Annotated in this window: 196 protein-coding genes, 1 tRNA gene and 2 pseudogenes (2 of these 199 cut by a window edge); 108 read left to right on the top strand and 91 right to left on the bottom strand. The window is 44.0% G+C overall.

All coding sequences use genetic code 11. The features are described 5' to 3' along the window. The 11 genes in view from DLM75_RS12910 to DLM75_RS12860 are tightly spaced (at most 14 nt apart) and all read left to right on the top strand, a layout consistent with a single transcriptional unit that may run on beyond the window. On the top strand, positions 1 to 1615 hold the 3' portion of the coding sequence (locus tag DLM75_RS12910; RefSeq protein WP_118968913.1) for an LIC12611 family phage tail protein. The gene continues 287 nt to the left of window position 1, outside the view; the window shows 1615 of its 1902 coding nt (coding positions 288-1902); its start codon lies off the left edge, out of view; it ends in the stop codon at positions 1613 to 1615. Next, positions 1615 to 2256 (top strand): phage baseplate protein, encoded by a 642-nt coding sequence (locus DLM75_RS12905; RefSeq protein ID WP_118968912.1) that lies wholly within the window; start codon positions 1615 to 1617, stop codon positions 2254 to 2256. Before DLM75_RS12910 ends, DLM75_RS12905 begins: the two co-directional genes overlap by 1 nt. Positions 2257 to 2270: 14 nt before the next feature. Further along, a complete protein-coding gene (locus DLM75_RS24430; protein ID WP_118968911.1) occupies positions 2271 to 2609 on the top strand; it encodes a phage baseplate plug family protein in 339 nt (112 codons plus the stop codon). After that, positions 2606 to 3424, top strand: a complete 819-nt coding sequence (locus DLM75_RS12895) for a phage protein (RefSeq protein WP_118968910.1) — start codon at positions 2606 to 2608, stop codon at positions 3422 to 3424. The genes DLM75_RS24430 and DLM75_RS12895 overlap by 4 nt, the downstream gene beginning before the upstream one ends. Next, positions 3424 to 4107 (top strand): Gp138 family membrane-puncturing spike protein, encoded by a 684-nt coding sequence (locus tag DLM75_RS12890; protein ID WP_174715090.1) that lies wholly within the window; start codon positions 3424 to 3426, stop codon positions 4105 to 4107. The genes DLM75_RS12895 and DLM75_RS12890 overlap by 1 nt, the downstream gene beginning before the upstream one ends. Further along, the gene (locus tag DLM75_RS12885; RefSeq protein WP_118968908.1) at positions 4104 to 4448 is read left to right on the top strand and encodes a contractile injection system sheath initiator; all 345 of its coding nucleotides are present in this window, start codon (positions 4104 to 4106) and stop codon (positions 4446 to 4448) included. The genes DLM75_RS12890 and DLM75_RS12885 overlap by 4 nt, the downstream gene beginning before the upstream one ends. Next, complete coding sequence (locus DLM75_RS12880) at positions 4448 to 5662, top strand: baseplate J/gp47 family protein (protein WP_118968907.1); 1215 nt, start codon at positions 4448 to 4450, stop codon at positions 5660 to 5662. The genes DLM75_RS12885 and DLM75_RS12880 overlap by 1 nt, the downstream gene beginning before the upstream one ends. Beyond that, a complete protein-coding gene (locus DLM75_RS12875) occupies positions 5659 to 6633 on the top strand; it encodes a phage tail protein (RefSeq protein WP_118968906.1) in 975 nt (324 codons plus the stop codon). The genes DLM75_RS12880 and DLM75_RS12875 overlap by 4 nt, the downstream gene beginning before the upstream one ends. Continuing rightward, a complete protein-coding gene (locus DLM75_RS12870) occupies positions 6630 to 6911 on the top strand; it encodes an LA_1064 family peroxide-responsive upregulated protein (protein WP_118968905.1) in 282 nt (93 codons plus the stop codon). The genes DLM75_RS12875 and DLM75_RS12870 overlap by 4 nt, the downstream gene beginning before the upstream one ends. Position 6912: 1 nt before the next feature. Next, positions 6913 to 7764, top strand: coding sequence for a hypothetical protein (locus DLM75_RS12865; RefSeq protein WP_118968904.1), 852 nt, complete (start codon positions 6913 to 6915; stop codon positions 7762 to 7764). Next, positions 7764 to 8483, top strand: coding sequence for a DUF4376 domain-containing protein (locus DLM75_RS12860; protein WP_118968903.1), 720 nt, complete (start codon positions 7764 to 7766; stop codon positions 8481 to 8483). The genes DLM75_RS12865 and DLM75_RS12860 overlap by 1 nt, the downstream gene beginning before the upstream one ends. 43 nt (positions 8484 to 8526) lie before the next feature. On the opposite strand, the gene DLM75_RS12855 is transcribed toward DLM75_RS12860, so the two are convergent. The 4 genes from DLM75_RS12855 to DLM75_RS12830 form a co-directional block, all read right to left on the bottom strand. Beyond that, complete coding sequence (locus DLM75_RS12855; RefSeq protein ID WP_118968902.1) at positions 8527 to 9246, bottom strand: hypothetical protein; 720 nt, start codon at positions 9244 to 9246, stop codon at positions 8527 to 8529. Positions 9247 to 9425: 179 nt separating this feature from the next. Then, positions 9426 to 11183, bottom strand: a complete 1758-nt coding sequence (locus DLM75_RS12850) for an acyl-CoA dehydrogenase family protein (protein WP_118968901.1) — start codon at positions 11181 to 11183, stop codon at positions 9426 to 9428. An 869-nt stretch (positions 11184 to 12052) separates the two neighbouring features. After that, entirely contained in the window at positions 12053 to 12871 is an 819-nt protein-coding gene (gene lipL32, locus DLM75_RS12835; RefSeq protein WP_118968898.1) for a major surface lipoprotein LipL32, read from the bottom strand. A 221-nt stretch (positions 12872 to 13092) separates the two neighbouring features. Beyond that, the gene (locus DLM75_RS12830) at positions 13093 to 13491 is read right to left on the bottom strand and encodes a ParB N-terminal domain-containing protein (protein WP_118968897.1); all 399 of its coding nucleotides are present in this window, start codon (positions 13489 to 13491) and stop codon (positions 13093 to 13095) included. Between the two features lie 187 nt (positions 13492 to 13678). Here DLM75_RS12830 and metK point away from each other — a divergent pair, with 187 nt between their 5' ends. From metK to DLM75_RS12815, 3 genes are all read left to right on the top strand, one after another. Continuing rightward, positions 13679 to 14839, top strand: a complete 1161-nt coding sequence (gene metK / locus DLM75_RS12825) for a methionine adenosyltransferase (protein ID WP_118968896.1) — start codon at positions 13679 to 13681, stop codon at positions 14837 to 14839. A gap of 7 nt (positions 14840 to 14846) precedes the next feature. Next, on the top strand, positions 14847 to 15809 hold the full coding sequence (locus DLM75_RS12820; protein ID WP_118968895.1) for a transketolase family protein: 963 nt from the start codon (positions 14847 to 14849) through the stop codon (positions 15807 to 15809). A 174-nt stretch (positions 15810 to 15983) separates the two neighbouring features. Next, the gene (locus DLM75_RS12815) at positions 15984 to 16304 is read left to right on the top strand and encodes an ATP-dependent Clp protease adaptor ClpS (RefSeq protein WP_118968894.1); all 321 of its coding nucleotides are present in this window, start codon (positions 15984 to 15986) and stop codon (positions 16302 to 16304) included. 275 nt (positions 16305 to 16579) lie between these two features. Here DLM75_RS12815 and DLM75_RS12810 read toward each other — a convergent pair whose 3' ends face one another. Both DLM75_RS12810 and DLM75_RS12805 read right to left on the bottom strand, forming a co-directional pair. Then, entirely contained in the window at positions 16580 to 17611 is a 1032-nt protein-coding gene (locus tag DLM75_RS12810) for a zinc-dependent alcohol dehydrogenase (RefSeq protein WP_118968893.1), read from the bottom strand. 226 nt (positions 17612 to 17837) lie between these two features. Further along, positions 17838 to 18620, bottom strand: a complete 783-nt coding sequence (locus DLM75_RS12805; protein ID WP_118968892.1) for a crotonase/enoyl-CoA hydratase family protein — start codon at positions 18618 to 18620, stop codon at positions 17838 to 17840. A 122-nt stretch (positions 18621 to 18742) separates the two neighbouring features. Between DLM75_RS12805 and DLM75_RS12800 the strand changes: the two genes are divergently transcribed. Beyond that, positions 18743 to 19342: a TetR/AcrR family transcriptional regulator gene (locus DLM75_RS12800; protein ID WP_118968891.1), complete on the top strand. Its 600-nt coding sequence runs from the start codon at positions 18743 to 18745 to the stop codon at positions 19340 to 19342. Positions 19343 to 20344: 1002 nt separating this feature from the next. Here DLM75_RS12800 and DLM75_RS12795 read toward each other — a convergent pair. Beyond that, positions 20345 to 21523 carry a MaoC family dehydratase gene (locus DLM75_RS12795; RefSeq protein ID WP_118969173.1) on the bottom strand — a complete coding sequence of 393 codons (1179 nt, stop codon included), beginning with the start codon at positions 21521 to 21523 and terminating at the stop codon, positions 20345 to 20347. Positions 21524 to 21984: 461 nt separating this feature from the next. After that, a complete protein-coding gene (gene lsa23, locus DLM75_RS12790) occupies positions 21985 to 22596 on the bottom strand; it encodes a surface adhesion protein Lsa23 (RefSeq protein ID WP_147456632.1) in 612 nt (203 codons plus the stop codon). A 345-nt stretch (positions 22597 to 22941) separates the two neighbouring features. Here lsa23 and DLM75_RS12780 point away from each other — a divergent pair, with 345 nt between their 5' ends. After that, complete coding sequence (locus tag DLM75_RS12780; protein ID WP_118968888.1) at positions 22942 to 24894, top strand: M3 family metallopeptidase; 1953 nt, start codon at positions 22942 to 22944, stop codon at positions 24892 to 24894. A gap of 7 nt (positions 24895 to 24901) precedes the next feature. Here the strand turns inward: DLM75_RS12780 and DLM75_RS12775 are convergent, their stop codons facing one another. Both DLM75_RS12775 and DLM75_RS12770 read right to left on the bottom strand, forming a co-directional pair. After that, positions 24902 to 25138 (bottom strand): hypothetical protein, encoded by a 237-nt coding sequence (locus DLM75_RS12775; RefSeq protein WP_100784314.1) that lies wholly within the window; start codon positions 25136 to 25138, stop codon positions 24902 to 24904. A gap of 78 nt (positions 25139 to 25216) precedes the next feature. Further along, positions 25217 to 25882 (bottom strand): glutathione S-transferase family protein, encoded by a 666-nt coding sequence (locus DLM75_RS12770; RefSeq protein WP_118969172.1) that lies wholly within the window; start codon positions 25880 to 25882, stop codon positions 25217 to 25219. Between the two features lie 223 nt (positions 25883 to 26105). Between DLM75_RS12770 and DLM75_RS12765 the strand changes: the two genes are divergently transcribed. The 6 genes from DLM75_RS12765 (at position 26106) to DLM75_RS12740 (ending at position 32657) form a co-directional block, all read left to right on the top strand. Beyond that, entirely contained in the window at positions 26106 to 26753 is a 648-nt protein-coding gene (locus DLM75_RS12765) for a hypothetical protein (RefSeq protein ID WP_118968887.1), read from the top strand. A gap of 1 nt (position 26754) precedes the next feature. Beyond that, positions 26755 to 27519: a hypothetical protein gene (locus DLM75_RS12760; protein WP_118968886.1), complete on the top strand. Its 765-nt coding sequence runs from the start codon at positions 26755 to 26757 to the stop codon at positions 27517 to 27519. A 1-nt stretch (position 27520) separates the two neighbouring features. Then, complete coding sequence (locus tag DLM75_RS12755; protein ID WP_118968885.1) at positions 27521 to 28309, top strand: hypothetical protein; 789 nt, start codon at positions 27521 to 27523, stop codon at positions 28307 to 28309. Between the two features lie 155 nt (positions 28310 to 28464). Continuing rightward, on the top strand, positions 28465 to 29250 hold the full coding sequence (locus DLM75_RS12750) for an SDR family NAD(P)-dependent oxidoreductase (protein ID WP_118968884.1): 786 nt from the start codon (positions 28465 to 28467) through the stop codon (positions 29248 to 29250). A gap of 4 nt (positions 29251 to 29254) precedes the next feature. Beyond that, complete coding sequence (locus tag DLM75_RS12745) at positions 29255 to 30451, top strand: sterol desaturase family protein (RefSeq protein WP_118968883.1); 1197 nt, start codon at positions 29255 to 29257, stop codon at positions 30449 to 30451. 58 nt (positions 30452 to 30509) lie between these two features. Then, positions 30510 to 32657 carry a 7TM diverse intracellular signaling domain-containing protein gene (locus DLM75_RS12740; RefSeq protein ID WP_118968882.1) on the top strand — a complete coding sequence of 716 codons (2148 nt, stop codon included), beginning with the start codon at positions 30510 to 30512 and terminating at the stop codon, positions 32655 to 32657. Between the two features lie 688 nt (positions 32658 to 33345). On the opposite strand, the gene DLM75_RS12730 is transcribed toward DLM75_RS12740, so the two are convergent. After that, entirely contained in the window at positions 33346 to 34236 is an 891-nt protein-coding gene (locus tag DLM75_RS12730; RefSeq protein WP_118969171.1) for an LIC_11366 family protein, read from the bottom strand. Between the two features lie 64 nt (positions 34237 to 34300). Here DLM75_RS12730 and asd point away from each other — a divergent pair, with 64 nt between their 5' ends. From asd to DLM75_RS12630, 19 genes are all read left to right on the top strand, one after another. Further along, positions 34301 to 36532: an archaetidylserine decarboxylase gene (asd, locus tag DLM75_RS12725; RefSeq protein WP_118968880.1), complete on the top strand. Its 2232-nt coding sequence runs from the start codon at positions 34301 to 34303 to the stop codon at positions 36530 to 36532. Positions 36533 to 36585: 53 nt separating this feature from the next. After that, positions 36586 to 36915, top strand: a complete 330-nt coding sequence (locus DLM75_RS12720) for a DUF971 domain-containing protein (protein WP_118968879.1) — start codon at positions 36586 to 36588, stop codon at positions 36913 to 36915. A gap of 135 nt (positions 36916 to 37050) precedes the next feature. Beyond that, a complete protein-coding gene (gene fliN, locus DLM75_RS12715) occupies positions 37051 to 38115 on the top strand; it encodes a flagellar motor switch protein FliN (RefSeq protein ID WP_118968878.1) in 1065 nt (354 codons plus the stop codon). Beyond that, positions 38112 to 38909 carry a flagellar biosynthetic protein FliO gene (gene fliO / locus DLM75_RS12710; RefSeq protein ID WP_429945466.1) on the top strand — a complete coding sequence of 266 codons (798 nt, stop codon included), beginning with the start codon at positions 38112 to 38114 and terminating at the stop codon, positions 38907 to 38909. The genes fliN and fliO overlap by 4 nt, the downstream gene beginning before the upstream one ends. A gap of 39 nt (positions 38910 to 38948) precedes the next feature. After that, the gene (gene fliP / locus DLM75_RS12705) at positions 38949 to 39743 is read left to right on the top strand and encodes a flagellar type III secretion system pore protein FliP (protein WP_174715086.1); all 795 of its coding nucleotides are present in this window, start codon (positions 38949 to 38951) and stop codon (positions 39741 to 39743) included. Then, positions 39740 to 40003 carry a flagellar biosynthesis protein FliQ gene (fliQ, locus tag DLM75_RS12700; RefSeq protein ID WP_069607668.1) on the top strand — a complete coding sequence of 88 codons (264 nt, stop codon included), beginning with the start codon at positions 39740 to 39742 and terminating at the stop codon, positions 40001 to 40003. The genes fliP and fliQ overlap by 4 nt, the downstream gene beginning before the upstream one ends. Before the next feature lie 6 nt (positions 40004 to 40009). Continuing rightward, entirely contained in the window at positions 40010 to 40792 is a 783-nt protein-coding gene (fliR, locus tag DLM75_RS12695; protein ID WP_118968877.1) for a flagellar biosynthetic protein FliR, read from the top strand. A 385-nt stretch (positions 40793 to 41177) separates the two neighbouring features. Further along, positions 41178 to 42368, top strand: a complete 1191-nt coding sequence (locus DLM75_RS12690) for an EscU/YscU/HrcU family type III secretion system export apparatus switch protein (RefSeq protein WP_346725273.1) — start codon at positions 41178 to 41180, stop codon at positions 42366 to 42368. Between the two features lie 9 nt (positions 42369 to 42377). Then, positions 42378 to 44501 (top strand): flagellar biosynthesis protein FlhA, encoded by a 2124-nt coding sequence (flhA, locus tag DLM75_RS12685; RefSeq protein ID WP_069607665.1) that lies wholly within the window; start codon positions 42378 to 42380, stop codon positions 44499 to 44501. 51 nt (positions 44502 to 44552) lie between these two features. Beyond that, entirely contained in the window at positions 44553 to 45854 is a 1302-nt protein-coding gene (gene flhF / locus DLM75_RS12680; protein WP_118968876.1) for a flagellar biosynthesis GTPase FlhF, read from the top strand. A gap of 28 nt (positions 45855 to 45882) precedes the next feature. After that, positions 45883 to 46791, top strand: coding sequence for a MinD/ParA family protein (locus tag DLM75_RS12675; protein WP_118968875.1), 909 nt, complete (start codon positions 45883 to 45885; stop codon positions 46789 to 46791). A gap of 3 nt (positions 46792 to 46794) precedes the next feature. Further along, positions 46795 to 47283 (top strand): hypothetical protein, encoded by a 489-nt coding sequence (locus tag DLM75_RS12670; RefSeq protein WP_118968874.1) that lies wholly within the window; start codon positions 46795 to 46797, stop codon positions 47281 to 47283. Positions 47284 to 47440: 157 nt separating this feature from the next. Then, positions 47441 to 48241, top strand: a complete 801-nt coding sequence (whiG, locus tag DLM75_RS12660) for an RNA polymerase sigma factor WhiG (protein WP_118968872.1) — start codon at positions 47441 to 47443, stop codon at positions 48239 to 48241. A gap of 29 nt (positions 48242 to 48270) precedes the next feature. Further along, entirely contained in the window at positions 48271 to 50259 is a 1989-nt protein-coding gene (locus DLM75_RS12655; protein ID WP_118968871.1) for a FapA family protein, read from the top strand. Positions 50260 to 50267: 8 nt separating this feature from the next. Further along, positions 50268 to 50627, top strand: coding sequence for a hypothetical protein (locus DLM75_RS12650; protein WP_118968870.1), 360 nt, complete (start codon positions 50268 to 50270; stop codon positions 50625 to 50627). A gap of 48 nt (positions 50628 to 50675) precedes the next feature. After that, positions 50676 to 51737, top strand: a complete 1062-nt coding sequence (locus DLM75_RS12645; protein WP_118968869.1) for a hypothetical protein — start codon at positions 50676 to 50678, stop codon at positions 51735 to 51737. Further along, entirely contained in the window at positions 51737 to 52018 is a 282-nt protein-coding gene (locus tag DLM75_RS12640) for a DUF370 domain-containing protein (protein WP_069607657.1), read from the top strand. The genes DLM75_RS12645 and DLM75_RS12640 overlap by 1 nt, the downstream gene beginning before the upstream one ends. Further along, a complete protein-coding gene (locus DLM75_RS12635) occupies positions 52015 to 52578 on the top strand; it encodes a guanylate kinase (protein WP_118968868.1) in 564 nt (187 codons plus the stop codon). The genes DLM75_RS12640 and DLM75_RS12635 overlap by 4 nt, the downstream gene beginning before the upstream one ends. Positions 52579 to 52919: 341 nt before the next feature. Continuing rightward, positions 52920 to 53282 carry a hypothetical protein gene (locus DLM75_RS12630; protein ID WP_147456631.1) on the top strand — a complete coding sequence of 121 codons (363 nt, stop codon included), beginning with the start codon at positions 52920 to 52922 and terminating at the stop codon, positions 53280 to 53282. A 100-nt stretch (positions 53283 to 53382) separates the two neighbouring features. Here the strand turns inward: DLM75_RS12630 and DLM75_RS12625 are convergent, their stop codons facing one another. The 13 genes from DLM75_RS12625 to DLM75_RS12555 form a co-directional block, all read right to left on the bottom strand. Then, the gene (locus DLM75_RS12625) at positions 53383 to 53772 is read right to left on the bottom strand and encodes a TOBE domain-containing protein (RefSeq protein ID WP_118968866.1); all 390 of its coding nucleotides are present in this window, start codon (positions 53770 to 53772) and stop codon (positions 53383 to 53385) included. 11 nt (positions 53773 to 53783) lie between these two features. Next, a complete protein-coding gene (locus DLM75_RS12620; RefSeq protein WP_118968865.1) occupies positions 53784 to 54431 on the bottom strand; it encodes a periplasmic-type flagellar collar protein FlbB in 648 nt (215 codons plus the stop codon). A gap of 158 nt (positions 54432 to 54589) precedes the next feature. Continuing rightward, complete coding sequence (gene fliJ, locus DLM75_RS12615) at positions 54590 to 55162, bottom strand: flagellar export protein FliJ (protein ID WP_118968864.1); 573 nt, start codon at positions 55160 to 55162, stop codon at positions 54590 to 54592. A gap of 4 nt (positions 55163 to 55166) precedes the next feature. Further along, complete coding sequence (fliI, locus tag DLM75_RS12610; protein ID WP_118968863.1) at positions 55167 to 56531, bottom strand: flagellar protein export ATPase FliI; 1365 nt, start codon at positions 56529 to 56531, stop codon at positions 55167 to 55169. 856 nt (positions 56532 to 57387) lie between these two features. Then, positions 57388 to 58311, bottom strand: coding sequence for a flagellar assembly protein FliH (gene fliH, locus DLM75_RS12600; RefSeq protein ID WP_118968861.1), 924 nt, complete (start codon positions 58309 to 58311; stop codon positions 57388 to 57390). Positions 58312 to 58314: 3 nt separating this feature from the next. Beyond that, entirely contained in the window at positions 58315 to 59283 is a 969-nt protein-coding gene (locus DLM75_RS12595; RefSeq protein ID WP_118968860.1) for a FliG C-terminal domain-containing protein, read from the bottom strand. Further along, a complete protein-coding gene (gene fliF, locus DLM75_RS12590) occupies positions 59283 to 60983 on the bottom strand; it encodes a flagellar basal-body MS-ring/collar protein FliF (RefSeq protein WP_118968859.1) in 1701 nt (566 codons plus the stop codon). Before fliF ends, DLM75_RS12595 begins: the two co-directional genes overlap by 1 nt. A 946-nt stretch (positions 60984 to 61929) precedes the next feature. Next, positions 61930 to 63069: a M23 family metallopeptidase gene (locus DLM75_RS12580; RefSeq protein WP_118968857.1), complete on the bottom strand. Its 1140-nt coding sequence runs from the start codon at positions 63067 to 63069 to the stop codon at positions 61930 to 61932. Then, the gene (locus DLM75_RS12575) at positions 63062 to 64060 is read right to left on the bottom strand and encodes an N-acetylneuraminate synthase family protein (RefSeq protein WP_118968856.1); all 999 of its coding nucleotides are present in this window, start codon (positions 64058 to 64060) and stop codon (positions 63062 to 63064) included. Before DLM75_RS12575 ends, DLM75_RS12580 begins: the two co-directional genes overlap by 8 nt. A gap of 15 nt (positions 64061 to 64075) precedes the next feature. Beyond that, the gene (locus DLM75_RS12570) at positions 64076 to 66031 is read right to left on the bottom strand and encodes an LTA synthase family protein (RefSeq protein ID WP_118968855.1); all 1956 of its coding nucleotides are present in this window, start codon (positions 66029 to 66031) and stop codon (positions 64076 to 64078) included. 8 nt (positions 66032 to 66039) lie between these two features. Beyond that, complete coding sequence (feoB, locus tag DLM75_RS12565; RefSeq protein WP_118968854.1) at positions 66040 to 68157, bottom strand: ferrous iron transport protein B; 2118 nt, start codon at positions 68155 to 68157, stop codon at positions 66040 to 66042. Further along, positions 68144 to 68398: a FeoA family protein gene (locus DLM75_RS12560; RefSeq protein ID WP_118968853.1), complete on the bottom strand. Its 255-nt coding sequence runs from the start codon at positions 68396 to 68398 to the stop codon at positions 68144 to 68146. The genes feoB and DLM75_RS12560 overlap by 14 nt, the downstream gene beginning before the upstream one ends. After that, the gene (locus tag DLM75_RS12555; protein WP_118968852.1) at positions 68395 to 69696 is read right to left on the bottom strand and encodes an ABC1 kinase family protein; all 1302 of its coding nucleotides are present in this window, start codon (positions 69694 to 69696) and stop codon (positions 68395 to 68397) included. The genes DLM75_RS12560 and DLM75_RS12555 overlap by 4 nt, the downstream gene beginning before the upstream one ends. Before the next feature lie 160 nt (positions 69697 to 69856). Between DLM75_RS12555 and DLM75_RS12550 the strand changes: the two genes are divergently transcribed. Next, the gene (locus DLM75_RS12550) at positions 69857 to 71860 is read left to right on the top strand and encodes a helicase (protein WP_118968851.1); all 2004 of its coding nucleotides are present in this window, start codon (positions 69857 to 69859) and stop codon (positions 71858 to 71860) included. Between the two features lie 715 nt (positions 71861 to 72575). On the opposite strand, the gene DLM75_RS12535 is transcribed toward DLM75_RS12550, so the two are convergent. The 3 genes from DLM75_RS12535 to DLM75_RS12520 all read right to left on the bottom strand — a co-directional run bounded on the left by DLM75_RS12535 (position 72576) and on the right by DLM75_RS12520 (position 77238). After that, positions 72576 to 73244 carry a hypothetical protein gene (locus DLM75_RS12535; RefSeq protein WP_147456630.1) on the bottom strand — a complete coding sequence of 223 codons (669 nt, stop codon included), beginning with the start codon at positions 73242 to 73244 and terminating at the stop codon, positions 72576 to 72578. Positions 73245 to 74358: 1114 nt separating this feature from the next. Beyond that, on the bottom strand, positions 74359 to 74628 hold the full coding sequence (locus tag DLM75_RS12525) for a hypothetical protein (RefSeq protein ID WP_069609254.1): 270 nt from the start codon (positions 74626 to 74628) through the stop codon (positions 74359 to 74361). Positions 74629 to 74700: 72 nt separating this feature from the next. Beyond that, on the bottom strand, positions 74701 to 77238 hold the full coding sequence (locus DLM75_RS12520) for a methyl-accepting chemotaxis protein (protein ID WP_118968846.1): 2538 nt from the start codon (positions 77236 to 77238) through the stop codon (positions 74701 to 74703). A gap of 107 nt (positions 77239 to 77345) precedes the next feature. Between DLM75_RS12520 and DLM75_RS12515 the strand changes: the two genes are divergently transcribed. After that, positions 77346 to 78272, top strand: coding sequence for a metallophosphoesterase (locus DLM75_RS12515; RefSeq protein ID WP_118968845.1), 927 nt, complete (start codon positions 77346 to 77348; stop codon positions 78270 to 78272). Here the strand turns inward: DLM75_RS12515 and DLM75_RS12510 are convergent. Continuing rightward, the gene (locus tag DLM75_RS12510; protein ID WP_118968844.1) at positions 78249 to 79358 is read right to left on the bottom strand and encodes a tetratricopeptide repeat protein; all 1110 of its coding nucleotides are present in this window, start codon (positions 79356 to 79358) and stop codon (positions 78249 to 78251) included. The genes DLM75_RS12515 and DLM75_RS12510 overlap by 24 nt on opposite strands. A gap of 644 nt (positions 79359 to 80002) precedes the next feature. Here DLM75_RS12510 and ilvB point away from each other — a divergent pair. Together ilvB and ilvN are read left to right on the top strand one after the other, a co-directional pair. Next, positions 80003 to 81712, top strand: coding sequence for a biosynthetic-type acetolactate synthase large subunit (gene ilvB / locus DLM75_RS12500; RefSeq protein ID WP_118968842.1), 1710 nt, complete (start codon positions 80003 to 80005; stop codon positions 81710 to 81712). Beyond that, entirely contained in the window at positions 81709 to 82194 is a 486-nt protein-coding gene (gene ilvN, locus DLM75_RS12495; protein ID WP_118968841.1) for an acetolactate synthase small subunit, read from the top strand. Before ilvB ends, ilvN begins: the two co-directional genes overlap by 4 nt. Positions 82195 to 82299: 105 nt before the next feature. On the opposite strand, the gene DLM75_RS12490 is transcribed toward ilvN, so the two are convergent. The 3 genes from DLM75_RS12490 to DLM75_RS12470 form a co-directional block, all read right to left on the bottom strand. After that, a complete protein-coding gene (locus DLM75_RS12490) occupies positions 82300 to 82704 on the bottom strand; it encodes a hotdog family protein (protein WP_118968840.1) in 405 nt (134 codons plus the stop codon). A gap of 258 nt (positions 82705 to 82962) precedes the next feature. Then, on the bottom strand, positions 82963 to 84135 hold the full coding sequence (gene hemW / locus DLM75_RS12480) for a radical SAM family heme chaperone HemW (RefSeq protein WP_118968838.1): 1173 nt from the start codon (positions 84133 to 84135) through the stop codon (positions 82963 to 82965). A 389-nt stretch (positions 84136 to 84524) separates the two neighbouring features. Beyond that, positions 84525 to 86261: a glycoside hydrolase family 3 protein gene (locus DLM75_RS12470; RefSeq protein ID WP_118968836.1), complete on the bottom strand. Its 1737-nt coding sequence runs from the start codon at positions 86259 to 86261 to the stop codon at positions 84525 to 84527. 63 nt (positions 86262 to 86324) lie between these two features. On the opposite strand from DLM75_RS12470, the gene DLM75_RS12465 reads away from it, so the two are divergent. From DLM75_RS12465 to clpX, 5 genes are all read left to right on the top strand, one after another. Further along, complete coding sequence (locus tag DLM75_RS12465) at positions 86325 to 86963, top strand: arylesterase (RefSeq protein ID WP_118969168.1); 639 nt, start codon at positions 86325 to 86327, stop codon at positions 86961 to 86963. 62 nt (positions 86964 to 87025) lie between these two features. After that, positions 87026 to 87097, top strand: a tRNA-Gly gene (locus tag DLM75_RS12460). A 39-nt stretch (positions 87098 to 87136) separates the two neighbouring features. Beyond that, positions 87137 to 88492 (top strand): trigger factor, encoded by a 1356-nt coding sequence (gene tig, locus DLM75_RS12455; protein WP_118968835.1) that lies wholly within the window; start codon positions 87137 to 87139, stop codon positions 88490 to 88492. Next, complete coding sequence (gene clpP / locus DLM75_RS12450) at positions 88489 to 89106, top strand: ATP-dependent Clp endopeptidase proteolytic subunit ClpP (RefSeq protein ID WP_118968834.1); 618 nt, start codon at positions 88489 to 88491, stop codon at positions 89104 to 89106. The genes tig and clpP overlap by 4 nt, the downstream gene beginning before the upstream one ends. Positions 89107 to 89118: 12 nt before the next feature. Beyond that, the gene (clpX, locus tag DLM75_RS12445; RefSeq protein ID WP_118968833.1) at positions 89119 to 90381 is read left to right on the top strand and encodes an ATP-dependent Clp protease ATP-binding subunit ClpX; all 1263 of its coding nucleotides are present in this window, start codon (positions 89119 to 89121) and stop codon (positions 90379 to 90381) included. An 871-nt stretch (positions 90382 to 91252) separates the two neighbouring features. On the opposite strand, the gene DLM75_RS12440 is transcribed toward clpX, so the two are convergent. Both DLM75_RS12440 and DLM75_RS12435 read right to left on the bottom strand, forming a co-directional pair. Continuing rightward, entirely contained in the window at positions 91253 to 93541 is a 2289-nt protein-coding gene (locus DLM75_RS12440; protein WP_118968832.1) for an inorganic phosphate transporter, read from the bottom strand. Positions 93542 to 93700: 159 nt separating this feature from the next. Then, a complete protein-coding gene (locus DLM75_RS12435) occupies positions 93701 to 94747 on the bottom strand; it encodes a serine/threonine protein kinase (RefSeq protein ID WP_118969167.1) in 1047 nt (348 codons plus the stop codon). Between the two features lie 168 nt (positions 94748 to 94915). Between DLM75_RS12435 and DLM75_RS12430 the strand changes: the two genes are divergently transcribed. The 7 genes from DLM75_RS12430 to pgsW all read left to right on the top strand — a co-directional run bounded on the left by DLM75_RS12430 (position 94916) and on the right by pgsW (position 100977). Then, positions 94916 to 95311: an RNA recognition motif domain-containing protein gene (locus tag DLM75_RS12430; protein ID WP_118968831.1), complete on the top strand. Its 396-nt coding sequence runs from the start codon at positions 94916 to 94918 to the stop codon at positions 95309 to 95311. Next, positions 95308 to 95697: an FKBP-type peptidyl-prolyl cis-trans isomerase gene (locus DLM75_RS12425; RefSeq protein WP_118968830.1), complete on the top strand. Its 390-nt coding sequence runs from the start codon at positions 95308 to 95310 to the stop codon at positions 95695 to 95697. The genes DLM75_RS12430 and DLM75_RS12425 overlap by 4 nt, the downstream gene beginning before the upstream one ends. 119 nt (positions 95698 to 95816) lie before the next feature. After that, a complete protein-coding gene (locus DLM75_RS12420; RefSeq protein WP_118968829.1) occupies positions 95817 to 96932 on the top strand; it encodes a PAS domain-containing sensor histidine kinase in 1116 nt (371 codons plus the stop codon). 59 nt (positions 96933 to 96991) lie between these two features. Further along, entirely contained in the window at positions 96992 to 98251 is a 1260-nt protein-coding gene (locus tag DLM75_RS12415) for a SpoIIE family protein phosphatase (protein WP_118968828.1), read from the top strand. 7 nt (positions 98252 to 98258) lie between these two features. Beyond that, a complete protein-coding gene (gene pgsB / locus DLM75_RS12410) occupies positions 98259 to 99434 on the top strand; it encodes a poly-gamma-glutamate synthase PgsB (protein WP_118968827.1) in 1176 nt (391 codons plus the stop codon). Continuing rightward, positions 99422 to 99880 (top strand): poly-gamma-glutamate biosynthesis protein PgsC, encoded by a 459-nt coding sequence (pgsC, locus tag DLM75_RS12405; protein WP_118968826.1) that lies wholly within the window; start codon positions 99422 to 99424, stop codon positions 99878 to 99880. Before pgsB ends, pgsC begins: the two co-directional genes overlap by 13 nt. After that, the gene (pgsW, locus tag DLM75_RS12400; protein WP_277738617.1) at positions 99877 to 100977 is read left to right on the top strand and encodes a poly-gamma-glutamate system protein; all 1101 of its coding nucleotides are present in this window, start codon (positions 99877 to 99879) and stop codon (positions 100975 to 100977) included. The genes pgsC and pgsW overlap by 4 nt, the downstream gene beginning before the upstream one ends. Positions 100978 to 100981: 4 nt before the next feature. Here pgsW and DLM75_RS12395 read toward each other — a convergent pair whose 3' ends face one another. From DLM75_RS12395 to DLM75_RS12385, 3 genes are read right to left on the bottom strand one after another with little or no spacing between them, the layout of a single operon-like run. Beyond that, the gene (locus DLM75_RS12395) at positions 100982 to 101974 is read right to left on the bottom strand and encodes an alpha/beta hydrolase (RefSeq protein ID WP_118968824.1); all 993 of its coding nucleotides are present in this window, start codon (positions 101972 to 101974) and stop codon (positions 100982 to 100984) included. Further along, positions 101971 to 102279, bottom strand: coding sequence for a hypothetical protein (locus DLM75_RS12390; RefSeq protein WP_118968823.1), 309 nt, complete (start codon positions 102277 to 102279; stop codon positions 101971 to 101973). The genes DLM75_RS12395 and DLM75_RS12390 overlap by 4 nt, the downstream gene beginning before the upstream one ends. Positions 102280 to 102293: 14 nt before the next feature. Then, a complete protein-coding gene (locus tag DLM75_RS12385) occupies positions 102294 to 103520 on the bottom strand; it encodes a DUF445 domain-containing protein (RefSeq protein ID WP_118968822.1) in 1227 nt (408 codons plus the stop codon). Between the two features lie 242 nt (positions 103521 to 103762). Here DLM75_RS12385 and DLM75_RS12380 point away from each other — a divergent pair, with 242 nt between their 5' ends. The 3 genes from DLM75_RS12380 to DLM75_RS12370 all read left to right on the top strand — a co-directional run bounded on the left by DLM75_RS12380 (position 103763) and on the right by DLM75_RS12370 (position 107035). Next, on the top strand, positions 103763 to 105439 hold the full coding sequence (locus DLM75_RS12380; protein ID WP_118968821.1) for a sensor histidine kinase: 1677 nt from the start codon (positions 103763 to 103765) through the stop codon (positions 105437 to 105439). 84 nt (positions 105440 to 105523) lie between these two features. Continuing rightward, positions 105524 to 106000, top strand: coding sequence for a cyclic nucleotide-binding domain-containing protein (locus tag DLM75_RS12375; RefSeq protein ID WP_118968820.1), 477 nt, complete (start codon positions 105524 to 105526; stop codon positions 105998 to 106000). A gap of 69 nt (positions 106001 to 106069) precedes the next feature. Next, the gene (locus DLM75_RS12370; RefSeq protein WP_118968819.1) at positions 106070 to 107035 is read left to right on the top strand and encodes an alpha/beta fold hydrolase; all 966 of its coding nucleotides are present in this window, start codon (positions 106070 to 106072) and stop codon (positions 107033 to 107035) included. Here DLM75_RS12370 and DLM75_RS12365 read toward each other — a convergent pair. Continuing rightward, positions 107021 to 110089, bottom strand: a complete 3069-nt coding sequence (locus tag DLM75_RS12365; protein ID WP_118968818.1) for a PAS domain-containing hybrid sensor histidine kinase/response regulator — start codon at positions 110087 to 110089, stop codon at positions 107021 to 107023. The two genes, DLM75_RS12370 and DLM75_RS12365, sit on opposite strands and share 15 nt — an antisense overlap. 315 nt (positions 110090 to 110404) lie before the next feature. Between DLM75_RS12365 and DLM75_RS12360 the strand changes: the two genes are divergently transcribed. Beyond that, on the top strand, positions 110405 to 111817 hold the full coding sequence (locus DLM75_RS12360) for a sensor histidine kinase (protein ID WP_118968817.1): 1413 nt from the start codon (positions 110405 to 110407) through the stop codon (positions 111815 to 111817). 46 nt (positions 111818 to 111863) lie between these two features. Continuing rightward, positions 111864 to 113744, top strand: coding sequence for an ABC-F family ATP-binding cassette domain-containing protein (locus DLM75_RS12355; protein WP_118968816.1), 1881 nt, complete (start codon positions 111864 to 111866; stop codon positions 113742 to 113744). Between the two features lie 40 nt (positions 113745 to 113784). Here DLM75_RS12355 and DLM75_RS12350 read toward each other — a convergent pair whose 3' ends face one another. From DLM75_RS12350 to DLM75_RS12335, 4 genes are read right to left on the bottom strand one after another with little or no spacing between them, the layout of a single operon-like run. Further along, positions 113785 to 116175 carry a hypothetical protein gene (locus DLM75_RS12350; RefSeq protein ID WP_118968815.1) on the bottom strand — a complete coding sequence of 797 codons (2391 nt, stop codon included), beginning with the start codon at positions 116173 to 116175 and terminating at the stop codon, positions 113785 to 113787. Positions 116176 to 116207: 32 nt separating this feature from the next. Further along, positions 116208 to 117356 (bottom strand): LIC11435 family protein, encoded by a 1149-nt coding sequence (locus DLM75_RS12345; protein WP_118968814.1) that lies wholly within the window; start codon positions 117354 to 117356, stop codon positions 116208 to 116210. Next, entirely contained in the window at positions 117346 to 119463 is a 2118-nt protein-coding gene (locus DLM75_RS12340) for a FecR family protein (RefSeq protein ID WP_118968813.1), read from the bottom strand. Before DLM75_RS12340 ends, DLM75_RS12345 begins: the two co-directional genes overlap by 11 nt. Then, entirely contained in the window at positions 119447 to 122281 is a 2835-nt protein-coding gene (locus DLM75_RS12335) for an adenylate/guanylate cyclase domain-containing protein (RefSeq protein WP_118968812.1), read from the bottom strand. Before DLM75_RS12335 ends, DLM75_RS12340 begins: the two co-directional genes overlap by 17 nt. A gap of 192 nt (positions 122282 to 122473) precedes the next feature. On the opposite strand from DLM75_RS12335, the gene DLM75_RS12330 reads away from it, so the two are divergent. The 3 genes from DLM75_RS12330 (at position 122474) to DLM75_RS12320 (ending at position 126185) form a co-directional block, all read left to right on the top strand. Next, positions 122474 to 122932 (top strand): peptidylprolyl isomerase, encoded by a 459-nt coding sequence (locus tag DLM75_RS12330; protein ID WP_118968811.1) that lies wholly within the window; start codon positions 122474 to 122476, stop codon positions 122930 to 122932. Positions 122933 to 123629: 697 nt separating this feature from the next. Next, positions 123630 to 124715, top strand: coding sequence for a sensor histidine kinase (locus tag DLM75_RS12325; protein WP_147456629.1), 1086 nt, complete (start codon positions 123630 to 123632; stop codon positions 124713 to 124715). Positions 124716 to 124754: 39 nt separating this feature from the next. Next, positions 124755 to 126185 carry a histidine kinase dimerization/phosphoacceptor domain -containing protein gene (locus tag DLM75_RS12320; RefSeq protein ID WP_118968809.1) on the top strand — a complete coding sequence of 477 codons (1431 nt, stop codon included), beginning with the start codon at positions 124755 to 124757 and terminating at the stop codon, positions 126183 to 126185. 20 nt (positions 126186 to 126205) lie between these two features. On the opposite strand, the gene DLM75_RS12315 is transcribed toward DLM75_RS12320, so the two are convergent. The 3 genes from DLM75_RS12315 to DLM75_RS12305 form a co-directional block, all read right to left on the bottom strand. Next, complete coding sequence (locus DLM75_RS12315; protein ID WP_118968808.1) at positions 126206 to 126637, bottom strand: LIC13259 family plasminogen/vitronectin/complement-binding protein; 432 nt, start codon at positions 126635 to 126637, stop codon at positions 126206 to 126208. Between the two features lie 14 nt (positions 126638 to 126651). After that, a complete protein-coding gene (locus tag DLM75_RS12310) occupies positions 126652 to 127128 on the bottom strand; it encodes a four-helix bundle copper-binding protein (protein WP_118968807.1) in 477 nt (158 codons plus the stop codon). A gap of 63 nt (positions 127129 to 127191) precedes the next feature. Further along, positions 127192 to 127602 (bottom strand): hypothetical protein, encoded by a 411-nt coding sequence (locus DLM75_RS12305; protein ID WP_118968806.1) that lies wholly within the window; start codon positions 127600 to 127602, stop codon positions 127192 to 127194. Positions 127603 to 127741: 139 nt separating this feature from the next. On the opposite strand from DLM75_RS12305, the gene DLM75_RS12300 reads away from it, so the two are divergent. Continuing rightward, a complete protein-coding gene (locus tag DLM75_RS12300; protein ID WP_118968805.1) occupies positions 127742 to 128734 on the top strand; it encodes a GGDEF domain-containing response regulator in 993 nt (330 codons plus the stop codon). Position 128735: 1 nt separating this feature from the next. On the opposite strand, the gene DLM75_RS12295 is transcribed toward DLM75_RS12300, so the two are convergent. Further along, positions 128736 to 130055: a glycerate kinase type-2 family protein gene (locus DLM75_RS12295; protein ID WP_118968804.1), complete on the bottom strand. Its 1320-nt coding sequence runs from the start codon at positions 130053 to 130055 to the stop codon at positions 128736 to 128738. A gap of 99 nt (positions 130056 to 130154) precedes the next feature. Here DLM75_RS12295 and DLM75_RS12290 point away from each other — a divergent pair, with 99 nt between their 5' ends. Continuing rightward, entirely contained in the window at positions 130155 to 131057 is a 903-nt protein-coding gene (locus tag DLM75_RS12290; protein WP_118968803.1) for an alpha/beta fold hydrolase, read from the top strand. 81 nt (positions 131058 to 131138) lie between these two features. On the opposite strand, the gene DLM75_RS12285 is transcribed toward DLM75_RS12290, so the two are convergent. Together DLM75_RS12285 and DLM75_RS12280 are read right to left on the bottom strand one after the other, a co-directional pair. After that, positions 131139 to 131996 carry a sterol desaturase family protein gene (locus DLM75_RS12285; RefSeq protein ID WP_118968802.1) on the bottom strand — a complete coding sequence of 286 codons (858 nt, stop codon included), beginning with the start codon at positions 131994 to 131996 and terminating at the stop codon, positions 131139 to 131141. A gap of 50 nt (positions 131997 to 132046) precedes the next feature. After that, entirely contained in the window at positions 132047 to 133228 is a 1182-nt protein-coding gene (locus tag DLM75_RS12280) for an AraC family transcriptional regulator (protein WP_118968801.1), read from the bottom strand. A gap of 340 nt (positions 133229 to 133568) precedes the next feature. Between DLM75_RS12280 and DLM75_RS12270 the strand changes: the two genes are divergently transcribed. Both DLM75_RS12270 and DLM75_RS12260 read left to right on the top strand, forming a co-directional pair. Continuing rightward, positions 133569 to 133970 carry a hypothetical protein gene (locus tag DLM75_RS12270; protein ID WP_118969166.1) on the top strand — a complete coding sequence of 134 codons (402 nt, stop codon included), beginning with the start codon at positions 133569 to 133571 and terminating at the stop codon, positions 133968 to 133970. Between the two features lie 493 nt (positions 133971 to 134463). Then, positions 134464 to 134718: a hypothetical protein gene (locus DLM75_RS12260; protein WP_118968798.1), complete on the top strand. Its 255-nt coding sequence runs from the start codon at positions 134464 to 134466 to the stop codon at positions 134716 to 134718. Between the two features lie 303 nt (positions 134719 to 135021). Here DLM75_RS12260 and DLM75_RS12255 read toward each other — a convergent pair whose 3' ends face one another. Continuing rightward, the gene (locus DLM75_RS12255; protein ID WP_118968797.1) at positions 135022 to 135786 is read right to left on the bottom strand and encodes an exodeoxyribonuclease III; all 765 of its coding nucleotides are present in this window, start codon (positions 135784 to 135786) and stop codon (positions 135022 to 135024) included. Positions 135787 to 135886: 100 nt separating this feature from the next. Between DLM75_RS12255 and hisD the strand changes: the two genes are divergently transcribed. The 11 genes from hisD (at position 135887) to DLM75_RS12190 (ending at position 154263) form a co-directional block, all read left to right on the top strand. Then, positions 135887 to 137167, top strand: coding sequence for a histidinol dehydrogenase (gene hisD, locus DLM75_RS12250; protein ID WP_118968796.1), 1281 nt, complete (start codon positions 135887 to 135889; stop codon positions 137165 to 137167). A 15-nt stretch (positions 137168 to 137182) separates the two neighbouring features. Beyond that, positions 137183 to 138037, top strand: a complete 855-nt coding sequence (panC, locus tag DLM75_RS12245; RefSeq protein ID WP_118968795.1) for a pantoate--beta-alanine ligase — start codon at positions 137183 to 137185, stop codon at positions 138035 to 138037. After that, positions 138034 to 141579 carry a transcription-repair coupling factor gene (mfd, locus tag DLM75_RS12240; protein WP_118968794.1) on the top strand — a complete coding sequence of 1182 codons (3546 nt, stop codon included), beginning with the start codon at positions 138034 to 138036 and terminating at the stop codon, positions 141577 to 141579. Before panC ends, mfd begins: the two co-directional genes overlap by 4 nt. A gap of 47 nt (positions 141580 to 141626) precedes the next feature. Continuing rightward, the gene (locus DLM75_RS12235; RefSeq protein WP_118968793.1) at positions 141627 to 142361 is read left to right on the top strand and encodes a lipoprotein LipL31; all 735 of its coding nucleotides are present in this window, start codon (positions 141627 to 141629) and stop codon (positions 142359 to 142361) included. A 6-nt stretch (positions 142362 to 142367) separates the two neighbouring features. Continuing rightward, positions 142368 to 143216 (top strand): undecaprenyl-diphosphate phosphatase, encoded by an 849-nt coding sequence (locus tag DLM75_RS12230; RefSeq protein WP_118968792.1) that lies wholly within the window; start codon positions 142368 to 142370, stop codon positions 143214 to 143216. 39 nt (positions 143217 to 143255) lie between these two features. Continuing rightward, positions 143256 to 146243, top strand: coding sequence for an LPS-assembly protein LptD (locus DLM75_RS12225; protein ID WP_118968791.1), 2988 nt, complete (start codon positions 143256 to 143258; stop codon positions 146241 to 146243). Between the two features lies 1 nt (position 146244). Beyond that, positions 146245 to 147660 carry an undecaprenyl-phosphate glucose phosphotransferase gene (locus DLM75_RS12220; RefSeq protein ID WP_118968790.1) on the top strand — a complete coding sequence of 472 codons (1416 nt, stop codon included), beginning with the start codon at positions 146245 to 146247 and terminating at the stop codon, positions 147658 to 147660. Between the two features lie 27 nt (positions 147661 to 147687). After that, entirely contained in the window at positions 147688 to 147978 is a 291-nt protein-coding gene (gatC, locus tag DLM75_RS12215) for an Asp-tRNA(Asn)/Glu-tRNA(Gln) amidotransferase subunit GatC (protein ID WP_118968789.1), read from the top strand. Then, positions 147975 to 149438, top strand: a complete 1464-nt coding sequence (gene gatA, locus DLM75_RS12210) for an Asp-tRNA(Asn)/Glu-tRNA(Gln) amidotransferase subunit GatA (protein ID WP_118968788.1) — start codon at positions 147975 to 147977, stop codon at positions 149436 to 149438. Before gatC ends, gatA begins: the two co-directional genes overlap by 4 nt. Continuing rightward, positions 149435 to 150205, top strand: coding sequence for an imidazole glycerol phosphate synthase subunit HisF (gene hisF, locus DLM75_RS12205; protein WP_069607587.1), 771 nt, complete (start codon positions 149435 to 149437; stop codon positions 150203 to 150205). Before gatA ends, hisF begins: the two co-directional genes overlap by 4 nt. A gap of 710 nt (positions 150206 to 150915) precedes the next feature. Further along, complete coding sequence (locus tag DLM75_RS12190) at positions 150916 to 154263, top strand: FN3 associated domain-containing protein (protein ID WP_158586471.1); 3348 nt, start codon at positions 150916 to 150918, stop codon at positions 154261 to 154263. A gap of 508 nt (positions 154264 to 154771) precedes the next feature. Here the strand turns inward: DLM75_RS12190 and DLM75_RS12185 are convergent. From DLM75_RS12185 to folD, 5 genes are all read right to left on the bottom strand, one after another. Further along, the gene (locus tag DLM75_RS12185) at positions 154772 to 155917 is read right to left on the bottom strand and encodes an esterase/lipase family protein (protein ID WP_118968784.1); all 1146 of its coding nucleotides are present in this window, start codon (positions 155915 to 155917) and stop codon (positions 154772 to 154774) included. Positions 155918 to 156042: 125 nt separating this feature from the next. Next, positions 156043 to 156810 carry a 23S rRNA (guanosine(2251)-2'-O)-methyltransferase RlmB gene (gene rlmB / locus DLM75_RS12180; RefSeq protein WP_118968783.1) on the bottom strand — a complete coding sequence of 256 codons (768 nt, stop codon included), beginning with the start codon at positions 156808 to 156810 and terminating at the stop codon, positions 156043 to 156045. Then, positions 156795 to 158210 (bottom strand): cysteine--tRNA ligase, encoded by a 1416-nt coding sequence (gene cysS, locus DLM75_RS12175; protein ID WP_118968782.1) that lies wholly within the window; start codon positions 158208 to 158210, stop codon positions 156795 to 156797. The genes rlmB and cysS overlap by 16 nt, the downstream gene beginning before the upstream one ends. Beyond that, the gene (locus DLM75_RS12170; RefSeq protein WP_118968781.1) at positions 158207 to 159172 is read right to left on the bottom strand and encodes an acetylxylan esterase; all 966 of its coding nucleotides are present in this window, start codon (positions 159170 to 159172) and stop codon (positions 158207 to 158209) included. Before DLM75_RS12170 ends, cysS begins: the two co-directional genes overlap by 4 nt. A gap of 15 nt (positions 159173 to 159187) precedes the next feature. Beyond that, positions 159188 to 160042, bottom strand: coding sequence for a bifunctional methylenetetrahydrofolate dehydrogenase/methenyltetrahydrofolate cyclohydrolase FolD (gene folD, locus DLM75_RS12165; RefSeq protein ID WP_118968780.1), 855 nt, complete (start codon positions 160040 to 160042; stop codon positions 159188 to 159190). Between the two features lie 81 nt (positions 160043 to 160123). Between folD and asnS the strand changes: the two genes are divergently transcribed. Continuing rightward, positions 160124 to 161431 carry an asparagine--tRNA ligase gene (asnS, locus tag DLM75_RS12160; RefSeq protein ID WP_118968779.1) on the top strand — a complete coding sequence of 436 codons (1308 nt, stop codon included), beginning with the start codon at positions 160124 to 160126 and terminating at the stop codon, positions 161429 to 161431. 121 nt (positions 161432 to 161552) lie between these two features. After that, entirely contained in the window at positions 161553 to 162344 is a 792-nt protein-coding gene (locus DLM75_RS12155; RefSeq protein ID WP_118968778.1) for a tetratricopeptide repeat protein, read from the top strand. 329 nt (positions 162345 to 162673) lie between these two features. Here the strand turns inward: DLM75_RS12155 and DLM75_RS12150 are convergent, their stop codons facing one another. From DLM75_RS12150 to DLM75_RS12140, 4 genes are read right to left on the bottom strand one after another with little or no spacing between them, the layout of a single operon-like run. Continuing rightward, the gene (locus tag DLM75_RS12150; protein WP_118968777.1) at positions 162674 to 163540 is read right to left on the bottom strand and encodes a hypothetical protein; all 867 of its coding nucleotides are present in this window, start codon (positions 163538 to 163540) and stop codon (positions 162674 to 162676) included. Between the two features lie 36 nt (positions 163541 to 163576). Further along, positions 163577 to 165553 carry an ATP-dependent DNA helicase gene (locus tag DLM75_RS12145; protein WP_118968776.1) on the bottom strand — a complete coding sequence of 659 codons (1977 nt, stop codon included), beginning with the start codon at positions 165551 to 165553 and terminating at the stop codon, positions 163577 to 163579. Continuing rightward, positions 165550 to 165678 carry a hypothetical protein gene (locus DLM75_RS24830; protein WP_277738616.1) on the bottom strand — a complete coding sequence of 43 codons (129 nt, stop codon included), beginning with the start codon at positions 165676 to 165678 and terminating at the stop codon, positions 165550 to 165552. Before DLM75_RS24830 ends, DLM75_RS12145 begins: the two co-directional genes overlap by 4 nt. Continuing rightward, positions 165675 to 167267, bottom strand: a complete 1593-nt coding sequence (locus DLM75_RS12140; protein WP_118968775.1) for a sodium:neurotransmitter symporter family protein — start codon at positions 167265 to 167267, stop codon at positions 165675 to 165677. Before DLM75_RS12140 ends, DLM75_RS24830 begins: the two co-directional genes overlap by 4 nt. Before the next feature lie 478 nt (positions 167268 to 167745). Here DLM75_RS12140 and clpB point away from each other — a divergent pair, with 478 nt between their 5' ends. Then, entirely contained in the window at positions 167746 to 170322 is a 2577-nt protein-coding gene (gene clpB, locus DLM75_RS12135; protein ID WP_118968774.1) for an ATP-dependent chaperone ClpB, read from the top strand. Positions 170323 to 170336: 14 nt separating this feature from the next. Here the strand turns inward: clpB and DLM75_RS24680 are convergent, their stop codons facing one another. Next, complete coding sequence (locus DLM75_RS24680) at positions 170337 to 171980, bottom strand: helix-turn-helix domain-containing protein (protein WP_118968773.1); 1644 nt, start codon at positions 171978 to 171980, stop codon at positions 170337 to 170339. Positions 171981 to 172547: 567 nt separating this feature from the next. Here DLM75_RS24680 and DLM75_RS12125 point away from each other — a divergent pair. Continuing rightward, the gene (locus DLM75_RS12125) at positions 172548 to 174641 is read left to right on the top strand and encodes an Lcl domain-containing protein (protein WP_118968772.1); all 2094 of its coding nucleotides are present in this window, start codon (positions 172548 to 172550) and stop codon (positions 174639 to 174641) included. A gap of 16 nt (positions 174642 to 174657) precedes the next feature. Beyond that, positions 174658 to 175149 (top strand): Lcl C-terminal domain-containing protein, encoded by a 492-nt coding sequence (locus DLM75_RS12120; protein ID WP_158586470.1) that lies wholly within the window; start codon positions 174658 to 174660, stop codon positions 175147 to 175149. 65 nt (positions 175150 to 175214) lie between these two features. On the opposite strand, the gene DLM75_RS12115 is transcribed toward DLM75_RS12120, so the two are convergent. The 4 genes from DLM75_RS12115 to DLM75_RS12100 all read right to left on the bottom strand — a co-directional run bounded on the left by DLM75_RS12115 (position 175215) and on the right by DLM75_RS12100 (position 178463). Then, positions 175215 to 175622: a helix-turn-helix domain-containing protein gene (locus tag DLM75_RS12115; RefSeq protein ID WP_069609247.1), complete on the bottom strand. Its 408-nt coding sequence runs from the start codon at positions 175620 to 175622 to the stop codon at positions 175215 to 175217. A gap of 358 nt (positions 175623 to 175980) precedes the next feature. Continuing rightward, positions 175981 to 177459, bottom strand: a complete 1479-nt coding sequence (locus tag DLM75_RS12110) for an LIC12015 family putative lipoprotein (RefSeq protein ID WP_118968770.1) — start codon at positions 177457 to 177459, stop codon at positions 175981 to 175983. An 18-nt stretch (positions 177460 to 177477) separates the two neighbouring features. Then, positions 177478 to 177828 carry a hypothetical protein gene (locus DLM75_RS12105; protein WP_118968769.1) on the bottom strand — a complete coding sequence of 117 codons (351 nt, stop codon included), beginning with the start codon at positions 177826 to 177828 and terminating at the stop codon, positions 177478 to 177480. Continuing rightward, positions 177825 to 178463, bottom strand: a complete 639-nt coding sequence (locus tag DLM75_RS12100; RefSeq protein WP_118968768.1) for a hypothetical protein — start codon at positions 178461 to 178463, stop codon at positions 177825 to 177827. Before DLM75_RS12100 ends, DLM75_RS12105 begins: the two co-directional genes overlap by 4 nt. 45 nt (positions 178464 to 178508) lie before the next feature. Between DLM75_RS12100 and DLM75_RS12095 the strand changes: the two genes are divergently transcribed. Both DLM75_RS12095 and DLM75_RS12090 read left to right on the top strand, forming a co-directional pair. Further along, on the top strand, positions 178509 to 178862 hold the full coding sequence (locus tag DLM75_RS12095; RefSeq protein WP_118968767.1) for an STAS domain-containing protein: 354 nt from the start codon (positions 178509 to 178511) through the stop codon (positions 178860 to 178862). A 7-nt stretch (positions 178863 to 178869) separates the two neighbouring features. Beyond that, a complete protein-coding gene (locus tag DLM75_RS12090; protein WP_118968766.1) occupies positions 178870 to 179616 on the top strand; it encodes a diacylglycerol/polyprenol kinase family protein in 747 nt (248 codons plus the stop codon). A 331-nt stretch (positions 179617 to 179947) separates the two neighbouring features. On the opposite strand, the gene lcpA is transcribed toward DLM75_RS12090, so the two are convergent. The 7 genes from lcpA to eno are packed head-to-tail and all read right to left on the bottom strand — an operon-like array spanning position 179948 to position 184844. Continuing rightward, on the bottom strand, positions 179948 to 180463 hold the full coding sequence (lcpA, locus tag DLM75_RS12080; RefSeq protein WP_167731759.1) for a complement regulator-acquiring protein LcpA: 516 nt from the start codon (positions 180461 to 180463) through the stop codon (positions 179948 to 179950). A gap of 31 nt (positions 180464 to 180494) precedes the next feature. Continuing rightward, the gene (locus tag DLM75_RS12075) at positions 180495 to 181052 is read right to left on the bottom strand and encodes a DUF4416 family protein (protein ID WP_118968763.1); all 558 of its coding nucleotides are present in this window, start codon (positions 181050 to 181052) and stop codon (positions 180495 to 180497) included. Positions 181053 to 181064: 12 nt separating this feature from the next. Next, positions 181065 to 182078, bottom strand: coding sequence for a YheT family hydrolase (locus DLM75_RS12070; protein ID WP_118968762.1), 1014 nt, complete (start codon positions 182076 to 182078; stop codon positions 181065 to 181067). Positions 182079 to 182102: 24 nt separating this feature from the next. Continuing rightward, complete coding sequence (locus DLM75_RS12065) at positions 182103 to 182462, bottom strand: hypothetical protein (protein WP_118969165.1); 360 nt, start codon at positions 182460 to 182462, stop codon at positions 182103 to 182105. Positions 182463 to 182474: 12 nt separating this feature from the next. Further along, positions 182475 to 183068: an ATP-dependent Clp protease proteolytic subunit gene (locus tag DLM75_RS12060; RefSeq protein WP_118968761.1), complete on the bottom strand. Its 594-nt coding sequence runs from the start codon at positions 183066 to 183068 to the stop codon at positions 182475 to 182477. Between the two features lie 15 nt (positions 183069 to 183083). Beyond that, complete coding sequence (locus DLM75_RS12055) at positions 183084 to 183542, bottom strand: septum formation initiator family protein (protein WP_118968760.1); 459 nt, start codon at positions 183540 to 183542, stop codon at positions 183084 to 183086. Between the two features lie 3 nt (positions 183543 to 183545). Next, entirely contained in the window at positions 183546 to 184844 is a 1299-nt protein-coding gene (gene eno, locus DLM75_RS12050; RefSeq protein ID WP_118968759.1) for a phosphopyruvate hydratase, read from the bottom strand. 278 nt (positions 184845 to 185122) lie between these two features. On the opposite strand from eno, the gene DLM75_RS12045 reads away from it, so the two are divergent. From DLM75_RS12045 to DLM75_RS12020, 6 genes and pseudogenes are all read left to right on the top strand, one after another. Next, positions 185123 to 185818 (top strand): DUF6989 domain-containing protein, encoded by a 696-nt coding sequence (locus tag DLM75_RS12045; protein ID WP_118969164.1) that lies wholly within the window; start codon positions 185123 to 185125, stop codon positions 185816 to 185818. After that, positions 185815 to 186771 (top strand): class D beta-lactamase, encoded by a 957-nt coding sequence (blaOXA, locus tag DLM75_RS12040; protein ID WP_118968758.1) that lies wholly within the window; start codon positions 185815 to 185817, stop codon positions 186769 to 186771. Before DLM75_RS12045 ends, blaOXA begins: the two co-directional genes overlap by 4 nt. A 571-nt stretch (positions 186772 to 187342) precedes the next feature. Then, positions 187343 to 189148, top strand: a complete 1806-nt coding sequence (lepA, locus tag DLM75_RS12030; protein WP_118968756.1) for a translation elongation factor 4 — start codon at positions 187343 to 187345, stop codon at positions 189146 to 189148. A gap of 65 nt (positions 189149 to 189213) precedes the next feature. Continuing rightward, positions 189214 to 189531 (top strand): annotated as a pseudogene (locus DLM75_RS24905) (DUF1640 domain-containing protein); the annotation flags it as partial. A 213-nt stretch (positions 189532 to 189744) separates the two neighbouring features. Further along, positions 189745 to 189858: pseudogene (locus tag DLM75_RS25020) on the top strand (DUF1640 domain-containing protein); the annotation flags it as partial. A gap of 99 nt (positions 189859 to 189957) precedes the next feature. Next, entirely contained in the window at positions 189958 to 190803 is an 846-nt protein-coding gene (locus DLM75_RS12020) for a PALP domain-containing protein (RefSeq protein WP_429945464.1), read from the top strand. A 392-nt stretch (positions 190804 to 191195) separates the two neighbouring features. On the opposite strand, the gene DLM75_RS12015 is transcribed toward DLM75_RS12020, so the two are convergent. The 4 genes from DLM75_RS12015 to DLM75_RS12000 form a co-directional block, all read right to left on the bottom strand. Then, positions 191196 to 191597 (bottom strand): nuclear transport factor 2 family protein, encoded by a 402-nt coding sequence (locus tag DLM75_RS12015; protein ID WP_118968754.1) that lies wholly within the window; start codon positions 191595 to 191597, stop codon positions 191196 to 191198. 424 nt (positions 191598 to 192021) lie between these two features. Further along, entirely contained in the window at positions 192022 to 192753 is a 732-nt protein-coding gene (locus tag DLM75_RS12010; protein WP_118968753.1) for a succinate dehydrogenase/fumarate reductase iron-sulfur subunit, read from the bottom strand. Beyond that, positions 192753 to 194666 (bottom strand): fumarate reductase/succinate dehydrogenase flavoprotein subunit, encoded by a 1914-nt coding sequence (locus DLM75_RS12005; protein ID WP_118968752.1) that lies wholly within the window; start codon positions 194664 to 194666, stop codon positions 192753 to 192755. The genes DLM75_RS12010 and DLM75_RS12005 overlap by 1 nt, the downstream gene beginning before the upstream one ends. An 18-nt stretch (positions 194667 to 194684) precedes the next feature. Continuing rightward, entirely contained in the window at positions 194685 to 195365 is a 681-nt protein-coding gene (locus DLM75_RS12000; protein WP_118969163.1) for a succinate:quinone oxidoreductase, read from the bottom strand. A 270-nt stretch (positions 195366 to 195635) separates the two neighbouring features. On the opposite strand from DLM75_RS12000, the gene DLM75_RS11995 reads away from it, so the two are divergent. The 3 genes from DLM75_RS11995 to DLM75_RS11985 are packed head-to-tail and all read left to right on the top strand — an operon-like array spanning position 195636 to position 198509. Then, complete coding sequence (locus DLM75_RS11995; protein WP_118968751.1) at positions 195636 to 197171, top strand: aldo/keto reductase; 1536 nt, start codon at positions 195636 to 195638, stop codon at positions 197169 to 197171. Then, complete coding sequence (locus DLM75_RS11990; RefSeq protein WP_118968750.1) at positions 197161 to 197631, top strand: DUF309 domain-containing protein; 471 nt, start codon at positions 197161 to 197163, stop codon at positions 197629 to 197631. The genes DLM75_RS11995 and DLM75_RS11990 overlap by 11 nt, the downstream gene beginning before the upstream one ends. After that, positions 197628 to 198509, top strand: coding sequence for an alpha/beta fold hydrolase (locus tag DLM75_RS11985; RefSeq protein WP_118968749.1), 882 nt, complete (start codon positions 197628 to 197630; stop codon positions 198507 to 198509). Before DLM75_RS11990 ends, DLM75_RS11985 begins: the two co-directional genes overlap by 4 nt. A 162-nt stretch (positions 198510 to 198671) precedes the next feature. Here the strand turns inward: DLM75_RS11985 and DLM75_RS24265 are convergent, their stop codons facing one another. Next, a complete protein-coding gene (locus tag DLM75_RS24265) occupies positions 198672 to 198809 on the bottom strand; it encodes a hypothetical protein (RefSeq protein WP_158586469.1) in 138 nt (45 codons plus the stop codon). Positions 198810 to 198830: 21 nt separating this feature from the next. Between DLM75_RS24265 and DLM75_RS11980 the strand changes: the two genes are divergently transcribed. From DLM75_RS11980 to DLM75_RS11970, 3 genes are all read left to right on the top strand, one after another. Continuing rightward, the gene (locus tag DLM75_RS11980) at positions 198831 to 199697 is read left to right on the top strand and encodes an LA_0442/LA_0875 N-terminal domain-containing protein (RefSeq protein WP_118968748.1); all 867 of its coding nucleotides are present in this window, start codon (positions 198831 to 198833) and stop codon (positions 199695 to 199697) included. 12 nt (positions 199698 to 199709) lie between these two features. Further along, positions 199710 to 201026 carry an LIC11996 family lipoprotein gene (locus DLM75_RS11975; protein ID WP_118968747.1) on the top strand — a complete coding sequence of 439 codons (1317 nt, stop codon included), beginning with the start codon at positions 199710 to 199712 and terminating at the stop codon, positions 201024 to 201026. Positions 201027 to 201111: 85 nt separating this feature from the next. After that, a complete protein-coding gene (locus DLM75_RS11970; protein ID WP_069607541.1) occupies positions 201112 to 201327 on the top strand; it encodes a hypothetical protein in 216 nt (71 codons plus the stop codon). A gap of 70 nt (positions 201328 to 201397) precedes the next feature. Here DLM75_RS11970 and DLM75_RS11965 read toward each other — a convergent pair whose 3' ends face one another. From DLM75_RS11965 to DLM75_RS11945, 4 genes are all read right to left on the bottom strand, one after another. Continuing rightward, a complete protein-coding gene (locus DLM75_RS11965; RefSeq protein WP_118969162.1) occupies positions 201398 to 201844 on the bottom strand; it encodes a PaaI family thioesterase in 447 nt (148 codons plus the stop codon). Positions 201845 to 202889: 1045 nt separating this feature from the next. Then, positions 202890 to 203195: a PilZ domain-containing protein gene (locus DLM75_RS11955; RefSeq protein WP_118968745.1), complete on the bottom strand. Its 306-nt coding sequence runs from the start codon at positions 203193 to 203195 to the stop codon at positions 202890 to 202892. 135 nt (positions 203196 to 203330) lie between these two features. Beyond that, positions 203331 to 204554 (bottom strand): phosphoglycerate dehydrogenase, encoded by a 1224-nt coding sequence (serA, locus tag DLM75_RS11950; protein WP_118968744.1) that lies wholly within the window; start codon positions 204552 to 204554, stop codon positions 203331 to 203333. 239 nt (positions 204555 to 204793) lie between these two features. After that, positions 204794 to 205018 (bottom strand): hypothetical protein, encoded by a 225-nt coding sequence (locus DLM75_RS11945; protein WP_118968743.1) that lies wholly within the window; start codon positions 205016 to 205018, stop codon positions 204794 to 204796. Between the two features lie 47 nt (positions 205019 to 205065). On the opposite strand from DLM75_RS11945, the gene DLM75_RS11940 reads away from it, so the two are divergent. Then, entirely contained in the window at positions 205066 to 205602 is a 537-nt protein-coding gene (locus DLM75_RS11940) for a hypothetical protein (RefSeq protein WP_174715085.1), read from the top strand. A 200-nt stretch (positions 205603 to 205802) separates the two neighbouring features. Here DLM75_RS11940 and DLM75_RS11935 read toward each other — a convergent pair whose 3' ends face one another. Beyond that, entirely contained in the window at positions 205803 to 209477 is a 3675-nt protein-coding gene (locus DLM75_RS11935; protein ID WP_118968741.1) for a tetratricopeptide repeat protein, read from the bottom strand. Positions 209478 to 209834: 357 nt separating this feature from the next. On the opposite strand from DLM75_RS11935, the gene DLM75_RS11930 reads away from it, so the two are divergent. Both DLM75_RS11930 and DLM75_RS11925 read left to right on the top strand, forming a co-directional pair. Beyond that, positions 209835 to 210749 carry an early set domain-containing protein gene (locus tag DLM75_RS11930; RefSeq protein ID WP_118969161.1) on the top strand — a complete coding sequence of 305 codons (915 nt, stop codon included), beginning with the start codon at positions 209835 to 209837 and terminating at the stop codon, positions 210747 to 210749. Positions 210750 to 210876: 127 nt separating this feature from the next. Next, the gene (locus DLM75_RS11925; RefSeq protein ID WP_118968740.1) at positions 210877 to 211626 is read left to right on the top strand and encodes a hypothetical protein; all 750 of its coding nucleotides are present in this window, start codon (positions 210877 to 210879) and stop codon (positions 211624 to 211626) included. Between the two features lie 354 nt (positions 211627 to 211980). Here DLM75_RS11925 and trxB read toward each other — a convergent pair whose 3' ends face one another. After that, complete coding sequence (trxB, locus tag DLM75_RS11915) at positions 211981 to 212928, bottom strand: thioredoxin-disulfide reductase (protein WP_118968738.1); 948 nt, start codon at positions 212926 to 212928, stop codon at positions 211981 to 211983. A 193-nt stretch (positions 212929 to 213121) separates the two neighbouring features. Between trxB and DLM75_RS11905 the strand changes: the two genes are divergently transcribed. After that, positions 213122 to 214471: an LA_2490 family SGNH/GDSL-type esterase gene (locus tag DLM75_RS11905; RefSeq protein ID WP_118968736.1), complete on the top strand. Its 1350-nt coding sequence runs from the start codon at positions 213122 to 213124 to the stop codon at positions 214469 to 214471. Further along, complete coding sequence (locus DLM75_RS11900; RefSeq protein ID WP_118968735.1) at positions 214461 to 215897, top strand: MBOAT family O-acyltransferase; 1437 nt, start codon at positions 214461 to 214463, stop codon at positions 215895 to 215897. The genes DLM75_RS11905 and DLM75_RS11900 overlap by 11 nt, the downstream gene beginning before the upstream one ends. 119 nt (positions 215898 to 216016) lie before the next feature. Here the strand turns inward: DLM75_RS11900 and DLM75_RS11895 are convergent, their stop codons facing one another. The 3 genes from DLM75_RS11895 to DLM75_RS11885 all read right to left on the bottom strand — a co-directional run bounded on the left by DLM75_RS11895 (position 216017) and on the right by DLM75_RS11885 (position 218102). Beyond that, positions 216017 to 216556, bottom strand: coding sequence for a DUF1564 domain-containing protein (locus tag DLM75_RS11895; protein WP_118968734.1), 540 nt, complete (start codon positions 216554 to 216556; stop codon positions 216017 to 216019). Positions 216557 to 216618: 62 nt separating this feature from the next. Continuing rightward, positions 216619 to 217641 (bottom strand): LA_2486 family SGNH/GDSL-type esterase, encoded by a 1023-nt coding sequence (locus tag DLM75_RS11890; protein ID WP_118968733.1) that lies wholly within the window; start codon positions 217639 to 217641, stop codon positions 216619 to 216621. Beyond that, positions 217638 to 218102: a tetratricopeptide repeat protein gene (locus tag DLM75_RS11885; protein WP_429945462.1), complete on the bottom strand. Its 465-nt coding sequence runs from the start codon at positions 218100 to 218102 to the stop codon at positions 217638 to 217640. The genes DLM75_RS11890 and DLM75_RS11885 overlap by 4 nt, the downstream gene beginning before the upstream one ends. Before the next feature lie 257 nt (positions 218103 to 218359). On the opposite strand from DLM75_RS11885, the gene xerD reads away from it, so the two are divergent. The 3 genes from xerD to DLM75_RS11870 all read left to right on the top strand — a co-directional run bounded on the left by xerD (position 218360) and on the right by DLM75_RS11870 (position 220150). Next, positions 218360 to 219256: a site-specific tyrosine recombinase XerD gene (xerD, locus tag DLM75_RS11880; RefSeq protein WP_118968732.1), complete on the top strand. Its 897-nt coding sequence runs from the start codon at positions 218360 to 218362 to the stop codon at positions 219254 to 219256. Between the two features lie 64 nt (positions 219257 to 219320). After that, positions 219321 to 219749: an ATP-binding protein gene (locus tag DLM75_RS11875; RefSeq protein ID WP_118968731.1), complete on the top strand. Its 429-nt coding sequence runs from the start codon at positions 219321 to 219323 to the stop codon at positions 219747 to 219749. Next, a complete protein-coding gene (locus DLM75_RS11870) occupies positions 219746 to 220150 on the top strand; it encodes an LA_2478/LA_2722/LA_4182 family protein (RefSeq protein WP_118968730.1) in 405 nt (134 codons plus the stop codon). The genes DLM75_RS11875 and DLM75_RS11870 overlap by 4 nt, the downstream gene beginning before the upstream one ends. Before the next feature lie 590 nt (positions 220151 to 220740). On the opposite strand, the gene DLM75_RS11860 is transcribed toward DLM75_RS11870, so the two are convergent. Continuing rightward, entirely contained in the window at positions 220741 to 221316 is a 576-nt protein-coding gene (locus DLM75_RS11860) for a hypothetical protein (protein ID WP_118968728.1), read from the bottom strand. A gap of 221 nt (positions 221317 to 221537) precedes the next feature. Next, a complete protein-coding gene (locus DLM75_RS11855; RefSeq protein ID WP_118968727.1) occupies positions 221538 to 222674 on the bottom strand; it encodes a citrate synthase/methylcitrate synthase in 1137 nt (378 codons plus the stop codon). Positions 222675 to 222746: 72 nt separating this feature from the next. Here DLM75_RS11855 and DLM75_RS11850 point away from each other — a divergent pair, with 72 nt between their 5' ends. After that, positions 222747 to 224039, top strand: a complete 1293-nt coding sequence (locus DLM75_RS11850) for a citrate synthase family protein (protein WP_118968726.1) — start codon at positions 222747 to 222749, stop codon at positions 224037 to 224039. A gap of 1 nt (position 224040) precedes the next feature. On the opposite strand, the gene DLM75_RS11845 is transcribed toward DLM75_RS11850, so the two are convergent. The 6 genes from DLM75_RS11845 to ccoG all read right to left on the bottom strand — a co-directional run. Next, a complete protein-coding gene (locus DLM75_RS11845; protein WP_167731758.1) occupies positions 224041 to 225735 on the bottom strand; it encodes a flagellar assembly protein A in 1695 nt (564 codons plus the stop codon). Positions 225736 to 225818: 83 nt separating this feature from the next. After that, on the bottom strand, positions 225819 to 226574 hold the full coding sequence (locus DLM75_RS11840; protein ID WP_118968724.1) for a sulfite exporter TauE/SafE family protein: 756 nt from the start codon (positions 226572 to 226574) through the stop codon (positions 225819 to 225821). Further along, on the bottom strand, positions 226564 to 226752 hold the full coding sequence (ccoS, locus tag DLM75_RS11835) for a cbb3-type cytochrome oxidase assembly protein CcoS (protein ID WP_118968723.1): 189 nt from the start codon (positions 226750 to 226752) through the stop codon (positions 226564 to 226566). The genes DLM75_RS11840 and ccoS overlap by 11 nt, the downstream gene beginning before the upstream one ends. Beyond that, positions 226749 to 229187 (bottom strand): heavy metal translocating P-type ATPase, encoded by a 2439-nt coding sequence (locus tag DLM75_RS11830; protein ID WP_118968722.1) that lies wholly within the window; start codon positions 229185 to 229187, stop codon positions 226749 to 226751. The genes ccoS and DLM75_RS11830 overlap by 4 nt, the downstream gene beginning before the upstream one ends. A gap of 3 nt (positions 229188 to 229190) precedes the next feature. Next, positions 229191 to 229685: a FixH family protein gene (locus DLM75_RS11825; protein ID WP_118968721.1), complete on the bottom strand. Its 495-nt coding sequence runs from the start codon at positions 229683 to 229685 to the stop codon at positions 229191 to 229193. Between the two features lie 22 nt (positions 229686 to 229707). Next, positions 229708 to 230686 carry the 3' portion of a cytochrome c oxidase accessory protein CcoG gene (ccoG, locus tag DLM75_RS11820; protein WP_118968720.1) on the bottom strand. 347 nt of this gene lie beyond the right edge of the window, so the window shows 979 of its 1326 coding nt (coding positions 348-1326); its start codon lies beyond the right edge, outside the window — the gene reads right to left on this strand; the stop codon is at positions 229708 to 229710.

Raw genomic sequence — 230686 nt, 5'->3', positions numbered from 1 at the left:
ACTTAAACTTGAGTCTGAGTTAGAGGCTACCGCGAAAGCCGCCGGTCTTACAGATAAAGAACTTGAAAAGCTAAATCAGGAAATGTCTGATACCGCAAATAGCGCAAACTCACTTTCGGGAATGCTTAAGCAAGTGGCGGCGATTGGAATCGCCTTCGCCGTTGGTTCTTTCGCGACGGCCTCCATTGAAGCGGCCACTGCATTAGAAAAACAGAATGGAATCCTTCAGACTCTTTCTGGCACGCAATATCCAAAGCTACAATCTGCGATCACACAAACAATTCAGAATTCAAAAGGTCTGGCTTCAGAAGGGAGTCTTTCGCAAGTCGCGAATGACGCGATGAAAGCGGGAATGTCCGTTGATTTCATTTCCAAGAATCTTTCAGGACTTCAACAAGTTGCGGAGGTCACAGGCAATGACCTGTCCACTTCTATGAATGAAGCCTACCAATCTATCCAAACAGGTTCCGATGATTTTCTAAAAAAGAACGGTGCGCTTTTCTCTTCTTATACAAAAGAATTCAATCAAATCAATAACTCTGCAATGACCGAAGTGTCCAAGCGGCTTGCACGGGAAAAACTCATCTCTAACGCGCTCAAAGAAAACTCTTCGCTTCAAGATGCTTATGGTTCTCATTTAAAATCGTCTTCTGCAATTTTTCAGGCATACAATCAAAGACTCGGAGACTTGAAGGAGATATTTGGAAAAATCCTTTTGGATGGAATGAAACCATTCCTTTCAATGTTTGTTAGTATATTAGAATATTTTACTGTCGGTGAGAATTCAGTCAATCGAGTCAAAGGTGGCCTTATTATCTTCGGGGCAGTCTTTACTGGGGTTCTCGTTGCAATCACTGCCAAAATGATTGCGGCGTCGGCAGTTACCGCGGGAGGAATGATTCCCGCTCTTTACGGAATGGCTACGGCAGGCTGGGCGGCTATTGCACCTTGGCTTCCTTTCATTGCAATTGGAGCCGCTGTCGCCGCCACTATTGCCTCGATCGTATTAATTGTGGACGATCTTCTTGTTTGGATGGATGGAGGAGAATCGATCATAGGCGAATTTTTAGGTCCATTTAAAGATTTCGATTTAAAGAAACTCTTTGGGCAAGCATTCGACTATCTGATAAATCTTGCAAAGAAATATGGAAAGTTCATCATTATGGCTCTCTTTCCGATTTCCTTCATTTTCGCTTACTTCGATGAAATTATAGATTGGTTTAAGTCACTTCCTTCTGTAATCGAAAATCTTTTCAAAGAGTTAGGTCCAAAAATTAGAGAAGCATTCAGTGGTTTTTTGCCTTCTGGGTTTTTCAAAGCAGGAACACCTGGGAGGGCAGATAATTCGACGAATGTGAATGATGCTATCATAACGAAGACTGGTCGGGTGATCCACACGCATCCCGATGACAACTTAGTTGCTGTAAAAGATTTAGGTTCTCTTGGAAGGTCTAAATCATCTGGAGGGATCATCGTCAATATCGATAAAGTTGTATTAGGTTCTGAATCCCCCCAAGAAAATGCTCACATATTCGCAAAGTATTTAGAACGAGAACTGGAAAAGATTGCAATTAAAATCGGTCTTGGCTCGGGCCTTTCGCCAGAGGCTATTTGATGGGAGTCTTAAGTAAAATCACGGGACGGGATACGGTTGCTTTAACGGATGGTGACGATGAAGTAGAACTCAATGTTTCCTTTGATATACAACATACTTACCCGGCTGAGATAACACAGCATCCGATTGAAAAGGAGAAAGGGAAAACCTCGGTTACGGATCATGTGATTCCTGGTCAAAGAGGAATTACTTTATCAGCTCTTGTCACATCCTCATTCTCGATCACCACTCTTACAAAGATGAAGGTGGATGACAAATTGGAAACCCTGATTCGTTGGCAAACGAACGGAACTTTCTTAACGATGCTCGGCTATACAACCGGTGGGATCATCACTAAAATCCTTTCTATGCTTCCTTCTTTTTTTCGGTATGTGCCTCCCGATGATCCCGATAAAAGATACTTAGGCAGATCCATAGATGAAATTCCGAACCTCCTTTTAGGAGACATTACGTTTTCTGAATCTAAGGATACCGGGGATGACGTTAGTATAAATCTTTCTATTTACCCTGTTCAAATTGTGGAAGCCAAAACGAGAAATTTAAACGCTGTAAAATCTGGAGGTAAAAAGCCAGTGAAAGAAATTACGAAGACTGACAATCCAAATCCGGCAAAGAAAGGTATTTTTAAATCTTTATTTTAAGGTTAAATAAATCAATGCCAACGTTTAAATATTTACCTTTTAGTTCAGATACTTTTCCAATTCGAAATGAATACGAAATCGATGGAAAGGATTTTGAATTTGAATTCAACTACAACTCTGTGGGTGACTTCATTTCTGTTTTGGTTCGAAACTCGGAAGGCGAAACTTTATTCACTTCAAAACTCATATACGGTGTTCCTCTAAATCGTTCCGTTGTCGAAGGTTTTCCAAATCATATTCAACTAATCCCTTTAGACCTGGAAGATTTATATAGAGACGAATTTATCGAAGTCCCGATAAACAAAACAACTTTTGGCTCTACGGTCCAAATTTATATTGTGGAGGAAATATGATCGGAAATCCAAAGCTCTTTGGCCGAACTGTTTCATTGGAAATTCTTCCGAAGGTAGGACTTGGAAAGGAGTTTACTTATCCTCCATTCAACCTTGAATTCGAATCAGATCTTTCCGCTTTAAATTTGACTAAGGTTTCTCTATTGAATGTGAATGAAGACACAATTCAGTTGGTCGGAGCAAAATCGAAAGGTGCGAGTTTTCTTTATCCCACGGCTTTGTTGAGCGCAGGATATAACGATGAGAACGGACTCGTCGTTTCTGGTGAAGTGATCTATCCAAAGTTTAGACAAGATGGACCGAACAAAATATTAGAATTCACGATCTCGGCAAACGCAGGATCTTGGAACACTTTCTATATAATGAAAACATATAGTAGGCTTCCGGCTCAAACTGTAATCCTTGATATTCTTACCCAAGGAAATATAAAACCGGGAACGATTGTATTAGGAGAAAACAGGGTTATCAATTTTAGTGCTACGAGATCGTTAGGAGAGTGTATCAAAAGTTTTTGCGAATTAACGGGTTCTCAATACTGGATGCAAGACGGACTTCTCCATATTTCGCCACTCGATCCCCCTTCAAAACCGAGCACAATTTTCTTAGATAATTCCTCCGGACTTATCGGAGTTCCTGAAAAGAGTCAAAAGACTTGGAAAGTTACGAGCCTATTTCGCCACAAGTTTAAGTTGAACATGGTCATTGCAGTCAAAGGAGGTAGTTTGGATGGAGAATGTCGAATCGTAAAAGGAAAACATCGCTTCTCAACATTCCAAACAACGAACTACACTGAGTTAGAGGTTTTGCCATTATGATTACACTTGATGAAGCAATATTGAAAGCAATTAAGAAGAGTCTCTCTCAGGTTCAAGTTGGGCTTCCCGGAACAATAGAGACATTTAATTCGTCCAAAATGACAGCTAACGTGAAATTACTTTTAAAACAGAAAGACGGCCAGGGAGAGGAAATCGATTTTCCGGTCCTTTCTAATATTCGAGTAGGAACGCTTTGGGCTGGCGATTTCTTTATAAAGCCGGACTACAAGCGCGGGGATAAGGTATGGGTTTCTTTCTCAACTCATGATACGTCCAACGCAGTTCGTGGAATTTCATCTGTAGCTTCTGAATCGTTATTCGATCTTCAAAGTGCTTTTGTGCAATCCGGATTTAAAGGAGAACTCGACGCACCTGCGCTCACATCCAATTTCTCCGGATTATTGATCGGACATAAGCAAGGAAAATCTCTGATTCAACTCGATGACGATATTATAAAGATTCGAGGTGGACTCATTGATCTTTCGGAATCGGCGGTATTAGGTGAAACGTTAGCCGAACTTCTAAAAATGATTCTCGATGTTTTCATAAATAACGCATCCACTTTTACAACGAATACCGTTCCGAGTTCTCCGGCTGGTCTTGCGGCGTCCGTCATAACTCAACTCAATTTGAGAAAAGCAGAAGTAGACCAAATTCTTTCAGGAAAGGTAAAGATCGGATGAAAGGTTTGAAAATTGAAAATCGGGACATCGTTCGAGTAGATGGAGTGCCAGTGGTCATTGAAGGTTTAGAATATTACTCACAGCGAATCAAACACTCTATTCGACTAACTCTTGGAGAATCTATATTTGAACCTCTAACAGGCGTTGATTGGACTACTATCTTTTCAACTAAGATTCCAAAAGAGCGAGTTCTATTTGAAATCAAACGAGTCATTTTGAAAGATCCTGAAACAATTTCACTGCAAAGTCTTGAGACAATTGAGAACCCTGATAGTGAAAGAACTTTAACAATTCAATTTTCTGCAATTACTGAATTTGGAATACTAACGGAGGTCGTGTAATGGCTGGAGTCACAGAGCAAGGATTCATTCGTAAATCCAGAGAAGAAATCATTTCTGACTTAGAAACAAAGTATAGAACTCATCTTGGGGCTGACATCGACTTATCAATCGTAAGTGAAGACGGCGTAAGAATGCGAATTCTCGCGGATGAGTTAGATGAAATTCATCAATTGGCGGAGGACGTCTTCTATTCGAACTTCGCAGATACCGCAACCGGAGTTTCTCTTGATAGAGTTCTAAATCCATTAGGATCGGAAAGACAACCGGCAAAGCGCGCAATCGTAGGTCTTCTTTTCACAGGAGTGAACGGCTCTTTTGTAAACATAGGAACGATCTGTCAGACAGGAAACGGCTTGCAGTTTATAACGATCGAGTCCGGAAACATTTCCGGAGGGACTATCCTTCTCAATGCCCAAGCCTTGCTCATCGACTACGGTATTTCCGGAAACGTTGAAGCGAATTCGATTACTACGATCAACACAGCCGTGATCGGAATCGACTCAGTTACGAATCCAGAACCCGCACGAGGTGGAAGGTCAATTGAAACAGGTATAGAATTTCTTAATCGGTTTCTTGAAGAAGGAGTAAACGGAGGATCTTCAGCCTCAAACGTTCAAGGTGCGCTAAATAATATTGAATCGGTTCTCTCTGCAAGAGTCTACGAAAACGTCGGTGACTTTGTGGACGTAGAGGGTAGAAATCCTCACTCTATGGAAGCAGTGATCGAGGGTGGGACTCCTACTGAAATCGGAGATTGCTTCTTAAAGAATTGGCCAGGTGGAATTGAATCGATGGGATCTGAAACTACCACTCTGATAGATAACAAAGGAGTTCCACGGACCTACTACTTCAATCGTCCAACGGATGTTCCTATTTTTGTTAAGATCGACATCGTTAGAGATCTTTCACTTTGGGAAACCGGTTCCGAATCCATCGTAAAAACGAATTGTATCAAAGTGATTGGCGGTGTCGATACGATCGGACTGATTTCAACTTCATATAAGGGTGATGGAACAGGCGAAGACGTTTTCGCGTGGAAGTTGATCGCTTCTCAGAACGGTCTTTCAGAATACAATTCAGTCAAGGTGCTTGGAATCAAATCTATGGCTGTTAAGGTTGGTCTTTCTTCTCCTGGGACATTAGACGAACTTCCGATTAGCAGTCGTCAAAGGGCAAAACTCGTTACGGCAAATATTCAGGTTAATTTTGCATGAAGACGATCGAAGAAGTCCTTCAAAAATATCCTACCTCTCTCTTTACTCGTGATCCAGATTCCGAAATCGGAAGGAAGTGGAAAGCTGATCTCGATTTGTTAAACGAAGTTCGCTCTGTATTGGAGTCGATTAAATTCACGACAGATTATAGAATTCAAAATGGAGCGATCCTTGATCTTATTGGTAAGAACCTCAAACAACCACGGAATGGAATGGATGATTTTAGGTATCGTATCTTTCTTTCCATCGCAAGACAAAAGCAAAAATCTAAAGGTGACATCTATTCGATGAACGAAATCGGTTCGCAGATCCTTGCAGGAACTGGAACGTTATACGAAATACAAGAGTTATGTTATTCCGGAATTCCCATGTATCTGGACGGATCGTTGACACTCAACGGTGAGTATCCGCTTTCGGGTAGTTCGAAAAGACCGGCTACAATTCGAGTTATTTTTTCCGGTTCTATTGATACCGTTGTAGTAGCTCCAGAGTTCAACAAAGCCATCGCTCAAATTAGAGCTGGTGGTGTTCGTTCAATTATAAACTACCGATTTGAGACTTCTACTTTATCAGGAAGGCTTTATGGATTTGCTCTTCGATCATCAATCTTAGATGGAACATGGCCGCTCAACGGTTTTACGATTCTCTCGGGGGACGACGTAGGAATTCAACCGTATGAAATCGCATTCGGCACTGGCGGATTCGTTTCGGGATCGCCTCGTATGCCTCAAGTATCCGATACCGGGTTACAGAACGAGATATTTAGAAAGTTAGTTGAGATTCAAAATAATCCGGATGGGACAAGAAGTTTTAAAGCGACGATAAAACAGTCCGAACTCATCGGAATAAATATAAACGAGATCGGTTTATTTGACGAGGATGGTGACCTTCTCTTTTTGAAAACTTTCCCTTCAAAGCCGAAAGATAATCTTATAGTTTATGATTTCATAATAAAAGAGGAGTTCCAATGATTCAAATTCTTGTGAGAGAAACAGTTATAGAAATTGCAGGCAAGGAAAAGGCAAGAATTCAACTCCTTCCCGTTGCCGCATTCAATTCCCATGAAGGACTATTGGAGTATTGCGGCAAAAAAGGATATAGAAAATCAGGTTCAGGACTTGAATCAGAATTCTATAGAGACAGCGAGTTGAAGGAATTCAAAGAACAAATCAAATCTTATTTTGGAGTTGAACAACAAATGAAATTACATGAACGATTCATAATATTAGAGCAGGAGCTAAAGAACTGAAATGGCCGTATTTAATCCGTCGAAAACCCGAACTTGGACTAAGAACACACCCGCAGACGGTGATCTTATTGATGACGAAATTGACCGTATTTACGAAAATGCTCAATACTCGAAAGATCGTCACGATCAGACAGACGCAAACCTTTCCGCCGCTCAAGTCCCATTGGGAGGAATCATCGAAGACAATTTGGACCAAGCAAATAGTTCTCTATTCAAAGAGGCAAACTCGCAGGCAATTTCCAGAACAACGTTCGTGACTCTCTGGAATTTAATTCATAGGAATGTAACGAGCATTACTCCTGCGACTGATAGGATTAACTTATCCTCTCACGGATGTATAGAGGGACAGTTGGTAAAATTCGCTTTTACCGGAGGCGGGATAACGGCTCTTACAAAATACTATGTTCGAAATCCTACCACAAATGATTTTCAGATTTCTACGACACCTTCTGGTTCGATTATAGATCTTACCTCCTCGCAGACTGGTGACATGATAGTGAATGTAGAATACGGGTTTGGCGACGGGTCAACGACATACAATGTTCCGGATCGCAGAGGAATTTTTGCGAGAGGTGCGGGAACTCATGGATCGAGAGCAAAGGCCGCAAATGGAAATTACGATGGCGGTTCTGTTGGATTCGATGGACAAGACCGATCTCATAGTCATATTCATGGTCTCATTGCCCCCTATCTAAGAATGGCTCCAGGAAATGCAATGGCAGATGGGACAACTTTTGGTGTATCAACAAGTTTAGGTTTACCAACTAATGATGGATCGAATGGTAGTCCTCGAATGGGCGATGAAACAACACCTGCATGGATCGCAGTGAAATACAAAGTGAGGGTAGCATAATGAATTACATTCTCGATAAAGAGACGAAGGAAGTTGTGTGGATCAATAGCGATCCTAAATTGCTAAGTGGGGAAGAATCTTGGAAGGATTTCAATTCAAATCTGCATGAAATTGTGTTTTCGCTCAATTATAATCCTCAAGTAAGTGAAATTTTCAAAGCTGAGACAGAAGGTGGAATTGTAAAAGAGTTCGTATTGAAAATTGTTTACAACAAGCTATCGGGAATCGAACGAGTTCTACAAGATTGGAACGAAGAGATTAACCTTGATATTGAAACTATAGATGAACCCTTAAGAGATGAAAGCGGGGCGATTGTTCCGCATCAACTTCATACTTCATCTGGTTGGATCATTGATCTTGAGAAAAAGAAAGACTCTATGCGTAATCTCGTGAATTCGATATGCGAAACAAAAATAGTTTCAGGTTTTACATCTTCAGCATTGGGGTCTCCTCACTTTTATGGTTCAGATAGAGACGATCAGTTGAATTTAGTTGGATCGGTATCTTTGAATTCCTCCGTTCCTTATAAATGCACCGATTCGAACAATGTGAAAGAATATATTGTCCACTCAGCGCAACAGATAAAGCAGGTTTTGAGTGACGGCGCAATTCGTAAAACTTTCTTGCTTCAAAAAGTTTCAGATTTGAAATCTGCAATCCAGTCCGCCGTGACCGTCGAGGAAATAGATCAAATCGACATTAATTCAGGATGGGGGTAAGTCGAAATTATTTCAGTTGCGTTTTGCGTGCGTTTTTTAAATTTTAAACGCGCGCGCAAACATTCCCCAGAGAAACGAACAGGGAAAGGATGGTAAGCGAAAGTAAGATTAAGGTCAGAAGAAAAATAAATTTTCCCTTCAAGCTGACGATTCCGAATTCCTTGTTGATACGGACATTTTTTTTGGAGAGGATCACTTTGATCTCAACTCTTTTTTGTCCCGTAAAGTAATCGGTGATGATATAAGAAAAACCGCAATAAACGAAAACCGCCGTACTCCAACCGATAAATACAAAGGCCAATTCCCAGAACGGCTTTTGGCTCCAGAGATGTGTGATCGCAACCGTGGAAAAAACGAAAATCGCATAACCGAAAGAGGCGATCATATTGTGTTTCGGAAGTTGGATCAGATATTTGAGAAGGGATTCCAATTCCAAGGTATTCTTATGCCGTAGAGTCACATCCGGACGAAGGTTTGAATTGATTTTTTGAATCTGCCTTTCCAATCCAGGAACGGAAAAAGGAGAAAGAATTCCGTATTGAATGCTGTGACCGATCGAGGCAAAAAGAGTACTGAAGACAAACGCGAGAAACACTTCTCTATGATTGGATGCGGTAAACTCGGGAATCACAGCAGAACCGAAAATATATGCGTAAAAGGCTCCAAAGTAGGCTCCGCTGAGAGCGAAGACCACAACGGCAAACGTGTAGGATATCTTTTTATAAATCAGGTCAAAGAGGAAATTGAATACTTTGTGAACCATGGTTCATTCTCCTCGAGAGGAAAATCCTCAGAAGCTACGTTAAATCCGAATCGGAAATAAGTTTCCAGCAACTTTTTGAATTCGAAATTTGAAAAGGTAAAAGGAGAAACGAAAAAAAAAGGAAAGTGTCTCGCCTCCGAAAAGGATTTCGATTCGAAGACGAGACAAAGAAGAAGTTCTTACGCGAAGGTCAGTTGTCCTTGACGATTTTCGATTTCGATTTTGTTGGAGGCAAGAATTGCCTTGGATTCGAGATTGTATTCCCGGGCAAGAAGAGCTTTTTTGTCCTTTGTTTCTCCCTTCAAGCGAGACGCGGATCTTTCCAAAAGAAGTCCGATCAAAATCCGAGCCGTCGATTCCACGACCTCGAAAGCAACTTCGTCTCTCAAAGAAGAATTTTCCACGGAAGTATAGGCCTCTACGATTTTCTCGAACGTTTCTTTGTTCTCGATCAAAAGGGAAGAGGCGGAGATTTTGGAGAATTCTTCCTCGAAGTATTGACGGAGATGACCTTTTGCGGACATTCCGGAAACGATTCCTCCGATCGCGGCGACGACCTGAAGTTGTGTGGTCCCTTCATAGATGTTCGTGATTCTTACGTCTCTATAAATTCTGGAGATATCGTAGTCGTAAGTGAATCCGGCGCCGCCATGGATCTGAAGTCCGTCATACGCGATCTTATTTGCAAGTTCCGTAATATAATACTTCGATAATGGAGTAAAAAGATTTGCCAGTTTTTCCCATTTACGAATGGTTTCGTCTTTGCGGATTTCCTTTTCGTCCACACCTTTGAGTTTCAGACGTTCCGATTTCCAATGATAGAGGTCGATCGAACGGGAAGCTTCCAGAAGAATCGCTCTCATACCCGCGATTTCACGATCCATCGCAGAAAGCATTTTTCTCACAGCGGGAATGTTTTGGATCGTTTTACCGAACTGTTCTCTTTCGGAAGCATACTTCTTCGCTTCCATGTAGGCCGCGGTCGCGATTCCCATCGCTTGGGCGGCGATGGAAAGTCTGGCGCCGTTCATCATCGCCATAGAATAACGCACCAAACCATAACCTTCTTCTCCGATGAGAATTCCGGGAGAATTCTCATAAACGACTTCGCAAGTCGGAGAACAGTGAAGTCCCATCTTCTTTTCGATCCCAGCGATGAAGACATCGGAGCTTTTAACGAGGAAAAAGGAAAGTCCTCTCGCGCCACTCGTAGGAGTTCCGGTTCTCGCAAGGGTAAGAATCACGGCTGGAATTCCTTCGAACCCACATCCGTGCGTGATAAAACGTTTTGCCCCCGTGAGTCTCCAGACCCCGTTCGCATCCTTGACCGCTTTTGTTTGAAGATTCGGAAGATCGGAACCGTAGTTTGGCTCGGTGAGGGCCATAGCTCCAAACAATTCTCCTCTTGCCATTTTCGGTACGTATTCTTCCACCATTTCGGGGGAGCCGAATCTTTCGATCGTTTCAGCGAGATTGAGACAACCGAGGGTGATGGCAAAAGAGCCGTCCGCTCTGGAAAACATTTCCATCATCATCGTTTGAACGGTCGCAGGAATCCCGAGTCCTCCGTGATGTCTTCCGATGCTGTAAGGGAGAATCCCCGCTTCTTTGACCTGATTGATTCCTTTTACCATCGCTTCGGGAAACGTAACCTTTCCGGAAGAATACTTGAGTCCTTCCACATCCATGTCTTTTGCGAGAGGTGCGATTTGTTTTCCGGCGATTTCACCTCCGGATTCTAAAATCGATTTATAATATTCTAATGCATCTTCGTACGAACCGGGCGCCATCGCCAGTTCTTCTTTTCCATTTTTCTGATATTCTTTTTGATCTTCAAAGTCGCCTTCAAAGCCGTCGATGATCTCTTTCCAGTCTACGATCGTCTGAAAGTTTTCTTGTAGATCCGCGTTGTCCGAGAAATAATTAGTCTCTATCATTTCAAATCCTTTATGAACTTATGTTCAGGTTGATTTTAGTCTTAATGTCACTCCGAGGCCGAATTCCTAACCTGAAAACCGAAATTCTTCCATATCGAACGTTGTTTAGGGAAATCTTGGAATCGAATCTTGTCAGTGCTGGAAAGGTTTTTTTCTGATTCTTCGGCAAAGACGTTTTCCGATCCAAATGCAAGGATCGATTTGTCCGCCTTTGGCCTTTCTTTTCTACAAATCAGCTGGTGTTTCGGATTGTGAATATTTTCTGCGATTCTTTTCACAGAGTAAGAGGGGATCTGAAAGCGTTTCTGTAACAGACCGTAAATGGATGCGAGTAAAAACGTTCCTCTTGCGGAGTTCCTCAGATACTTCCGCTCTCTCTCTGTTTTGTTTCGAAGTTCGGTTTCCATGGAATGGCTCTATTGTTTGCGATCGTTTTTGGTGAACTCCAAGGAGAAAGAATTTCTGTTTCATTCAGAATGGGAGATGAGAATTGGAATTTCCGATTTTTATTTCTAATATCTTTTCAGTAAAGTTTTCGACAATCTCACCGTTTTTACCGGAGGGATGGTTTTCGCCCCAAAAAAGAAGAGAAGAATCCGGAACGGTGTTTTTCATTTTAAAACGATCAAAGGAAGAATTCGTTCTGAAAACTGGCCGTTATTGTCGTGAACCAGGAAAAGAATCGTTTTTTTTCTTGGGTATCACCGTCCAGTTTGCGCATCGTTTTTGAAAAGAATGGATTGGTGGATCTCGTTTGTAAGTTAGAAATCACTTTCGATTTTCGTTGTATTCAAAAAAAGTGATAGAATAAAAAAAAGCCGCCTTGCGGCGGCTTTTTTACCATAAACAACTTGCAAACTAAGTGTGAATTACTTAGTAGCTTCAGCTGCAGCTTTTTTCAAAGAATCTTCAGCAGCTACTGCTTGTTTTTGCAGTTCTTCAGGATTTGAGTGAATCAGTGGGCTCACACCTGGAATACCTGGTGGGAAGAGCAGACCAACTGATGCAACGAAAGATCCTTTCACTTCACCTGGTTTGTAGGTAGTGAAAGCGATTCTGTAAAGACCTCTTACTAAAAGTTTTTTAGTATCGATACTTTTCAGTTCGTCAAAAGATTTTGGAGGATTAGGGATGGTAATTCTTGTAAGAGAGTTGTATTTTGCATGTCTCTCTTCTTTGTAAGTATCATCTCCATCATCATCGTCTTCGAGCTTTTGAAGTGGTTTTCCTTTCGCCGCTTTAGCGATTTGGTCCGGCATAATAGCGGACATTCTTTCAACGCGAATCCAAGTATCGAACCAATTTGGCATTGATTTTTCTTCTGGAGTTGCCGCTTTGAAAGCGTCACTTACTAGGTCTCCGTCGCCTGGTTCACCGATTTCGCCAGTTGGGGAAATCATACGAACTCCCATCTCAGCGATAACAGCAGGAACCCAAACGTAAAGGTAGTATGCTTTTTTGCTTCCATCGACTAAACCGTCTGGCGCTTGTCCTGGCTTGATGTATCCATAGTAATGGATTACAGACCCGTAGGGCAGTAAAGTTTTTACTGTTTCATTTGTCCCTGGGATGGTGCTCTCGCTCAGTACAAAAGAGCTTTTTAGGCTTGGCAGACCGCCGAATGCTCCACAAGCTGTGATGCTTGCAAAGAGTGCGACGGAGATAGCCAAAATCGAAAGTTTTTTCATAGACTCTCCTTAGTTAGGAAAATCACGGTATGGACTCGGGAACTTTTTGTAAATCAATATTGAATAATTTTTTACCTGAAAGTGATAGAATCCGATTAAAATGGAACTTAAAAAAGAATCCAAAGTCTCAAATGGTCCTTAAGAAGCGTGGCTGGCCCGATCTACGGTTTAGAATTCTTTTGGAAAAAACTTCTAAATCACCGAATGAAACGAAGAAGAATTCATTTTTTTTGAAAAAACCGTTTGATCCAGTCCCAAAGATCCAAAAACCAAGCAAGGATTCTTCCGAAGATTGTTGAATACGAATACCTTTCCAGAAGCTCCTGGACTCTTTCCTGTTCTTCCGAAGTAAATTCCAAACGAATGTTGTTTTCTTCGGCCTCCATCTGAACCCTTTCCTTTTTATTTCGAATGTCTACGATCCGAACGTCGACATATTCCCAACCGAGCGACTTTACGCTTTCAAGTCTTCTCTCTCCGGAAATCAAGGTATTGTCCAGATCGATGAGAATCGGATGCAAAAGACCCAGCTTTTGGATGGATTCTTTTAAGGGGCGAAGATCGCCCAAATCTTTTCGGATACGATTCTTAACTTTGATGTCGGAGACTCGGATTTTCATTGTTTCTCAAAAATATTCGGGCGGCTCTCGATTCAATTCAATTCTGCTCTAAACGGTTCAATTTGTTGTAGAATCGGTTGGGAACATAGTTTGGATCTTCTTGACACTGAAGGAATCCATAGGTTTTTGGAATGAAAGCGGGTTTCCATTACGGTTACTCAGTCAATTTCACCATCAGGAAGAACAAATGTCTTTAAAAGATTTTATTTTTACTTCGGAATCGGTCGGAGAAGGCCATCCAGATAAGGTTTGCGACCAAATTTCCGATGCGATTCTAGACGCGTATTTGGAGCAAGATCCAAAGTCTCGAGTTGCTTGTGAAACCTTGGTGACCACGAATTTAGTCGTGATCGCTGGTGAAATTACAAGTAAAGGTAAGGTGGACGCCCAAGAGATCGCGAGGAATGTAATCCGTGATATCGGTTATAACGACATCACGATGGGCTTTGACGCCGACTTCGCGGTTGTCTCCGCTCACGTTCACGCGCAGAGTCCGGACATCTCTCAAGGGGTGACCGAAGGGGAAGGACTTTTCAAAGAACAAGGAGCCGGCGACCAAGGTTTGATGTTCGGTTTTGCGATCAACGAGACTCCGGAACTCATGCCGATGCCGATTTATTATTCTCACGAACTCGTAAAATACTTAGCGGAACTCAGACATTCCAATAAACTCAAATTCTTAAGACCGGACGCAAAGTCCCAGGTCACCGTCGAATACAAAGACGGAAAACCAGTGAGAATCGATACCGTCGTGATATCCACACAACATTCTCCGGATGTCACTCACAAACAGATCGAAGAGTCTTTGATCGAAGAATGTATCAAGAAGGTCATTCCTGCGAATCTTCTCAAGGATACGAAATATTTTATTAACCCGACCGGTCAGTTTATCATCGGCGGTCCTCACGGTGACGCCGGTTTGACCGGAAGAAAGATCATCGTAGATACCTACGGTGGATACGGAAGACACGGAGGAGGAGCATTCTCCGGAAAGGATCCTTCCAAAGTGGACCGTTCTGCGGCGTATATGGGACGTTATATCGCCAAGAACGTGGTAGCTTCCGGCCTTGCGGACAAGTGTGAAGTGCAACTTGCCTATGCGATCGGAGTTGCGGAACCGGTTTCGGTTCACGTTGATACGTTTGGAACGGGAAAAATCTCCGAAGACGAACTCGTAAAAAGAATTCGTGCGAACTTCAGACTGACTCCGAGAGGAATCATCGAATCCTTAAAACTCCTTGAAAAAGGAAGAAAATACAGAGAGACAGCTTCATACGGTCACTTCGGAAGAAAGGGTTCCACCTTTACTTGGGAAGAAACCGACAAAGCCGCGGCTCTAAAAGGATAAGAATCAAATGGGAGCTCCAAGTACAGCAACTGCGACAGAAAAAGCGACTCGTGACGGATACGGGGACGCTTTGCATGAACTCGGGGTTTCCCGTCAGGACGTCGTGGTCCTCGATGCGGATCTTTCCGGATCAACAAAGACGAATAAATTCGCAAAAGCGTTTCCAGAACGATTTTTTAACGTAGGCGTCGCCGAACAGAACTTAGTCGGACACGCGGCCGGGCTCGCACTTTCCGGTCTGACTCCGTTTGCTTCTTCCTTTGCGATGTTTCTCGCGGGAAGAGCCTGGGAAGTGGTCCGTAACAGCGTCGTCTATCCATTCTTAAACGTAAAATTGGTAGCGTCTCACGGCGGAATCACAGTGGGTGAGGACGGAGCGTCCCACCAATGTATCGAGGATTTCGCGATCATGAGAGCCATTCCCGAAATGACCGTGATCTGTCCTTCGGATTACAACGAATGCAAACAGATCATCCATGCGATCGCTGACTACAAAGGTCCGGTGTATGTTCGAGTCGGTCGTCCCAACGTCCCTGTGATCGAAAGAGAGAATTATCAATTTGTAATCGGAAAAGCCGAGGTGATGAGGGAAGGAAAGGACGTTCTCATCATTGCAAATGGAGTGATCGTAAACGAGGCCATGAAAGCAGTCGAAGAATTATCCAAAGAAGGAATTTCCGCGACTCTTCTCAATATGGCGACGATCAAACCGATCGACAAAGAAGCCATTTTGAAATACGCCAAACAGTGCAGAGCGGTCGTCACCTGTGAAGAACACAACGTGGTCGGCGGACTCGGATCCGCGGTGAGCGAATTTCTTTCCGAAGAATATCCGGTTCATATCCTGAAAGTGGGAATGAAGGATCAATTCGGGAAATCCGGAACCTGGAAAGAACTTTTGGATTATTTCGGCCTTCGTTCTAAGAATATCGTTGAGGCCGCGAAAAAAGCGATTCAACTCAAAGGATAATGTTTTTCATCCATTCTTCTAAGATCGGTATTGTATCTTTTTATGACTGAGTTCCCATGGATTGTCAAGAAGTGGGGAGCAGAAAGTTTTTGATCGGCGTTCCGATTACGAGCGACGAAAGAGTGAAGAGCGGACAAAATTCTTCTTTTATTTTCTCGGACTTTGAGTTGAAAGATGGCGAGCACACAAACTCCTGACTTAAACGAAATCACCGAGGAAACCACGAAGTCAAGCGGAGGACCTTGGAAGGTGGTCCTCTGGGACGACAACGAACATACCTACGAATACGTGATCGAGATGCTTATGGAAATCTGTACGATGTCCGTCGAGAAAGCGTTCCTACACGCGGTCCAGGTCGATCAAGAAAAAAGAACGGTCGTCTTTTCCGGAGAATTTGAACACGCAGAACACGTCCAAGAGAGAATCCTCACCTACGGAGCCGACCCGAGGATGTCCAATTCGAAAGGATCGATGAGCGCTACCCTCGAGAGATAAAAGTTCGCTATTTCATTTTCAACCGATAAGCTTTCGTCTTTTTCAGAAGAACCGTCGTAGTTACGACGTCTTCTCGTGAAAGTCGCGCCCCCCACCCTGATTGGGTGGAGGAGGCGGGTCTGTGGGAAATTTTGGCGCATATTTCTCTAACACAAAAAGATCCATTTTTCAAGAAGAAAATCTGTTTCGAAACTAGTAGGAACTCCGACAAGTTCGCAAAAAAAACTCCTCCGAAAAAGACGAATCTCTCCGAAGGAGCCAGTTGATTCACAAGGTTAAAGGTTCATGTTCACGACTAACTTCACCGCAGGTTCCGACCAAGCGTGGATCGCTTCCTCGAAACTACAGGTTTTTGTAACCACTTTCTCGGGAAGGATCTTTTTTTCTTCGATCTTCTCCAACATTTTTGGAATAAATTCTCTTGAATCAACCCTTCCAATTTTAAGCGTCGCACCCGTATTATATAATTCTAAATAAGGAATCTCTAATTTATTGGTCCAGTGAACGGAGGCACATCCGTAGATTCCTTCCGTGGAAAGGGACCTCAAACAAAAATCCCAACCTTCTTTGAGTCCGTGACAATCGGCGATGAGAGGAAATTTTTTCGACCAAGCTTTGGGAAGAGAAGAATACGGAGCGACCGTCGCACCCAGATCGTTGGCGATCTTGAGCCTTTCCTCGTCGTTGTCGATGTAGAGAACTTCAGAAGCGCCCATTCCGACGGCAAGAGAAGCGGAATACAATGCGATGCTGGAAGCGGAACCGCCCAAGACCATCACGGGAGTGTTCGGTTTTTTTTCCAACCACTGACCGACGAGCTTCCAGGCTTCGACCATGTTGTCACTGATGGCCGCGAGAGCGATCGTATCCGCCGTGGAAGGCATCGGTATGAGCATCTGAGTCGCAAACGGAACCCAAATTCTTTCTGCGAGTGCCCCGCCGAACTGTTTTGCTCCGGGACCCATTCCGTAAAAACTCGCGAAAGGAACGGAATTGCAGGCTTTTGAATGTCCATCCTTACATTCGGGACAAAGCCCGCAGGAAATCTGAAACGGGATGATCACCTTGGTTCCTTTTGGAAATTGGTTTTCGATCTCCGGGCTTGTCTCCTCGATGACTCCCACAAATTCGTGTCCGATCGGAATTCCCGGACGCATCAACGTGTCTCCGTTGACGATCGGAATATCCAGATCACAACGCGAGACGGCGAGGGGTTTTACGATGGCCTGATTTTTCCCTTGGATTGTCGGTTCCGGAATTTCTTCCCATTCTAAAACATTCTTTTTTTTGAATACGATTCGTTTCATAATTCACCTTTGTTCTTTATTGTGGGCCGCTTCCGAATCGAAAAAATGGTTTCGGCGCCTGTGGAATTCTCCGCTTCGAATCCCCGGAGTTTCTTTGCCTTGGACAGATTTCATTTTTCCGATCCTGAAGGAAAATATTCGCTTTAGAAACGATTGAATTCTTATGGTAGAACGATGCCGGACTCCAAATAAAAAATCGTTTTATTAAATTAAATAAAAAGAATATTCAAATCCCTTGAAATACTGCCTTCCTCTTTTCCACAAAAGAGGCGAGCCCTTCTTCCGCGTCCTTTGTCTCCATCAAGGAGAGCAACTGGGGAAAAAGATCTTCTGCGGCTTTCGATTCTCCGAACTGAACCGAATCCAGAGCGGATTTGAGCGTCGCAAAAACTCCGAGAGGAGCTTGGGCCGCGATCATTTCCGCGAGTTGAATCCCCCTGGAGACGAGTTCGTTTTTTTCTACGATTTCTTGGATTAGGCCGATGCGGAGGGCTTCTTCCGCTTCGAAAGGTTCTCCGGTGAGAATGTATTTCATTGCGTTTCCCCAACCGCACTGCGCTGGCCAACGCAGTGTTCCTCCGGCGAACGGGAAAATTCCTCTCTGCACTTCCACTTGCGCAAAGACTGAACGTTTTGCCGCGATTCGGATATCGCTCGCGAGCAAAAGTTCGATTCCAAGAGTGATACACATTCCGTGAACGGCGACGACGACCGGTTTGGTCCTTCGACGTCCGGTGGTTCCCCAAGGATTGATACTCTCTTCAGGAAGAGGAAAACGTTTTTCTTTTTTTAAGAATTCGGCGACGTCCGTGAGTTCCAATCCGAGCGTAAATTGTTTTCCGTTTGCGTAGACCAAGCCGACTCGGATCGTTGGGTCTGCTTCCATCTGGTCGTACGCTCGACTCAGGGCAAAGAGCATCTCCACGTTGAACGCATTTCTTTCTTCGGGTCGGTTGAAGATGATATGTAAAATGGGACCTTTTTTTTCCGCGAGAATCAGTTCCGACATTCTTCCTTCCTTAGATAGACTATTTGGTCTATCGCAATTTGAATTCTTTGTAGACTAATTAGTCTACAAATTTTTAGTTTTCCTTGAACTTTTTTTAGGTTCTGGGACTCTGATCCATTAGTATGGCTCAGAATTTAGAAAAACAGAGTAATCCTTACGATCGTCTGATGACTTCCGCCTTGGATTTATTCTATCACAGGGGGTATTCCGGGACTTCGACAAACCAGCTGATCGCGGATTCCGGAACCCACAAGGCCAGCTTTTATCGATATTTTCAATCCAAAGAAGAGATCGCTCTCGAATATCTCAAACTGCAAGGGGAAAATTTTGAAAACGGTCTCCAGAGAATGATGGAGCGTGCGACTTCTTGGAAAGAATTTATCAACACTTGGAACGGAGTTCTTCTGAAACAAGTGAAGAGCGGAAGATTTTTAGGTTGTCCGGTCGCGCGTTTTATCAACAGCGTCGAAGAGAAGAACGAAGAATTTGAGATCGTCTCCGACAAAATCATAGAGGGTTGGATTCGTATTCTCGAATCGTATTTCGAATCGGAAAAACGGAAAGGCAACTTGGATTCTTCCGTAAATGCTCTCACGTCCGCCAAAAAAATTCTTAAACTCTTTCAAGGAAGTTCGCAACTCTTTCGAATTACAGGAAAGACGGAGTATTTTCAGGAACTCAAAGCGGAAATGATCGAGGTTTTGAGCCGCGATAGAAAATAGAAATAGTTGAGAGTAGAGCGTAGGAACTCCTTCAAAGGAACCGTTTTGAAACTTGTTAAATGGTAATCTGCAAATCAAAACTTAAATTGGAGAATAAATATTTGCTTCCATCCTAACTCACCTTTGATGCGACCGGAGGTCGGACTTGAAATCCAGATCAAGATTTTTCTTTGCGATTCTTTTGTCGCAACAACTGAATGTCTTAGAAAGGAATCCTGTGGGAACTACTACATTTATTGAATGGAACCGGGGATTTAGAATCGCAAGACCAGTCAATGGTACAAAATCAAGTGGGAACTCACAAAAACTGGTAATCTCGGAGTCATGCATCATTCGAAGTCATTGTTTCCTCTTAAATTTAGATCATTCTCAAAATCCTGTGGGAACTATTACATTTTTTAAATGGGATAGAGGATTTAGAATCGCAAGGCTAGTCAATGGGACAAAATCAAGTGGGAACTCACAAAAACTGGTAATCTCGGAGTCATGCATCATTCGAAGTCATTGTTTCCTCTTAAATTTAGATCATTCTCAAAATCCTGTGGGAACTATTACATTTTTTAAATGGGATAGAGGATTTAGAATCGCAAGGCTAGTCAATGGGACAAAATCAAGTGGGAATTCACACAAATATTAGATCTTAGAAGAAGGGCTTGCCCTTTTTTATATATCACCTCTGAACCGGATTTGAAAATTTCTCTGATTCGCTTCCGAAGGTCATTTTTCTTTAGGATTGAGCGTGGAGAGTCTCTTAAGGAAACGTCGATCGAAAAGATCTTGGAGAGAGCTATGATAAGATTTTCAAAAAAAATCCAATGAGCTATTCCGTCATTGTTGAGTTGGAAAATGTCAAACTTGATCTCTTTTCCAAAGAGATGTGTCGTTTTGGATAATATATTAAAACTTTTGTATATTCTGAAATTCTGATATTTTGAAAAATAGGCGAGGTGAAAAGCGTGAAAACCCCCGTTTTGAGGCGGAGGCGTTTGCTTTGAAAAAGAATTATCCTTTTTTCTTTACTAAGATCTTTCTTTCGATCTCGAAAATCTTTTCGGCGAGTTTTTCTTTGCCGTGTTTTTTCTTATCGTTTTCTTTTAAGAACAGATCTTCTCCGAATTTTTCGAAGGCGTCGTTGGCTTTGATATTTTTCAAACCGATGATTTGGAGATGAACGGCTCCGGCGGGAATTCCAAAGTCGTTTCCTCTGTCTTCCACGGAGAGAACTCTCGTGATCGCCGTGACCGTGTCTCCGCTAAAAGAAGGTTGTGTGTGATATCCTTCGGTGAATCCGAGATCCCAGATCATGTTTTCCGTGATGTCTCTGGAAGCCATTCCGCATAACCAAGCGAAGACGAGACCACCGTAGACGACCGGCTCTCCGCCCATCGGACCCGAGATTCCCGCGGAATAGAGTTTGTCATAGTGAAGAGGGTGCGTGTTTCCGACTCTGTAGGTCCAAGGGAAATGTTCGTCCGTGATCGTTCTTCCGTTTTGATGGATATAAATTTGTCCAGCTTTGAAATTTTCGAAATAGGTTTCAGACCAGGTAGCCGATTTGAATTCGCTCGGAAATTTTAGAGAGGGGAGTTCGATTACCGGCGCGTCTGTTTCCGGAAAAAAGGCTTCCTTGACCACCGGTTTCGGATTTCCTTTCGGTTTTCCGTTGGATTGATAGATCATGATCTTTCTTTCATATTGAAGAACCAATTCTTTCTTTTGGTTTAAACAAATCGTACGGACGCTTACGATTCCCGGTTTGTCCGGTCCTTTGTCGTCCACTTTGAGAATTTTTGTTTTCGCGGAAAGAGTGTCCCCCGGGTAGACGGGCTTTAAGAATTGAACGTTGTAATAACCGAGATTCGCGAGGGCCTTTTCGGAATCGTTTTGAACTCCGAGGGAAAGAGCGATATTAAAAACCTGAAGGGAGGATACGAGCATATCCTGAAACCCGTGTGCCTGAGCGTAGGCGGAAGAAAGAAAGAGTGGATTTGCGTCCATAAAGGTAGTCGCAAATTCTTGCGCGAAAGCTCGATCGATCGTGATTTCTCTTGGGTGCTCGAAAATTTCGCCTTCGGTAAATTCTTCCAGATATCTTCCGTAAATATTTCTTTTTACTTGATCCTTGGAAACGGGCGTCCCGGGAGCAAGTTCTGCAAAAGGTTTATTTGGAACTTTAGTCATAGTAATCGGCCTCTCGATCTTTTTTCGTTTTTTCCAGTCTTTTGTCGGCAATCTTGCGGAAAAGTTTTTTCTTCTTCGAATTCTCTGGAGAATCTGCAAAGAATGGGTGCGGAACGGAGATCTTTTCGGAAAGCCTGTCGGAGTTCCGACGTTCTTTCGTGAAAGTCGCGGGCCCCACCCTGATTTTCGGGTGGAGGGGTGGGGGGCGGAAAAACTCGGGGGAGTTCTCTCTATCACAAAATCAAACTTTTTGCAACTAACTCTCGGATCTCCTCCGCGCTAGGAACTCCTACAAAAATTCGCCTCGATTCTTGTTTGTTACGAAAACGCCTTCCAGCTTGACCTCAAAATTTCCGGTCCGAAAAAAACTCTCGCCGGTGCTCCGAGGTTCGCAAAATTAAATTCAGAACAAGTCTCTTTGTTCCTCTTAGGTTGGTAGAACTTCTACGATCTGTCCCAGATTACTTACCGCCGTAAAAGCCGTCTAAATCTTCTCTTGTCCCAAAACGAATTTCGAATTCGGTTAAGATTTTTTTTTCAAGATTCGGATTCCGATCGGTTTCCGAGAACATATGATTCCAAGTATTCACATAAAGAATCGGTCTTTTTTGATCGTGCTTCAACAGATCCGGTTTGAGAATCGAATCCAAATGTTTTACGGGATCGGCGTCAAAGCTTTGATCGCCTCCGTAGACATTCTTGAGATGAATCGCGCTCCATTCTCCCGTTTTCGAAAATTGAACGCGGAGACTTTCAATGTCCTTGGATCTTCCATAACGAAACTTTCTGTAAATTCGATACACAAAATCCTTCCAAGCAGAAGGATGTCTTTCATCCCGAAAGACAAGACTCAATTCGATTCTTTTTCCGGAAGACGTTTCCCTCGCGGAGCAATAGACGGCTTCCAAAGAATTTCCGTCTTCGATATCGTTTGCGGGTTGGGCAAAGACCGGGAGTTCTTCTAAAGAACATTCGGGATTTCCCGTAAAGTGGGGAAGGTCGTTTTTTCCGATTTCACAATTGGAAATCCAGAAGAGAAAAAGAGAAAGGATAAGAATTCGTCGAAAGAACATAGATTCGTGTTTTAATCTTCGTTCTCCCCCGGTCAATTGCAAACTCCCGCATCTCGATCGCTTTTTATAAGAATTCCAAGAACGAACGTTCGAGGTTTGAAACGAGAAATCAGGGCATCTCTTTTCGAATCTAGACTTTTGTTATCTTTTTGATTCTTTATGGAAGATCCTTCCTCAACGCTTCCCATTTTTTTACCGTTTTGGAATCGGATTCTTCTCACATTTGAATTATTTTTGGAATCGGATTTCAGAATTTCCGAACTTCCGGATTCTTCCTTCTAAAACTCGGATTCTTTCTTTCAAAAAATGGATGAAGTCTTCGTAGCCTAAAAGAGATTGGTGGAGATGTTACCCGAATTCAAAGCAGATCAACCCGAACGAACCAAAAACGAAATCCTTGAGAAAATCAAAACGATCCGAGAGGAACTTCCGAAACTTCTCGAAAAAAAAGAAAGGACTTACGAATCCGTCATTCGTCCTTTGAACAATCTCGTACAAGAAATGCAGATCGAGTTTACGGTTCTTTCTCATCTCAATAGTGTTCGGAATTCGAAAGAAATTCAGGCGCTCTATACCGAAGTCCTCCCGGAGATCACCGCGTTTTATTCCGACCTCGGACAAAACGAAGAACTGAACAAGGTATATCAAGAAATTCTTAAAAACGAAGAATCCACACTGAGCGTTCCTCGGAAAAAAGTTTTGAAAGACGCGATCATCCAATTCAAGTTGAGCGGAATCGGACTTCCGCAAGAAACCAAAAAAAGAATCCAGGAAATCTCCATCCAACTCAGCGACCTTGACAATCAATTCTCTCAAAATCTCTTGGACGCCACCAATGCCTACGAATTGATCCTGGATAAAAAAGAGGACGTGGAAGGAATTCCGGAATCGGACCTGAATTCCGCAAAAACGAAGGACGGAAAGTTTCGATTTACGCTTCAGATGCCGAGTTACATCGCTTATATGACCCACGGTCCCAATCGTTCCATTCGAGAAACCTTATATAAGGCTTACACCACGAAGGCTCCGCAGAATGGAAAGCTCATCGAATCGATCCTCGCGCTCCGGGACGAACTCGCGCATCTTCTCGGTTATCCGAATTACGTGGAACTTTCTCTCGCGACAAAAGTCGCCGATTCCGGAGAAACGGTTCTTCGGTTTTTAAGAGATCTCGCAGTGGAAGCGAAACCGATCGCACAAAAAGAATTCGACGATCTTTCCGATTTTGCAAAAACTTTGGGAATCGATTCTCTCCAAGCGTATGACACTGCTTATGCGAGTGAAAAACTTTTGAAAGAAAGATTCGACTTCGACGAGGAACAGACCCGCCCTTATTTCGAAAAGGAAAAAGTAGTTTCCGGAACATTCCAATTCTTGCAACAACTCCTCGGTTTGGAATTTAAAAAAACCTCCGCAAAAGTTTGGGAAGAAAAAGTGCAGGTTTTCGATCTCTACAAAAACGGGATTCTTCTTTCCCGTTTGTATCTGGACCTCGAAGCCAGAAAGGACAAACAAGGCGGGGCCTGGATGCACAATTGGTATTCCAGAAATCGTATCTCCGGAGAGGAAATTCTTCCCACTGCGTTCGTGGTTTGTAACTTTCCCGTTTCCACTTCCGATTCTCCTTCGCTCTTGAAACACAGCGACGTGGTCACTTTTTTTCACGAGATGGGTCACGCGCTTCATCACCTCTGCACGAAAATCGAAGAACCTCCGGTCAGCGGAATCAACGGTGTGGAATGGGACGCCGTGGAATTTCCATCTCAGTTTCTGGAGAATTTTGCAACCGAAGCGAGCGTTCTTAGAATATTCGGAAAACATCATATAACCGGAGAAACGATTCCGGATTCCATGATTTCAAAGTTGAAAGAAACAAAAAACTTTCTTTCAGCGATGGGAATCGTTAGACAACTCGAGTTCTCTCTTTTCGACATTCTCATCCATCAAAAGCGTCATTCCGAGGAGGAAGTTCATCAAATTCTTCAAGACGTAAGAAAGGAAGTGAGCGTCGTGATTCCTCCTTCTTACAATCGTTTTCAAAACGGATTCTCCCATATTTTTTCCGGAGGTTATGCGGCCGGGTATTACAGTTACAAATGGGCGGAGGTTATGAGTGCGGACGCCTTCTTCGCGTTTGTCGAGAAAGGAGTTTTTGACCCGGATCTGAGCGGAGCGTATTTCGGCGAAATTTTGGAGAAGGGTGGGAGTGAGAACGCGATGGTCCTTTTTAAGAGATTTTTAGGAAGAGAACCCAAGGTGAGTTCTCTTCTCAAACTCTACGGTCTCAAAGCGGCTTGAGGAAGAATTAAGAAAGACTCTTTCTAAAACTCTGAAGCAAGGATTCCTTTCCTGCTAAGAGGACTTCGACCTGATCTTGATCAATGTTGTAGACTACATTGCTTCTGAGTGCGTCTTTGAACTCGTTCTGGTTGATCTGCTTCTGATCGTAACTTTCTTTTAAAAAATTATACCAGCCGGCCAAGAGAACTTTGAGATGGGGAAGTTCCCGGATCGGGATAGAGATTACTTTTTCTGGTTCCATAAAGACCAGAGCAGGCTAATTCCGACAACAAGGGAGTCAAATCAATTTTAGAATGGGAAAATAAGAATTTGCTTTGGTTTATTCCACTTTGACTTTTGCCCTCGCGATGATCCTCCGAAGTCTATCTTTTTCCTTTTCTATGATCGCCGGTCCTTCCTTCGTTTTCATAAACTGGAAGTATTCTTTCCAACCTTCCAAAAAATCCAAGGGATGATTGTTCGGAAAGAATTTTCTGAGTTCCTCATCGACCACAGTGAGATTGGCGAACGCCGAACAATCCGCCATCGTAAAGCTTTTTCCCGCGACGTAAGGGGAGAATCGAACGACTCTCTGCAGAGCCTTTACTCCTTTTACCAAAATCGGATGCACTTCGTCTAAGAGTGTTTGGTGAACTTCTTTTCCTCGCGTGGACGGGATATAAATTCTTCTCGCGGGAAGATCGACATACGTTTCGATCATCGTCGTGATCTCTCTCACGAGCGCGGCTTCCCAAGGATCCTCCGGTATGAGTCTCGGCTCTTGTGGAAACATCGTATCTAAAAATTCTAAGATGGCCCCGGATTCGAAAAGGAATTTTCCTTCGACTTCCAGGACCGGAATTTTTCCCATCGGACTGATTTTTAAAAACGCTTCTTCCTGGGAAGGTGCGATCCGTATCTGTTCGAACTCCAATCCCTTTTCTAAGATTCCGAGTTTTACCTTGTTTACATAATTGCTGAGACTCGCGCCGTGAAGTTTGATCATAACGGAGGAGATTGGCATTCTGTGTTCCGAGGAAAAGTTTTTTTTCTATGTTATCTGAGATTGTTCACCTTTACCATAACATAGGAAAAGCAGATCTGAAAGTCCAAAGACCATAGTTTTACCCGAAACGTTAGAATCTTCCGGTTTTTGTGGCAAAAAAAGGTGTTCAAATTTGTTAAGGGCTTCTTATTTAGAAAAAACTCATTTTGAATCGAAGGATTGTATGAAATTAAAAAACACATACCAAGTTCTGATTCCGATCCTTGTGATAGCGACATTTTTTGGAAATTGCTATCGCTTTAGGATAGGAAAACAGTATAAACCGCAACCGACTCTCTCTATTGAAGGTAAGGTGGCTCTTATTCATGAAAATCACGCAGTGAAAAAGTATGGATATATTGATGAAAAAATTTTCTTAACCGAATTTGAAAACGAACTCAAAGACATCAAAGGTCTGGAAATCGTTTCCTTTCGCGAAAGCCGTAACAAAATTCAAGAACTGAAATTGGATCCTGAACTCGCGAATATCAATCTCCATGATCCGATCGCTCTCAAAGCGAATCCGGCATTGCTTGCTAAATTATCCGAAAGTCTTGGGACTAAATACGCAATTGTAGTATATTCGGATGAGGGTGCATTTCCTCTTGTGGATACATTGTTGGTGCTTTCTTCCGGTGCTTATTTTTCGAATACGATGGGGAACGGAAGAGGTATTTTTCATTCTGCTTCCGTTATTGAATTGAAATCTTCCGAACTTCTCTTCCAAGAATTTATTTCTTCTGAAGATTCTCCCGTAAGCGGTCCGGGAAGAGGTAGAAAACTTGCATCCGTTTTGGTCAACGGATTGATCAACGCAAAGGCGGCAAACTGATATGAAACACAAGACTCAACTTTTCCTGATTCTACTGAGCGTTCTTTTTTGGACGACAACCTGCGTAGACATGCCTTATCGTGCGAGGGTGTATTCGTCCGCTCCAAGTCCTAAGATGAATGAATTGAAAACCAAAAAATGGGCTATTCTACCGACATTGACTGTTTATCCGGTAGCCGCCATTAGTAGCCAAATCGATGGTCGCTTCGACTCTATGAAAGTCACGAATCCGAACTTCATCCAGGCAACACCTTCCGATATCAAAAAATCTCTCACGGATGTTTCTTTTACTAAATCGTTGTCGAAAATATATACTTCTGTTTGGGAAAGAGAAAAAACGGAACGGATTGTATTGGCATCGGGTAAGGAACTTTTACAAGCACAATTTGTAAAAGCCATGAATGATGGCGCCTTGGCGAATGCCGCTACGGTTCCACAGCCAATCGAAACGGACGACGATTTCTTTGTTAGCGATTTGAAGGGATTGGAAGGCGATTTTAAAAGTCTGAAATTAAAACAAGACTATGCAATTCTTCCAGTTCTTTTGGATTATAGACCGCACGTCACGGTCACGGACATTTATATCGTTGTCTTTCCTGTTTTCTTAGGAAAAAAAGTATTAGAAAGTTATAATATGACTTATTTCGTAGTGGATCTAAAAACCGGAAAAAACATACGGACTATTCGTAGCGTCTTAGGCAACGGTGGAGTCGAAGATTCTAACATACAAATTGACTCGATGATTAGTCAGGTTTTGGAGAACTAAGATGAAATTAAATCAGCATTTAAGCATATTGCTCGGATTTGTATTTTTGATTCTTACAAATTGTAAGACGTTTTATTATTACGAAGCAAATTACCTTCCAGAGGGCAAAGAAATCGACGGATCAAAAATCCTTTTGATCTTACCGAGCTATAGTGATCACATTCTCGAGGATGTTTACCATACACCATTCTTAGAAAATCAAAGGAAGAATGCGCTTGGAAAACCGAAAAAAGGCGGTATTGTTGAGATCTCTGTTGATCCAAGAAAACAATTCCAAGATTCTCTTGCGAGGAAAGGTTTTAAAATGTTCTTAGAAGGCTCGTTGTATTCGTCTCTTAAAAATACAATTTCTACGGCCAATCCTTCGGTACAATATCTGGAAGAGAAAGACGAAAAAAGATTAGCACCGGAGATTCAAAAGACATTTAAGAATCCTTTCGTTCCTTTGAGTCCGGCGCTTCGCGAAGAACTCAAAAAGAAGAATATCGAATATGTTTTGGTTCCGTTCGCATACAGTAGCCCGGGAAACGAGCTATTTAAAAAAACGATTACTGTTCAACAGAAGGATAACAACAACGGTGGCGGATCGACCACTGAGACAAAAAGTACTGCGACTCTTGAAGCCGGTTCGATTGTCGGTGTTCGTTTGCAGTTAATCGAGGTGAAGAGTGGTGAGAGCGAAAAAATCTCGAGTATTTACATTCCATGGAAAGATTTGGATTCTGTTAAACCGAATTTTCAAGAAAGCGTACTGAAATTAGTACAAGGGATTTTTCCTCCAAAATCTTGATGACTTGATAGAATTAAATTTGTTAAAGGCCGTCCAGGAAAGGAATTTTTGGACGGCTTTTTCTTTCCGAATCCTCCTTTTTCTTTTTCCCCGAAAAAAGTCTTTCTCTCATTTTTCGATGAGCTAATTTCGACCTTCAAAAGGAATTCTTAAAAATGGCAAAAACGGCAATCATCACCGGCGGGACCGTGGGAATCGGTTACGAACTGAGCAAGCTAATCGCGGCGGACGGATACGATCTGATTCTTGTGGCAAGAAACGAAAAAACTCTCAAATCCGTTAAAAAGGAAATCGAATCGTCTTACAAGGTGAAGGTGGATACACTTTCTCTCGATCTCGCCGATCCGAAATCACCGAAGAAGATCTTTGATTTTGCGAAAAAATCGAAGGCGATCGTTGAAGTATTGGTGAACAACGCAGGTTTCGGTACGAGCGGAAGATTCGATCGTATGGATCTCAAAAAAGAACTCGCGATGATACAAGTCAATGTGACCGCTCTTACGGAACTCACTCATCTTTTTCTTACGGGAATGGTGGAAAGAAAGACCGGAAAAATTCTCAACGTCGCCTCTACAGCCGCGTTCCAACCGGGACCGAACATGGCGAATTATTATGCGACCAAGGCCTATGTCCTTTCTCTTTCCGAAGGAATCTATGAAGACGTCCGAAAGGACGGCGTTACGGTTACGACGCTTTGTCCTGGACCGACCAAAACCGAGTTTTTCGAAAGGGCTCAAATTACAAATTCGAAACTTCTCAATAACCCGATGGCTCCAATCATGAGCGCAAAGGATGTCGCCGAGATCGGATACAAGGCGCTTAAAAATGGAAAAGCGGTCGTAGTCGCCGGAACCTTAAATAAAATCCTGGCTCAGAGTGTAAGAATCACACCACGATTTATCATTCGAAAGATCGCGAAGATCCTAAATCAAAACGGATAACAAAATGCAGGGATCGATCCTAGATTTAGCGGTTCCATTTTTCCTGGTCCTCATCGGAATCGAAGTTTTTTATTCCTATGTTTCCGGAAAAAAAGTCTATCGATGGAACGATACGATCGCCGATCTGAGCACCGGAATCCTTTTTTCTTTGACCGGTATTCTGGTTACGATCGTTTCCCTTTGGGTCTATGAGAATTTTAGAATATTCTGTTCTTTGCAGACCTTGTTCGGAGTCCCCGAACTTCCCCTCGGGCCTCCGATCGTGTGGGATCACACTGGAATCCGTTTGGATTTTAAGAATCTCGGAGGTTGGATTTTCGTATTTCTCGCGGTCGACTTCGTTTATTATTGGTTTCATCGAGCGACGCACGAAATCAATTTTTTATGGGCATGTCACGTTACTCACCATTCGAGTGAAGAATTCAATCTTTCCGTCGCGCTCAGGCAATCCAGTTTTCAGAGAATTTTCGAATACGCGTTCAATCTGACGATCGCCTTTTGCGGAGTTCCCTGGCAGGCGTTTCTTTTAGCACACGGAGTTCTAAAAATCTATCAGTTTTGGGTGCACACACGTCTTATCGGAAAACTTGGTTTTTTAGAGGAGATTTTGGTGACACCTTCGCATCATCGAGTGCATCACGGAAGAGATCCGAAATACATCGATAAGAATCACGGTGGAATTTTGATTTTCTGGGATCGGATTTTCGGATCGTTCGCGAGGGAAGAAGAGGAGCCGATCTACGGTCTTACAAAACCGGTCAAGACCTTTGACCCGGTTTACACGAATCTTCATGTGTATGAAGAAATTGGTGAATTGATCGGAAAGGCGAAAACATGGAAGGATAAGATCCTGATTCTACTGAAAGCTCCCGGATGGCGGCCCGCGAATATCGGACCTTCTCTCTTGCCTTCGCCGATCGATCGCGCACGTTATGCGAAATTTGATCCGGTCGTTTCCAAGGAGAGAAGGATTTTCGGTGTGATCGAATTCTTTGTTTGGACGATTCTTTCACTTCTCGCCCTTCGGTTTTTCAAATCGGGAACCGTTCCCATTTGGAAACTTTTTCCCGTCGTCTTGTACTTAATCTATGGATTTCATCATACTGCAAAGATTTTGGACGGAAGGGAATGGAATCGAACTTCGCTGGGAATTCTCGCTTTCGGAGCCCTGATCGTTTCCTGGATTCTCTTTTTTCTTTGAACCGGGATTGAAACCAGAATCGAATCCGAAAGGATGACTTGAGAAGGCGAGTCGGAATATGTCAGCGCGAAAAATTCAAATCTTTGTTACTCTTTTTGTTCTCGCGTTGTTTTCTTTTCCCGTTTTCGGGATCGATCTAGTTCATCTCAAAGATTCTCCGATCGATCGAGAAGAATCTCTGGAATACTTTGTGGACGAGAACGGCGGGCTCTCGTTTTCGCAGATCCGAGATTTGGCGGGAAAAGGGAAATTTACCGTTTCGAATATTAGCTCATTCGGATATACGAATGCATCCGTGTGGGTTCGAATTCGAGTGGAGAATTCTTCCAATCTCCCGATTCGATGGATCGTGGAATATCCGTTCCCGAACGTGGATCTTGTCGAATATTACGATGAGAAAAAAGGAGAATCCCCGTTTTACCGCGCGGGAAATTCCTTTCCTTTTACGGTAAGACCGATTCAAAATCGAATTGCCGCTTTTCCTTCCGTCGGCCTTCCTCATTCTAAGAAGGACATTTTTATCAAAATACGATCCGCGTCCCGGGTTCAGATTGCGTTTCGATATTACGGTGCATTGTTATATTATAAAAAAGTAATACATGAACAACTTTTCTTCGGCCTTTTTTTCGGTTCGATGCTGATCCTTGTTTTTTATAATTTTCTTCTATATATCTATACGAAAGAGAGAAATTATTTTTTCTTTTCCATTTATATCCTGGGTTTTTCCTTTTTTCAATTTGTTCTGGAAGGTTTCGGATTTCAAATTCTCTGGCCGAATGCGGTCGGATGGACCGGACCGAGTATTCCATTCTTTTTTTTGATTTGTCTGTCGCTGATGTGTTTGTTTGCGAACGCGTATCTGGACTTAAAGAATCGCTCCAAAAGTTCGTATCGTTTTTTCAGAATTTCTCAGTTTCTTTTTCTGGGGTTTGCGCTGATTTCTCTTTGGATTCCGGCTCGATTCAGCATTTTTTTTGCGATGGTCCTTTCTTGTATTTGTGTGATTCTTCTTTTCGTAAACGGAGTTCGAAGCGTTTTCTGGAATCAAGGGAGCGCCTTTTATTTTCTTTCCGCCTGGGGAATTTTGGGAACCGGAGCGATTCTTTCTTTATTTGCTCAGAACGGATGGATGCCTAATTGGAACTTCCGTTTTTGGATCGTTGAATTGGCTTCCATCTTTCATGTCGTTTTAATGGGTCTGGGCCTTGCAGATCGAGTGAAACTTTTGTCGCGGGTCCTTTCCTCAAAAATTGAAGAATTGGAATCGACAAAACTTGTCGCCGAACATTCCGAAAAAAGATTTAGAAATCTTTTCGAGGAATCGGAGGAGTTTTTGTTTACGATGGATACGGACGGAAAGATCCGAAACGCCAATAAATCCTTGGGACGTCTTTTAGGTTTCGACCCGGAAGAAGTGATCGGATGGGATTTTCTGGATTTGATCTATGTTCAGAGCGGGGTAGAGACGTCCTTTCCGAAAATTCTCGCGCAGGAAAAAATCGACGAACTTTTACGACGGGGGAAAAGCTCCGAGTTTGCGGTGGAATTCCGTCAAAAATACGTTCTCGAACCGAGGCAGATCCGGGTTCGTCTTCAACTTCTTGATCTTGGTGAAAAGAAAGGAATATTAGGAAAAGCTTATGAATTGAACGAGGATATTCTTTCTAAATTTATCGTCAGCGAATCCATGCACTTTACGTTGAATAATTATCTGAGAAACGCGGACCTTTTGAGTCGCCTTCTTACGGTGAATCTTTCTTCCTTTGTCGGAACCGAAATCGTGATCGCGATTCGAACTTGTATCCGAGAAATCATCATCAATTCCATCGAACATGGTAATTTGGCGATCAGCTTCGACGAAAAGACAGAGGCTCTTGCGCAAGGACGTTATCTCGAATTTATTCAGGAACGTCAGAAAGAGCCGTTTTATAACTACAGAACGGTAAAGGTTTCCTATTCTTTAAACGCAAGAAGAATCGGTTTTCTCATCACCGACGAAGGGGAAGGTTTCGATTATAAGAAAATTCTTAACCTGGACATAGAAAAACTCAATGAGACAAGTTTGACCCACGGGCGAGGGATCGTGATGACTCGGAGGGTTTTTGATATCATCAAATTCAATGAAAAGGGGAACAAGGTTCTCTTGATCAAATATTTGAAAAAACCGCTCCGTTATAAACGGGAAAAAACTTCTTTTGACGTTTGAAATTTTTTTTTTGATTCGGACGTTCAGGGAGAATCATACTTTTTGAATGTGAGACAATTGGAGCGTGTGGGAACTCTCACAAAAGATTGGCTTCACGAAAAAATCTCTCACTGTGGGAACTCTCACAAAAGATTGGCTTCACGAAAAAATCTCTCACTGTGGGAACTCTCACAAAAGATTGGCTTCACGAAAAAATCTCTCACTGTGGGAACTCTCACAAAAGATTGGCTTCACGAAAAAATCTCTCACTGTGGGAACTCTCACAAAAGATTGGCTTCACGAAAAAATCTCTCACTGTGGGAACTCTCACAAAAGATTGGCTTCACGAAAAAATCTCTCACTGTGGGAACTCTCACAAGAAGATTGGCTTCACGAAAAAGTCCCGCACTGTGGGAACTCTCACAAAAGATTGGCATTGCGAAAAAATCTCTCACTGTGGGAACTCTCACAAGAAGATTGGCTTCACGAAAAAGTCCCGCACCGTGGGAACTCTCACAAGAAGATTGGCTTCACGAAAAAGTCCCGCACTGTGGGAACTCTCACAGAAGATTGGCTTCACGACAAAAGTTCCACACTGTGGGAACTCTCACAGAAGATTGGCTTCACGAAAAAATCCCGCACTGTGGAAACTCTCACAGAAGATTCGATTCACGATAAAGTCCCCACTGTGGGAACTCTCACAAGAAGATTAAAATTTCTGAGCCACACCAAAAAACAAGGTCGTTGTCAAAGCCTGGAACTCGAGCTTCCTCGAAAATTGATGAGTCGCGAAAATTGCGGTCTGGTTCGTAGATTCGGTGAGAGGAGTCACACGTCCGTCTTCTCTCAAATAAAAACTCGCAGTCTCTCCGTTGAAGTTCCCAGTAAGCGAAGGAATATTGATCCAAGAGAGCGCCAACCCGAGTTGAAGACTCGTTGAATCCGTGACCTTCCGACTCAAGGCGCCTTCCGCACGAAATTCAATCCCCGTTCCCGTCAGAGAGCCTTCTTGTTTGAAATATTCTTTTCCTGAAGTTCCATATCCGGTGGAATCCCAATAGACTTGAGACATTCCCACGCCGAGACCTCCTTCAAAGGTCCAACGTTTGTAGTTCCATTCTTCCCAATACATCAAGAGAAAATAAGGATTGGAAAGTTTAAAACTCAGATCCGTATAAAAGGGCTCGGAAGACAATTGTTTTAGGCCGAATTTCTGCCATTCCCGATAACCTCCGATAAATCCGACCTTGCTCTCGGCGCCGATCTTCCTTCGGAGAAAAATTTCTCCTTGGGCAACGTATTTTGGAGGATCGAGTTTGGTTTTAGAAAGAACTCTTGGATCATAGGTATCCGTAAATCCTCTCAGATAAGAATTGAGCCTGTCTTCTCCCTTGTAACCGAACCCGGCTCTGAGTCCGAGTTCCCAATAGAGTTTTTCTTCGCTCTCCAACTCGATCTGAGGTTTGTTTGCATATTCCTTTGTTTTCGGATAAGAATTTTGTGCTTCCAAAGAGGATGGAGAAAGCCAGAGAGAAAGAGCGAATGGGAAAAAAAGTAAGACACGGAATGAGATCCCGAAAATTTTGCTGGTAGCCCTCATAATTACAGGATTTATAGCAAGGACTTCCATAAAAAGCGGATTTTCTTTCATATCGGGTGGGACCATGTTTCAACTTCATTTTTTTCAATTTTTCGATTGGGATTTACTCAAACCTTTCTTTTACTTTCTGAGTTTTATCGGAATCTATCTGACCCTTCGTCTTCGGTTTCCACAGATTCGGTTCCTTTTCCTTGCGGTGAAAATCTTCTCGGGCAATATGGACTACAAAGGTTCGAGAGGAAGACTCGTTCATTCACAGGCCTTCTTTTCTGGCACCGCATCTTCTCTCCTTCCGGGTGCAATTATCGGTTCGGCGCTCGCCCTTATGATCGGAGGTCCAGGAGTTCTTCTCTGGATTTGGATTTCCTCTTTTCTCATCATGCCTCTTCGTTTTGTATCTTCCACGCTTGCGATCCGTTTCCGGACCAAAACCGCGACGGGAAGATATCTTTCCGGACCGATGTATTTTATCGAAAAGGCGCTCAAGGCACGCTGGCTCGCAGTGAGTTTTTCCATTGCGGGACTTTTTACGGTTCTTGTTATGGGTGGCGCGGTTCCGATGTTGTATGTGACTCACATCGCGAGTAAGGCTTTCGAAGTCACTGGAATGACGGTTCCTTTTTTGTTGTCCGTGATTCTTGTCTTTATCGTTTTGGGAGGAGTGAGAAGGGTCGGTAAGATTTCTGCGTATCTGGCTCCGATCGGGATTCTCCTTTTTTTCGCGGGTTATTTTTTTCTATTTAAGAATTCTCTGATGAACTTTCAGCATTTCCTCTGGCTCTCTCTTCAAGAGGCGTTTCAACCTGTGACCGCGATCGCGGGAGGAAGTTTTGTTCTTGCGAGAACCTTCAGTATGGCTTCTGGAATTTTCTTCGTCTCGACGGAGACAGGAATCGGAAAGAGCGCCGGCATTTCGGGAGTCGTAAGAACGGATTTTCCCGCAAAACAAGGACTTGTGAGTATGCTCGCAACCTTTTTTGAAGGATTTATCGTATCCACACTCGTGATCTACGCGCTTTCTTCATACGGAGCGTTCAAGATGGAAGAGCAGATGTTTTTCTTGAATACGCTTTTTCAAGGACATACAAATCCGATCAACGCGGCCTTCTTTACATCCTTTCTTCTTTTCGGAGTCGTATCGATCACGGGCTGGTTTTATACGGGAGAACAAAACGCTCTCTACATTCTCGGAGAAAAGTTCGCGAACTTCTTTCGAATTCTTTTCTTAATCACGATCCTCTCCGCGGCCTATCTCTACGTGAAGAATGGGGAAGCGATTCTCTACGACGCCTTCGGACTCGGATATTCTCTTTCCATCATCACTGCTGTTCCCGTTCTCATCTCGTTAGTTCTTTTGGAAAAAATCGCAAGGATGGAATTGAAACGTTTCCTCATGGAAAGCGGAGCGAGATACGAGGTCTTAAAGGATTTTTATCTCCTGATTCTTTCCATCGTTCCCAAAAATTTGCTTTCGAGATTGTTCGGACTTCTCGCGTCCTCTCGGCTTCCCCGTTTTATTTTGATCCCGATCTTAAAGGCGTTTGCGAGGGCGTATAAGATCAATCTAGACGAGGCGGAATTGGAAATACAGGAATACAATTCACTCAACGCATTCTTCACAAGAGCCTTGAAAGCGGGAGCGAGAATCGTAGATTCCGCGGAGAACGAGATGGTTTCTCCTGTGGATGCGAAAATCACCGGATACGGAGATATCAATCAAAGAGTAATCATTCAGGCGAAGGGAGTGGATTACAATTTAAAAGAACTCTTAGGCGGAGGCGCTTCCCAATATCTGGACGATTTTTCCAACGGAAAATACATCACATTCTATCTTTCCCCTCAGGACTATCACAGAATCCATTCCCCGGCTTACGGAAGAATATTAGGATATTATTATGAACCCGGGAAACTCTTTCCGGTGAACGAACTCGCCGTTTTCGGAATCCGGGGACTTTTTCCAAAGAACGAAAGATTGATCACATATCTACAAACCGAATATGGAAAAGTCGCCGTGATCAAAGTGGGCGCCTCCAATGTGGGAAGAATCCGGGTCACCTACGACAATAAGATCGTGACGAATACTCTCATTCGAAGCGCGAGAACAGTGGAATACAAGGACGTTTCGATCATGATCGACAAAGGCGCGGAGCTCGGAAGATTCGAGATGGGCTCCACCGTGATTCTTTTGATGGAGAAGGAAACCTTTACTTTTGATTCTCTCCCTCTGAACGAAAAGATCACCTACGGAACACCGATCGGAAAGTTCATCGAGAAAAAATGCAAACTTCCAAAATGAAGGCAGTCGATTTGAAAGTGTGGGAACTCTTACAAGGATCTTTGAGATAAAGAATGGAACCCTTGAGCTTAAAAGCGACCACTCCCGATCAAATCGACTTTGACGAGACAACCCTGAAGATCACTTGGAAAGATGGGAACACTTCCATCTTTGATCTCTTGGATTTAAGAAAGCGTTGTCCTTGTGTCGTCTGCAAGGGCGGGCACGGCGGGAAAGTAGGAACTACCACCGGAGGAATCCAGAAGATTTCTCTGTACGGAGTCAACAAAGTTGGTCGTTATGCGATCAACCCCGTCTGGAGCGACAATCATCAAACGGGAATTTATTCCTTTGATGCTCTGAGAATGCTTGCGGATGGACTTGGCGGAGACCTCACTCTCTGAAAGAGAGCTTTTTTTTAGAAAAAGGGTTGTTTTAACCCGAAAACCCGGTGGAATCCAGTGGGGAAGAAAAAAATGAGGTGACAAAAACCCTTTTCTTATGTCCCATTAACCAAAATTCCCGGGAGAGTTCCCAAAATGGGCGAAGGTTCCCTTTCACAGGAAGAAATTGATGCACTACTAGCCGGAGCGAGCGATTCGTTTGATCCGGGGGCGGTAGCTTCCACAGCCGCACAAAAAGATGTTCCGGGAATGTCCCCCGTGGACCGGGACATCTTATCGGATTTGCTTTCTTCTTGTTTTCAAGTCGCCGGGAACACGTTAGGCGCCGTTCTTTCCCGTTCTTCCGCATTCTTAAATCCAAACGCGGAAACCAAGTCGCGCAAGGATATCGAATCCGAACTCAAGTCCGGATCCTTCCTTTTGTATTCTACGTTATCCGGAAGCGTGAACGGAAGAGTTGTCCTTGCGATGTCCGCCGAAAACGCGGTGAAGATCGCAAATTCCATGATGGGCGGTTTTGATTCCGGAGATCTCGACGAAGCACAGATGCAGACACTTCGAGATTCTTTGACTCCCGTAATGGGCGCTTTGATTTCTCAGATCAGTACGAAGACCGGAGGAGGAGTGAACGGTTCTCCTTCCGAAACGAGAAATGTAACTTCTCCTGCCGCCTTGGTTTTGCCGGATGGAGAAACGATCGTGAGAGTATTCTTCAACCTTACGATCGAAAGTATTCCTTCTTTTCGAGTTCAATTCTTACTCTCCCTTTCTACGGCCGCAGACCTTTTGAATCTTTATCGTCGTTCCGGAAGCGGTGGCGGGGATATGGGTGGGATGGGAATGGGGGGCATGGGTGGAATGGGAATGTCCGCAGGCTCCATGTCCGTGAAGTCCGTCGCGTTTCCAAATTTAGGAACCGCGAGCGGCGCCTCCAGCACTCCGAACTTAAATCTTCTCATGGACGTTCAGATGAGCGTCACGGTAGAATTGGGAAGAACCAAGATGTACATCAAGGACATCCTGGGTTTGGGAGAAGGTTCCATCATCGAGCTCGACAAGCTCGCAGGTGAACCTGTGGATCTTTTGGTAAACGGAAAGCTGATCGCAAAGGGTGAGGTCGTGGTCATCGACGAAAACTTCGGGGTTCGGGTCACTGACATTGTAAGCCCTACCGATCGGATCAAGCCGGAGGGCAAGTGAAGTCTCTGGAAACTTTCCGAGATTTCAGAAAGACGATCGTTTCTGCCTTTCTGATTCTTCTCGTATCAACTCTATTCTTTACCTCCATACAAGCTCAGTCAGAAAGAGAACTCATGGACGAGGCTCTTAAAAAAGAATTGGGACAACCTCCTGTGTCCAAAGAAGAATCCAAGAAGAACGAAACCGTCAAAACGGAAAATCCTTCCGCGGTTGTAAAACCTCCCGCTAATTCTGGAGAATCCGCCGAGACAAATCCGGTCGCAGAACGATATAAAACCAGTGACGAAGGTCCAGGGATCGCAGGAACACTCTTCCGAGTCGTTTTTATATTAGCACTTCTTTGTGTAGGACTTTATTATATTCTTAAATATGTTGCGAAGAATCGAGAAGGGCGATTACCCGTTCGCGGAGAAATGAACGTTCTTTCGAGTCTTCTGCTCGGGCCGAACAAACAGCTTCAAATCGTAGAAGTTTCCGGTCGTCTTCTTGTGTTAGGCGTCGCGGACAACGGGATCAACTTGATCACGGAAATTTCCGATCCGGAAGTAAGACATAGAATTCTTCAAAAGAAAGAAACCTTTGATCCTCCGGAAGGCGGATTTTTGGTAACGGTCCTGGAACAGATTAAGGACTTGAATTCGAGAATCTCCGGAAATCAGGAAGGTCCACCCGGAGGAACGGAGAAAACCGAGGCGGCCCGGGACGAAAAACGAAGGCAGACTCGGAAAAAACTCGATGAACTCAAAGAAAAAACAAGCTCGCTCGAAAGCGGGCTTTTCGATTTGAGATCGTAAGCACGGGACTTCAGTTTTAGGGAAATTTTTAAGGTGAAAATGAGACATAAAAAAATTATAAAGAACATAACATGGATCCTCTTGCTCGTGATGGGATTATCCTTGGGTTCTTTTTTCACTTTGGAAGCTCAGTCTTCCGGGACGAGAATTCCGATTCCCAATTTGAATATCAACGTCAACGAAGCGAAGAGCCCGAGAGAGACGAGCCTTTCTCTGATGGTTCTCTTTCTCGTTACGATTCTTTCGCTCGCGCCGGCAATCGTGATGTCTCTGACTTCGTTTACGAAGATCGTGATCGTTTTGGATTTTGTGAGGAGGGCGCTTTCGATTCAGAACCTTCCACCGAATCAGGTGATGATGGGCCTCGCTCTTTTTATGACGTTCTTTATCATGGCGCCGACTTTGAATGTCGTGAACGAAAGAGCCTTAACCCCCTATCTCGAAGGTAAGATCGATACGAACGCTTTTTTTGAAAAAGGAATGGTTCCGATCCGAGAATTTATGATGCGTCAGATCGGGACTTCCGGTGCGAAGGACGTTGCCCTTTTTTTGAAGATCGGAAAAGTGGAAAAGGTAGAATCCTTTGACGACGTTCCTTCTTACGTCTTGATTCCCGCGTTTATGCTAAGCGAAATCAAAAAAGCTTTTTGGATCGGGATCATCATCTTTATTCCGTTTATCGTAATCGATCTTGTTGTCGCTTCCGCGCTTCTTTCGATGGGTTTGATGATGCTCCCTCCCGTGATGGTGAGTCTTCCGTTTAAGTTGATCCTGTTTGTCCTTGTGGACGGGTGGAATTTGATCGTCTACGAACTCGTGAGGAGTTATAAATGACGGAGCTGGAGGCGATGTCTCTGATTCGGGACGCACTTTATATCACTCTGAAGATCTCTTCTCCGATTCTTCTTACCGCCTTGGTGGTGGGTCTGATCATAGGGATTTTACAAACCACCACTTCCATTCAGGAACAGACTATTGCGTTCGTTCCAAAACTCGTCGCGATCTTCATCGTGATCGTGATCTTTTCTTCCTGGATGATTCAGACGATGACGGACTATACTCGAAACCTATTTATGATGATAGAGAAATTTTAGAATATTATGGAATACTTTATCAATCATTTTCAAGTTTTCCTTCTCATCCTTTCTAGGTTGATGGGACTCTTGTCGGTTGCGCCGATCTTTTCTTATCCTTCGATCAGCGTTCCGCAGAAGATGATTTTTTCCTTTTTGGTTTCTGTCATTTTATTTCCGGTGACTGCCGGATTTTTACCTCCCGTTCCCGGAGATATGGGAAGTTACGGCCTCGTTGTCATCGGAGAGGCTTTGATCGGAGTTCTTCTCGGATTTATGATCAGCTTGATCTTTGCATCCTTTCAGATGGCCGGAGAATTTTTTAACGTTCAGTTGGGTTTTGGTTACGCTGAGATTTTGGACCCGGTGACTCAGACGAGTTTGCCCGTAATCAGCACTTTAAAGAATCTTTTGGGAATGATTCTCTTTTTGACGTTAGGCGCTTATCGGATCATGTTCGAGAGCCTGGCATATTCTTTTGAAAAGATTCAAGTGCTCAGTTTCGCTCCTGAAATTCAAAACGGAATTTATAAGGCGATAGAAAATGCGGTGGGAGCGATGTTTCTTGTCGCGTTCAAGTTATCACTGCCAGTTTTAGGGATCATTCTCTTGGTGACGGTCTCGGAAGCTCTGATGGGGAAGGCCGCTCCGCAGTTGAATATTCTTCAACTTTCATTTCCGATCAAGGTGACGATCGGTTTGATCGTGATGATCTTTATCATTCCTTATCTCGTCTCTCAGATGGGAGCGGCATTCGATTTGTCATTTGATAAATTGAATCTGATGCTCCAGGAGTGGCCCCAACAATGAGACGACTCCTTTTGCAAAACTGTCGTAGTTCCGACTTTTTCCGTGAAACGTTCGCGCCCCACCCTGATCTTGGGTGGTGGGGTGAGGCGGTGGGAAGAATCGGGAGATTTTTCTCTATCACAGGAATCCCCTTTTTTCAAGGGAAAATTTCTCTCAGAGGCGTCGTAGGAATTCCGACCGTAACATTTCATTCTAAAGAAAAATCTTTTCGAAAAGCAGGGGAGATCTGTCGTAGTTCCGACTTTTTCCGTGAAACGTTCGCACCCCGCCCTAATCTTGGGTGGTGGGGTGAGGCGGTGGGAAGAATCGGGAGATTTTTCTCTATCACAGAAAACCCCTTTTTTCAAGAAGAATTCTTCCTCCCCGATCTTGTAGGAGTTCCCACATGCTCCTAAAAATATTTCTTTCCATTCTTGATTTTTTTCGAATCGAAGCGGGGGCCTTCTTTCGATTTTACGAACCCATTCCTATTTCGTCTAACGTGTCCGATTTTAAAATCGACCTCCAGCTCTTTGCGGCGGAAGACGAGGGTCGAACCGAACCCGGATCGGAACGAAGGAGAAGAGAGGAACGCGAAAAAGGAAACGTTCCCAAATCACCGGAACTCCCGGCCGCGGTTGTTCTTCTCGCGGGTGTGGTTCTTGTTTATCTCATGGGAGAATACTTCTTCATGAGAACGTTTTATATTCTTCGCAAATACATTCACGGTGTCGGACAACGCACCGATATCAGCTCCGAATCCGTAACGGAACTCTTGAAGAATGCGTCCACGGATCTCTTTACTCTTCTCTGGCCCCTTCTCGGAATCACTTTGGTCGGAGCCGTCATAGGAAACGTCGCTCAAGTGGGATTCATGTTCGCACCCCGCGCTCTGAGTTTTAATTTTAGTCGAGTGGCTCCCAATTTTAAGAAAGTCCTCCCGACACGTCAGACGCTCTTCAACTTGGGGAAATCGCTCGCGAAGGTCGGACTCATCGGTTGGGTTTCTTATATCATCATCAGTCGAGATTTCTTCCCGATCCTTCTTTCGGGAGAGATGGGACTCGAACAAGCGGTGGCTCTTATCATGAGCACTTCCTTTAAGATCTTCCTCGTCGTGGGAATCATTCTTCTCGCGATCAGCGTCGTGGATTATTTGTATCAAAGATACGAATATGAAGAATCCTTAAAGATGACTCCTTCCGAAGCCAAAAGAGAAGCCAAGGAATCCGACGGGGATCGTTCTCTGCAAGCAAGAAGAAGACAACTTGCAAGAGATATGATGAACAAACGTAAGATGCTCGCGAAAGTTCCCGAGGCAGACGTAGTCATCACAAACCCGACTCACTTCGCGGTGGCTCTGGAATACAAACCGGGAATTCACAAGGCTCCGATCGTCGTCGCTAAGGGTGTGGATGACTTCGCGCTTCTGATCATTCGTATCGCAAGAGAAAATGGCGTTCCTACGATTGAAGATCGTCTGCAAGCAAGAGGTCTTTACGAGGAAGTGGAACTCGGCGCGGAAGTTCCACAACAATTCTATCGCGCGATCGCAACCATTCTCTCCCGTCTTGAATCTTTCCGGAGAGCTGTGTAAGAGGAAACTATGGAAAAGAAATGGTGGAATCAGTCGGACGTAATTTTAGGAGTGGGCGCCGTGGCAATCGTTGCCATGTTGGTCATTCCTCTTCCAGGATTTATATTAGATATTTTGATTATTGTGAGTTTGGCGATAGGGCTTTTGGTGCTCTTGACCTCACTCTCCGTAAAGGAACCGGCTGATTTTTCGATCTTCCCGAGTTTACTTTTGATCACTACTTTGTATCGTCTTGCGCTCAACGTTTCTACGACTCGTCAGATTCTTTCGAAAGGTCCGGCGATGAACAGTAGTATCATCGATGCATTCGGTTCGTTTATCATCGGAAGCGAATCCGGCCTTTCCAAATATGTAGTCGGCTTCATCATCTTCATCATCTTGGTTCTCGTTCAGGTCTTGGTGATCACAAAAGGTGCGACTCGGATCTCCGAAGTTGCGGCCCGATTCACTTTGGATGCCTTGCCCGGTAAACAGATGGCCATCGACATGGAACTTTCTTCCGGAAACATCAACGAGGAAGAAGCCAAAAAAAGAAGAAAGAAGATCGAAGCGGAAGTCGATTTCTACGGATCCATGGATGGAGCGAGTAAGTTCGTCCAAGGGGACGTCCGAGCCGGTCTGATCATTACCGCCATCAACTTGTTAGGTGGAGTGATCATCGGAGCTTCCATTCGAGGAGAATCCTTCACACAAGCGATCGAAACCTACGGAAAGTTTACCATTGGTGACGGTCTCGTTTCTCAGATTCCTGCGCTTCTGACAACGGTTGCGACCGGTATCATCGTAACTCGTTCGGGTTCCGAATCCGATCTTGCTACTCAGTTCAAAAACCAACTCTTCAGCAATTCTAAGGTTCTCTATGTCGTTGCGGGAAGTTTGGGATTTTCGGCATTTATCCCGGGTCTTCCCTTTTTTCCTCTCCTCATCCTCTCTTCTGGAATCGCCTACTTGGGATATTCTCTCGAACAAACGGTCAAAGAGCAACTTGAGTCGATCGAGAAAAAAGAGAAAGAATCCGGTCAGGATCGTAAGCCGAAAGATTTTTACGAAGAGCTTCGAACCGATCCGATCGAAATCGAAGTCGGTTATCATCTCATTCCGTTAGTCGACGCTTCCCAGGGCGGGGCGCTTTTGGATCAGATCAGCAACCTGCGTAAAAAATTCGCCCAAGACAACGGGGTCGTCATACCTCCGGTAAGAATATTAGATAATCTTGATCTCAATCCGGATACGTATTCGATTAAGATCAACGGAACCGAAGTGGGAGCTTCGACCGTAAAACCGGACAAACTCATGGCCCTCAATACGAGTCCGGGAAATGCGGAAGCGATCCAAGGAGAAGATTTCTTGGAACCGTCTTTTGGACAAAAGGCAAAATGGATTTCTTCCGAAGACAAGTCCGAAGCGGAAGCAAAGGGTTACACAGTCGTCGACGCGTCCACGGTCGTTGTCACACATCTTAAGGAACTCCTCGCGACACACGCGTCCACCTTGCTCGGTCGTGAAGAAGTCAAAAAACTTCTGGATCACTACAAAGCGACGTACCCGACCCTCGTCAATGAATTGGACGCAGATAAACCGGGTAATTTGGGAATCATTCAACAAGTATTGCAGAATCTTCTCAGAGAAGGATTGGGAATTCGAAACCTCGTTCCGATCTTAGAATCGATCGCAAACAATCTTTCCAAATATCAGAATCCTTACATTCTCACGGAACTCGTCCGTCAGTCGGTTTCAAGAACCGTGGTTCGAGACTATCTTTCTATGGACGGCAAATTGCGAGTGATCACTTTAGAAAGTAGAATCTTGGATCGTCTGAACAAGTCGATCACACAAGACCGAATCGAAAATCGAGACGTCCTTTCTCTTCCACCCGATTTTTATAGAAGGTTGATCGATGGGGTCGCCGAACTCTACCGCAATTTTAGAACGGAAGGAAAGTTCCCGATCTTTGTGGTCAACAGAGAAGTCAGACTTCCTTTTTCGTATCTGCTCGCAAAGGAATTTCCTCCTCGCAATTTTGGAGTTCTCGCCTACGAAGAAATTCATTCTTCCGTGGATTCGGTGATCGAAGCGGAACTCAAACTTCCTCAAACACAGACTGCGACTGCCGGAGTCGGGGAAGAAGTATGAAATTATTAGAATATTCGATTTTTCTGAATCAGAAAAATCAAGGAGTCAAACATGGAGTTTGCTAAAATTCGCGGAAAAAGTTACCAAGACTGTTTAATGGAAATGAAAATGAAATACGGTCCAGAGGCGACCGTGATTTCGCAGACTGTCGTCACCGAAGGTGGTGTGATGGGCACGGGACTTCTCGCAAAGAAGGTGATCGAAATTCAGATTGGAATTCCCGAAAAACAGGCTTCCCGGGAAAAGATCGAACGAAAACTTCAGGATTTAAAAGACCTTCTCAAACAAAAGTCCTATGCGGCTCCGGAGAGGAAAAAAACTCTTCAGACCTTAAAACCTCTTTCTCGAACTCTGGAAGAAAGAGAAACCGCGACTCTGACTGCCGAGGACAACTGGGACTTGGAAGAGATCACGACCGAACCCGAAAGAGTGGGAATCTCCTTCGAGAAGGAACTCTTGGATCGAACTTCTCGAACTTCGAAAGAGACATCCCCTGTTCGAGGAAGAAAGGATTCTCCCTTGACAAGACTGGGCGAGAGATGGGTTCGCGAAGGAATGAGCCAAACCTATGTGGACGAGATTCTTTCAAAAGTCGAAGAGAGACTTTCCCCGATCGATCAAGGTCGTAATCACGCGGTTTCAGAAAGGGCCATTGAAGTTTTGAAGGAAAGGGTGAGCGTGGATTCCGATCTTTTTAGAGGTACAGGAAAGAATCAGCGAAAAGTGGTCTTTTTAGTGGGACCGACTGGTTCCGGCAAAACGACCAGCGTTGCCAAACTTGCGGCAAAATATTTCCTTCATATGGGAAAATCCGTTTCGCTTTATACGACGGACAACTATAGAATCGCCGCAATCGAACAACTCAAACGGTACGCAGACACGATGGGAATGCCGTTCTATCCCGTAAAAGACATAAAAAAGTTTAAGGAAACTCTGGCCCGAGACGGATCCGAATTGATCCTCATCGACACTGCCGGTTACAGCCATCGAAATCTGGAACAACTCGAAAGGATGAATTCTTTTCTTTCCTGTTTTGGAGAAAAAGACTCGGTGGAAAATCTTCTTGTCCTTTCTGCGACTTCTTCCTATCATCATACAAGTACGGTATTGAAAGCCTATGAGTCTTTGAACTATCGAAGAATTCTTCTCACCAAATTGGATGAGGCAGATTTTTTAGGTGGTTTTCTCGAACTGGCCGATACATACTCTAAGAGTTTCACATACTTTAGCGTGGGGCAAGAAGTTCCTTTTGATATACTTCCTGCCGATAAAAAGCTCATGGCTGAATGTGTTGTAATTCCGGAGAAAATTGCTGAGCTGAGAGGAGAAGTCTTCACCGTTGCTGGTGGCTGATTCCGATCAGGCTGGAAAGAGGTAAAGAATGGACCAGGCGACTCATTTACGGAAACTCACCGAGGGGAACACGAGTCTAAAAGTTCTATCATCCAGAAAGCCCACGACTAAGATCATTGCGATCGCTTCGGGGAAGGGAGGAGTTGGAAAGAGCACCATCTCCGTGAACCTTGCTATCTCTATGGCACGGGCGGGTCAGAAGGTCCTCGTATTCGACGGTGACTTAGGTCTTGCAAACGTAAACGTTATCTTAGGGATCATTCCCAAATACAATCTTTATCACGTCGTAAAAGGCCATAAGAGCCTCAAGGATATCGTAATCCAGACTCCGGAGGGTGTGGATATCATCGCCGGGGCTTCGGGTTATTCCCAACTTGCGAACCTAAACGATACCCAGAGAAACACTCTGATCAAAGGTTTTTCCGAATTAGATAATTATGATATTATGATCATCGATACCGGTGCCGGAATCAGTTCAAACGTAATCGGGCTTACGCTTCCTGCGGACGACGTCATCGTCGTGACAACGCCGGAACCGACTGCGATCACCGATTCTTACGGACTCATCAAAGCGATCGTATCTCAAAGCCGAGATAAGAATCTAAAGATGGTCGTGAACCGGGTGAGAAGCGCGATCGAAGGAAAAAAAGTCGCCGACCGAGTGATCGATATCAGCGGACAATTTTTGGAAGTCAAAGTGGAAAACCTCGGATTTATCTTTCAGGACGAGGAAGTGGAGAAGAGTATTCGGGAACAAAAGCCGTATATCATCAATTCTCCGAAAAGTAAAGCCGCGGCCTGTCTGAATCGCATAACGTATTCTCTTTTGAATCAGGAAATGGAACCCTTGGAAGACGCCGGAATCAGCGGCTTTTTCAAAAAGTTCTTCAACTTTATGGACGTCCGAGAAAAAGAACTCAAGGACGACGAAGAATAGTCCTTGAATCTCCAGGTTTTATTCATCGCGGTTTTTGCCGTCATCGCGCTCATCGTTAGCCCGATCTGCGGATTTCTGGCAGGGAACCAAGTCGGTCATATTATTTTAGTCTCCATTCTTTCCACGCTTGCCTTTGCCGTTTTCGGTTTTGGTGTACATGCGATTCTGGAAATGAAAGTTCCTGAATTCTTAGATTTCCTCTCCAATCTTACGGGAGAATTTTCCTCTGCTTCTTCTTCCGGTGACGAAGGATCCGGAGGCTCAGGATTTCGGGATTATTCAAGTCAAGCCGGGGATTCCGAGTTTGCTACGGCTTCCGCGGACGGTCCTTCTTCTTCCGAAGTCTTTGCTTCCGCGACTCCAAAACGTCAGAAAAACGGCAACTTTGGAGATCATATCATGGTCGAAAATATAGCGATCAAAAACGAACCGAAACTGATGGCCGAAGCGATTCGAACGATGCTTGCGAAAGACGACATGGGAGAAAAGTAACAATTTCTTTCCTAAATATTGTACAAAACGGCTCAGAATCGCAATGAGACAAAAAACTGCTTGATTTCCCTGTTTTTGCCTCAAAAAATGCTATTGCAATTTTCTGAGAAGCTCGACACTTTAGAATGAAGGTCAAGGTTTTTCCAGATCCGAGCTTATGTCCAAAAAGTATGATAAATATAACCAGCAGGATGAGACGGAACTATGGAAATCCTATCGGGATACCAAAGATCAGGACATCCGAGCTTACCTCGTAGAAAAATATTCTCCCTTAGTCAAACACGTTGCGGGTAGAATCGCGATCGGAATGCCGCAAAACGTCGAGTTCGACGATCTCGTTTCGTACGGAGTTTTCGGACTCTTAGATGCGATCGAAAAATTCGATCCGGATCGTTTGATCAAATTCAAGACCTATGCGATGACTCGAATTCGAGGAAGTATCTTTGACGAACTTCGATCGATCGATTGGATTCCGAGATCCATCCGACAAAAAGCAAAACAACTCGAACAGATTATCGGAATGTTGGAAAACAAAGAAGGCCAGCAGGTGGACGACGAAGCCATCGCAAAAGAGCTGGGCATTTCGATGGAAGAATACAACACTCTTCTAACCAAGATCAGCGGCACTTCTCTCGTTTCTTTGAACGATATCTGGTTTCTCGGAGATGAGAACGACGAAGTTTCTTTTATGGAAACCCTCGAATCACCGATGAATATGAATCCGGATACGATCATCGAAAAAGAAGAAATCAAAAACGTAATCGTAGAAGCAATCAAAACTCTCCCTGAAAAGGAAAAGAAAGTCATCGTATTGTACTATTATGAAGATCTCACTTTGAAAGAAATCGGAGAAGTTCTGGAAGTAACCGAATCCAGGATTTCCCAACTTCATACAAGAGCGGTTTCTCGTTTGAGAAGCAAACTCGGAAAAGTGAAATCAGTCATCACTCGTAAGTAAAGAATTTATTTACCAGGATACAAATCTATATGGGTTCCCTGATTCCATTTTTAGAAGACCAAGGCCGGGAACTGGATCGAATCCAGAAAGAGCAGGTGGAAGTCTACGGGGACACGCTTGAAAACTCTCTCCGACTCGCCGCTAAACATCTCAAAAAACAAATTCACGAGTTGGATTACGTCGTTCTCAAACGCGGAAAGAAAAAACTTTTCGGTCACGAGCCCTGGCATATCCGCGTTTCCATTCTTCCGGAGGATAATTTCTTAGACGAGCTCACCGAACTCGACAAAAAGCTGACCGGTGGTTCCGGAAAACTCGTTTCCAAGGATCTCAAAGAATTCATCCAACCGAAGGACAAGGACGGAAGATCACTCGTCCAAATTTTCAGAAACGGAGTTTATCTCACCGTTTTTCCACCGTTAGGCGAAGGTCGTCACGTTGAAATGGACGAGGTTACGAAAAAACTTTCTCTAAAAGGTGTTTCCGTAGAAGACGAAAAACTCGTCCGTAAACTCGTGAAGGAATCTAAAGGTGAGGCGGTGATGATCTCGGAACAAAAACCGAGACAGGGAATGGAAGCCAAGATGATCTTGGATATCACTCCCGATAAGATGAAGGCGAAAGTCACGATTCTTCCTCCAAGACCGGGCGGAAGGGATTTGGACGTGAAGGATGTCGTCAATCATCTCAAAAACGCCGGAGTCAAATACGGATTCAAAGAAGAAGAGATTCAAAAAAAACTCGAAGAAGAATATTTCAATCAACCGTTTCTCGCCGCGGAAGGAGATTATCCGATCAACGGCAAAAACGCTCAGATCATCTATCACGTCCGGACGAGTAAAAACGTTTCTTTTCGGGAAGACGAAACCGGAAGAGTGGATTTCAAGGATCTCGATCTGATCGAGAACGTCGTCGTCGGTCAGCTTCTTGCTGAAAAAATTCCCGCCGAAAAAGGGAAATACGGACGAACTCTTTTTAACGAGCTCCTTCCCGCGAAGGATGGAATCGACACGGATCTCAAACAAGGAAAGGGGACGATTCTTTCCGAGGACAGAAGTAAACTTACCGCGGAAGTCAACGGTCAGGTAGTTTTCGCCACCGGAAGATTATCCGTCGAAACGGTCTACAGAGTGAACGGGGACGTCGGTATCAAAACGGGGAACGTCACGTTCTTAGGTTCGATCGTAATTACGGGTAACGTGGAAGATAATTATTCCGTGAAAGCCGCCGGTAATATCGAAATCTACGGAACGGTTCAGAAGGCAAGAGTGGAAGCCGATGGAGACATTATCATTCGTCAGGGTATTTCCGGAAGGGAAGAAGCCCATATCGAATCCACAGGTGGAAACGTCATCGCTAAGTTTATTCAGAGTGCGACCGTAATCACGGAAAAGGACGTTCTGGTTCAGGAAGGAATTCTTCATTCGTTTGTAAGCGCCGGAGGAAAGATTCTCTGCAATGGAAAACGTGGGCAAATCGTGGGTGGAACGGTGCGTGCCTCCGAACTCATCGGTGCGAGAAGTATCGGCTCTTCCGCAAACCCTGCGACCGAACTCGTGGTCGGAATCGATCCGAAAGTGCTCAAACAAATCGCGGACTACGAAGCGAAGATGCACGAGAGCCAGTCCAAACACGAACAGGTATTTAAGAGTCTCAAGACCCTGCAGGCAAGAAAGGAATCCGATCCGGCCTCGTTTACGGAAGACCATCAGAACCAATTGGTGAAAATGCAGAAAGCCGTGGAAAAACTGGATTCTAGGATCAAGGAATTTGAGACAGAGATCAGCAATCTCAAGAACTATATGGAAGAGAAATCTTCCCACGGTAAGATCAGCATCGAAAAAGTCCTCTATGGTGGAGTTACGATGAAGATCCGGAATTCGGATTTTAAAACACGAAATGAGATCAAGAATAAGACGTTTGTCGAAGAGAACGGGATGATCCGTCAGGTGCCTTACGAAGATCCCGATCCGGACAATAAAAAAGACTGGAGAAAAAAACGAAACCGTGGTAATTAAACCATAGGATGCGCCTCAGTGATACTCTTTTAGGCTATGGACAGGCTCCGGACATGATTCGGAGACAACAGGTGGAAAACCCGTTTACCATGCCCCATACGATCTCCGAAACGGCTCGGGTCGTAAAAGAGTACAATGATACCAGAAAATACGCGGTCGAGCTGTACACCGACGTGTTCTCCCTTTCTCCGGAATCCAGGGAAAGAATGGTCTCCGCTCGCAATCAGAAAATCGACCAGATCCGGGACAAACTCAAAACATACAAACCCGCATCGGAAGGTCAGTCAGAATTGGTCACATACTCTGCGGGCGGTGAAAAGGCGACTAACGCACCTGCCAACCGAGGTAGAATCGAATTCTTCGCTTAATCTTATTTCCGTGGGAATGTTGTTGGAGACGGTTCCGGGGGAAAAGATATGGAGCTTTTTGCAGTTTTAGCGATCAACGCCGTCATTTCGGTGGTGCTGTATTATACGATTACATCCAAAGTCACGGAAAGAATCCGGACACACATGTTAAAGAAGATCAACGAGGAGATTCGAGATTTCGTGGACGAACTGGAAACGGAATCGATGAGACAAGTGGATCTGATCGGATCGAGAATATTAACCTTTAAAGAAATGACGTTGAAAGTGGAAGAACTGGTAAAAAGAATCGAGCAAGCTACCACCCCGGGGATCCTCAATACGATTCAAAATGAAACCTCCACTTTGAAGAATGATTCTTCTTTTTCGATGAGCTTACCGTTTCAAGATGTATCAAAACCATATGAAAAAAACCTGAATGCGAGCGTCTCCGGTTTCGTTCAAAAAGGTATCGGAAATATCTATAAGGAGAATTTGGAACTCATCAAGGAAGAGGAAGAGTTCGAAACTCCGAAACAACAAAGATCCCCGTTGTCCCAAACCAATCCGTATTCCCAAAAGTCTGCTCCTAAGATTCAGCCCATCAAAAAAGAAACTGCACAGGCAAAAACGCAGGAAGAAGTTGTTCCCGGTTCCACGTCGAATTTGGTATTGGAGACGATCGGCAAGGGAGTGAGAAAATTTTTTGGGATCCAAGAAATCAAAGCCGTAGCCCAAAAAGAATCCGAGGCGAACGATTACTTCCCCGGAACAAGAAACACGACCCTCGATATTTCGTTGGATGAGGATCCTTTTTCACCCGTAGAAGAAAATCCGAGTGCGTTAGGCGGAATAGCAAACTTCAAAGATAATCTAAAATCGAAAGAATCGGATTTCGGAAGAATTCTTCAGGAGAACGTGACCGGTTACAAACCGCCTAAGCCTGATTCGGCGAAGATTTCCGCTGAAGCCGCATTATTGGAAGTGGGAGAAGACTCCACAAAAATCGAGAAAGTTGTTTTCCTTTTAAAAAGAAAATATTCCCATGAAGAAATTTCCGACGCACTGGATTTGGCGCTTGGAGAAGTGGATATCATAGAAAGATTCAGGTTAGATAGAAATAGGAGGTTCTGATGTCCCAGTTTAGCGTATTGAACGTAGGATTCGGGAATATCGTTCTGGTTTCTAAGATCGTAAGCATCATTCATTCGGATTCTGCTTCGGCAAAAAGGATTCGAAATGAGGCAAAGACGAACAACAGTTTGATCGACGCGACTCAAGGTAAAAAGACCCGTTCGATTATCGTGACGGACAGCAATCATCTGATTCTTTCCAATTTAAGAGTAGAATCTCTTACAAGAAGAATCGAGTCCCGAGACAATTCCATCGCATCCGAAGAGGAAGAACTAGACTGAATTCTCCTAAACTTTTTGTTCTCTCTTCCGTCGCCGGAGGAGGGAAGTCGACCCTGATACAGAAACTTCGTGAGAACCATCCGGAAATTTTGTTTTCCATTTCCTGCACCACTCGTTCCCCTCGTCCCGGGGATAAGGAAGGAGTAACGTATCATTTTCTCTCCAGAGAAGAATTTGAAAAGGGAATCTCTGAATCCGCTTTCTTAGAATACGCTATCGTCCATGACCAGTATTACGGAACGCCTCTAAAATTTATCGAAGACGCGTTTCAAAAAGGAGCTTCGGTGATCATGGATATTGACGTCCAAGGCGCGAAGATCATCAAAGAAAAACTACCTTCGAAAATCGTGACTATCTTTATTCTTCCACCGAATGAAGAAGAGTGGGAGAAACGATTGAGAGGTCGTGGGACCGACTCGGAAGAAAACATCTTGAAGAGAATTCGTAATGGAAAAGAAGAATTGCGTCGCCAAGACGAATTCGATTTTAAGATCGTGAACGACGATTTGGAAACGGCTCTCAAGGAATTGGAAGAAATCGTATTTTCGAAATCGAAATGAGAATCGGGTCAATTTCTTTTTTACGTTCATGTAGGAGTTCCTACAAAACGGGGAACGTCTTTTTTTCTTGAAGATTTTTCATTTTCCGATATGGCAGATTTTGCGAATTTTTCCCGCCACCTCACCCCTCCACCCAAGATCAGGGTGGGGCCCACGCGCTTTTTCGGCGGGGTCGGAGTTCCGACAGGGGGAGGTTTTTTATCGGATGAGCATATTTTATTTCGGACTGAAATTCTTTTTTGAGTTTTATCCCAATCGAATTTATGATCCGCCGTATATTAATTTTTTTCGCAAGTTCCCTTCTTTTTTTCCAAACTTCCGTATCTTTTGGTGAGAGAAAAATGATTAAAAATGACTCGAAAGAACTTTTAAAACGTTTAAAGAAAATTCCGAATCTGTTTTTGGAATCGAAGAAGTTGGCGGAAAAAAAAACGAACTTAGATCCATATCCTTTTCTGGAAAATCTCGCGAAGGAATTTCGTGAAGCAAGAAATTCTTTCCAAATCGGAATTCCCTATCGGCATATCACGACTTGTTCTTCCAATGAACATCGAATCCCCGAGGTGAAATACGATGTTTTTATTTTCTCCAAAGGTAAGGAATTGAAATTTTCAATTTTGGAAAGTAGACTTCACGAAATCGAAAAACACGAAGGTTCCTTTCTAAAGGAAGAAGAGAAAATTCTTAACGAATTCTTTCCCTGATTTCCAGGTCTTTCTCGGGTAAGGCCTGTCAGTCGGGGCGGTCGAGCGGAATATTTTCTAACATTCCGATTTTTGCAAAAACCGTTTTTTTATTTCTACGTTATCTGCAATCTGGAGAGTCGACTAGAATAAAAGGCATCGTCGTCGCGACTCCATTCGCTTTGAGTTCTCTATCCTTGAGGTAGAATCCGCAAACGGAAACGGAGCTTCCCACTTGCACATTTGAAATCAAGGAAGGGGCATCCGAATCTAACGCGACCGGTTTTCCTGAAAAATAAACTACAAAACGAATCGAGTTTCCTTTATAAAGAATTTCCGAGACGGTTCCGGCGATCTGAATGGTCTTTCCAAAGGCCGCCGAAGGATTGGAAACAAGTTCGTAACCGCTTACTTTCGGAGGAGGGCCGTTTTTTTTCTTTCCTGAAATAGAAAGTGGAACCAGAAAGAAAAAAGCGCAAAAAAGAGTTAGGAATTTATAATATTGTTTCATCTTTTTCTCCGTTATGGATTTGCTTCGACTGCGTCGTCCGGAATTCCGGGTGTTTTGATTCCACCTGATCGACTGAGCCATTTGTTAGTGATCATCGCTCTTCTATCCGCAGGGAAGAGGGTCAAAAGATAGGTGGTAATGGTAGGTCTCCCTTCGTCTTCAGCGTCCTTGTCCATCTGAATAAAAACGTCTATGATATCTCCATCAGGCCAGTTTAAGAGCATCCCTACTGCGGAATCAGGAGGCATATTCCCGACTTTATCGGCGAGCACTTTTACCAATTTCTGGCGGCTATTTTTTTCCGCTTCTGAAGATTTCATGTCTTTCTCTTTTGTGATAAGACCTTTTCTCATCTCTTCGAGTTTTTCCATCTCCGCTTCCAGTCGCCCTTTTTCCGCGAGGAGTTCGGCCTTTCGTTTTTCAAGCTCGTCCAATTCTTCCGCAAATCTTTCTTGAGCCTTCGTAAATTCCAGCTTTTGAAGTTCGGAAGGGGACTCGTTGTCCTGATTCACGAGGCCAGGTTCCTTTCTCAAAAAGGGAAAAATATCGGAGGCATTTATGATCTGAAAGTAATCAAAAACGAAAAAACCGATTCCTAAGAGAAAGAAGATGAGAAGCACCAGATAGGTGGCTCTTGCTTTGTCGCTTAACGATGCCATATTAAACCTTTAGGTCGATCCGATTCCTGCTGATTTTATTTTCCAATTCTTCCGCCTTCAATTGAAAATCGGTGATTTTCTTCTGAAGGCTAAGCATAGAATCCGGAGGTACGGAAGAATTTCCGGAAGTCGCATTCAAGATCTTTTGAAAGATCGATTCACTTTTTGAATCGCTCGTAGAGTTTTTTAAGCTCTGAGAGCCCTGCGTCGTCGTTTGCGCTTTCTGCGTTTGTTCCCGTATCGAATGTAAAGATTCTCGGAGGCGGTTCAGATTGAGTGGATTCACGGATTTCTCTCCATTGGATGGATTTTAGCTGATTATAATGTTCTTCGAGTTCGAATTTCTCTTTTTTAAAATAAAGTTTTCGATATTGTTTATATTGATTGTCTTTTAAGATTTCTAATATCTTTCGATCTTTCTGCGCGAGGATCAATTCGGATCTTTTCGAATCGAGTTCCGGTTTTTTCTTATCGATATCCGATTCTAAATTTTCGTTTTGGGTAATAAGAGAGCGGATATAACCTTGGTGCAGTTGGTAGTCTCTCAGAGAGGCTCCGTGGAGAGAATAGGATTCTCCCGTGAGAAGGTCGATCTGCTTTTCATTCTCCAGGATCTCGTTTCGAATCTGGTTGATTTCGCCTGCAACTAGGGAAAACGCTTTGAGTTTTTCGTCTTCCTTCTTCTTTCTAAGATTGAGAACTGGTTCCAGGCTGAATTCAAAACGTTTCAAGGGATTAGAATTCCTCGTCTTCTTGTTCTTCTTCTAAAATTTCTTTTAGGCCTTTGACTGCTTGCGAGAAAGTGCTTCTTTCATGGATCTTTTGTTTCAGATAACGATCGATCTTATCCTTCTTTCGGATCGCCATATCGACTCTTGGATCGGAACCGGATACATAGGCGTTCAGGCGGATCAATTCTTCAGCGGAATTATAGACGCTGATGAGTTCTCGAATCATTCCTGCTCTTAGGTTTTGATCTTCCGGTGCGATTCTTGCCATGACGCGCGAGAGCGAAGCCGGGATATCGACTGCAGGATAATGATTTCTTTCCGCGAGCTTTCTGCTGAGGATAATATGTCCGTCGATATATCCTCGAACAGCGTCTGCAACTGGATCTTCCATTTCATCCGCTTCGGTTAAGACTGTGTAAAAACCGGTGATGGTTCCGCCGGATTTGGATGTTCCGGAACGTTCCACGAGCTTGGCGAGTTTAGAAAAGACGGAGGAGCTAAAACCTCTCGTGATCGGAGGTTCATGATTCGAAGCGGAAATTTCTCGGTTGGCTTGCGCGAATCTTGTCAAGGAATCCATCATGAGGTTTACGTGTTTTCCCTGATCTCGAAAGTATTCCGCGATAGCGGTAGCGAGGAGGGCGCAGTTGACTTGTTCCATCTTGGGAGAATCGGAGGTCGCCGCGAGGACGACGGATTTTTGGAGTCCTTCTTTTCCTAAATCTAATTCTATGAATTCGTTTACTTCTCGTCCGCGCTCTCCGACGAGGGCGATTACGTTTACGTCCGCATCCGTATAGCGCGCGATCATTCCTAAGAGGCTGGATTTACCAACTCCCGAGCCGGAGAAAATTCCAACTCTCTGTCCTCTTCCTATGGTAAGAATTCCATCGATTGCGCGAACCCCGGTCATGAGGATGTCTCGGATGATCGGACGGTCCAGTGGATTCGGGACTTCGGCGTCCGGAGGGCGCTCTTCCTTTGTGATAATATGACCTTTTTTATCGATGGGTCTTCCTACACCGTTGAGGACCCGACCTAGGAGTTCTTTCCCGACTGGAATGGAGAGTTTGCGTCCTGAGGAAAAGACAAAGGCTTCTGGATAGATTCCTTCCACGGGGCCGAGGGGCATAAGAGTGTAGACGTGTCCCTCGAACCCGACGATCTCGCATTGGAGATATCCTTCTTTTCCGCTCTTTTGGACATCCATGAGTTCGCCAATTTTAGAATCCGGAGGACCTTCTGAATAGATGACGTTTCCAGAAACACGAATGACTTTGCCGGATTTCCGGATCGTTTCCGTCCGATCCATAATCAGGAAATATTTGGACATGACGTCTATTTTCTCGTGAAATTTCTTTTCAATCATAGGAGGTCTTCGGAATTATCTCTTGGTATCCAGGATTTGTCGGAAAGTCAAGTATCTATGCGAAAATAAAAGAATTATGTCTCTAATGAAGAGGAGAGAACGAGTGAGATAGATGAGCCTCTCTTGAGAAAGGCCTTTGTCGTACATACGACGGTCCTCCGTGAAATCGGATCGCCCCTCCCTGATTGGGTGGTGGAGGTGGGCTGGCGGGAAAAAAACGAACGAGTTTTCCTTAGCACAAAAAGCGAGTTTCGTAAATTTAAATCTTTGAATTTTACCTTTGTCGGAATTCCGACGAAGATTCGAATTCAACCTTACTCTTTGAATTCTCTTTTGGAGAATCCTTTTTGCGAAATCTCGGCTTCCGTCACATGCAAGTTTTCGCTTTGGAACCAAGTTTGTAGGAGTTCCTACAAGAGGTAGGTGAGTAAAAAAACTTTGCAAAAATGAGAATTCTGTGATAGAGAAAAATTTCGGAATTTTCCCCGCCCCCTCACCCCTCCACCCAGGTTTAGGGTGGGGCGCCGACTTTTTCACAGAAGAGTTGTCGTAGCCCCCACAATCGGAAGAGGCAAGACGAAAGGGAACAGATCTCCCTTCTTCGAGTGGAGAGATTTTTCGCGAAACGTAGGATCTCACACTCGTTTCAAAGTTCAAAAAAACTTTCCTAAGCTGGAACTGAAACGGATCAAAAATTTCACTCCCGAACCATGTGGGAGCTCCCAAAAAAAGAAAAGATCTCCCGGAAAACCCGGGAGATCGATAAGAAGGGAGAAGAATGTCTTGGTTAAAAACAAATTCAGAAAAAGGAGACGGAGAAACGACCTCGAAATTTTCCCCAAAAAAAAGTCCCTTTTTAGATCGGCTCCGCATTTCGAATGGCTTCCTCGATTTCTTTGAGCTGAGTTGAAATCCTCGCGTCGATCGCTCCCACGTCCGTCTCGATGATAACACCTCCACGATCCACACGCGAATCTTCGTAGATATTGACCTTGCGAAGAGATTCCATAAGTTTGATAAGTTCGTCTTTGTGAGCTGTCGTGAGTTCCAAGTCCGCGAAGTTGACCCGAATATCCACTCGGTCTCTGTCTTTGATTCTCTTTAAGGCTTCTCTAATATTGTTGAGAACGATTTCCTTTCTCTCAATGATCTCGTCTTTGATCACTTTTCGCGCGATGATCAAAATCATCTCGACCATCTGTTTCTCGGACGCCTGAATGATTTCTTCTCGAATATCGATCGCCTTACCGACGATGGTTCCCAAACGGTCGATGAGTCTTCGAACTTCACCTTGACCTTTTTTGAAACCGACTTCTCGTCCGGCATCGTAACCTTTTAAGTAAGCCTCGTGTTCGATCTCCGCGACCTTCATCTCGGCTTCTTTGATCATTCTCTCGACTTCCATCTTCGCACGGTCGAGAATCTGTTCCGCTTTTGCTTTTCCGGTATCTTCTTCTAATTTAACTTTTTCTTTGGAATCTTGGATCATCTGGAAGGCGCGCTTGCGTCCTTCTTCCTCGATCTCTTCCGATTTTTTTCTCGCGTCTTCGAGAAGTTTACGAACCTGTTCTTCGTTCTCTTCTCGATAACGGCTCAGTTCCGCTTCGATCTCTTCGATCGAAGGGCCCTGATATTGTTCGATGATATTTCCTTCTTGGTCTACCTCGAACTCTTCGGCGTCCTCGTCTCTGTGAAATTTTTTGTATTTATCAGGAATCGCTAATTCTACCTGATCTTTGATGTCAGCGATTTGAATCGGTTTAAAGACGAGTTTGGCCATCGGTTACGTAGCTCTCCAAAATTTGATACTTCCTTCCTCGATCTCTTCCCGGAGTCTTTCGAGAATTCCATTCTGAGCCGTCTCCATTTCCGCGAGACTGATCGGACCCATGGAATCGGATTCCAGGCGAATCGAAGCGCTCAGAGCCGGTTCTAATTTTTCAAGAATCCGGAGCTGAATTTCCGTCTCCGTGCCTTTGAGCGCACAGGCGAGAACGATCGGATGAAAAGAAGAAAAGAATCTATTCAAAGGTTCTCTTTCTAAGAATAACAGATCTTCCATCCGAAAGAAGTGTTCAATTATATTTTCGGCAAAACCGGGCCTCTTCTCGCGGATTCGATCGAAGATTTTTTGAGAATCTCCGGGATTGAGTCTTCCCAAAAGGTCCGCGGCCTTTTTTCCTCTCTGGTTTCGAGTCGGAAGGCTCTTCTCTTCCAAAGCGAGCGCTTCTAATTTGAACTTCAGAAAGCGTTCCAGGCGATTCTTCTCATACTCGCTGGAAAGGTCGAGATCATGGATTTGGATGAGGATTTCTTCTTTTCTCGATTCGGGGAAGTCGTTTAACACCGCGGCGGACGCGTCCGGGTTTCCGAAACAAAGAACCAAGGCGATCAGATCCGAATTCTCACCCGAAACGATTCTGGAAATTTCTTCCGCGCTTTTCTGTTTGAGGTCTTGTAAGAGATCTCTTTCCTCTTTCTCTTCTTTGAGAAGAGCTTCCAGTTCCCGAATCAGATTGAGACTTTCGGGATCTATATTCTCCTCTCTCTGAATTTTGGAAAGAGAACCTAAGAAAGAAGAGAGAATTTCTCTCTCTTCCTTGGAATCGGGTTTTCCCGTTTTGTGAAACGTCTCGAGAAGTTTCCCCGTCGTCTCCGGACCTAAGTGGCGGTAGACTTCCGGAGGGAGATGTTCTCCCAAGATCCGGAGAAGACTTCCCGCTCTATTTTGTCTGGACGACAGGGAATTCATCAGCTTGCTTCCTCTTCAGAGAGCCAAGTGCGGAGAAGCTGTGCGACTTCTTCCGGTTTTTCCCTTGCGAGGTTGATCGCGTTTTCGAGGAGTTCTCTTCGATACTTTTCGTCGAGAGAGAGTTCCACTTCCGCACCACCTTCGTCCATGACTCGGAGGGCCGCTTCTCTCATCATCTGCTGTTGAGCCGCGAGTTCTTCTTCTCTGAGTCTTCTTCTTCTTGCGATTTCTTTCTTAACCGCTCTGTAAACCAGGATGCTTACGATGAGGAGAAGAATGATGATCAAAGACGCGATGATCATTTGGCGGATCGCTTTCTGCTTGCGGAGTTCTTCGTCTTCCGCGGCGAACTGAGCCGATCTGTCTTTTGGAATCGTGATTACGGAAATCTGATCCCCTCTCGCTTTATCGAGACCGACCGCGGCTTCTAAGTTCTTCCGAATTTGTCTGAGTTCGTCGTCCGAAACCGGAATGTATTTTCTTTCGTATCCGGTTCCGTCTTCTTTTTCTTTCTTTTCCCACATCCCGTCGATCACGACGGAAAGGTTGATCTTCTCGACTTTCCAAGGTTGTTTTTGAACTTCGGAAACTCTTCTGTTGAATTCGTAGTTATTGACGTTTTCGGATTTGCTATATTCGGATTTTTGATAGTCCGTATCCTTGTATCCGGGAGGAATGTTCGGCTCGGTTCCGGCGGGACCATCCGGAGTAAATCCTCTTCCTTTGAAGTCTTCTTTGGTTTCTTTGGAAGAGACTTTCAAAGAATAACCGTCCACGAGTTTTAATTCGGAGTAGGGAGTGTTCGGGTTATCGGGAATCGCGACGACCGGAGAAACGGAGTTGTCTTTATAGGATTCTTTGTCCCAGTTTAAGTTATATTCAAAACGTGTAATGTCGACTCTTTCTTCGCCCCCGAGAAGCCAACGAAGTGTGTTTCTCATATCGATCAATCTTTGGATTCTTTGTTCTTCGCCGATTCTTAACTTTTCCTGAACGATTCTGAGTTCGAGCCTTTCCTTTTCGAGATCTTCTTCGAAATCGCTGATGATCTTACCGTCCGCGTCGGCAACGCTCACGTTTTCCGGCTTTAACTTCGGAACCGCTCTCGAGATCAAGTTTACGATCCCTTTTACTTCCTTTCTGGAAAGAGATTCAACGCCGGGAATGTAGTGAAGAATAACGGAAGCTTTTACTGGAGAAGCGTTTGAGGAGAAGAGTTCGTCTTCGGGGAATGCGATGTTGACGTATGCCTTGTCAACGGAGCGAAGTGTCATCAAGGATTGTTCGATGGCCCCTTTGAGAGCTCGATATTTCTTGATGTCCTTGTCGAACTGGGTCTCGGTGAATTTATCCACGTTGAAAAGTTCCCAACCTTGAACTCCCGCGGGGATTAAATTTTCCTGAGCGAGTTTTGTGACAATCTCTTGTCTTTGTTCGGGGTCGACGGTGATGATGCTCGTATCGGAAGTTCCGTATTGGTAACCGAGAGAATCCAGCTTTTTGGTAACCTCGGCGAAATCCTTACTCGTGAGATCTTTGAAGAGGACGACTCGGTTCTTTTGCAGAGAGATCGTAGAGAGAATCCCGATCGCTACGATGACGGTTAACGCAACTCCTCCGAGGATGAGTTTTTTGGTCGTGTCCAGAGTTGTGAAAAACTCTCGAACGTTATTAATGATTTTCTGCAATTGCTCTGGCATAGCGAATCTCCACCGAATTTACAATACGGGACATAATCAAATATCGGAAAGAAAGTACAATCCCTTTTCTAAATTTTTTAGAAAATTTTAGATTGGTACACAAATGTTAAGCGCAGTGAAATGCGAGTATTCGTTATTTTGAATGTGTTTGTAGATGTAAGCTTGTGTACTCAATCTTTGTGTAGTGAAAAAGGATTCCGAAAAACCTAGTAGGCGTTAAAAATTGAATGTAAGACGAACGAAAGACGAATATGGAATTCTTCAGTCTTATGCTCGGGCGAATTATTCTCCGCCTTGGGCGGAGAATAACCGCGCTCTCAGCTTCAGTCAAGAAATTGTGTCTCCCAGAAGAATATTATAATGTACGAATTTCAATTTCTTGACTCCGCATCGATCGCTTTCGCGGTCCTCAATCCCGCAATGATTCTAAAAATTTTGCAAACCGTTGGAGTCTGCAAAGAAAACGTCTCCGGTTTTTGATTAAAGATTTGAATCTTTCGTTTCCATTTCCTGACAAGATGAAAAAAAGTCGAAGATAAGTGAAAAGCCAAAGAATGCTGATGCCTGTCGAATGCGGCGTTGAACCCGAATTTTTTCTCCAAGTTCCCGCCTTTCTACGATACAATGGGAATCATTCACTTTTTCATTCCATTGTGACGAAAGTGAACGTTTTCAAGTCTTCGATTCTGCGAAGGAAGGTCCGCAAATTACGGAGAATCACTTTTGTTTCGACCGTCCATTTTCCGAAGGATAGGGAGAGTGGAATTGCTATCCTACTTCTCAGAACGCAAAAAAACGGCCGTGCTGATTCTAGGATAAACGATGTAGAACGAATGTTTCTAAAAAATTAGGGTCGGAGCAAAGGATAAGAGAAGAGGAGGTCGTGTTCTTTCAATCGTCATTTTTAAAACGATTGAGAAGAGTGGAATTTTCGATTCCCTTCTCTTCAATCCGCTCCGCTTCGTTTGAAAAAATACTGCAAAAGTTTTCGAACCTGTGCCGGAGGAATTCCGTTTCCGAAAAATTCTCCGTCCACCCAAATCTCGAAGTGAAGGTGCGTATTCTCCATCGAACCTTTCGCTTCTTCGATGAGCCCCGAATTGCCGACGGTTCCAACGATTTCACCTTGTTTGATTTTGCTTCCCACCCGCAGATTGTTTTTGATGGAGGAGAGGTGATTGAAGCTCGTCATCACTCCGTTTCCGTGGTCGATCCAAACCTGTCTTCCGCCGAAATCTTTCTCTACGTAAGTAACCGTACCTTTGTGAGACTGAGAAGTATGGTATTCGTAATCGGCTAACGTCATCGGAGAATACGAATGATCCGCGCGAACGACGATCCCGTCTCCCGGAGCGACGGCCTCATCCTGAAAGTTTAGATTTCGAATTTGTCCATCCGCATCTTTCTTTTTGTATATATCAATTCCCTTATGTACTCCGTTTCGATAGACTCGAGGAGCGTTGGGAAGTTGGAAGTCGAGTGCGGGAATGAGTCCGCCTAAAACCGGAAACGTATATCCACGTAGTCTCGGTTCGATTCCGTTGAGTAATCTCTGATTTAGTAAAAGTTTAAGATCGCTGATCACAACTCCTCTTTCGGTCGTATTTGGGAAATAAATTCTTAAAACGGATGCGTCAAGATTTTCAAGTTTGTGAAGGTTGATCAGTTCCACTTTTTCATTCGTAAGGATGGTTCTCCATTCGTCTCGGATCAAAACCTGGATCTCATATCTTTTAACCGCTCTTTCTTTTCGAAAAAGAGGAACTGTGATTTCAAGACCGTTGATGAGACGTTTAGAGCCGAAGTCCACGATGATCCATTCGTTTCCCGGTTGATTCGAGGAATACCAGTGCGTTTGCGGATCGGAGTCGAAAAGGTTAAAACCGCCGTATTCGGCGGAAAAAGCGGAGGAGACGGAATAACTGAATGGCGCTGTCGTCCATCTCCCAAAATCGATAAAGTCCACTTCGGATCCGAAGTTTCCGAAATTCGGGGCGGCCTCGATCGACACTTGCGAAAGAAGAATCAAGAATAGAATTTTTGTTAAGCGTAATTTCATTTTAAATATTATGAAATTCTTATACATGAAACGGTTTTCCGACTTGACCTTTTAGGTGTTTGGTCGTTTCCACTTCCCAAGAATCCAAAAATTCGGCGCTTCTTTGTGTCAGATCCGGTCGGAGTGCGATCGGGTTTCCGTCCTTATCCGCGTATAGGGCTCTTCTTCCGAAGAATCTTCCGTTTACTTCCTCTTTCCAAGGTTTTTTATCTCTATTCCCTCTCATTTTCCAAGCGAGAAGAGCGTTTTCGCAAACGGCTTTTAATTCTTCGGGGTTCGCCGAAATTCCATGATCGGGTCCGTCCAAATTTTTATCGAGTGTGAAGTGTTTTTCGATCATCGTCGCTCCAAGGGAAACGGCGACGGTCGCCGCGACATTTCCTGCAGTATGATCCGAAAATCCGATCGGAAACGGATAAAGAGTACGGAACGTTTCTACGATTCTTAAGTTCGCTTTTTCAGGCGGAGTAGGGTAGAGCGATACACAGTGTAAAAGACAAAGTTTCGTTGTCCCTTCCTCTTCCAAAAAAGAAACGGCCCTGTTGACCTCGAAAAAATCCGCCGCGCCGGAAGATAGGATAACCGGAAGTTTCGTTCTTGCCGTCTCTTTTAGGAGAGTTTTGTTCGTAACGTCTCCGCTCGCGATCTTGATCGCAGGAACCTTTAAAGCCTCGAGGAGTCGCAAGGAACTCACACAGAGGGGTGTGGAAAAAAAGATAAGACCCTCGTTTTCGGCGGCTTTCTGGAATTTTCTATGCATCGATTCCGAAAGTTCATATTTTTTGAATATATCGACTAAGATCTTAGAGTCAGGATTGTTTACGTCTATGAATTCTTCCGTTACGTAGGATTGGAACTTTACCGCTTGAGCTCCCGCTTTTTTCGCCGCGGCAATCGTTTGTTTGCCGATCTCTTCATCGTTGTTGTGATTGAGTCCGATTTCTGCGACGATTACGGGAGGATGTTCGTTTCCGACGTCCACGTTATTTGCGATTGAGAATTCTTTTTGAAAGTTCATGGTTTACTTCGTTTTTTAATTTTTTGGCGGATATATAAGATTTCGGCTCATCAGCTCATAACTTAAGTTCCAAAATGATTTTGCTTTGATATGATAAGATTCGCACTTCAACGGATCATTCTTACATTCTTCCGTTTCTCCGATTCTTGGAGTTATGGAAAAGGAAGAATTTCGAACCTTGTCCGTAAAACTATAAAAGATCCAATTCCCCTCGATCCATCCGAAAAGATTCCCGAATGCAAAATAGGCGTTTCCTCCCTTCAACTGAGGGTCTAAAAGATCCCTTCCCATCGCGGAGAACTGCACCTTCTTTCCCACGATTCCAAGGATCGTCGGTATAACGTCAAGTTGCGAAGAAATTCTCGAGTCCATTTTCGGGGCGATTTTTCCCGGCGCGTAGATCAAAAAAGGGACATTTCTATCTTCGTAGTAGTCCAGATTTCGATGGTGCGCGTGATCTCCCACGAAGATAAAAACCGTATTTTTAAAGTAAGGTGCCTTCTTGACCTTCTCAAAAAAGGAATGAATCGCTTCGTCTGCGTAGTGATAGACGTTGAAGTAGTCCGCTTCCTCAAGTGTGTTCGAAAAAACACGATCGTTCTCGTTCGGTGTACGATAGGGATAGTGTGTGGTAAGAGTAAGTGTCACCGCAAGAAAAGGCGATTTCTGATGCATTAGGGTTTCGTGAAGTTCGCTTAACAAATCTCCGTCATAGTATCCCCAGGGTCCGGGTTTGTATTTTTTGAGAGAGTCGAAATATTCCTGACCTAAAATGGTATCGAATCCCCAATGAGAGAAAAGAAAGTTCATATTGTCAAAGCTCACGTCTCCACCGTGAAGAAATAGGGTCCGATAACCGATCGTTTTTAGAACGGTTCCGAGTCCTCCAAAACGACTGAGGACGAGCGGACTTCTGACTACGGTCAGTCCGGGACCGTCCGGAATTCCGGTTAACGTGGAGAGAAGTCCGTTGGTCGTCCTTCCTCCGCTTGCAAAAAAGGAGGAAAAGTAGATTCCTTCCTTTGCGAGTTCTTCGAAATGAGGAGCGACCAATTTTCCTTCGGGACGAAAGTTCCCGTTCGAGAACGCGTATTTTCCGGTCCAACTTTCCAGAAGAATCAAAACGATGTTAGGCGGTTTTCCGGAAATTTTCTCCTCCGTCTCGCGAAGGAGCGGATACTCGTCCGAGATGAATTTTGCACCGGAATATCCGATTTCGTTTTTTACGGTTTCGATCGCCTTCGGATACGGAACGAGTAAGTTCGGAGGAATGGATTGATTTTTTAGATCCATAATCGAAGTAAATATTCCGTTGAGTGCGAGTTGGTTTACGAGGTGGATTTTCGAAGTGAGAGCATCGCTGGCTCGGAGCGGTCTGGCCTGGAATCCGCCTCTGGCCAACAGAAACAGGAGAGGAGGGATGTAAAGAAGTTGAATTAATTCCGCTTTTCGTGCTTTCAAAATATAAGTATAGTATGATTTACGAATGTAATAAAGGACCGTTACCGGAAAACCGATTAGCAGAAAGGTCAAGGAAATTGTTGCGAGAATCGGATTTCCGACTAAGAACGATTTGAGAATCACAAAAAAATCGAGTCCTAAAAACACAAATCCTTCGTAGCCGAGGTGCTTGTTCGTTTCTCCGAAGTAGAGAACGTCTCCGATAAGGTGGGCGGACGCCCAGAAAAAAATTACGACGGGGCCGATTTCCCAAAATAGATTATAGATTCGCCATCGATTGAGAGGATGGATCGACGAAAGAATAAAAAAGGGACCGAGCAACATCGCGCAAACGGAAAGATCGAATCGAACTCCCACGAGAAAACTCAGAGCGATTTCGAAAAAAGTAGCGGATTCTATCTTAGAATAAAAAACCCCTAAGAAAAAGAGTCTGTAGACGAAAAAAAGAATTAGAAAACCCAGGATATAGGTCGAGAGAATCCTGAGATTTACGGGAATTTTTTTGATCATCGATTCGATTAGGAAAATAGGTTCCAGGTCTGAAAAACGAGAAACGAAATAGTATATGCTAATATTGTCATGTATCCGAAAAGAAACAATGGCCAAAACATGGAATTCGTTTCTTTTTTAACAACCGCAAGTGTGGACATACACTGACAAGCGAATGCGAAGAATAGGAGCAAACTTACGGAGTTTCGAAGTCCCCAGACCGGTTTTCCTTGTTCGTCTACGTCTTTTCGAATCGCTTCTTTGAGGTCGTCTTCGGATTCTTCGCCGCCGACTCCGTAAATGATTGAAAGAGTGGAAACCATCACCTCTCTTGCGGCAAAGGAAGTGATGATTCCGATTCCCATTTTCCAATCAAAGCCGATCGGTTTTAAAACGGGTTCCATGAATTTCCCCATCTTCCCTGCGTAGGATTCTCTGATTTGAATTTTTTTCACTTCGGCTTCGGTGATCACGCCGGGAAACTTGTCGGATTCGATTCTTGGATAGTTTGCGAGAAACCAAAGAAGAATGGAGATGAACAAAATGAGTTTTCCAGCGGTGCTTAAAAACGCTTTCAATTTTTTGAATACGGTAATTCCTAAACTTTTCAACGAGGGAGCGTTGTACACAGGTAATTCCATAAGAAAATAGGAAGAATCGGAACGAAAGAATGTCTTTTTGAAAACGAGTGCGGCCAACATCGAAGCGATCATTCCGAGTAAAAAGAGACTCAAGAGCGCGAGGGCCTGGATGCTGAAAACTCCCCAGATCGCGCCCGCGGGGAACACGGCTCCGATAACGAGGATATAAACCGGATAACGCGCCGAACATGTGATCAACGGAGAAACGAGGATCGTAGTGATTCGATCGGATTTGTTTTCGATCGTTCTCGTTCCCATGATCGCCGGAACCGCGCAAGCCGCGGAGGATAAAAGGGGAATAAAGGATTTCCCCGAAAGCCCGAACTTGCTCATAAAACGATCCATCACAAAAGAAGCCCTTGCGATATAACCGGTCTCTTCCAAAATTCCTATAAAGAAAAACAAAAGACTGATTTGAGGAATGAATACAAGAACGGCTCCGACTCCTCCGATAATTCCTTCCTGAACGAGACTACGCAGAGGTCCTTCCGAGAAATAACCTCCTACAAAAGCTCCTACGTTTTGAACACCGGATTCGATCCAGTCCATCGGAACTTCGGACCAAGTGAATAAGGCTTGGAAAACGAGCGCCATGATTCCCAGAAAGGAAAGGACTCCCCAAAGAGGATGGAGAAGAATCCGATCCACTTTGGAAAGAAGGCCGTCGTTGTTAAGCGAAGTTCCAGAAACGGCCGCACCCAATATTTTTTTTATATAAATCGATTTTTGAGTGAGCTCTTCTATGTAAGTAAATTTCAGTTTGGAATCGACGAGCTGTTCTTTTATGAGAGTTTGCGATTCTTCCGGAAGAAGTGCAAGACCGGGAAGACATTTTTGCAAAGTTTCTCCTGAGAGTTCTTTGAGAGCGTTTACCAAAACGAACTTGAGGGAATTGGAATCCTCCGAAGAAAAGGATCTCAATAGACGGTGGATGAATCGTTCGCGCTCGTCGTCCCATTGAAAGGTTTTGATCGGAAGTCGAAATGCACCCGGAGAAACCATAAGGTCTTTGAGTTCTTTGATTCCTTCTCCTTTTTTCGGATTCACGTATTGAAATAGAATTCCGAATTCACGGGATAGAACATCCAGATCCAGACGAACTCTTTTCTTTTCCAAGACGTCCTTCATCGTAACGGCCACTAAAACCGGGACGTTCAATTCTAAGATCTGAAGTAAAAATTGAAGAGAACGCTCCGCAAGGGACGCGTCCATCACAAAAAGGATTCGGTCTCCTAATTCATGGCTAATGAGAACTCGACTCGTGACTTGTTTGTCCTCTGCGTTTGCTCCAAGGCTAAACGCACCCGGAAGATCCAATACCTTGAGAGAATGTTCTTCGTGTCCCAAAAGTCCTTCCGCTTTTTCAACGGTTACGCCGTGATAGTTTCCGGTTTTTTGTCTAAGCCCTGTTAGTCGATTGAAGAGTGTGGTTTTCCCGCAGTTCGGATTTCCCGCCATCAGGATTCTCGAAATTTTCGGATTCGTGTCCACGTTAGAGTGACCCATCTTTGACGTCTCCTATTCGGATCAATTCCGCTTCTCCTTCTCGAATCGCGATCTCCACTTGGCCGGCACGAAGGATGATTTTTTTTTGCGATTTGTATCTTTCCAAAACGAGAACCTTGATTCCCGGGAGAAGGCCGATATCCAGGATGTTTCGAAAAAGGTCTTCTTTTCCGGGCTCTTGAATCAAAGAAACGATGGAGGCTTCTTGCCCTTTTTTTAATTCGTTTAATAAAACGGTCATATGAGGAATTTTTCTCTATCTCGGATGAGATCGATATCCGGAGCCATCGTCTTTACATAACGGTCGAAGTATAAGATCTGCTTGATCAAAAGTCCGAATTCTTTGGGAATCTTGAGTCCGTTTCTAAGGGATATTTCTCGGAACTCGAAAAGAATCGCGTTTAACTTCTTATCGTCGAGGGATTCTAAATCTCCCATCTGGAGTTTCATCACCATGTCGGTCATACGAGAGAAAACGGCTTCCAAATCTTTCGAAAGTTTTTTTTCGTCCACGCCTTTCGCGGTCGAATCCATTTGAATCAAACCTTTTGCGATCTTTTCGGTTCGATTGAGACTCAAGCCCTCTAAGAAGATCATCAGACCTTCCCAGACCCGAGGCGAAATTCTTCCCACGATTCCGAAGTCTATAAAACCTACGGTTCCGTCCCGAAGAATCATTAGATTTCCTGCATGTACGTCCGCGTGAAAAAAACCGTTCCTTGCGAGAGTCGAAAACCAGATCTCAAGGGCTTCGGTGAGAGTTTTTTGCGGATCGGATGAATATCTTCGAATCGATTCTTCATCCGTGATCGGAGCTCCGTAAAAACGTTCCATGGTAAGAATTTTTTTTGTGGAGAGTTCTCTGTAAACTTTCGGAACCCTTGCTCTGGTTTCTCCCATCGCAAGAAGTTCTCTTTCGAATTCTTCTATGTTGTCCGCTTCCTTGTGAAAATCAATTTCTTCTAATATAGAACTCTGGAACTGTTCGACCATGTCCGAGATTCCGGATTTGCTTAATCCCGGTGCGAATCTTTCAAAAAGAACGGAAGCGAAGTAGATTAGATTCAAATCGGCGGATAACGTAGATTCTATATCCGGTCTTTGTACTTTGATGACGACGTCGAGCCCTTCCTTTGTGACCGCGGCGTGAACCTGCGCGATCGAAGCCGAGGCGATCGGGATCGGTTCTACGCTGTAAAAATGATCGGTGAGTTGACCTCCGAGTTCTTTTCGGATGATCTTTTCGATCGTGGAATAGGGAAGGGGTCGGATTCCATCCAGACATTTCTGCATTTCGGTCACGAACTCTTCCGGGAACAAAGACGGAGCCGAAGCGATGAATTGACCTAACTTGATGTAAGTCGCCCCGAGGTCTTCGAAGGCTTCTCTGAGTCGAATCGGAAAGGTTTCTAAAGAACCTCCACCCAGGGCGAGATCCTTTAAGAGAAGAAGGGTTTTTGTAGAGAATACAAAACCGCTGTTTAAGATACGGGAGGCACCGCCAATGCCCATTTTCAGGGAATCAAAAAATCCGGCCATAATCACAAAGGTTTTGAACTTCCTTTCAAAAGACAACTACAGAAAGGTGGCCCAAAAAATGAGCGTTTGTTTGCGAGAGGAAATCGCTTTTTTGTTTACGAACCAAGCCAAATTCTGATTATGGCTACATAAAATACACCTCCGCGGGCGTATCTTCTCTATGAGTAGCGATTCAGTATTACTTCAGGAACTCGATAAACTTGAACTCAACGACCTGAAGAAAGTCGCCACCCTCTGGAATCTAGCCAAACTTCCCTACAAAGAAAAAAACAAAAACGTAGCCTATCTCTACGAGATCTTTCAGGATGAATTTTATCTGAAAGGTGTTTTGGAGAAACTCACTCAACTTCAGGTTACGATCTATACAAGCATTCTTAAGAATAAAAACGTTCTGACCTTGGGAGAAATTTCCCGCAAGGTGAACATTCCTCCGATCAACGTGGAGATGGAACTCAATCTTCTCCGTAAATATCAACTCGTTTATCAGAGAAAAAATCGGGAAAGACTCACAAACAATTTAGATAAATATCATGCGTTTGAAGAGATCGCCGATCTCGTTCCTTTGGATCAAAATCTCAAAGGGGATAAATACAAAATTTCCCTGGAAAAGGTTCTGGATCGGAAGAAAACGACTGAAATCGCAGACGAGTGGAAGTCGGCGGTAAAAGCTCCGAAACAAGTCGATTCAATTAAGAAATTTTATTCGATCGCAACATCCGAAGAAGGAATCGACCTCAATCTCCAATCTTTAGGAGATCTGGAAAGAGACACTCTTGTAAGAATCTATCTGAGCGGCGGCGTTTCGGAAGCAGAAGACATTCGTAGTTACGTCGTAACCAGCCGAGGAAAATACGAACAAGTAGTACCGGCACTGATTGCGAAGGGAATGGTCGTCGATGTTTGTTTCGTGGACGAGAAGTTCGTTCGTGTTTTTGCAATCCCGGATGAAATTCTAAAATACGTTCAAACTCATCCGATTCTTCCTTCCGTAAAAAAAGGAACGAAACAAAGGACGGAAAAACTCGCGGCCAACGATCTCGACTTCTTTCTCAATACGAAAAAGTTGATTTCTTATATCAGTCGAAAGGGACTCGTACTCGCAAAATCGGGAAAAGTAAAACAGGCCGATCACAAGAGAACCGAACAGGAACTCCTCAATCCCGATATCGGAATTTTTCCGGAAAAGAGCCAGATCTATCAGATGGAGCTCATTCTACCCGTTCTCAAACTTTTGAACCTCGTAGATATCAAAGGTGAGAATATCGTTCTGAAAGGGGATGTGAGCGGATTTATCGAAAAAGATATCTTTGAGATCATGAAACTCGTCGTGCACGAAGTCAACGAAGCAAGGATGAAACGTGTCATTCCTGCGGAAGTGTTCACCGCAACCGAGATGCCTTTCTATGATAAACTCATTCTGGATAAGTGCGTGAGCCTGATCATCAAGGCGAAACGTATTCATCTTTCCGTGATCTTTTCCAATATCATTCGAGAACACATGATTCTTTCTCCCGGATTTCGGACGAAAAATTTCCAATCCGATCTCGCGGAGCTCCGTAAAGAAATAATGAGTGCGATCTTTTATCTGCATTTATTCGGACTTTTGGAAATCGAATACCCGAATCGTTTTCTTACCCTTTCCAAATTGGGAGAATATTTTTTCCAGACTGGAGAATTGTCGCACAAAACCGAAAAGGGCGGAATTACGATCAACCCGGACTTTACGATCATCGCATTTCCGGATCGTGTTTCCATTCATGGGCTTCATCTTCTCAAGGCTTTTACAGAGCTAAAGGACTACGACCGGGTTTATACCTTTGTTCTTACCAAAGAAGCGTTTCAATTGGGAATTCTTCTTGGATACAAACCGGCTGAATTTATCGATTTTTTAAAGACTTCCAGCAAAGCCGATCTTGCACAAAACCTTCTCTTCTTACTGGAAGACTGGGGTGGAAATCTTCCCGTCGTCGATATCACGGAAGACTGCGTTTTGGTTCGCACCAAGGATCAAAATACGATGGAACTCTTGCTCGGTCAGATCAAAGGGAAGAAGATCGTCCTAGACGAAATCGGACCAACCGCTGTTCTCGTGGATAAAAATCGAGTGCAAGACGTGATCACCGTTTCCGAAAAATTGAATCTCATCGTCAACCTGACCCGTTAAAAAACTCTTTTTCGAAAAATTCTTCCCGTCTATTTTCTTTTCAAAGTTTGAAAACTTTCGTTCTTTCTTTTTTGGAATCGAGGAATTTCTACATTTTGTTACGGACCCAAAAGGACTCGGTTTCCCGACCCCTGAATCATTTCGAAAAGAATCGTTTCTAAATCCTCGTATTCGAAGAATCGCTTGTCCTAAAACGGATTGAATGTGGGAACTCCCCGCTGGTGCTCGACGACGTTCCAAGAAGAATTCACGGTTCAGAATGCTTTGTTGAAAAAGAACTGTGGGAACTCCCCGCTGACGCTCCACGGCGATCCAAGAAGAATTCACAATTCATAATACTTTTCTGAAAAAAGAATCGTGGGAACTCCCCACTGGCGCTCGACAGCGATCCAAGAGGAATTCACAATTCAGAATGCTATTTTGAAAAAAGAACTGTGGGAACTCCCCGCTAGTGCTCGACACCGATCCAAAAAGAATTCACAGTTCAGAATACTTTTCTGCGAAAAGAACTGTGGGAACTCCTTTGTTCCGTGTCGAAAGACGGAGAACACGATTCTTCTTTCCTTGAGTTCGAATCAAAGAAGAATCAGCCCTTCGTAACTTGATCGTGAATTTCTGAAAACGTTTTCAAGAGGGAGAGACTTTTTAATTAGAACGAAAGAAATGCCGATTCGAACCAGGACACAGTTCGAATCGGCTTGGAGGAGGAGAGCAGTTAAGGAAGAAGTATTTTTTTCGAAACAAAACTGTCCGTGAAATTTCCTGCGCCTGCATCCAGCGCCCGATACGAGTTCACTTCGACACACGCGGTATCATAGTTCAGAAAATTATAAGTGATCTTCGGACTAAAATATGTGCCTGCAGGCACAAGGACAGGCGTCGTACCCTGGGTGTTTTCTAAATCGAGTCCGAGTTCAAGAAAATTGTATGCGATGCCAACTCCGGTCGGTCTGATTATACCTACGTCTATAAAAAAATAATCGTTTATGGATCCGGTCGTGTCCTTCGCCTGAAATTCGAAAACGGTCCCGTTCGTGGTTACTTGGACGCAATGTTGAGCACAATTTCCAATTGTGGCTGGGGCGGCGATTGCACCGTCACATTCTGGGGGAATCGGATTGTTAGGGTTGGGTGTAGGTCCTGGATTCGGAATCGCTATGGGAACCGAAACGGAGGTTATGATTTCCTTCGACGTTTTTCCAAAAGAGTTCACTGCGATCACTATGATTTTGTAGGATAGGGTTTGGCTCGGTAAAATGAAAGTGAATCGGTCCGGGGACAAAGGATCGGGAGATAGATTCTCTTTCATATAACCTTTGACGCTTATACCGTCGGCGCTGAGTTTCATGACTTCCGGATGTCCGATATAAGCTTTTGAACTCACGGATGATTTCGGGTTGTTTTTAAAGGAAAAACCGATTTGAAAAACTCGCTGGTTTCCGTTCGTAATGAAGGTATTTACTGTCAAATCGTTAAGAACCGGTGAGTCCGAGAAAATCGACGGATCGGTTCCTCCGAGAAGAGCTCCTATCGCTTTCGTTGGATCTTCGCTCGATGATTCCCCTTTGCAAAATAAGGTAAAGCACATAACAAGGAAGAAGAGTATGGTCCTAACCTTGAATGTGAAAGAATTTTGAAGTTGAAAAATTCGTACTTTTTGTATAGTTTCGTTCATTCGATCCCGCTGTTTTAAATTTGAATTTCCATTCCCATCTTTTTTTTCAAAAGCTCAAACAACGTCTTTCTCAATCTCAAACTTTCAAAAGTCCGTTCTCTGATGCGCTTCGTGTGAAAGAAGACGGCGCCAAGACGTTCGGAGCCATTTAAGAATTTCTCCTTCCTGTCAAACCGCCATTTCGAATCCGAATACAATGAGTTTTCCCGTCATTGTAGATGAGAGTCGACCTTCGTTTTCATACCGATGAATAGATTCTAAACGGTTTCCTCGTTTTAGCCAATTACCAGCAGGTAAAGATTCGAACTTTTTCTTATTTTATTCAAGTCGGAGGGATCCATTTTTTGAATCGAATCTCAAACCGGACAATTCAATCTAACTATCATTAGGCGCAAAATCCGTTTCCGAATTGATCTTTTTCTTTCCCAATATTCGAATTCGAACAGTGGAATTTTGATTCGAGATCGAAATTCATTTCCGAACCTGTTTTTTCAAAAGAACAGAGAACGTTTCTGATCGGGAAATTCGAATTCATAAGCGAAGAAAAGAGAATTGGCCAGCGAATACAACGATGGCCTCGCGCTTTTTTATTCGAGAGGAATCGATTTTAAAAATCTTCGACCCAGAATTAGAATAGGCTTTTGCTATGTTTCAAAATCGAAACTATGTTGAGTTCCAAAAGTGAAGTTCGGAAAATTCAAAAGACTTTTGGAGAAACTTCCAAGGAGAACGGATCCGAAAGGCTGATTTTTTTTTGAGGAAATAAGAAAGGAAAAAGAAACTTGTTTTCCGAGCTCGAAAGCTCGGAAAGAAAGTGGGAAAATTACTCTTCTACTTTGATTTTACTTTTGAATTCCCATTTACGATACGGTGCGATCGCTTGAAGTCTTTCGTCTGTTACGAAGAATAAGGCCTCTCCGTATTTTACCAATCCGCCTTTGTAGTGCGCATATTTGGTCTTATGATCAATCAGTCCGATTTCTCTGACCTTGCTCCAGTCGTCACATGTCTTGAGAGTCGGGACTTTTCTGAGATGCAACTCCTTGATCTTATTGTCTTTAACGGAGTCTCTGAGTATCTTTTCCCATTCCATAAAGTGCAAACTAAAAGGAAGGGGGGAAAAATCAAGGGTTTTTGCGGACCCTGCGACTCTCTTTCTTCCTCTTTAGAGTTTGAAAAATTCGACTTCCTTTTTCAGATCTTCTGCGAGTCTTGCAAGTCCGATCGAACTTGAACTCAACTCTTCGGAAGAAGCCGCGGAAGATTGATTGAGATCGTTGATCGTCGTAATCGTTCTCGAAATTTCTTCGATCGCGATTTTTTGTTCTCTTACGGCGACTTGAATCACGTCCGATCTTCCTTTTACTTCCTTCGCCGTGAGATTCATCTGATCGTTTTTGGAGAGTTGATCTTCCATAAACTGATTTACGATCTTCATCTGACGATTGATTTCCGAAATGCCTTGGATAATACCGGAAATGACGGTGACCGTGTTGGTGATATTTCTGATTCCGTTTCCGATTTCAGCTTCATTTCCCTGGATGATTTCCTCGATGTCCTTGATGCTGTTCGTCGTTTTATCGGCGAGTTTGGAAATTTCATCCGCGACGACCGCAAATCCCTTTCCAGCGGAGCCGGCTCTCGCCGCTTCAATCGCCGCGTTGAGCGCGAGTAAATGAATCTGTTCCGAGATCGTGTTGATGATTTCGATGACTCCTGTGATATCTTCCGAACTTCTGCTGATCTTTGTGATCGACTGATTCGTAAGTTCGAGTGCGCTTCCGCCTTTTTTTGCTTCTTCCGTAATCCTCTCCACGTCCGACATCGTCTTTTCGAGATTGACGGAAGTTTCATGAATGGAATTGGAGAATTTATTCATATCAAGACCGAGTCTGTCTAAAAGACCGACCTGTTCTCTGGTCTGAGTTTCGACACCGTCCATCCCTGCGGAAATTTCCTCGATCGAGGCTGAAATTTCCTCGGAGGAGGCGGCTTGGTTTTGCGCGTTATCCGAAATAAAATTGAGGGCTCCGGACATCTCATCGGAAGACGAGGCGAGGTTCCCCGAGGCCTCGATGATTTTGCCGAGGATGGTTTTCACCTTTTTGTTAAACGAATTGATGGAGATGGACATTTCTCCGATCTCGTCCATCGATAATACCTTCAGTCCTTTTGTAAGATCTCCTTCCGCCATCGCTTCTAAAACGTTTTTACTTTCTTCGAGAGGTTGTAGTCTTTTTTTCAAAATGATGTAGATTAAGAATCCGATGAACAACATTCCAACCGTCGATATGGCCGCCATCGCGAGAACGGAAACGATCGCTTCATCCGCGATTTCTTCGTTTTCGATCGAAGCGAAGGTGATAAAATCGTACTTCGAATTCTTACGAAGAATCATATACTTATACTTTCCGTTAAACAGATATCGAACGGGAACGTTATCCTTATAATCCTTCACTTGTTCGTAGAATGGAAAGTCCGTCAGTTTTTTGAGATTGAGCGACGGATTAACGTGATTGATGATCACCTCTCCGTGGTTGAGAAGACCGGGATAACCCGACTTTCCGATTTGGATTGAACCGATCAATTTGCTCGTAAGATCCGCGATTCTCAATCCAAAGACGAGATAAGTCGATTTTTCACCGGGAATGGGTTCTAATGCCAAAACAACCGGAGTTCCCGAAACCGTCGAGGCGATCGGTTTACTCAAAAAAAGTTTATTTGCGTTGAGAGTTTCCGAGAGGCTTTTTTCGGATGGAAGTTGGTAGTCGGAGAGTTTGGAAGTTCCGCTCGTAGCGAGGGTTCCAGTTGCAACAAGAAGTTTCCAATTATCACCTTCCGCACGAATGATCGCAATCGACTCGTATTTTGAAGATTTTCCGAGAAGGCTTTCCAGAATTCTCTGAGTTTCTTTTTCTCTTCCACCTTCCACAAAAAAGAGAAAGTTTGAATCGTTTCGAAGTCGATCCGCGTCCGCTTGCACTTCTTCGAAAATCGTTTCGGTAAGAATATGAAGCGTTTCGTTCACGTTGATCATCTGATTGAAATAGGATTTTCGGATCGCGTTGTAATTGAGTTTAAAAACGAGACTGGAAACTCCGATCGCAAGAATGATTACGATAAAGATAAACGTGATCGTGAGGGAACGGGTGAGTTTGATTCTTACCAAACTCGAGGTATCGATATTACTGAAGGCTCCCGATTCTATCAGTTTGGAAGTAAGCCTTTCCGAAACCAGAAAGGTATATACTCCGACGGAAAGCCCGAGTAGAAGAATGATCGAAAATAGATTGTAATAATTCGATTTGTCCAAGGTCGCAAAACGGCCCAGTAAAAGAACGATGATCAAGCCGCTTACAAAAATCCTCGATGCGATTTCAATCGAATGTCCGATCGGAAGTCTTAAGACGGCTTTTTGAGCGTTGAGAGCCGTATCCTTATCGATGATTCCCTGTTCAATCGTCAGGCTATAATCGCGGATCGGTTTTAGTCTCCTTTGATCCGAGAATACGGTGTAGATGAGGGTAAAAAACGTGGTCCCGAGCGTGATGTATACTGCGTATTTCAGTTGTTCCGGATCCATTTCCAGAAACGTTTGAAAAAAGACGATCGCGGTTCCAACCGTGATCACGTAACCGACTACTTCGGTAATGAGAATAAACTGAAGTGTGAATTTGCGGATCGACTTTGTAATTTCATCCATGAGGCGGTTCCCGATACCAACCTTCGCGCGAAGAGCGCGGGTTTTTGTTTCTTTTCGGTAAATTTCCCGATTTACACTCTTGAATACAAGGAGAATCTAAAATACGGATGGAAAATCTCAAGTTGGCACTTATCGGCGACATTCACGGATTCTGGGATCGACACGACAACGAATACTTTGACACATCCGATTATGACGCCCTATTGTTCACGGGAGACTTTCCAGGATACCTTCCATTCTCGGGAAGAAAAGTGACTCGGAAAATCGCGGAGCTCAAAAAGAAAGTCTATTGGATTCCCGGGAATCACGATTCTACGAACGTAGTTCAGTTGCTGGGAGAAATCTTACATTCAAAATGGATGATACGGTTTGGAAGTATCGGACATCGATTTCGTCTAACTCGTCTTAAAAGACAAATGGGCGACGCAATTTGTGTGGGTTATTCCGCGACGAAGTTAGATTCAAAAACCGTCTTGATCGGAGCCCGTCCTTTTTCTATGGGAGGAAATCTGAACTTTCTTCCTTTCCTCAAAAAAGAATTCGGCGTTTCTTCGATGAGCGAATCCTTTGAAAAACTAAAATCTCTCTATCCGGAAATTCAAGGAATGGAATGTATCGTTTTAGCTCACAACGGGCCCGCAGGTTACGGCTCCAAACGGGATGATATCTGGGGTTGTGATTTTAGAAAGAAAGGTGGGGATTGGGGGGACGCGGATCTGCGCCGTTTTATCGAGTTTGTCAAAGAAAAAGGAGAAACGATTTCTCTAATACTTGCCGGTCATATGCATCATAGAATCAAGGATTTAGGCCGGGACAGAACTTGGAAGATCAGCGAAAATTCTTCTCATGCGATCAATGCGGCAAAGGTGCCGAGAATTCTCACGGACAAAAAAGGAAATTCATTCAGGCATCATATCCGCCTCGAACGAAAGAATGGAGTTTGGGATTGTAAAGAAATTTTTGTGGGAGAAAGAGGGGAGGAAATCATTTCCCTCCCGGAAGAGGAGATCTTATTCTCCTCGGATACTTTCTAACTTCAGTTTGACTTCTTCGTTGAGAGGTTGTTTTTTCTGAAAATCCTCAAGCAGACGAACGGCTTCGGTCGGTTTTTCCAATTCCACATAAAGATCGGATAACTCAAGAAGAGGCCTTGGATCCATAGGAAATTTTTTATGAAGATCGAGATAGATTTCCTCGGCCTTGTCCCGTTTGCCGATCAGTTTGAGAGAGGAAGCCTTCCCGAGCAACGCGAAGTAGTCTTCTCCTTCCGCGAGAATCCGATTAAAACATTCGAGGGCCTTGTCGAATTCTCCCATTCCCCGTAAACTGTCCGCATAACGATTGATGATGAGTTTGTTGTCCGGGTCGAATTCTAAAATTCGTTCCCAATACTGATTCGCTTTGTGGAAATCTTTTTTGCCTCGATAACTTTCGGCAAGGCCGTATAACGCGAAAAAATTCTTACGGTCCAGTTCCGCGGCTCTGTGGTAATACTGAATCGCTTCGTCGTAGTCTTTGATCTTGCGATACGAGTTTCCGATTTCGGTAAGAATTTTGATATTGTCCGGTTGGATGAGAAGAAGTTTCTCCCACCAGTGGATCGCGTCCTTATATTTCTGACAAGCGAAGTAAAGATGTCCCAAACCTACGATCACGTATTGATCCTTCGGATTGATCTGAAGGGCTTGCATATAATAGATTTCGGATTCTTTAAAGTTCTTCAGTTTGCGATGTGCGTCCGCGACACGACTCAGGATGGACGCGTCCGTGATCGTGATATGTCTGTAATCTTCGGCGACTTCGATCACACGAGAAAGAAGATTCATTTCCCGATAACAATTCATAAGTCCCATGAGGGAAAACTTGTTGGAAGGATCTTCTTGTATACATTTATGATAATATTCTATTGCATTCTTATAATCTTTTTTCTTAAAAAAGAGATCTCCCATTCCGACGAGACCGTATGTGTTGTGAGGATCTTTTTCCAAAAGCTCTTTGAGCTTGGCTTCCGCCTTCGGAAATTGATGAGAATCTAATAATTTATAGGCTTCTTTTGCAAGGCCCTTGATGATCGCGAATTGTTTGTCCTCTTCTTCTTTTTCAATATTAGGATTTTCCATTTGATTCTCTCTTTTTAAAGTTTTCGCTCTTTCAATTTTTGAATTCGCATTATTTTTTTTGGACGTTCGACTTTGATTGAATATTCTTTTGAGGCTCAAATATTCTGTAAAGAAAATAAGAACAGATTGCAAGAAACCGAAAGTAAAAAGTAATTTGCGTCGGAAATTAGTCCTTTCTATCTATCCAATCTTGGAAAAAAATTTCTGTCCTCATTTTTCTTAGAACGATCTCCTTGGAAGTCGGTTCCGAACATCGGAAGCGAAACGGTCTTTTCGAAAAAACGACTCGTTCGGGTCGGTTCAGTCAATTTTTTGCCGTTCATTCCAAATGATTTGTCGAGAGATCAACAACTCTTTGTTCGTCGCAAAATTCTTTTTCGAACGGAGTATTCTTTTACGAGCGAAGAAGAATACTCAAATGTGTTCGTTTCCATAGCATTTTTTAAATGGAGACTTTCATCGGCAAAGATCTCCCTTCTTACAAATTGGAAACCAACGGATGAATCCTTCTTTGCTCGATATATTTTTTGAAGAAGGAAACTCGATAAAACTCACATTCTGAGCACATAGAATGAATCCCTCCGGATTCGGTTCCTCTTGACAGTAGCCTTTCCAGTATCTTTATGGACGTAAGGGGAGGGACCATGTCCGCAGAATCAGGAAGAATTACAGGCGCCAGATTGATGGTGGAACTTCTGGAAGAATACGGAGTGGATATCGTCTTTGGATACCCTGGCGGAGCCATTCTACCCTTTTATGACGAGATCTACAAGAGTAAAAAGATCAAACATATCTTAGTAAGACACGAGCAAGGCGCAGTTCACATGGCGGAAGGTTATGCAAGAGCGACCGGAAAACTCGGTGTGTGCATTGCAACATCCGGACCGGGAGCTACGAACCTTGTGACGGGACTAACCGACGCTAAGATGGATTCCGTTCCCGTTCTTGCGATCACAGGGCAAGTCGCCACAAATACGATCGGAACCGACGCGTTTCAAGAAGCCGATATCTTCGGAATCACGATTCCAATCACAAAATACAACGCACTCATGAAGTCGGCGGACGATATCGCCAGACATTTCGAGGAAGCAACCTTAATTGCGTTAGGCGGTCGTCCAGGTCCGGTGCTTTTGGATTTTCCAAAGGACGTTCAGACCGAGCTGACTAACGTGAGAAAAGCGACTCGTCTAAAAATCGCACCACATCACTACAAAAAACCCGAAGTCAAGGGAAACCTGGAAGAATTTGCGCAAGCTTTGAATTCGGCAAAAAAACCTCTACTCTATGTGGGCGGAGGAGCGATCAACGCAAACGCGTCCAAAGAAATTTTCGAACTTGCCACCAAGGCCGGAATTCCTGTGACCACAACTTTGATGGGAATAGGCGCTTTTCCCGGAACACACGCTCTGAGTGTGGGAATGTTGGGAATGCACGGGACCGCCGCGGCCAACAAAGCAGTATTAGAATGTGATTATATTCTCAATTTGGGTGCGCGTTTTGACGACCGAGTCGCAAAGATCGGAGAATTCGCCGAAAAGGCAGTTCGCGCTCATATCGATATCGATACGGCCGAATTTAATAAACGAATTCCAGTGGATTATCTTTTACACGGGGACTTAAAAGATGCGATCCGAGCGATACTTCCGCTGGTGAAAAAACAAGATCATTCTTCTTGGACCAATTATCTTCAGGGTTTGAAAAAAGATCATCCTTTGGATTTTGACAACTCCGGTTCTACGATCAAACCGCAAGACTTCTTGGATCGTCTTTACAAAAAGACACAAGGGAAGGCGATCGTTTCCACCGACGTGGGACAACACCAGATGTGGGCCGCTCAATACTATCTTTTTGACGAACCGAACAACTGGCTTACTTCCGGTGGGCTTGGAACGATGGGGTACGGACTACCCGCGGCGATCGGAGCCAAGTTCGGAAGACCGGATAAGATGACGATCTGTGTTTCCGGAGACGGTTCGATTCAGATGAACATTCAAGAGTTAGCGACGATCGCGGCGAACAAACTGGGAGTCAAAATTCTTATCTTCAATAATAACTTTTTGGGAATGGTTCGGCAGTGGCAGGAGCTCTTTTACGAGGAACGATTCTCCCAATCCGAATGGAACTTCAATCCCGATTTCGTAAAACTTGCGGAAGCCTATTCGATTCCCGCAATGAAGATTTCCGAAAAGTCGGAGATCGACAAGGCGATCGAATTTTTTATCAAAGACGACGGGGCCGCCCTTCTGGAAGTGATGATTCCTGCCGAGGAAAAGGTTTTCCCGATGATCCCTGCTGGAAAATCCCAGAAGGACATGATTGAATTTAAGGATCTCGCCGGACTGAAAAAAGTATGAAACACATTCTAAAAATTCTGGTAAACAATCATCCCGGAGTCATGAGTCATGTTTCCGGTTTATTCACTCGCAGAAGTTATAATATAGATTCGATCGCGGTCGGAGTCACCGTAAATCCAGAAGTTTCCAGTATGGTCATCGTTGTCAAAGGTGACGAATCAACTGTGGATCAAGTCAAGAGACAACTCTACAAACTTCCGGACGTTTTGGAAGTCGAGGATTTGGCATATCACGATTGTGTGAGCAGGGAATTGGTGCTCTTGGTCGTAAAACTTTCCGAGACAACAAGAACGGAAATTCTTTCGGTTTGCGAAGTTTTTGAAGCGAAGATCGCCGACCTGACCCATTCTTCTTTGACCATTGAATATTCGGGGAATTCCCGGAAGGTGAACGCGATCGTTGAGATCATGTCCAAGTATGGAATCGAAGAGATTGTGCGGACGGGACAAATCGCTCTTCGTTACAGAAGCATCGGTTCTTAATTTCCAATCCTTTTTAGAATAGATTCTAATCAATGTAGTTCGAGTCGTTTCTTCGCCGTGTAGAAGGTTGTATTTTCGGCGACGTTGCGTTTCGTTTTTCGGAATTCAACCGGCTAAGAGTGAGACTCTGTTTTTCCAGGGTTTCTTTTTCAGAGAATCGAAAAGAATACAGAGAGAATTGGAATGGCAGATCACTTTGTAATCCGATTTCCGAAGCAACCTCTGTGAAATTTTATAACGGGGACCCGTAAGATTTTGCAATTCTGTTTGAACCAGAACGGAATCCGAAAAGTAGGGGACTTCCCTAAAATCACTTTCCGACCAGAGGATCAAGGGCTCGATCGTTTGAGAGCCGGGAAAAAAAGGATCAAGCTCGATGCTCTGAAGCGCATCTTTTCTCGCATCGTTTAAAATCGTTTGCACCTTTTCCAAGGTCAATCTCCCGTCCCCGTCAAACTGAGAAAAAGGTAGGGATGTTTCATATTGGTGTGTTTTTATTTGGTTCATCATTGGTATCTCTTGCTAACTTTATACGATAAAAGTTGAGAAACGAAAAATTGAAAAAGATTTGTGTGAAAGGGAATTGGTCTTTGTTTTGAAGGCAAATCGGTTGTTTGGATCGAAAACATTCCGTCTTCTCCTTTTTCGTTGTACGGTTCTTGTTTTCGGTATATATTAAAAATTGTATACAATTATTTTTGAATGTATTGTTTGATGAATTGAGTTTTGGTTTGTTTGTGTTCATTCGGTTTCAAATAAGAAGCCGATTTATAAGGAAGCAAGTTTTAAGATTTCAGAATCCAGGAAGAGGATGGACTCGGGCTTCCAGGAAAAGATTCCATTTTGAAAGGTTGCCTTGTCCGCGCGTTCCAAGGCCTGAAGCGCTTCTTTCAGCGCTTCTTTTTTTTGCGGGATCAGGTTATAAAAAGAATTCATGTCGATCGGTTGAAAGAGACGAAAGAGAGAAAGAACCAATTCTTCAAAGACGTCCGGTGCGTTGTATTCAACGGAGAATTCCTTTCGTTTATAAGCTTCCACGTTTCTCGGATTGGAATACCTGCCGCTCGGAAGAAAACCGTGTGCGCCGGGACCGATTCCTAAATAATACTCCATCGTCCAATATTTCAGATTGTGTCTGGATTGAAATCCGGGTTTTGAGAAATTACTTACTTCATACTGGGACATTCCAAAAGAGGAGAGGAGCGAGGGAAGCCGTTTGAGGATCTCTTCCTGGATTTCTTCTTCCGGGCTGGGAAGAATGGAATCCATTACCTTTCTTGAATATTCGGTACCTTTCTCCACGGTGAGCGCATAGAGACTGATGTGTTTTCCTCCAAAGGATAAAACTTGTTCAATGTCTTTCAGGATTTCTTCGATCGTTTGTCCTGGGATTCCGTAGATCAGATCCGCTGAAAAATTTTCGATCGGGGAATTCTTTACCGTTTCTAAAATTGATCCGTAACGTTCCGGATCGTAATGTCTTCCTAAGAAACGAAGTCTTTCGGGTTGAAAACTCTGAATTCCGACCGAAATCCGGTTGATACCCGTTTCGAAAAGAGAGATGAGAAATTCGGGTGTAATGTCCTCCGGGTTGCACTCCATTGTGATTTCGATCTGTGAACTGAAGTTAAGCTTTTGTTTTAAAAAAAGGATGAGCTCTCGAATTTGGTTGAGATCCGCGCGACTCGGGGTTCCCCCACCGAAGAAGATCGTATCAAATTGTAAATTCGCAATGGAGGGATGATCGGAAATTCTTCGAAGAATTTCTTCTTTGTATCTCGAAAAAAGTCCACTCTCATCGGGAATGGAAGCCTTGCCGTTTCCTACGGAGAAAAAATCACAATATTCACATTTTTGAATACAGTATGGATAGTGGACGTAAATCCCAGGGATTCCGGTTTTTGTAATCAGGTTTGCCAACTCGTTTCTATTTTCTTTCATTTAACGAGTCGCGAAAAATTCGAATTTGGAGGAATTGTCGGAGTTCCGATGTTTGACCGTGAAACGTTTCGCGCCCCACCCTGAACTTGGGTGGAGGGGTGGGCGGTGGAAAAATCGGGAGAGTTTTTCTCTATCACGGATTTGCGCTTTTTCCAAGAAGAATTTCTCCACAAGCTTTCTTGTCGGAGTTCCGACATTCGACCGTGAAACGTTTCGCGCCCCACCCTGAACTTGGGTGGAGGGGTGGGCGGTGGAAAAAACGGGAGAGTTTTTCTCTATCATGGATCAGCCTTTCTTGCAAGGAGAATTCCAGGCAACGTCCCGTAGGAACTCCGACAAGCAAGGTCTCATCGTACGAAGGCCAGGTCCTCGAAAAAAACGATTCCTCGTTATTCTTTCTTCGCAGTTTTCTCGTTCGAATTCTTTAAGATCAAATCTACGACTGGAACCGGAGTGGTTCTTTCCACAACGGTATAAAGAAGAGCTTTCTTCGATTCTAAAGTAGGGGAGAAGGAAAAAAGAATCTTCAGATTCGGAAGAGTATTCAATTTTAAGAATGGAGTTCCGTAGTGAAGAGTGACGATCTCCAGTGTCGGATAACGTTTTGCCAACCCTCCAGCGAGGTCGAGTTCCAATTGGCTAAAGGACGTTAGAACGATTCTCTTGTATTTGTTTTCTTTGATCAGGCTCGCGATTTTTCCCGTGTTCGAGGAAACGAGATTTTTTTCGGCAAGAACGCTCTCGAATTCTTTCCCTCTGACTGCGAAAATCGTTTCTTCCGGTTTTACGGAATTTGGAACAAATGCCTCCGGAAACGAAACGATCGAGGCTCTCGAAACTTCGGTATTTAAAGTAGGAGAAAAAATTTCCAAAAAGATTTTTTCTCTCTCCGCGATCTGATCCTGGAAGAATGAAATTTCCTTTTCTTCCATTGGAGATAAGGATTTCGGATTCGATTTTTTGGCCGAAAATTCGTAGATGATTCCGTGTTTGAGTTTGAGAAGAATTTGTCTATAAGCGGCTTCTTTCAAAAGATCCCTTTCACCTTTTTGAAAAGTTCCTTTCTTATATGCGTTCAAAACCTGATCTCTCATATCTCGTGTGGTTTTTCCCCAGCTCGTCATCAGGAGAATATCAGCTCCAGCTAATAGAGCGAGAACTCCCGGATCGCTGTCTTTGTAGTGAACGGAGATGGCATTCATCTCCATTGCATCGGTGATGATCACACCTTTGAATCCCATTCTTTCTCTGAGGATTCCCGTAAGAATTTTGGAAGAGAGAGTCGCCGGAAGATTTGGATCCAATTTCGGATAGAGGATATGTGCGCTCATCACGACTTCCGCGCCTTGTTCAATCGATTCTTTGAAAGGAATGAGTTCCATCTTTTCCAATTCTTCCAAATTCTTCTCGATCTTAGGAAGTCCTAAGTGGCTGTCTACGTTCGTATCCCCGTGTCCCGGAAAGTGTTTGATCGTCGGAATCGCGCCTCCGAGTCTCGCTCCTTTTTCGTAACCGGTCCCGGCTTTCGAAACCATCTCGGGCGTACTTCCCAGCGAACGAGTGTTGATCACGGGATTGTCAGGATTGTTGTTGATGTCTAGGTCCGGTGCGAAAACAAAATTGAGACCGAGCTTACGAAGTTGGTACGAAGTGACAAAACCGACCTTGTATGCGTAGTCTGCGTTCTTCGCTTGCCCGAGCGCCATAGCACCGGGAAACTGAGTCACTCCGTCTTTTACACGAAGTACTCTTCCTCCTTCTTGATCTACGGAAATGAGAAGAGGAAGTTTTGAAGATTCCAAACTTTTTTTCTGAAGTTCGAAGTTGAGTTTAAGAATATCCTGTTTTGTCCCAAGATTCATCCCGAAGAGAATGATTCCACCAGGAAGAATCTCCTCGATTTCTTTCTCCGCAGTTTGATCCAAGGTTTTACCCGGGATCGCCACGTGAATGACCTGGCCCGCCAATTCTTCAGGAGTCATTTTGTCGACGATGGCTTTCGCTTGAGATTCTAAATATCCGTCCCAGCCGTCTGCTTGGAGTTCCTGTTGGTAAGAAGGAATGTAATAAAACGCCGTAAGGGAAGCCAAAAGAAGAAGGAACACAAAGAGGAAACGTCGGATCATAGTTTGACAGGATATCAGAACGTTGAATTCTGTAAAAACAAATTCCTCCGGAAGGTCGTTGTTATGATTCGTTTTAAACTCTTACTTATAATTCTAAGTTCTTTGTGTTTTACTTCTCTCTCCGCGGATCCGGAAGGTTCGCCGATCCGAGTTCTTTTTTTCGGAGACAGTCTGACCGCCGGTCTTGGCCTTCCTTCTTCGGACGAAGCCTTTCCCGGAGTCCTGGAAAAAGAACTCTCCAAACAAGGAATTTTGATAAAGTCCATCAACGCGGGTATGAGCGGGGACACGAGCTCGGGCGGTTTGTCTCGTTTGGATTGGGCACTCTCGAACAACTTCGATCTCTTCGTCCTCGAACTCGGAGCGAACGATTCCATGCGCGGAATTTCACCGGATCAAACCGAAAAAAATCTCAAAGAAATTCTTTCTCGAGTGAGAAAGAAAAATCCGAAATCAAAAATTCTTCTCATCGGGATGAAAACCTTCCCCAATCTCGGAAAAGAATATAGAAAAAAATTCGAATCTATTTTTCCAAAGATTGCAAAAGAGGAAAACCTTCCTCTCGTTCCGTTTTTTCTGAACGGGGTCGCCGGAAATAAAAAACTCAATCAGAAAGACGGGATTCATCCCACCGCGGAAGGACATCGGATTCTTGCAAAAAATCTTTTGCCGTTCTTTCAAAAAATTCTAAGGAAAAGATGATTCTCCAAAAAGTGAGTTTACACCGGACTTTTGCCGAAAATCATGGATCTACCTGAATAATCGCGGGAATAGCTCAGTGGTAGAGCACCTCCTTGCCAAGGAGGGGGTCGCGGGTTCGAATCCCGTTTCCCGCTTTTTCTTCTATACTCTTCTCCTCCAGGCCTATTCGAATCATGGAATATAAAACAAAAAAGAATTCTAACGCTACCGTTGATATTAAACTTACTTTCGAAGCTTCCGACATCGAGAAAGCTTTTGAAAAAACCTACGCGGAAAAACAGAAAGACGTAAAAATTCCCGGCTTCCGTCAAGGCAAGGCTCCTCTCCAGATGGTGAAACGTCATCTCGGAGACGCGGTTGCGAGTGACGCGATCAACACACTCATCGTGGATGGAATGACTTCCATCATCACAAAATTAGAACACCCGATGGTCCGATTTCCGAAATTCGAAATCCAAGACTATCAACCCGGAAAAACTCTCATCGCGACGGCTGTCTATGAAACCAATCCGGAAATCACACTCGGTAAATATAAGAAGATCAAGATCAAACTTCCCGAAGTCGTCGTTTCGGACGCCGACGTGCAGGAAGAAATCGAAACCATTCGTAAACAATTGGCCCGAAAACAACTAAAAGAAGAGGGCCAAGTCACCGTGAGCGGGGACATTATTGATATGGAATATGTAGTTCGCGAATCCGGTCAAGAACCCAAAAATGCAAGCAATACATCCAACGACTATCATTTAGGCCACGAGAGTAATCTCAAAGGGTTTGATGAGAATCTCTACGGTTTGAAAACGGGCGAAAGTAAGGATTTCGTCCACGCATTCCCAGAGGACTACGCGCAGAACGAAGTCGCCGGGAAGTCCTTCGAATATACAGTAACCGTAAAAGCGCAGTATGCAAACATTCTTCCTCCCGTAGACGACGATCTTGCCTCGGAATTCGACGGATCCGAATCACTGAATGCCCTCAAAGACAAGATTCGTAAGAATCTCAAGGAACGTTTTGAAGAAGGCGTGAAGAATAAGAAGATGGAAGAGATTTACAAAGAAGTCATCGACGATTCTAAGTATATCTTTCCGGAATCCTACGTAAAAGAAGAATCCGAGCACGTTTTCCACAATATGATCCACGAATTCCGCCTTCCGCACATTACGATGGAAAAATACGCGGAGATGATCAAAAAAGAGCTGAAAGAAGTACAAGAATCCTTTAAAAATCTCGCAGAATCCCGCCTGAAGCACTTTTTCACACGTCAAAAGATCGCTCAGACGGAGAACATCGTGTATTCCGATTCAGATTTTGACGCCGATCTGGAAAAACTTGCGTCAAGTTACCAGATTTCTCTGTCCGATCTTAAAAAAGAGCTGGAAAAGGGAAAACTCATGGATAATTATCGAGAGAATTTTTTCGCGAAAAAAGTGGATGATACCCTCTTTGATCTTGTAGAAAAGAAATATACTGACAAATTGAGCATTGGCAAGGTAAAAGAATATCTGAACCAAAAGGAAGAACAGAAAGCATGAGTGTAATTCCGTATGTGATCGAGCAAACGAGCAGGGGAGAGCGTTCTTACGACATTTTTTCCCGACTTTTAAAAGATAGAATCATCTTTCTCGGAAACGCAATCAACGACGATTACGCAAACGTGATTACTGCCCAGCTATTATTCCTGGAAGCGGAAAATCCGGAGAGAGATATTTATTTGTATCTCAATTCTCCCGGAGGTTATGTTTCTTCCGGTCTTGCGATTTATGATACGATGCAATACATCAAGCCCGACGTAAGAACCCTTTGTTTGGGTCAGGCCTCCTCGATGGCCGCGCTTCTTTTGGCGGGTGGTGCACCGGGAAAACGTTCCGCACTTCCGAATTCCAGAATCATGATGCACCAACCGATGGGTGGCGCGACCGGTCAGGCGAGTGATATCGAAATCCAGGCTCGCGAAGTTCTGAAGTTGAAGGAAATTCTAAACGCAATCTATCACAAACACACAGGAAAGAGTGTGGAACAGATTCAGAAAGACACGGAAAGAAATTTTTATATGACTGCGGAAGAGGCGAAGAATTACGGAATCCTAGATACCGTAATTGATATCGATCGCAGTAAAACGGCGCAAGTCGCGGCCCCAGTAAAATAAGGAGAAATTCCCTTGGCGAAGAAAACACCGGGAACCAACGGTAAACAAAAACTATTCTGCTCTTTTTGCGGAAAAGAACAGGATGCGGTAAAACGTTTAGTCGCCGGCCCGGGTGTTTACATCTGCGACGAGTGTATTTCTCTTTGTAACGAAATTATCGCGGAAGATCACGATCATACGCACGAGAAGACCGAAGTATTCAGCGAGGTTCCCAGTCCTGCTGATATCAAAGCGATTTTGGATCAGTATGTCATCGGACAGGATCACGCAAAGAAAGCCCTCTCCGTAGCGGTTTACAACCATTACAAACGCGTTAATCTGAAAGAAAAGAAATCCGATATCGAAATCGAAAAATCGAATATTCTTCTGATTGGTCCGACAGGAAGTGGGAAAACCTTGCTCGCTCAAACTCTTGCAAGAATCATCAAGGTTCCGTTTGCAATCGTAGACGCGACTGCTTTGACCGAAGCGGGTTATGTGGGAGAAGACGTAGAAAACATCATTCTTAAACTCATCCAGAACGCAGACAACGATATCAAGAAGGCCGAGATCGGAATCATCTACATCGACGAGGTCGACAAGATCGCACGTAAGTCGGACAGCGCCTCGATCACAAGAGACGTGAGCGGGGAAGGTGTCCAACAAGCGCTTCTAAAGATCATCGAAGGAACCGTAGCCAACGTTCCACCTCAGGGTGGAAGAAAACATCCTCATCAGGAATACTTACAAGTCGATACCAAGAATATTCTGTTCATTCTTGGCGGTGCATTTGTGGATCTTCCGAATATCATCAAATCCAGAACCGGCGTGAAAACGATCGGTTTCGGATCCGAAGAGACGAGACCACAGTCGGATAGCAAGGATGCGTTGATGGGGCAAGTGATTCCGGAAGACCTGATCAAGTTTGGTCTGATCCCGGAATTTATCGGAAGATTGCCGATCGTGGCTACGCTTCAAGAATTGGACGTGGATATGCTCAAACAAATCTTCCGCGAACCGAAAAACTCCGTTCTCAAACAATACACTCGTTTATTGGAACTTGAGAATGTAAAACTTACGTTCCGGGAAGACGCCATCGATAAGATCGCTGAACTTGCGATCAAGAGAGAATCGGGTGCCCGAGGACTCAGGGCCATCGTGGAAAATATCATGCTGGATTTGATGTTTGACATTCCTTCTCGAAAGGACATTGAAGAAGTAATCATCACAGGAGAAGTTATTTCCGATCGTGTGATGCCCACATTGATTCTTAAAAAAGAATCTAAGATCGCTTAATTCTTCATTTTCCTCGAAATGCTTCCGACAAGAGGAGGAGGCAGTGGATCCTCTTGAAGTGACGAGGTGAATGTACTTTCTTGCGGCTTGCCTATTTTGTGCTTTTCGGGCGTTGCTGTTTTTCGGAGTAATCATTGGAACTCCGAAAAGTCTGTAGGAACTACGAATCTTCCGTAAAACACTCGCCGGCCCCACCCTAGTTTTGGGTGGAGGGGAGCGGTGGCGGGAAAATTCGGGAAATTTGCCTATATCACAAAATTCTAATTTTGCAAACCGAAAACTGACCTTTTTTTGTAGGAACTCCGACAGAAAATTCCCCTTTGCTCCTCTGCTGTCATTCATTTCCTCGCCTCACGCTCTTTACATCGTAGAAATGCGGATTTCTTAAAAACGGATTTTGCAGATCCGGAAACTTGTTTTCCTTTCTATCAATTCCGGGATTACAAGATCACAAGATAACGTCTCCTAAAGAAACTCTCTTTAGCAAAAAAATAAATTCATTATAGCGTTTCGTTTTAGAAAAAATTGTTTTTAATTGAAAACTCATGCATTAGAAAATTCAAATGTTCTAATTTATCGCTTCGTGTATTATTGAAAAAATGGCTTCGTTTTGAATGGAAATTTTTCTATGAGGTTTTTTGCGGCCACTCTGTTTGGATCACCCTTGGAAAGGACGGATACATATCGAGTAGGCTTTGTCATCGTCGATAGACGCGAGCAACAATGTATAAAGCTGGGTTGAAAGAATAATTCTACCCGTGAAAAATTCTGGAGGAGGCTTTGCCAAACTTGGACAAAGTTTGCTTCCGACAACTCGCGATTTCCGTTTGTAAAAAACCGCGGATTGTCGAAGGCCGATGCGAAAAGAATATTACTTCTTCTTTTTCTTTTCTTCCACTTTGGATGCGAGAAGGGATTTGCCTTGTAATTCCAACTTCTTCTTTTCCGCCCAAGGAATGGCGACGCTCAATTGTTCCGCAAGAGAAAGAAGATTCTCGTTGATGTCGATGAGTTCGTCGATAATCACAAAGTAAGATACACTGGATTTCAGTTTGCTGTCTCCCTTTTTGATCCGTTTCATCTGGCTCTTGTAGATGTTTTGTTTTGCCTTTTCGAGATTCTTTGTTTTCTTCTCCGATCTCGCTTTTTCCAATAGATCAGGAAACTTGTCCGAATCCGCGAGGAGTTCCATCAGGTTGGTCGCCTGTTTTCTGAGCTCTTTCACTTCTTCTTTTTCGTCTTTGGAAACTTCATGGAAAGAATTGATTCCGTTCGAAGAAGTTCTCAAAATATTCCAAATACTTTCCGTGATTCTATCCAAATGATTGATCGAATCTGTAATCGGATGAATAGAAGCCAAGTCCTCTTCTTCCAGATGTTTGTTGGCGATCGATAAAAAGCTGGAAAGAGAATTCTCTCTCATCTTCTTTAAGTCTTTCAGAAGTTTCTGAGTTTGTCTGAAGTTCTTTTTCTTTCCGTTTACGTAACCTGCGCATGCATTGTTGAGCGCCTTTCTTGCAACACTCAAGCTCGCGAGCATGGAAGAGATGGTTCTGGAAAGCGCTCTCTCGGGGTGTTTTCTAAGAGTGATGAGTTTTTCAAGATTTTCGTCGTAGGTGTCTTGGCGTTTTTTGTGGATTCTTGCAAAAAGAAAGATCAAAAGACCAGCGGCGATCACAAGAACGAAGACCGAAGAAAAACCGAATAGATAAAGAATAGAACCGATGATCGCCGCCGTAGTGGATGCGATGATCGCCGTAAAAAACCAGCCGCCCACAACGGTGAGAACTCCGCTCACACGATTGACCGAATTCTCCTTGTTCCAAGCGCCGTCCGTCAAAGAAGTTCCCATCGCGACCATGAAGGTTACGAATGTAGTGGAAAGAGGAAGTTTGTAAAGGGTTCCGATCAGAATCAAAGCACTCGCGATCTGGATGTTCACGGAAGCGCGAAGCAAGTCGAATGCTTCCGTTTCATGAACTTTCACGATTTCTAATGTGTTTCTATTTTCAAAACGTTTCCCTATAAAGTTTCTTAATCGCGCCGGTAGAATTGCCTTGATCGGAAGATAAATTCCAAGAGCGATCTGAACAAAAACGCGTGCCACCAAACTTGTGTTAAATGCTTCTAAGGTTTCTCCCTGAGAACCCAAGGTGACTTCCGTTTGTGTAACCGATTCCGCCTTTCTGGAAAACCAAAGAGGGAAAAGCATCACACAAGCCGCTCCCAGAAGAATAAAGCTCGGAGTCGCCACATTCCCCGCAAGACCGGTCGCCAGAGCGCTCGCATCTCCACCTTGTTGAATCAAAGTCCAAGTCGTAAAACTCGCGAGTGGAACTCCGATGAAATTCACCAAGTCGTTGCTTGCAAACGCCATCGCAAGAGAACCGGTTCCCACCAAAACGAGGAATTTTAGAATATTCCATTCAAATAATACGAGAACTTGAAAGAGGATGGAAAACCCGGCGAAACTGATCAGGAGGATATTCGTAAAATTATCGTTTAAAAATTTGCCCATCTCAGGGGTGATCAGCGCGGATCCTTTCATCGCCGTTAAGAGCGTAAAAAAGATCACGGTCGTAACCGAAAGACCTCCGAAAAGACCACCGAAGTATTTCATCGATCGTTTCAAATCGAAAGAGAAAATAAATCGAAAGAAGAATTGTAAAATCATCCCGGAAAAGAAGGCCACGATCACGCTCGTCACGATCCCGAAGATGATCTTTAATGCGCTTTCCGAATTGATGATCTGGAAGGCTCCGTTCAAGGTTCCGGTTTTTAGGAATGCGATGGCAAGAGCCGCTCCCAAGAGTTCAAACACAAGAGACACGGTCGTAGAAGTCGGAAGTCCCAAGGTGTTGTAGAGATCCAAGAGTACGATATCCGTCAACATGACCGCAAGGAATAAGAACATCAGGTCTTGGAGCGCGAAACCTCCGGGATGAAAGATTCCTTTTCTTGCAACTTCCATCATTCCGCTGGAAGAAAGTGCGCCCAAGATGATCCCGATTCCGGCGACGACGAGAATGATTCTTTTCGAAGAAGCCTTGGAACCGACGGCTGAGTTTGTGAAGTTTACGGCATCGTTCGAAACCCCGACTAAGAGGTCGCCGACGCCGAGGATGGCCATTAGAATTACGATGATGAGGAAAAAGTCCATGAAACGCTTCCGTTTATTGTTTGATAGAATCTACAGTTTTCGCATTAAATCTTGAATATCGAGTTCTTTTTTAGTCTTTTCTATAGGGGAAGTCGGACAACTGAAATTTTGTCCCTGACCCAATTGTGATTATTACTTTTCGGTTACAAAAGCAATCGGTTAATCTTCGAGGTCCCAAAAAAAATCTTTGTTGGTGAGCTCTTCTTCTTTCGGTTGAGAATCCGTAACGGAAAAGAAATGTTTGTCCCCTAAGGAACCCTGGATGAGTTTGTATTGTTCTTTCAGCTCGAGGGTCTCTTTTTCCCAGTATTCGTTTCCGATAAAGTGAGGGAATGCCGTAGGAAAGGAAGGGTCGGTTTCAAAACGGTTGGAAATCCAAGCCGAATAGTGGATAAACCGCATCGCTCTGAGTATTTCGATCAATTCAAACCAACGATCGTCGAAATCACGAAATTCTCGATAGCCGGCAACGAGGTGTTCTCTTTCTTCGATTCCTTCTTGTCCTCGGGAAAGAAGCATCCAAAAATCCTGAACCGCCGGACCACAAAGGGAATCATCGAAGTCCACAAAAAACCAACCTTCTTTTCCGTGCAGAAGATTTCCCTTATGACAATCTCCGTGAATTCGGAGAATCGGGACCGATTCGATTTTTTCTTGGAAAAGATCGAAGATTCGTAAGGCGGTTTCCTGATATTCTTTTTTGCAATTCGAAGGAATCCATTCTCCTTGGGTCAAAAGTTCTAAGGGAGTTGTTCCATAGGTGTTTGAATTCAGGGTGATTCTGTGCTCTAAGGTTTTGGACTGACCGACGTTGTGGATTCTTCCCAAAAGCCTTCCGAGAATTCTTAGATTTTCCGAACTCAATTCGTCCGGAGAACGACCGCCGACCCGAGGCCAAAAAGAATAAAAGATCTCATCCTGAAAACAAGCCAGGCTCGTTCCATCCGGAAACGGAAGTGGGGCGCAGACAGGGATCTCTTCCTCTTTCAGATCCAAGAGAAATTGGTGTTCTTCCAAGATTTGTTCCCGAGTCCATCTCCCTGGCCTGTAGAATTTTGAAATGATATGAGTTCCGTCTTCCAATCGAAGATCAAAGACCCGGTTCTCCAAACTATTCAGCGCCATACAATGTCCGGAAGGTTCATAGCCCGCCTTTTCGACTAAGGTAAGAATTTCGCCCGGATTGAGTTGAAAAAAATCGGCCATTCCTTTCCAGGATTCTCGTTTCCGATCTACTTCCAAGACAAAAACGCAGGATTCACTTTTGTTCCCGATTTTGCTCCGAATCGGAAATTCGGTTCTTGGAATCTTGTGAAGAACTCGAGAGTTTTGTGTATTCTCATTCTGGAATTTGGTTTTCAATAGAATTGGATTTTGCAAATTGATTCCCGAGAAGGAAAAATCATGAAGATATCAGTAGGAAATTTGCCCCAGGAACTTACCGAAGACGAGTTAAAAAAGATTTTTTCGGAGTTTGGAACGGTTCAGGACGTAAATATTAAAAAAGACAAAACCACAGGTCGTTCTTTATCCTATGGATCCGTCGAGATGGAAGATTCCGCCGGCGAAAAAGCAATCGCGGCGTTGAATAAAAAAGAAATCGCTGGGAAACAAATCGCGGTAGTCGATTCGGAAGAATTGAAAAAAGAGTTCGAAAGAAAACAATCCCTCAAAGGACTTTCCGGTTCGGGTAAGGTTCACGGAAGCCAAGCGAAAGCAGGGGGATTTTCTGGAGCCGGTGTAAGAAGAACCGGAGGGAGAGGAAAATGAAATTGATTCGTTTGAGTGTTGTTGTTGGCTTTTTGATTCTATCGTTTGTACCCGCTTTTGCGGAAGATCTGATCATCAAAGACATTCGTGTCGGAACCGGAAAGGAAGCCTTCTCCGGATCCAACGTAACCGTTCATTATGTGGGAACTCTCACAAACGGAAAAAAATTCGATAGTTCTCGCGATCGTCGAGCACCGTTCACATTCAACTTAGGCGCGGGCGAAGTCATCAAAGGATGGGATCGCGGCGTAAGAGGAATGAAAGAAGGCGGAATCCGCAAACTTACGATTCCTCCCGAGTTGGGCTACGGATCCAGAGGAGCCGGCGCCGCCATTCCTCCGAACTCGACTCTCGTATTTGAAGTAGAATTACTAAAAGTGTACTGAACATTCTATCGTTTTGAAACAGATTTTACCGGGTTCTGACGTTAGATTCTAACTTGTTTCCGGTTCTAATCTTTCATAGAAGGGAGGAGCTTTTCCAAACTGTGAACGCTTAGAATCGGATGTCCTACAACTTTTTTGAACTTTCCCCGGTTCCGGCCTGCATCTTAGAGCCATCCCTTTTGATCAAAAAGGCGAATTCAGCGTTTTGTAGAACCTCCGGTTTTTCCAAAGAAGAATTGGAAGATCGTCAATATTGGGGTTCGATTTGCGACTTTCAGAATCAAATTCCGGATTTCTCGGATCTTTCTCTCTGGCCGGATCTCAAAGATTTAGAAAACAATCCCAATTACGAAATTGAAATTCTCGCAAAGGACGGTTCACAAAAAGAATATTCCGTTTCTTTTGCATTCGATCTGGAAGAACTTCAAATCTTCGCGTATTTGGAACCGTCTCATTCTTCTGTAGGATCTCTTTCCCAAGAGAATTCTTCTGAAAGCTTCAGCACCGGTCTCGAAAAACCAAGTGATTCTTGGGTTCAAAGACAAAAACTGGAAGCGATCGGAACTCTTTCGGCCGGAGTGGCTCACGAAATCAACAATCCTCTGATGGGTGTGATCAACTACGCAGAAATGGTCTTTAACGGAATCGAAACGGGAAACCCACTTCGAAAATACGCGGGAATCATCTTACAAGAAAGCAATCGAATTTCCGAAATCGTTCGAGACATGCTTACCTTCACACGTCTGGAAAAAGAAGAAGCGAAAATTCACGATCTCACTTCTATTTTCTGTTGTACCTTTGGACTTTTGAAGAATAGCTTTCGTAAGTCGGGGATCGCAACTTTAGTTCCCGATTTAGAAACTCCCGTCTACGCGGTTTGTTCCGCCGGACGGCTCAGACAAGTTTATCTCAATCTTCTAACCAACGCAAAAGACGCGATCGAAAGTAATCCGGATTCTTCCCGGGAAAAAATTCTCCGTGTCTCTTGGATCCCCATCCAAAAAGGAAATAGAAAGTTTATACGAACGATCGTGGAAGATTCCGGGGTGGGAATACCGGAAGAAAACAGACATAAACTCTTCGATCCATTCTATACGACCAAAGAGATCGGAAAAGGAACAGGACTTGGTCTTACCGTTTCCTACAACCTGGTACGGGAAATGGGAGGAGAACTTTCCTTTGAATCCGAAAAAGGTTCGACTCGCTTTTACGTGGATCTTCCTGAATCTTTCTGAAAGATTCTTGACTTTACAAAAGGTGGACTCCATTCTTATAGACTCTCTTCCGACACGCTATGACAGGTTCCACGAGTTTCGAACAGAAAAGTTACGACCCCGAGGAACGCTATTCACTCTTATTTCATTCCGCGATCGACGCGATCGTTTCCTTAGACAAAGAGTTTCGCGTTTTTTTAATCAATCCTGCGGCGGAGGATATGTCCGGTTATCTCGCTTCCGAATTGATGGGAAAGACGATCGAACATCAGTTTCCGCTTCGGATTCGAAATCGTTTTTATAGAATTCTCAAAAACGTCGCAAAACTTCCCGACAAAAAAAGACGAAAGCCGTTCGGACCGATCCGACTGATACGAAAAGACAAATCGATTTTGATTTCGGAGGTCTCAGTTTCGGTCACGGGGCCGGAGGATTCTTATCAATATCATATCATCATCCGTGATATATCAGAAAAACATAGAATTCTAATGGAGCTGAAAAGAGCCAATCAAACTCTCAAAAGGATGGATCGAGAAAAAGAAGAATTACTCGAACGCCTCGAAGAAAAGGTGAGACAACGATCCAGACTGCTCGCTGGTTATTATAAATCCATGAAGGAAGAACTCAGTCTCGCCAAACGACTTCAATCCGAAATTCTTTCCGATATTCCTTCGATTTCGGGGATACAGGTTCATTCTGCCTATCTTCCGATGATGGAAGTGGGAGGAGACCTCTACGATCTTTTCGAAATCAAACCCGGCGTCCTACGGGTGTTCTTAGCGGACGCGACCGGTCACGGGATTCAAGCCGCCCTTCTTACGATGACTCTCAAGGGAATTTTGGAATCCTTAAAGCAAAAAGATTCGGATCCAGGGACAATTCTCACCGAATTCAATTCCGAATATTGTAAGAATTTCGGAAACATTGGACTGTTTTTTTCCTGCTTTCTCGCGGATATCGATACGAATCAAAAAAAGATCGTATATTCTTCCGGAGGACATCCGCCTCAATTCTTTCTTTCCGAGGATTTAGTTATGGGTTTGGATAGAACCGGTTCTCTTCTGGGTTTGGATCCATCGAACTCATACGGAATTTTTTCCTTGAGTTATCAGGATGGGGACAGACTTTTTTTACTCACGGACGGTATCTACGAAGAGTTCAACTCCGATAAACAACAGTTTGGCGAACTCGCGGTACAGAGAATTCTTGCCGAAAAATTTAAGGAAGCGATGGAAGAAACGATACCCGCGATTCTTCAAGCTCTGATGGATCACCTCGGAAGACAAAAAATTCAGGACGACATCACGGCGATTCTCATTTCTTTAGAACCTAAAACGTGACTCCTGCATGATCCTTTCGATTTTGATTCTTTCCATGTTCTTTTCTCTTTTTGTTTTGTTCCTCGTTTTAGAAAAATGGAAACACAAGAAGTCCTTGGATTCGATCCCGATCCGAATCCACGTCAACGGAACCAGGGGAAAGTCCTCCGTGACCCGTTTGATCCATTCGATTCTTTCCGAAGCGGGATGGAACGTATTCGCAAAGACGACCGGATCGGAGCCTAATCTTTTGTTTCCGGATCGAAGCGAAAAAAGAATTTTTCGGAATAAGGTTTCCATTTCCGAAGTGATCTCCTTTTTAAATTTTGTTTCGAAAAAAAAAGCGCAGGCCATCGTCGTGGAATGTATGGCGGTGCAACCACACTATCAGAAGGATTCGGAACGACTCCTCTTACAGGCAACCCATACAGTGATCACGAACGTTCGACCCGATCACGGGGAATTCGCGGATTCAGAAACGATGCTTTTGAACGGATTTACTCGGACGATTCCGCAAAACGGGACCTTGGTCTACGGCCGTTCCCTGAAGGAAGTAGATTGGAAACGGTTTACGCAGGACAAAAAAACGGTTTCGGTTGCCGGCGTTCCAAAAATTTCGGAAGATTCCATTCAAAAAATTGCAAATACGATGCGTTATGCGGAACATGTCGAAAACCTGGAAGTCGCAGTGACGATCGCCGAGATTTTAGGTATCGAAGAATCGGTGATTCTCCGCGGAATTTCGAAGACGAACCCTGATCCGGGCGCACTTCGTTTGAAAGAATTTTCTCTCAAAGAGACAAAACAACGGTTTGTGTTTGCGTTCGCCGCCAACGATATCATTTCCTGGGAAAAAATTTTCAGATCGGTCCGTGATCGATTTCCTTCCGATACGCTCCACGTGGTTTTTAGTTCCAAAAAGGAAAGGCCGGTGAGAACCGTCGACTTTGCTCGTTTTTTTTCCGGTCTTCCGGATTTGGATACGATCTATTTTTTCGGACCCGGTTATCGATTGTTTTCTTCCGCTTACACCGGAGTTGGGAAAATACAACGGAAAAAAATATCGGATCATATACAATGGAATTCGAATATTCAAAATTCGCGAATATGGATCGGAGCCGGTAATTTCGAGGGAGAAGGTCGGGTTTGGCTTGAAAATCAGTGTTCGCTCTTGGAAAGAGGAGTTGAAAATTGGAAGTGTTGACCCTTTCTATCGGTCTTGGAATTTTTCTCGGTTTTTTTCTTTGGGAAAGGACCGGACTTTATCCGGGAGGTTGGGTCGTTCCGGGTTACCTCGCACTTTCCCTTTTACAACCCTGGACGATATTCTTTCTTTTGCTGAGTAGTTTGCTCACACTCGGCATCTATAAGATCGTCGAAACTTCCTTCTTATCTTTCGGACAAAGAAAGGTCGTGTTTTTTCTTTTGTTATCCATTCTCATTTCCTTGGGATTACAGGAAATCGAAGTGTGGTTTTTCGGATATATTCAAAATCTTGAATCTAGATGGATCGGACATATCGTCCCGGGATTGATCGCTATCTCCGCGGAAAAACAAGGTCTCTTTCATACGATTTCGGCGACGTTCGTATGCGGTTCTTTGGTGAGGCTCCTGCTTCTTTGTCTTTTGGGAGAATCGTTTCCTCGGTGAAAGTTTGGTTCCTACAAAGAAGGTCTTCGTTTTCGATCTTGATTCTTACGTTCGTTTCCCTCTTTTTTTTGGGGATCATAGAATTTTTTCCGGTTATGGAAACGGTATCGGATTTTGAAATCAAACAGAAAGCGAGTGAGAACGCGTATCGTTGTTTTCAGAAAATCAAGGCCTTACGAATCCAAAAAGGTTTGAACATAGACCCGAACTTGGATCCGTCCTTATCCGGTTTGATTGGAGTCGAACTTTCTTCGGTCACGAGTTCTTCCGGAAAACTGTCCTCCAAACAAGCCTCGGTTCATCCGGATTTTGCGATTTGGTTTGTGGACCAGTTCCTCCGAGCGGGATTAAAAAAAGACGATGCGATCTCCGCGGGCATTTCCGGATCTTTCCCTGCATTGAATATCGCATTCTACTCTGCGGCGGACGCGATGGGTTTAAGGGTAAACGTCATCGGAAGCGTTTCCTCATCGCAATACGGCGCCAATCTTCCCGAATTTCTTTGGCCGGAATGGGAGAATTTTTTATTTCAAGAAGGTTTGATCTTTCAAAGGGCGCACGCGTATTCAACGGGAGGAATCGACGATCAAGGAATCGGGATCGATACGTTCGGAGTAAGACAAATCCGGGCTTCGATCAAAAAAAACGGGTATCGATTTTTGTCCGTTTCTTCTTTCGAAGATTCTCTGATTCAGAGAATTCATATATACGAAAAATCGAATGTACGTCTCTATGTCAATGTCGGCGGGGGAACTATTTCAACGGGGACGAGTTTGGGTAAGAAGAAGATTCCGAGAGGACTCGTTTGGGAAATGGAAGAATCTTCCGATTTGCCGGATTCGATTCTAAAATTTTATCTCGAAAAGAAAATTCCGATTCTTCACGTGATCGGAATCGAAACCATTTCCGAAGAATCCGGAATTGTCTACAAAAAAGGCCAAATAGCAAAACCCGGAACTTCCAATCTTCTGTATCATACGTCGAAAAATAGATGGTTGTCCGGCGTTTTCTTTTTACTTCTTGTCTTTATGATCCTGAAATTTTCGCCCTGGATCGCAAAAAACGAGAAAGAGGAAGAGAATACGATCCATCTTTGACTCGTTATTTTTTCGAAAAAAACCAGGCGATGGTTTCATCTCGTTTGAGATCCGGAAGAAGAATCGCTTCGTAATGATTTTTATCCGGTAAGGTAAGAACGACTGCGTCCTTCCAGAATTTTTGAAAGATCCGAATCGCAGAGTCCGGAAGTAGTTCGTCTCCTTTTTTAAAGTTCGGTTTCCCCGCCCGAACGATCAGGGTCGGCGCAGAAATTTGAGAGTAGGGCATGACCCGATTCTTTTTTAAGATTCGAATACTACGGATCGGATTTTTTAAAAAGTTCGTAAGAATTTTTTGCGGATATCTCGCGCCTCCCATCTGCACCAATTCGGAATCGATGACTTCTTCGGGGATATTACACTGGTAGAAAACGTTCTTTCCGTTTTGGATCGGCTCTAATTCGTATATTAGAAAATTCTCAACATCTTCGTTCCAAGAACTTAGAATCGGCGATTGTTTCGCGAGATTTAGATACTCTTCTTTGGAAGAAAAAGTTTTACCGAGTCTTTGTAAGGATTGTTGGATCATAAGTAGATTGGAAATTTTTCTCGGAATCGAAAGTTGTCCGCCACCGTCGATCAAACAGAGTTTCCCCGTTCGCGAAGGATACTTTTTTGCGAAGGCAAGTGAGATCCAACAACCGAGGGAATGTGCGAGTAGATTGGCCCGATCGATCTTTAGAAAATCGATGATTTTAAGAAGGTCTTCCGAGTGAAGATCATGAGAATACGTTCCGTTCGGTTTGGAGGATTCACCTCTTCCTCGAAGATCGTACGTGATTACGGTTAATCCTTGTTTTACGAGATCTCTTGCGAGAGGAGCGAAGTTTTTGAGATTGCCGGTAAGACCGTGGATACAAAGGACCGGAGCCGGAGAATTTTTCCAAAGAGGATACGGACCGTAGACTTCCGCGGCGATGACGAGAGAATCTCCGATCGGTATTTGTAATCGTTTTGAAATATTTTTCGGATCCGAAGGGAGAGTTCGATTCTTCATTCGTCCGATATTTTTGCCCCGAATCGTTCCATCAAGCTTCTTAATTCGGATTCTATTCCGTTTCGAAATGCAAGATGAGTGAACGAGATCTTTTCTTTCAGTTTGACAGCTTCGTAACATCCGGTTTCCGATCTGCGTATCGAATACCAGATTTTGGATTCCCCGAAACCGGCGAAACGGATCGTAAGCTTTTGGTCCTCGAGATAAAAACTAACGATGGATCCGAGTTCTTTACCACTCAATGCCTTCTGCATTTTTTTGAGAAAGAGTTCGGGAGAATCTTCAGTCAAACGGATCGTCTTCATTCTTTCCTCTTTTTTTAGGAAACTGAGAGCATGTAAATGCCTTGAAAAAGACCTACGATCGCGCCTAACACCGAACCGATGAGAATCAATACGTATTCGTCTTCTTGAAACGCGGATCTTAGGATCGGTTCGAATTCCTCCGGAGGGAGGTCTTTCATTCTTTTGAACATATTGTTTTCGATGGACATCGCCCTTCCCATATACGTTTCGAGTTTTGTGGAACTGTTCGCAAGGGAATCGGATACTTTTGCGATCACTTCCTTTTTGGAAGTTTCAAACTCCGAGTTTTCGTTGCTGGTTTCCTGATCCAAGGTTCCGTTTAGTTGAAGCCTTTGCGCCGCGGTTTCCGTTTCCGATTGAATCGTTTCCACGAGAGAACGTGCGGCACGTTTGTATAGGATTTCTTCTAAGACGTTTCTTGCGGTCAAAACTTGAGTCGCAAAGACGTTGGAATACTTTTTGGAAACGTCTTCTTGACGTTTGAGAAAAAGTCCCTGGTATCGGATCGGTCCGATTTTTTTTTCATACAAGGGACGAAAGATCATGGTGAGCGCGACCCAGTTTGTGATGTATCCGACGACGACTCCTTGGATGGGTAAGGTCCACCAATACGGAAAAAGATTCCACGCAAGGGCTTGCAGAATTCCCATCGCTCCGCCGAGATACCAGCCGCAGTGTTCTATAAATTTGAATTCCTTCGCGCCCACTTCCTGAAATATGTCGACGATTCGTTTAACGTTTGGTCCGGTAAGTTTGCGAAGAACGAGTGACTTAAAGTTGAATACGCTTGAGACGTTCTCCTTTACTTGGAGCATGATGTTCTTAACCGTGTGTTCGTTTTTTTTCTGAACTTCGGCTATTATTTTCGATTCTTCTTCTCCTTCCAATCGGGTCCGAAGCGCCGGGTTGATATGATGAATGATTTCTCGAGTGGCTTCGGGAATGAGTTGATCCAAAACCGGTTGGAATTCCTTTTCGAGCTGGTCCGGATCCACTTTGGAAAAGAAGTCCTCCACCTTGATCAAACGTTCCGTCATGATGTTCACCGATTTGAGGGCCAACTTCTGAGACTTTTTGGGGACGATTCCCTGCCAGCCGAGATAGGGAGGAATTCCTACAAATTCCAATGGATAGAAGGTCATCTTGAGCGCGACGACGTTCGTAAACCAACCGACAAACCCGTAGGTAAGGGGCATCATCAGAATTCCGAGCAGTTCTTTGTTTTGGGCGAAAAATTCCATAAAATTTCCTGTAGCAATCGCTATACTTTTCAACTTCTTGCAAGTTCGATTCGAAGATCTGGAAGGGCAAATCCTTTTTTTCTAACGATTAGAATAAAATCCCCCGAAAATCGTCCGTTTTGAACAGAAAATTCTTCGTCCAAAAAGGAGGATAGAAGCGTTTCGTCTTCCTTCCAAATTCGCTGATCGAATTTTCGATTGTAGAATTATAGAAAGCGAAGCACCGTAAGAGATTCCGTCCGATGAGTTCAAGCCAGAAAAAGAGGATCGACGAAGGCATGTTTCCTTTCTGCGAGGAAGCGGAAGTTCAGTGGGATCTTCTTTTGCGTACGAATGGCGAGATTCTGAGCGCGGATTCTTACATTTTGGAAAACCTCGGTATTTCAGAACGAGACCTCGTCGATGCCGGCAAGCTGATCCAAAATTGGAGTTCCCTTCCGCACGGGAATTTTCCTTGGAAAGGAAAGATCGTTCTTATCGATTCCAAGGGAGAAGAACGGGTTTGGGAAGGAGCGATAGAATTGTTAAGCGAAGACATCCTTCTGCTTCGATTCTTTCGACCCAAATTGGAACAAAGAATGGAAGACCAATTCTTTCAGATCTTTCATAAGAATCTCGCGATCAAACTCATCCTCGATCCCGAGAGCGGTGGAATCTTCAACGTAAGCGAATCCGCCCTCGAGTTTTACGGATATTCCAGAGACGAGTTTCTAAAACTCAAAATCAGCGATATCAATATTCTCAACCCGGAACAAATCAAAGCGGAAATGTTACTCGCGAGTTCCGAGAACCGATTGTATTTTAATTTTGTTCACCGCTTGAAGTCCGGGATTCACAGGGACGTGGAAGTTTTTTCCGGTCCGATTTTTCTCAATGGTAAAACATATCTCTATTCCATCATACACGACGTGACCGATCGAAACCGAGCTTTGGAAGCGCGAGCTCTGAGCGAAAAAAAATATAGAAACCTGATCGAACTTGCGGCGGACGGGATCGTTCTGATCGGATCCGACGGAGCGATCGAAGAGGCGAATCAAATGGCTTTGGAACTCACCGGTTACTCGAAAGCAGAGATGCTTCGTATGACCGTTCGGGATATCATCGATTCAGAAAATCTCAAAGAACTTCCTCTCCAACTGAATTTTGAAGAAGGAACGACTCTCATACGGGAACGAATCATTCGACGTGCCGATGGAAGTTTGATTCCCGTCGAAGTCAACGCGGTTCGATTGGAACAAGGCCGTCTTTTAGCGGTCGTTCGCGACATTCGGGAGAGGAAACTCATTCAGAAAAAGATGGAAGATTCCTTAAAGGAAAAGGAACTCATGTTGCAAGAGATTCATCATCGTGTGAAAAATAATCTTCAGATCGTTTCGAGTCTTTTGAGTCTACATTCCGAATTCAATGAAAATCCTTATCTGCAAAAGATTCTCAGGGAATGCGAATTACGAGTCAAATCGATGGCTCTCGTTCACGAGGAACTCTATCGTTCGGATGATCTTGCGAAAGTGGATCTCAAAAGTTATTACTTTTCGCTCTCGTCCAATCTTCTTTCCGTATACGGACAAGCGGATAGGATTCAAATCCACCCTCTCGAAGAATCTTTTTTTATGTCGATCGATCGTGCGATTCCGATCGGTCTGATTCTCAACGAACTCCTTACTAATTCTCTAAAATACGCGTTTACAAATCAGGGAAATGGGGAAATATTTTTACGTCTTCTGAAAACGAACGAAACCATGGAATTGGAATACAAAGATACTGGATCCGGTTTTGATTTGAATCAGGCGCAAAACATTCAGAACGGGCTCGGTCTTAAACTCATCGATATGCTTTCGTCACAACTGCACGCAAACTTATCCTTAAACACGGAAAAGGGTTTTTATCTTAGAATGTATTTTGCCGGCTGGAAAGAATGAAATTTCACCGTAATGACGATTCGCCGTTCGGAACCTGCTTGCATTATTTAAACTGAGATTTACACTCGCATTTCGGGAAATACTATGCAACATACAAAAGAAGAAATTCTAAAACAGATTTATCTATTTTCCAATTTTACGGAAGACGAATTGAGTTCGATTGCCGAGAAGACGGAATACAAAGTTTATGAACAAGGCGACGCCATCTTCCACGAAGGCAACGAAGCAAAAGCGTTTTTTGTGGTCATCTATGGAACCCTAAAGGTTCTCACTTCCACGGAAAAGGGCGACGACGTGAACGTGACTACGATCGCAACCGGAGATCATTTCGGTGAACTTCCGTTTTTGGATCCCGGAAAACGTTCCGCATCGGTGGAAGCGATGGAACGATCCGAACTCTTAAGAATTCCTTATGACCATCTCAACGACGTTTTCTCAAAGGACCCGAAAGCATCCTTGAAATTCTACCAATCGATTTCGCATTTCTTAGCCAAACGATTGAGAATGTTGACCCAAGACTTGACATACGCAAGAGAACTTCGAAAAAGATTTACGATTTGATTTCAAGTCGCGCACCGGGTTCGAAAATCGAATCCGGTTTTTTCTATCCGGCCTAACAGGAATATGAGAATGAAAAATAAAATTTCCGCACTTCGTTCCTACCGCATTACGACTGCCTTTCTTCTTTTATTGATCGTTTCCACTTCGTTTTATTCTTGTTCGGCGGCCCTTGTTTCTTCCGCTCTCTACTACGAGCGATTCCAATCGAACTTGGAAAAAAAAGAAATTCAAGTTGGCTCTTACAAGTGGACCTATCTTGAAGGAGGGAAGGGTGAGACGATCCTCTTAGTCCATGGTTTTGGTGGTGATAAGGACAATTGGACACGGTTTGTAAGAACGCTTACGAATTCCTATCACGTCGTCATTCCCGATCTTCCCGGGTTCGGAGAAAATGATCGAAAGACCGAAGACGAATATTCGATTCGTACACAAGTTTCTCGTTTGGACGACTTCACAAAAGTGCTTGGGTTGGGTAAGTTTCATATCATCGGAAATTCGATGGGCGGTTCCATCTCAGGAGTGTATACAGCGACGTATCCGGATAAGATTCTGACACTCGGACTTTTGGATTCTGCGGGAGTCAAGTCTCCGATTCCGAGCGAACTTTCGGTTTATCTATCGAAAGGAAGAAATCCGCTCGTTGCAAACAACGATAAGGAATTCGACTTTCTTCTGAATTTTATTTTTGTAAAGCCGCCGACCATCCCTTCCTTCTTAAAAGGTTATTTTGCGGAGAAGTCGATTCGAAATCGTGAGTTCAACGAGAAGATCTATAAGGATCTTCGTTTGAATCTGTCCGTGTTAGAAGAAAGAATGAAATCGATTCATGCAAGAACCTTGATCGTTTGGGGAGATACGGATCGTGTCATTCATATTAGCTCCTCGGACGTCTTACTCAAAGGAATTCAAAATTCAACTCGAGTCATTCTAAAGGACTGCGGACATAGCCCTATGCTGGAGCGTCCGACGGAAACCGCAGGGATCTATTCGAAATTCCTTAAAGGAGAATCGGATCTTTCTTCAGGGTTGAAATAGGTGTAAAATCGTAGACTCAATGTCCTGAACTTGAATCGGTTTTGCGATATACGCGTCCATACCGGCCTCGATACATTTTTCCTTATCGCCTTCCATCGCGTTAGCTGTCATTGCAACGATGATCGGATTCGGATCGGTAAAATCCTTTCTGATCCGTTGAGTCGCTTCAAAACCGTCCATTTCCGGCATTTGAATGTCCATAAAAATCAATTGATAGGATTGGTTTTTCAAACTGGACAATGCCTCCACACCGTTGTTTGCGGTGTCCACCGTATATCCGAGTTTGCTTAGAAGACGAATCGCGATCTTCTGATTGATTACGTTGTCTTCCACGAGAAGAATTTTGAGGGGAATCCTTTCGGAAAGTTTTTTCTCCTTTTCATTTTCTTCTTCCAACTTTGCGATACGGGTGGGAAATGCTTTGTCGAAAATTTTACTCAGTTCATCCAAAAGAATCGGTTTAAACATCATGAATATCTTAAAACCGGGGCGATTGAAAAGACCTTGTGTGACTAAATGATACGAATTTTTTAATTCGCTCTCCATAAGAAGGATGATCGTCAATTTAATGTTCGGCGTTTTGTTCTTGAGCTCGTCTAGAATTTCGGGAAGATTCATATCCGGAAGATTGAGGTCCGTCAAAAAGATTCCGATTCGATCCTCTTCTGAGATAATGCGGATCACTTCTTTAGCGTTCCTTGCGAGTTTGACCAAAAAACCGTTTCTTTCGCAGAATTTTTTGATTTGTTCCTTAAGAACATAATCTTGGATGGAAACGACGGCGATCTTCGCCAAATTCTTAGAATGTAATTCCAAGACGCCGACCGGAATTTTATAATCCAATTTTTCGCTGATGATGGAAAGAGTAAATTCGGAACCTTTGTCAACCTGGCTTTTGACGATGATCTCCCCCTTCATCAACTCCGCCAATTTTTTACTGATGGTCAAACCGAGTCCGGAGCCGCCGTATTTTCTCGTAGTGGAGGAATCCACTTGGCTGAACGCTTTGAATAGAAGTTCCAATTTTTCTTCCGGAATTCCGATACCGGTGTCTTCTAAGCGAAAAATGATTCTCATTTTTTCGTTCGGGAATTTTTCAGCTTCCACGTTGAGAACGATTTTTCCCTTTTCGGTAAACTTGATCGAGTTTCCTATGAGATTCATCAAAATTTGCCTGAGTCGATACGGATCGGAAATGATCCAGTTCGGAACCAAGGAAGAAATTTTGTATTCCACGACCAGACCTTTTTCTTCCGCCATAGGCCGGAAAAGATTACAGACTTCCTCGCTCAGCTTCTGGGGAGAAACGGGTTGCATCTCTAACTTGAGCTGACCGGATTCTATTCTGGATAGATCCAGAATGTCGTTTAACAAAATAAGAAGATTTTGTCCGCTGGACTTAATGATATCCAAATATTCTTTTTGTTCGACGTTGAGAGACGTTCCTTCCAAAAGACTGACGGTTCCGATCACTCCGTTTAACGGTGTTCTGATTTCATGACTCATCATAGCTAAAAAATCCGTCTTTGCCTTGGATGCGGCTTCCGCGGTTTCTTTTGCACGTTTTAGAGAATCCTCATATACTTTTCGCTCCGTAATCTCGTGCCAAACGGCCAAAAATACCGGTCTTTGGAACATCTTCATCGGGGTAAGAGTGATTTCGGTAGGAAATTCTTCTCCGTTAAAACGTTTGTAGTTTCTTTCGAACGTGTAGACGCCTCTTCTTTGGGCGATCAGTTCCGTTTCGTTGGCTTTCTCGACGCTTCGTTTCTCGTCAGTTTGTTTTTCCGCGGAAAAGTAAGAAGGATGTTTTCCTAAGATCAGATTTTTATCCTCGCAACGGAGCATATTGAGGGTCGCAGGATTACATTCGAATATTCCAGATTCATCATATAATACGTGAGGTTCACTCGAATGTTCGAATAAAAGCCTAAACTTTTCTTCCGCTAATTTTTTTTCCGTAATATCGACCGAAACTGCGCTGACTCCTGTGATTTCTCCGAACGAATTTTTGATCGGATAAAAGGAAGTTTCGGTGAAAATCGTTATCGAATCCAAGGTCCTTGTCCCGTTTACCTGAAAGCGTTCCCCAGCGAAGGCACGATCGTAAAACGTTTTCCATTTCTGTAATTCTTCATCCGAAATCCCGACCTCGAAAATATTAAAACCGGGAAAAATTTTCTTTTTAAAGTGTCTTTGGATTTCCTTTTCAAAGGAGGAATTGTATATTATAATTTCATAATTCTTATTAATCGACCAAATCATGGAATCCGAGTTTTCAATGACCGCATTTAAATTCGCTTCGTGCTCAGCGATTTTGACGGATTGTTCTACGAGGGATTTGCGAGAATTGATTTTTTCTGTGATGTCCTTGATTTGCACCAAAATGATTCTGTTTTGATTCGAAGCCAAAATGCGAAAGGATGCGTTTCCCCAAAATTGAATTTGATCGAAGGTTTTAAACTCCACTTCCCAATTGTACGGTTGGCCGTCCAGGACCTGTTTCCTCATCGACTGGTAGTCCAGCAAGGAAAAACCGTCGGCGAGAAGAGAGGTAAACTGTTGACCTCGAAAATCGGAAGAAGACTGTGCGGAAAAATACTGGAGGGCGGTTTGATTGTTTTCTAACACGGAATCGGAGTCCGGCTCCAGTAAAAAAATCGCGTTAGCTGATCGTTGAAAGATCATCGCCCTGAGTTCAGTGTCGCTCGAAAAAATACTAGGAGTTTCCGTTTCCGCGAATTCGGTTTTTCGGGACAGGAGCAGGAGTTTATGTCCGTTTTCTACGGGAAAAATTCGAAAAAGTGCGGAAGAACGTTTTCCTTTTTTTCCATAAAACTGCAACTCCCGAACGGTTTCAGAATTTCCGGCTGTTTCGGATTCCGTCCAAAGCTCGTTCCATTCTTCGGGTCGAACCCAATCCCATTCTCCAGGCACCTTACTTTTTTTTAAATTCGCCGAAAATTCTTCCCAGCTCGGGTCGATATGCCAGGTGATCGCTTCTCCCTTGGAATTGAGAAGGAGAAAGTTAGAGTTGGTTCCGAAAGGAGTCATTTGCGTTCTATAAATAAAGATTAGAGTAGTATAATTTATTGAGTTAGATCACTAAACAAGCAAAATAAAAGCAAAAATGATAAGTATACTTCGATTCTACACAATTCAAAAAACATTGTGTAGAATCGATGCCGTTTGATCGCGGGTACATTTCTTTCCGATGGAATCCGCTTTTCATAATTGTCCATGCGATATTATCTTTTTTTAGTTTGAGGAGGATTTCATTCCATTTGATAATACGAGAGTAATGTCTCGTTTGGGTTTGATTGACTTCTCTCGCTCCGAAAAGTAACTTGCCTGAAGTAGCCTGCCGTCATGGAACCGATTCCTATTACAGAAGAACGTTACGGACTCCTCTTCGATCTTTCAAGAGACGGACTCGCCGTACATTCAGAAGGGAAAATTCTCCGAGCGAATCCGGCCTTGGTAAAAATGCTCGGGTATGATTCGTTAGACGAAATTGTGGGAAAGCCCGTTCTTCAGTTCGTTCATCAAAGGTCACAGAATGTCGTAAAGGAACGGATTCACAAAATGAACCGAGAAGGGAGCGGAGTTGGAGTTCTGGAAGAAGAATTTATTCGGAAAGACGGCTCCACACTTTTTGTGGAAGTACTCGCTACTGCCTTTTTTGAAAACGAACGTCAGTATGTTCAGGTGATCGTAAGGGATATCAACTCCAGAAAACGGGCCGAATTGGAATTGGAGAGGTTGCGTTCCAAACTTCAAGTCACTCGGGACCGATTGCTCGGAGTGATCGAGGGTACGAAGGATTCTATCTGTGCAGTGGATATTAACTTTCGCGTGATCGCTTTTAATTCTTCTTTCGAATTGAACTTTTGGAAACTCTACGGGAAGAAGATCGAGGAAGGAAATTTGTTGCCCGATCTCATTTTGGATCCTTTGGAAAGAAGTGTGGTCATTGAAAACTGGAGTCGTGCCCTTCGTGGAGAGGTTTATACGACCGAGAGGACCATGCGCGGTTTTGTTCAGGACGTAGCCATCTTGGAAATCAGTTATAGTTCCATCCGGGATTCTTCACACAACTTGATCGGAGCGACGCAGATCATCCGTGATATCACCGAAAGAAAAAGAGGGGAAGAAAAGCTCAAAAAAACCCTCGAAGAAAAAGAAGTGATGTTGAAAGAGATTCATCATCGTGTTAAAAACAATCTGCAAGTGGTCGCAAGCCTTTTGGGTCTGCAAGCGGAACATTCGGATAATGAAAAAATCTCTCAGATACTTCGGGAATGTGAACGTAGAATTCAATCCATGGCCTTGATCCATAAGGAACTCTATCAATCCGAGAATATTACAAAAATTGATTTTTATGATTATCTCAACACTCTTCTCGTAAGTCTTCTTCATTCTTTTGGGAAGGAGAAGAAGGTCGAATTTAGAATTTCCTCAAAACCGAATTTTGTTTCGATCGAAACCGCGATTCCCCTCGGACTGATCGTGAACGAACTCGTCACGAATTCTTTGAAATACGCGTTTCAAAACGAGAAACAGGGAAAGATTTCGGTAAGACTCAGAACCGATGCCGGAGAATCCATTTTGGAAGTCAGCGACGACGGAGTGGGAATGCCGGAAAACTTCGATCTTTCCAAATCGGAATCTCTCGGTTTGAGACTCGTCGAAATTCTCTCCAGACAACTTCGGGGTAAGTCTATGTTTTTACCTCCGATCGACGGAAAAGGAACAAGGTTTCAAGTTCAGTTTAAAGTTTAAAAACACTTGTCCTCTTGCGCTCCGATAGGGACTCTGCAACTGTCCCATGAATTTAATTTCCGTAGATAAGATATCCAAAGAGATCGGTGATAAGGTCCTTTTTAATCAAATCAGTTTCGGTATCAACGAAGGGGAAAAGATCGGAATTCTCGGGATCAACGGTTCCGGAAAATCGACTCTTCTCAAGATGCTCGCCGGATTGGATGTTCCGGATTCGGGACAAATTCTCAAAAACAAAATTCTTCAGATCGCGGTCCTTTCTCAATCGCCGGTTTATCAACCCGAACATACGATCTTAGAACATATCTTTTCCAGCAAAAGTCCGATCCTAACTACCATCCGCACCTATGAAGACCTTTGTGAAAAACTAGGATCCGGAGATCCCGAAGTCGAAAGGGAATATGAACGAATCATGCAGGAGATGGATCGACTGGGTGCTTGGGAACTCGAGGCTTGGTTCCGATCTCTTTTGAAGGAATTGGATCTTCCCGATCTTACCTTGAAGATGAATTCTCTTTCCGGCGGAATGCTCAAGAAAGTGGCGCTTGTCCAAACTCTCATGGAAGAATCGAATCTTCTCGTTTTGGACGAACCTACCAATCACCTGGATGTCGATACGATCGTCTGGCTTCAGGATTATCTGACTGAAACAAAAAAAGCGGTTCTTCTTGTGACTCACGATCGTTACTTTTTGGAAGAGGTCACCGATCGAATCATAGAACTCGAAAACGGAAATTTATTTTCTTTTCCGGGTAACTTCGGTTTCTATCTCGAAAAAAAAGCCGAGGCTGAAATCATAAAAGAAAAAACGGAACACAAAGAAAAACGTTTTCTCAAAAAGGAATTGGAATGGTTGCGAAGACAACCGAAGGCGCGGGGAACAAAACAAAAAGGAAGAACGGATCGCGCACTCGAAGTGATGAACCGGAAAAAAACGGGAAAAGAAATCGTTTTGGATTTTTCGGTTTCCGGCAGAAGACTTGGTAAAAAAATTCTTGAATTGAAAAATCTGACGAAGTCATACAAGTCTCCTTTGATCCAAGGGTTTTCCTATACGTTTAAGAACGGCGAACGAATCGGTGTTGTAGGTCCGAACGGTGCCGGTAAATCCACTTTGCTCAATCTAATCACCGGAAGAGAAACTCCCGATTCCGGAGACGTTAGCATCGGAATGAATACGAGTTTCGGCTATTTCGATCAGGTATCCCGTGAACTTTCCGGAGATATGCGAGTGATCGAATATATCAAAAAAGAATGCGGGGTTTCCGTGAAGATGAGCGACGGTTCGATTTTGAGCGCCGCAGACATGCTCGAACTTTTTCTTTTTGACGGAAGGCTCCAAGCGAACTTTATCAAAAATTTATCCGGCGGAGAAAAAAGAAGACTCTATCTCGTTTCCATTCTGATGACCAATCCGAACTTTCTGATTCTTGACGAACCTACAAACGACTTGGACATACGGACCCTTTCCGTCTTGGAGGAATTTCTTTCGGAATACGGAGGTTGTATTCTGGTTGTCTCTCACGACCGTTACTTCATGGATCGAACGGTGGATTATCTTTTTGTGTTCCAGGGAAACGGAGTGATCGAGAAGTTTCCGGGAAACTATTCCGAATATTTGGAATATAAGAATTATTTAATTAAGCAGAAAGACAAAAAAAATCAGGACGGAGAAGTGAAAGAATCGGAACCGGAAAAGCCGAAGTCTCCAAAAAAAGGACTCAACTTTCAGCAAAAAAAGGAATTGGAATCCTTAGAAGAGGAGATCGCCGTCTTAGAAAAAGAAGAACAGGTATTGACGAAGATTCTTCAATCCGGGACCGGAAAACCGGAGGACCTCGTCGTCTCCGGAAATCGACTCAGCGAGATCCACTCGATTCTCCCCGTCAAACTCGAACGTTGGGAAGAATTACAAAATTTACTCTAAGAAGAAACGAACGTCGAAGTTCGGACAAGGTTCTTGAGTCCTACTGACAAACTCCGTTGAACTCATATGCTCCGATCGAATATCCGAAGGAACCAAGAGGAACGGGGAAGGTAGGCGATACGTTCGAAGTTCTTGCGGTTCCATTCTTATCATTCTGATATACAATCAAATAAGGCGCATAGAGTGGATCCAAACCTCCGTAGACCGAGGTGCAAGCCGAAGGTGTGGAGCCTCCGCCTAACTGGAAATAGTTCAACGGTCCGGTGGCCGGTAAAAAAAACGGGTTCGCGCTAAAGTTTTGCGCGTTGACTCCGGATGCAATATCGGTCGTACAAGCCGCGTTTCGGAGAGGACCGGGATTTCCTAAACACGAAAGACCAAAATTGAACAAAGGTGTTTTTCCAAGAATCGTACAATTGAATAGGTTATTCCCTTTTACTTCCGCACTCGCTCCCGGCACCGGAGTAAAGTTCAAACAAATGGAATTGGTCGCACTTGAGTTGGCAAAGATCTGATTGTTTGCGATCTTGTGCTCGATTCCCAATCCGAGTGAACTGATTCCGAAAGAATCCGTGGATCCGATTCCGCCGAAGATGGTATTGTGGATGACGTGAAAGTTCGTAGCGTTTACGTTTAGAGTTCTGATTCCGGACGTATTTGCGGCCGTCACGGCGGGTGTTCCGATCAAATGAAACGAATTGATGACGTTATTCGAAATGGCCAAAGATTGAGCGACCGTCAGATTTTTTGCGAATATCCCCGTGGAAAAATCTCCTGCAGTGGAACCTACATGAGAATTCCCGTTGAGCCAGTTCGAGAAAATCACTCCTACACTGTTGTTGATATAGACCGCCGCGGAGGCGCTGTTTCCGGATCCGCCGAGAATATAATTATTGGAAATATTGAGATTGGGACTGATCGTATAAGAAGCGATTCCCGAACGGATGGTTCCCACGGTGTAAGCGCTGACAGAATCGGTACCTTGAATCACGTTACCCGCAATGATCGCCTGGTTTGCGCCGGTATTCACTCCGTTTAAAAGCACTCCGGTCGACCAGGGATTGTTCGGATTCGATTTGATCGTAAACTGATTTATGAAAATGTTTGCGGTCAACGTCGCGAGTGGTGGTCCGATAAAGATCGCGGCACAAGTCGTTCCTTCCCCCGCTCCACAATTTCCAAAAGGAGAAATATCCTGGATGGTGCTCGGAAAAGAATTTGAGTTTCTTTGTGTGAAGGTAGAGTTAAATGCACCCAGGAGACTCACTCCGTCCTTGAGATCGATTCTTTCCGTTGCGTTATCCGAAATCGAATACGTTCCGCCTGCGACCAAAACAAAACAAGGAACTGCGGAACAGTTGCTCACAGCGTATCGAATCGAAGAGCAAGCATTGGCAACCGTATCACACAAGCCTGCGGGTAAACCGGATTGAGTCACGTATTTTACTTCGTTGGTGACCGTATAAGTAAAAACCAGCGGTGTTCCTTTGTTGTATGCCTTTCCGGTTCCCGGATCGATACAGCCGCTCAGTCGGATATACAATCCGGTTCCCGTAGGCCAAGCGCCGCCCGAATTGACCCGTACCTTATTGGAAGCCGTAAACGTAAAGTTCGCCGGAGCTTGTAAGAATTTTAAATTGCCCGCCGGTGTATTGACTCCGTCAAGAGTGCAACCCGTCACGTTCTTTGAAAAAGTAAGATCGATCGTATCCGAAGGACGAAGTACGGTTTGAGAAACGGGAACCGAATTGATAACGCTCAAACAATTCACGTTGAGAATCACGGGGGCACCCGCGATGAGTCCCGTCGGAAGTGGGGGAGTTTCGAATTGGCAAACGTGATCTTGTGGACTTGAAACGATTTGTACGGAATATCCGGACTGATCGGGAACTTCGCCGGAAAAAGCATACGTTCCGTCTGCGGTGATCGAAAGCAAATCCACGGAACCGCTTCGAACTTGAAGACTTCCTACAACGGAAGAGGAAATTCCATAGACTTGGACGGAAACTGGATAGGTTTTTACGGCACAGATCACTTCTACAAAGGCGAAGAATGGATCGAGAATCCCTGTGGGATTGGTTATGGTGCAGTTGATCGCCGGATTTGGATTTACGTTTGGCTGGCTCAATACGGAGACGGAATAGTTGGAGTATTTCGACTTTTGTTGCGAAAACTGAAACGTTCCGTTTTGTGAAATGGAGAGAGAATCCGAGTTGTCACTTTGTAAAATGAGAGTTCCCCCGGAAAGACCGGTGACTTTCACCTTCAGATCAATTGGAGTCTGGGAAACGGAAATAAAATTGGCTAAGATGGACGTATCAATGAGAGAACTTCCATTCGGTTTTGGAATGCAATTTTGCGTGGTACATACGAGAACAGTAAAGAGGAACCATCCAAGTTTTGGGAGAATCTGTTCGATCGTTTTATACACAAAATTCCTACTCTATAATTAATAACCTCAATTCAGAAGAATATTTTCATCCCTAATTCAAAAGATGTAGGAAAAAAATCATTGGGGGATTTTGTCCCATTTCGTGCGTCCGCAGTTCCGGTTTTGAAAAAGGGAACAATCCATTTATCCGATTCGTGATACCCAGTTTTTGAAGAAGAAGGACCCACAAATGCCGCATCTGACACATTTAGAAGATAAAGAAGCGCGACGATTCCCAAGGAAACGTTGAAAGAATTGTAATGGGAAACTGCGTTCCCGTAATCGGACTGAACTTGTAAGTAATTGTAGGTTGCAAAGGGAATAAACGTCGGATTGTCCAAAAATAAGAGGGCCTGATTCAAATTCTTACTTTGATCCAAGGCCGCCAAGCTGGAATTGTATTCGGAATATTGTTGTGCCGAATACGCGAGGGCGCCGACCATCAAGACCGGAAAGATCCAACTTTTGTATTTCTTTTCCTGCGAAGACTGTCCCCATCCCGGAAGAACCGCCGACTTCAGAGCCGGACCCCACTGGATCAAACCGGTCGAAGCGACCTGCGTCTCTTTGTCGTTTTGTTTTACCATTTCCGCGAGCTGTTGTTCCGAGTCGGCGATGATGAGAAAGCCCTTCTTCGCTGTTTTTTTATTTCTTGGATTTTCCAGGGAAAGAGTATAACTGCCGTCCCGAAGATTTAGGTTTTCGATCCGAAGTTTGATTTCTTTGGAGTTGATGAATTCGAATTCCGGTTTGATCGTTTCTCCGTTGGGAAGAACGAGCGTAACGTTCATCGCTTCCGTAAAATTCTCCCCTTTGATATTGAGATGAGGTCCTAACTTTTCCCGGAGCATTTTGACGGAAGAATCCGCATCCAAAACCGGCGCTCGGGAAAGGATCACTTCGAAGGTGCTCCACTCGGAAAATACGGAAACTCGACCAAACTTATTGAGAACCCCGATCCTGTGTTCGTAGATTCCCGGCGCAAGATTGACTTCGAATTTGGTAGACTTCGTTTTTTCTCGGCTGATTCTTCCGGATGGATCTTTGATTTCCACCAAATAGGCGTTTGCCTCGGGAACGGATTTCCATTCCAAATACTGGGCGTCCTCTTCTCCAAAGACGGAAAGGGAATAAAGAATACAAAGAAGGAGAAAGATCGTTTTGTATATTTTATTCCACATAGATTTCCTTCGGCGTAAGAATTTCCGGTGGTCGGATCGTTTTACTCAATTTGATTTCAAAATTTCTGGAAACGGGAATCGTAAATTTGATCGCACCATTCTTATCCTTATACTGAGCGGAGATTCTCCATTGAAATTTACCTTCTTCCAATAAGGAGAAATCCTTAAACGAATAAGAATCCGATTTGATTTCTCGTTTCCAAATCGACCTCTTACCCTTCGATTTTACTTCGAACAGTTCCAAAAATACGGAGTCGGTGTTCCCTTCGGATTCCCAACGGAAGTCGATGCTGTCTCGGTTGGAGATATCGATGACTTCTTCTGTCGCCGGACTGCTCTGACTTAAGAAAGGAGCGTTGTCCGAAGTTTTAAAGGATTGCGTTTTGCTCGTCAACAAATTCTCCCCTTGACTACTCAGGAGAGAAACCCTCCAAAAATATTCTCCGGGCGTAGGAAGGTTGATCGTTCCCGAGGAGGCGCGAAACGTTTCGCGGATGAGACCATTTGTGAAATCGGAATTCTTTGCCACTTCTAATCTATAAACACCCGAAGGCTCCGGTCTTTGCCAACGGAACGTCAATTTATGATTGGATGGATGGCCCAACTCTTGCTCATTCGTAGGATATAAGAGGTCTAAATTCTCCAATGCCGCGACTCGAAATTGTCTGGATGCGGAGACAATGGATTCTCCATCCTTGGCGCCTGCCTTGATTCTCCAGAAATAGGTTCCGGCGTTGGCGATCGGTGCGGAAGTCAACGAGGTCGTATTCGTTTTTTTGTTCCAGACCAGATTCTTAAAATCGGAATCGTTTGCGATCTCGAGGGTATAATCGTTGGACTCCGTAGAAGCAGACCAAACGAACAAGGCCCCTTCTTTTGAAATCTTTCGAAGTGAAATTTCTTCCTGATCCGCAGGACGTTTTAAGGAAGGTGGTTCCGGCTTTTCCAACTTTCTGATGGAGAATCCTACGGTTTCGGAGACGTTCGCTTTCAACTCGTTTACGGAAGGCCTCGGAGTCACTCGGGCAAAGAACGCGCCTTCTTTCGTTTTATCCCAACGATACAAGGAACCGTTGACTTCCTGGTTGAGAATCACGTCCGCAAAACCTTTGTCCTTTGCGATTTCCAAGAGATAACTTTTCGTAAAGTCCACGGGCGTCCATTGAATGACCACGCTCGGAAGAGAATTCGTAAATCGAAATTCTTCGGACTTGGACGGAGTGAAGAGGGAAGGTTTGAGTCCTCCCAAAATGGTAAGAGAACGGGTTTCGCTGTATTCCGATTTTTGTGTCGTAGGATTGATCGCAGTGATTCTCCAGAAGAAGGTTCCTTTTTCCAAAGATTTGATTGCGGATATTCCGCTCGCCTTGGTTCGAGTTACGTTTTTGGAAAAGCTCGGATGATTCGAAATTTCTAATGTATAATCTTTTACGGATTCGGCTTTGTTCCAACTAAAGGCGACCGGTAATCGATTGGAATCCGATTGGAAAAATTTTCTTTCCTGAGGAGAGTTGAGTGCGATCGACAAGGCGCGGATTGCGGTCTTTCCGTTCTTCACTTCCAAAGCTTGATTGTTCGTTACGTTGGATTCTTGATTTCCAGAAATTACTTTTGCGTTTCCTTTGGAGACTTCGAGATTCAAAGCCTGATCATCCGATTTGGAAAGTTTCAAGTCGCCTTTGTTGACTTCGACCGTTTCCGAGCCGCTTTTGATCATAAGTGCTGTTCCACTGTCCTTGTTCGCAGACACGGATCCATAGGCGAAGTTGATCGAGAGATTTTTTTCGGAGAAGTCCAAAAAGATCATACTCTTCTGATCGAGTTTGATTTCGGTGCCGTCGTTTAATACGAGAACCGCTTCCGCTCCGTCGTCGGTGCGGACCGTGTCTCGGTTTCTGACCTTCATCGACGTTTCGATTTCTTCCCAGACGACTTCGGAGTCGAATTTTCTCTGCGCTTTTTTATTCTTAAAGATGATGGTTCCGATTTCGGGATTGTTCCCCGTTTTGTGTCCGTAATAAAGATGAAGGTACAGTAATATACTAAAGAGGATGATCAATCCCGTAAGAAAGCTGACTACGTATTTCCCTTCAGTCAAGTATCTCATACTTAACTTCTTCTCCCGGTTCGCCGTCTCCGCTTTCTTTTTTCTTCGGCGGCTCCCAGACGATTCCGATTTTCGCGCGGAGTTCTTCCACGGATTTCGGACAGTTTGGATCGTCCTTTCTTCCCAAAACTGCGTAGATCGTCTGCGGTTCTTCTTTTCCTTTCACCTTGATCGACTGCATCTTTTCCACGTTGAAGAGATGAGAAACGTGATTGAGCATATCCTGCGTGATGAGTACGTCCGTTCCGAACGGTTTGTTGAGAGCTTCCACCCGCGATGCGAGGTTGACCGCGTCTCCGATGACAGTATATTCCAATCTTTGTTCGGATCCGATCTGACCCGCGATCACCGGTCCGTAGTTGAGACCACAACCGATTTTGATGATCGGCTTTTTGTCGCCGCCCCGACCTTGGTTGAAACGAAGGAGGGCGGCTCTCATCATAAGTGCTCCGTTGACCGCGTTTTCCGCGTCCTGATCCGAAGTTTTCGCCGCTCCCCAAGTCGCCATAATCGCGTCTCCGATAAACTTATCCACGATCCCGTGGGTTTCGTTTACGCAATGTACCATTTCGGTCATGTATTCATTTAAAAATTCTACCACTTCTTCCGGTTCGAGCTTTTCGGAAATTGCGGTAAAACTTCGGATATCGGAAAAAAAGATCGCGCACATCTTTCTTTCTCCGCCGAGCGTGAGTTCCTGTTTGAGAACCATCTCCGCGATTTCCTTGTTTACGAATCTTCCGAGAGCGTCCTTGACCTTTTCCCTTTCTTCGAGACCCTTTCCCATGTCCACGAAGTAGTCCGTTAACAAACCGACCTCGTCTCTTGTGGAAGAACGGATTCCGATTTTGAAATTTCCTCTCGCGATCTCCGTGGTTGCTTGCAAAAGATTTAATATAGGTTTTGTGATCGTTTTCGCAAAGAAGAATACGATGATGAGCGCCAAACAAAGCGCGATTCCCATGATGAGAAGATTTGTTTTTTGAATTCTGTAGACCGCTTCGAAGGCCTTGTCTTCGGGAACGATGGAAACGACCGCGCCACCTCCGAATCCCAGCTTTTGAAAGGAACCGAACCAGGATTTTCCGTCCTTGTCCTTGTATTCGGTTTGTTTTGTGTTTTCCGAACTATTGACCATCATTTCGACGATCGGAAGATTCATAAAATTCGTGTTGGATTGAAGAAGTTTCGGATCGGAATGAGCGATCAAGTCTCCTTCTCCGTTTACGAGAAATACTTCGGAGATGTCTTGTTTTTGAAACGCGTTTAAGAATTTTTCAAGCCTAAGAATCAAAACTAAAACTTTCGGATCGGAGCCTCCGGAAGAGGGAATCGCGATCGCAAAGATCGGTTCCTTAAATTCTGCACTGAGGTTTTCGATTCTTCCGCCGGTCAAAATCGATTTTTGAATCAGGTTGGGACGAGAAGAAATGAGACTGGAAATTTCTTGTTGGGAAGATTTGATTTCGCTTAAATACGGTTCGTTGAAGAATTCGTTGATCGTAGTTGGATTGTTTTGGACGACTTGGAAGAGACCCGCGTAAATAAAATCGGGATCGTTTTGGAAAAAGATATCCGCAAACGAAATTCCTTCTTTTCCTTGGTGGAGCGCGTTTGCGATCTGCTTACCGTTGGAAAGAATGTCGTTGATATCCGTTTTGATCTTGAGACCGAGAATATTCACTAAGTTTAAATTGTTTTGAAGAACTCTAAGTTCGGAGTCGCCACGAAACGCGGACGAAGCGAAGAAGATGATCGTGGAAACGGTCAGGGTCATCAGAAGAGAAATGACCGCCATCAACTTGATCTGAAGCGGAAGTTTTGTTTTCGCACCCGGTGTCGTTTTCTCTTTTTCAACTTCCGTTTCCGTAACGACCGGCTTTATTTCTTTCTGTTTTTTCTTTGTTTCTTCGACCGCGGGTGCCGTTACGGGTGTGGCCTCCGATTTTGCGGTTTCCGCTTCCACCTTTGTTTCCGGTTTGGGGGAAATCGGAGCTTCGATCTTTGATTCTAGTGGAGCGGGTTCCGGGGAAATCGGAACGTTCTGTAATTCCGGTTTCCCTTCCGGAAGGGAAGGGGAGATCACGGCGAATTCTTTCGGTTTTTCCTTTCCTTCCAAATTTTCGATTTCGATCGCGTTGATTGCAAGAGATTGATAAGAACGAGGCGATGACTTTAGATCGGCTTCCGTAATCGGAACCGCGTTGATTTTTGTTAAATTCTCAATTCCGGGTTCGTATTGAATTTTATATTTGAGAACGGAAGGTCTTTTCCCTTCCCGGATCAACTGCGAAGAAACGGAAAATTCTCCCGGAGGCAGTTCGTGAAAGGAAGAATCTTCCTTGTGCCTGAAAAGAAATTTCCGAAACGCCGCGTGATCGGAATCTTGAAAAGAATAACCGAAATGATAAATTCTATCCTCCAATTCTTTGTCGTCGATGGAAGGTTCACTCGCGACTAAAAGTTTGGAAAGAAACAAAGAGAATCTGCTTTCGCAGTCCGGTTCGATCAAAAAGAGGAGATTCCCTCTTTTTAAGAATTTTCTAATCTTAAGATAGGCTCCGTAAACCGAATCGTTTGTCTCCGGGCCGGGAGGAAGGATGATGGAAAGAATGGTGACTAACGGATCGACCGCGTCTAACTTTCCCAGTTGAGAGAAGGGTTTGCTCGTCACGACGCAGATCGTTCCGATCTCCTTCTTGCTGATTTCCTCATTCAGAACGGAAACGTTTGTTTTTCCGTTCGAACCCGCGCTCGAAATAAAAACGAGCGCTCCCGTGGTTCCAAAAGGAAGATAACGATGATTGATTTCTAACATGAATGCCGGTTCTCTATTCCAGAAAAAAATAATTCCACTGGGAGGAATATTCTAATTTCATCGGATTTTTCCTCCTACCTAATATAAGCCCTGAAATCTGTGTTTTTGTTCGTTTTTCGCAAGAAATCGCTTTCTGCTATAATATAGTTTCGGAAAGTGGAGAGGAATTCTTAAAACAGAGGATAAACTGTTATGGCAACTGCGGTATTTAAGACAAATTTTGGAAATTTTTCCGTCTTTCTCGATGAGGAACGTGCTCCGATCACTGCGGGGAATTTTATCAAACTCGCGAAGGAAGGATTTTACAATGGTCTTACATTTCACCGAGTTATCAAAAATTTTATGATTCAGGGCGGTTGTCCGACCGGAACTGGAACGGGTGGACCCGGATACAAGATTCAGGATGAATTTCATAAAGATTTGAAGAACGAAAAATATACGCTTTCGATGGCCAATGCCGGCCCGAATACCGGGGGTTCCCAGTTTTTCATCAACGTTCGAGACAACTTTTATTTGGACAATCGACACGCGGTGTTCGGAAAGGTAACGGAAGGAACGAATATCGTAGAAGCGATTTCCGAAACGGAAACCGGTTTTCAGGACAAACCGACTAAAACTGTCGTCATTGAAACCATTACCTTCAGCGAATAAGAATCTCTTCTCCAAAAAACGGGTGTTTTCCTCCTCAAATCAAGGAAAGCCCGTTCTCTGAAATCCAAACCTCGTTTGGAGCGTCGTTTTCAAAAAACCAAATCAATCCATCTACGGAGAGGATAAAACCTCACCGAACAAAATGGAAGTAAAACCGAGCCTTTAACGCAAGTTGATTCAAAAAGGTTCGATCGGATGAAATCTCGATTTTCCAAAATGAGTTCGATTGACGGGAAGTTGAACACTTGGTTGGAAATAAATTCATTCCTTCGATTCCGGGGTTGAGAAGGAACCGCAACTTTGTTCTTCTAAAACACGGTTAGGGGAAAACGTCGTGGAAGCCTTTCTGTTTCCAACAAAGATCCGTTTTCGAATGCAAATTCAATTTTGTGGGAACTCCCATGGAGCACTCAGGTGATAGAAAACGATGTCGATCAGGAAACGATGGGGTGCCTATGTCACCGGGGCAGACTTTGGAGTTTCATATACCAATTGTATTAAATCCAACGCTTTAGAGGTTCCTAATTTCGAAAAAAAGAATATTCTTACATTTGAAAAAAGAAAAAAACGAAAAAACCCGGATTGACAATTTGATTTGATTCGTCCATTTTTTTAGACAAAGATTTGCTATTTCAAAGAATTCTATGGAATTTCTTTGCGATCGTTGAATCTATCGCCAGGGGCGAACGGATGGATCGTGAATACAATCATTCTAACCGAGGGAAATGCATTCTTGACTGAATCCGTATTCTCAATTTTATCCCAACTCCGAACTCCCATAGCAATCCTGGAAGAAAGTTTTCACGTTATGTTTTGCAATGATTCTTTCGCAACTCTCTGCGGAGAATCCGAAAGGGAGCTCTGTAAGGGAAAATCCATAGATCAAATCCTAAAGATTCGAAATCAGTCACAGATAGAAGAATTCAGAAACTTGAATATAGAAAATTCAATCGAATTCCAAGGTCGGACTCAAACGGACTTCGGAAAAGAAACCGAATTCAAAGCGGTTTTGAACCGAGTCAGAATCGATTCTTTGGAATATTTTCTTTTGGAAATATTAGAATATTCTCAAGAAGGGTTTTTTAGAAACAAAGAGAAAGAACTTAGCGCCGTCGTATCCAAAATCTACCACGATCTCCAAGAACCCATCCGAAATCTGACTTCGTTTCTGAAACTTCTTTCAAAACGTTCTTCCGAAGAATTGAGTCAGGATGGAAAGGAATTTTTACAGATCAGTCTTGCCGGAGCGGACCGTCTCTGGAACCGGATCAATTCTCTTCTTTCCTTTGTACGAATCGAAAAGGAAGGAAAACGTTTTCGAAAAATTTCTCTCAGAGAAACATTGGAAGCAGGTCTTCTCGATTTAGAAAAAGATCTCGAGGCTTCCGATCTTACGTTGGAGTGGATCGGAGAATTTCCGGAGATCCAGGGAAGCGCACCACTTCTCCAAGAATTATTTTTCAATCTCTTTCAAAACTCGATTCATTTTCGAAAACCGAACAAACCGGGAAGAATTCTTATTTCCTATCAAGAATTTCCGAACGTTCATCGAATCCGAATTCAAGACGACGGTATCGGTGTGGAATTGAACGGAGAGCCTTATCGGATCGAATTGTTTCATCGATATCCAAACGCTCAATCTGTGAAAGGAATGGGTTGCGGTTTGTTCTTTAGTAAAAAAATTGCGGAGATTCACGGTGGAAGTTTAGAAGTCGAATCCTCACCTTCCGGTTTTTCGGTTACGATCGATCTTCCGATAGAGCCGGATTCAGAGTCTTTATAAATAGAAATAGAGAAATAGAATTTAGAGAGAGCCTTTCTTATGTTTAAAGATTCATTTTCCGTTCTTTTGATAGAAGATTCAAATGCGGATTTCCGCTTGATTCAAGAATATCTCTGTGAATCCGAAAGTCCCTCCTTTCAAGTCAGTAGAAGTATCAATTTTTCAACCGGACTGGATCTCATTTCGGAGGAGCGTCCGGATCTCGTTCTCTTAGATCTTTCCCTTCCGGATTGCGCCGGTTTGGAAGCCCTTTCCGAAATTAAAAATAGATTCCCTCAGATTCCAGTGATCATTTGTAGCGGCGCGGAAGATAAGGAAATCACCGTGAACGCGCTTCAGATCGGAGCGCAGGATTACGTCTACAAAGGAAAATTCGATTCTTACTCCCTGAGTCGCTCTTTGATCTTTGCCTATGAACGAAATCGTCTGGCTTTAGAGCTGGAAAAGAAAAACGTATTCGAACAGGAAAACGAAGAGCGGTATCGACTCTTTTTTCAATACAACCCGCATCCCGCTTTTCTTTTCGAAGACGATTCCTTTCAAATCGTGGAAGTGAATCAGGCGGTTTTGGAAAAATACGGCTATAAAGAGAACGAGCTGATCGGAAAAAGGATCTTCGAAATCATCGACGAAAACGATTCCGAACGTTTGCGAAATGAGATCGGTCTTTATCAGTTCGGAGTCAACAAAGGTGGTTCCTTTTATCACAGGAAGAAAGACGGAAGCGCGTTGATCACCGAATCAACGATCTATAAATTTCGATTTCGGAATCAGATCTTGGATCTTGCAGTGATCACGGACGTGACAGAGACGGTTCGAAATAGAGAATCGATTCTTGCGTCTCTCGCGGAAAAAGACACTCTCATCCAGGAAATTCATCACAGGGTGAAGAACAATATGCAGATTATGGTTTCGCTTCTCAATTTGCAGGCGGATAACGCGATGTCCCGCGAACTCACTTCGAAAGAACTTTACGGTTTGCTAAAAGATACGGAAAGTCGGGTTTTTTCCATGTCCTTGGTTCACAACGAACTCTATAAATCAAGAGATCTATCTCATGTGGACTTCGGAAGTTATTTGACGATGCTCTTGCAAAATTTATGGAATCTCTACGGAGTAGATCCCAAAGTCCGTCACATGATCGCCGCCCAAGGTTTGATTCTGAATATGGACACCGCGATTCCCCTAGGATTGATCGCCTGCGAATTGGTTACGAATGCCATCAAACACGCGTTTGTCGACGGTTCCGAAGGAGAAGTCAATATTCGAGCGGAAGAAGAGGACGGAAAAATTACGGTTACGATTCGCGACAACGGTAAAGGAATTCCGAAAGGATTTTCGTTTCTGGACCACGAAACCTTGGGTCTTCAACTCGTAAAAATTCTTACGAAACAAATTTCAGGGGAATTGCTGGTAGAGGACGCAAAACCGGGAACCAAATTTCAAATTCAGTTCCCGATACAGAATTAAGAGATTCTTTTAAATCAGAATTAGATCTTTTTTCCACAACCCTTCATCGAAGGGTCGTAAGGATTTTGAACCTTTTCGCCGGAGGCGATCCATTTCTTTTTTACCATCGGGCAATAAAAAACGTGAACCCCGGTAGATTCATCTTTTTGAATATACTCTTTCAAGGATTCGGAAAGTTCCCCATATGCGTCGAGTTTGTCCTTTTCCGATACGGCCTTTTTGAATTTTTCAGCCGCCTGAAGCGCCGGTACAAGGCTTTTGTCCCTGGAAGATTCCTGTTGAAGACTCGCGATCAGTCGCTCCACGTTAGCCTCCTTTTGATTCAGAAGAGACTGATGGATTTGATCGAGTTCTTTGAGAATCATCGGTCGAACGGGAAGGATCGACTTCGCTTCCAGAAGACCGGTTACAAAGAGGGTTAGGCTCAAAAGGATTAGAATTTTTTTTCCCATTTTCTTTTCCTTCCTTACGCGACTTTTTTCAGTTCGGCGATACATTCTTTACAGCTGTCCGCACAATTCTTGCAGATATCGTGATGTGATTCGTGAACTCTGCATTCTTTTTCACAAGCCTCGCAGGCTTTGATACAAAGAGCGGCTATGTCTTTCGCGTAAACGGAGTTGGAAGCGCCAAGACTCACAAACGCTTTACAAAGAGCTAATGTGTCTTTTACGGTTTTCAAACAATCCGCGAGCATAGTATCTCCGGTGGAAAGATTTTCTTCGCAATGAGCCAGACATATCTCCGCGTTGAGGATACATTTGGATGCCGCTTCCAATGCCTTTCGATTTCCTTTTTTGGCGGATTCTTTTTCCGTCTTTTTGGAAGAATCCGGATGTTTGTGACCGTTATGACCGGTTGAATCTTTCGCAAATAAAGTTCCAGCGCTCGCAAAGGCGAGGACGGCCGCAGATTGGGTGAGAAGTTCTTTTCTAGTTAACATGATAATATTCCTAAATTCTAAAATTAAAATACGATGGGAAAGTAAGTTAGAAGAAAAGAGGAATCAGGTCAAAATTCGAATCGAAGCGATGGAAAGCAGTACGAATTTTTGAGAATGAAACGTGCGGTTCTCAAAGAACGAAAATACAAAATTCTTCGTTTGATTTTGTTTCTGGAGGAAGAGTTCGGAGACCGTAAAAAGGACAATCTCTTCATTGGGATGAAGATCCAAGATTTTCGGCTGAACCGATTCTTGCGAAACTTCAAAATGACAAGAAGAACAGTTTGGCGCCGTTTCGTTGTTTGCCGAAGTTTCCTTTTGATGACAAGGCGGAAGTTCCGAAGAGGCTGTGGATTTGACGATCGGAAATGCGGGACAATTTTGTCCGGAAAGCATGATGGTAAAACAAAGAAGAGCGGTGGTAAAACCGATCGTTCCTAAAAAAGCAGTCCATCGTTTTGTATTTCTGCTCATTTCTTTATTAGACTTTGCCGATCCGGGGAATGGAGCAAGAAGTTTTTAAAAAATTCGTTTGATTTCATTCGTATTTCAGAAGAGCTTTGTATCCTTTCATTGCCTTTTTTTTTTGAATAATCCGGGGAGCTATTTGTAGATGAATTCGATTCTCATATTAGATGACGCCCAGGAAAATTGTATGCTTATGCAAGGAATCCTGAAGAGATCGGGCTACAAAGAAACGCTGACGAGTCAATCTCCGGACGAGGTCATCGATTGGCTTAGTTTAAAATCGGAGGATCCTCCGAAAAAAAATTTTTCCCTTATTCTTCTCGACATTCTTCTTCCTGGAATTACGGGGATCGAAATTCTTCGCCTGATCCGTGAAAAGCCGGGACTCAAAGATATACCGGTTATCATGATCACAGCCTTAAAGGAATCCAACGTCCTGCAAGAGGCCTTCGACACGGGCGCCATCGATTACGTCATCAAACCATTCGATGCCATCGAACTTTTGGCGCGGGTTCGCTCCGCCTTGCGTCTTTATGAAGAGATGACCAGAAGAATGGAACGAGAAAAGGAGTTGGAAAAACTGACCGACCAACTCAAAGAAGTGAACGCCTATCTTCTTGCCATCGCAAGAACGGACGGATTGACCGGCCTTTTCAATCGAAGATACTTCGACGAGGTTCTTTCGACGGAATGGAAACGTTGTTGGAGAACCGGGAATAGCGTTGCGCTCCTCATGCTCGATATCGATCACTTTAAACTCTTCAACGATACTTACGGACACCAAGCCGGGGACCAGTGTCTCAAGCAAGTTTCTTCGGCAATTCGAGATTGCGCCCGAAGAGCGGGAGACGTCTCGGCTCGATACGGAGGTGAAGAATTCGCGGTGATTCTTCCGGAAACGAGTGAGTCCAATGCCGTCGTCGTCAGCCGAAACATATTAGAAAAAGTTGAAAAACTTTCGATTCCTCATTCCGCCTCAAAAACGGCTCCCACCGTTACGGTCAGTATCGGAATGGCGACCTTGAGTCCGAGTCCGGAGAATTCGATCACGGAATTGATCGAACGCGCAGATAAAGCCCTCTACTTGGCGAAGGAAGAAGGAAGAAACTGTCTTCGTTTTTATCCGCAAGGGGACTAAATCAGTTCCTATTCTTTTCTTTCGTATCAATCCAGATAAACTGAATATCATTCACGTTGGTTCCGGTTGGACCGGTCCGTACAAGAGCATCCGCCGATTGGAGCGCCTCGTAAGATCGATGCCTTTTGAGAGCGAGATCCGCATCGGAGACGGACTGGATTTTTTCCCAGGTGTTTCCGTTCACAAAAGCCCCCGCCGCGTCCGTGGGACCGTCCGTTCCGTCCGTTGCCAAGGAAAGAAGCGAAATTCCGGAATGCCCCGCGATTCTTTTGGCGAACGACAAGGCAAGTTCTTGGTTTCTCCCGCCTTTTCCCGAACCGTCATGGGTAACGATCGTTTCTCCTCCGCAAAGAATCAAAAGGGGAGACGTTCTATTTTTTGAATATTCTTTCGCGATTTCCGCTAAAAAGAATCCGGCTTCTTTTGCCTCGCAGGACAAAGAGGAAGTCAGAAATAGAACTGGAATCGTAAGATGAGTGCATTCTTTTTGGATCATTTCCATGGCAAGGCCGAGGTTCCCGATACAATAAATCGAATTTCGAGAAGGTTCGATGTTGATCGGAGATTCTCCTTCTTTTTTTATTTTATCCTCCAAGAGACGTAACATTGTATCGTTCGGAGGTATATTGTATTGTTGGAATATTCTTAAAATGGAATTTTTATTCGTGAGCGAGGGGATTGTGGGTCCGGAAGCGACTTTCGAAAGATCGTCTCCGATCACATCCGAAAGAATCAAGGTCACCGATTTCGCAGGAAGAATCTTCGATAAAAGTCCGCCACCTTTTAGAGACGATAGAAGAATCCGAATTTCGTTTACGTCTTGGATCGGAGCGCCGCTTTCCAGTAGCATTTTGTTCCAGTAAACGAGATCCTCCAACGTGAGATCTCCGAACGGCACCTCCGCGAGAGAAGAGCCTCCGCCGGATAAAAGAACGAGCACCGTATCCTCAGGACGCAGTTGAGAACAGAGATTCAAAATTCTCCTTCCACCCAAAATACTGTTCGCGTCCGGAATCGGATGTCCCGCTTCCATCGTTTCTAAAGGAGGAATCGGCTTTCCAGCGTGCCCATACTTGGTGAGAATGAGTCCGCTTTGAATTTGACTTTTTAGGATTTCGGTCGCGGCGGCCGCCATCGGATATGCGGCCTTTCCGATGGAAAGAAGGATCACGTTTCCACGAATCGAAAGTTTTTGAAGAGATCGAATCACGGCTTCCTGTGGAAGGGAGGCTTGGATCGCCTTGGAGCCCAGATAGAAAAGGACGGATTCGGGAGAATTGAAATTTTGCGTGGGAGCTTTGGAAAGATCCAAATGGAACATGGGCTTAATTTATTTTGACAATCGGTTCTGTAAACCGAATGTAGGATCTCACACAACGTAGGTCTTTGAAAAAGAAGACCATAAAGAATAGGAGCCTTCATGTCTGAGATCCAAACCGCGTCTCTAAAAAACGGGGAAAGAGAATACAAATACCTTAGCCTCGGAAATGGAAAAAAACTGATCTTCTTCTTCCACGGATTTCCGGACGACGCAGGTTCGATGAAAGCTCTCTTAAATATCTTCTCGGAAAGAGATTTCACCTGTATCGCACCGTATATGAGGGGATATTCTTCCGGTTCCGGCGTTCCCTTTTCCCCGACCGTCAGCATCGCCGAACTCGCAGGAGATCTGAAGTTTATCGTAGAGTCACTCAAGGCCAAACACAAACCGGAGAATACGATCGTGGTCGGACATGACTGGGGAGCGATTGCGGCTTATGCACTTGCCAATCTTTCGCCTTCTTCTTTGGATACGTTAGTCGCTCTTTCTGTTCCTCCGCTTCCTACGTTTCTAAAAAACCTTTTGTTCTATCCTTCTCAGATCGTTCGGAGTTGGTATATTCTATTTTTTCAGCTACGCGCTGGAATCCCCGAATCCGCCCTTTTAAAAAACGATCTCCTTCGAAGGCTCTGGGAGGACTGGAGCCCCGGTTGGAAGATTCCGGAAGAACGATTTAGGGAAGTTTCGGAGAATTTAAAAGTTCCGGAAAACTTATCCACGGCGCTTGGATACTACAGAGGTCTTTTGACTCCGAGCAACTTTTCTCTCTGGAATTCGAGTAGAGAAATTGTGTTTCGAAAGATCGGGGTTCCCACCCTCGTTCTTTCGGGAGAAAAAGACGAATGTATTTCTCCGAATTCATTTCGCGGATTAGAATCCGAATTCTATTCTCGCGTTCTATTTAAGATTGTAAACAATGCGGGACATTTTTTACCGCTCGAGGCTCCGGAGATCGTCGCGCAGGAAATAGTATCCTTTTTGAAATTAGATTTGAAGAAGTAAGATTTAAAAAATCGCGCTCTAGATTTCTCTAGAGCGCGACGAAATGTTGTGTCGTAAGTTGAAGTTATGGGACGTTTTTGATCAACCTTCCGCAGGAGTTTCCGACCAACGGATTTTCGGATCGGAATCGTTTTTGCGAACGCTCCGTTTGTCCGATAAGGATTCAAAGTAATCCTCGTAATACGGGAAATTCGTTACCATGATTCTATCCCAGAAATTGAAATAGAGACTGTAGTTTCCGTGAAACTTTTGGTGATGGAGATTGTGGTGTGTGGAAGTGTTGATCCATTTCAAGATCGGATGTCTCACCCAGCTCCTTGGAAGAAATTCGTAACCCAGATGCCACCAGACATTCATAACCATCGCGTAGACGGTATGAAAGAGAAGCACGTGAAAATGGATCGGAATAAAAAGCACAAAGAAGACGATGTAGATTCCTTCTAAAAAAGCTTCCAGAATGTGAAAGTGGTATGCGGCAAGAGGGGACGGATTTACGGATTGATGGTGGACGGAATGGACGAGAGAATAAACTTTCTTGTGATGCATCCATCTATGAGCCCAATAAAACCATGTCTCGTGCCAGATCGTGATCAGCACAAAAGATAGAAACATATATAAATAACCGCCGTGCGAGCTATAATCTCCGAAATACACATGATTCGGAATCAGTCCCATTCGTGCGCTTACGATATTCGTGGTCGCGATGATCGTAAAAACGAAAAGAGTCACGGCGGATTGTTTGATTTCGTTTTTGATTTTTTCAACCTTCGGATAGACGGATTGAATCCGAAAACGATGAAAGTAATCCTTTTTCCAAACGTAAAGAATCAGAAAAGCCAGACCTGCGATCGGATAATAGCGCAGGATATTCATCGTAAATTGAAAGAGCCCGATTTTTTGGACGCAGTCTAGAACTAACTCACATTGGTTTGGATTCATAAAAAGAATCTCCTTCTTTGTATGAGAGGAGTTTACATTCTTTTAAGAATTCAATCGTCCGACTTGGTCGAAACGGTCGAAAAAAAACGACCTGACTTATCAATCAGGTCTTTTGATTCTCCTTTTTTACGAAATTCGGTCGGACTTAAGCCAACTTCCTTTCGAAACGCGTCGTTAAACGAAGACTTGGACTGAAACCCGACTTCGTAGGCGATCGAAAGAACCGTTTCCTTCGGAGAATGGAGTAAACGATGTTTTGCTTCTGCGATTCTATAACCGTTGATCAATTGAAAGAAATTTCTTTTGAGATGGAGGTTGAGATATTCCGAAAGTTGGTGGGGAGAAATTCCGAGTTCCTCTGCGAGTCTCGAAAGCCCGAGATTCTCTTCTTTATAGATCTTCTTTTCTTCCAAGAGAGAATTGAGGTTTTTCTCTAAAGAACCCAGATCCACGGAACGAAGTTGCGTGTTCTTGTATTTTCTTTCGTCTTCTACGATTCTTCTTACCGCGCTGAAAATTTCCGGATGGCTTTGTCGAACGATGTAGATCCCACAGAGGAGAATTCCAATCAGAATAGAAGAAATCTCCAAGCCGACGACTCCGTCTTGTCGAATGCTCGTGGTCAATCCCAGAAAGGAGGAAGCAGTTGCAGTGGAAAGGATGAAAAGAATCAAACGGACCTGCGGTTGCGAATAGATCGTGGACCAACGGATTCTATGCAAAAGATTCCAAGTGATATTGAAAAGATAACCGAAAAGGGTCAGCGACATCGTTGAGATTCCGATCCGGATGTCCCAGGTGAGTTTTCCTTGTTGCGCCATTCTCAAACATTCCAGTTTCTCCTCGCTGGAAGAAAAATAGAACGGACCGAGGATGACAAAAATCACCAAGCATGGAATCCAATCCCAAACCCGGACGATCGGAATCGTATCCTCTTCTTCCCAAAGCGCCGAAATGTAAGAACGAAGCAAAGGACCGAAGAATGCGGAGATCGGAATGTGAATCGCGTAGAGATAGGGAACATGTCGGATCGATTCGCTTACGAGAAGATACGCGTGAAACTCAAAGATAAAGACGGATATAAAAAGGAACAGAAGAATTCGGTTGCGATGTCCTCGAAACGCGAGCGGAATTTCCCCCAAGACAAAGAGAAAGGATAAGGCGGAACAAAAGCCGATAAATCCGGAGAGGATCGAATGGATCGGGAAGTTTCCTGGTAAAAATGAGAACATGGAAATTTATCTCAAGCTAATCGGACCAATTGCAAAGGAAAGCAAAACCGCTCTTTTCAAGATATAAAAAGAAAAATCGGTCCGAAATTCAAAAAGGAACGGATTTTGACTTTCTCGGGATCTAAGAATCAAACTCCTTACAATCTGTTTAGGGAAAAAAGTAAAAAACTCTGAAAACCTGAAAGAATCGTCAAATTCAGTTGTTTTTAATAGAAACGAAGAAAAGGAACGGCGTAAGAAGGCTGAAAAGTTTGTTTTATTGTTGCGCCGCACCACGTCTAATAGGAACATCCATATGGGACAAAATAATGTTCTTTTCTCCTTAGAAGGGAGGCGCGAAATGCTCGAAAAAATGATCGAAGATATCAAAGATTCTGTAAAAGAATCGGTGAAATCGGTACGCATCCCCTTAGAAGTTCACAGTAAGACCGGAAACTATTCCGCAGAAATTGGCGGTTGGGAAGGCACAGCGATGAGCCTGAACCTGGAACGATTCAACGGGGACGCAGTGGGGGAATCCGCGACGTTAGAAGTTCGAATTCCCTTTTGGAAAGATCCGATTTTGATCAACGGAACCATCACCGAAAAAAAGATCGTTCGCTCCAAATCGCAAGAAAGAATTACGGACAACGTGCTTCTTTTTGAATCGGATGCGATCGGCTTGGTTAAGAAATTCTTACCAAAACTTCCTCTTGATTTGAAAGATTGGAAGATCCCGGAATTTCCGAAAAAGGCCGGTTGAAATCAAAACGATTTCGAAAAAGGGACGCAAGATAACGCGTCCCTTTTTTTTCGATTGAATGTGGATTCGAAAAACGATCTACGGAAAGATCAAATTTCAATTCCTGAACATCCTCTTTTTACTCGGAGAATCTCTTCTCGAAGAAAATCGTTTTCCCGAAGTCCGTAGACTCATTCTTCCGATGCGTATCGATTGTTCCAAAATTCCGGATTCATACTCTAATATTGGATCGAAAAGAATTTTCGATTCAATCCAGAATTGAGTCGTTCCTTTGACATTTATCAATTTCTATTCTTGGATACTGTCGAAATTCTCATTTGACTTTCCTTCGATTCGGGCGCATGCTTAGGGCCGCTCCTTTTCTCTGAATTCTCTCTCTCACGAACGAAAATCGTGAATCCATCTTCGCGATTCGGAAACGATTCGGGCGGAAAACGAGGAAAATGCGGGCTTTGTTTCGCTGTTGTGACTCAGAATCTATTAGGAGAATCTTATGAAAAAGTTTTTAGTTTTCGGTATTTTCTTCCTTTCGCTTCTTGGACTTTCCGCGCAAGGGAACGGAAGAGGAAATCCTTCCTGGAGCCAAAAAGGAAAACCTTGTTACGAGGACCGAGAAAAATTCTGCAAGGACGTGGATCGTAGAGGGGGAGCGATGAGAGATTGTCTTTTGAAAAACGAAGCGCAACTTTCCCCGGAATGCAAGACGCATTTGGATCAAACCAAGGATCGACCTCGAAGAAGAAAATGATTTTTGTTTCCATTTGCGAAGCCGGGATCGAACCGGCTTTTTGAGATATTCTGCATTTCGAATATTCTTAAATTTAGAAGTATTATCCTAACTTTTCCTTCGTAAAGAAATTCGCAAGCTTCCGGAAAAGCTCAATCTGTGGGAGCTCCCGCGTAACCTTGTGAAGAAACTCGATCGCAGAAAACGGTTCATCTCGCTAACGAGAGGAAATCTGTGGGAACTCCCGCGTAACCTTGTGAAGAAACTCCTTCGCAGAAGACCATTCTCTCGCGAACGAGATAAAATTTGTGGGAACTCCCGCGTTTAGAGTTTCATTTCCAGGATCAGTGGTGCGTGATCGGAAAACGGTTTTTCTCGGTAGATCGTATGACTCTTAACGTTCTTTTTCAATTCTTCCGTTACGAAGAAGTAGTCGATTCTCCATCCTTTGTTTTTTGCGCGCGCGCCGGCGCGAAACGTCCACCAGGAATATTCTTGTTTGTCCGGGTACAAGAAGCGGAATGTATCGACCCAACCTTGTTTCAAAAATCCGGTCAGCCATTCCCTTTCTTCCGGTAAAAAGCCGCTACTCTTTGCATTCCCCTTCGGATCATGAATGTCCTGTGGCGTGTGCGCGATGTTTACGTCTCCGCAAATGATGAGATTGGGTTGTTTCTTCTTTCGTTTCGCGGCTTCTTTTTGGAAGAGATCTAAAAATTTCATCTTCGCAGTTTGTCTCACGTCACCGGTCGTTCCGGAAGGAAAGTAGAGATTCCAGAGCGCAAAATTCGGATATTCTATATAAATACTTCTTCCCTCTGCATCGAAGAACGGATCCCCGATTCCGATCGTTACCTTTTGTGGAGGTTTTTTGTATAGGATCGCAACGCCGCTGTAACCCTTCTTCTCCGCACTGTGGAAGATCGGAGTATATCCGCCTTCTTCCCAAAGTGAAGTTGGAACCTGATCCTGCATCGCCTTTGTTTCTTGAAAACAGAGAAAGTCGGGTTTGGTTTCTCGAATGTATTCGGAGAGGCCTTTTTCGAGCGAAGAACGGATTCCATTGCAGTTGAGGGAAACGAGTTTCATAAGCAAAAGATACGCTGACCGATTTCTTTCTTGGGGCAATTGTTTTTTTTGAGTAAATTTCAGATGCAGGAAGAGTTCTTTCCGAAATCCTGGTTTTCAGATGGCGATTTCAATTCTTCCAGTCAGTTTGAAAGATCGAGAAATTCTGGATCCGGTTCTCAAACGAGCCAGAGAGGATCTGAGTTCCACCTTGTCCTTGGTCCAACCCATCATCGAAGACGTTCAAAAAAACGGGGACAAGGCTCTCCGAGAATACACTCGTAAGTTTGACGGAATCGTTCCGGATTCTTTCGTTTTGGATCTTTCCAAGTTTCACCCGAAGATCGATCCTGCACTCGAATCCGCTCTTCAAAAAGCCGCTGAAAATATCAGAGCCTTTCATCAGATTCAAATTCCCGAAGATAAGGAAATTCTTGTAAACGGAAATCGTCTGGGGATTCGCCACACCGCAGTGGAATCCGTTTCCGTCTACGCTCCCGGTGGAAAGGCTTTGTATCCTTCCACCATTCTCATGGGAGTGATCCCGGCAAAACTCGCCGGAGTGAAAAATGTTCAAATCGTTACTCCGCCACAAGGTGGTCAAATTCCGGACGGTCTCATCGCGGCGGCAAAGATCGCCGGCGCGGATCGGATCGTTCTCGCGGGAGGAGCGCAAGGAATCGCGGCGGTCTCTTATGGAACCGAAACGATCTCCGCTTCCGAGTTTGTCATCGGACCGGGAAGCAAGTTCGTTACCGCGGCTAAAGTTTATTTGAGCGGACTCGGAGTCATCGGCATCGACAGTCCTGCGGGACCGAGTGAGGTTCTTGTGATCGCGGACGATTCTGCAAATCCGATTTGGGTGGCCGCCGATCTTTTATCCCAAGCGGAACACGGAGAGGATTCGGTCGCGATTCTTTGCACGAATTCGCAAACCTTCGCCCAAAATGTCCAAAAAGAAGTAGAGAAGGCCTTGCGGGAACGTCCGAAACGAGGCGAGATGAAACGAAAGTCCATCGAAGATCACGGAAGAATATTCGTTTTCCCTAATTTAGAAGAATGTTTTGCGTTTTCGGATCTTTTCGCTCCGGAACATCTTGAGATCCAGACGAGAACTTACAAAGAGGATCTCAAAAAAGTAAGACACGCGGGTTCCGTTTTTTTGGGGAATTATTCTCCGGTGGCGATGGGGGATTATATCAGCGGAACGAATCATATCCTCCCGACCGCAGGTGCGGCGAGAATCTATTCCTCCCTCGGAGTTTCCACGTTCTTAAAACGGGTTACGTGGCAGGAAGTTTCCAAAGAATCCCTTGCGGAACTCTATCCTCACGTGAAAGTTCTTTCCGAGTTCGAAGGTTTGGACGAAGAACACGGCACCTCCGTTCAAATTAGGACCTGAGAATATTCAAATATTATGATCATCTGTAGAACCCCCGAAGAAGTGAACATCCAGGTACGGACCTGGAAAAAAGAAGGAAAAAAAGTGGGTTTTGTTCCCACGATGGGTTTTTTGCACGAAGGCCACGCGACCCTTTTTCAAGAATCCGTTTCCCGCTCCGATAAAACCGTTGTTTCGATCTTCGTCAATCCGGCTCAGTTCAACGACCCGGAAGACTACGCAAAATATCCTGTCAACACGGAAGGAGATCTCAAACTCTGCGAATCCAAAAACGTGGATCTTGTTTTTTTACCGGAAAAGGAAGCGATGTATCCGGGTGGGATTCCCGATGTCGTATTAAAAATTCCACATCTCATGAACAATCTCTGCGCGACATCACGGCCGGGGCATTTCGAAGGAGTTCTTCTTGTGATCTCGAGGCTCTTTCACTTCGTGGAACCCGATCTCGCGTTCTTCGGGAAAAAGGATTACCAGCAGTATCTTCTCATCCGCGAATTCTGCAAAATGTTGGCGTTTCGGGTAGAAGTCGTCGGTTGTGAAACGATCCGTTCGGATAAAGGATTGGCTCTCAGTTCGCGTAACGCACGTCTCAGTGGAACCGAAAAGGAAGAATCTCTTTTGATTTCGAGAGCGCTTCGTCTCGGAGAATCTCAGATTCTTTCCGGAATGAAGGATCCGGTTTTGGTAAGAGATATCATGAAGGACGTCCTGGATTCTTCCGCAAAAATTAAAATCGATTATCTCGAAGTTTTGAACGCGGACACTCTGGAGAATTTGGAGAGTGTTACGGGTAACGTGCTTCTCGCGGTCGCGGTATTTATCGGACCGGTTCGGTTGATCGACAATCTTACGTTGAGCGTCACCGAATGAAGGATCTTCTTGAGGTCGTAGGCGAGGAACTCTTTTCTTCGTTCGGAGTTGCACATACAAAAAAGAAGAATGTTTCGGCAAAATCTTCCTCTTCCACGAAGGGCGCCTCCGATGTCCGCGGTAAAACTTCGGCTTCTTTTGCGACTCGGCAAAACGGATCGGTGGACGAAACCGTCACCGGAAGCGTTTATTCTGTCGTGAACGGAAGTCATTCCATATTAGCTTCTTCTTTATTCCAAAAATTGAATCAAACGATCGTGGTCATTTCCGAAAACAATACAGCCGCGGAATTTTTATACAGAGAATCCTTGAGTTTTCTTCCGAGCAGCGATCTTGTCTATTTACCCGGACAGGAAGTTCTCCCTTACGAATATCTTCGTTATCCCGCGGAGATGAAACGGGAACGGATCAAAGCGATCGCGAGAATTTTGAGCGGAGAACCCGCGCTCATCTTTACTTCTGTCGCGGGTTTTTTGAAAACGCTTCCCCCCGTGACGACGATGCAAGGTCGCTCGATTACTTTGGAAAAAGGAAAGGAAATCGATCTCGAACTTCTTCTGATCGAATTGATCGATCTCGGTTACAAACGTGCGGACGTCTGCGAAACCTTCGGCGAATTCAGTCTCAAGGGAGGAATTTTAGACGTCTATTCTTCTTATTCTTCCGAGCCGGTTCGAATCGATCTTTTCGGAGAAGAGATCGAATCCATTCGAACCTTTGATCCCGACACACAGAGATCGGTCGCCGATCTAAAAAAAGCGATTCTTCTTCCCGCTGACGAATACATTCTTTCCGAGGATCAAAAGAAAGAATATCAGAATCTTCTAAAGTCAGCGGATCCTTCCTTGCACATCCCGGAAATACCGGACGGAAACTACGGAATCTATTATGAGGAACTCGTTCCTCTCGTCCGTGAGAATCACGGAATTCTTTCCTATTTTCCGGAACCTCCGATTCTTCTTTTTCCTTCTCCCAATTCCGTAAAAGAAAGAATGCTTCATCTCGAAAGAGAATACGCGTCCCTTTTCGAAAAACGTTCGAAGGAAGTTCTTTGTTCGCCTCCGGAAAAACTGCTTTGCTTCGGAGAAGAACACGCGGTTCTTCGCGATCTGATGGGGATTTCTTTTTACGGCCTTCCTCCTCGAAACGATCGGGATCTGGTTTCTCCTCTGAAAGAAGCCCCGACCTTTCGGGGTAAAATTCGGGAAGTGCGGGAAAAAATCGCCGAACTCAGAAACGACGGAGGATGGAAAATCATTCTTACTTCTTCTTTCGAAGCTCAGACAAAACGTCTTCAAGGGCTTTTCGAAAAAGAAGGAATCGTTTTGTTAAACGAAGACTCGACGGAACCAGTTCCGATACATCTTTCAAAAACGAAAAAAGATGCGTTTCTCGTTCTTTCCGAACTCAGAAACGGATTTATCTACGAAGATCAGAAAATTCTAATATTATCCGAAAATGATATTTTCGGTCGAGAATACAAACGGAAGACTCGTTTTAAAAAACAAAACAGCAAGGCACTTCAGAGTTTTATCGATCTCAAAGAAGGCGACTTCGTAGTTCACATCCACCACGGGGTCGGAAAATTCTTGAAGATAGAAAGAACGAACGCCGGCGGGAAAGAAAGGGACTTTCTAAAACTCGAATACAGCGGAGGCGATTCGCTTTTTGTTCCTCTGGACCAAATCTCTCTTGTGCAGAGATATATCGGCGGAACCGAATCTCCTCGGCTCGATAGCCTCGGTAAGAGCACTTGGAAAAAAACAAAGGAACGGGTCCAGAAAGCGGTCGAAGAACTCGCTGAAGATCTTGTCCTGATGTATTCCAACCGTCTCAAACTGCAAGGTTACGCCTTTCCACCCGACACGGTCTATCAAGAAGAATTCGAGGCCGAGTTCGAATACGAAGAAACTCCGGATCAGATCGACGCGATCGAAGCCGTCAAAAAGGATCTGGAATCGCCCCGTCCGATGGATCGTCTCGTATGCGGCGACGTCGGTTACGGTAAAACCGAGGTTGCGATCCGAGCGGCTTTTAAGGTCGCGATCGCCGGGCGCCAAATCATGATGCTCGCCCCGACAACGATTTTAGCATTACAACATTATAATACATTTAAGAATCGTTTTGAAAACTATCCGGTTCGTGTGGAACTCGTTTCCCGTTTTAAAAGTCCTTCCGAAGTGCGCGCGATCCTCGAGGATTTTAGCAACGGAAAAGTGGATATGGTCATCGGAACCCACGCGATTCTTTCTCCGAAGTTGAAACCAAAAAATCTGGGTCTTCTCATTATCGATGAGGAACAAAGATTCGGAGTGAACCACAAGGAAGCGATCAAGAAGTTTAAGAATCTCGTGGACGTTCTGACTCTCACCGCGACCCCGATTCCCCGCACGCTTCATATGGCTCTGACAGGAATCCGGGAGCTTTCGATCATCGCGACTCCGCCTAAGAATCGTCAGTCGGTCGAAACCTACGTGATCGAAGAGGACGAGGATTTGATCGCAGAGGCGATACGAAACGAAATCAAACGGGATGGACAGGTTTTTTATCTCTACAACCGAGTGGAAACGATCGAACAAGAAACGAAATATCTCAATGAAATCGTTCCCGAGGTTTCCATCGGAGTATTACACGGGCAGATGACCGAGGACGAAATCGAAGAAACACTTCTCGATTTTTACAATCGTAAATATGAAATTTTAGTTACGACCACGATCATAGAATCCGGGATCGATATGCCGAACGTAAACACTCTCTTCGTCAAACGAGCGGATCTTTTCGGTCTTTCCCAGTTGTATCAAATTCGAGGAAGAGTGGGGCGAAGCGACAGGAAAGCGTACGCTTACTTGCTTCTTCCCAAGGATCGGGTGGTTTCGGAACTCGCCGAAAAACGTCTCAACACGATCTACGAATACCAGGAACTCGGATCGGGTTTTAAGGTGGCGATGCGGGATTTAGAAATCCGAGGCGCGGGGAATCTTCTCGGAAAAGAACAATCCGGAGACATCATGGAAGTCGGTTTCGACCTCTACGTTCACATGCTCGAAGAGGCGATCGCGAGAATCAAAGGAGAAGAAGTCACAGTCGAGGTGAGAACCTCCGTAACTCTGAACACCAACTTCTTCATTCCGGAAACATATATTGCAGACACACGACAAAAGATCGAATTCTATAAGAAGTTTGAAGGCGCCAGGGATTTAGAAGAAATCGAAGAAGTTTATAAGGAAATGATGGATCGTTTCGGAGAACCTCCGGAAGACGCAAAAACGTTTATCCTTCTGGAAAAAATTCGTACTCTTGCATCCAATCTTGGTTTCGAATCCGTCGCGGAAATGAAAGACGAGATCAAGATGAAGTCGGGTTCTTACTTCCGAGGGGACAACGAAAAAATCATCCATTTGATTTCGGCAAGAACCGGTCTTACGATCAACCCAAGAGAACCCAACATACTGATTTTTCAGACCGGAAAAAAATCGGAAAAGGAAAAATTAAACTATCTCATCTTTCTTCTTTCGGAAATGCTCCCTTCCAAAAAAGTATAGACGACCAAACCCCGAATCCTATCCTTTGCACAGGAACCCTAAGTCCGATGAAAAAAAACATTATTTTAATTTCTTTGATTCTTTTAGCCGCTATTTTTGCGGGTTGCGGAGACAACTCCGAAGTGATCGAGACCCTTGACGGAAACAAGATCACAGTCAACAGCTTTGAAGACACATACAACGTCGCCATCGACGCGATGAGTCGGGTTCAAAACATCGAGAAAGAAAATCTTCTCGAGTTTATTTCCAAGGACATCGCGGAAGTTCCGGAGCAGATGAGAGCTCTGAACTATCAATTCCAAAAGAAGAATTTTTACGATCAGTACAGAGATATGATGATCACCACCATCGCCGCGGAAAAAGACGGGTTTACAAAACGCGACGATATCAAAAAGATTTTGAAGTTCCAAGAAATGCAGATTGTTTCGCAACTTTACGTTATGCACCTTGTGGAAAGTAAAATCAAAATCTCCGAAGAAGAAGCGATGGAAGAATGTCAAAAACTCCGCGCGAAAGAACCACAAGTGAGTTCTCTTCCGATCGATCGTTGTATTCTATTCGCAAGAGCTAAACTCAAAAAAGACAAGTCTCAAGAAATTCTTCCGAAGGTTTTGGAAAGAATCAAAGAACAAGTCTCGATCAAACACAACGACAAGTTCGATCTCGACGCTTTTTTGAAGAGAAAGACGACCGCGACCGGAACCGAAAAGAAAGAAGAAACGACGACGGCTCCGAGCACAGAAGCTCCTAAAACGGAAGCTCCAAAAACTCCCGGACAGTAATCTCCCTTGAACCATTACCTGAACGCCTTTCTGAGAAGTATCATTGAGGCGATCACCGAATTCCTGCCGGTGTCCTCGACGGGACACCTGTTTCTATTTAGTTCCTTTTTTCCTTTTTCAGGAGAGAATTTCGGAATCGAGTTCGACGACCTCTTTGATATTTTCATTCAGAGCGGAGCGATTCTTTCGGTTCTCTTTTTGTATCGAGAACGCTTTCGCTCCCATATCGTTTCTTCCATTTCCTATGTAACAAAAAAGAATACCGATCCACAAGGGTTTTACTTTGTGATTCAGATCGTGATCGGTGCGCTTCCGATTTTAGCCGCGGGTTTTGTCGCTAAGAATTTCTTAGATACGATCAAAGCAAGGCCGGACCTTTTGGATATTCTCGCGGGGGCCTGGATCTTCGGCGGCGTTCTGATTTTGATCGCGGAATGGTTCTTTCACAAAAAACAAGGGACTCACGAAAGAAAATCCGTAGAAATGAAGGACGCGATTCTCATCGGGATCTTTCAGTGTGTTGCGTTGATTCCAGGGATTTCACGATCCGCGGCGACAATCATCACGGCGCGATTCTTAGGAAAAGATACGAAGAGTAGTGCGGAATTTTCCTTCTTTTTAGCCGTTCCGGTTTTATTGGCCGCGGGAATTTATAAACTCTACAAGTATCGTTCGATTTTAAACGGAGATACGATTCCGGTTTTAGCGTTTGGATTTTTGGTTTCCTTTCTTCTTTGCACACTCGTCATACGTTGGTTTTTGCACTATCTTCAGAGGCATTCTTTCTCAGCCTTTGGTGTGTATAGAATTCTCTTGGGGGTCGGCGTTCTCGTTTTCACAAAAATAATTAGATGAAAATCTAATTCCCGAGAATAATCTGACACCGGTACCGGAATGCACCTCCGCCTTATTCTGATTCTATTTTTACTTCTGCTCGGAATTCCGATCTTCGGGCAGACGGAAGAGCAGATGCTCCGTTTTATGACGGGCGGAGCGGCAGGGGATCAAAGTCCGTCTTCGGCTCCCAACGATGAAAAAAAGCTCGCGATTCTCCGGGCAAAAAATCGACTTTTAGGCAAATCCATCGATACACTTCCGGACCGTGAAGTGGACGACCTTCTTCTTTCCCTCGGATTGACCCGTGAAGGATCTTTGTTTAGTAGAAGAAAACGTCTTCGCTCCGCTTTGGAAGAAGCGCTTCCGGTCGCGGCGGACCCGCTCGCGAATCTTCCTCAGTCGAAAAAAGCGCTCCCGATTTCGATCGAAAACGCGTCCGAAGGGGAGCTCCTACAAGTGGATAAGAATAAATCCGGGGTTCTTGTTTTGAGAGGCCGCGTACGACTGAAACTCAGATCCGGTTCGATCGAAGCCGAAACGATTACCGTCGACAGTGAGAGGCAGGAAATCTACGCAGAAGGTGGAATCGTCTATAAGGACGGACGTGCGGTAATCGAAGGAGATAAATTCATCTACGATTTTCGTCTGGAAAAAGGGGTCGTCTATAAGACAAAAGGGACCTTTGCTCCTGCCCATTTTATCGGCGAGAAGTTGAAGAAGTTGGACGACAAACGATACGCGCTCGAGATGGGTTACTTTACGATCTGTAACGCTGAGAAACCCCACTATTCTTTTAAAGTCAATCGACTCTATATCTACGACGATAAGACCGTGATGGCGACGAACGTGCGTTATCAGGTTGGGGGAACGACCGTTCTCTGGTTGCCGTTTCTCTACAACAGTAACTTAGGAAACGGTTGGATCACGCAAGCCGGTAAGAACAACACGCAAGGGTTGTTTATGCAGAATTCCTATCAGTGGTCCGTGATGCCTACGATCGCCGTCGCCCCGATGGGTTATAAATTTCGCGCGGATTTTTACGAAAAAACCGGGCAGGCGTTTCAACTTGAGATGTGGAAACAAAGCCCGTATTTGAACTACTTGATCGACATCGGATATGCGAATCATAGAAACTATGCGATCTCAAGCGCGTATGAAGATCGATTTCACAATTTCGGGATCGGAACTACAGCCGTTACCAATCAAGTGGATAAGGGGCCCCGTTTTTCTACGGATCCGAATAGCCCATATCGTTATATCGGACAGGATACGGAACCTTGGTGGAAGGGAAGAATTCTTTTAAACTCGAAGACGAACAACACGGAAAAGGACGTTACCCGAAACTTCAGCTTTCAATACGAAAATTATACAAATCGTCTTTTTGATTACGAATACGGAAATCGTTACGAACCTGCAAACACGCTTCAGTCCTTGTATACCGCAAGAAACGTTCGCCAGGGTTATATTCGAAATACACTCGAATGGAAGTTCGATTATACCGAAAACCGAGGAGATCTTTCCATCAACGTGGGGATGAAGAGAAATCTTTTGTATTATATCCTAAGTCCGACGGATAAGTCCGGTTACTTTCCGACCGTGGACGTATTGCCGACCACCACGATCCGAAATTCTTCCGAAATCGGAAGAATTCCTTACTTTAATTCCGCTGTGTATTGGGATGCGTATTTGAACAATACGATTCTTCGTTACTACGGAGTTCCCACAAGGGAGAATCTAAGTATTCCCACCTTGGACGGAAATTATCAGGATCCTTACGGAAATTATAAGGAGAATGTTCTCAGAACGCAGTACTTCACCCAAGGGGAAACGGGTCTTCGAACTACGTTGAACTTTGGAAGTTATATGACGTTTACCCCGAACGCGTTTTTTGGGGCCAAAAAACAATCCGCTACGAGCAGAAACAACGCGGCAGTTACCGGTGTGACGGATAACGCGTTTACTTCTTTGGAACGTTATCTTGCAAGGGAATCTTACGAATACGTAAGAACGGCTTCCAATTTGAGAATCGGGATCCCTCTGATTTTTTTCAACGCGACGTATCGTAAACTCGAAGCCTACAAACCGGAACTACAGGATCCGATTCTCGCAAAAACGAGACAACACGAATTGGAAATTTCGTTGGAAAGTTATGCGCTGGAGAATTTTGAAATTTCCGTTCGAACCATACGAGATCTGAGATCCTTTTCCCCGGAATATCAACCGCAACCTACAAATCAAGAGCGTTGGTATTTTACTGTGGCCCGCTTTTCTGGTTATTTCGATTTTTTAGACGGCCTACGCCCGAAACGCGCTTCTCTGCTTGAAAAGAAAAGAAGTTTTTACTCCGGTCTTTTTATCAACAACGACTACGTACATCATACTCCAAAAGCAAAACCTCTTTCCAATAGTTTTACGGCTTCTTACAAGATGGGCGGCTTTACCCTTCCGTTCGTTCGCCTGATTCGTGAATTGGAATTGGGAGGAACCTGGTATCACGTCTACAATAGTCCGATACTTGACGGATATAGAATATTCGTAAAAGCGAATGTGGATTTTACGAGACACTTAGGAATCGAAGCGGAGCTGGATTCCAGGGTGAGTCAGCCTTGGAGATATACCAATCAGGTCGGAAACACATACGATACTTTTTTTTATGGGAACGATCCTACGACGAGCGCGTCCACTCTCAACCTGGAAAGAACAACTCTCCAACGGGACTTACTGGATGGAACCGGCGTGAACGGAAACGGTGCTAAGCAGAACACGGCGCTAAACATCAATCGTTTTATGGGAACGATCAAATACAATCTTCATACCGCGAACTTTCGACTCGGATACAGCATGGATCTGCGTGCGGTTCCCGGAGGAAGAACGGACGGACTCGTTTCCTTTTACGATCAATCCGTATTCTTCTCGATATCGATCACGGACTTCTCTTTGGGCCAACAGGATTCTTCCGAGCTAACAAGAGTTCGTCTGTTTAGATTTAGAAAACGTCCTTTCCAAACGGGTGATCGTGCGGGAATATCTTCGGAGAATCCTTAACATGCTCAAAGAAAGAAGTCAAACGTTTAAGTTGATCTTTACCATTTTGGATTTTGTGACGGCTCTTTTCGGGGGGGCTCTCGCATTTTTGTTTCGCTTCTATGTCGTAGACGAAACCGGGATGGACGTTCGTTACGTGGATCTTGAAAGTTATGTTTTTCTTTTTGTTCTATTAGCTTTCTTTCAAGTGATCGTTTTTATCGCGATCGATCTCTATCACCCGAGACGCGGTCTTTCTTTTATCGACGAATTTCTTACGATCGTCGGCGGGGTGTTCCTCAATTTAGTTTTCGTCCTCGCCGTTTTATTCTTCTTTCGTGGGGATCTGGGAAGCGAACGTTTTTCAAGATCCGTGATCCTCGTCTACACGGTCATCAATACTTTGACCACGAGCCTTCTTCATTATTCTGCGAGAATTCTTCTCAGAACTCTTCGAAAACGCGGTTATAATCTAAGGAGCGTACTCGTCGTGGGTGTTTCCGAAACGTCCAAACGATTTAACGACGCGGTCATCAAACACGGAATCTACGGTTATAAAATTTTGGGTTTTGTCCAAGCGGATACGGGAAAGCCGGTTCGTAAGGATATGAAGGTGATCGGAAAGGTAAGTAGGATCGCAAAAATTCTCGAAACGGAAAGACCGGACCTTGTAGTTTATACTCTCGAACCTTCGGAAGGGGATTATCTCAAAGAAGTTTTGGACGCTTGCGATCACGAAGGCATCGATCTAAAGATCGTTCCCGGTTTTCAAGAATTCATCAAGGCGAGGGGAAGGGTGGAGGAGATGGAAGGCCTTCCGGTCATTTCGATCCGAAACATTCCGATCCGTCTGGGATATAATAAATTCATAAAGCGTCTTTTTGATCTTACGTTTTCGATTCTTTTTATTCTCTTCTTTTCTCCTTTCTATCTTTTGATGGCACTGTTCGTAAAACTTTCCTCAAGAGGTCCGGTTTTTTATTATCAGGAAAGAGTTGGTCTGGATAATAAGAAATTTAAGATGATCAAGTTTCGGACGATGGTCGTTCAAGCGAAGTCGCAATCCGAAACGACCTGGACGATCCAGAACGATCCGAGAGTTACCGGATTCGGAAAAATTCTTAGAAAACTTTCCTTGGATGAGACTCCTCAGTTTTTCAACGTTCTTTTCGGGGACATGTCCGTCGTGGGACCAAGACCGGAACGTCCGCATTTTGTTGAAAAATTTAAAAATGATCACAGACATTATATGAGAAGGCACGCGGTAAAGGCCGGAATTACCGGTCTTGCTCAGGTGAAAGGACTCAGAGGAGATACATCGATTGAGGATAGAATCGCCGCGGACATTTATTATATTGAAAATTGGTCTCTCTGGCTCGACCTAAAGATTATTCTCCTGACTCCATTTAAAGGAATCATGGACAAAAATGCCTACTAAAACACTCTGACTGCAAGGGAGAGAATCATGAACCTGAACGAAGATTCTTTGCAAAAAATCGCAGACCTCTCGCGTCTAAAAATCCGTCCTGAAGAAAAAGAATCCACCTTGAGAGACTTTAATAAGGTTTTGGAATACGTGGATCAAGTAAAAGGACTGGACGTATCTTCGATCGAAGACGACGAGATCTACTTCCAACACGAAAACGCGATTCGTCCGGATCTCTCCGGAAAACATCTCACTCGGGAAGAAATCGAAACCTTCGCACCATCCTTTCAAAACGGATACTTCGTCGTTCCTAAGGTGATCGAGACATGAACGAAATATTAAAAAAATCTTATACAGAATTGAAAACGGCTCTTGGCGAGGGTAAACTCAGCGCTACGGATTTAGCGAAAGCCTGTATCGAAAGAATCAAAGAAGTCGACGGTTCGGTGAAAGCATTTTTGTCCCTGGATGAGAAGAAAATTTTGGAAGCCGCCGCCGAGAGCGATTCCAGAAGAAAAGCGGGCAAACCTCTTTCGGAGTTTGACGGAATTCCGGTCGCGATCAAAGACAATATCTGTATCCAAGATTCGATCACATCTTGTTCCTCTAAAATATTAGAAAATTATAAATCTCCATTCAACGCAACGGTGATCGAAAGACTTCTCGAAAAAGGATTTATCCTTTTTCCAAGAACGAACATGGACGAATTCGCGATGGGTTCCTCTACGGAAAATTCCGCATTTCAGACAACACGCAATCCGTTCGATTTAGAAAGAATTCCAGGAGGTTCCAGCGGTGGATCCGCGGCCGCAGTGGCCGCTTCTATGGTTCCGTTGGCTCTCGGATCCGATACGGGCGGCTCTGTGAGACAACCTGCCTCCCTCTGTGGACTCTATGGACTGAAGCCCACTTACGGAAGTGTTTCACGTTATGGGCTCGTTGCCTACGCGTCCAGCTTGGATCAGATCGGACCGTTCTCCAAGGATGTTCAAGGTTGTATCGATTTGTATTCGGTCATTTCGGGAAAGGATCAAAGAGATTCCACTTCCGTAAATCGCCCGGGTTTCTCCGCGTCTTCCGTAAAGGAAGTCGACTTCAAAGGATTGAAAATCGGCGTGATCAAGATGACTCCGGAGATCGATGCGGACGTTACAAAAGCCTACGAATCTCTTCTCTCGCAATTGAAAGAAAAAGGTGCGACCTTAGTCGAACTGGATTTTTCGAAGTTCAGCTTCGCGATCCCGATCTATTATATCATTGCTACAGCGGAATGTTCTTCGAATCTTTCTCGCTTTGATGGAATTCGTTTTGGGGCGAGAAAGGATCCTACGGGAAAACTGGAAGATTTGTATGTGGATTCCAGAACGGAAGGTTTTGGAGCGGAGGTAAAGAGAAGAATTCTTTTGGGGACCTTCTCACTCTCCGCCGGTTATTACGACGCATACTATGGAACCGCACAGAAAGCTAGGGTTCTGATTCGGAAAGAATACGAAACGTTTTTTTCCAAGGTGGATTTCATTCTTCAGCCGACTTCTCCTACGACCGCATTTAAGGTCGGAGAAAAGACCAAGGATCCGGTGCAGATGTATAAGGCGGATATCTGGACTACGAGCGTGAATCTCGCGGGACTTCCGGCCATCAGCGTTCCGATGGGGAAAGATACAAAGGGACTTCCGATCGGATTGCAGATCACAGCGCCTTATTTCGAAGAAGGAAAATTGTTCGGCCTTTCACAAGCTGTTTCTAAATTAGAAGGTTTGAATATTCAATTTCCGGAAAAGATCGGATGAGCAACCTGACCGCAAGAGTCATTCCCTGCCTGGACATCAAAGATGGAAGGGTGGTAAAGGGAGTAAACTTTGTAAATCTCGTAGACGCCGGAGATCCCGTCGAATCAGCCGCGATTTACGAAGAGAATCTTGCGGACGAACTTTGTTTTTTAGACATCACGGCCTCTTCGGATCGAAGAGAGATTCTTCTTCATCTCGTAGAAAGAATCGCAGAGAAGATTTTTATTCCATTTACGGTCGGCGGAGGAATCAGAACCGTCGCGGATGTAAGAGCGGTTTTAGAAAAGGGTGCCGATAAGGTTTCCATCAACACCGCCGCGTTTCAAAATCCTGAACTGCTTCGAGAATCTTCCGAGATCTACGGTTCTCAGTGCATCGTCTGTGCGATCGATGTGAAGTTCCAAAAGGAAAGAGATCGATATGAGATTTTTTTGCACGGAGGAAGAACGGAGACCGGAAGGGAAGCTTTGGACTGGGCACAAGAAGCCGCGGAAAAAGGCGCAGGTGAAATTCTTCTCACTTCTATGGACCGAGACGGAACGAGGAACGGATTCGATATCAATCTACTAAAAGCTTTTTCTTCCGCTCTTGAAATTCCGATCATCGCCTCCGGAGGCGCCGGAAACCCCGAACACATGGTGGAAGCGATTCTCAGAGGAAAAGCAGACGCCGTGCTCGCGGCTTCGATCTTTCACTTCGGAGAATATTCGATTCGAGAAACGAAGAGAGCGATGCAGGAGATGGGAATCTCCGTTCGCCTCGATTGAAGAATCCTGTCTCCGTCTCTAAACTCCAAAGACGCTCTTCTCCAACATCGTTTCCAAAACGAATTTATAAGAATCCTATTTCAGGAGACCTTGGTTCCTTTCCGTTTCTCCGAATCCATTGCCACCGTGAATTTTCTTTTAAGATTTCTAAGGTCCAGATCGGTTCAATCGAGAAAGTCGGTTTCAAGGTAGAATGAGTCCTCTCTGTGTTTTTGAATTTCCGTTTCGTCAAACTCATCTGAAAATCGCATCAACAAAAGGGATCCATCTTTTTGATTCTTTTTTTGCATTTAGTTCAAACGTAGATTTCAATTTAAAAAGGATTCTCCGTTTTATCAAAAGGGATCGAGTTCACTTTGTCCGTTCGATTCTTTATAGATCCGAAAAGGATATGGGAAATTGCTCAAGAAGTAAGAGTTGAGGATTCGTTTGTATCGTTTTCTTTTCTGATTTATAAAAACGTTTGGAATGATTGATAAAGAAATTTCTTTCTTATCTTTCGGTTCTCTTCGGATCTCGTTTTAAGACTTTTTTAATTTTAGGAAGTTGTATTTTTCGACTACTCTTAGTCCTAGGTTTGAAAATTCAGGAATTCTAATGCTCTTTATTGGGCGGGAATGCTTGGATCGATAAAAAAGATAAAGTTAGAGACTGGAGTAAAGAAAGGAACCGTGTCGCGTCTAACGCGTTCTTCCTTTTGTCGAAAATCTATGAAAAGAGTATTTCCCCTGTTTGTGTTTTTTTTCCTCTTTTGTTTCGGTTGTTTGAAAACCGGTCATTCCGGAATAGGAAACACGATTCCGTTTATGATCATCGATATGGAAGGAACCGCGAGGATCAAAGGGACATTTTTGGATGTGAACGGAGACGGTATCACCGACGGAATCGATACCAACAATAACGACGTCATTGATATGCTTGTATCGGATACGGACCAGGACGGAATCTTAGATTCCATCGACACAGACGGGGACGGCGTCACGAATCACTACTTATGCCATCAGATGTCTCACTATTCTTCTCGAACTGGAAAGAATTGTACCGGGAATCCCCTCGCGTTTATCGATCTCGAAAATGACGGAATTGCGGATGGATTTGATGTAGATAACGACGGCTCGATTAACGATCCGATTCTGAAACGAATTCAGGAGGATTTAGATTCTCCATCCATTTCAATTTCTTCGAACAATCTTCCCGGGATTTATGGAAACTCTCAGAAGGTGAAACTTACCTGTATGGATAATATCGGTCCGGGTTCGATCGTCTATACTCTGGACGGTAGCGTTCCGAATTTTTCTCCTTTTCATGGAATCTACTCGAATGCGCCGAGCGTCCATTTTAATGTCGGCTCCGATTCCGTGAGCGGGGACTATAGAATCAAATATCTTTGTCGAGATTTGGCCGGGAATGTGAGTGCGATTCAGGAGTCATTGTATCAAATCGATACGACGCTTCCTGTGATCATCGCGAATACGACATCTAATTTTATCAGCAATCATCCAGGTGCCATTGGTCGGTCGGATATCACCTGGTCATCCAACGTTTCCGTTGCGTTTACGATTCGCTCCGGTGCGTCCGATTGTGGTTCCGGACTGGAAGTGACTCGAGGGTTTTTATCTTCCGGAACGAATTCGCTTTTTTCGGTGACGGCAGGCGGAAATTTTTCGGGGGAAGGAACGAAGCACTTTACGATTTTCGGATACGTCGATTTAGACGGGGATGGGATTTGTACACCCGGTCTCGATCGAATCGGATCGAGTTCGATTTCCATCCAAAGAGACGATACTCCTCCCTCCGTTTCCGTGAGTCCGGATGAAGGAAATTTCGGGACGATTACGAACGTTTCCCTCACTTGCTCGGATTCGGGAAGCGGTTGCGATCAAACGGTCGTAAATTCTTTGGTCAATGGAACTCCTACGAATCCAACCATCGACGCGCTCTCCGGTACGATCGGCACGGGAAGCATGTATTCCGGGACAGCGATTTCGACCGTAGACAATGCGACCACTTCCATAAAGTTTATCGCAAGAGACAAGGCGGGGAATGTTTCCGCCGTTACACAAAAGCGATATACCGTTGACCTCGCGACTCCGAACGTTACGATCAATTCGAATCTTCGTTACGTTTCCGGAGAGAACGGTTCGACCGCTTGGCAATCGGACAGAAGCGGAACCTACCAAATCATTCTGGGCGGGTCCAGTTGTACATCTGGAACGGTCTTATCTTCCGGTTCAGTTTCAGCCGGAGGTCCGGACACTGTAACTGCAATCGACAATACAAGGTTGAGTATTGGGGACAATACGATTCGTATCTGCGTCGCCAGTGCGATCAACGTTGGAAACACAACGGTGACGATCACAAAGGACCAATCAGCTCCTAACGTTTCAATCACTTCGCCAACAAGCACAGGACCGTTTCCAATCGGAACGAGTTTTACCGTTTCTTGCGCAGACGTCGGCAACGCAGGGTGCGATAAGATCGCCTACACGTTAGACGGAACTTCGCCGAGCTTCAATGTTTCCCGAGGGATTGCGAACGGAAACCTCTATTCCGGTTCGGTGAGTCTTTCCACAGCGGGGCAGTTTCAAATAAAAGTGATCGGAATCGATAAGGCTGGGAACATTTCTTCGATCGTGAGTCAGACCGTGAACATCGGTCCACCTCCTTCTCCGAATGGAGTTCTTGTCGGAGCTGGAAATGCAAAATTGGTTGTTTCGTTCATCCCGGTGAATGGCGCCACGAGTTATAAAATTTACACCGCAAATTCGAGTGGTGTGACAACTGCGATGAGTTCCGTAAGTGGGACTTCTTCTCCGATTACGCTTTCCGGTTTGACGAATGGAACCACCAAGTTCGTCGCGATGACCGCGATTCATAACGGTGGGGAGAGTCCCTTGAGTGTGGAAAGAAGCGGAACTCCTACGACTTCGATCCCAGGTGCGACTACTGCGGTTCATAAGGATATATCCGGTTCGGTAGGTCAAGGAACCGATTCCGGAAAATTTCCGTCCGCGGCGATCGATCCAATCAATAAGAAATTGCTCGTCGTAACTCAAAACGGAAGCAACGGGGACAAACCTTCTTTATTTCGTTGCGACTTAAACGGGAATTCTTGCCAACACTTTGATATTTCTTCCGGTCAAGGAAACAATTCCGGAAAAAGTCCTTCGATCGTAGTGGATGAAATCGGAGGAAAGATCTTGGTTGCAACGGAGAATGGGGCAAATTCTTCTAAGCCTTCCCTGTTTCGTTGCGATCTGGACGGAAGCAACTGTGGTCATTTTGATATTTCAGCGGGTCAAGGTTCCGGATCCGGAACGAATCCGAAGATTCTAATCGATCAGCTGAATCGAAAACTCTTAGTGGTTACGAACAACCTTGCGAACGGAATCCGGCCTTCTTTGTTTCGGTGTGATATTGATGGATCGAATTGTATTCACGAGGATATTTCCTCGGGGCAAGGAGTGCAGTCTGGGTTTACCCCGATCGCGGATCTGGATTATACCAATCAAAAAATCTTGGTGATCACGCGGAATCAAGGAAATTCCAATAAGCCTTCCTTGTACCGTTGTGATTTGGATGGAACGAATTGTACTCACACCGATTACTCGACGGGAAGGTCGTTTTTTGCTAATATTCTACCCGCGATTGCGCTCGACCGACTGAACGGAAAGCTACTGATGTCGACCTACGGAATGAATAATAATACCAATGAGATCGATTTCTTTCGGAGTAATTTGGATGGTACTTCGAATACTCAATCCATTATTACTAATATGAATTCTGCATCCTCGGTAGGAAATATAAAGCTTTCGATGAGTTTAGATTTTGTGAATTCGAAGTTGATTTTGGTTTATCCGGGGAACGGTATGCAGAATCAGGTGATTCGCACAAGTCTTTCCGGAACCTCTCCAGTGTTTAATATAAACCAATCAGCCGATCAAGGGTTTAATTCCGGTCATGACCCGTTCGGGTTGGTTGATTTTGTAAACGGTAAATATCTCATTCTCAACTATAATGGTTCGCATGGAGGAAAACTGAGTTTGTTCGTTCTTTAGAAAGTTTAATGAATATTTTTTCAGTATATTATGAAAACCTAAAAATTAAAAACAAGAGTCAATCGAATGACTCTTGTTTTAGGAGAAGAAACATCCCAAAGGTAAAAAATTGCTTTATTGAGATCGAAGGCTTTTCCCTTACTCGTAGTTCCTACGATTCCTCCGTGAAAGTCGCGGGCCCCACCCTGATTGGGTGGAGGAGGAGAGGCGGCGGGAAAAAAGTCGAGTGACTATCCTAAATCACAAAAACTGAATTCTATCAAGGAAAAATCGCCGGCTTTCTTTGTAGGAACTCCGACGGCTTTGAAGTATTTTGCGTATCGAAGTCCCTCACCTGTAGTTCCTACGACTCTTCCGTGAAAGTCGCGCGCCCCACCCTGATTGGGTGGAGGAGGAGAGGCGGCGGGAAAAAAGTCGAAGGACTATCCTATATCACAAAAACTGAATTCTATCAAGGAAAAATCCCCGGCTTTCTTTGTAGGAACTCCGACGGCTTTTTTAGAAACTCCTAAAAAGCGTTGATCAGAGTGATTACTTCGTTGAAATACGTATTCCTCGCAGTATTATTCACGTGGTTCCGAAACGAAAGCTGAGCGTGATCAAAGTCTTTTGAGATCTGACGCCCACCCGGAAGTTTTGTGGACATCTTTCCACTTGTGGTAGTTACGATCCCATCGCTCTTATTCGCAAAACTCGGACTCCCGTTGCTTAAAAAAGTGCACCCGATCGTATAGATAGAATCGGAACCTGCATGACCGTTACAAACGCTCATCGCTCCGAAATATGCCGTTACCCTTCCATCTTTGGAAGAATCGGAGAGCAATCTTTCCAAATAGAGATTGAACGCTCCGTCGACATACTCGCTCGGAATTGGAACCGCGTAACTCGTTCCAAATGCGTTCGTATAGGCGAGATCCTTTCCTCCTTGCGTCCCTGTCATAAACCCGATCAGATCACCTAACGTTCCAAAGTTGCCCTGATAACTGGAAGAAGCAAAGGGAGAGCCTAAATAAGGTGTTCCAAGGGAAACAACAAAATCGATCACATCCTTGGTGTTATTCTGATGATATAGCGCGGACCTGCTCACAAGTCCTCCCATGGAATGCGCGAGAAGAATCACTTTATCTTCCGGAGAAAATACGGAGTTTAACTTATCGATAAACCTTCTTCCGTTGTTCTCCACATAATCGGAGGTTCTATACGTAAACGTATAGAGTTCGTAATTACTCTGTACTTGGGAAAGATTCTGGGAATACATTTCCAAAACTTCGTCCCAGGTTCCCCGAATATTGGAAACCTTTGTGAACTTGTCCGTCGGCGGATCGGAATTCTTCTCTTTAAAGTCCCAACCGTGAACCAGAACGATCTTCGGCTTTGCCTCTTTCAAATCCGGCGTTGCGACCGCAAACTGATCTGCGGAGATTTGAGATTTTAACAAAACCGGCGCCAGGGGGATGAATTTATAAAGCTCGTGATTTGTCTCCGACCAAAAAACGAAAGTAAGGGTGCCGAGAATTTCCTCTGCTAAACTCTTCTTTTTCGCAAGATTGAGTTTTTCCTTTAGTTTCTCCAGAGATAGATCGGAGCAGGAAGTAACAAAGACTAACGCAAAAAGAAGGGTGACGATTTGAAAATTTCTACGAGACGATTTCATTGGTCTCCATTGAGAATGGAAAAATAAAAAATGCAACAGTTAAATCGATCGGAAGTTTTACAAAATAGAATTAGAATCTCCTAAAGAAGTTTCGATTCTGAAATCCGAATCAAGAGACGGGAATGTCAGGGGGCTTTGCGATTTACGAGTCTATCTAAAACGACGCCGGTTGCGACCGTAACGTTCAAGGAAGAAAGGTTTCCGTGCATCGGGATTCTCAGGACAAAATCCGATTTTTCCAAAAGAATTCGTTTCACACCTTCGCCTTCATTTCCCATCAAGACGGCGAGTTCTTTCAGTTCGGGAAGTTTGGACCAATCTTCCGTTCCACGATCACTCGTCGAGACGATCCAGTATCCGTTTTCCTTTAGAAGTTCTAAGGTGTTTGCGAGATTCTTAACTGTGAAAATTTTTAAAAAGGAAAGGGCGCCCGAAGAAACTTTCTCCACTACCGGAGTGATTCCCGCAGATTCTCGATCGGGAAGAATGATGTTCTGAAACCCGAAACATTCGGCTGTTCTCAAAATATTTCCTAAATTGCCTGGATCTTGAATTCGATCCAAGATTAGAAACGCTCCCGGTTTGGAAGGAAGAATTGCCTCTAAATCCTTTTGATCCAAGGTAGATTCTTTACTCGAAACCTTAACTGCGACTAAGCCCTGGTGATTTCTCCCTGGAACAAGAGCGTCTAACTTAGAAACGGAAACCTTATGCACCTTCACGTAAGAAGGAAGTTTTTTAAGAATCTTATCCACGATCTCGGAGCCCGGATTCTCCTTAACAAATAACTCGGTGAAAGGAAAAGAATGTTCTCTCCCTTGATGAGCCTCTGTCAGTTCGATCAGAGTTCTCTTCCCAAAGATGTATTCTTGCCTAGCTATTTTCTCCTCCAGCGGAGTCCGTCTTTTGTGTCTTCGATCACGATTCCTTGCGCCAGAAGCTGATCTCGGATCGCGTCCGAGCGGGCAAAGTCCTTATTCTTTCTCGCGAGTTGTCTTTCTTCAATGAGAGAGTCGATTTCGGAATCGATCAGATCCTTTTTCGATTCGAACGAGAGAACGTCGAAAAGTCGATTGTAATATGCAAAAAGTTGAATCAACTCTTTTCTTTCACTGGAGGATATGGAACCCGAATCCAGTGCGGAATTGATGTTCTTAAGAGAATCAAAAACAACGGCTAAAACTTTCGCGATGTTGAGATCGTCGGCCAAGGATTCTTCGATTTCCTTTTTCCAAGTTAGAATCGAAGGAATTGTAAACGTAAAATCGGAAACGATCTCGGAATTCTGCTCCGTGTCCAAAAGGCGATCCAAACAATTCTGCATCTTTCGGATGCTCGTCGCGGATTCTTCCAGACGATCCGTGGAAAAATTCAATTTGGAACGATAGTGCGTCGAGATCAAAAGAAAACGGATTGTTCTCGGATCGATTCCCTTTTGGACAAGATCGCGTAACGTGTAAAAGTTTCCCTTGCTCTTGGACATCTTTTGTCCATCTACGAGAAGGTGTTCGGAATGAAGCCAGGTTCCTACAAACGTTTCTCCGGGAAAGGCTCCTTCGGATTGTGCGATCTCATTCTCATGATGCGGGAAGAGGAGGTCGACGCCGCCCGTATGAATGTCGACTCCGCTCTGATACACTTTTCGAATCATTGCAGAACATTCCAAATGCCAACCGGGACGTCCTGTACCGATTTCCGTGCTCCAAGACGCTTCGCCTTCCACCTTTGGACTTTTCCAAAGAACGAAATCTCTCACGTCTTCTTTTTCATATTCGTCCGTATCGTAACGGGTTCCGGTTTTCATTCCGGTTGTGTCGATCTTGCTGAGTTTTCCGTAATTCTCAAATTTCTGAATTGAAAAATATAGACTCTCATCCTTTTCGTAAACCAGACCCTGGCTCTTAAGTTTTTGAATGATCTCGATCATCTCCGGAATCGATTCCGTTGCTTTCGGGTAGTGTTCTAAGGTTTCCGCGTGAACGGTTTTTAGATCCTCGAAAAAAGCTTCCGTCCAGGGTTTTGTAAATTCCTGGATGCTCTTTTTGGATGCGATGGAATCACGGATGATCTTGTCGTCGATATCGGTGATGTTCATCGTCATCTCGACGCCGTATCCGAGAAGTTTTAAGGATCTCCGAAGAAAATCCACAAAGAGAAAGGCTCTCAGATTTCCGATGTGCGCGTAGTTATAGACCGTCGGTCCGCAGGAATAAACCGTCACACGTTTGGGATCGACGGGGGAGAATTTTTCTTTTTTGCCCGTAAGGGAATTGTGAAAATAAACTTCGATCATTCAGGAAAGAAGATTTCCCTCACAAATTCTAGATTGGCGCCGTTTTGTTTTTCGCCCTTGAGACCCGCCTCGTTTCCTTCGGTAGGATATACCTGCATTCTTTTGTCGCAGTTCATATGATTGAAAAGTGCAAAGATCGATTTCGGATGGGAAATCTTATCGTCGAGACCGACTGAGACCAAAGTCGGAATTTTTATCTTCTTAGAGAAGTTTAGACTATCATAATATGCTAAACTCTTTTTCATCGCGGTCTTTTTTGTTTTTGCGTTCGCGAGTTGAAGGTTGATTTCCTTCATCCAGCTTTTTTCGAGTTTAAGTTGTGTATCGTCAATATTACAGAAATTCGGAGTTTCTAAGATGAGACCCTTAACACGGTTCGTAAATGCCGCGCCAAAAACCGCAAGAGAAGCGCCCAAGGATTTTCCGGAAAGGATGATCTTTTCGCCGTCGATCCCGTCGGTAAGTCGTAAGAACTCGATGGCACGAATCACATCCAAATACAAACCTTTCATATAAAAAGAATCCTTTCCATCCAGACCTTTGGAAAAATATCCCGGGGTCCAATCCGGATCGGCGACTTCTCCCTCTTTCAATTGAGGTCGAACCAATTGGCTTCCGTGTCCCCTCAGATCGATGATGAGTTGTGCGACTCCGGTTTCCGTGAGTCCTTTGATGATGGCGGGTCTTTCATAACCATAGTCGTGAAAGTGAATGACAACGGGAAGATCCCCTCTCTTTCTCGGGATGACCAAGGTTCCCGTGATCGTGGCGTTTTGCCAGGATTGAAAGGAAACGTCGTAGATCGTTTCCTTGATAATGGATCCTTTGAGGAGAGCCTTCGATTGTTTTTTAATCGGAAAATTCTTTAAATCGCGGATCGCCTCGGACCAAAATTCATCAAGGTCTGCAGGGCTATGAAGCTCCGGATACGTCTGAAAGCATTCGTCAAAACTGATCGCCATCAGGAAACATCGTTTTCACTTTACCGGTGGTGTAAAGTGTTCTTTTGAGGAATAAAGAGTCTGTAAGAGTAATACTGCGATCGTCATCGGACCAACCCCTCCTGGAACCGGAGTATAATAAGAAGAATGGTCTTTGGCCTTGGAGATCTCGATATCTCCGACGTTTCCGGGATTGTAACCCGCGTCCAAAAGAACCGCTCCCTTTTTGATCCATTCGGCTTTGATAAATTCCGGCTTTCCGACCGCGCCGACTACGATATCCGCTTGTTTTACGATTTCCGGAAGATTTTGCGTTTTGGAATGGCAGAGAGTTACGGTTGCGTTCATCTCCGTAAGGAGCATCGCCATCGGTTTTCCTAAGATAGGAGAACGACCGACCACGACCGCGTTTTTCCCGGAAGGATTGATTCCGTATTCTTGCAATAAGAGAACCATTCCATACGGAGTACAAGGGAGATAGGTTTCCACGCCCATAGAGAGTTTTCCAAAGGAAAGGGTGGTCACACCGTCCACGTCTTTGCGAAGAGAAATCCGATCAAAGGCCGCTCTTTCGTCGATCTGCGGAGGAGACGGGTGTTGGAGAAGAATTCCATCCGTGTTCGGATCGGCGTTGAGTTTGTCGATGACCGCCAGTAATTCTTCCGTTGTCGTGTTGTCACCGAGACGAATCATTTCAGAACCCATTCCCACGGAATGACAGGCCTTGACTTTCATGGAAACGTAGGTTTCGGAAGCGGGGTTGTTTCCCACGAGGATGGTTGCAAGTTTGGGGATTCTTAAATTCTTTGCTTTCCGCTCTTCAATTTCGGTGCGGATTCCATCTCTGATTTTTTCGGAGAGTTTTTTTCCATCTAACAAAACCGGATTCATACTTCTCAGGATTTCCGAGCGGGCTTGTCTGTCAGGTAAAAAATATCCTTTCCGGTGAAACCGAAAGCGTAAAATGAGTCCATGTCCGAAACACAAGTCGTTAGCAATCATGAATTAGAAAAATACGTAGAACAGAAAGTTACGATCCCAGGTTGGGTTCACGGAATCCGGGGAAGTAACGCAAGGCAATTCCTCTCCTTAAGAAACAGCGGAAAGATCATCCAAGTCCTCGCTGAAAAAGAAATCTTGGGAGAAGAGTTGTTTCAGACCGTAAAACACCTCAGACAAGAAACCTCGGTCTCCGTAACGGGAAAGCTGGTTCGAAACGAAAAATCTCCGATCGGATTCGAACTCATCTTAGAATCGATTCAAGTCGTGGGAGAATCCGAAAATTATCCGATCACGCCCAAGGAACACGGAATCGATTTTCTGATATCGCAGAGACATCTTTGGTTGCGTTCTTCCAAACAACTCGCGATCCTTCGGGTGAGGGACAATCTTTCCTTTGCGATCCGCAAATACTTTCATGAGAGAAAATTTTTACTCATCGATACTCCGATTCTTACCGGGTCCGTGGGAGAAAGTGCGGGAACTCTTTTTTCGACCGAATACTTCGACTTAGGAAATGCGTATCTCGCTCAAACCGGACAACTCTATCTCGAGACCGCGATCTTTGCACACAACAAGGTCTTTTGTTTTGGTCCGACCTTTCGTGCGGAGAAGAGTAAGACAAGAAGACATCTCACGGAGTTTTGGATGGTCGAAGCCGAGGTTGCGTTCGCAGGACACAAAGAGAATCTCAAACTCCAGGAAGATTTTGTTAAGGCGATCATAAAGGACACGGTTCAGAATTCATTAGAAGATTTGAAAGTATTGGATCGAGATCCGGCTCCTTTACTCGCGTATTTGGAAAAGGAATTTCCAGTGATCGATTATACGAAGGCACTCGAAATTCTTCAATCCAAAGGAGAGGACATCGTTTGGGGGGATGATATCAATTCCGAACGGGAGCAGATGCTGACGACCGAGTTTGGTGGTCCCGTTTTTATCCAGAAATATCCGAGAGAAGCCAAGGCGTTTTATATGAAGGTGAATCCGGAAGATCCGAAGACCGTTCTAAACGCGGACCTCATCGCGCCGGATGGGGTGGGGGAAATCATCGGAGGTTCGGAAAGAGAAGAGAACTATGAGAATATTGTTCATCGACTGAAAGAGGAAAATCTTCCGGTCGAATCTTACGATTGGTATCTGGATCTGAGAAAATACGGCTCGGTTCCGCATTCCGGTTTCGGTCTCGGATCGGAACGGATGATCGCTTGGATCTGCGGGCTCCAACACGTAAGGGAATGTATTCCGTTTCCGAGGATGATGGAACGACTTTATCCTTGAAATGCGACCTGTCGAGCGACCCATAGGGAGCCGGGATGCTGAGTTCATGCGATCCTCCCGATTCACTTTTTTTTAAGCTGAATTCCCGGGGCCCAACCGATAAGGAAAATAGAGGTATCGTATGGGTCAGAATTTAGCAGTATCCAATTTCACTTCCATTGAAGAATCGGCTTGGGAATGTTTCGAAACGGGTTCCTATGAAGAAGTGATCGCGATTGCGAAGAAAAATCCGAGTCATGTATTTTTAAATCACCTGAGTGGAATTGCTGAGTTTGAATCCGGGGCAGAAACCGGGATCAATTACTTTCTAAAAGGATCCTCCGTTCTAAGCCCGCTCGTCGAAGCCTATCTTCTGAAGGAAGGCGGAAAACTCAGAGAAGCCGCGAAGAAGTTTCACGAGTATTTTCGTTCTTCTTCGGTTCCGGTCGCGTATTCCATTCTAAGGACCGGAATTCTGGCCAGTGAGGACGCGGTTGATTTCAAGACCGTATTGGATCTTCTGGCGATCTACAAAGGAAGATTTACAAACGATTACTTTTGTAAGACAGAATTCTTTGCAAATTATCATCTAAGAAAATACAAGGAAGCCGTACAGGTTTTTGCAGAAAATGCAAAACGACTCACGGGTGAGAGAGACGTTTTGGGTGCTCTTGGTTTGGCCTTGGTTCATCTAGGAAATTTTGAAGAAGCGAAGACGGTTCTTCAGAGAATTCCAGGATACGAAGAACTCCCTACTTTCGAAGAAAAAAAGAAAGAATTTTCCGAGAAGATCGCGAGTATTCCTAAGATGGAAGCGAAGAGAAAATCTCTTTCTTCTTCCGAGCTGATCGATCTGGGTTTTGCGTATCTTTTCTCCGAGAATTTCAAAAAAGCGGAAGAGGTTTTTAGCGAACTCGTGGCGGCACAAAGCTAAAAAAAAAAGGAGAGGAAAAACCTGAGGAGAATTTTTTTAGAGAAGAATCTCCGCGTCCGGTTTCCAAATTATTTTATCGTAGTTCCTACGACTCTTCCGTGAAGAGTCGCGCGCCCCACCCTGAATTGGGTGGAGGAGGCGGGTTCGCGGGAAAAAGTCGGGGGAAGCCCATCTCTATCAGAAAAATTGCATATTCGCAAGAAAAAATTCCATAGAATCGCTCTGTCGGAACTCCTACAAAGCCAAATTTTTACTCTTTACCGCGCGATCCCCTTTTCCTCTACGATTCGATTTTACGAACCAAAGTCCAAAGGGAAACGCGTTTTTCCTCATTTATCCTTTAAGATAATCACTCTACAATTCTTGAGTGCGCTCTTTGTTTTTGGGGAAGCTAACAATTTTCGCGCGTCTTCACTTGCGATCACGGGATTCACCGGATAATGTCCCGTAACGCCTAACGCAGTAACGAAGTAAGGTTTCATTCCCGCGATCGGTGAACGAAAGGCTTCTTCGGGAGTTTTCATATAACTCACGTAACCGTTTTTCACTGCGTTCTCTTTGGAGATGAAATAGGGAGAATAAAGGCTATTCCCTTCTTCCGAAAGAATTTCCGGAAAGAGCGCTGTTTCCATTTTAAGATGTCTTGCGTCCACGATCAGAGAAGTAAAATCGGCGGCCAGAGTCGGAGCCGGATATTCAGGAAAGGTTTCCGTTTCATACGGAAGAAAAACATAATTTAGAATTCCTCTTTTTCCCTTGAACAAGATCGTTCCTCTTGCGATCGCCTGATTCTCCACAAAATTCACCGTGCTCAAAATCGGTTCGATCTCATAGATCTGGTTGAAGATTTCTCGGAACATAGAATCTTCTTTGATCTTTTCTCTCAGAGTAAATTCCGAATCCAATTTCAGAGTATCGATCTTTCGAAAAAGATATTTCTTCAATTCTTCTTCCGCCGCGCTCGCGGCTTTTTTTCTCGCCTCGGTGAGATTTCTCGCCGTATTCTCCGATCCAAAATCGGGATCTTCCACAGAGTAGGTCAGTTTCGGAAGTTTGAATTTAAGAATTTTCTGAATTTCTCCTTTCTTCCAATGGATGACCGTGTCCGTGAAGTCTCTGGTCTCGAAAGAAAAGATCGTAAGAGTAGGAGTCAAAAGCAAAAGAACGAGTAAGAAGAATCGGATTTTAGAATTCATATTTCTGCACTGCATTGGATAGAATGGTTCTTCTATCTATTTCGGCAGATTGTTGAATTCTCTTCTTAAATCTTCTTGGTTCTGGACGAGTTTTGCCGGCGGAAGAGACTTCAAAAGGTCCTTTCCGTACGTTTTCGTAAAGACCCTCGGATCCAAAATTGTAACGATTCCCGTATCTGTTCCCGATCGAATGAGACGTCCGAATCCTTGTTTCAAAACGGTGCAAGCATAGGGAAGTTGAAGTTCCGCAAACGGATTTCCACCCGATTCCTTTAACTTCTCGCTTTTGGTTTCCAAAACAGGATCGTTCGGGACCTGAAACGGGAGTTTCGCGATGATCACCGACTTGAGTTTATCGCCCCGGATATCGATTCCCTGCCAAAACGTGGAGACCCCGAATAACACGCTGTTCGGTGTTTCCAAATACATCTTCTTGGCGCCGTCCGGTCCGAGATCGGATTGGGAAAAAAGCGGCAACTCCGTATAAGGACGAATCGCCTCGTAAACGAGTTTTAGCGATTTGAAAGAAGTGAAAAGAACGAACGTATTTCCTTCGGTCAGCTCGATCAACCAAAGAATCTGTTTTGCCAGATCTGCTTGGTATCCGTCTGGATCTCCGACTGGATCTCGGATTTCTTTCGGCACATAGAGTACGGCGTTTTTCTGATAGGGAAAGGGAGAAGGGACGACCATGCTCGCGGTCGGTAAGTCGCCGATCTTCTTCTTAAAGTATTTGAAATCGTTTCCGGCGGTGGAAAGAGTCGCTGAAGTAAAGACGATCGATTGCATTTTAGGCGCAAACAAGTCCTTGATGATCTTATCGGGACTCATCGGCTCCATGCAAATTTTGTAATAGATCTCTTTTGAATTCTGATCCGGAGGTTCGATCCAATAGACGAGTCCGGGATCCTCCGTCAAACGAAAAGACTCGAGACCAACCGCGATCTGTTCCATTCTTCCGGATAACATTTCCAAAACGAGAGAACTTTCCTTTTCGGTGATGTCTTCCGAATCCTTGGACAACTTGGAAAGGTGCTTCTGTAGAATCTCCGTAATTTCGGAAAGAATTCCGGCGAATACGCCTCGATCGAGTCTCAGAGGTTTTTTGATTCTCTGAGGACTGTAGAAATTCAAAGGAACTTCTCCCGAAAGCGCGTTGAAAAAAACGGTAAGTGCGTCTCCGGCTTTGGAAACTAAATTTTTCAATTCGTTCGAACCGATTTCACCTGCGACTCCTGCGTTCTTGGAAGGAAGCCAGATCTGTTGTAAAAGTTTTTGAATTTCCTGAGAACGGATCTCCTGACGAAAGGAAGAGCCGATGATATCCGGAAAGTTATGCGCCTCGTCTAAGATCACTCTGCTAAATTCTGGGAGAATATTGAAATCGCTCGCGATATGCGCCGCGAGGAGATGATGATTGACGATCAGAATATGAGAACGTTTCCACTTTTCCCTTTCTAAAAAATAATAAGAATGGGAAAAGTTCGGACAATTTCTCCCCAAACAGTTGTCCGCTTCTCTTGTTACCTTATTCCAAAAATCGTAGGAGGCGGTCCCCGTAAATTCCTGCTTTCTTCCGGACTCGGTGTTTCGGATCCATTGATTGAAAGAATCCAGATGAGGAATCATCTCCGGGCCGAAGGTCCCATCGCGCATAACGTGATTCATCTTTCGTTTGCAGACGTAGTTGGAAGCTCCCATCGCGACTTCCGCTCTTAAGTCCACTCCGAGGATTCTCGAAACCATCGGAATGTCCTTTAACAAAAGTTGTTGTTGAAGCGACTTCGTTTCCGTGGAAATGATGACGGGTTCTTCTCTTTCCATAGAATTCAAGGCGGCAGGAATCAAATAAGCGAGGGATTTTCCGACACCCGTTCCCGCTTCCGCGATGAGATGTTTGCCCGAGGAAAGGGCTTCCTCGATTCTCTGGGAGAGTTGGATCTGCCCCGACCTAGGTTCGAAATCGTCCCAGATCGTGGAAAGTTTTTCAAAATACTCAGATGTTCGGTTCAATGGTTTCTGGTTCTAAAAAGTTTATAAATACAAAAAAGGGAAAGTCCCGTTACTAAAAGTAAGGAAAGGGACATGATCAACGTCCCTTGAAGATTTAGACCCGTAAGTTGTGCAAGAAGAATCATTCCGCTTTCAAACTCCTTTCCTTATAGATCAAAGCGTAGTGAACGAGAAGGACGATCAAACTGAAGACGATTAAAATTCCGAAAAACACGGAACGAGAAATAAGGGCTCCCATTCTCGCAATTTCCACGGACGTTCCTTTTGCGATCGCCTTTGCAACCATTGCGTCCACGCTCATTCTTTCAAAATAGCTCGGAAGATTCTGAAACAAAAATGCGACAAAGACGACGAGGAGAAACGCGGGGGTGATGTATTGAATCACAAACCAGAAGAATTTCGGAAGTTCCAGATGAGAACCTTCGTTGCCGTCTTCGAGTCCTTTTTTTGCGCCGACTTTCCAACCGAATAAGAAAATTTGAATACTCGCGAGAATAAAAATCAAGACCGTTCCGATCCAAAAGTCTGCGAGTTCCAAGGCCTGAAAGTTTTGGTTGAAGTAGAGAATCGGAAAACAAAGGCTACCGGTAAAAACGAAGAGGATGATACTGGAAACCTGTCTCTTGAGACCGAAGGATTCTTCCAAGAAGATGATTCCAGGCTGGAGCATCGTAACCGAAGAAGTGATGGCCGCCAGAAAAAGGACAAAGAACCAGATCGCACCGAAAAACTGACCGCCGGGCATCATGGAGAAGACAGAAGGAAGCGCGATAAAGCCCATTCCGAACGTTCCGAATTCGCTGATAGAACCGCCTAAGAAGAGATAGGCGACGGGGATCGTGATCATACCGCCGATCGCAACTTCTACGAATTCGTTTAATGAAGCGGCGGAAAGGGAAGAAAGAACGACGTCGTTATCCCGTTTGAGGTAACTCGAAAAAACGAGAGCGATTCCAAAACCCGCGGAGAGTGTAAAAAAGATCTGGCCTGCCGCCGCGATCCAAACCTCGGATCGAAGAAGCGCGGACCAATCCGGATTCCACATTTTACCAAGACCAAGGTCGATATTGTCTAACGTAAGCACTCGAACCAAAATGACTGCGGAGGAAACTAACATCAGAGGAACCGCTATCTTTGCAAAGGATTCGATCCCTTTGGAAATTCCCCGATAGACGAGCGCGAAGTTTAACGCAAAGCAGGCGAGAGTCGCGTAAAAAATTTTACCGGAAATCGCGTCCCCGTTCTGACGAGCCCCCGTCAGATCCAAGAAATAACTTCCTGCGGCCTTGATGATTTCCGGTTGAGGAGTTTGACCGTTCGTGTTAAATTGAATCTGACCGGTTAAAAATTCGAAGGAGTAGGCGAGGCACCATGCCTCAATAAAAACGTAATATACATAGATGAGAATGGGAACGGTAACGCCGATGGCACCGACGATTCTTAAGGGAAAACCCGAGAGAAAACTTTTGAAGAGGAAGGGGGCGCTATGACCGGTTCGACCGCCCATTCTCCCCATGATCCACTCGGTGATACAAACAGGAATACCGACCAGAATAAAGCTGATAATATAAGGAACCATAAAGGCTCCTCCGCCGTTTGCGACCGCTTGTCCTGGGAAACGAATGAAATTTCCGAGACCGATCGCTCCGCTCGCGACGGTAAGAATAAGTCCGGTTCTGGATTTCCAGCTTTCTTTTGGAGGTTCCTTGCTCATGCTCTTGGTTCTTGCAAAACGTACGCCAAACCTCCCAATGTCAAAAGAAAAGCGGAGATTTCGATAAAAAAGGGGACATAAGAAGGAAAGGGCTGGATTGTTTGTGTGGTCGAAACCGTACCATTGATAAATGTCAATATGGCAGAAAAAATTGATATTCTGACAAGGAACCCAGTCTAAAAGGAAAAGAAGTGTAGAAGACCCGTGCGGATCTGAGACCTATCCGGGAATATCCCGAATTTCAAGATCCGCTCGTCGGAGAAACGACGATCTTCCGTGAAAAGTCGCGCGCCCCACCCTGATCTTGGGTGGTGGGGTGTGGTGGTGGGAAAACTCGGTAGATTTTCTCTATCAGAGAAAATACCTTTTTGCAAGCGCAAAGTTTCCCTGTCGGAGTTCCTCCAAAACAAAAAGGTTCGGATCTTGCAGAATCCGTTTTCTCACTTTTAGATAAGGAATCGTCAAAAGGAAGAATTCGATGAAATTAGATAAGCTAACAACAAAACTCAATGAAGCCCTGAAAGACGCGCAGTCTCTGACTGAAAATTCGAAAAATCCGGAAATTAGCGAAGAACATATCATCCGAGAAGTCGTCGGTCAATCGGACGGACTGGCTCCTCTTTTGATTTCGAAGCTCGGTCTGAATCCGACTGCATTCTTAAAAAAGGCCGAAGAATCCGTGCAAAAACTTCCGAAGGTAGGAGGCGCTCAGGCGGACGTAGGATTTTCCAGATCCGCGGTAGCGCTTTTGAAAGCCGCGGATGACTTAAGAAAAGAACTCAAAGACGAGTATTTATCCACCGATCATATTCTTCTCGGACTTATGAAGAATGGGACCGGACCTCTCAAAGAGGAATTTCTCCGACTCGGATTAGAATATTCTAAATTACTCAAAATCACTTTGGAAAATCGAAAAGGAAAAACCATCATGGACGATTCACCGGAAAGCAAGACGGACGCACTTGCGAAATATGCAAAAAATCTAAATGAGTTATCCAAACAAGGAAAACTCGATCCCGTAATAGGAAGGGATGAAGAAATTCGAAGAACCATCCAAGTTCTTTCGAGAAGAACGAAAAACAATCCGGTTCTTATCGGAGAACCAGGTGTGGGAAAAACCGCGATCGTAGAAGGTCTTGCAAATAAGATCGTACAAGGAGAAGTTCCGGAAGGTATCCAGAATAAGATCATCTATACGTTAGATCTCGGTTCTATGATCGCTGGGGCGAAATACAGAGGAGAATTCGAAGATCGTTTGAAGGCGCTCCTGGACGAAGTAAAGGCGAGTGACGGAGAAGTGATCCTTTTCATTGACGAGATTCATACTCTCGTAGGTGCCGGCGCGACCGAAGGAGCATTAGATGCTTCTAATATGCTCAAACCGATGCTTGCTCGAGGAGAATTACGGTGTATCGGAGCGACAACTCTCAAAGAATACCAGAAGTATATCGAAAAGGACGCGGCCTTAGAAAGAAGATTTCAGCCGGTTATGGTAAAGGAACCGTCCGTGGAAGAGACCGTAACGATTCTTCGCGGACTCAAAGGTCGCTACGAATTGCATCATGGGATTCGTATCACCGATTCCGCATTGATCGCGGCGGCAACACTTTCGAACCGTTATATCACGGATCGTTTTCTTCCCGACAAAGCGGTGGATCTTATCGACGAAGCTTCTTCCAAGATGAGAATCGAGATCGATTCCATGCCGGAGGAATTGGATCGCGCGAGCAAGCGGATACAATCGCTCAAAATCGAAAGAGAAGCCTTAAAAAAGGAACAAGACACCGCTTCCAAAGATCGTCTGAAGAATTTGGAGAAAGAACTCTCCGAGCACGAACAAAACTTCCAGACTTTGAAAGCGAGATGGGATTTGGAAAAAACAAAAATCTCCCGATTGAAACAAATCAAGGAAGAGATTGAAAAATACAAAAACCTCGAGGCCGAAGCAGAAAGAAGAGGGGAAATCAATCGAGTCGCTGAGATTCGTTACGGAAAACTCGTGGATCTTCAAAAAGAATTCGAGGTCGCAAACGAAGAATTGAAAAAACAGTCCGCGACCTCCAGGCTTCTCAAGGAAGAAGTCTCGGAAGAGGATATCGCAAACATCGTCTCGCGTTGGACCGGAATTCCCGTTTCCAAGATGTTACAAGGAGAAAGGGCGAAACTTCTTTTGATGGAGGATGCTCTCAAAGCGAAAGTGATCGGCCAAGACCACGCGCTCAAACTTGTCTCCGAAGCCGTACAAAGATCCCGGGCAGGAATAGCGGATCCGAACCGTCCCATCGGAACCTTTTTGTTCCTCGGACCAACCGGAGTCGGAAAGACGGAAACGGCAAAGGCCCTCGCTGAATTCATGTTCGACGATCCGAACGCGATGCACCGAATTGATATGAGCGAATATATGGAAGCTCATTCCGTCGCAAGGCTGATCGGAGCTCCGCCCGGTTACGTAGGTTACGATGAAGGCGGACAACTCACAGAAGCAGTGAGAAGAAGACCGTATTCTTTGATTCTCTTTGATGAGATCGAAAAAGCCAATCCTGAGGTTTTTAACATATTCTTACAAATCCTGGATGAAGGACGTCTGACCGACGGAAAGGGGCGTAACGTAGATTTTAAGAACACGTTGATCATTCTCACTTCCAATATCGGATCGGATATCCTAGGTTCCGCCGAATACACATCGGAAGAGAAAGAAAGGCTCGTGGAACAAAGATTGAAAAAACAATTCAAACCGGAGTTCTTAAACCGACTCGACGAAGTGATTCTCTTCCATTCGATTACGGATTCCGTGATCCATAAGATCGCGGAAATTCAGTTGGAAATTCTAAAACAAAAGGCGAAAGAAAACGGCCTCAACGTAGAGTTTACGAAAGACTTGAAAGACTACGTCTCCAAAGCCGGCTTCGATCCGGAATACGGAGCGAGACCGCTGAAGAGACTAATCCAAAGGGAAGTCGGAAACGTGCTCAGCCGTTATATCCTGGATGGAAAATTCTCCGAAGGACAAAAAGTGAACGTAGATTATAAGAACTCGAAAGTCACCATAATCTAAACTAGAATCGGTCCTTAAGTCGTTCTTCGTTCTCCGATTTCGGGAACGAGAGGCGACTTAGGGGCTTCCTTTTTTAAAACCAGATTTCTCAAATCCTTGGGAGAATAACCCGTAAAACGAATACAGGCTTTGTGAAATGCAGAATAGGAATTGAATCCGCATTCTAAACCGATATCGATTAAATTTTTGTTCGCTTCTTCTAAAATTAGCAGTTTTGCTTCTTCAATCCGTTTTTGATTGATAAAATCCGTAAAACTTGTGTTCCGATATTGATTCAGATACAATGACGCTTGATGCAACGAAATGCCCAAGTAAGCCGAAAGATCAGGTAGGCGAAGCTCTTCGTCCAAGAAACGTTTTTCTTCCAAAAAGAAAATCAGCCTCTTTTCGATTCGTGCCAGTTGTTCTTCCTTTAACAGACCTTTGTGGTTGGAAGAATCGACTATTTTTTGAGTGCCTTCTTTCTGAATCAGAATCACGCTTCCTTTTCTTTTGCGCAATTTTTGTTCGATTTCGGGAACGAGAGGCGACTTAGGGGCTTCTTTCTTCAAAACCAGATTTCTCAGATCCTTAGGAGAATAACCTGTAAAACGAATACAGGCCCTATGAAACGGAGAATAAGAATTGAATCCGCAAGCTAATCCGATATCGATTAGATTTTTGTTTGTTTCTTCCAAAATCAGTCGCTTTGCTTCCTCAATTCGTTTTTGATTGATAAAATCCGTAAAACTCGTTTTCCGATATTGATTCAGATACAATGACGCGTGATGTAATGAAATGCCCAAGAAAGCCGAAAGATCTGGAAGGCGAAGCTCTTCGTCCAAGAAGCGTTTTTCTTCCATAAAAAAAATCAGCCTCTCTTCAATTCGCGCAAGTTGTTCTTCCTTTAACAATCCCTTGTGATTGGAAGAATCAATTATTTTTCGATTGCCTTCTTTCTGAATTAGAGTCGCGCTTCCTTCCCTTTCGAACAATCGTTCTTCGGTCGAAAGAGAATTCAGTGTTTTCTTATCGGCGATTACAGTGGTATAGATTTCGAGCAAATTTAAGTAAACGAGCAGAAGAGCCGGGATTAGGCTCGGTATCAAATGATAACGAAGATCGCTTTTTAAAATGGCGATCGTATCTAAAGCAAGAGCGAAGGTCATAAATAATGACAACACTATTAGTTGATAATATTTTTTTGGAAATCTCCTTGTGTGAATCGAAGTCGTAATTTCCGCAAATGTATAGGAGGTGATCGCAATACTGATTAAATTTCCGGCTATCTTAAGGGTAACCTCGTCGCGAAAAATGAAAGAAAGAACAAGGTTAATCGTAAACGTGAACAGGAGGTTGATTCCCACGTCGTTATTACGGAGTTCTAAACTGATCGATTTGCGCATCAAAGACCTACACATCAAACAAGAATAGATGATCAGGCCGTAGAAGGGGAGAGACCAATCGTAATGGATACCGGTATCGGACTCAAGAAGATAAAAAACGCTGTCTCCGCCTATATAAAGGAAGAGGCTACCTATACAAATGAAAGTAATTCCGTAGAATACGTTCATTCGGTTCTTTTTGAACCGAGATAGCTTCCAGAGGCCGATCAAAAATCCGAAGTAAATTCCAAGTTGGTTTAGGTGAATGATAACTTTATCAAAATCAAAAATCATAACTTTCCATAATGCATTCTTTCAAAGTGTTTCGCTCAAATTGCTTTTGGAATTCCAAGGGAAATCGAATCAAATAATATATTAACAATCTTATTATAAAACGAGTCTATGGTTCTATAGGTTATGCAAGTGTCGTACGTTTTTCGTTTCATTGATTGAAAACAACTTGTTTGAGGTGAGTTTAAATTTGCAATTAATTTACCACCAACTGGCAGTTCGATTATATAAATAGGTTGTTGCTTTTGTTAGAATTATAATTCAGTAAATTTGATCGCGTATAGAAGTTTTGTCTTATTGAAAGTCTTTCCTGAAAACGATAAATTGCTTTAAAGAATTTTTCCATGCATTCGTAACTAAAAAAGGAAATAATAAATTTCGAACATGAAGTTTGATGATTCGTCTTTTAAGCTGAAATTTCACGGGCGAACGATTCCTAGTGAAAGTGGAAATAAACTTCGATTAACAATTTATTTGAGATTTTTTGCGTTTAAAATTTTTCCTTTTTATAATCCAAGAAGAATCAGTACAAACTTTGCTGTATGATTGCGTTCTTTTGGGGGCCAAACTATGGGGCGGAATCATTGGAATTTTACGCGCAAACAAGACAAAGTAGGTTTGTTTGCTCTTTTGCTCTGTTTTCTCTTTCTTTCCTGCTTAAAAGATGCGGATACGAATCGATTCAAATTCTATTATTTGCCAACGTCCCTTTCGAATATTTCAAATCCATTTGTCACCAATGACAATGCCTCAAATTCTCCGAATTTAACGTTCGCGGGTGGTAAGAGTTTCTACAACGGGATTTATTATGCTTCTTCCATGACTTCCGCACAAAAAGGGTTCAATATCAATCTTACCTTTGCGAACCTCTTCGACGGCACGGAGCTCCGTGTTTGTTTGAATGATCCCGGATGTCAAGCAAGCCCGCCCTTATACAGCGTTGTGCTTGCTTCCGGAGTATCCAACTTAGATCTCAATTTGCCGATTCCGGGAACATATCCGGTAAATATCGGAGGAAATTCTTTGAACGTTGCCTTGATTAAGAATTCTCAAATGATAAGTCAGAAATCCAGTTCATTGATCTACGATAATTCTCCCCCAACTCTGAGTTTATCTGTTTCCGGTGGGACCTACACTTCCATACAGACAATCAGTGTAACGTGTACGGATTCGATTTCCGGTTGTAAGGATTTGATCTATTCAATCAATGGATCGGATCCTACCCTCTCACTTCTTACGGATTTTGATCCCTTGCAAATTGTGTTCGGAGCTGTTTTTCCAACCTCTCTTGGAATTGGGAGTGGAACGAGCACCCTTAAAATTCTCGCTTCGGATCGAGCGGGAAATTTAGTAGGACCACTTTCTGCAACTTACACCGTCAATTTGCCGTTGACCCCGGCGCCTTCCGTGACTCTCAATTCGATTCAGAATGGAATCACGAACGCAAGTTCTTCCACTTCGATCAATTGGACTTCGGATTCCTCGGGGGATTTCTATATTGTTCCTTCTGCGACGGATTGTTTGAGCGTCACTCCCGGAGTCACGATTGCCGCCGGGACCTTGGCGAGTCCCGGGACACAGGATACAGTGGTTCCCGACGGTTCTTTTTTGGAAGGAAGTAATTCTTTCAAGCTTTGCTTGCTGGATGCGTCCAATCAGGCAGGGAGTTTTAATTTTGATATTACTTTGGATACGGCGGCTCCTACGCTCGCGTCCACCTCACCGATCAATGGAGCAGTAGACACAGACGTTTTCAATCGAGACCTGATTCTTACATTTAGCGAGACCATGCAACCCGGCACTTCGATTGAGGTGCACGCATTGGTTACCTACGGAAGCGGTGGAGGTTTAACAACGGTAGAATTGGTTCTTCCTTCAAGCGTGCAAGTTCAATGGATTTCCGGGACGGTCGTAAAGATCGACTTGGATTCGATTCTTCCTGAATTCAGTTCGGTTAATGTAAAGATCCTTGCGGCCGGCTTTAAAGACGTGGCGGGAAACGTTCTGACCGGGGATGCAACCGGTTATTTTTATTTTTCTTTTGCGACAGGAGGAATGGTGGCTCTGAGAAACATCATCGATTCCAACCAGCCGGACTGTTATGATTCTGGAGGCGCGGGAATCGCGTGTAGTGGAACCGGGCAGGACGGTGCGTTCTCGGCGACTCCTTCTCTCCAATCCATTTCAATTCCTCTCTTTCTGAGCGGTTTTACAAACGATCCGGTGAGTGTAGATTCGACAAGCGGCCTTACTTGGAGAAGTTGTGTGCAAGGGATGGAATGGAACGGGACCACTTGCGCGGGAACTCCTACTGAGGTAAATTGGTCGAGTGCATTATCCAGTTGTAGTTCCTTAAATGAAAGAAATACCAAACAAGGTTATGCGGGATTAAAAGCGTGGAGGCTCGCTACTATGGACGACCTGAATTCATTGATTACCTTTCCATCCGCGACATCCGGTTATACTTTTTTCGCACCTGCGAGTTTTCCAAATTTCCCAAGTAACGCCTCCAATCAAAGATATTGGAGCGCTACGACGAATCGAGTGAACAGCCTCTATGCGTTCGTGATTCGAAGTTTCGGAGCGAGAGTCTTCATTAACAACAAGAATATTTCAAACGACGGCTATTCTTACTACGCTCTTTGCGTAAATGGAAATCCTTGAACGGAGGCAAACACTCATGAAATTGAAACGAATCATTTTATCCGGTATTTTTTTGGGGATTCTCTCCTTGAACGCGTATACAGGTCCTTTCACAAACATCGGCGATGGGACGGTCTTGGATCAAAAAAGCGGTTTGGTCTGGCAGAGATGTGGATTTGGTCAAGGAAGCGTAGGAGATTCCTACACGGATTGTAGTGCGGGGACTGCAAATCTGGTTTCTTGGACAGCCGCACTCACATATTGTAATACCCTAAATTTGGCTGGAGTCGGCGGATGGAGGCTTCCTTCCGTAAAAGAACTGGTTTCTTTGGTGGATTATTCGAAGACGGCCTCTCCATTTATAAATCAGACATTTTTCCCGAATTCAGCAGATTCGTATTGGACTTCGACGACTCATCCTTCGAGTGGAGGATTTAAAAACCAAGCATACCAAGTGGTTTTTACTAGCGGAACGTATGACACCTTTGATAAGACGAGTTCGCTCGTTCGGGTTCGTTGCGTTCGTTGAGAAGTGAGTGTACGCAAAAAAGGGAAGCGACTGCTTCCCTTTCTCTTTAGGAACTTAACCCTTTTTTAATATTCAACTTTTTGAAGGAAGAGTTCTTCTTTTTTCATTTTTAAGGCTTTGGACGCGAGGTTTTTAAAATCTTCAGGCGGTTCTAAAAGTCCGAGTTCTACTTTGGAAAGAAACGGAGTGGATACCTTCAATTTTTTCGCCATATCGTATTGTTTAATTCCCAATTCTCTTCGTTTTGCCCAGAGTCGGTTGGTGAGCCCTTCGGTAAATTCAGGATATACATCCTCAACTACTTGCTCGTTAAACAATTTATCAAGAGTGGTTTTCAAATATTTTGCACAGGAAATTTTGAACTTCTCTGTAGGATCCTGGCTTCCTGTTTCGATTTTAGAAAGGTAACTAGGAGATACTCCAAGCGCTCTTGCCATATCGTATTGTTTTATACCCCGTTTTTTTCGGAGCATGTAGATGTGGTTTTTCATTCAATTCCCCTCTCAATGAACCAACGTAATTTTATAAGACAAAAATTCAAGAAAAAATTTCCAACACTCTTGCCACAAGAATTCATTATCTATGTTAAATAAGCCAAAATGATTATAGTAATTAACTATAAATTAGGAGAAAAAAAATGAGGCTCTTGATTCGTTTTGGAAATAAATTATAGCCAAAGGAGGGGAATGGAAAAGAGACTCGTATGATTCCGGAATTATGATTTAGGAGTTTAGTGAAGGGAGCGAAAGTATTTTGCGATCGTAGAAAAATTCGGATTTAGAAATCGCGGGGAAAAACCCGGTGAAACATTCACCGGGTAAAGTTGGCTGATTAGATTTGGCCGGCTTTCAGACTTTCCGAAGCAATTTTGAATTCGTTTTCCGATTTCAACTTGGAAAGATAATCCTGAAAAACGGATTGTTTTTTCGATTCTATGAGTTCCTGTTTGATTCGATCCCTAACTTTTCCAAAATCTTCCGGAAGTCTTTCGTTCGGATTGGATGGAGAAGGTTTCGAATAAGCATAGAGTTTTCCCGCTTCATATGTATCTCTGATTTCTTTTTCCGTTACGTCGATGTTAGCATCGGTGGAACGATTGCGAATGAGCATAAAAAGAACGGATCTTCCGAGTAGAGGGAGCGTCTTCTTAAATTCTTTCGTTTCCTTCAGACCTTGCACTTCCTTCGACTCCGCGGAGATTCGGATCGGAAGGTAAATCTGGGTGTAAAAAGAAAGCTGGTCGTTTTTCTCTTCTTCCGGATTTGCTTTTCGTTTTTGAAGAATCGGCGCGATCTTATTAAACTCGACGAGAAGATCTTTGAATAAGAATTTATTTCCTGCTTTGTCTTCGAAAAGTACAGTCTCCGGTTTTAATCCCTTTATAAATTCCGGAGTGAGATCAACGATCTTGAGTCCGCTCTGAACGCGGAGAGAATCCATTTCCTTTTTCCAAGCTTCTTTTAGAAAACGGTTCCCGTAGTGTTCTGCAGTTTGGTTCGCCTTTTCGTTTACTGCCAATTCGGAGTAGAAAGCGGCTTCTCGTTTTTCTTCTTCAGTGATGCCTTCTTTGCTCACATATTTGGTTGCAAGTGATTTGAGTTTTTCCAGTTCGTTTTGGAAGAACTTATCAATTTTTTTCGGATAAATTCTTTCGATTCTTTCCACTCTCAGAATATAATAATTTCCTTGTGCTTCTTTGAGAATGAAGGTTCCTTTTTTCTCAGCGGCTTCCTTTAAAATCGCCGTGAAAGGATCGTCTCCACAATTGATACAATGTGGTTCCAATCTTCCACCTACCGCTTTTCTCTGAACTTCGTTGGTGTTCTTCGCGATAAATTCTGCGATTTCCTTATCGGATTTTATCGCGGAAATTTCCTGAAGAATCGAATTCGCTTTCACCGCCGCGTCCGGCGCCGCTTTTAAGAAGAGGATTCTTCCGAAAGCCAATTCCAACATTCCGGAACTGAGAAGTTTTTCGGAGAATTGTTTTCTGTAATCGTTAAAAAGAATCTGAGGTTCTACGAATCCCATGATTCTCGCGTATTCGTCTTTTGTGACTACGTTTGTCGTGTTGTTTTGCGCTTCCGCGATTTTTTGAATGCCGAGTTCTTCGACGATCTTTGCCTGAGTTGCGATCGACGCGTTATTCGCATCGGGTTCGACTCCGCGAAGTTTATAATAGGCTCTCAATTCTTCTCTGGTTACGGTTCCATTCTTAAAGGAGGCGAGAACATCGGAGTCCCTGCTACAATTGGCCGCAAACAGTACGATTAGAGTAAGGATAGTTAGAGATAGGGTCTTTTTTTTCATGAAGTTGTGTCTTGAGTCTTAGTATTTGTGAATTGTTTTACGGGTTGGAAGAGATTGTCGATCCGGGATTTCCACGGAAATTTCTCGGGTCAGATTTTTTTCTCGGGAGCTGTATAAATTCTTCATCTCAGCCGGTGATTTTCCGGAGTTCTTTACTTGGCCCGTCTTTCCGGGTTCTTCCTTTATCTTAAGCGAAAGAATCTCGTTTTTTCCGGCTTCTAAATTGGCCATTTCTTTCTGAATGGAATCCTTCAGAATTCCGGAATAGTCTCGGTCCGAGGAAATTCTCTCCTGAATTTTTCCCAATTCAAGTATGTCTCGGTCCACTTCTTCAATCTTACGAAAAAGATGTGCTACCTTTACCTTCATACTTCAATCCCATCGTTGATCTTTTTTGATTCTACGTCGGTTTGCAAGAATGAAAATAAAAGAAAATACGAAAAATTCAATATTCCTTGAGACGGGTGGATGAGCAAGATCGTGAGAATCAAAAAAAGAAAGAGCACCGTTTTTGCACCCGATTCTCCTGTGCGAAAATAGAGAAATGCCAAGACGAGACTGAGGATTCCCGTTTTTAGAACGTAGAAGAAGCTGAGCGTCGTCCAGTTCTCGGAATCCCCTTGGTACCAGATTCGAAAGATCGCGATGAGGAAGAGAGAAACCGGGAGAACTTGTTTTCTGAGAATTCGGATCGAATCCGGATTTGAATCGTAAATTCGAACCTTTCCGCTTCTTTGGAGCCTTCCATCCTCTTTGAGCGCGAGGATTCCCGAGCAGTGGATACAGATCAGGTCTAAGATGTCCCCGGCGGTGGATCCGTCTAACCCCGAAATTGCGAGAAGGACGAGAGTGAATATGCCCGGAAGTTCGAGATTCCGAGGAGAATCTTCGATTCCTTTTCTTCGGTAGAATAAGATCGCAAATCCCAAGACGACGGCGCCCGGAGAGAGGAATGAGTAGGATCTCAAAATCAGAAATAGGATCGCTAAGAGGTGAAAAACCATTTGTCGTAGGGAAGAAACGCTTATAGACTGTCTTTCCGAGACACCATGATCCTGAACGAAATCATCATTTCTACGGAGAAAATCGACAACGTTCAGGTTATGAAGCTCCAGGGTTCCATCAACTCATTTACTGAAAAAAAGTTCCGAGAACAACTTTCCAATTCGATCCGTTCCGGACCGGTGATCTTAGATTTGGAAGAAGTGAGTTTGATCTCTTCAAGAGGAATTCAATCCCTCAAAGAAATGAATCAGTTGAGTTTTACTTCTCGGAATAAATTGGTCCTCATTCATCCGACCGACTCCGTGAAGAACGCGATTAAGATGGCGGCGCTCAATGGTCTTTTTCTAATCGCTCCCGATGAAGAATCGGCCTTGAAAATGACGATGAAAAATAGGTAGGAAACAAGTGGCAAATTCGGTTCGATTTAACTATGCGCGAAAACTCTGGCATCTCCTCGGATTGATTGTTCCTGTCTGTTATTATCAGGACGTCTTTCAGGGTGCTTTCGGTTTGGTCAATGCGACACGCGCCGTAATTTCAATGACCCTCGTCCTTTGTCTGGGAATCATTCTACTTCTCGAATATCTTCGATTTCGGTTTCCCGGTTTTCAAAAATTCTTCCTTTCCATTGCAGGAGTTTTGATGAAAGAAGAGGAGAAGACGAGACTGAACGGGACTCTTCCATACTTTCTTTCATGCACCTTCGTAGTTTTTCTTTTTCCTCCGGAGATTTCGATTCTTTCCATGCTTTTTCTTGTGATCGGTGATCCGACTGCGGCTTGGGTGGGGACATTTTATGGGAAGAGAAGATTTTCCAACGGTAAATCCGTTGAAGGAATTTTAGCGTTTATCTTTGCCTGCGCGATCGTAGGTTTTCTTTTTATGTTTATTTCCGATACTTACGGAAAACAAAACTTTTTAAAAGCTGAAGGTTTCGTATTTTATAATAACGTTCTATTCTTAATTCCTGCGATTTTGATTTCCGCGGTTACGGAACTCTATTGCGGGACCTATTGGAACGGTTTGATCGATGATAACCTTTTGATTCCTACCGTTTCCGCCGTTGTTTTAGGTTTCACCGCTTGGCTCGTTCTTGGAGTCGAGCCCTCCACGATTTTCTTAAATCCGGCAGAACTATTCCTGAGAATTTAAATTCCCTGTCGGAACTCCGACGGATCTTACCGTAAAAGTCGCGGGCCCCACCCTGATCTTTGGGTGGAGGGGAGCGGTGGCGGGAAAAACTCGCTGGATCAGTCTCTATCAGAAAAACAGAATATTTTCCAGAAGAATTTCCTTCTTCCAGATGTCGTCGGAACTCCGACGGATCTTACCGTAAAATTCGGCGGCCCCACCCTGATCTTGGGTGGAGGGGAGCGGTGGCGGGAAAAACTCGGCGAGATCAGTCTCTATCAGAAAAACAGAATGTTTTCCAGAAGAATTTCCTTCTTCCGGATGTCGTCGGAACTCCGACAATTCTTCTCTCTCATTTCTCAGGCGGAAGTACGGTAAAACTCAAATTGATCTTTGTTTTCTCTTCTCCCTCGAAAAGAGAAGAGTTGAATTTGAATTCCACTTCGGCGGGAAAGATCGTATTCGTATAAGGAAAGGATCCAAGTCGGTTTTCTTTTTTGAGTTTTTCCTTGATCATCGATCCTAGATACTGAAAGGATCCGATCCAATCCTCTCCCATCTCAAAACCTTCCATTCTCTCTACGGTTCCGGAAAGACTCATCGTCGCGAAGTAAGAATCCTTGATCGCCTTTGCTTCCGAAGGAAGTAATTTGCGATTGAAGCGGAGAATAAAACCGGGAGTTTCCCTTGCGTGAAAGTACAGATAATTCGCAAACTTTTCCCAGGTATCCGGCTTCTTTACGTTCGGGATTTCAACTTTGTAGTGATGGTTTTTTTCAACGGGCTCCAAACATTCTCCCATTCGATTGAAATGGTCGCAGAGAGTGACCGAAGCGATTTCCAATTTAGAGGGGGCGCACTGAATCATTAAAATCGAGAAAAAAATAAAAAGAAAAGAATTAGTTTTTTGTAATGTTTTGTACATAAGATTCTCTCAGGCTCGTAAAAAAATAGATCGCTTCGGGCGTCTTAAAAAAAGGAGGGGAAGTCTCGCGACTCACCATCTTTTGTTTCTGGTAGTTGTAAACGGTTTCCGCATAAACACCGTTGAAAAGATAAATTCTATGAAAATCATCCCGAATGGACGCCATCACGACCGAGTGACTGCAAAGATAACCGGGGAAGATCCGAATTCCGCTGTCTTTTTCAAGAGCCGCATTCTGAATCGCAAGACATTCTTTCTGGATCGAAGGTAGCTCTTCTCGGTGGATTCTTCTTTTGAAAGAAAGAATTTTCGTATGCCTTCCCGGAAATTGATTCCAGAGGTCGGCTTCCGGATCCTTCCAAGTTGGCATCGGATTGCTTTCATACAAGGTCGCCGAGAATTTTTTTTCGGTCTTTGCTTTGATCGAATAAAACATTTCCGCGTCTTCATACGCGATTACAATAAAGAAGGAGGCGCCGGGAGGTTTGGTCAGCTTTTCTTTTTCAAGAGGTTTCTTTTTGGGGGAATTCATTGGGATTGAAAATCAGCTTCCAGATTTTACTTTCGAATCGAAATAATCCAGAATAATTTTATTCAACCACCTTCCATCCGGAATTTCCGGAGTTGGATCGGTTAAGAATCCAACGTGACCGCCTTTGGGAGTGAGGATCGTCTGAATATGCGGCAAATTCTCCCATCCGATTTTCTCCCAATCAAAGGGAGGAACAACCGGATCGTCCTCTGAATGAATGACGATTCCAGGATGACGGATTTCCGGTATATAGTGTTTACTCGAACAATCTTGATAGTAATCCAAAGCACCCCGATAACCGAAAAAAGGAGCGGTCACAAGATCGTCGAAATCAAAGAACGTCTTCGTCTCAAAAGCGTTCTTCTCGAGTTCGGGAGGAAGTTGTATGACCTTATTCTTAATCTTCTTTCGAAACTCGGAAACGAAACGATCCCGATAAAATCTTCCTTCTGCGGAGTCGATAAACTCGCAACCTTTCAAAAGATCAAGAGGAGGGTTTGTGGAAGAGAAGGCTTCCACTTTGTGGTTTCTTCTTTCTCCAAGATATTTTAGTACCAAACTCGCGGAAAGGGAGAATCCGGAGAGAAAAATCCGATGAGAAAGTTTTCCCCAAACGAAATCGATCACGTCTTGAACGTCCTTCGTCTGACCGATGTTATACGTTCCTTTTGAAAAACCTTGTCCTCTTCCGCAGTTTCGGAGATTCATCCGAATACATCCGTAACCCCTCTGCAGTGCGTTCTGCGCGAGAGCGACGAGATAAGAACTGTCCGAGGTTCCTTCCATCCCGTGGATCATCACGATATAAGTTCCGTTCCATTTCGGAGCAGGAGAAGAATAGTGTTGTAAAGGAGGATTGTGTTCGAGCCACACTGCGTCTCCGGAACCATCGCTCAATTGAATGAGAATGTCTTCGACGTAGTAGGTCGTCCTCAGGTGATTTGTAGGAGGAAAAAAAGTGCTATAGACGGTCTGAAGGTGTTTGCCTTTTAGAAAACGTTTCGGTTTGAACGGTTCAGGACTCATTTCAGGAGGATCCTTACTTAGACATCAGAGTTCTTGAAAGAATTCGTCCCAGTCTGCGAGTTGTTCTTTGTTTGCGTGTGGAGATTTTTTTAAGAATTTATGCATTCTCTTTAAAAAATCAATTCCTCTTTTGACGATTCCCGCGTCTTCCGGATGCATATCGGAAAGATAGAAGTTCACGAACTCATCCAGTTCGAAGGAACCGATGTCTTTTAACAAAACTTCTTCCTTTGTTTCTTCTTCCTCTTCTCCTTCTAAAAAAAGGAGAGAGGAAAATTCCAGGAAGAGTTCGTTTAATTTCTGATCTTCTTCCGCGTTTCTTCCCTTTTGGGGAGCGGCTAAAAATTCTTTTAAAAAATCGTTGAGAGAAACGGACTTGGACAAGAGAGAATCCAATCAGCTAAAGTCGATTTTAGTCGCGAGTTTATCTACGATTCCGTATTTAAGAGCTTCTTCTGCGTCCATATAATAGTCGCGATCCGTATCTTCTTCGAGTTTGGAAACGGGATGTCCGCAAGCGTCCGCGAGAATCTGATTCAACTTGGCTTTCGTTTTGAGAATTTCTTCCGCGTGGATTTTTAAATCGGTTGCCGGAGCTACGATTTGTCCCCCGATGCTCGGTTGGTGAATCATCACTTTTCCGTTCGGCCAAATCGAACGTTCTCCTTTTTTTCCCGCCGCGAGTAGAACGGAACCCATAGAAGCCGCCATTCCCATACAAACGGTATGAACCGGAGAAGTGATCATCTTGATCGTATCAAATACGGTCATTCCGGAAGTTACAACACCGCCGGGGCTATTGATAAAAAACGTAATTGGTTTTCCTGGATCTTTCATTTCCAGATAAAGGAGTTTTCCGACCAAGTCCTTAGACGATTCGTCGGTTACCGGACCCCAGAGAAAAATCTTTCTGTGGTCGAGGAAATTTTTAGAAATTTTACTTCCTGTGAGTTCTTCGAATACTTCCTGGATTTTTTCTGTTTCTGGCATTCCTGAACCTTTCCTTTAGTTGTTGCTAAAGTCCAGTTTCTTCTTCCTCATTTTTATGAAAACTCCAATACAAGTAAAACTAGCAAAGATTGCGTAGAAAATCCGAATAAATTGGATCGGTGGAACCGGAAATTGTTTCCCGGGCCGAAACGCATTGAGTCTGGAAGCGAGAATGGGTTTTAACTCGGAAACGTTCTCCGTTTCCCTGAATTTTATGATCTGCGCATTCTCGCTCAAAAGATAGAATCTTCGGGCCTCTCTTTCGAGGGCCACTTGATCGTTTTTTAGAATCCTTTGTTTCTCTTCCAACTGTCTATTCTCATAGGAAAGTCTTTCCACGTCCAACTGGAGCGAAGCGAGAGATTCTTCCAGTTGGGAACGTACTACGATCCCCGATTCTCCCAGGACGATGAAATAGAAGAGCCCTGAGAGAAAACATGAGAACCAAAAGACTTTTGTCGAAAGAGAAGTCATAGTTTAAAGATTATAAAAAGTCTCCCTACCTTTGTAAATCGCCGATTTTCCAAGTTCTTCTTCGATTCGAAGAAGTTCGTTGTATTTTGCAATTCGATCCGTTCTGGAAAGAGAACCCGTCTTGATCTGTCCCGAGTTAGTCGCAACCGCGATATGAGAGATCGTAACGTCTTCGGTTTCCCCGCTTCTATGACTCACGACGTTCGTGTATTTGGCTTTTTTTGCCATTTCAATCGAAGCGAGAGTTTCGGAAAGGGAACCGATCTGATTTACTTTGATCAGGATCGAGTTTCCGACTCCGGAAGCGATTCCTTTGGAAAGTTTCTCTATGTTTGTAACAAAGAGATCGTCTCCTACAAGCTGAATTTTCTTTCCTAATTTTTCGGAAAGTAGTTTCCAGCCGTCCCAGTCGTTTTCGTCCAAACCGTCTTCGATCGTAATGATCGGGTATTTGGAGACCAAATTCGCATAATAATCTACCAATTCGGAACTGGAGAACTCTTTATTATTTTCGGCACCGAGTACGTATTTCTTTTTGCTTTTGTCGTAAAACTCGGAAGAAGCCGCATCCAAACCTAATAAAACGTCCTTTTCGGGTTTATAACCGGCTTTTTCGATCGCCTGAAGAATGACTTCGATCGCTTCCACATTGCTCGTGAGGTTGGGAGCAAAGCCGCCTTCGTCACCCACGGCCGTGTTCAGATTCTTACTTTTGAGCACACCTTTTAAAGAATGGAATACTTCGGCTCCCATTCGGAGCCCTTCCCGGAAACTTTTGGCTCCCACGGGAAGAATCATAAATTCCTGAAAGTCGACGTTGTTGTCCGCGTGCGCTCCGCCGTTGATGATGTTCATCATGGGAACCGGAAGTTCTCTCGCGAAATTTCCTCCAATATAACGATACAGCGGAAGTTTGGAATAAGACGCGGACGCCTTGGCAACGGCGAGTGACGTTCCGAGGATCGCGTTGGCTCCGAGTTTTCCTTTGTTTTTGGTCCCATCCGCGTCGAGCATCAACTGATCGATTCGATTTTGATCCAGTGCGTCTTCGCCTTTGAGAACTTCCTGGATTCTTACGTTTACGTGTTCTACTGCTTTCAGAACTCCTTTTCCGAGATAACGGTGTTTGTCGCCGTCTCTGAGTTCTACGGCTTCGTATTCTCCGGTTGAAGCTCCGGAAGGAACCGCGGCTCTACCAAAGGAGCCGTCTACTAAGGTAACATCCACCTCAACGGTAGGATTTCCGCGGGAGTCGATGATTTCCCGAGCGTGTATTTTTTGAATTTGAGAGTTATGAGACATTGTACTTCCTGAGATTCTCTATGTTTCGTGCCTGACGGAGAAGAAAAGAGACCGCAAAAACAAAAGAGATCTCGAATTTGATTTCTTAAAAATGAAAATCGAAAGAATCGGCTTTTGTTTTGAATTGGAGTCTCGGATTTTCTAGCCTCCGAGTCAGAGTCAGGGTTATTAAACGGTCCATATCGAATAAATCAAGCGGGAAACGAAAAAATGGATTGCCCACTTCCCTCGGATTCCTTAAAGCTAAACCCCGAAAGGAAACGACTGGATCGCTTGAAATGAAACTCTCCGAAAAACACGTCTTAGGTTTTCACATCGTCTTTACGATCATTGCTGGTATCATTCTTTTTAGTCCCGGAAATCTTTCTACGGGTTGGAGAATGTTCTGTATCGTACTTGTCTATAACGCGGGACTTCCGTTGTTTTCGAGCATCTGGACACACGAACGTTGGATGGATCTCTGGTTTTTTCTTCTTCCCTTAAGTTTCTTTCAGGTCTTTCCCGATTGGTTTCTATCTCAGGTGATAGGCTCTTTAGAATTTCCTGCGGACGGATTTCCTAAGATTGGTACGGTCTCCGGTTATATGGCGGGTCTCTGGGTGATTCCTCTGTTTCTTTCCACGTTTCTCTCGATCCGTTATCGGAAAAGAGTTCCGGACGCTCCAGCGATTCAGAGTTATCTGATCGGAGGTTTGGTCGCCTTTTTGATTTTCTTGGGTTCGGAAGAATTTTCTTATCTGATACCGGTCTGGTTCGCGAAGAATGTTTTTATGATCGGGCACGTTGCCGTTTACGTTCTGATTCCCGAATTCATTCTCGGAGCGTTTACCGCGTATGCGTATCACAGAACGGAATACGCTTCTCTTCCGGAGAAAATTCTCTGGGCCTTTTTGACGATGTGCGTCTATTTGGGAGCGCTCGCCTTTTTCTTTTTGATCATGGAAGGAACCTGTAAAATTCCGAATCCGGTTTGAAGAGAATCGAGAGCCTCTATCCATCAGAGAAAGAAGAATCAAACAAGGGAATGGATCTTTCTTCGATTCGTGTTCCCGAGAACCCCTTGCTTTTGAGATTGGAAAGAATATATCTTCGAGCCTCGAAACCGATGAGATTAAGAATCGAGTTCTTTCTTTGGCGAGGCGGATTGTTTTCTATCGTATGGATTTTTCTTTTCTCCTTTTCGTTTTGTAAGACCGTTTCAGAAGTCGATCGAACTTTTGATTCTTCCGGAAAGAAGGGAACTCTGATCATCAGTTCTCTGGACGGGAGCAAAGAATGGATTCACGATCCAAGGCGTTCGGAAGAGCGATTTTTACCTGCTTCTACTTTCAAGATTCCGAATACTCTGATTTCTCTTCAGGAAAGAATCGTTTCCGATGAGAATTTTAGGTTTCATTGGAACGGAGTTCGGACCGACGTGGACGATTGGAATCAAGATCAGACACTCAAGAGCGCGTTTCAAAGGAGTTGTGTTTGGTGTTATCAAGAATTGGCGGTCCAAGTCGGTTTAAAAAAATACGAAACGTATTTGCAAAAAATGGAATATGGGAATTTGAAAACCGGAAAGGATGTGAGATCATTCTGGCTGGAAGGTGATTTGAGAATTTCCGCAAGGGAACAAATCGACTTTTTAAAAAAACTCTATCTGAGAAAATTCGCTTTCGATTCTAAATACTATGAAATTCTGAGAAAGATTTTTCTCGTTGTGCGGAATCAGGATTTTTCTCTTTTTGCAAAAACCGGTTGGGTGCAGGCCGATCCTTCCATCGGCTGGTATGTAGGTTATCTGGAAACCAAAACGGAAGTTTGGTTTTTCGCACTCAATCTCGATATCCGTGACAAAAAAGACCTCCCACTCAGAAAGGAAATCGTCTTTCAGAGTTTCAAAGAACTCGGGCTGATTTCGGACGATTCTCCGAAATTTTAGATTGGATTTGGAACTGTAAGAGTTCCTACACTTCGAGGTTGGATTCTGCAATTCATAGAGTTTAAGAATTCGCCAGTTCGTTCTAAGACTTGACTTTGGAACTGTAAGAGATCCTACGTTTCGCCCATTAGATTCTGCAATTCGTAGAGTTTAGAATTCTCCAGTCCTTTGTAAAATTTCACTTTTGAAACGTAAGAGATCCTACACTTCGCGGGTTGGATTCACCAACTCGTTGCGATTAGAATTCTCCAGTCCTTTGCAAAACTCGGCTTTTGAAACGTAAGATATCCTACGTTTCGCCCGTTAGATTCTGCAATTCATAGAGTTTAAGAATTCTCCAGTTCATTCTAAGACTTGACTTTGGAACTGTAAGTGATCCTACATTTTGAGGTTGGATTTTCCATTTCATTGAGTTTAAGAATTCTCCAGTTCGTTCTAAAACTTGACTTTGGAAACGTAAGAGATCCTACGTTTCGCGGGTTGGATTCTGCAAATTTGCCACCGAAAATGGACTCGTATTTTGCTTTTCAGGGGAGGCCTTCGCAGGAAATCATCGGAAGTGAGCCCCTCTATGAATGTTCAACAGAAATTTATTCGTAACTTTTCCATCATTGCCCATATCGACCACGGGAAATCCACTCTGGCTGACAGACTTTTAGAGATCGGTCACGTAACAAACGATAGAACGAAAAAAGACCAGATTTTGGATTCCATGGATATCGAAAGAGAAAGGGGAATCACGATCAAGGCCAATAACGCGACCTTTGATTATCTTGCGGAAGACGGTCATACGTATACGATGAATCTCTTGGATACTCCCGGACACGTTGATTTCACGTACGAAGTCTCTCGTTCTCTCAAGGCGTGCGAAGGCGTTCTTCTGATCGTAGACGCAAGTCAGGGAGTGGAAGCGCAGACTCTCGCGAATCTCTATCTCGCGATGGAACAAGATCTCGCGATCGTCCCCGTGATGAATAAGATCGATCTTCCGGCCGCCGATGTGGAAAAAACGAAAATTCAAATCGAAGAAAGTTTGGGGCTCGATGCGGACAAAGCTGTCGCAATCTCTGCAAAGACAGGACTCAACGTAAAGGCCGTCCTGGAAGAAATTACAAAACAAATCCCCGCGCCTCAAGGAGATCCGGACGGACCTCTGAAGGCACTCATCTATGATTCTTATTTCGATCCTTATATGGGAGTCGTCATCAAGATTCGGGTGTTCGATGGAAGAATTAAGAAGGGTGATCGTTTTCTCATCATGAGCACCGGAAAAGATTTTACCGTCAACGAAGTAGGAATCAATCGTATCACTCTCACCCCAACCGAAAGTTTGGGAGCGGGAGAAGTGGGTTATTTGATCGCGGGAATCAAAAAAGTTTCCGATGCAAAGACGGGAGACACGATCACACTTTTTTCCAATCCGACAAAGGAATCGATCCCCGGTTACAAAGAAGCGAAGCCAATGGTTTTCTCCGGACTCTATCCGATCAACGGGGAACAATTTGACGAACTCGTGGACGCGATTGAAAAACTCAAACTCAACGACGCCGCCCTCGTTTTTGAAAAAGAAAGTTCCATGGCGCTCGGTTTCGGATTTCGCGTGGGATATCTCGGTCTTCTTCACATGGAAATTGTCCAGGAACGTTTAGAGAGAGAATTCAATCTCGATTTGATCACGACGGCTCCTTCCGTAAAATACATCATTCGAAAAAAGAACGGGGAAGTCGAAGAGGTGGACAATCCTTCTCGTTTTCCGGATCCGATCGCAATGGAATCCACGGAAGAACCCTACGTAAAAGCGACGATCATTACTCCGAACGAATATGTCGGAAATATAATGGCACTCGCCAACGACAAACGAGGAATTCAACTCGACACGGTCTATCTGACTCAAGACAAGGTTCAGTTGACTTACGAACTTCCTCTTGCGGAACTTATATTCGAATTTTATGATAAACTCAAGTCCTTTACGAGAGGCTACGCGTCTCTGGACTACGAACCTTCCGGTTATAAGGTATCTCAACTCGTAAAGATGGATATCCTCGTAAACGCCGAGCCAGTGGACGCTCTTTCTATGATCGTCCATCGATCCAAAGCGGAGCAAAGAGGGAGAGAAATCATTGAGAAGTTAAAGGATCTCATTCCGAGACATCAGTTTATGATCCCGATCCAAGCCGCGGTCGGAGGAAAAATTCTTGCGAGAGAAAGTATTTCCGCACTTCGTAAAAATGTTACTGCGAAGTGTTATGGCGGAGACATCACTCGGAAGAAAAAACTTTTAGAGAAACAGAAAGAAGGGAAAAAGCGGATGAAGCAGATCGGAAACGTGGAAATTCCGCAAGAGGCGTTCTTGGCGGTTTTGAAAACGAGTAATTAGGTTTTTCTAATTTACTCTTTCGAAAAAAGCTTGATTCCTTTTTTTGTTTTTTAGAGAATCCCGCTATGGATCTCTCTTCCCTTCCTGTATATTCGCTTCTTTTGTCGGTGATCGTCGGTTTTGGTTCTCTTTTTGGTTTCCTTCGTCTCTTTTGGAAGGATATCAAAGTTGAATTTAAAGAACTTAGTACCGAATTGAAATCCGAAATTCGGGATGTTCGTTTGGAATCCAAAGCGGATAATCAAAGTTTAAGATCGGAATTCTTGCATTCTTACTCCGAATTAAAAACGAATCTCTCTGAACTTCGTGCGGAAGTGAAATCCGATATCTCTGAACTTCGCACGGAATTAAAAACGGATATCTCTGAACTTCGTGCGGAAGTAAAATCCGATATTTCTGAACTTCGCACGGAATTAAAAACGGATATCTCTGAACTTCGCATGGAATTAAAAACGGATATCTCTGAACTTCGCGCAGAATTAAAAACGGATATCTCTGAACTTCGTGCGGAAGTAAAATCCGATAACTCAGAAATTCGATCCGAGGTAAAATTCGATTTCACTGAACTTCGTAAGGAATGGAAGAACGATATTCTAAGAATTGATAAAAACATTTTTTATCTTAGAAAGAGAATGGATGTGCTCGTTGACAGTTTGGCCGTACGCTTTCTTTCTTCTAACGCCTTCGGTGAGCCTAAAAAACAAGTTTGACCTTTTACTATTAGAATCTAAAATCCAGTTCCCTTGTCTTTGTTTCAAAATCCACTCCGTTTTCAACTTTCTTCTCCAGAGATTCATAGAGTCTGGAGAATGCGAAATGCTGAGCTTTTTGTCGCGCGGGATGATACCCTTGCTATGGGTATGGGGACTAAGCTTCGTAAGTTTTTCGGAATTCATTCTACATTAGAAAAATCCAAAACTAAGAATGTGATTCTACAAGGTGAATTGCATAGCAATGCCTTATCGGCCTTCTCGTTTTTCTTTCGAAATTTCGGGTATCAGATCGAAACGATTGCTTACGTGAGAAATCGAGAACGGACAACCGCTAATTCCATATTTGTAAAAAGGAATTCTCATTCTTTAGAGGTTTTTCATTCCCGAAAAGAATGGAAGGAGAGGATGGACAGGATTCCCGTAAAAAAAGAAGGAAAGTTTTTGTTGCCTGAGTATGGATTTTTATCTGAAGCTTCGAATTCTCTTGATACTCTTTGGGAAGGGATTTCTTTTTCGCAATTTGATTTTTTGGTTTTAGACATTGGTTCGGGTTTAACTTGGTTGTCCGCAAATCGTTATTTTCAAAACTCCATTCCGATCCTTGGGATCTCCGTAGGTCTTCCAAAGGGAAAGATGATTTCCTGGTTGGAAGAAAAGAAAGAATTTTTGGGACATACCGAATATGAGATTGCAGAAGAACGGATTTTAGAATTTCGGAGTTCTCAAGGTTTTGGTTTCAAGGACATAAGAATTTTAGAATATTGTAAAGAATTTTACGCGGAATATGATATTCCGATCGAACCACTCTATTCGGGAAAATCTTTGTTTGAAATTCAACGGAGGTGCGAATCGGGAGAACTCAAGGGTAAGGTTTTGTATCTTCATCAAGGTGGACTCTGGAATTTCTTGGATCTTTTTCTTCCTTCCCAAAAGAATCTCTAAAGAAGAAGCGGATTGTAAAATTGGACAATGCCGCTTTCGATGAAAGTATCGAAATTTGCCGTGATCTTTTTTTGTGAAGAAGAAACCAAACAGCGAAGTGGCACTCGCGACTTCATGTCCAAGAAAGAATGATACGCATGAGAATCGAGACGTAATAGAGGAATTAAGATCATCGAATGGATGTCTCCTGAATTGCGCTTTTCAAAAGTGCGCGAGTTCATGATTCAAATTCGATGATCTTCAGCGAATCAGTAGAATCGGAATCGTTGAAGAATTGGTAATGACATTCAAATTCAAGATAAACACGAGAGCTTTTTTCTCTGGATCATCGAGTCGTCGATATTTCGAAAGGATAAAAAAATGGAGAGTTTACTTTGTCACTTCTTGTATTTTTATCCAAATGGCTCGAAACAATCGTAATTCTTTTGACGATAGATCTTATTGTCCTTAAATTCAAAGATCATACAAAAATACGCTTTTAAGTTTTGGTTTTCTCGGAAAGGTCCTAGATCGGTCCGAACCGTCGCTCCCCAATCCGCTTCTACGACTGCCGTATTTTCTTTTTCCAGAGATTGCCTGATTTGAAAGGTTTGTTCTTTCAGTAGATTTTTTCCTGCCGGCATTCTCCTCATCAAGTCTTCGAATCGCCTTACCGTGATTGATTTTGTTAGCGCATTCGGATATTCAATTTGTTCTATTTCCGGATGGAGGATCGCTTCAAATTCTTTTCGTTCTAAATGGAAGTCGGAAAGGAGCTTGAGATAGTTCTCTATGATTTTTTTGTAGGATGTCATACGGAAAATCTCAAAAAGAGGTTTCGTTTTGCAATCTCTTCCCGAATTAAACTCGAATCAAAATATAATTTCATAATGTTTTCGCACGCTCCTTGTTAACTTCTTAAAACGAATTTTTACCATGGACTCAGATGATTCTTCTTAAAAGCATTTGGTCCTACAAAGATCCGAAAGAAATGAATGCTTGAAGCGGACTTTAATTCCGTTCGAAAAGAAAATGGGGGAGAATTTTCATTCTTTGAGATCAAATCCCTCGGAAACAAACCTCGAGGTCGATTCTAAATCTTTGTGGGAGATGTTTTAAAAAATTTCTTATCTCAACGAGCATTCTAGAACATTCTAAAATCGATTTGGATGAAAACCCACAAAAAAGCCGCCTGTATTAAGGGCGGCTTGGAATTCTTCTTTTGATAAGAAAAAAAGTTTAAGAAAGGATAAAATCCTTGTTCATGGTCCGGATAAAATCTCTCTTGATCGATTTTGGACAAACCGCCTCACACTCGTATTGGTTTGTGCAGTTTCCAAAACCTTCTTTGTCCATCGCGTTGATCATCTTTTTCACACGTTCTTTTTGTTCCACTTTTCCTTGTGGTAAAAGGCCGAGGTGGGTGATCTTTGCAGAGACGAAAAGCATCGCGCTTGCATTCTTACAAGAAGCGACACAAGCGCCGCAACCGATACAAGTGGCCGCATCCATTGCGATATCGGCATCTACTTTAGGAATCGGTAATGCGTTTGCGTCCGGAGCGCCGCCGGTGTTGATGCTTACGAACCCGCCCGCTTGAATGATTCTATCAAACGCACTTCGATCCACGACGAGGTCTTTGAGAACAGGGAAAGCCTTCGCTCTCCAAGGTTCCACGTAAACGGTATCTCCGTCTTTGAAGGAGCGCATATGAAGTTGGCAAGTGGTCACACCCTGGTGAGGTCCGTGAGCTTGTCCGTTGATCATCAGGTTACAAGAACCGCAGATTCCTTCTCTACAGTCGTGTTCGAAAGCGATCGGTTCTTCTCCTTTGACGATGAGTTCTTCGTTGACTACGTCCAACATCTCCAAGAAAGACATGTTCGGGGAAATATCCTTTGCGTCGTAGTCTACGATTTTTCCCTTTTCTTCTCCGCTCTTTTGTCTCCAGACTTTGAGTTTCAGATCCATTATTTATAACTCCTTGTAGCGAGGTGAACGTTTTCGAACTCCAGCTTCTCCCTGTGTTCGGTTGGTTTTTTTCCGACTCCGTTGAATTCCCAAGCCGTTGCGTGACAGAATTTATCGTCGTTCCGTTTCGCTTCTCCTTCTTCTTGGTATTCTTCTCGGAAGTGACCACCGCAAGATTCTTCTCTTGTGAGTGCGTCGAGGCAGAGGAGTTCTCCGAATTCTAAGAAATCCGCGACTCTTCCTGCTTTTTCAAGCGATTGGTTTAGGTCGTTTCCGCTACCCGGAACGTTTACGTTTTGCCAGAATTCTTCTCGGATCTTAGGGATTTCGGCTAACGCTTCTTTCAACCCTTTGTCGTTACGCGCCATTCCGCACTTGTCCCACATGAGTTTTCCGAGTTGTCTATGGAATGAATCCACGGTTCTTTTCCCTTTGATGGAAAGAAATTTTTTCGTGGTTTCTTCCGCATCGGAAAGCGCTTTCTTCGCTTCAGGATGATCTTCTTTCGGATGAGAATTGAATCCGACTCCCGCGAGATAATTTCCGATCGTATAAGGAAGAATGAAATATCCGTCCGCGAGTCCTTGCATCAGAGCGGAAGCTCCAAGACGGTTTGCTCCGTGATCCGAGAAGTTCGCTTCTCCGATTACAAAAAGCCCGGGAAGGTTACTCATAAGATTGTAGTCCACCCAGAGTCCGCCCATCGTGTAGTGAACGGCTGGATAGATTCTCATCGGCTGTTTGTAAGGGTTCTCGCCGGTGATTTGTTCATACATTTGGAAGAGGTTTTCGTAACGATCTCGGATCTTCGGTTCGCCGAGACGTTTGATCGAATCCGCGAAGTCCAGATAGACACCTTGTCCGGATTCTCCCACTCCAAGTCCCGCGTCGCAGGCTTCTTTCGCCGCGCGAGACGCGATGTCTCTTGGAGAAAGGTTTCCGTAACTCGGATATTTTCTTTCGAGATAATAATCTCTTTCCGACTCAGGGATATCCGCTGGATTTCTTTTATCGCCTTTGTTTTTGGGAACCCAGATTCTTCCGTCGTTTCGGAGAGACTCGGACATCAGAGTCAACTTGGACTGATGATCTCCGGAAACCGGAATACAAGTCGGGTGAATTTGTGTATAACACGGGTTAGCAAAGAATGCTCCCTTTTTGTGGGCCTTCCAAGTCGCGGTTACGTTACAACCTTTCGCGTTTGTGGAAAGAAAGAATACGTTTCCGTATCCGCCGCTTCCGAGAACAACCGCGTCCGCCATGTGAGTGGAAAGTTTTCCCGTGACTAAGTCACGAACCACGATTCCTTTTGCGTGACCGTCGACGACGATGAGCTCCACCATTTCGGTCCTTGGATACATCTTGACGGCGCCGAGTCCGATCTGACGAGAAAGAGCCGAATACGCTCCTAACAAAAGTTGTTGTCCGGTTTGACCTTTCGCGTAGAAGGTTCTGGAAACTTGAGCTCCACCAAAAGAACGGTTTGCTAAGTGTCCGCCGTATTCCCTTGCGAAAGGAACACCTTGTGCGACACACTGGTCGATGATGTTTACCGAAACTTCAGCGAGACGATGCACGTTCGCTTCTCTTGCCCGGAAGTCCCCACCTTTTACTGTGTCGTAGAACAATCTGTGAACGGAGTCTCCGTCGTTTTGGTAGTTCTTCGCCGCGTTGATTCCACCCTGAGCCGCGATACTATGAGCTCTTCGAGGGCTGTCTTGGAAGCAGAACGTTTTTACGTTGTAACCGAGTTCCGCGAGAGTCGCCGAAGCCGAAGCGCCCGCAAGACCGGAACCGACTACGATGATATTGAATTTTCTTTTATTAGCGGGGTTTACTAATTTGATATCGGCTTTGTGATTGGACCATTTTTGTTCAATGGAGCCGCTTGGAATTTTAGAATCTAAACTCATGAAAGTTTCTCCAAAAGATTACGGGTGAACGTATCCCAGCAAAATCGAAAGCGGGATAGAAGTATTGCCTATGAAAATGATCAGAGCAAAAAGGATCGCTCCAGCTTTGATCTTTCCACTCAAGGAAGGAGTGCTCAAGCCCAAGGTTTGAAAAACACTAGCGACGCCGTGGCTGATATGGGACGCGAGTAAGACCATCGCGACGATATAAGAACCGGATACGATCGGATTCTGAAAACCGAGTATGACCATCGTAAAGACGTCGTGTCTTCCCTTGGAATCGGTCATCGCAAAATGATCCGGATTGGTTACGCCTAACGTGAAATGAAGAAGGTGATAGGTGAGAAAGGAAAGAATCAAAAGACCCGTAAGAGCCATGGTTCGAGAAGCTAAAGTTGCCTGAACCGTATTCTGTTTTGAGTAGGGAACGGGACGAGCCTTTTTGTTTTCAATAGAGAGCGTTATCGCGTAGTAGACGTGAATGATAAAGCTTACGATCAGAATGATTCTGGCTACCCAGAGAAGGGGGGCGATGTCCCTAAGTGCTTGGCCATATGCGTTGATTTTTTCTTGTCCGAGGAAGATCTGAAGATTCCCCAGCATATGAGCAACAACAAAGCCGAAATAAACAAGTCCGGTTACTGCCACGAGAGTTTTTCTCCCGATGGAAGACCGGAGATATCCAGCCTTTAAATCCATTTCATTTTCTCCTGTTTGATTGTGGAAAGAATTCATCGAAAAATTAATATGATTCGAAAAAGATGGGCCGAGGCTCAACTTCTCTTAAATTAGGGTAAAAAAGCGAGTTAGGACGAAAAGCATTTTTATTTTGAAGTTAAAAAATTGATACTGGAACGGAATGTTATTAAGATCGTTTCTCAATTAGAATTCGAATAACGAACATTCGTTCTGAAATTTCGTTTTGTGCGATGCGTAACGAAAGGGGAACCGAAACAAACGGGGAAAAATATGAATCCATCCGATCCATTCCAAACTCTCTATCAAAAATCTGTTCGCAAAGGAAGTGCAACTCCCGAAGCGACGAAAGAATATTCCGAACGATCCCCGCTTCAAAAAAAATACAAGTCGGGTGAGAATCTTCTGAATCCCTATTTCACCTTTCGCGGAAGAACTCTCTCGAGAATCGCCTTCGGATGTTATCGTGTGGGACTTGAATCTCCCGAACATAAGAAGGCGCTCGAACTTTCTTTTCAAGAGGGTTTTAACGTCGTCGATACTTCATCCAATTATGGAAACGGCGAAAGCGAAAGTCTGCTCGGTCGCGTTCTCGGAGAAAAAATCGATCGGGGAGAATTGAAACGAGAAGAAGTTTTTATCGTAACAAAATCCGGTTATATCCAAGGGAGAAATCTACAGATCGTTTCCGAACTTGAAAAGAAGAATCAAGAATTTCCGGAAATCACGTATTACCAAGAAGGCTGTTATCACTGCATTCATCCCGCATTTTTGGAAGATCAGCTTATACGTTCCCTCAAACGACTCGGCTTGGAAACGGTGGATGTTTTTCTGCTTCACAATCCAGAGTATTTTCTTATGGATCGAGAAAAGCATAACGTTCCCAAAATAAAGGCCAAAGAAGAATATTATAAAAGAGTGAAGAACGCTTTTCTTTTCCTCGAAGAAAAAAGGAAGGAAGGGAAAATTCAATTCTATGGAATTTCCTCCAATACCTTTCCCGAAAATCCCGAGAAATATACGGCGACTTCCTTACTCAAAGTTTTGGAAATCGCAATAGAAGTGCAGACGGAACTTGGTTTAGAAGAATCCGGTTTTGCGGTCGTTCAGTTTCCGGCCAATCTTTTGGAAAGTGGATTCTTGGACCGGAAGTTCGAAGGAAAGTCATTGATCGATATCATAGAGGCGAATCAACTCCTTCCTTTAGTCAATCGACCGCTCAATGCGATCTCGAGTCAGGGGAGCATCTTTCGTCTTTCCTACGATCCGAAAGAAAGTCAGGACGAGGTCTTAAAGAATATAAAAAATAAATTGAATGATGTGTATTCTTGGGAGGAAGAATTCTTAAAACTACTTCCTCCCGGCTCCGATAAATATACCTTTCGAACCGTGACGGAACCGTACTTGGATCAATTTCAAAATCAGGATCATCTCTCGCAATTTTTGGAAAGAACGGTGATTCCCATCATGCAACAACTGATCGCTCAGATCGAAACGATTGCCGGAGGTCAAAAACAAACCGAATACATCGATAGACTGAACGACGCGCTTCCTCTTCTGGAACGTTATGTTCATTTTCACAATATTCAGAACTCGCATCTGCTCTATGAAAAAATCGTAAAGTTCTATCCTCAGTATAAGGGTTGGAATCTTTCCGGAACGGCTTTGCACTTGCTCCATTCTTCCTTGAAGGAAGGGGTCGTCCTTTTGGGGATGAGAAAAGAAAATTACGTTCGGGACGCGGAAGGTTCGTTTGACGGTCCGATGACGAAGATTCAGGAAAAGGATTGGAAGCAGTTTGAAATTTGACCCGGAAATCGTAGCCATTTTCGACGTGATCACCGAAACATCCGATCCTGAAAAAACAGTGGACTTCGCTTATCAAAATGGTGAAAGACTTTTCCGGGAAGGAAAATACTTCGAGGCACACGAGGTTTTCGAATTTCAATGGAAAAAGGATTTCGGACCGCGGAAACTATTTTTACAAGGAATCATACAGCTTTCCGTTTCCCTACATAAGATTTTTGTCAAACCGAACGGACGCGGCGCCAGAATGCAAGCCGAAAAAGCGAAGGAGAAGTTGGAAACGATTTTACGTTCTCCCGTGTTAAGCGAAGTGGGCAGACGAGAAACGTTAGACTTGCTTTCCTCTTTGGATAAAATTTTGAATCTTTTCGACGGAGACGAACTTTTGGTAGAAAAAGTTTCTACTTTCAGTATTCCAAGCCTTCCCAAAGACTGGCGAGAATTATTTAGGGTGCATCCATGAGCGAAATCGAAAGCGGATTTTTTCAATCAGGTGGTTACAATCTCTCTTATAAAATTCATAAGAACGGAAAAGAAAACGCGCTCCTTCTATTTCACGGATTTCAAGACGCGTCGGACACTTTTCTCTATCAATTTCCATTCTTATCGCAACATTTCGATATATATCGTTTTGATTATAGAGGTCACGGTGATTCCGATTGGCTTCGGGAAGGAAACTATCATTTTATCCAGACCCTCGTTGACGTAAAAACGTTTATCTCTTCTTTTCTCCCGGAAAAGTTTCATATTTTAGGACATTCGATGGGCGGGGGAATCGGAGCGCGTTTTGCCGGAATTTATCCGGAAAGAATCAAAAGTCTTGTTTGTCTCGAAGGATTCATGTCCCTTCAATCGCCTGAATTCGAAAAAAAAAGACTAAAAGCTTGGTTGGATACGATTGAAAACAACGAAGTTGGGACGAAGGATAGAAAGAATAAAACGTTTTCGAGCATAGACGAGGTCGCGTCCCGACTCAAGCCCGTATATCCGAAACTGGATTCTTCCAAGATTCGTGATCTTGCGGAGTATCTTACAAAAAAGACGGATCATGGCTATCAATGGAAAAACGATCCCTTATACAAACGCGGGTTTCCTTTTGTGTTCTCTCCTTTTTTGACTCGTCATCTTTGGGAATCGATCGATTCGCCGACTTTGATCATTTACGGAAAGGAAACTCATCTGATGCCGGAAAACAGGGAAGAAATCCTTTCTCACTTTAAACATCTGGAATATATCGAGATGGAAAACGCGGGTCATAACATGCATCACGATCAACCGGAATTATTGGTGGAATTGTTAAGCGCATTCTATAAAAAACACGATCTGATTTCCAATCCTTAATCGGTTTCGATCCAATTCTCATCATTCCAAAAAACGAAACACTCGAACCCACGTTCGTTACTATTAGTAGAGTTAGTATTTCCGAAGAAGATCTTGTTTCTTGCGCCCAAAAAGCTCAAATTACGATTCGTTTAATTTTCAACGGAATTGTATCTTCACTCTTCAGGTTGCTCTTACTTTGATCACTGCGTTTTTTCCGGGTCGACGCAGGATCCTTTGGAAGAATTCTAAAAAGTTATTGATAGCAAACATCAAAATCGTATATGATTTCAAGGATTGAAATTTAGTCGGTGAAATCATATTTTTTTTCCTTTAATAAAAATGGAGATCCTTTTGAAACAAACAAGATACTTCTCTTTTCTTCTGATCGTTTTGTTTTTCTTTTCTCAATCGATTTGGAGTGCGCAGACAATTCTCCTAAAAAATGGAACATCACTCAAAGGGGACGTGACGGGGCAAAACGAAAAGAATATTACGGTTCGCCTAACGGACGGTTCCGTAAAAACCATTTCGAAAAAGACGATTTTGAAAGTGGTGTATCGGGACGTGAATGAAGAAGAAGCAACGCGGATCCGTCAAGAAGAGGAAAAAAAATTGAAGGAGGCAAAATCCGCCGATGAAAAAAAACAAATCGAAGACGAAGCGATCGTGGCGAAGCCGGACTTCAAAGGGCCTCGATCCGGGGATCGAAATCGTTGGAATCTTGTTTGGCGATCGGCCGTATTGCCCGGCTGGGGACACTACAAAGCCGAAAGAAAGAACACTGCCTATGTTTACGGGGCTCTTTTTTGGACGGGATTTGTCGCCACCTATGTTGCCGCTCAGAAAGTAACGCAAACCAAGGCGGATTATGATCAGGCTAGTTTGAACGCGCAGGTTTTCGGTGGAAATAGTCCTCTTTTGGCAGGTCAGATTCTTACAAATGGAAAGAGGGATGATTATAAAAAGGCAATAGATGATTATCAAAAAATCTCCACTGCGACTGTCATTCTTTATCTGATCCAACTCGGTCACGTTTATTATACGGGAATTTCCTGGGAAGATGAGGATGTGGCTTTGACTCCGCAAGGAACGATCCTTAAGAAAGGCTTGCAGATGGATTCCATGAGAGAGTTTCCTTCCTCGCAGATCGGTGCCAACTCGAGCCTTGGCTGGAGAGCAGAGGCTAAATACAATTGGTTTTTTTAATAGGGTAAAGTTATGCAACGGTTCATTTTGATTTTATTAATCCTCCTCCAATCCCAGTGTTATAAGTTTGAAGAAAACGCTTTGGATCCGAACGGAACGATAGGTATCATTCGTACGTTACTGGGCGTAAACTTGTTCGGTTACACCGACTTTATGTTAAACAAATACCAGGCCTTCCAAAGGGCGGATATCGATACTTACATTTCATATTCCCGAAGAACATTCGACGGAACCGATGATCCGAGAAATCGAGTCGATCTTTTCATCGCTCGAGAAAATTCGACGGCTGTGATTCCGACCAATGTGCCTATGGTCGGCGATCAACTCGCGAATCTGATCGGATATGGATATATTCCGGGAAATTTGAGTAATAAATATATGTTCTTTTTTGAAGTTTTAAATACGCTCACGTCGCCGGACTATTATTATTGGGTCGGTTCCACCTTGCCGTCCGCAGGTTCTCGCATGACTTTTACCAAATTTTCGCCCGTTATACCCGGGGAGATGATCGTGGGAATCGGAAGTTATAACGTCGGCGCCGCGGAAAAAATCGTTTTTTGCGAACAGCCGATCAGCGCGAGCTCGACGACCTGTTACAACATGGACAGCGATTTTTCGAATCGACTCACGATCTCAGCTCCGATCAATACGAAATGTTCTTTCGTTGTTCGAAACGGAAGTTCGGGAAATTGTCTGGATTCGATTACCGCCTCTAACTTTAACTTCAATTCAACAAGTGGGACCGTCGCCGCGTTTGGAGCCCTTCCTGTCTCCTTGGTTTCCAACTATCAGGGGGCTCCGTTTAATACGTTCTTAGGGAATCTTAATTTTTACTTCGAACCCGATCTCACTCTCTCGCATTACGTAGAACATACGAACGATTCGGTGCGAATCACCTCAACTCCCGGAGATATCACTTCGTTCGGAGCTTTAACTTCTCCCGGAACTTCCAATCAACAGGTATTGAGCGCTCCCGGCATTCGGGATACGGATGTGATTTATGCCGTACGCGGAAACAATGGATCTTACCTTTCTTTCATCGCGACGGACAGTTCCGGAATCAATAAGCATTTCCTATACAGAACGACGGACTTCGGAGTCAATTGGGTTCAGATAAATCAAAGTAATTTCCCTATTCGAGAAGCGTTCTATCCTCAAGACACCGGTCCGAGCAATACGGCGGCATTCGCGCATTTCGTGACGATGGCGAACGGAGAGAAACTTCATACGTTTAATAACGTGGAAGGGGATACGATGCGTCATTACGTTTCCACAGATTTCGGAACGAGTTGGACGCTCCTGGAAACGATTTTTCCAAGTGCGGAATAAAAAAATTCTGTCTCTTTGATAAAAAAAGCTTGTACTTTCCGCCCAGTCCTAGAACATCCTTTCAACAATTTTTAAGGAAGTTTCCATGCAAGAGCAAGCGGCAAAGTTTAAGAGTCAGTTAGAAAGATACATCAACTATCGCGGGATCGATATCGTCCTGCATCTAAAAGACGGGTCTCGCGTGGAATTGGATCGAAATCGTAAATTGGTCGGAGAGCAGATCGTTTATTTTCCTACAAAAAATCTAACGAGCGCCGTGGAGCTCGCGAGTATTAGCAGAGCAGAATTTTTTGTAGCTTAGAATATCATAAAATTCTAAATCGTTGAAAAACTGGAGGTGATTCAAAAGCCTCCCTCGTATACTATCTCTGTCAAAACGGAATGGACGAATCGTTTTCGAACTTTACGACCCAAATCGAAAAAAGTTCGGCAACTAAGTCTCCGTCTTGATCTATGGATCGAGAGATCAAACGGACCGTTGCCCGTTTTTGTTCGGTGATTTCGCTGTAGATGCGAATTTTTCCGGAAGTTACACTCTTTCGATATTTAATTTCTGCCGTACCGGTCGCCATAAATTTACACTTTCTTCCGGACGATTTGATCCAACCGGCCATCGCCGCACCTGCTGAACTATCCATCGCGGCAAAAAGAGCGGCTCCGTGTACGATATGGACAGGATTGTGAAATGTCTCATCCACTTCGATTTCGTATTCGCTTTTTCCTGGACTCGCTTGAAACGCTTTATAACCGAGTTTTCGAGAAAATCGATCCTGACTCTGAAAATAAGGAATAAAATCCGGAGAGTTTACGTCCGGCATGGATTGAAAAGGGTTCATGTTAGTTGTTAACGTATCGAAGAATCAAAGTTTTGTCAATGCGGACTGGCAAAATCAGTCCATTGATTCAGTTTTTATAATTTTGATATCAAATTAATAAATCCAAGAGAGAAGTCAAAGGAAAGAGTCTATTCAATGTTAGGTGGTATATTCGAATCGACTTTTATGGATTTTCTAAATGTTCTTTTTTCTTTAAGAATTTGGTTTTATAAAAGAGTCACATGGAGCCAGAGAACTTCTTTGACAGGACCTGTGGAATGTTTGTTTAGGGAAAGGTTCAAATCAATGATTCGAAGTGAAGGATTGATTTCCCAGTTTGCTCCGAATCGTAGGATTGGTTATTTTTCAATACGGATTACGAAAAACGTATTGTTTTGAAATATATTCAAAAAATATAATGTACAATCAATAGATAGAAGATTTCGAATTGGGATCTCGTCCCGGGAATGAAAGAATCGTATTGATCGAAAGAAGGAGATCACGACGATTCCAGTCTAAAGGAAGAATAGATTGTCGTTCCGCAATTCGCTGATTCCAGCTCAACAGAATCTACAAAGGAAAAATGAATTGTCGTTCCGCAATTCGCCGATTCCAGCTCAACAGAATCTACAAAGGAAAAACGGATTTTCGATTTGCAGTTCGATGATTCCAGCTCAACGGAATCTACAAAGGAACAATGAATTGTCGATTTGCGATTCGATGATTCACATTCATAGGAAGACCGGATTTGAGAAGGGACGTGATCCAATGTTCTTATGGGATGAAAAAAGAATCGGTCGGTAGGAACTCTTACAAAAAGTAGAATCGGAAGAAAAGAAAGTACGATACGAAAAAATCGAATCTCGGATTTCTGAAAAAGAGATTTATGATTTTAGGTGAGATGGATTCCAATCGGAAGCGCTCCATCCAAGGTCGTTTCAAATGAACCATCCTTCGCGACGAATTCTCTTTGGAAATCAATCAAGAACCGTCAATTCAGAACCGGAACGCTTTCTTTGTCAAAAGGATTCGTTCTTTGATACTTCCATTAGGAAAGATCTCGAATCAAATCCTCGATTTCTTGAACCTTATTAAAATCTCTTTCCGTATAATTTAAATAGAGATCGTATTCCGAACCCGAGATTTTTTCGCAACGGATGACCTTGACTGGAATCTGAATCGCGCCGGAAAGACTGATCGTTCCTAACTTGAGCTCTAAAATCGTACCCGGTTCGACGGGAGAATCGGTTCTATGGAGCAGACCTTTCAGAATATTCTCAGCGAGCCGAAGACTCTGATCGGGCAGTTCGCTCAGATAAACGGTGATTGTGTTGGGAATTCTGTTATAGTGCATAGCACAATCATAGAGAATTCCCACTTATGAAATCAAGTAAAATTCAAAAAATTCTTTCTTAAGAACTATGAATTTTATATTACATTTCCATTATATTTCCTTTTTGGCAAATTGCTTTTACGTAAGGCAGTTTGTTCAATAAAGAATCCGAGTTTTGATCGAAAAAGGGTGTTTTTCGATTTTTTCTTTGAGTTCGTCTCCGACGCTTTTATCGATTACCATAGAAAGATATCCGATTTCCGCACTGGTACCTAAGTGCTGAGAGCTGATATTGGCGCCGATTTCGGAAACCATGGAGTTGATATCCTTTAAAAAGCCAGGCTGGTTTTTGTGAACGTTTAAGATTCTATACTGACCGGAAGGGAGAGGCGTAATTTCAAGATTGGGAAAATTTACGGAGAATGTCGTAGATCCGTTGTTTACGAATTTTACGAGTTTACTTGCCACTTCGGATCCGATATTTCTTTGTGCTTCTTCTGTGCTTCCTCCGATATGCGGTGTTAAGATCACGTTCGGCAAATTTTGCATCGGTGTTAGGAATGGATCGTTGTTGGATTCGGGTTCTTCCGGGAAAACGTCGATTCCCGCTCCTGCGATATGCCCGACTTTGATCGCTTCTGCGAGGGCTTCCAGGTCGACAACTTTTCCTCGAGAAAGGTTGATCATGTAGGCGCCTTTCTTCGTGATTTCGATTTCCTTTTTTCCGTAGAGATTGGTCGTCTCTTTTGTTTCGGGGACATGAAAGGAAATAAAGTCGGAGTCTCTCAGAAGTTCCTGATAACTTGTAGCGGGCATCGCGTTTCCGAGAGGAAGAACCGTCTGAATGTCGAAGTAGATCACTTTCATTCCCATCGCTTCCGCAAGAACGGAAACCTGGCTTCCGATATGTCCGTAACCTACGATTCCTAAGGTTTTGCCCCGAACTTCGAAACAATTTTTTGAGATCTTATTCCAGATCCCGGAATGCGTGTTGCGAATATGGTCAGGAACTCTTCTTGCGAGCATGATCACTTCCGAGATCACGAGTTCCGCTACGGATCTCGTGTTGGAATACGGTGCGTTAAAAACTGGAATTCCTTTTTTTTCCGCTCCGTTCAGGTCGACCTGATTGGTTCCGATACAAAAACAGCCGATCGTAAGAAGACGTTTCGCTTTTTCAAGAACCGGGGCAGTCACATTGGTCTTACTTCGAATTCCGAGGACGTGGATGTTTTCGATTTCATTTAAGAGTTCTTTTTCCGAGTAGGCCGCCGGGAGAAGACGGACGTTGAAGCCGTCATTTTTGAACATATTGAAAGCGTCCTGGTGGACGTTTTCGAGAAGAAGGACGTTGATCTTATCTTTTGGAAATGAAATCATAAGTACCTACCAGGGTTTCAAGGGTGCGCTTCTCTGAAAATTGAATTTTTCCTCACCCGAGTTGGGAAAATATTTTTGGGTTTCGCGCTCTTCTGGCGAACAGCACGTAGTCTACAAGGGAAAACCCTCTTTTCAATTTCGAAGAATCCAGTCGATTTTTTTCGTAAGAGTTCCTACCTTTGAGTCTATTTCCGCGGAAAAGTAGAATCGGATCATCAAGAAACGCTGGCGAGGTTTTTCTAGGATTTCACCCAACCGTCCAAGAACACGGGACCTTCGCGACCGAGAATGGGAAAACGAAGAAAGTTCCTACGCAGACGAAAGGTTTTTTCCGTTGTGTCGACAAATTCAGATTCCATCCAACGCAAACGATTTAGAGGCGCGTTTGAGTTGGATTGGGGTTCGTGCGTTCCAAAGGGTTTGAGAGATCCGGACTTTAGAATTCGTTCGGAATTTTCTTTCAAAACACGGCTCTTGGTAAAAACTGGGGAAAAATTCCTCGGGGGTCCATTTGAAGACTCAAATTTCTTCTCTCATTTTCTGCGCCGCTTTGTTAACCGGAATTTCCTGCTCTTCGACCTCCGTAATCCAAACGCCGGAGCCTTCCTTAGAGCAAGTTCTCTTTCATTCCGCTCCTCTTTGTCCGGGAATTCATCTCATTTGCTCTCAAGGTGATACCAAGTCGATGAACTTCCGAGGCGTTTATAAGAATGCAGGCGGGGAGAAATCTATCTTCCTCGATTATTATCTCAGTTCGTTTGAGGTCAGCTTCCCAATCGGAGTTTCCCTAAAATTGGACGGGGTCTGGTACAATCTGAGAAAGGTCGGTACCGATTATTCCGATTCTATGAGAATTTCTTCTGCGATTCCGACGGACGTTGCGGATCGGATCTTCCAAGCAAAGGAAATTACCTTTAGCTTTTCCTCGCGAGAGAAGACGAGCAATCAACTTTTTTCTCCGGGCGATACGATTCGTTTTCAAACCCTTCTCAAAAATCTTCGCGAAAAATTGGATATTCAGTCAAAGTTGAATATTCTCAATCCTTAATGGACTTTTTAGGAGATTTACGCCGAAATCCGAATTTACATCGGCACCACCATAGATTTTTAAGAGGTCGAAGAATCGCGAACGGAAGGTTTCCGGTCTAAAAGGAGAACCGAATTCTTATCTGGATCCAAAAGATCGAAAGAAGAATTTAAATTCACCTCGAAACGGGAGCCGTGTTCGGTTTACTGCGCGCTTTTACTTTATTCTCGGACTAGTTTTTTAACGCTATCCAGCGTGGGAGAAAGCCAGTCTTCGAGAAGAGGGTCTTGTCCGATGGCTTCCTTTTTGAACATAAGATCTTTATTGGACATCGCGATTTCGGAAACCTCGTTGATCTTTCTTGCGGTTTCAATCGCTTTCCAATAATGTTTTAGTGCTTCGGCAGTGTTTCCTTGTTTTTCATATACGGCGCCTATGTTGTTATAAGCGGCCACGAGGGTTTGATACACTTCTTGGTGATACGGATCATCCGGTTTCGGAAGTCCCATGTTCAGAAGTTTCTCTTCCATGTCGTCTTGGACCTTGAGATAATTCCCGAGGCTTGCTTTGTATTGACCGGTATAATAAAATGCGTTCGCCTTTCCCATCAGAAGTGTGGAATGATTGTATTCGTCTTCGTCCTCAAAGCCGGACCATTCGTTTAACGAAGCCGCGAAATCCCCGCTCATATAATCCACCCAACCTTTGAAATAACGAAGTTCTCTTTGGATTCCGGCAGGAAGAGGGGTTCTCCATCTACGAATGAGTGTGAATTCGTTTTCATCCGTCTGAACGGATTCCGCTTTGGAAAACCCTTCCAAAGAATTCTTGAGTTCCATCGATCTTGTTTTCGCAACCGAATCCATTGCCGTTCTCGCACGGAAAGGATAGATCTTTCTTCCCGGGAATTCGGTGATCTTATCTTTTTCGGTGATTCCCGCGGCTGAGAGATATTGGATTCTCGCCTTATCGAAATAGATTCTTCCGGCATTTCCTTGGATCAAGGTTTCGTCTTCTTCTCTCGCGCCGTAACCTTGTTTGTAGTTTTCAAAACGTTGGATCGCTTCGTTTAACAATTTGTCAGCTTCTCCAAAGTTCGCGAGTCGGATCGCGTTCTCGGCGAGTTCCGTCGCGGCCAAATAATGCGCGGGATCCAAGGTCGCGGCCTTTTCAAAAAATCTTCTGGCTTGGATCGATTCCTTGATGGAGGCGAAATATCTTCCTCTTTGATAATAACCTTCGGCGTAGTCCGCTCCATCTCTTTCGACTCCCGTTATGGAATCCTCTTCGGTTTTGTGATAGATCAGATCGAGAATTTCGAGCGCGTTGTCGTTGACTTCCATTCCGGAAACCTGATCGACCGGATTGATATTATAACGAATTCTTAATTCTTTCTTGTTCAAATCCGTATAAAAAGAAGCGAGTTTGGAAAGTACGTAGAGAGAGAGCTTTTTTTCGATGTCCAAGTTGTTTTTGATCTGTCTGTGATGGTTGATCACAAACTGAGGATTTCCGTCTTCCTTCCACATCTCGATGTAAGTCGAGAGTAGGCCGCCTTGACCGACCGGACTCGAAGGATCGATTTCCACGATCTTATTGTAGAAAGAGGCGGCTTTTCCAAACTCCCTTCGATTGTAATAGATCTTTGCGATTCCCGCGGTGGATTCTTCGTCGTAGGGTTCGTTTCCGTCGGTGTAGACTTGTTTGTAAAAATTGATCGCGAGCTGGTCGTTTTTATATCTTCCACCGCCTAATGACGATTCGGTGAAAGAGGGCATGATGGAAGAATGGAATCTTCCCAAATTCTTATAAGTCATGTTGTCGTGGGTTTGTTTTTCCAGGCGCATCACGATATAGGCACCCGCTTTCTGAATCTTTCTCTGGATCCCATCCTGAGCGATGAGAATCATTCGATTCTCGTTTCCACTTTTTCCTGCGATCGGAAGTTTCGCGTTGTCCCAAACTTGACCTTTGGCGAGGGTGATGATGGGAACTTTTTCCCTTTTGTCCCAGGCGTTCGATAAAGGTTCTTCTCCGCCAGCGCCGAAGTCCGGACTGACTTTCCCGAAGAGTTTTTCGAAACCACGATCGTATTCTTCGATTCGTGTGTATTCTACACCATAAAGATTGAGATATTTGAGATGATTGGGAAGAATATTCTCCCCCTTTGCAAAGGCTTCTTCAGCTTCGAAGAATTTTTTCTTACGCACTTCGCTACTCTTCGGATAAGAACCCGCTTCTCGAATGAGAGTCAGTCCTTGTTCGTAATACTGAGCGGCCTGGTTCGGGATGATAAAATTTCGGTAGAGGAAGGTTCCGCCAACGATCAAAAAGATCGTCGCCGCGATTCCGAAGACCGTTCTTCGAATCGCTTTCTTTTGTCTCTGCAATCCTTCTTTTGTATAAAGAGGATCTGTGGAGATGATCGGAACCCCGTCTTTGGAAAATCCACTTCCTCTTTGCGATAAGGAGATCGTTTCCCCCAAAACACCGGACAGGAAGTCGGCGATTTCCTCGGGAGAACTTTCGATCTTAATGAGTTCTAAGAGACCTTTTTGATCTCGCGGAGTCATTCGATCCTGAACGATCGCGTCGATTACCGCACGACGAAGGACCGGAGGATAACGGAGAATTTCTTTTTGAATGATTGCGAGTTCTTCGTCTTTGAGTCCTTTATCGATTGCCTCTTTTTCTTCGCTCGCAAGTCCTTGGAGATCGGCTTCGAGTCCGAAAGAACTGCCCGGGTCATAATCATCTCCACCGGAATCACTGTCCAAATCGGGACTAAAGGAATCAAAGGATGCGTCGGCTCCACCTGGGATGTCGGATAACGTATCTTCTTCCGTCGAGGGAACAAAATCCGCAAATGGATCTTCCGATGCAGTTGCGGAAGAAGTTAGGTCGGAGAAGGGGTCTTGACCCGGCGAACCTAGATCGCCAAAATCGGCGAAAGGATCCGTTTCTGCGGAGGAAGGACCGGCGTCCGATGGTTGGCTAAAAAAGTCGTCGTCTCCCCCCGCTGGCTCCGGAGAGGAAGACATAAAATCATCAAAGGAATCTCCGGCTCCGGTAGTCGGTTCGGAAGAAGACAATCCGAAATCGTCTCCTATATCCGGAGTTTCCGTTCCACCGCCAAGATCCGCGAACGGATCTGCATCCGCTCCGGAATCCGGAGTCGATGTGAAAGAATCCATTCCTGCAAACGGATCCGAGTCGTCGGAAGAAGTAGGCGTTTCAAAATCGCTTCCGCCAAACGGATCGGAATCGGGTGTTTCCGTTCCACTCCCAAGATCCGCAAAAGGATCTGCTTCCGAACTTGCTTCCCCACCGGTCATCTCATCCAATCCGGCGAACGGATCCGAAGGTTCATTCGAAGAGGGAGTTTCCTCTCCTAAACCAAAGTCGTCGCCTGCGGATGTAGGAGTTTCCGGAGGAAGTCCGAAGTCCGCAAATGGGTCCGTTTCCTCGGAACTCGGAGTTGGGGCAGGCTCAGAATCCATCCCAAAATCGGAAAACGGATCGGCGTCTCCGGCATCGGCAGGGGTGGAATCAAAATCGTCATCGGAAGGAGTGGATTGAGAAGGTTCTGCTAAGAGTTCGTCTAAATCGATATCATCATCGTCGAGAATTTTGGATTTGGGTCTTTCGAGAGGGGGGGGAGCTTCGCCGTCATCATCTCCCTCGTCCAAGTCGTCCGGTTCCGTAGTAGAATCGGGCGTTTCTTCTTCCTCTTCCTCAGAGGAAACGGGACTTCCATATCCCATCTTTTCGCGAAAGACGGAGAGCATAGGATTGAGCTCTTCCGAAATATCCGGATTCTTGGAAAGAGGTTGGAGAATAGAACGAACCTGTTCTAATTCTGCTTCCTTAAGTGGGGTAGAATTCGCCTCTGCCATGATATCCTGCTAAATACTATCGGAATCCTTGGAAATTCTCCAATGAAAAAACTCCTTTCCGGGTCAGGGAAAATCGCAAAGGAAGGGAGTTCAGTGAATCCGAATTCTCACGTTCTCTTTCTTTTGGACGAAGAATTCTTTTGCCCTCGGGAAGGGGTTCCGTTTCAGTCGATCCGAAAGACATTTTCTGTTAGAGCTCCTACAAAAATCGGATCCTCCTCAAAGAAGCAAAGCCCGTGGACGCAAGGTCAAATCCGATTCTTCCGTTGGAATTGGGTTTTCAGAGTAGCGTCTCCGACTTATGTCCGATTTCACACGACATTCTTCTCTTTGGAAGCGAATTTCCGGATTTGCCTTATGCTTTTCGGGAAACCGATCGAATCTTTATTCAGAATGAAATCGTTTCCTAAGACAAAAATTTTTCTCCTCGCTCTACTACTTACCATCACCGTTGCAATCGGCGCGGACGACGCCGGAAATTGGATCGGATCCTTTTCTTCGGAGGACTACGAAGACTTTGTCGAACCCGTGGAAAAAGAAAAGATCTACTATTACTGGCAGATGGAAAAACTGAAAAGACCGGTCGCACCGAGATACATTCGTTATATTGATTCTTCTCTTTCTCTCGAAACGGGAAGACTTCTCAATCGAGGAATTCTTTTTACTTTTGAGGGAATCGAAAACGAAGATGTTTCCGTCTGCGGAAATTTTTCTCTTTGGAGATGTCTTCCTCTCAAAAAGAACGATCACGGAATTTTTTATACGGTCTACGATCCTGAAAGCAAAGATACGATTCGAGAAGAACTCAAAATTTTAGAATACAAATTCAGAGTGGACGGTCTTTTTACGCATGATCCGTCTAACCCCGATTCGACGGAAGACGGAGACGGTTCTTTGGTTTCCAGACTCATCGCAGTTCCGTCCGGACCGGATAAACACGTTACCACTCGAATCTTAGAAGATTCTCCTTATGAAGAATTGGAATTCAGAACCGTCGAATTTCGAATCTACGCACCCGAGGCGGAGATGATCGCGCTCGTAGGAGATTTCAATCACTGGGATCCGGAACAGGATATTCTCAAAAAAGAAAGAGACGGAGTTTTTACGCTCATCAAAAAAATGAAATCCGGAAATTACCTTTATAACTTCGTTCGGGACGGAAAGATGATTTTGGATACGTTCAACCAGAACACTCGTCTCAGAGTGGACACGGGAGAAATATCTTCTTATCTAATCGTTCCGGAACGAACATACGCCCTCGAAGCAAAATGATTTCTTGACCTATTTCGCGATCCATAGAGAGCGAAATGCGCCAAAGATGCAGAGCGTAATCTTTGATTGTTCCGATATGATTTCTTTTTTTCATTGACCTCGTCTTTTCCTGAGCTTTTTTCTACTCATGGAAAAAATCCGGTTGGGTGTGTATGCGTTTGGAATCATAGTAGTCGGGATTCTCGTCTTTACACTCTCAAAGAGCTGGTTTATTTTAGACCGAGGAGTGGAATTGGTGGAACCAGGTTCTACGAAAGAAGAACCTCTGACTCCAACGGAGCGAAGCACCGATCTCCTCAATCACTCGGTCGTTCTCTGGGATCGATTTTTATTTTATCCGTTCGAACTTTCTCGAGAAACAATCGCGGGTCCTAGAAAAACTCTCAACCACGCACGCAATCTAACCGTCGTCGATTTGGAATCCGGGAAACCGAGAAAGTTATTCAACCGGAACGTCTATATCTGGGATTATTTCACCGGAACGGATAAAGAAAAAGAACTCGTAGCGGGAGAAACGACGGAAGAATCGGAGTTGGATTCCGTTATGGCGTTCGGAATTTCCACCGGTAAAAATCTGATTCTCATCGGAATGACGGAAGACACGAATAAGGACGGATTCTTAAATCAAAGGGATCGAAAACAGGTCTTTATCTACAATCCCAACGGCGCGACTCTCGTAGGGGTTCTTCCTCGAAAATATTCTTTGCAGAAAATTCTTCCTTCTTCGGGCAAGGAAAGGCTTGTGATGATCGTTGCCTTGGAAGAGGAAAAAGAAGAGACAAAGAAGAAAAAAGCACCCGCTTCAAAACTTCCCGAAACCACATTCTATATTTATGATATTCGAAACGGAAGAGGGATTCTTGTGGAGAATCCTTGACGCGAACGAGAAGGATTCTCGCGTTATTCATTGAAGACGGATCGATTGTAGCGGAAGCGATTTTCTTGAATGAGAAAAGGTTGCTTCGAAACGAAAATTCCTCGAGCAGACAATCTTTCTTCTTTTTTCGGACTCCATCGGTTGAGCAAATCAAAATTCCCGCTGTAAGGGATTTTCTAAGGTGATCGTTTCTGGATCGGAATCGATCGATTCTCAGACAAAAAAGTATATTCAAAAAATAGAATTCTTTTCGGTTCGGAACGGACAAGAATACAAAAGAATCCCGAAACCAAAACGGAGCTGATGTGAAGATCCACTCCGTTTCGAGTTATCGATGACGTTGCAGAGAGAAGATTATTCTTCTCTGGACTCCAACCAACGTTCTGCGTCGAGCGCGGCCATACAGCCGGAGCCGGCCGCGGAAACGGCTTGACGATAGACTTTGTCTTGAACGTCGCCTGCGGCGAAAACTCCTTCAATGCTCGTTTTGGTCGTTCCAGGAATCGTTTTGATATAACCGCTTTCGTCTAGATCTAAGATCCCTTCAAAGACGTCCGTATTCGGTTTGTGTCCGATCGCGTAAAAAAGACCACCGACCGCGAGTTCCTTTTTTTGTCCGTTTACGGTATCTTGCAAAGTAAGAGAGGTTAGATTCTTACCATCTCCTTTTGCCTCTTCGACTTGAGAATTCCAGAGGATCTCGATCTTCGGATGAGTAGTCGCTCTTTTTTGCATGATCTTTGAAGCACGTAAGGAATCCCTTCTGTGAACTAGGTAGACCTTAGAAGCGAACTTTGTGAGGTGAGACGCTTCTTCCACTGCGGAATCTCCACCGCCAACGACGACGAGTTCTTTGTTTCGATAAATGGGAAGTGCGCCGTCGCAGACGGCGCACGCAGAGATTCCACGTTGCCAGTAAGTATCTTCCCCGGTCACGTGCATTCTTTTGGCGGTCGCTCCCGTCGCAATGATGACTGCCTCTGCCTCTATGAGTTCGTCGTCCGACCAGAGTTTGAAAGGACGAGCAGAGAAATCCACCTTCGTGATCGTTTGAGTGAAAATTTTTGTACCGTACTTCACGGATTGTTCACGGAAGAGTTGGGTCAATTTGGTACCGTCGATTCCTTCCGGAAATCCCGGGAAATTTTCGACTTCCGTTGTCGTTGTGAGCTGTCCTCCGGCGGCGATTCCTCCAGCCATAAAACCTTCGTACATAACAGGGTTTAAGTTTGCTCTTGCCGCGTAGATGGCGGCTGTGTGACCTGCGGGTCCGGAACCAATGATGACAATTTTGTGGGCCATGATTTCCTCGAATTAGAATGATTCTAAATTTGATCTATTTTTAGACTCCCATGTTGTAAAGTAGATCCTCTTTTTGACAGAGAATTTTCGGCTTTTTTGTGTTCGGAGGAACATTTCGTTCCTTTTGAAGAAGTGGAGAAAAGGGAGAATTCGCTTGCCAGTGAGCCCTATTATTTCAACCTTTCCTCTATCCATGAAAGGATTCTTCTCCTTGGCAGGACGCGTCCTTGCCTTCTTTGTCATCATCTTTTTAGGAACCGAGATTCTTCTCAACGTTCTCCAAGCACCTTCTCTTCAATACTATCGAGATCAAAAAGTTTTACACCGTTACAATCCAATCTACTACGTGGATCTTGCTCCAAATCGGGATATTTACATTCGTCATTTTGCAGGAAAGTGGGAAGGAAGATTTCGAACCAATTCTTTGGGAATGAGAGGTTTGGAAGAACCCGACCCTGAAAAGCCGAAACTCGCTTGTCTCGGAGACAGTCTCGTGATGGGATTCGGCGTCGGAGACGAAGATACATTTTGTAATCAGTTGAACGGAATCGAACTCAAAGGCGGCGCCAGACAAACCATGAACTTAGCGGTGGATGCTTATGGTTCTTTAGGAGCGCTTCGAAGATTGAAAGACATGGCTCCGAAACTCAAGAATCTCAAAGAGGTGCTTTTTTTTGTTTCCGCGAATGATTTTACAATTCCGGAAGAATTAAGAAACAAAGGAATGCTTTCCGACGACGAAGTCGATGAGATTCGTGATCAAGATCCTTCCTTCAATCGAAACTTTCAGATTCAGTTCGAACTTTCTCGGGCATCTTACACCTTACAAGCGTTAAAGCTCGCACTCGAACAGCTCAAGGTTCAATACGCATTTACTTCTTCTAAACTCAGATCGGAATGGAATTCCACCGGTCTTTCGCCCGGTTCCACTTCGGATCAAACGCTGTCGCGTTATATGAAAGATTCTTTTTTTAGAACTCCTCCGAAGGAAGATTGTGGATCCGATTCTTCCTCGAAAAGATTAGAAAAGAAGAATGTGGTAGTTACAATTCCTACGCCGGAAACGACGTCGAAGGAAGAATACAAGAAACAATTCTGTCCGGAGCCGATTCCGGATTATTTTACCTGTCAGGATCGGGAACCTTCTTTAGATTCTTTGCAGGAACTTCCAAAGATTACACGGAAAGCCTATGATGAAATGGTGGAATACACTCGTTCACAGGGAATTCGTCTTGTTGTAGTTTTGATGCCGATTCAAGTCGAAGAGATTTTTTGCAGAAATCGGGGAAAGTATCATCCCCTAGAAAATTACGCGCTTCGTGCGGCATCCTATTTTGAAAAGAAGGGAATTCCAACTCTCAAACTGCGAAAAGAGACTTCTGAGATGTGCGGAGAAGTGATTTATACTCCGAGAGGAAAAAAATTCTCAGGGATCAGGGATTATTTCATCCCTGAAGACGGACATCTTACCGTTCCTGGAAACAATTGGGCAAAAAGAGCGGTTGTAAAACAACTCAAGGAACTAGAAAAGAATGCTCTTTAATTCTGTTCAATATCTTATCTTTGCTCCCGTTGTCATTCTCGTCTACTTCTGGCTTCCGGCCAGATTTCAGAGATTTTGGCTTTTGGTCGCAAGTTTGTATTTTTATGCGATCTTTAAAATTCCATTCATTCTACTTTTAATATATTCGATTGTTCTAACTTACTTTTCCGTAAAAGGAATGGAATCCACCAGTTCCAGGTTCTGGAAATTAACGTACTTGAATATCGCTGTTTGGGGAAATCTATCCCTTTTGTATGTCTTCAAGTATATGGATTTTTCTTTGCAAGCATGGAACGTTTTTACGAAATCGGCTCCTTGCGATCCGATGTATGTTTCTCTCACGGGTGCGATGCTTCCGATGGGAATATCGTTTTTTACCCTCCAGGCGATTTCTTACGCGGTCGACGTGTATCGGGGAACCGTTCCGCAGGCGAGAAGTCTTTTTCAGTTCGCGCTCTTTCTTTCCTTCTTTCCACAATTGGTGGCAGGTCCTATCATTCGGGCGCAGGATATGCTCCATCAGTTTTTGGAGAATTATACCTATAGAAAAGAAAATCTCCTTCCCGGAGTTAGACAACTAGCCTGGGGACTTTTTAAAAAGACATTCGTCGCGGATCCGATCTCTTTGACTGTCGATCCCGTATTTACCAATCCGGGGGCTTATGATTCTTTTTCCTTGCTCATCACTTCTTTCTTGTTCTCTTTTCAGATTTATTGCGATTTCTCCGGATATTCGGATGTGGCGATCGGCACGGGAAGGATTATGGGATATAGAATCCCGGAAAACTTTACGAGACCATTTCTTTCTCAGACTGTAACGGAGTTCTGGAGAAGATGGCATATTTCCTTTTCATCTTGGCTTCGGGATTATATTTATATCTCTCTCGGTGGAAACCGAGTGAGCGTTATTCGCGCCTATTTCAACGTCTTTATCACGACCTTTGTGAGCGGACTCTGGCACGGGGCCGATTGGAACTTTATCATCTGGGGAGCCTGTCACGCGAGTGTGATGGTTTTCGAAAGATTTATTTTTTCGTTTTCGATTCTCAAGAGAGGCTGGGATAAGATTCCGGAATGGATCAAGTATGCGTATCCGTTCTTTGTGTTTTCCTTTTCGATGTTTTTCTTTCGAGCAAAAGCTTCGCCAGATTATGGATACGAGACGAGTTTGGATCTTGCGTTCGCAATTGTGAAACGAAGTTTTTCCTTTGAGAGCGGTCAGAGTTTAAGAATCCCGATTGCCGTTTTGCTCGCTGTTTTTGTGTTATTCGGTTCGGATTTTTTGCAAGAGAAGAGACAAGCCTGGATGGAGAAGATTCAGGATGAACCTTGGGTTGTTTATCCTCTTGCTGGAATGATGGTTGTAGTCGGCTTTATTTTATATAGTGTAACGGTAAGCCAGCCGTTTCTTTACTTTCAATTCTAACTCTATCTTGCCGTTTTATCCGAAAAAAATTAAAAAAAGATGAATTTGGGCATACGTCTCCTTTTTTTTGGCGTTGAGAATTCGATGGAGAAGGACGGGAAGTATTTTGCGACCGGACTTTAGGAAGGAAACCAGTCTCGATAATCCAGAACGTAAAAAGCATCCTCCGGAGCACATTTGAGGGAACGTGAAATCTTATTATTCAGAAGATCGAGGTGGAGGATATAACTGTAATTCCGATGAAACGTAGGACCTCCCTCATTCATCGTTCTCACGATAGAATCTCCGACTTCCACGCGATCCAACCACAGCATATAGTTAAAAAGAAAACAACGAGACACTCCGTGTGCATGTGCAAGCGCTCCCAACAAGGCCCAACTACCCGTGCTCACCCGGACGTTCATTCGTTTCATTTTTTTCGGACCCGCACCATTCTGGTATAAAATGGTGCCGGCATTCCTTCCCAATCTTGAACTCGCGGTCAATAATTTCGCATAACGTCTCAAAAGATCCGGTAATCTTTTGGGAAGAATCCGCCTTTCTGGTTCCGAATAAAGAGATAAGGTCGAATCCGGTATCAAGAGAGTTGCAACGTTCATTCGGTCTTCTTGAAGAATGGATTCGAGAGAATGATCCGTTTTGATTAATAACACGCCCATACCGAGAACGGTTCCTGGGCGGAGGCTCAAGAGAGAATTTTTCGAAAAAAAAGAAAAAACTTTTATTCGATTTCTTCTAAGATTCTCTTTGTAATCAGCTCCGCCGCGATCGCGTTCGGATGCCCATCATTCTTTAAATAAAAGTCCGTCTTCTTCTCGTTGTATTGTTTTAAAAAATCGGGTCTTGTGTCCAAAACGGGAATCCCATCCTTTTTTGCGATCTCGGCAACTTGATCCAAAAGAGGGGTGGAGGGAAGAGGTGTGAGCGAATGAGTCCCATTCGGATACAATAAAACCGTGAGAGCAATTTTTTCCTTTTTACAAGCCTCGAAAAACTTTTTCATTTCCTGAAACGAAGGATGGTCATTTGGATAATCGGAGAGAGTTTCCGGAATGAGTTCCGGACCAAGTGCGCGTAACTTCTCGAGTCTCCTGTTCTCGCTTTGGATTTTAGAATAGTTGTAGATAGCGCTGTATCTCGATAAGAAGACAGAACCTCTGAAAAACATTCTTCCCGTAAGGGAATTGCGAAGATAGAATTCTCGATGAACGTCCTGCAAATCGGAAGGATGGTAGATCCAAAAGGCCGCTTTTGGACGATGACAGCCTTTTTCAAAGGACGTGTCTTCGCAACCCAAAGTCCTCTCCATTCTTCTTTGAATTCCTCCGGTTCCTAGAGAATCGACGCCTAAATTTCGGACCTGAATCCCCTTGGATTTCAAAGCCTCCTGTAATTTCCAGGCAATCGTCTCTTCATCGTTTTGACCGAAGCCGTAAGCAATGGAGTCGCCCATCAGCCAGATTTCTGGCTTGTTTTTGGGAATTGATTTTTCTTCAGAGACGATTCTTTCTCCGATTTCATTCACACGAACTCGAAAGGTAAAACCCGCAGGGTGGGGAAGAATCGTGTCCGAATCTCTACAGAGAAGAATCTCCGGAATTTCCAATTCTTCGATACAATGGACTTGTTTATCTCTGAGTCTGTAGATCAATCCTCCAGGAGGAAATAATCTCAAAAGAATTTCGCCTAACAATACCAAGACGACCAGAAGAAAAATTGTTTTGAAATACGGAAAGGATTTCATGGAGTTGGAGTCGTATAAACAGAAAGTTCACATTTTAAAAACATTCTTCTTGCAGGCGGGAGAAGAGCAGGAATAGCGCTGTTACGAAAACGGTTAAACTCCGAAAGATTTTTCCGTTTCTCCAAAAGACAATCTTTCAGAAAAACCGCGTAACTTTCCATATCCTTGTCTTTCGCTTTCGAAAATTTTTCTAAAATTCTCTTCACCTTATCCTTATCTTTTTCTTGTAAATGGATTTCTAAAAGATAGAGTAAGAGGGAAGAATCTCCCGGTAGAACGGCCTCGGCTTTTTCCAAATAGAATGCCGCCGAATTGAGTGCGAGGCCGCTGTCAGCGAGAATCATTCCGAGAGTGCGGTTGGCTTCAAGATGACTCGGATTTTTTTTAAGAACGAGTTCATACAAACGCATCGCCTCAGCTGTATTCCCTTTCGAAAGCGAATCTCTTGCGTCCCAGATCATATCCTCGCTGGAGGAGCAGAAAAGAAAGGAGCAAATGAAAAAAGAGAACGAAACGTATCGGATATTTAGTCTCATAAATACAGAAGTTTTTACTCTCACATACAGAAAAAAAGGAAGTTTTAGACCGGTTTTGTCCGGGGTTTCGTTTAGAATTTTCCAATAAACCCTTAAGGCAACATAAAAAAGTTTAATTCTCCTGAGAGGAAACGTCCGAAGGATTTAGTACTTGTTAAACATTTCAGACGGGACTAAAAACAGTGACATCTTCACATAACAACCTACTTCAAAATTTCCAGGAATATCTCTCCGTAGAAAAAGGATTAAGCGACAACTCGATCTACTCCTATGGTTACGATTTGAATAAGTTTAAGAACTTTCTGGAAAAGGAACATATTGATTTCCTTGAAGTTCAGGCGAATGACATCATGCGGTTTTTAAACGAGGAAAAGGATCGAAAGATCAGTTCCAAGACGATCGCAAGAGAAGTGGTTGCGATCCGACAGTTTTACAAGTTCTTAAAGGACGAAAAAAAACTCGATACCAACCCGACTGAAAAAATCGAAACTCCCGAAGTGATGCGAAGTATTCCTGATTATCTGACTCAGGAAGAAATCGAAGAGCTTTTTGCTACGATCCGGGAAGACAATCTCTACGAACTTAGAGACAAGTGCATTTTCGAATTACTCTATTCTTCCGGTCTTCGAATTTCGGAAGCTTGCAATTTGAAACTTACGGATATGGATCTTGAAGGAATGACCCTCACAGTGGAAGGGAAGGGCGGTCGCCAAAGGCTCGTTCCCTTCGGTGAAAAATCCTTGGACATCCTGAATCGTTATCTAAAACAAAGCCGTCCTTTTATCTTAAAGGCAAGAAACTGCGAATACCTATTCGTCTCCAAGAAGGGTTCGTATATCAATCGTAAGTCGGTTTGGAGACTTCTCAATCACTACATCAAACGTACAACGATCGCGAAAAAAGTAACTCCTCATACACTGAGACACTCTTTTGCGACACACCTTTTGGAGAATCACGCAGACCTCAAATCCGTTCAGGAACTCTTGGGTCACATCGATATATCTACCACTCAGATTTACACGCATATGGCAAATAAGACTCTGAAAGAAGTTCATAAAAAATTCCATCCAAGAGGATAATGGTCGAGGTTCCGGTTTATAAAAATCGGAACCAATTCTTCTTTTTTGTTGAAATCAAATCTAAATGGACTCGGGTAAAAAAAAAGAATTTGAGAATCTGTTTCGACTTCAGATTCCCTCTCATCCCCGCTATCTTTCCATTATACGAAGTTTAGTTTATAATCTTGCTTTTGAGAACGGCTTTACGGCGAGCGACTCGGCGGATCTAAAACTTGCAGTCGGCGAATGTCTCTTGAATGTCATCAAACATTCCTACGGCGGAAAAAAAAATCTTCCCATCTTTTTAGAAATCGGTCTCTTCGACAATCGAATGGAAATTCGAATTCGCGACTTCGGGAGTCAGAAAAATCTTTCCGAAATCAGAGGTTATGAACCCAATGATTATCGGGAGGAAGGAATCGGTCTTTATCTCGTAAAAAAACTTACGGATCATTTTTATCTCGACCAATCCCTACCTGAGGGAAACCGACTGATTCTTACAAAACTAAAATGAAATCATTACGTGCGAAAAATTTAATCCTCTTTCTTTTTCTATTCTTCCTTTTTTTTACATGTAGAAAAGGGCCTTCCATTTCCAAAGGAGAGGTTCAAAAGCTAAGCAAGGATTACTTCACACGTCTTTGCACAAAAACGGCGGAATGTGCGAGTCGTTATCTCGAAACTCTACCTGCTTCCGAAAAGACTTCAGAGAATTCTGCTTACTCCGTCGATCAGTGTATGGAAGAACAAAAAGACCAGAACATTCTTCCGGACGAATACGCGAAGGTAACAGACGCACAAATTGCCAAGGTGAAAGTGTGCATGGAAGACCTCCTCAAGGTTCCTTGCGAAGAGATGGAAGGAGGCGGAATCCCTTCCTGCCAAGAGCTCTTTCAATCCTCTAAAGACGAATAACGTTTTCACCAAAATAAGGAATCATACACGGCGTTCTTTTGATCCAAAAGACTCAAATTGAAACCGCAGAATCCGTACCTCACTGCGGAAGAATGGAGGAGTTCGATTCAGAAAGGAAAATTTTACTCCATTCCTTAAGGAAGGTATTTTAACTCATCCCGCTGCAAATGGAATTTCTTCCATTCTCATTCGAAAAATGAAGCCAAAAGAAATTGGTTCGAACAGGATTTCAATTTTAAGATCCATCTGGAATTGCACAAACGGGAAAAAATTCAGAAAAACGTTTGTGAAAAATTCGGAGTACTACGATATCCGAGGGAACTGTATTCCTCAAATTTGGTCGTCGCGAGTACATTAGGAAATTTGAAACCGATCTACAAAAACAGTACGATCAAAATAGAACTGACTCAATCCAAACGGATTTACCGCATCTCCTACCGGCTCACGCAAACGTAAGTTGGGATTATCCAAATCGTTTATTCGCAGGAAGAGCGATCCAATCATTTCAAGGATTCAGACAAAATTGCAAGGGGGGAATGAGCTGATCCGTGCGCTTCGCAATCCGGCAATGCACGCATTGGGTCGATCCATTATAGAGAAATTTCTTTTCGATTCTTCCATTCTTGAACGATCCAAAACAAAAGCGTTCCCAAACCGAGGGAGAGAAAAAAATACAATTCGAAAAGAAGGCTTTTTTGTTCTGCCGGGGTTTTAAAAATTTTCGGGAGGAAGGTCATCACAAAAATTATCCAAATATACAGAGTATAAATGCGTCTTGTCCAGCGACTGGGGTGCAATTTTTGCAGAAAGGAATTTTCATACCAAGGAGAAAGAAAGATAAAAAGATAAGCTAACATTCCAGGAAGCAAACGACCAACGGCCGGAATTTTGCCGGAAAGATATAAATAGGCAAAAACAAAACTCAGGTGGATTCCGTGCACGATTGCAAAGGCGGAATAGGGTTTGTTTGAAAGTATCTTTTCGATTTTTTTGGGATGGTTTTCCGAAATCATCAAAATCAAAAACGTGAGATACGAAAATCTACCCGAATAACGAACAAACACCTTAAAACTTTCTAAATTGACTTCACCAAACTGAAAGTAGGTGAGATGGGCAAGAAAAATTTCTACGCCGATTGCCAAAAATAAAAATTGGATTAGATTCATCCTCTTCCTCTATCTTTTTCTCTGTTTCTTTTCGCATGGATCAAACTGATTTTCATCCTCTTCTATTTCCGATTTTTCCCATTCCTTTTTTTGAAGATTCTTCTTTGAGGAATAAACGACAAAGATATTGTCATTCATTCTCTGAAAAAAACTCCCATTGAAAACGATTTCTGCGCATTAACGAAATCTAAAGAGCGAGTGGAAGATCGGTTTATTTCGAATCATCTCCAATGCCGGTTTTCCATTCCGATATAGATCGCATCCGGTCTAAGAATTCTTTCTTTTTTTTGTTCCAAACAATGAGCCATCCAACCGGCCGCTCTTCCTATGGCGAATACCGGTGTGAATAGATCCGTCGGTAAATCCAGTCCGTGCAATAAGAGCGCGGTGTAAAATTCCACATTTGTGTGGAGGGTTCGATCCGGTTTGTATTCTTTTAATAAACGAAGCGCGGTTTTTTCCACGTCCATGGCAAGTTCGTAAAAACTCTTTAATTCGGGGAGTTCATAGAGTTCTTTTGCCGCCTCGGCCAAAACATCGGCTCTTGGATCCCGAACTTTATAGATTCGATGGCCAAAACCCATCAGTCGATCTCCCATTTCGATTTTGTTTCTGAGATATTCTTCCGCCGAGTTGGAGTTTCCGATTTCAAAAACCATATCCAGAGCCGGTCCGGGCGCTCCGCCATGAAGCGGCCCTTTCAATGCTCCGATGGCTCCGGTTGCCGCGGAAATGAGATCGGATTGAGTGGAGGCGATCACTCTTGCAGTGAATGTGGATGCGTTGAGTCCGTGATCGGCCACCGTGTTCCAATAGGTGTTCAAGGCTTTGATCTTCTTCGGACTCGGAGAAATTCCCAGCATAAACAAAAAATTTGCGGCGAGACTGAGTTCTCGATTGGGAAGAATCGGGTTCAATCCTTTCTTGAGACGATATACCCAGGCGACGATTAAGGGTAAAGTAGCAACGACCGCATAACTTTCCTCTTCACTTGTAGTGAAAGGTTTTCCTAAGGATAAAGATGCGGCTCCGATTCGGAGACATTCTATGATGGAGGCGTTATCGGAAACGGAGCTTTCTAAGATGTTTCTTTGAACTTGAGAAAATCTTCTCGCGTGAATCAGATCGCCTACGATCCTTTTTTTTTGTTCGGCGTTCGGAAGTTTGTCTTCTAAGAGAAGAAAGAACGTTTCTTCAAAATCGATTTTTTCCGCGAACTCCTCTATAGGATAACCTGCGATCACAAGTTTACCGTTGATTCCATCGACTTTTGAAATTCTAGTTTTGACCGCAGGGATTCCCTCTAAGCCTGGGCTGTATTTATTTTCTTCGAACATATTTACTGCGTTTGCTTTCATTTTTTAATTCCTTATTAGGAAGAGTTTACAGGATTGACAGAAATTAATCAATATTGATTTCATTGTCAATGTATGAAGCCCGAACCAAAGAAACCGTTTTTATCCGCTTTCGAAGCGGCCCAAGAACTCGGCGTGGAAGTCGAAACGATTTATGCTTATGTGAGCCGCGGGCTTTTACATTCCGAGTCGAGTGGAACCAAGGATCGGAGCAAACGATATCGTAGAGAAGAAATCGAACGTCTTTTAGTACAAAGGGAGGAAAAGCAGAATCCAGGAAAAACGGCGAGGGCCGCATTGAGTTTCGGTCAACCCGTTTTGGAGTCTTCCATCAGCTTGATCGAGGATAACGCGCTCTACTATCGCGGTAGAAACGTCGTTGATCTTTCCGAAAATTTAGATTTTGAATCGGTCGCGACATTCCTTTGGGAGATGGAAGTCTCTCCTTGTTTTCAAGATGAGTGGCCGAAGATCGAAGGGGATTGTCTAAAAATTCTTCCGATTCTTTCCAATCGACCCTTGATCGATGTCTGCAGAATTCTTCTCGGTGTTTCCGAATACGAGGATACAAAAGCTCTTTTAAAAAATCAGGAAGCTTTGAGGAAGAGTGGAACTCGGATTGTCCGATTGTTGTCTCTTTTTGCATCCAAAGCAAAACGAGGAAGTGGTTCGATTGCGGAGACACTTTGGAATTCTTGGAAGCAATCGAACGAAGGAAAGAGGGACAGTCGATCCGTTCGGAATTTCAAAAAGAATTCGACTCTTTCAAACGAGGACAAAAAGGCGATTCGTTTGATCGACGCTTCGTTGATCCTTTCCGCCGATCACGAGCTCAACGCTTCTTCGTTTACGACACGTTGTGTAGCTTCGACGGACGCGAGCCTTTATCAGGCTGTGATCGCGGGACTCGCCGCGCTTTCGGGAAATCGACACGGCCTATTGACGGAAAAAGCGATCGAGTTGATTGAAAACGCCAGCGTCCGAAAAAATGAAGAACGCAAGTTTCTCACCGAACGTTTGCGTATGGGGGAAAAAATTCCGGGATTTGGACATCCATTCTATCCGAACGGAGATCCCAGAGGTAAAAAATTATTGGAATTGTCCGAAAGTTTATTTCCGAAAAATAAGGATCTTCTATTTGCAAAAAAGATAATACACGAAGCGAGTTTACTTTTGGGCGATTATCCGACGATCGATATGGGGCTCGCCGTCGTAAGCCGTACATTGAGGCTACCGAAAGGAGCTGGTCTTGCTCTATTTTCGATCGGAAGAAGCGCCGGCTGGATCGCGCACGCAATGGAGCAATATCAAACCGATCAATTGATTCGACCGAGGGCGCGTTACACGGGTCCGGTTCCTCAAAAATAGATTACGTTTCTTCCTGAAGAATACCAAGTCGTTTTGGTCTTACCTTTGTGATCTGAGGATTTCCGTCGTTTCCGAGAAAAACAAAGGAAGGACCCGGGATTTCTTTCAATCGAACTTTGAAATTTTTTCCCTTTCCGGGGTAGATATCGACTCCAGGAAAAATTTCCTGTTCCACCTCGACGTACGAATCCTTGTCGGGTTCAAAACCCATGATCATGGATTGTTCCTGCCCGAGTAAGTTGTTTAGAATTCCTGAATATTTTAATTTAATTGCGGTGAGTTTGGGAAGGCTTTCCTTTTCTTCGGAAGTCAATTGTCTTCTCTGGGAATCTTCGTTGAGTTTTACAAGACTCAGCTCCACTTTTTTGAGAATGTCCTGATTCTTTTGAACTTCGATACGCAGTTTTTCAAGGTCTTCCAAAAGTTCCGGACGGATTCCCACGGAAACGGACGTTTTCGTTTCGGCGATGGCGCCTAACTTTGTGCAGACGACCGCCTTTCCCGCGACGCAGGTTCCTCCGATCAATTCTCCGCGTCCTCCTCGGATCACGACGGATTCTCCCGCCACGAGCTCGGAGTGCATCGAAGCCTCTTCGATAAAGATCGTGTTTTTCGAGATCAAACGTCCTTGTTCCACAAAACGAGTGTAGATGTCGGCTCCGGATTCTATCAATCCGCCGTTTCTTCCCATGAAGCCCCCGGACAAAACGATATCTCCTGCGGCCTTGAGAAAAACCTTGCCGACCGATTTTTTAACGATGATCGAACCTTCCGTTTCCAGAGTAAATCCGTCGGCGATGGATCCTTCTACGATGATCGTTCCGGGAAAACTCACGTTTCCCGTGGAGAAGTCTACGTTTTCCAAGTGACAGACCTCGTCGACTCGAATGGTCCCTTGTCGATCTAAGATGGGCCTTCCGCTGATGAGAGAATGAACCGTGTTTCCGTCCAAAGAGAGTCTAACGTTCGCTCCGAGTTTCCAGTCTGCTTCCCTTCCAGGTTCGTACGGAAGAATTTCTCCAAAGACATTCTTTCCTTCCTTTCCCGGTGTGGGCGAAATTTTTTCCGCAAGTTTTTGATCCTTCGAAACACTTTGAATGATTTGAATATTCTTAAAATCCACCCGACCGAATTGGTCTTCTTCCAGATGAGGAATCGCTGGGTGGATAAAAAGAATTCGAATATCTCCGTTTTTTCCAGGGACCGGAGCGGTTCCTTCCGCGATCTGAATTTTCTTTCCGTATTCGGGTTCGATCGAAATCCGATCGATGATGTCTTGGAGAACGCCGTAAGCGATTCCTCTCAGTTGAATCGATTCTTTGATCTGCTCGGAACTCAATATTTTTCCGCCGTATTTCGGAGGATGAAAAAGAATAAAAGCTTTCATCTTATCATCCGAAATCTCGATCTCGATTCGAGAGCTTTCCGGTTTTCCCGGCCATTTTCCGATAAGATGAGGAAGTCCGTCGGATTTGAGGACCAATTCTTTGATGATCGTATGTGAAATTTCGGAAATCTGAAAGAGTTCGATTCTTCTTAAAATCTCTTTGGAATCCACCGATTTTCCTTTTTTGCCGGCGGGAAAGACGGAGAGATACGCGAGTCCGTCTTCATTTTCGATTTTGAAGAATGCGTTTTCGTTTTCTTCTAGATCCTTCAGTAGAGAATCGGTGAAATTCTTGAGTGAGTCGCTCATCCGGGGTTTCAGTGTAGAAATCATCTTCCTTTTTACAATCGAAATCTCCCGGAAAAACTTGAATGTTTGGAAAGAAATTTCTTCTAATGATGGTGAGAATGATCCCCTTCCGAAGACGAATGTTGTTCCATCGAGTGAGAATCTGGAGAATGTTCGTGCTTCGAATGGGAATGTCCGAGTCTAAAGAAAATCATCGAAATTCCGACAAATACGATGATGATTCCGCCATAACGAATCACACCTTGCGGTAGTTTTACGAGAAGATTTCGAAAACCGACTCCGAATAAAAAGAGCGCGGGAAAGGTTCCGAGAAAGAAGATCGACATCACGAGCCAACCCGAGCTCGCGCTTCCGGTCGCCAATGCAAGACTGAACGCCGGATACAAAACCGCACAAGGCAATAATCCGGTCACCATTCCGAATGCCATCGAAGTTGTGGGAAGATTTTTACCCTGTTTGAGTGAGGAAAGCAAAGGACCCGCGAATCGATTTAGAATTTTCTGATAGAATCCGGACCGTTCCGGCGTTCCATTCTGGATGAGGCTGAGGCCGAAACCGATGATAAAGATCCCGGAAATGATCGCCGCCAACTCGTGAAGTGATACCAATTTTCCCGCAAGATTGAGACCGGAACCTAATATTCCGAAAATGGCGCCTAACGTGGAGTAGGAGATCCATCTTCCTAAATTATAGAATAAGTTCGTTTTGTATTTTTGTTCCTGGTTTGCGAGATTTAAGGTTCCCGCAAACGGACCGCACATTCCCAGGCAATGAAGCGAACTCGTAATTCCATGAACAAACGCGATCGAAAGAGTTGTCAAAAACAGTTCACTCTGCATGTCTGTGTTCTCCCGTTTTTGGGGTCGGCTGATTCTCTTCTTCGTCGTCAAAAAGCATCCTGTATTTCGGTCCTTCGATGTCCTCGTATTGACCGGATTTTAAGGACCAGAAAAAAACGATCAGAGCTCCGAGCGCTATGAGCATCGCGAGAGGAATCGTGAGATAGAGTGCGTTCATAATTTGGTTCTCCATTGTAACGAGATTGAATTCAACACCACCGAGAGGGAGCTAAGAGTCATAAAACCGGCGCAGATCACTGGAAGCATAAATCCGAACGCCGCGAGCGGTAACATGATCGAATTATAAGTTAATGAAATTAGAATATTCTGAAATACGATGTTTCTTGTTTTTTTTGAAATTTTCACCGCGGAAACGATCGAATCCAATTGATTGCTGATCAATACCAAGTCGGATTTGTCGATTGATAGATCCGATGCGATTCCCATCGAAATCCCTAAGTTGGCCGCCGCCAAACAGGCGGAGTCGTTGATTCCGTCTCCGACCATCACGACCGTTGTTCCCTCTTTCTGAGCGTTTTGGATCACTTTGAGTTTTTCTTCCGGTTTGAGTTCGAAAAGGTGGTGATCGATTCCTACCGCGGTCGCTAAAGATTCCACCTTGGATCTCGAATCACCGGAAAGAATTCCTAAAAATCCGAAGGACTGTTTCAACTTTTCGATCGCGCTTTTCGTTTCCGGACGGACGGAATCTTCTAAAACAAAGCTTGCGAGCAGAGCTCCTTCCTTCCCTAAATAAATTTTACCGTCTTGTTTGAGGGCGCCTAACGAAACAAAATGAAGATTTCCGATTCGATAGGAGGTGGTTTCTCCGATCAACCTGCCTTCCATCCCGGAGCCTGGAATTTCGGCAATTTCTTTCCAAGTATAGGCGATCGGTTCTTCGTTTTGAATTCTTAATTTTTTCCCGATTTCCTTTTTTAAACTCTCTGCGAGAGGATGTGTGGAGCCGGATTCCAAAGAAAGGACAAGGGAATAAATTCTAAGTTTTTCATCCTGACTGAGAAACCGTTCCTCTTGTAGAGAAAGTTTTCCCGTCGTCAAGGTTCCTGTTTTGTCGAAATAGATCCGATCTGCGCGACTGAGAATTTCCAATGAATCCGGATTTTTAACAAGGATTCCTTTTGAGCTGTGGAGTAAATTGCTCACAACATAGGCCGCTGGAACGGCGAGTCCGAGCGCGCAAGGGCAGGCAACGATCAATACGCTGATCGTGTTGAGGACCGCCGATTCCCAATCTTGAAAATAAAATCCATAAATTCCGAACGTCGCGAATGCGATCCCCAAAACGATTTGAATAAAATAGGTTGAAAACCGATCCGTTGTTCTTTGGATTCCCGGCTTTGCTTGCAAAGAGGATTCGATGAGCGCGGAGATTCTGGAGAGTGTACTTTCTTTCGCGGTCGTGGTAGCGATTAGTTCCGCATTCGTACTGAGACACAAGGACCCGGACAGAATCGTATCGCCGTTTTTGTGAGTGACCGGTTTGGATTCTCCCGTTAAAAACGATTCGTCGAAGTAAGCCGTTACGGATTTTAGAATTCCGTCGACCGGAACTCTGTTTCCGTTTTTGAGAAGAATTCTTTCGTCTACTCGGATCGCACTCGGAGCGATTTGTGTTTCTATCTCTTCACGAATGACGGTGTATTCTTGCGGAAGTGTGGACAACAATTCTCCAACCTTTCTTCCCGCTTTCAAACGGATCGCCGATTCTAAGAATTTTCCGATCAAAATAAAAAAGTAAATCGTACACACGGAATCAAAATAGACTTCTCCATGATCGGTTAACGTTACATAGATGCTATAGAAATATGCGAGCGATACTCCGGAAAAAAGAAGCGTGTCCATCGTAAGCATTCTTCTTTTGATCGATTCTTTCGCGCCTTTGAAAAAGGGATATCCGGAATAAAGATAAACCGGAGTCGCAAAGATCCAGGATACGTAATGGAAGAGCCGTTTGAATTCGATTTCGATTCCCGTAAAATATCCGGCATACAATCCGATGCTGAAGAGCATGATATTTCCCCAAGAAAAACCGGCGAGTGCCATTCGATAAAATAAATCTTTGGAAAACCGGGAGACGCCGGTTTCCGCCTTGAGTGGTGAATAGAGAGAAGGTTCGTAGCCGATGCCGATGATGATGGAGAAAATTTCGTTTAGATCGATCCGTTTTCGATCGTAGACGAGTTTCATTCTTCCCGTTGCGAAGTTGATTCTCGCCTCCAAAACTCCTTCGTGATCGCCTAAAACTTTTTCGTTTAACCAAACACAGGCGGAACAGTGAATCTTTCCGATCGTGATTAGCGTTTCGCAGATGCCTTCGTTTTTTTGTATTACATATTCCTGATATACGGATTCTGTTTCCAGGTTCTCCCGATTTTTTCTCTCCGTGTTCACGGACTCGAGCTTTTCGGAACCTCTCAACGTATAAAACTGAGTCAGCCCGTTATTCACAAGAAGTGTCGCGAGGCTTCTGCACCCGCTACAACAAAACGATTCCGTTTGCGCGTTGATTTCACCGAGAATGAGATCTTTTTCGGTGCGGATCGGTGTGTTGCAGTGGTAGCAGTTTGTAACTTGAAACAAAGTTTCCATAGTCTATTGGATTCTTATTTCCGCCGTTTTTTGAAGGACTCTTCCCTCGATTTCTCCTTGGAGACTGAGAATCCAGAGACCTTCCTCCGGAATTTCCACCGTTCCAACATAGGTCCCCGGATTTTTCGAATCTTCACTCAAACTTAAGGAACGATTCCATTCATCGGTTGCGGATCTTTCGATTAGAATCTGGAGTTTGGCTCCGGAAATCGGAGCCCCGGATTTTTTAAACTGGATTGAAATTGGATTCTTCCCTTTCTTGAATTCGGGAGTCGCCGTGAAAAGTTTGCTCTCGTAAGAATAACCTTCCGCGATCATCTTTCTTTGTTCGAGGATGGACTTTTCATAGTTCAATCCTTTCTCATAATATCCTTTTTCGATCGGTCCGGTATATCCTTCACTCGCATAACGGATCGTAACGACGGTCGCGGCGATCAACGCGACGAATGCAACCCCGATCCATACGAATGCAAGTTTCATACTCTTATGTAGTGCCATTCAATTTTTCCTTGTTTCCTCTTTATTTGATCGGGATTCGAAATGGGATCGTCTTTTTTAATTGAAAGTTTGGATTTTTCAAATCCGTGATTCGGAGCGATATTTGATGGGTCGGTTTGAACTGATCTTCGGGAACAGGAACCGTTTCTAGGATGATTCTAAAATCCTGAGAATCGTTTCCCAAAACCTGAATCGCCGGTTTTTCCGTTCCACCTAACAGAATATGAACGGGAGAACGAAGCGTGCTATCCGCGACTTCTACTTTGAGTTCTCGATTGTCAAATGTAAGATTCAAAAGGTGTCCGTTGTAGAAATTTCTTACCAAACCGCCAGGAACTTCCATCGGTTGTATGATTCTGTCCGGAAGAACGTTCGCGTAGAGTGGAACACGGTTGTAAAGAAGGGTTCCGGCCGCGGTCAAAACGCAAAGAAGAAGTGTTCCATAAACCAAACTTCGAGGACGGATCCAACGCACTTTTGATCCCGGTTGATACGCTTGGGTTTCGGACATATATCCGATCAGAGTTTTTTTTCCTTCTTTTCCCATCGTTTTTGTACACGCATCCACGCACTTTCCGCATGCGATACAGCCTACGTTCGTTCCTTCGCGAATGTCGATTCCCGTTGGACAAACCACCAAACATAGATTACACGCAGTGCAATCTCCTTCTTGAACTCCGGCCTTTCTTCTGGGTTCGCCGCGTTTGAAATCGTAGGTTACGTTCACGGAGTTTGCGTCCATCATCACGGTTTGGAATCTCGCATATGGGCACGCGTATTTGCAGAATTGTTCTCTTACGAAGGCCATGTCGAGATAAAGGGTCGCGGTAAAGAATGCGGTAAAATACGTCCAGACCGGCGGACTTGCAAGAAACGCGGAAGATCTGATTTCGTTTATCATTTCATACGGATCGGCGAAATAGGATACCCACGCCAATGCACCGAGTATGCTCACGAGAATCCAGAGAAAGTGAACGATAAATTTTCCGAACTTCGGTGCG

The sequence above is a fragment of the Leptospira stimsonii genome (genome assembly GCF_003545885.1).
In the GTDB taxonomy this organism is placed as follows: domain Bacteria; phylum Spirochaetota; class Leptospiria; order Leptospirales; family Leptospiraceae; genus Leptospira; species Leptospira stimsonii.
This window is presented reverse-complemented; position numbering and strand designations above follow the sequence as displayed.

Bases quoted from the DNA above. Each gene is read 5' to 3' on its own strand.
- asd (WP_118968880.1), top strand. From the start codon at position 34,301: ATGTTTCAACTTCATTTTTTTCAATTTTTCGATTGGGATTTACTCAAA.
- panC (WP_118968795.1), top strand. From the start codon at position 137,183: ATGATCATCTGTAGAACCCCCGAAGAAGTGAACATCCAGGTACGGACC.
- DLM75_RS12630 (WP_147456631.1), top strand. From the start codon at position 52,920: ATGATTAAAAATGACTCGAAAGAACTTTTAAAACGTTTAAAGAAAATT.
- DLM75_RS12880 (WP_118968907.1), top strand. From the start codon at position 4,448: ATGGCTGGAGTCACAGAGCAAGGATTCATTCGTAAATCCAGAGAAGAA.
- DLM75_RS12270 (WP_118969166.1), top strand. From the start codon at position 133,569: ATGCTCGAAAAAATGATCGAAGATATCAAAGATTCTGTAAAAGAATCG.
- DLM75_RS12010 (WP_118968753.1), bottom strand. From the start codon at position 192,753: ATGGATCTGAAACTCAAAGTCTGGAGACAAAAGAGCGGAGAAGAAAAG.
- DLM75_RS12380 (WP_118968821.1), top strand. From the start codon at position 103,763: ATGAGTTCAAGCCAGAAAAAGAGGATCGACGAAGGCATGTTTCCTTTC.
- DLM75_RS12100 (WP_118968768.1), bottom strand. From the start codon at position 178,463: ATGGTTTTTCACCTCTTAGCGATCCTATTTCTGATTTTGAGATCCTAC.
- DLM75_RS12320 (WP_118968809.1), top strand. From the start codon at position 124,755: ATGTTTAAAGATTCATTTTCCGTTCTTTTGATAGAAGATTCAAATGCG.
- DLM75_RS12525 (WP_069609254.1), bottom strand. From the start codon at position 74,628: ATGGAATGGGAAAAGATACTCAGAGACTCCGTTAAAGACAATAAGATC.
- DLM75_RS12780 (WP_118968888.1), top strand. From the start codon at position 22,942: ATGTTACCCGAATTCAAAGCAGATCAACCCGAACGAACCAAAAACGAA.
- DLM75_RS11980 (WP_118968748.1), top strand. From the start codon at position 198,831: ATGGAGATCCTTTTGAAACAAACAAGATACTTCTCTTTTCTTCTGATC.
- fliF (WP_118968859.1), bottom strand. From the start codon at position 60,983: ATGCCAGAGCAATTGCAGAAAATCATTAATAACGTTCGAGAGTTTTTC.
- DLM75_RS12125 (WP_118968772.1), top strand. From the start codon at position 172,548: ATGGGGCGGAATCATTGGAATTTTACGCGCAAACAAGACAAAGTAGGT.
- DLM75_RS12315 (WP_118968808.1), bottom strand. From the start codon at position 126,637: ATGGGAAAAAAAATTCTAATCCTTTTGAGCCTAACCCTCTTTGTAACC.
- DLM75_RS11840 (WP_118968724.1), bottom strand. From the start codon at position 226,574: ATGCAGAGTGAACTGTTTTTGACAACTCTTTCGATCGCGTTTGTTCAT.
- DLM75_RS12860 (WP_118968903.1), top strand. From the start codon at position 7,764: ATGAATTACATTCTCGATAAAGAGACGAAGGAAGTTGTGTGGATCAAT.
- fliP (WP_174715086.1), top strand. From the start codon at position 38,949: ATGAGACATAAAAAAATTATAAAGAACATAACATGGATCCTCTTGCTC.
- DLM75_RS12490 (WP_118968840.1), bottom strand. From the start codon at position 82,704: ATGATGAACCAAATAAAAACACACCAATATGAAACATCCCTACCTTTT.
- DLM75_RS12260 (WP_118968798.1), top strand. From the start codon at position 134,464: ATGAAAAAGTTTTTAGTTTTCGGTATTTTCTTCCTTTCGCTTCTTGGA.
- fliH (WP_118968861.1), bottom strand. From the start codon at position 58,311: ATGGCCAAACTCGTCTTTAAACCGATTCAAATCGCTGACATCAAAGAT.
- DLM75_RS11955 (WP_118968745.1), bottom strand. From the start codon at position 203,195: ATGCACTATAACAGAATTCCCAACACAATCACCGTTTATCTGAGCGAA.
- DLM75_RS12555 (WP_118968852.1), bottom strand. From the start codon at position 69,696: ATGGCCGGATTTTTTGATTCCCTGAAAATGGGCATTGGCGGTGCCTCC.
- fliN (WP_118968878.1), top strand. From the start codon at position 37,051: ATGGGCGAAGGTTCCCTTTCACAGGAAGAAATTGATGCACTACTAGCC.
- DLM75_RS12305 (WP_118968806.1), bottom strand. From the start codon at position 127,602: ATGAGCAGAAATACAAAACGATGGACTGCTTTTTTAGGAACGATCGGT.
- DLM75_RS12640 (WP_069607657.1), top strand. From the start codon at position 51,737: ATGTCCCAGTTTAGCGTATTGAACGTAGGATTCGGGAATATCGTTCTG.
- metK (WP_118968896.1), top strand. From the start codon at position 13,679: ATGTCTTTAAAAGATTTTATTTTTACTTCGGAATCGGTCGGAGAAGGC.
- gatA (WP_118968788.1), top strand. From the start codon at position 147,975: ATGAACGAAATATTAAAAAAATCTTATACAGAATTGAAAACGGCTCTT.
- pgsB (WP_118968827.1), top strand. From the start codon at position 98,259: ATGATCCTTTCGATTTTGATTCTTTCCATGTTCTTTTCTCTTTTTGTT.
- eno (WP_118968759.1), bottom strand. From the start codon at position 184,844: ATGTCTCATAACTCTCAAATTCAAAAAATACACGCTCGGGAAATCATC.
- DLM75_RS12225 (WP_118968791.1), top strand. From the start codon at position 143,256: ATGCACCTCCGCCTTATTCTGATTCTATTTTTACTTCTGCTCGGAATT.
- DLM75_RS12110 (WP_118968770.1), bottom strand. From the start codon at position 177,459: ATGAAAAAAAAGACCCTATCTCTAACTATCCTTACTCTAATCGTACTG.
- DLM75_RS12550 (WP_118968851.1), top strand. From the start codon at position 69,857: ATGAGTAGCGATTCAGTATTACTTCAGGAACTCGATAAACTTGAACTC.
- DLM75_RS12750 (WP_118968884.1), top strand. From the start codon at position 28,465: ATGGCAAAAACGGCAATCATCACCGGCGGGACCGTGGGAATCGGTTAC.
- DLM75_RS12385 (WP_118968822.1), bottom strand. From the start codon at position 103,520: ATGGAATTTTTCGCCCAAAACAAAGAACTGCTCGGAATTCTGATGATG.
- DLM75_RS12060 (WP_118968761.1), bottom strand. From the start codon at position 183,068: ATGCCAGAAACAGAAAAAATCCAGGAAGTATTCGAAGAACTCACAGGA.
- DLM75_RS12345 (WP_118968814.1), bottom strand. From the start codon at position 117,356: ATGTGGAATAAAATATACAAAACGATCTTTCTCCTTCTTTGTATTCTT.
- DLM75_RS12285 (WP_118968802.1), bottom strand. From the start codon at position 131,996: ATGAATCCAAACCAATGTGAGTTAGTTCTAGACTGCGTCCAAAAAATC.
- hisF (WP_069607587.1), top strand. From the start codon at position 149,435: ATGAGCAACCTGACCGCAAGAGTCATTCCCTGCCTGGACATCAAAGAT.
- DLM75_RS12755 (WP_118968885.1), top strand. From the start codon at position 27,521: ATGAAATTAAATCAGCATTTAAGCATATTGCTCGGATTTGTATTTTTG.
- DLM75_RS12470 (WP_118968836.1), bottom strand. From the start codon at position 86,261: ATGATCCGACGTTTCCTCTTTGTGTTCCTTCTTCTTTTGGCTTCCCTT.
- clpB (WP_118968774.1), top strand. From the start codon at position 167,746: ATGAAATTAGATAAGCTAACAACAAAACTCAATGAAGCCCTGAAAGAC.
- DLM75_RS12805 (WP_118968892.1), bottom strand. From the start codon at position 18,620: ATGTCGGAACTGATTCTCGCGGAAAAAAAAGGTCCCATTTTACATATC.
- DLM75_RS12560 (WP_118968853.1), bottom strand. From the start codon at position 68,398: ATGACCGTTTTATTAAACGAATTAAAAAAAGGGCAAGAAGCCTCCATC.
- DLM75_RS12000 (WP_118969163.1), bottom strand. From the start codon at position 195,365: ATGGATTTAAAGGCTGGATATCTCCGGTCTTCCATCGGGAGAAAAACT.
- asnS (WP_118968779.1), top strand. From the start codon at position 160,124: ATGTCCGAAACACAAGTCGTTAGCAATCATGAATTAGAAAAATACGTA.
- DLM75_RS12290 (WP_118968803.1), top strand. From the start codon at position 130,155: ATGTCTGAGATCCAAACCGCGTCTCTAAAAAACGGGGAAAGAGAATAC.
- DLM75_RS12815 (WP_118968894.1), top strand. From the start codon at position 15,984: ATGGCGAGCACACAAACTCCTGACTTAAACGAAATCACCGAGGAAACC.
- DLM75_RS24430 (WP_118968911.1), top strand. From the start codon at position 2,271: ATGCCAACGTTTAAATATTTACCTTTTAGTTCAGATACTTTTCCAATT.
- DLM75_RS12375 (WP_118968820.1), top strand. From the start codon at position 105,524: ATGCAACATACAAAAGAAGAAATTCTAAAACAGATTTATCTATTTTCC.
- whiG (WP_118968872.1), top strand. From the start codon at position 47,441: ATGTCCAAAAAGTATGATAAATATAACCAGCAGGATGAGACGGAACTA.
- DLM75_RS12745 (WP_118968883.1), top strand. From the start codon at position 29,255: ATGCAGGGATCGATCCTAGATTTAGCGGTTCCATTTTTCCTGGTCCTC.
- flhF (WP_118968876.1), top strand. From the start codon at position 44,553: ATGGAGTTTGCTAAAATTCGCGGAAAAAGTTACCAAGACTGTTTAATG.
- DLM75_RS12690 (WP_346725273.1), top strand. From the start codon at position 41,178: ATGCTCCTAAAAATATTTCTTTCCATTCTTGATTTTTTTCGAATCGAA.
- fliQ (WP_069607668.1), top strand. From the start codon at position 39,740: ATGACGGAGCTGGAGGCGATGTCTCTGATTCGGGACGCACTTTATATC.
- ccoS (WP_118968723.1), bottom strand. From the start codon at position 226,752: ATGAACGCACTCTATCTCACGATTCCTCTCGCGATGCTCATAGCGCTC.
- DLM75_RS12865 (WP_118968904.1), top strand. From the start codon at position 6,913: ATGGCCGTATTTAATCCGTCGAAAACCCGAACTTGGACTAAGAACACA.
- ilvN (WP_118968841.1), top strand. From the start codon at position 81,709: ATGAAACACATTCTAAAAATTCTGGTAAACAATCATCCCGGAGTCATG.
- DLM75_RS12740 (WP_118968882.1), top strand. From the start codon at position 30,510: ATGTCAGCGCGAAAAATTCAAATCTTTGTTACTCTTTTTGTTCTCGCG.
- DLM75_RS12675 (WP_118968875.1), top strand. From the start codon at position 45,883: ATGGACCAGGCGACTCATTTACGGAAACTCACCGAGGGGAACACGAGT.
- DLM75_RS12895 (WP_118968910.1), top strand. From the start codon at position 2,606: ATGATCGGAAATCCAAAGCTCTTTGGCCGAACTGTTTCATTGGAAATT.
- DLM75_RS12415 (WP_118968828.1), top strand. From the start codon at position 96,992: ATGACAGGTTCCACGAGTTTCGAACAGAAAAGTTACGACCCCGAGGAA.
- lcpA (WP_167731759.1), bottom strand. From the start codon at position 180,463: ATGATTCAGTGCGCCCCCTCTAAATTGGAAATCGCTTCGGTCACTCTC.
- DLM75_RS12885 (WP_118968908.1), top strand. From the start codon at position 4,104: ATGAAAGGTTTGAAAATTGAAAATCGGGACATCGTTCGAGTAGATGGA.
- DLM75_RS12625 (WP_118968866.1), bottom strand. From the start codon at position 53,772: ATGAAACAATATTATAAATTCCTAACTCTTTTTTGCGCTTTTTTCTTT.
- DLM75_RS11930 (WP_118969161.1), top strand. From the start codon at position 209,835: ATGCTTTTCGGGAAACCGATCGAATCTTTATTCAGAATGAAATCGTTT.
- hemW (WP_118968838.1), bottom strand. From the start codon at position 84,135: ATGAAAGAAAATAGAAACGAGTTGGCAAACCTGATTACAAAAACCGGA.
- hisD (WP_118968796.1), top strand. From the start codon at position 135,887: ATGGCGATTTCAATTCTTCCAGTCAGTTTGAAAGATCGAGAAATTCTG.
- DLM75_RS12045 (WP_118969164.1), top strand. From the start codon at position 185,123: ATGAAACTCTCCGAAAAACACGTCTTAGGTTTTCACATCGTCTTTACG.
- DLM75_RS12310 (WP_118968807.1), bottom strand. From the start codon at position 127,128: ATGTTAACTAGAAAAGAACTTCTCACCCAATCTGCGGCCGTCCTCGCC.
- DLM75_RS11830 (WP_118968722.1), bottom strand. From the start codon at position 229,187: ATGGAAACTTTGTTTCAAGTTACAAACTGCTACCACTGCAACACACCG.
- DLM75_RS12335 (WP_118968812.1), bottom strand. From the start codon at position 122,281: ATGTTAGAAATCAATCATCGTTATCTTCCTTTTGGAACCACGGGAGCG.
- lepA (WP_118968756.1), top strand. From the start codon at position 187,343: ATGAATGTTCAACAGAAATTTATTCGTAACTTTTCCATCATTGCCCAT.
- feoB (WP_118968854.1), bottom strand. From the start codon at position 68,157: ATGGGTCACTCTAACGTGGACACGAATCCGAAAATTTCGAGAATCCTG.
- cysS (WP_118968782.1), bottom strand. From the start codon at position 158,210: ATGATCGAAGTTTATTTTCACAATTCCCTTACGGGCAAAAAAGAAAAA.
- trxB (WP_118968738.1), bottom strand. From the start codon at position 212,928: ATGGCCCACAAAATTGTCATCATTGGTTCCGGACCCGCAGGTCACACA.
- DLM75_RS11855 (WP_118968727.1), bottom strand. From the start codon at position 222,674: ATGAAAGCAAACGCAGTAAATATGTTCGAAGAAAATAAATACAGCCCA.
- DLM75_RS11860 (WP_118968728.1), bottom strand. From the start codon at position 221,316: ATGAATCTAATCCAATTTTTATTTTTGGCAATCGGCGTAGAAATTTTT.
- DLM75_RS12150 (WP_118968777.1), bottom strand. From the start codon at position 163,540: ATGAATTCTAAAATCCGATTCTTCTTACTCGTTCTTTTGCTTTTGACT.
- DLM75_RS12095 (WP_118968767.1), top strand. From the start codon at position 178,509: ATGATCCTGAACGAAATCATCATTTCTACGGAGAAAATCGACAACGTT.
- DLM75_RS12820 (WP_118968895.1), top strand. From the start codon at position 14,847: ATGGGAGCTCCAAGTACAGCAACTGCGACAGAAAAAGCGACTCGTGAC.
- DLM75_RS11965 (WP_118969162.1), bottom strand. From the start codon at position 201,844: ATGCCGGACGTAAACTCTCCGGATTTTATTCCTTATTTTCAGAGTCAG.
- DLM75_RS12795 (WP_118969173.1), bottom strand. From the start codon at position 21,523: ATGACTAAAGTTCCAAATAAACCTTTTGCAGAACTTGCTCCCGGGACG.
- mfd (WP_118968794.1), top strand. From the start codon at position 138,034: ATGAAGGATCTTCTTGAGGTCGTAGGCGAGGAACTCTTTTCTTCGTTC.
- DLM75_RS12005 (WP_118968752.1), bottom strand. From the start codon at position 194,666: ATGAGTTTAGATTCTAAAATTCCAAGCGGCTCCATTGAACAAAAATGG.
- DLM75_RS11870 (WP_118968730.1), top strand. From the start codon at position 219,746: ATGAAATCATTACGTGCGAAAAATTTAATCCTCTTTCTTTTTCTATTC.
- DLM75_RS12655 (WP_118968871.1), top strand. From the start codon at position 48,271: ATGGGTTCCCTGATTCCATTTTTAGAAGACCAAGGCCGGGAACTGGAT.
- DLM75_RS12520 (WP_118968846.1), bottom strand. From the start codon at position 77,238: ATGGATGAAATTACAAAGTCGATCCGCAAATTCACACTTCAGTTTATT.
- DLM75_RS12015 (WP_118968754.1), bottom strand. From the start codon at position 191,597: ATGACATCCTACAAAAAAATCATAGAGAACTATCTCAAGCTCCTTTCC.
- DLM75_RS24265 (WP_158586469.1), bottom strand. From the start codon at position 198,809: ATGATTTCACCGACTAAATTTCAATCCTTGAAATCATATACGATTTTG.
- DLM75_RS12055 (WP_118968760.1), bottom strand. From the start codon at position 183,542: ATGACTTCTCTTTCGACAAAAGTCTTTTGGTTCTCATGTTTTCTCTCA.
- DLM75_RS12370 (WP_118968819.1), top strand. From the start codon at position 106,070: ATGAAAAATAAAATTTCCGCACTTCGTTCCTACCGCATTACGACTGCC.
- flhA (WP_069607665.1), top strand. From the start codon at position 42,378: ATGGAAAAGAAATGGTGGAATCAGTCGGACGTAATTTTAGGAGTGGGC.
- DLM75_RS12155 (WP_118968778.1), top strand. From the start codon at position 161,553: ATGGGTCAGAATTTAGCAGTATCCAATTTCACTTCCATTGAAGAATCG.
- DLM75_RS12105 (WP_118968769.1), bottom strand. From the start codon at position 177,828: ATGAAGGTAAAGGTAGCACATCTTTTTCGTAAGATTGAAGAAGTGGAC.
- DLM75_RS12650 (WP_118968870.1), top strand. From the start codon at position 50,268: ATGCGCCTCAGTGATACTCTTTTAGGCTATGGACAGGCTCCGGACATG.
- DLM75_RS24680 (WP_118968773.1), bottom strand. From the start codon at position 171,980: ATGATTTTTGATTTTGATAAAGTTATCATTCACCTAAACCAACTTGGA.
- DLM75_RS12340 (WP_118968813.1), bottom strand. From the start codon at position 119,463: ATGAGATACTTGACTGAAGGGAAATACGTAGTCAGCTTTCTTACGGGA.
- lsa23 (WP_147456632.1), bottom strand. From the start codon at position 22,596: ATGTTCTTTCGACGAATTCTTATCCTTTCTCTTTTTCTCTTCTGGATT.
- DLM75_RS12190 (WP_158586471.1), top strand. From the start codon at position 150,916: ATGAAAAGAGTATTTCCCCTGTTTGTGTTTTTTTTCCTCTTTTGTTTC.
- DLM75_RS12295 (WP_118968804.1), bottom strand. From the start codon at position 130,055: ATGTTCCATTTGGATCTTTCCAAAGCTCCCACGCAAAATTTCAATTCT.
- DLM75_RS12420 (WP_118968829.1), top strand. From the start codon at position 95,817: ATGTCCTACAACTTTTTTGAACTTTCCCCGGTTCCGGCCTGCATCTTA.
- DLM75_RS12355 (WP_118968816.1), top strand. From the start codon at position 111,864: ATGAATTTAATTTCCGTAGATAAGATATCCAAAGAGATCGGTGATAAG.
- fliR (WP_118968877.1), top strand. From the start codon at position 40,010: ATGGAATACTTTATCAATCATTTTCAAGTTTTCCTTCTCATCCTTTCT.
- DLM75_RS12300 (WP_118968805.1), top strand. From the start codon at position 127,742: ATGAATTCGATTCTCATATTAGATGACGCCCAGGAAAATTGTATGCTT.
- DLM75_RS12170 (WP_118968781.1), bottom strand. From the start codon at position 159,172: ATGGCGATCAGTTTTGACGAATGCTTTCAGACGTATCCGGAGCTTCAT.
- gatC (WP_118968789.1), top strand. From the start codon at position 147,688: ATGAACCTGAACGAAGATTCTTTGCAAAAAATCGCAGACCTCTCGCGT.
- DLM75_RS12465 (WP_118969168.1), top strand. From the start codon at position 86,325: ATGATTCGTTTTAAACTCTTACTTATAATTCTAAGTTCTTTGTGTTTT.
- DLM75_RS24830 (WP_277738616.1), bottom strand. From the start codon at position 165,678: ATGATTCTTCTTGCACAACTTACGGGTCTAAATCTTCAAGGGACGTTG.
- DLM75_RS12855 (WP_118968902.1), bottom strand. From the start codon at position 9,246: ATGGTTCACAAAGTATTCAATTTCCTCTTTGACCTGATTTATAAAAAG.
- DLM75_RS12255 (WP_118968797.1), bottom strand. From the start codon at position 135,786: ATGAAACTCGTTTCCCTCAACTGCAATGGAATCCGTTCTTCGCTCGAA.
- DLM75_RS12365 (WP_118968818.1), bottom strand. From the start codon at position 110,089: ATGACTCCTTTCGGAACCAACTCTAACTTTCTCCTTCTCAATTCCAAG.
- DLM75_RS11845 (WP_167731758.1), bottom strand. From the start codon at position 225,735: ATGAGCGACTCACTCAAGAATTTCACCGATTCTCTACTGAAGGATCTA.
- DLM75_RS12760 (WP_118968886.1), top strand. From the start codon at position 26,755: ATGAAACACAAGACTCAACTTTTCCTGATTCTACTGAGCGTTCTTTTT.
- DLM75_RS12810 (WP_118968893.1), bottom strand. From the start codon at position 17,611: ATGAAACGAATCGTATTCAAAAAAAAGAATGTTTTAGAATGGGAAGAA.
- DLM75_RS12330 (WP_118968811.1), top strand. From the start codon at position 122,474: ATGGCAACTGCGGTATTTAAGACAAATTTTGGAAATTTTTCCGTCTTT.
- lipL32 (WP_118968898.1), bottom strand. From the start codon at position 12,871: ATGAAAAAACTTTCGATTTTGGCTATCTCCGTCGCACTCTTTGCAAGC.
- DLM75_RS12905 (WP_118968912.1), top strand. From the start codon at position 1,615: ATGGGAGTCTTAAGTAAAATCACGGGACGGGATACGGTTGCTTTAACG.
- DLM75_RS12510 (WP_118968844.1), bottom strand. From the start codon at position 79,358: ATGGAAAATCCTAATATTGAAAAAGAAGAAGAGGACAAACAATTCGCG.
- DLM75_RS12435 (WP_118969167.1), bottom strand. From the start codon at position 94,747: ATGGCCGATTTTTTTCAACTCAATCCGGGCGAAATTCTTACCTTAGTC.
- DLM75_RS12440 (WP_118968832.1), bottom strand. From the start codon at position 93,541: ATGGACTTTTTCCTCATCATCGTAATTCTAATGGCCATCCTCGGCGTC.
- fliI (WP_118968863.1), bottom strand. From the start codon at position 56,531: ATGATTGAAAAGAAATTTCACGAGAAAATAGACGTCATGTCCAAATAT.
- DLM75_RS12395 (WP_118968824.1), bottom strand. From the start codon at position 101,974: ATGAAGAATCGAACTCTCCCTTCGGATCCGAAAAATATTTCAAAACGA.
- DLM75_RS11825 (WP_118968721.1), bottom strand. From the start codon at position 229,685: ATGGCACTACATAAGAGTATGAAACTTGCATTCGTATGGATCGGGGTT.
- clpP (WP_118968834.1), top strand. From the start codon at position 88,489: ATGAGTGTAATTCCGTATGTGATCGAGCAAACGAGCAGGGGAGAGCGT.
- DLM75_RS12220 (WP_118968790.1), top strand. From the start codon at position 146,245: ATGCTCAAAGAAAGAAGTCAAACGTTTAAGTTGATCTTTACCATTTTG.
- DLM75_RS11905 (WP_118968736.1), top strand. From the start codon at position 213,122: ATGAAAGGATTCTTCTCCTTGGCAGGACGCGTCCTTGCCTTCTTTGTC.
- DLM75_RS11995 (WP_118968751.1), top strand. From the start codon at position 195,636: ATGAATCCATCCGATCCATTCCAAACTCTCTATCAAAAATCTGTTCGC.
- DLM75_RS11875 (WP_118968731.1), top strand. From the start codon at position 219,321: ATGGACTCGGGTAAAAAAAAAGAATTTGAGAATCTGTTTCGACTTCAG.
- DLM75_RS12360 (WP_118968817.1), top strand. From the start codon at position 110,405: ATGGAACCGATTCCTATTACAGAAGAACGTTACGGACTCCTCTTCGAT.
- DLM75_RS12570 (WP_118968855.1), bottom strand. From the start codon at position 66,031: ATGATCAAAAAAATTCCCGTAAATCTCAGGATTCTCTCGACCTATATC.
- DLM75_RS12115 (WP_069609247.1), bottom strand. From the start codon at position 175,622: ATGCTCCGAAAAAAACGGGGTATAAAACAATACGATATGGCAAGAGCG.
- DLM75_RS12730 (WP_118969171.1), bottom strand. From the start codon at position 34,236: ATGAGGGCTACCAGCAAAATTTTCGGGATCTCATTCCGTGTCTTACTT.
- DLM75_RS12580 (WP_118968857.1), bottom strand. From the start codon at position 63,069: ATGTATAAGAATTTCATAATATTTAAAATGAAATTACGCTTAACAAAA.
- ilvB (WP_118968842.1), top strand. From the start codon at position 80,003: ATGTCCGCAGAATCAGGAAGAATTACAGGCGCCAGATTGATGGTGGAA.
- DLM75_RS12235 (WP_118968793.1), top strand. From the start codon at position 141,627: ATGAAAAAAAACATTATTTTAATTTCTTTGATTCTTTTAGCCGCTATT.
- DLM75_RS11900 (WP_118968735.1), top strand. From the start codon at position 214,461: ATGCTCTTTAATTCTGTTCAATATCTTATCTTTGCTCCCGTTGTCATT.
- DLM75_RS11975 (WP_118968747.1), top strand. From the start codon at position 199,710: ATGCAACGGTTCATTTTGATTTTATTAATCCTCCTCCAATCCCAGTGT.
- DLM75_RS12720 (WP_118968879.1), top strand. From the start codon at position 36,586: ATGGAACCCTTGAGCTTAAAAGCGACCACTCCCGATCAAATCGACTTT.
- DLM75_RS12850 (WP_118968901.1), bottom strand. From the start codon at position 11,183: ATGATAGAGACTAATTATTTCTCGGACAACGCGGATCTACAAGAAAAC.
- folD (WP_118968780.1), bottom strand. From the start codon at position 160,042: ATGAATCCGGTTTTGTTAGATGGAAAAAAACTCTCCGAAAAAATCAGA.
- DLM75_RS11935 (WP_118968741.1), bottom strand. From the start codon at position 209,477: ATGGCAGAGGCGAATTCTACCCCACTTAAGGAAGCAGAATTAGAACAG.
- DLM75_RS11925 (WP_118968740.1), top strand. From the start codon at position 210,877: ATGGAAAAAATCCGGTTGGGTGTGTATGCGTTTGGAATCATAGTAGTC.
- DLM75_RS11895 (WP_118968734.1), bottom strand. From the start codon at position 216,556: ATGGGCGTGTTATTAATCAAAACGGATCATTCTCTCGAATCCATTCTT.
- DLM75_RS12575 (WP_118968856.1), bottom strand. From the start codon at position 64,060: ATGAACTTTCAAAAAGAATTCTCAATCGCAAATAACGTGGACGTCGGA.
- DLM75_RS11890 (WP_118968733.1), bottom strand. From the start codon at position 217,641: ATGAAATCCTTTCCGTATTTCAAAACAATTTTTCTTCTGGTCGTCTTG.
- DLM75_RS12390 (WP_118968823.1), bottom strand. From the start codon at position 102,279: ATGAAGACGATCCGTTTGACTGAAGATTCTCCCGAACTCTTTCTCAAA.
- DLM75_RS11885 (WP_429945462.1), bottom strand. From the start codon at position 218,102: ATGATCTGGGACGCAAGAGATTCGCTTTCGAAAGGGAATACAGCTGAG.
- DLM75_RS11850 (WP_118968726.1), top strand. From the start codon at position 222,747: ATGAAGCCCGAACCAAAGAAACCGTTTTTATCCGCTTTCGAAGCGGCC.
- DLM75_RS12020 (WP_429945464.1), top strand. From the start codon at position 189,958: ATGCGAAATGCTGAGCTTTTTGTCGCGCGGGATGATACCCTTGCTATG.
- DLM75_RS11970 (WP_069607541.1), top strand. From the start codon at position 201,112: ATGCAAGAGCAAGCGGCAAAGTTTAAGAGTCAGTTAGAAAGATACATC.
- DLM75_RS12775 (WP_100784314.1), bottom strand. From the start codon at position 25,138: ATGGAACCAGAAAAAGTAATCTCTATCCCGATCCGGGAACTTCCCCAT.
- DLM75_RS12645 (WP_118968869.1), top strand. From the start codon at position 50,676: ATGGAGCTTTTTGCAGTTTTAGCGATCAACGCCGTCATTTCGGTGGTG.
- DLM75_RS12595 (WP_118968860.1), bottom strand. From the start codon at position 59,283: ATGAATTCCCTGTCGTCCAGACAAAATAGAGCGGGAAGTCTTCTCCGG.
- serA (WP_118968744.1), bottom strand. From the start codon at position 204,554: ATGATTTCATTTCCAAAAGATAAGATCAACGTCCTTCTTCTCGAAAAC.
- DLM75_RS12425 (WP_118968830.1), top strand. From the start codon at position 95,308: ATGAAATTGATTCGTTTGAGTGTTGTTGTTGGCTTTTTGATTCTATCG.
- DLM75_RS12800 (WP_118968891.1), top strand. From the start codon at position 18,743: ATGGCTCAGAATTTAGAAAAACAGAGTAATCCTTACGATCGTCTGATG.
- DLM75_RS11985 (WP_118968749.1), top strand. From the start codon at position 197,628: ATGAGCGAAATCGAAAGCGGATTTTTTCAATCAGGTGGTTACAATCTC.
- DLM75_RS12515 (WP_118968845.1), top strand. From the start codon at position 77,346: ATGGAAAATCTCAAGTTGGCACTTATCGGCGACATTCACGGATTCTGG.
- DLM75_RS12770 (WP_118969172.1), bottom strand. From the start codon at position 25,882: ATGATCAAACTTCACGGCGCGAGTCTCAGCAATTATGTAAACAAGGTA.
- tig (WP_118968835.1), top strand. From the start codon at position 87,137: ATGGAATATAAAACAAAAAAGAATTCTAACGCTACCGTTGATATTAAA.
- DLM75_RS12765 (WP_118968887.1), top strand. From the start codon at position 26,106: ATGAAATTAAAAAACACATACCAAGTTCTGATTCCGATCCTTGTGATA.
- DLM75_RS12120 (WP_158586470.1), top strand. From the start codon at position 174,658: ATGAAATTGAAACGAATCATTTTATCCGGTATTTTTTTGGGGATTCTC.
- DLM75_RS12875 (WP_118968906.1), top strand. From the start codon at position 5,659: ATGAAGACGATCGAAGAAGTCCTTCAAAAATATCCTACCTCTCTCTTT.
- DLM75_RS12075 (WP_118968763.1), bottom strand. From the start codon at position 181,052: ATGAATTCCCCCAAAAAGAAACCTCTTGAAAAAGAAAAGCTGACCAAA.
- DLM75_RS12140 (WP_118968775.1), bottom strand. From the start codon at position 167,267: ATGAGCAAGGAACCTCCAAAAGAAAGCTGGAAATCCAGAACCGGACTT.
- DLM75_RS12280 (WP_118968801.1), bottom strand. From the start codon at position 133,228: ATGTTCTCATTTTTACCAGGAAACTTCCCGATCCATTCGATCCTCTCC.
- DLM75_RS12070 (WP_118968762.1), bottom strand. From the start codon at position 182,078: ATGAGTCCTGAACCGTTCAAACCGAAACGTTTTCTAAAAGGCAAACAC.
- DLM75_RS12870 (WP_118968905.1), top strand. From the start codon at position 6,630: ATGATTCAAATTCTTGTGAGAGAAACAGTTATAGAAATTGCAGGCAAG.
- DLM75_RS12830 (WP_118968897.1), bottom strand. From the start codon at position 13,491: ATGAAAATCCGAGTCTCCGACATCAAAGTTAAGAATCGTATCCGAAAA.
- DLM75_RS12620 (WP_118968865.1), bottom strand. From the start codon at position 54,431: ATGGCATCGTTAAGCGACAAAGCAAGAGCCACCTATCTGGTGCTTCTC.
- DLM75_RS12185 (WP_118968784.1), bottom strand. From the start codon at position 155,917: ATGAAATCGTCTCGTAGAAATTTTCAAATCGTCACCCTTCTTTTTGCG.